This window comes from Cerasicoccus frondis, assembly GCA_031296915.1.
GTDB lineage: Bacteria > Verrucomicrobiota > Verrucomicrobiia > Opitutales > Cerasicoccaceae > Cerasicoccus > Cerasicoccus frondis.
Window position 1 is genome coordinate 57,672 of record JAVDPC010000002.1, and the last position, 230,686, is coordinate 288,357.

The 230,686-nt window shown below is 55.0% G+C and carries 179 protein-coding genes, 1 tRNA gene and 1 pseudogene (2 of these 181 only partly in view); 99 read left to right on the forward strand and 82 right to left on the reverse strand.

Annotation, left to right across the window (positions count from 1 at the left end; all coding sequences use genetic code 11):
• The 5 genes from RBB63_RS01730 to cysC form a co-directional block, all read right to left on the reverse strand.
• Positions 1–815, reverse strand: the 5' portion of a protein-coding gene (locus tag RBB63_RS01730) for a histone deacetylase family protein (protein ID WP_309380476.1). It extends 130 nt beyond the left edge of the window; the window shows 815 of its 945 coding nt (coding positions 1–815); it begins with the start codon at positions 813–815; its stop codon lies off the left edge, out of view.
• Positions 816–4,535 (reverse strand): hydantoinase B/oxoprolinase family protein, encoded by a 3,720-nt coding sequence (locus tag RBB63_RS01735; RefSeq protein WP_309380478.1) that lies wholly within the window; start codon positions 4,533–4,535, stop codon positions 816–818.
• Between the two features lie 96 nt (positions 4,536–4,631).
• Positions 4,632–5,906, reverse strand: coding sequence for a sulfate adenylyltransferase subunit CysN (gene cysN, locus RBB63_RS01740; RefSeq protein ID WP_309380480.1), 1,275 nt, complete (start codon positions 5,904–5,906; stop codon positions 4,632–4,634).
• 53 nt (positions 5,907–5,959) lie between these two features.
• Complete coding sequence (gene cysD, locus RBB63_RS01745) at positions 5,960–6,883, reverse strand: sulfate adenylyltransferase subunit CysD (protein ID WP_309380482.1); 924 nt, start codon at positions 6,881–6,883, stop codon at positions 5,960–5,962.
• 27 nt (positions 6,884–6,910) lie between these two features.
• A complete protein-coding gene (gene cysC, locus RBB63_RS01750) occupies positions 6,911–7,516 on the reverse strand; it encodes an adenylyl-sulfate kinase (protein ID WP_309380484.1) in 606 nt (201 codons plus the stop codon).
• Between the two features lie 163 nt (positions 7,517–7,679).
• On the opposite strand from cysC, the gene RBB63_RS01755 reads away from it, so the two are divergent.
• The 3 genes from RBB63_RS01755 (at position 7,680) to RBB63_RS01765 (ending at position 12,445) form a co-directional block, all read left to right on the forward strand.
• Positions 7,680–9,707, forward strand: coding sequence for a S1 family peptidase (locus tag RBB63_RS01755; protein WP_309380486.1), 2,028 nt, complete (start codon positions 7,680–7,682; stop codon positions 9,705–9,707).
• A gap of 97 nt (positions 9,708–9,804) precedes the next feature.
• A complete protein-coding gene (locus RBB63_RS01760; RefSeq protein ID WP_309380487.1) occupies positions 9,805–11,031 on the forward strand; it encodes an aminotransferase class I/II-fold pyridoxal phosphate-dependent enzyme in 1,227 nt (408 codons plus the stop codon).
• Between the two features lie 166 nt (positions 11,032–11,197).
• On the forward strand, positions 11,198–12,445 hold the full coding sequence (locus RBB63_RS01765) for a DNA polymerase Y family protein (protein WP_309380489.1): 1,248 nt from the start codon (positions 11,198–11,200) through the stop codon (positions 12,443–12,445).
• A 27-nt stretch (positions 12,446–12,472) separates the two neighbouring features.
• On the opposite strand, the gene RBB63_RS01770 is transcribed toward RBB63_RS01765, so the two are convergent.
• The gene (locus tag RBB63_RS01770; RefSeq protein WP_309380491.1) at positions 12,473–13,180 is read right to left on the reverse strand and encodes a hypothetical protein; all 708 of its coding nucleotides are present in this window, start codon (positions 13,178–13,180) and stop codon (positions 12,473–12,475) included.
• A 172-nt stretch (positions 13,181–13,352) separates the two neighbouring features.
• Between RBB63_RS01770 and RBB63_RS01775 the strand changes: the two genes are divergently transcribed.
• Positions 13,353–13,961, forward strand: coding sequence for a DUF4126 domain-containing protein (locus RBB63_RS01775; protein WP_309380493.1), 609 nt, complete (start codon positions 13,353–13,355; stop codon positions 13,959–13,961).
• A gap of 156 nt (positions 13,962–14,117) precedes the next feature.
• Here the strand turns inward: RBB63_RS01775 and RBB63_RS01780 are convergent, their stop codons facing one another.
• A complete protein-coding gene (locus RBB63_RS01780) occupies positions 14,118–14,726 on the reverse strand; it encodes a hypothetical protein (protein WP_309380495.1) in 609 nt (202 codons plus the stop codon).
• 110 nt (positions 14,727–14,836) lie between these two features.
• Here RBB63_RS01780 and RBB63_RS01785 point away from each other — a divergent pair, with 110 nt between their 5' ends.
• The 5 genes from RBB63_RS01785 to RBB63_RS01805 all read left to right on the forward strand — a co-directional run bounded on the left by RBB63_RS01785 (position 14,837) and on the right by RBB63_RS01805 (position 18,607).
• On the forward strand, positions 14,837–15,301 hold the full coding sequence (locus RBB63_RS01785; RefSeq protein WP_309380497.1) for a DUF420 domain-containing protein: 465 nt from the start codon (positions 14,837–14,839) through the stop codon (positions 15,299–15,301).
• Between the two features lie 165 nt (positions 15,302–15,466).
• Positions 15,467–15,697 (forward strand): FeoA family protein, encoded by a 231-nt coding sequence (locus RBB63_RS01790; protein WP_309380499.1) that lies wholly within the window; start codon positions 15,467–15,469, stop codon positions 15,695–15,697.
• A gap of 11 nt (positions 15,698–15,708) precedes the next feature.
• The gene (gene feoB / locus RBB63_RS01795; protein WP_309380501.1) at positions 15,709–17,940 is read left to right on the forward strand and encodes a ferrous iron transport protein B; all 2,232 of its coding nucleotides are present in this window, start codon (positions 15,709–15,711) and stop codon (positions 17,938–17,940) included.
• A gap of 2 nt (positions 17,941–17,942) precedes the next feature.
• Positions 17,943–18,077: a FeoB-associated Cys-rich membrane protein gene (locus RBB63_RS01800; protein WP_309380503.1), complete on the forward strand. Its 135-nt coding sequence runs from the start codon at positions 17,943–17,945 to the stop codon at positions 18,075–18,077.
• Positions 18,078–18,157: 80 nt separating this feature from the next.
• Positions 18,158–18,607: a GNAT family N-acetyltransferase gene (locus RBB63_RS01805; RefSeq protein WP_309380505.1), complete on the forward strand. Its 450-nt coding sequence runs from the start codon at positions 18,158–18,160 to the stop codon at positions 18,605–18,607.
• A 70-nt stretch (positions 18,608–18,677) separates the two neighbouring features.
• Here the strand turns inward: RBB63_RS01805 and ffh are convergent, their stop codons facing one another.
• Genes ffh through leuD form a run of 3 tightly spaced genes read right to left on the reverse strand, consistent with a single transcriptional unit; the run spans position 18,678 to position 20,991 of the window.
• Complete coding sequence (gene ffh, locus RBB63_RS01810) at positions 18,678–20,027, reverse strand: signal recognition particle protein (RefSeq protein ID WP_309380507.1); 1,350 nt, start codon at positions 20,025–20,027, stop codon at positions 18,678–18,680.
• Between the two features lie 8 nt (positions 20,028–20,035).
• Positions 20,036–20,365 (reverse strand): hypothetical protein, encoded by a 330-nt coding sequence (locus RBB63_RS01815; RefSeq protein WP_309380509.1) that lies wholly within the window; start codon positions 20,363–20,365, stop codon positions 20,036–20,038.
• A gap of 26 nt (positions 20,366–20,391) precedes the next feature.
• A complete protein-coding gene (gene leuD / locus RBB63_RS01820) occupies positions 20,392–20,991 on the reverse strand; it encodes a 3-isopropylmalate dehydratase small subunit (RefSeq protein WP_309380511.1) in 600 nt (199 codons plus the stop codon).
• Positions 20,992–21,142: 151 nt separating this feature from the next.
• On the opposite strand from leuD, the gene RBB63_RS01825 reads away from it, so the two are divergent.
• The 3 genes from RBB63_RS01825 (at position 21,143) to RBB63_RS01835 (ending at position 24,081) form a co-directional block, all read left to right on the forward strand.
• Positions 21,143–22,060: an SRPBCC family protein gene (locus RBB63_RS01825; protein ID WP_309380513.1), complete on the forward strand. Its 918-nt coding sequence runs from the start codon at positions 21,143–21,145 to the stop codon at positions 22,058–22,060.
• A gap of 78 nt (positions 22,061–22,138) precedes the next feature.
• The gene (locus tag RBB63_RS01830) at positions 22,139–22,927 is read left to right on the forward strand and encodes an alpha/beta hydrolase (protein ID WP_309380515.1); all 789 of its coding nucleotides are present in this window, start codon (positions 22,139–22,141) and stop codon (positions 22,925–22,927) included.
• A 107-nt stretch (positions 22,928–23,034) separates the two neighbouring features.
• A complete protein-coding gene (locus RBB63_RS01835; RefSeq protein WP_309380517.1) occupies positions 23,035–24,081 on the forward strand; it encodes an NHL repeat-containing protein in 1,047 nt (348 codons plus the stop codon).
• On the opposite strand, the gene RBB63_RS01840 is transcribed toward RBB63_RS01835, so the two are convergent.
• Entirely contained in the window at positions 24,078–24,914 is an 837-nt protein-coding gene (locus RBB63_RS01840; RefSeq protein ID WP_309380519.1) for a helix-turn-helix domain-containing protein, read from the reverse strand. The genes RBB63_RS01835 and RBB63_RS01840 overlap by 4 nt on opposite strands.
• Positions 24,915–24,984: 70 nt before the next feature.
• Between RBB63_RS01840 and RBB63_RS01845 the strand changes: the two genes are divergently transcribed.
• Together RBB63_RS01845 and RBB63_RS01850 are read left to right on the forward strand one after the other, a co-directional pair.
• Positions 24,985–27,864 (forward strand): FAD-dependent oxidoreductase, encoded by a 2,880-nt coding sequence (locus RBB63_RS01845; RefSeq protein WP_309380521.1) that lies wholly within the window; start codon positions 24,985–24,987, stop codon positions 27,862–27,864.
• Positions 27,865–28,109: 245 nt separating this feature from the next.
• Positions 28,110–29,543 carry a hypothetical protein gene (locus tag RBB63_RS01850; protein WP_309380523.1) on the forward strand — a complete coding sequence of 478 codons (1,434 nt, stop codon included), beginning with the start codon at positions 28,110–28,112 and terminating at the stop codon, positions 29,541–29,543.
• Between the two features lie 244 nt (positions 29,544–29,787).
• On the opposite strand, the gene RBB63_RS01855 is transcribed toward RBB63_RS01850, so the two are convergent.
• Genes RBB63_RS01855 through RBB63_RS01865 form a run of 3 tightly spaced genes read right to left on the reverse strand, consistent with a single transcriptional unit; the run spans position 29,788 to position 33,656 of the window.
• Positions 29,788–30,837, reverse strand: a complete 1,050-nt coding sequence (locus RBB63_RS01855; protein ID WP_309380525.1) for an ABC transporter permease — start codon at positions 30,835–30,837, stop codon at positions 29,788–29,790.
• Positions 30,834–31,811, reverse strand: a complete 978-nt coding sequence (locus RBB63_RS01860) for an ABC transporter permease (protein ID WP_309380527.1) — start codon at positions 31,809–31,811, stop codon at positions 30,834–30,836. Before RBB63_RS01860 ends, RBB63_RS01855 begins: the two co-directional genes overlap by 4 nt.
• Before the next feature lie 3 nt (positions 31,812–31,814).
• Complete coding sequence (locus RBB63_RS01865) at positions 31,815–33,656, reverse strand: ABC transporter substrate-binding protein (protein ID WP_309380529.1); 1,842 nt, start codon at positions 33,654–33,656, stop codon at positions 31,815–31,817.
• A gap of 193 nt (positions 33,657–33,849) precedes the next feature.
• Here RBB63_RS01865 and RBB63_RS01870 point away from each other — a divergent pair, with 193 nt between their 5' ends.
• Positions 33,850–36,468 carry a family 16 glycosylhydrolase gene (locus RBB63_RS01870; RefSeq protein ID WP_309380531.1) on the forward strand — a complete coding sequence of 873 codons (2,619 nt, stop codon included), beginning with the start codon at positions 33,850–33,852 and terminating at the stop codon, positions 36,466–36,468.
• A gap of 156 nt (positions 36,469–36,624) precedes the next feature.
• Positions 36,625–40,212: an HD domain-containing protein gene (locus RBB63_RS01875; protein WP_309380532.1), complete on the forward strand. Its 3,588-nt coding sequence runs from the start codon at positions 36,625–36,627 to the stop codon at positions 40,210–40,212.
• A gap of 443 nt (positions 40,213–40,655) precedes the next feature.
• Here the strand turns inward: RBB63_RS01875 and RBB63_RS01880 are convergent, their stop codons facing one another.
• Positions 40,656–40,838, reverse strand: a complete 183-nt coding sequence (locus tag RBB63_RS01880; RefSeq protein WP_309380535.1) for a hypothetical protein — start codon at positions 40,836–40,838, stop codon at positions 40,656–40,658.
• Positions 40,839–41,078: 240 nt separating this feature from the next.
• Between RBB63_RS01880 and RBB63_RS01885 the strand changes: the two genes are divergently transcribed.
• Positions 41,079–42,449, forward strand: coding sequence for an esterase/lipase family protein (locus RBB63_RS01885; RefSeq protein WP_309380536.1), 1,371 nt, complete (start codon positions 41,079–41,081; stop codon positions 42,447–42,449).
• Between the two features lie 5 nt (positions 42,450–42,454).
• The gene (locus RBB63_RS01890; protein ID WP_309380538.1) at positions 42,455–43,387 is read left to right on the forward strand and encodes a hypothetical protein; all 933 of its coding nucleotides are present in this window, start codon (positions 42,455–42,457) and stop codon (positions 43,385–43,387) included.
• Between the two features lie 101 nt (positions 43,388–43,488).
• Here the strand turns inward: RBB63_RS01890 and RBB63_RS01895 are convergent, their stop codons facing one another.
• The 3 genes from RBB63_RS01895 to RBB63_RS01905 form a co-directional block, all read right to left on the reverse strand.
• Positions 43,489–44,448: a Gfo/Idh/MocA family protein gene (locus RBB63_RS01895; protein ID WP_309380539.1), complete on the reverse strand. Its 960-nt coding sequence runs from the start codon at positions 44,446–44,448 to the stop codon at positions 43,489–43,491.
• 73 nt (positions 44,449–44,521) lie between these two features.
• The gene (locus RBB63_RS01900; RefSeq protein ID WP_309380541.1) at positions 44,522–46,087 is read right to left on the reverse strand and encodes a YifB family Mg chelatase-like AAA ATPase; all 1,566 of its coding nucleotides are present in this window, start codon (positions 46,085–46,087) and stop codon (positions 44,522–44,524) included.
• 247 nt (positions 46,088–46,334) lie between these two features.
• Entirely contained in the window at positions 46,335–47,207 is an 873-nt protein-coding gene (locus RBB63_RS01905; RefSeq protein ID WP_309380543.1) for an AraC family transcriptional regulator, read from the reverse strand.
• A gap of 167 nt (positions 47,208–47,374) precedes the next feature.
• On the opposite strand from RBB63_RS01905, the gene RBB63_RS01910 reads away from it, so the two are divergent.
• The 12 genes from RBB63_RS01910 (at position 47,375) to RBB63_RS01965 (ending at position 60,600) form a co-directional block, all read left to right on the forward strand.
• Positions 47,375–48,190 carry a PIG-L deacetylase family protein gene (locus tag RBB63_RS01910; RefSeq protein WP_309380545.1) on the forward strand — a complete coding sequence of 272 codons (816 nt, stop codon included), beginning with the start codon at positions 47,375–47,377 and terminating at the stop codon, positions 48,188–48,190.
• Positions 48,191–48,196: 6 nt separating this feature from the next.
• Positions 48,197–49,135, forward strand: a complete 939-nt coding sequence (locus RBB63_RS01915) for a sugar phosphate isomerase family (RefSeq protein ID WP_309380546.1) — start codon at positions 48,197–48,199, stop codon at positions 49,133–49,135.
• Between the two features lie 122 nt (positions 49,136–49,257).
• Positions 49,258–50,310: a beta/alpha barrel domain-containing protein gene (locus RBB63_RS01920; protein ID WP_309380548.1), complete on the forward strand. Its 1,053-nt coding sequence runs from the start codon at positions 49,258–49,260 to the stop codon at positions 50,308–50,310.
• 14 nt (positions 50,311–50,324) lie between these two features.
• On the forward strand, positions 50,325–51,434 hold the full coding sequence (locus RBB63_RS01925; protein WP_309380550.1) for a PfkB family carbohydrate kinase: 1,110 nt from the start codon (positions 50,325–50,327) through the stop codon (positions 51,432–51,434).
• A gap of 161 nt (positions 51,435–51,595) precedes the next feature.
• Complete coding sequence (locus RBB63_RS01930) at positions 51,596–52,441, forward strand: Mpv17/PMP22 family protein (RefSeq protein WP_309380552.1); 846 nt, start codon at positions 51,596–51,598, stop codon at positions 52,439–52,441.
• A gap of 1 nt (position 52,442) precedes the next feature.
• Entirely contained in the window at positions 52,443–53,288 is an 846-nt protein-coding gene (locus tag RBB63_RS01935; RefSeq protein ID WP_309380554.1) for a hypothetical protein, read from the forward strand.
• Positions 53,289–53,311: 23 nt separating this feature from the next.
• Complete coding sequence (locus RBB63_RS01940; protein WP_309380556.1) at positions 53,312–54,340, forward strand: carbohydrate kinase family protein; 1,029 nt, start codon at positions 53,312–53,314, stop codon at positions 54,338–54,340.
• A 258-nt stretch (positions 54,341–54,598) separates the two neighbouring features.
• Positions 54,599–56,917: a sodium:solute symporter family protein gene (locus tag RBB63_RS01945; RefSeq protein WP_309380558.1), complete on the forward strand. Its 2,319-nt coding sequence runs from the start codon at positions 54,599–54,601 to the stop codon at positions 56,915–56,917.
• Positions 56,918–56,987: 70 nt separating this feature from the next.
• On the forward strand, positions 56,988–58,094 hold the full coding sequence (locus RBB63_RS01950) for a GntR family transcriptional regulator (RefSeq protein WP_309380560.1): 1,107 nt from the start codon (positions 56,988–56,990) through the stop codon (positions 58,092–58,094).
• A 33-nt stretch (positions 58,095–58,127) separates the two neighbouring features.
• Positions 58,128–58,931 carry a carbohydrate-binding family 9-like protein gene (locus RBB63_RS01955; protein WP_309380562.1) on the forward strand — a complete coding sequence of 268 codons (804 nt, stop codon included), beginning with the start codon at positions 58,128–58,130 and terminating at the stop codon, positions 58,929–58,931.
• A gap of 288 nt (positions 58,932–59,219) precedes the next feature.
• Positions 59,220–59,921, forward strand: coding sequence for a hypothetical protein (locus RBB63_RS01960; protein ID WP_309380564.1), 702 nt, complete (start codon positions 59,220–59,222; stop codon positions 59,919–59,921).
• Positions 59,922–59,952: 31 nt separating this feature from the next.
• On the forward strand, positions 59,953–60,600 hold the full coding sequence (locus tag RBB63_RS01965) for a type II secretion system protein (RefSeq protein ID WP_309380890.1): 648 nt from the start codon (positions 59,953–59,955) through the stop codon (positions 60,598–60,600).
• 173 nt (positions 60,601–60,773) lie between these two features.
• Here RBB63_RS01965 and RBB63_RS01970 read toward each other — a convergent pair whose 3' ends face one another.
• A complete protein-coding gene (locus RBB63_RS01970; protein ID WP_309380566.1) occupies positions 60,774–61,868 on the reverse strand; it encodes a LacI family DNA-binding transcriptional regulator in 1,095 nt (364 codons plus the stop codon).
• Positions 61,869–61,937: 69 nt separating this feature from the next.
• Between RBB63_RS01970 and RBB63_RS01975 the strand changes: the two genes are divergently transcribed.
• Positions 61,938–63,299, forward strand: coding sequence for an FAD-dependent oxidoreductase (locus RBB63_RS01975; protein WP_309380568.1), 1,362 nt, complete (start codon positions 61,938–61,940; stop codon positions 63,297–63,299).
• Between the two features lie 123 nt (positions 63,300–63,422).
• Here the strand turns inward: RBB63_RS01975 and RBB63_RS01980 are convergent, their stop codons facing one another.
• The gene (locus tag RBB63_RS01980; RefSeq protein ID WP_309380570.1) at positions 63,423–67,496 is read right to left on the reverse strand and encodes a hypothetical protein; all 4,074 of its coding nucleotides are present in this window, start codon (positions 67,494–67,496) and stop codon (positions 63,423–63,425) included.
• Positions 67,497–67,661: 165 nt separating this feature from the next.
• On the opposite strand from RBB63_RS01980, the gene RBB63_RS01985 reads away from it, so the two are divergent.
• Both RBB63_RS01985 and RBB63_RS01990 read left to right on the forward strand, forming a co-directional pair.
• Positions 67,662–70,754, forward strand: a complete 3,093-nt coding sequence (locus RBB63_RS01985; protein ID WP_309380572.1) for a HEAT repeat domain-containing protein — start codon at positions 67,662–67,664, stop codon at positions 70,752–70,754.
• Complete coding sequence (locus RBB63_RS01990; RefSeq protein ID WP_309380574.1) at positions 70,751–71,533, forward strand: SGNH/GDSL hydrolase family protein; 783 nt, start codon at positions 70,751–70,753, stop codon at positions 71,531–71,533. Before RBB63_RS01985 ends, RBB63_RS01990 begins: the two co-directional genes overlap by 4 nt.
• A 9-nt stretch (positions 71,534–71,542) precedes the next feature.
• On the opposite strand, the gene RBB63_RS01995 is transcribed toward RBB63_RS01990, so the two are convergent.
• Complete coding sequence (locus RBB63_RS01995) at positions 71,543–72,847, reverse strand: alpha-L-fucosidase (protein ID WP_309380576.1); 1,305 nt, start codon at positions 72,845–72,847, stop codon at positions 71,543–71,545.
• 680 nt (positions 72,848–73,527) lie between these two features.
• On the opposite strand from RBB63_RS01995, the gene RBB63_RS02000 reads away from it, so the two are divergent.
• Positions 73,528–74,559, forward strand: a complete 1,032-nt coding sequence (locus tag RBB63_RS02000; RefSeq protein WP_484487968.1) for an SGNH/GDSL hydrolase family protein — start codon at positions 73,528–73,530, stop codon at positions 74,557–74,559.
• On the opposite strand, the pseudogene RBB63_RS23680 reads toward RBB63_RS02000, so the two are convergent.
• A pseudogene (locus RBB63_RS23680) lies at positions 74,522–74,684 on the reverse strand (ATP-binding protein); the annotation flags it as partial. The gene RBB63_RS02000 and the pseudogene RBB63_RS23680 sit on opposite strands and share 38 nt — an antisense overlap.
• Before the next feature lie 388 nt (positions 74,685–75,072).
• Here RBB63_RS23680 and RBB63_RS02005 point away from each other — a divergent pair.
• Positions 75,073–76,488, forward strand: coding sequence for a peroxidase family protein (locus RBB63_RS02005; RefSeq protein ID WP_309380580.1), 1,416 nt, complete (start codon positions 75,073–75,075; stop codon positions 76,486–76,488).
• An 83-nt stretch (positions 76,489–76,571) separates the two neighbouring features.
• Here the strand turns inward: RBB63_RS02005 and RBB63_RS02010 are convergent, their stop codons facing one another.
• Positions 76,572–76,778, reverse strand: a complete 207-nt coding sequence (locus RBB63_RS02010) for a hypothetical protein (protein ID WP_309380582.1) — start codon at positions 76,776–76,778, stop codon at positions 76,572–76,574.
• 273 nt (positions 76,779–77,051) lie between these two features.
• Between RBB63_RS02010 and RBB63_RS02015 the strand changes: the two genes are divergently transcribed.
• The 4 genes from RBB63_RS02015 to RBB63_RS02030 all read left to right on the forward strand — a co-directional run bounded on the left by RBB63_RS02015 (position 77,052) and on the right by RBB63_RS02030 (position 79,676).
• A complete protein-coding gene (locus RBB63_RS02015; protein WP_309380584.1) occupies positions 77,052–77,708 on the forward strand; it encodes a YiiX/YebB-like N1pC/P60 family cysteine hydrolase in 657 nt (218 codons plus the stop codon).
• A 584-nt stretch (positions 77,709–78,292) separates the two neighbouring features.
• Complete coding sequence (locus RBB63_RS02020; RefSeq protein ID WP_343219111.1) at positions 78,293–78,994, forward strand: type 1 glutamine amidotransferase; 702 nt, start codon at positions 78,293–78,295, stop codon at positions 78,992–78,994.
• Positions 78,995–79,018: 24 nt separating this feature from the next.
• Positions 79,019–79,207: a zinc ribbon domain-containing protein gene (locus RBB63_RS02025; RefSeq protein ID WP_309380587.1), complete on the forward strand. Its 189-nt coding sequence runs from the start codon at positions 79,019–79,021 to the stop codon at positions 79,205–79,207.
• A 40-nt stretch (positions 79,208–79,247) separates the two neighbouring features.
• Positions 79,248–79,676 carry a hypothetical protein gene (locus RBB63_RS02030; protein WP_309380589.1) on the forward strand — a complete coding sequence of 143 codons (429 nt, stop codon included), beginning with the start codon at positions 79,248–79,250 and terminating at the stop codon, positions 79,674–79,676.
• Positions 79,677–79,976: 300 nt separating this feature from the next.
• On the opposite strand, the gene lpdA is transcribed toward RBB63_RS02030, so the two are convergent.
• The 3 genes from lpdA to RBB63_RS02045 all read right to left on the reverse strand — a co-directional run bounded on the left by lpdA (position 79,977) and on the right by RBB63_RS02045 (position 85,790).
• Positions 79,977–81,374: a dihydrolipoyl dehydrogenase gene (gene lpdA, locus RBB63_RS02035; protein ID WP_309380591.1), complete on the reverse strand. Its 1,398-nt coding sequence runs from the start codon at positions 81,372–81,374 to the stop codon at positions 79,977–79,979.
• A gap of 242 nt (positions 81,375–81,616) precedes the next feature.
• Complete coding sequence (odhB, locus tag RBB63_RS02040) at positions 81,617–82,834, reverse strand: 2-oxoglutarate dehydrogenase complex dihydrolipoyllysine-residue succinyltransferase (RefSeq protein ID WP_309380593.1); 1,218 nt, start codon at positions 82,832–82,834, stop codon at positions 81,617–81,619.
• Between the two features lie 172 nt (positions 82,835–83,006).
• The gene (locus RBB63_RS02045; RefSeq protein ID WP_309380595.1) at positions 83,007–85,790 is read right to left on the reverse strand and encodes a 2-oxoglutarate dehydrogenase E1 component; all 2,784 of its coding nucleotides are present in this window, start codon (positions 85,788–85,790) and stop codon (positions 83,007–83,009) included.
• A gap of 170 nt (positions 85,791–85,960) precedes the next feature.
• Between RBB63_RS02045 and RBB63_RS02050 the strand changes: the two genes are divergently transcribed.
• From RBB63_RS02050 to purL, 5 genes are all read left to right on the forward strand, one after another.
• Positions 85,961–86,185, forward strand: coding sequence for a hypothetical protein (locus tag RBB63_RS02050; RefSeq protein WP_309380597.1), 225 nt, complete (start codon positions 85,961–85,963; stop codon positions 86,183–86,185).
• 191 nt (positions 86,186–86,376) lie between these two features.
• Positions 86,377–86,775 carry a translation initiation factor gene (locus tag RBB63_RS02055; RefSeq protein WP_309380599.1) on the forward strand — a complete coding sequence of 133 codons (399 nt, stop codon included), beginning with the start codon at positions 86,377–86,379 and terminating at the stop codon, positions 86,773–86,775.
• Positions 86,776–87,003: 228 nt separating this feature from the next.
• The gene (gene purS, locus RBB63_RS02060) at positions 87,004–87,243 is read left to right on the forward strand and encodes a phosphoribosylformylglycinamidine synthase subunit PurS (protein ID WP_309380601.1); all 240 of its coding nucleotides are present in this window, start codon (positions 87,004–87,006) and stop codon (positions 87,241–87,243) included.
• Between the two features lie 19 nt (positions 87,244–87,262).
• On the forward strand, positions 87,263–87,937 hold the full coding sequence (gene purQ, locus RBB63_RS02065; protein ID WP_309380603.1) for a phosphoribosylformylglycinamidine synthase subunit PurQ: 675 nt from the start codon (positions 87,263–87,265) through the stop codon (positions 87,935–87,937).
• Between the two features lie 113 nt (positions 87,938–88,050).
• Positions 88,051–90,366: a phosphoribosylformylglycinamidine synthase subunit PurL gene (gene purL / locus RBB63_RS02070; RefSeq protein WP_309380605.1), complete on the forward strand. Its 2,316-nt coding sequence runs from the start codon at positions 88,051–88,053 to the stop codon at positions 90,364–90,366.
• Positions 90,367–90,419: 53 nt separating this feature from the next.
• Here the strand turns inward: purL and purE are convergent, their stop codons facing one another.
• Positions 90,420–90,926, reverse strand: a complete 507-nt coding sequence (gene purE / locus RBB63_RS02075) for a 5-(carboxyamino)imidazole ribonucleotide mutase (protein WP_309380892.1) — start codon at positions 90,924–90,926, stop codon at positions 90,420–90,422.
• Positions 90,927–90,990: 64 nt separating this feature from the next.
• Between purE and RBB63_RS02080 the strand changes: the two genes are divergently transcribed.
• Together RBB63_RS02080 and cls are read left to right on the forward strand one after the other, a co-directional pair.
• Positions 90,991–91,773 carry a DUF429 domain-containing protein gene (locus RBB63_RS02080; protein ID WP_309380607.1) on the forward strand — a complete coding sequence of 261 codons (783 nt, stop codon included), beginning with the start codon at positions 90,991–90,993 and terminating at the stop codon, positions 91,771–91,773.
• Positions 91,774–91,842: 69 nt separating this feature from the next.
• Complete coding sequence (gene cls, locus RBB63_RS02085) at positions 91,843–93,306, forward strand: cardiolipin synthase (RefSeq protein ID WP_309380609.1); 1,464 nt, start codon at positions 91,843–91,845, stop codon at positions 93,304–93,306.
• Between the two features lie 27 nt (positions 93,307–93,333).
• Here cls and RBB63_RS02090 read toward each other — a convergent pair whose 3' ends face one another.
• Complete coding sequence (locus RBB63_RS02090; RefSeq protein WP_309380611.1) at positions 93,334–95,841, reverse strand: DEAD/DEAH box helicase; 2,508 nt, start codon at positions 95,839–95,841, stop codon at positions 93,334–93,336.
• Between the two features lie 167 nt (positions 95,842–96,008).
• The gene (locus tag RBB63_RS02095) at positions 96,009–97,004 is read right to left on the reverse strand and encodes an MDR family NADPH-dependent oxidoreductase (protein WP_309380613.1); all 996 of its coding nucleotides are present in this window, start codon (positions 97,002–97,004) and stop codon (positions 96,009–96,011) included.
• A gap of 252 nt (positions 97,005–97,256) precedes the next feature.
• On the opposite strand from RBB63_RS02095, the gene RBB63_RS02100 reads away from it, so the two are divergent.
• Positions 97,257–99,500, forward strand: coding sequence for a right-handed parallel beta-helix repeat-containing protein (locus tag RBB63_RS02100; RefSeq protein WP_309380615.1), 2,244 nt, complete (start codon positions 97,257–97,259; stop codon positions 99,498–99,500).
• Complete coding sequence (locus RBB63_RS02105; RefSeq protein WP_309380617.1) at positions 99,500–100,360, forward strand: hypothetical protein; 861 nt, start codon at positions 99,500–99,502, stop codon at positions 100,358–100,360. The genes RBB63_RS02100 and RBB63_RS02105 overlap by 1 nt, the downstream gene beginning before the upstream one ends.
• 7 nt (positions 100,361–100,367) lie before the next feature.
• Here RBB63_RS02105 and RBB63_RS02110 read toward each other — a convergent pair whose 3' ends face one another.
• Entirely contained in the window at positions 100,368–103,205 is a 2,838-nt protein-coding gene (locus RBB63_RS02110; RefSeq protein WP_309380619.1) for a PA14 domain-containing protein, read from the reverse strand.
• 992 nt (positions 103,206–104,197) lie between these two features.
• On the opposite strand from RBB63_RS02110, the gene dinD reads away from it, so the two are divergent.
• The 3 genes from dinD (at position 104,198) to RBB63_RS02125 (ending at position 108,537) form a co-directional block, all read left to right on the forward strand.
• Positions 104,198–105,043 carry a DNA damage-inducible protein D gene (gene dinD / locus RBB63_RS02115; RefSeq protein WP_309380621.1) on the forward strand — a complete coding sequence of 282 codons (846 nt, stop codon included), beginning with the start codon at positions 104,198–104,200 and terminating at the stop codon, positions 105,041–105,043.
• A 120-nt stretch (positions 105,044–105,163) separates the two neighbouring features.
• Positions 105,164–106,081, forward strand: coding sequence for a nuclease-related domain-containing protein (locus RBB63_RS02120; RefSeq protein WP_309380623.1), 918 nt, complete (start codon positions 105,164–105,166; stop codon positions 106,079–106,081).
• Between the two features lie 107 nt (positions 106,082–106,188).
• Positions 106,189–108,537 carry an NACHT domain-containing protein gene (locus tag RBB63_RS02125; protein WP_309380624.1) on the forward strand — a complete coding sequence of 783 codons (2,349 nt, stop codon included), beginning with the start codon at positions 106,189–106,191 and terminating at the stop codon, positions 108,535–108,537.
• Positions 108,538–108,624: 87 nt separating this feature from the next.
• Here RBB63_RS02125 and RBB63_RS02130 read toward each other — a convergent pair whose 3' ends face one another.
• A complete protein-coding gene (locus tag RBB63_RS02130) occupies positions 108,625–109,629 on the reverse strand; it encodes a virulence RhuM family protein (protein ID WP_309380626.1) in 1,005 nt (334 codons plus the stop codon).
• Between the two features lie 182 nt (positions 109,630–109,811).
• Between RBB63_RS02130 and RBB63_RS02135 the strand changes: the two genes are divergently transcribed.
• Positions 109,812–110,033: a hypothetical protein gene (locus tag RBB63_RS02135; RefSeq protein ID WP_309380628.1), complete on the forward strand. Its 222-nt coding sequence runs from the start codon at positions 109,812–109,814 to the stop codon at positions 110,031–110,033.
• A 67-nt stretch (positions 110,034–110,100) separates the two neighbouring features.
• Here the strand turns inward: RBB63_RS02135 and RBB63_RS23630 are convergent, their stop codons facing one another.
• From RBB63_RS23630 to RBB63_RS02145, 3 genes are all read right to left on the reverse strand, one after another.
• Positions 110,101–110,445, reverse strand: a complete 345-nt coding sequence (locus RBB63_RS23630; RefSeq protein ID WP_425503860.1) for an integrase core domain-containing protein — start codon at positions 110,443–110,445, stop codon at positions 110,101–110,103.
• On the reverse strand, positions 110,420–110,686 hold the full coding sequence (locus RBB63_RS02140) for a transposase (protein WP_309380630.1): 267 nt from the start codon (positions 110,684–110,686) through the stop codon (positions 110,420–110,422). Before RBB63_RS02140 ends, RBB63_RS23630 begins: the two co-directional genes overlap by 26 nt.
• Positions 110,687–110,959: 273 nt before the next feature.
• Positions 110,960–112,270, reverse strand: a complete 1,311-nt coding sequence (locus RBB63_RS02145; protein WP_309380632.1) for a hypothetical protein — start codon at positions 112,268–112,270, stop codon at positions 110,960–110,962.
• A 403-nt stretch (positions 112,271–112,673) separates the two neighbouring features.
• On the opposite strand from RBB63_RS02145, the gene RBB63_RS02150 reads away from it, so the two are divergent.
• The 9 genes from RBB63_RS02150 to RBB63_RS02190 all read left to right on the forward strand — a co-directional run bounded on the left by RBB63_RS02150 (position 112,674) and on the right by RBB63_RS02190 (position 123,084).
• Complete coding sequence (locus tag RBB63_RS02150) at positions 112,674–112,838, forward strand: hypothetical protein (RefSeq protein WP_309380634.1); 165 nt, start codon at positions 112,674–112,676, stop codon at positions 112,836–112,838.
• Positions 112,839–112,979: 141 nt separating this feature from the next.
• On the forward strand, positions 112,980–114,602 hold the full coding sequence (locus RBB63_RS02155) for a pentapeptide repeat-containing protein (protein ID WP_309380636.1): 1,623 nt from the start codon (positions 112,980–112,982) through the stop codon (positions 114,600–114,602).
• A 618-nt stretch (positions 114,603–115,220) separates the two neighbouring features.
• Positions 115,221–115,973 carry a LysM peptidoglycan-binding domain-containing protein gene (locus RBB63_RS02160; RefSeq protein WP_309380638.1) on the forward strand — a complete coding sequence of 251 codons (753 nt, stop codon included), beginning with the start codon at positions 115,221–115,223 and terminating at the stop codon, positions 115,971–115,973.
• Between the two features lie 27 nt (positions 115,974–116,000).
• Positions 116,001–116,480, forward strand: a complete 480-nt coding sequence (locus RBB63_RS02165) for a hypothetical protein (RefSeq protein WP_309380640.1) — start codon at positions 116,001–116,003, stop codon at positions 116,478–116,480.
• Between the two features lie 356 nt (positions 116,481–116,836).
• Positions 116,837–118,069 carry a zinc metallochaperone GTPase ZigA gene (zigA, locus tag RBB63_RS02170; protein WP_309380642.1) on the forward strand — a complete coding sequence of 411 codons (1,233 nt, stop codon included), beginning with the start codon at positions 116,837–116,839 and terminating at the stop codon, positions 118,067–118,069.
• Positions 118,070–118,079: 10 nt separating this feature from the next.
• Positions 118,080–118,295 (forward strand): FmdB family zinc ribbon protein, encoded by a 216-nt coding sequence (locus RBB63_RS02175; RefSeq protein WP_309380644.1) that lies wholly within the window; start codon positions 118,080–118,082, stop codon positions 118,293–118,295.
• Positions 118,296–118,425: 130 nt separating this feature from the next.
• On the forward strand, positions 118,426–119,160 hold the full coding sequence (locus RBB63_RS02180; RefSeq protein WP_309380646.1) for a choice-of-anchor M domain-containing protein: 735 nt from the start codon (positions 118,426–118,428) through the stop codon (positions 119,158–119,160).
• An 87-nt stretch (positions 119,161–119,247) separates the two neighbouring features.
• Positions 119,248–121,755, forward strand: coding sequence for a fused MFS/spermidine synthase (locus RBB63_RS02185; RefSeq protein WP_309380648.1), 2,508 nt, complete (start codon positions 119,248–119,250; stop codon positions 121,753–121,755).
• A 42-nt stretch (positions 121,756–121,797) separates the two neighbouring features.
• Positions 121,798–123,084, forward strand: a complete 1,287-nt coding sequence (locus RBB63_RS02190) for a CobW family GTP-binding protein (protein ID WP_309380650.1) — start codon at positions 121,798–121,800, stop codon at positions 123,082–123,084.
• Here the strand turns inward: RBB63_RS02190 and RBB63_RS02195 are convergent.
• From RBB63_RS02195 to RBB63_RS02205, 3 genes are all read right to left on the reverse strand, one after another.
• Positions 123,081–123,635 carry a MerC domain-containing protein gene (locus RBB63_RS02195; RefSeq protein WP_309380652.1) on the reverse strand — a complete coding sequence of 185 codons (555 nt, stop codon included), beginning with the start codon at positions 123,633–123,635 and terminating at the stop codon, positions 123,081–123,083. The genes RBB63_RS02190 and RBB63_RS02195 overlap by 4 nt on opposite strands.
• 28 nt (positions 123,636–123,663) lie before the next feature.
• Positions 123,664–124,695: a choice-of-anchor M domain-containing protein gene (locus RBB63_RS02200; protein WP_309380654.1), complete on the reverse strand. Its 1,032-nt coding sequence runs from the start codon at positions 124,693–124,695 to the stop codon at positions 123,664–123,666.
• A gap of 107 nt (positions 124,696–124,802) precedes the next feature.
• Positions 124,803–125,501 carry a prepilin-type N-terminal cleavage/methylation domain-containing protein gene (locus tag RBB63_RS02205; RefSeq protein ID WP_309380656.1) on the reverse strand — a complete coding sequence of 233 codons (699 nt, stop codon included), beginning with the start codon at positions 125,499–125,501 and terminating at the stop codon, positions 124,803–124,805.
• Between the two features lie 202 nt (positions 125,502–125,703).
• Here RBB63_RS02205 and RBB63_RS02210 point away from each other — a divergent pair, with 202 nt between their 5' ends.
• The 3 genes from RBB63_RS02210 to RBB63_RS02220 all read left to right on the forward strand — a co-directional run bounded on the left by RBB63_RS02210 (position 125,704) and on the right by RBB63_RS02220 (position 130,805).
• Complete coding sequence (locus tag RBB63_RS02210; RefSeq protein ID WP_309380658.1) at positions 125,704–127,122, forward strand: sugar porter family MFS transporter; 1,419 nt, start codon at positions 125,704–125,706, stop codon at positions 127,120–127,122.
• Positions 127,123–127,575: 453 nt separating this feature from the next.
• A complete protein-coding gene (gene leuB / locus RBB63_RS02215) occupies positions 127,576–128,679 on the forward strand; it encodes a 3-isopropylmalate dehydrogenase (RefSeq protein WP_309380660.1) in 1,104 nt (367 codons plus the stop codon).
• A gap of 125 nt (positions 128,680–128,804) precedes the next feature.
• A complete protein-coding gene (locus RBB63_RS02220; protein WP_309380662.1) occupies positions 128,805–130,805 on the forward strand; it encodes a tetratricopeptide repeat protein in 2,001 nt (666 codons plus the stop codon).
• A 25-nt stretch (positions 130,806–130,830) separates the two neighbouring features.
• Here RBB63_RS02220 and RBB63_RS02225 read toward each other — a convergent pair whose 3' ends face one another.
• Positions 130,831–131,799, reverse strand: coding sequence for a phytanoyl-CoA dioxygenase family protein (locus tag RBB63_RS02225; protein WP_309380664.1), 969 nt, complete (start codon positions 131,797–131,799; stop codon positions 130,831–130,833).
• Positions 131,800–131,864: 65 nt separating this feature from the next.
• Between RBB63_RS02225 and RBB63_RS02230 the strand changes: the two genes are divergently transcribed.
• Together RBB63_RS02230 and RBB63_RS02235 are read left to right on the forward strand one after the other, a co-directional pair.
• On the forward strand, positions 131,865–132,692 hold the full coding sequence (locus tag RBB63_RS02230) for an AraC family transcriptional regulator (protein ID WP_309380666.1): 828 nt from the start codon (positions 131,865–131,867) through the stop codon (positions 132,690–132,692).
• A gap of 59 nt (positions 132,693–132,751) precedes the next feature.
• Positions 132,752–133,210 carry a RidA family protein gene (locus tag RBB63_RS02235; protein WP_309380668.1) on the forward strand — a complete coding sequence of 153 codons (459 nt, stop codon included), beginning with the start codon at positions 132,752–132,754 and terminating at the stop codon, positions 133,208–133,210.
• Between the two features lie 260 nt (positions 133,211–133,470).
• On the opposite strand, the gene RBB63_RS02240 is transcribed toward RBB63_RS02235, so the two are convergent.
• From RBB63_RS02240 to RBB63_RS02285, 10 genes are all read right to left on the reverse strand, one after another.
• Entirely contained in the window at positions 133,471–134,760 is a 1,290-nt protein-coding gene (locus tag RBB63_RS02240; protein ID WP_309380670.1) for a citrate synthase, read from the reverse strand.
• Between the two features lie 16 nt (positions 134,761–134,776).
• A complete protein-coding gene (hisH, locus tag RBB63_RS02245) occupies positions 134,777–135,406 on the reverse strand; it encodes an imidazole glycerol phosphate synthase subunit HisH (protein WP_309380672.1) in 630 nt (209 codons plus the stop codon).
• A complete protein-coding gene (gene hisB / locus RBB63_RS02250) occupies positions 135,406–136,017 on the reverse strand; it encodes an imidazoleglycerol-phosphate dehydratase HisB (protein WP_309380673.1) in 612 nt (203 codons plus the stop codon). Before hisB ends, hisH begins: the two co-directional genes overlap by 1 nt.
• Positions 136,002–137,105, reverse strand: a complete 1,104-nt coding sequence (gene hisC, locus RBB63_RS02255) for a histidinol-phosphate transaminase (RefSeq protein ID WP_309380675.1) — start codon at positions 137,103–137,105, stop codon at positions 136,002–136,004. The genes hisB and hisC (RBB63_RS02255) overlap by 16 nt, the downstream gene beginning before the upstream one ends.
• 104 nt (positions 137,106–137,209) lie before the next feature.
• Complete coding sequence (locus tag RBB63_RS02260; RefSeq protein WP_309380677.1) at positions 137,210–137,461, reverse strand: ParE family toxin-like protein; 252 nt, start codon at positions 137,459–137,461, stop codon at positions 137,210–137,212.
• A complete protein-coding gene (locus tag RBB63_RS02265) occupies positions 137,462–137,662 on the reverse strand; it encodes a hypothetical protein (protein ID WP_309380679.1) in 201 nt (66 codons plus the stop codon).
• A 149-nt stretch (positions 137,663–137,811) separates the two neighbouring features.
• On the reverse strand, positions 137,812–138,495 hold the full coding sequence (locus tag RBB63_RS02270; RefSeq protein ID WP_309380681.1) for a TRADD-N-associated membrane domain-containing protein: 684 nt from the start codon (positions 138,493–138,495) through the stop codon (positions 137,812–137,814).
• 113 nt (positions 138,496–138,608) lie between these two features.
• A complete protein-coding gene (locus tag RBB63_RS02275; protein ID WP_309380683.1) occupies positions 138,609–139,322 on the reverse strand; it encodes a hypothetical protein in 714 nt (237 codons plus the stop codon).
• A 377-nt stretch (positions 139,323–139,699) separates the two neighbouring features.
• A complete protein-coding gene (locus tag RBB63_RS02280) occupies positions 139,700–140,119 on the reverse strand; it encodes a DUF5069 domain-containing protein (RefSeq protein ID WP_309380685.1) in 420 nt (139 codons plus the stop codon).
• Positions 140,120–140,172: 53 nt separating this feature from the next.
• On the reverse strand, positions 140,173–141,099 hold the full coding sequence (locus RBB63_RS02285) for a DMT family transporter (RefSeq protein WP_309380687.1): 927 nt from the start codon (positions 141,097–141,099) through the stop codon (positions 140,173–140,175).
• A 542-nt stretch (positions 141,100–141,641) separates the two neighbouring features.
• Between RBB63_RS02285 and RBB63_RS02290 the strand changes: the two genes are divergently transcribed.
• Positions 141,642–146,651, forward strand: a complete 5,010-nt coding sequence (locus RBB63_RS02290) for a PKD domain-containing protein (RefSeq protein ID WP_309380689.1) — start codon at positions 141,642–141,644, stop codon at positions 146,649–146,651.
• A 359-nt stretch (positions 146,652–147,010) separates the two neighbouring features.
• On the opposite strand, the gene RBB63_RS02295 is transcribed toward RBB63_RS02290, so the two are convergent.
• From RBB63_RS02295 to RBB63_RS02305, 3 genes are all read right to left on the reverse strand, one after another.
• The gene (locus RBB63_RS02295; RefSeq protein WP_309380691.1) at positions 147,011–147,670 is read right to left on the reverse strand and encodes an EF-hand domain-containing protein; all 660 of its coding nucleotides are present in this window, start codon (positions 147,668–147,670) and stop codon (positions 147,011–147,013) included.
• 168 nt (positions 147,671–147,838) lie between these two features.
• Positions 147,839–148,993, reverse strand: a complete 1,155-nt coding sequence (locus RBB63_RS02300; RefSeq protein ID WP_309380693.1) for a MalY/PatB family protein — start codon at positions 148,991–148,993, stop codon at positions 147,839–147,841.
• A 134-nt stretch (positions 148,994–149,127) separates the two neighbouring features.
• Positions 149,128–152,784: a beta strand repeat-containing protein gene (locus RBB63_RS02305; RefSeq protein WP_309380695.1), complete on the reverse strand. Its 3,657-nt coding sequence runs from the start codon at positions 152,782–152,784 to the stop codon at positions 149,128–149,130.
• Positions 152,785–153,221: 437 nt separating this feature from the next.
• On the opposite strand from RBB63_RS02305, the gene RBB63_RS02310 reads away from it, so the two are divergent.
• From RBB63_RS02310 to RBB63_RS02320, 3 genes are all read left to right on the forward strand, one after another.
• A tRNA-Met gene (locus RBB63_RS02310) sits at positions 153,222–153,296 on the forward strand.
• Positions 153,297–153,409: 113 nt separating this feature from the next.
• On the forward strand, positions 153,410–155,104 hold the full coding sequence (locus RBB63_RS02315) for a glycoside hydrolase family 5 protein (RefSeq protein WP_309380697.1): 1,695 nt from the start codon (positions 153,410–153,412) through the stop codon (positions 155,102–155,104).
• Between the two features lie 69 nt (positions 155,105–155,173).
• Positions 155,174–155,770, forward strand: a complete 597-nt coding sequence (locus RBB63_RS02320) for a mechanosensitive ion channel domain-containing protein (RefSeq protein ID WP_309380699.1) — start codon at positions 155,174–155,176, stop codon at positions 155,768–155,770.
• Here RBB63_RS02320 and RBB63_RS02325 read toward each other — a convergent pair.
• From RBB63_RS02325 to RBB63_RS02335, 3 genes are all read right to left on the reverse strand, one after another.
• Positions 155,767–157,242, reverse strand: a complete 1,476-nt coding sequence (locus RBB63_RS02325) for an NAD(P)(+) transhydrogenase (Re/Si-specific) subunit beta (protein ID WP_309380701.1) — start codon at positions 157,240–157,242, stop codon at positions 155,767–155,769. The genes RBB63_RS02320 and RBB63_RS02325 overlap by 4 nt on opposite strands.
• Before the next feature lie 6 nt (positions 157,243–157,248).
• Positions 157,249–157,554, reverse strand: coding sequence for an NAD(P) transhydrogenase subunit alpha part 2 (locus RBB63_RS02330; protein ID WP_309380703.1), 306 nt, complete (start codon positions 157,552–157,554; stop codon positions 157,249–157,251).
• 124 nt (positions 157,555–157,678) lie between these two features.
• Positions 157,679–158,806, reverse strand: a complete 1,128-nt coding sequence (locus RBB63_RS02335) for an NAD(P) transhydrogenase subunit alpha (protein ID WP_309380705.1) — start codon at positions 158,804–158,806, stop codon at positions 157,679–157,681.
• Between the two features lie 165 nt (positions 158,807–158,971).
• On the opposite strand from RBB63_RS02335, the gene RBB63_RS02340 reads away from it, so the two are divergent.
• Positions 158,972–159,925 carry a Gfo/Idh/MocA family oxidoreductase gene (locus RBB63_RS02340; RefSeq protein WP_309380707.1) on the forward strand — a complete coding sequence of 318 codons (954 nt, stop codon included), beginning with the start codon at positions 158,972–158,974 and terminating at the stop codon, positions 159,923–159,925.
• A 92-nt stretch (positions 159,926–160,017) separates the two neighbouring features.
• On the forward strand, positions 160,018–161,181 hold the full coding sequence (lpxB, locus tag RBB63_RS02345) for a lipid-A-disaccharide synthase (protein WP_309380709.1): 1,164 nt from the start codon (positions 160,018–160,020) through the stop codon (positions 161,179–161,181).
• A gap of 11 nt (positions 161,182–161,192) precedes the next feature.
• Here the strand turns inward: lpxB and RBB63_RS02350 are convergent, their stop codons facing one another.
• Positions 161,193–161,327 (reverse strand): hypothetical protein, encoded by a 135-nt coding sequence (locus RBB63_RS02350; RefSeq protein WP_309380711.1) that lies wholly within the window; start codon positions 161,325–161,327, stop codon positions 161,193–161,195.
• Between the two features lie 22 nt (positions 161,328–161,349).
• On the opposite strand from RBB63_RS02350, the gene RBB63_RS02355 reads away from it, so the two are divergent.
• Positions 161,350–162,105, forward strand: coding sequence for a PEP-CTERM sorting domain-containing protein (locus RBB63_RS02355; RefSeq protein WP_309380713.1), 756 nt, complete (start codon positions 161,350–161,352; stop codon positions 162,103–162,105).
• 32 nt (positions 162,106–162,137) lie between these two features.
• Here the strand turns inward: RBB63_RS02355 and RBB63_RS02360 are convergent, their stop codons facing one another.
• Positions 162,138–163,352 carry a DEAD/DEAH box helicase gene (locus RBB63_RS02360; RefSeq protein WP_309380715.1) on the reverse strand — a complete coding sequence of 405 codons (1,215 nt, stop codon included), beginning with the start codon at positions 163,350–163,352 and terminating at the stop codon, positions 162,138–162,140.
• 713 nt (positions 163,353–164,065) lie between these two features.
• On the opposite strand from RBB63_RS02360, the gene RBB63_RS02365 reads away from it, so the two are divergent.
• The 5 genes from RBB63_RS02365 (at position 164,066) to RBB63_RS02385 (ending at position 168,097) form a co-directional block, all read left to right on the forward strand.
• Complete coding sequence (locus RBB63_RS02365; RefSeq protein ID WP_309380716.1) at positions 164,066–164,632, forward strand: hypothetical protein; 567 nt, start codon at positions 164,066–164,068, stop codon at positions 164,630–164,632.
• 46 nt (positions 164,633–164,678) lie between these two features.
• Positions 164,679–165,692 (forward strand): SAM-dependent methyltransferase, encoded by a 1,014-nt coding sequence (locus tag RBB63_RS02370; protein WP_309380718.1) that lies wholly within the window; start codon positions 164,679–164,681, stop codon positions 165,690–165,692.
• A gap of 254 nt (positions 165,693–165,946) precedes the next feature.
• Positions 165,947–166,537, forward strand: coding sequence for a uridine kinase family protein (locus RBB63_RS02375; RefSeq protein WP_309380720.1), 591 nt, complete (start codon positions 165,947–165,949; stop codon positions 166,535–166,537).
• 197 nt (positions 166,538–166,734) lie between these two features.
• Entirely contained in the window at positions 166,735–167,205 is a 471-nt protein-coding gene (locus RBB63_RS02380; protein WP_309380722.1) for a DUF6882 domain-containing protein, read from the forward strand.
• A 97-nt stretch (positions 167,206–167,302) separates the two neighbouring features.
• Positions 167,303–168,097: a glycerophosphodiester phosphodiesterase family protein gene (locus tag RBB63_RS02385; RefSeq protein ID WP_309380724.1), complete on the forward strand. Its 795-nt coding sequence runs from the start codon at positions 167,303–167,305 to the stop codon at positions 168,095–168,097.
• A gap of 114 nt (positions 168,098–168,211) precedes the next feature.
• Here the strand turns inward: RBB63_RS02385 and fusA are convergent, their stop codons facing one another.
• The 6 genes from fusA to RBB63_RS02415 form a co-directional block, all read right to left on the reverse strand.
• Positions 168,212–170,317, reverse strand: a complete 2,106-nt coding sequence (gene fusA, locus RBB63_RS02390; RefSeq protein WP_309380726.1) for an elongation factor G — start codon at positions 170,315–170,317, stop codon at positions 168,212–168,214.
• Between the two features lie 194 nt (positions 170,318–170,511).
• Positions 170,512–171,174: a PEP-CTERM sorting domain-containing protein gene (locus tag RBB63_RS02395; RefSeq protein ID WP_309380728.1), complete on the reverse strand. Its 663-nt coding sequence runs from the start codon at positions 171,172–171,174 to the stop codon at positions 170,512–170,514.
• A gap of 97 nt (positions 171,175–171,271) precedes the next feature.
• Positions 171,272–171,925 carry a PEP-CTERM sorting domain-containing protein gene (locus tag RBB63_RS02400; protein ID WP_309380730.1) on the reverse strand — a complete coding sequence of 218 codons (654 nt, stop codon included), beginning with the start codon at positions 171,923–171,925 and terminating at the stop codon, positions 171,272–171,274.
• Between the two features lie 33 nt (positions 171,926–171,958).
• Positions 171,959–172,633, reverse strand: a complete 675-nt coding sequence (locus RBB63_RS02405; RefSeq protein WP_309380732.1) for a hypothetical protein — start codon at positions 172,631–172,633, stop codon at positions 171,959–171,961.
• A 29-nt stretch (positions 172,634–172,662) separates the two neighbouring features.
• Positions 172,663–173,322 carry a hypothetical protein gene (locus tag RBB63_RS02410; RefSeq protein ID WP_309380734.1) on the reverse strand — a complete coding sequence of 220 codons (660 nt, stop codon included), beginning with the start codon at positions 173,320–173,322 and terminating at the stop codon, positions 172,663–172,665.
• 65 nt (positions 173,323–173,387) lie between these two features.
• A complete protein-coding gene (locus tag RBB63_RS02415) occupies positions 173,388–174,014 on the reverse strand; it encodes a PEP-CTERM sorting domain-containing protein (RefSeq protein ID WP_309380736.1) in 627 nt (208 codons plus the stop codon).
• A 1,007-nt stretch (positions 174,015–175,021) separates the two neighbouring features.
• Between RBB63_RS02415 and RBB63_RS02420 the strand changes: the two genes are divergently transcribed.
• Positions 175,022–175,279: a hypothetical protein gene (locus RBB63_RS02420; RefSeq protein ID WP_309380738.1), complete on the forward strand. Its 258-nt coding sequence runs from the start codon at positions 175,022–175,024 to the stop codon at positions 175,277–175,279.
• A 59-nt stretch (positions 175,280–175,338) separates the two neighbouring features.
• On the opposite strand, the gene RBB63_RS02425 is transcribed toward RBB63_RS02420, so the two are convergent.
• Positions 175,339–175,785: a c-type cytochrome gene (locus RBB63_RS02425; RefSeq protein ID WP_309380740.1), complete on the reverse strand. Its 447-nt coding sequence runs from the start codon at positions 175,783–175,785 to the stop codon at positions 175,339–175,341.
• A 106-nt stretch (positions 175,786–175,891) separates the two neighbouring features.
• Between RBB63_RS02425 and RBB63_RS02430 the strand changes: the two genes are divergently transcribed.
• The 3 genes from RBB63_RS02430 (at position 175,892) to RBB63_RS02440 (ending at position 178,349) form a co-directional block, all read left to right on the forward strand.
• Positions 175,892–176,476: a hypothetical protein gene (locus tag RBB63_RS02430; protein WP_309380742.1), complete on the forward strand. Its 585-nt coding sequence runs from the start codon at positions 175,892–175,894 to the stop codon at positions 176,474–176,476.
• A 44-nt stretch (positions 176,477–176,520) separates the two neighbouring features.
• Positions 176,521–177,660, forward strand: a complete 1,140-nt coding sequence (locus RBB63_RS02435; protein WP_309380744.1) for a 5-(carboxyamino)imidazole ribonucleotide synthase — start codon at positions 176,521–176,523, stop codon at positions 177,658–177,660.
• Between the two features lie 245 nt (positions 177,661–177,905).
• Positions 177,906–178,349 (forward strand): hypothetical protein, encoded by a 444-nt coding sequence (locus tag RBB63_RS02440; protein ID WP_309380746.1) that lies wholly within the window; start codon positions 177,906–177,908, stop codon positions 178,347–178,349.
• A gap of 148 nt (positions 178,350–178,497) precedes the next feature.
• On the opposite strand, the gene RBB63_RS02445 is transcribed toward RBB63_RS02440, so the two are convergent.
• On the reverse strand, positions 178,498–178,869 hold the full coding sequence (locus RBB63_RS02445; protein ID WP_309380748.1) for a Smr/MutS family protein: 372 nt from the start codon (positions 178,867–178,869) through the stop codon (positions 178,498–178,500).
• Positions 178,870–178,893: 24 nt separating this feature from the next.
• Between RBB63_RS02445 and RBB63_RS02450 the strand changes: the two genes are divergently transcribed.
• The 3 genes from RBB63_RS02450 (at position 178,894) to RBB63_RS02460 (ending at position 182,304) form a co-directional block, all read left to right on the forward strand.
• Positions 178,894–179,148 carry a 2Fe-2S iron-sulfur cluster-binding protein gene (locus RBB63_RS02450; protein ID WP_309380750.1) on the forward strand — a complete coding sequence of 85 codons (255 nt, stop codon included), beginning with the start codon at positions 178,894–178,896 and terminating at the stop codon, positions 179,146–179,148.
• Between the two features lie 142 nt (positions 179,149–179,290).
• Positions 179,291–180,829 (forward strand): methionine--tRNA ligase, encoded by a 1,539-nt coding sequence (gene metG, locus RBB63_RS02455; protein ID WP_309380752.1) that lies wholly within the window; start codon positions 179,291–179,293, stop codon positions 180,827–180,829.
• A 50-nt stretch (positions 180,830–180,879) separates the two neighbouring features.
• The gene (locus RBB63_RS02460) at positions 180,880–182,304 is read left to right on the forward strand and encodes an isochorismate synthase (RefSeq protein WP_309380754.1); all 1,425 of its coding nucleotides are present in this window, start codon (positions 180,880–180,882) and stop codon (positions 182,302–182,304) included.
• An 8-nt stretch (positions 182,305–182,312) separates the two neighbouring features.
• Here the strand turns inward: RBB63_RS02460 and RBB63_RS02465 are convergent, their stop codons facing one another.
• Entirely contained in the window at positions 182,313–183,200 is an 888-nt protein-coding gene (locus RBB63_RS02465) for an alpha/beta hydrolase (RefSeq protein WP_309380756.1), read from the reverse strand.
• A gap of 214 nt (positions 183,201–183,414) precedes the next feature.
• Here RBB63_RS02465 and menD point away from each other — a divergent pair, with 214 nt between their 5' ends.
• The 5 genes from menD to RBB63_RS02490 all read left to right on the forward strand — a co-directional run bounded on the left by menD (position 183,415) and on the right by RBB63_RS02490 (position 188,954).
• Entirely contained in the window at positions 183,415–185,142 is a 1,728-nt protein-coding gene (menD, locus tag RBB63_RS02470; RefSeq protein WP_309380758.1) for a 2-succinyl-5-enolpyruvyl-6-hydroxy-3-cyclohexene-1-carboxylic-acid synthase, read from the forward strand.
• Between the two features lie 113 nt (positions 185,143–185,255).
• Positions 185,256–186,167, forward strand: coding sequence for a hypothetical protein (locus tag RBB63_RS02475; protein ID WP_309380760.1), 912 nt, complete (start codon positions 185,256–185,258; stop codon positions 186,165–186,167).
• A 24-nt stretch (positions 186,168–186,191) separates the two neighbouring features.
• Positions 186,192–187,337, forward strand: a complete 1,146-nt coding sequence (locus RBB63_RS02480; RefSeq protein ID WP_309380761.1) for an SPFH domain-containing protein — start codon at positions 186,192–186,194, stop codon at positions 187,335–187,337.
• A gap of 37 nt (positions 187,338–187,374) precedes the next feature.
• A complete protein-coding gene (locus tag RBB63_RS02485; RefSeq protein ID WP_309380763.1) occupies positions 187,375–187,797 on the forward strand; it encodes a GxxExxY protein in 423 nt (140 codons plus the stop codon).
• 32 nt (positions 187,798–187,829) lie between these two features.
• The gene (locus RBB63_RS02490; RefSeq protein WP_309380765.1) at positions 187,830–188,954 is read left to right on the forward strand and encodes an SPFH domain-containing protein; all 1,125 of its coding nucleotides are present in this window, start codon (positions 187,830–187,832) and stop codon (positions 188,952–188,954) included.
• A 209-nt stretch (positions 188,955–189,163) separates the two neighbouring features.
• Here the strand turns inward: RBB63_RS02490 and RBB63_RS02495 are convergent, their stop codons facing one another.
• Positions 189,164–190,477, reverse strand: a complete 1,314-nt coding sequence (locus RBB63_RS02495) for a hemolysin family protein (protein WP_309380766.1) — start codon at positions 190,475–190,477, stop codon at positions 189,164–189,166.
• Entirely contained in the window at positions 190,474–191,610 is a 1,137-nt protein-coding gene (gene hisC, locus RBB63_RS02500; protein WP_309380768.1) for a histidinol-phosphate transaminase, read from the reverse strand. Before hisC (RBB63_RS02500) ends, RBB63_RS02495 begins: the two co-directional genes overlap by 4 nt.
• Positions 191,611–191,747: 137 nt before the next feature.
• Between hisC (RBB63_RS02500) and RBB63_RS02505 the strand changes: the two genes are divergently transcribed.
• Genes RBB63_RS02505 through RBB63_RS02530 form a run of 6 tightly spaced genes read left to right on the forward strand, consistent with a single transcriptional unit; the run spans position 191,748 to position 201,448 of the window.
• Positions 191,748–194,006, forward strand: coding sequence for a methyl-accepting chemotaxis protein (locus tag RBB63_RS02505; protein ID WP_309380770.1), 2,259 nt, complete (start codon positions 191,748–191,750; stop codon positions 194,004–194,006).
• Entirely contained in the window at positions 194,003–196,312 is a 2,310-nt protein-coding gene (locus RBB63_RS02510; RefSeq protein ID WP_309380772.1) for a methyl-accepting chemotaxis protein, read from the forward strand. The genes RBB63_RS02505 and RBB63_RS02510 overlap by 4 nt, the downstream gene beginning before the upstream one ends.
• A gap of 3 nt (positions 196,313–196,315) precedes the next feature.
• The gene (locus tag RBB63_RS02515) at positions 196,316–196,789 is read left to right on the forward strand and encodes a chemotaxis protein CheW (protein WP_309380774.1); all 474 of its coding nucleotides are present in this window, start codon (positions 196,316–196,318) and stop codon (positions 196,787–196,789) included.
• Positions 196,786–198,045 (forward strand): CheR family methyltransferase, encoded by a 1,260-nt coding sequence (locus RBB63_RS02520; RefSeq protein WP_309380775.1) that lies wholly within the window; start codon positions 196,786–196,788, stop codon positions 198,043–198,045. Before RBB63_RS02515 ends, RBB63_RS02520 begins: the two co-directional genes overlap by 4 nt.
• Entirely contained in the window at positions 198,042–198,638 is a 597-nt protein-coding gene (locus tag RBB63_RS02525) for a chemotaxis protein CheW (RefSeq protein WP_309380777.1), read from the forward strand. The genes RBB63_RS02520 and RBB63_RS02525 overlap by 4 nt, the downstream gene beginning before the upstream one ends.
• A complete protein-coding gene (locus RBB63_RS02530; protein WP_309380779.1) occupies positions 198,635–201,448 on the forward strand; it encodes a hybrid sensor histidine kinase/response regulator in 2,814 nt (937 codons plus the stop codon). Before RBB63_RS02525 ends, RBB63_RS02530 begins: the two co-directional genes overlap by 4 nt.
• Before the next feature lie 111 nt (positions 201,449–201,559).
• Here RBB63_RS02530 and RBB63_RS02535 read toward each other — a convergent pair whose 3' ends face one another.
• From RBB63_RS02535 to RBB63_RS02555, 5 genes are all read right to left on the reverse strand, one after another.
• Positions 201,560–202,309: a PEP-CTERM sorting domain-containing protein gene (locus RBB63_RS02535; RefSeq protein ID WP_309380781.1), complete on the reverse strand. Its 750-nt coding sequence runs from the start codon at positions 202,307–202,309 to the stop codon at positions 201,560–201,562.
• 42 nt (positions 202,310–202,351) lie between these two features.
• Positions 202,352–203,026 (reverse strand): hypothetical protein, encoded by a 675-nt coding sequence (locus RBB63_RS02540; protein ID WP_309380783.1) that lies wholly within the window; start codon positions 203,024–203,026, stop codon positions 202,352–202,354.
• Between the two features lie 201 nt (positions 203,027–203,227).
• Entirely contained in the window at positions 203,228–203,929 is a 702-nt protein-coding gene (locus tag RBB63_RS02545; protein ID WP_309380785.1) for a GDSL-type esterase/lipase family protein, read from the reverse strand.
• 73 nt (positions 203,930–204,002) lie between these two features.
• Positions 204,003–204,719, reverse strand: a complete 717-nt coding sequence (locus RBB63_RS02550) for a prepilin-type N-terminal cleavage/methylation domain-containing protein (protein ID WP_309380787.1) — start codon at positions 204,717–204,719, stop codon at positions 204,003–204,005.
• A gap of 193 nt (positions 204,720–204,912) precedes the next feature.
• On the reverse strand, positions 204,913–207,855 hold the full coding sequence (locus tag RBB63_RS02555) for a glycosyl hydrolase family 28 protein (RefSeq protein WP_309380789.1): 2,943 nt from the start codon (positions 207,853–207,855) through the stop codon (positions 204,913–204,915).
• A 421-nt stretch (positions 207,856–208,276) separates the two neighbouring features.
• On the opposite strand from RBB63_RS02555, the gene RBB63_RS02560 reads away from it, so the two are divergent.
• A complete protein-coding gene (locus RBB63_RS02560) occupies positions 208,277–211,939 on the forward strand; it encodes a hypothetical protein (RefSeq protein WP_309380791.1) in 3,663 nt (1,220 codons plus the stop codon).
• 4 nt (positions 211,940–211,943) lie between these two features.
• Positions 211,944–212,762: a hypothetical protein gene (locus tag RBB63_RS02565; RefSeq protein WP_309380793.1), complete on the forward strand. Its 819-nt coding sequence runs from the start codon at positions 211,944–211,946 to the stop codon at positions 212,760–212,762.
• A gap of 105 nt (positions 212,763–212,867) precedes the next feature.
• On the opposite strand, the gene RBB63_RS02570 is transcribed toward RBB63_RS02565, so the two are convergent.
• The 9 genes from RBB63_RS02570 to RBB63_RS02610 all read right to left on the reverse strand — a co-directional run bounded on the left by RBB63_RS02570 (position 212,868) and on the right by RBB63_RS02610 (position 227,597).
• Positions 212,868–214,721, reverse strand: coding sequence for a hypothetical protein (locus tag RBB63_RS02570; protein ID WP_309380795.1), 1,854 nt, complete (start codon positions 214,719–214,721; stop codon positions 212,868–212,870).
• Positions 214,722–214,749: 28 nt separating this feature from the next.
• Complete coding sequence (locus RBB63_RS02575) at positions 214,750–216,108, reverse strand: sulfatase-like hydrolase/transferase (protein ID WP_309380797.1); 1,359 nt, start codon at positions 216,106–216,108, stop codon at positions 214,750–214,752.
• Between the two features lie 70 nt (positions 216,109–216,178).
• Positions 216,179–218,968, reverse strand: a complete 2,790-nt coding sequence (locus tag RBB63_RS02580; RefSeq protein WP_309380798.1) for a DNRLRE domain-containing protein — start codon at positions 218,966–218,968, stop codon at positions 216,179–216,181.
• Positions 218,969–218,994: 26 nt separating this feature from the next.
• On the reverse strand, positions 218,995–220,569 hold the full coding sequence (locus tag RBB63_RS02585) for a sulfatase (protein ID WP_309380799.1): 1,575 nt from the start codon (positions 220,567–220,569) through the stop codon (positions 218,995–218,997).
• Between the two features lie 110 nt (positions 220,570–220,679).
• A complete protein-coding gene (locus RBB63_RS02590; protein ID WP_309380802.1) occupies positions 220,680–223,730 on the reverse strand; it encodes a beta-galactosidase in 3,051 nt (1,016 codons plus the stop codon).
• Positions 223,731–224,128: 398 nt separating this feature from the next.
• Positions 224,129–224,761 carry a type II secretion system protein gene (locus tag RBB63_RS02595; protein ID WP_309380804.1) on the reverse strand — a complete coding sequence of 211 codons (633 nt, stop codon included), beginning with the start codon at positions 224,759–224,761 and terminating at the stop codon, positions 224,129–224,131.
• 29 nt (positions 224,762–224,790) lie between these two features.
• Complete coding sequence (locus RBB63_RS02600; RefSeq protein ID WP_309380806.1) at positions 224,791–225,486, reverse strand: DNRLRE domain-containing protein; 696 nt, start codon at positions 225,484–225,486, stop codon at positions 224,791–224,793.
• A 93-nt stretch (positions 225,487–225,579) separates the two neighbouring features.
• Positions 225,580–226,404 (reverse strand): DNRLRE domain-containing protein, encoded by an 825-nt coding sequence (locus tag RBB63_RS02605; RefSeq protein ID WP_309380808.1) that lies wholly within the window; start codon positions 226,402–226,404, stop codon positions 225,580–225,582.
• 164 nt (positions 226,405–226,568) lie between these two features.
• Positions 226,569–227,597, reverse strand: coding sequence for a LacI family DNA-binding transcriptional regulator (locus tag RBB63_RS02610; RefSeq protein ID WP_309380810.1), 1,029 nt, complete (start codon positions 227,595–227,597; stop codon positions 226,569–226,571).
• A 163-nt stretch (positions 227,598–227,760) separates the two neighbouring features.
• Here RBB63_RS02610 and RBB63_RS02615 point away from each other — a divergent pair, with 163 nt between their 5' ends.
• Complete coding sequence (locus RBB63_RS02615; protein ID WP_309380811.1) at positions 227,761–229,761, forward strand: right-handed parallel beta-helix repeat-containing protein; 2,001 nt, start codon at positions 227,761–227,763, stop codon at positions 229,759–229,761.
• Positions 229,762–229,850: 89 nt separating this feature from the next.
• Here the strand turns inward: RBB63_RS02615 and RBB63_RS02620 are convergent, their stop codons facing one another.
• On the reverse strand, positions 229,851–230,686 hold the 3' portion of the coding sequence (locus RBB63_RS02620; protein WP_309380812.1) for a hypothetical protein. 109 nt of this gene lie beyond the right edge of the window; 836 of the gene's 945 nt are visible here — the last part of the coding sequence; the start codon falls outside the window, past its right edge — the gene reads right to left on this strand; its stop codon occupies positions 229,851–229,853.

The window sequence follows — 230,686 nt, forward strand, 5'->3', positions numbered from 1 at the left end:
TTCGTAAAAACATAGTAGTCTTGGTCACGTAGTTTCATATTCGCCAATGGGTCGTCGATATGCGCGTCAAAGCCAGCTGAGATAAATACCATCTCTGGTGAAAACTTTGTTAAGGCAGGCAGCACTACTTGATCCCACGCCAACTGATACTCTGCAAACTCGGCACCGGCGACCAACGGCACATTCAACGTTGACCCCAAACCTTCACCAGCGCCTTTTTCATCGCGCATGCCCGTTCCCGGATAGAAGGGGTATTGGTGAAAGCTAACAAAGCAAACCGAAGCATCTTCATAAAATGCGTGCTGGGTGCCATTGCCATGGTGCACATCGATATCGATGATCGCGACACGCTTTAAACCATACTCCCGCTGTGCGTAGCGCGCCGCCACCGCCACGTTGTTAAACAAACAAAAGCCCATCGCTTGGGCGCGCTCGGCATGATGTCCCGGCGGACGCATGATGCTAAAGGCGTTCTTCGCCAAGCCCTGCATCACCTGATCCACCGCCAGCATTGCGCCGCCAGCCGACAATCGCGCCACAGCGAATGACTCCACGCACACTTGCGTATCACCGCGATCAAGCACGTCATCACCACGCAAACACGCTTCTTCCACCAGGCGAACATACGCGCCATCATGCACAGCTTCGATGGCAGCCAACGACGCTGGCTGCGCTTCAAGCCAACTCAACTGCTCTTCCGTAAACGCAGTCCTCAGCGCCTGCTCCACCGCCAACGTTCGCTCGGGACGCTCTGGATGATACCCGCCGGTGTCGTGCAACTGGCAATCGGGGTGGTAGAGAATCGCGGTTTTCATTTAAACGCCATACCCGCCCCCACCCGGAGTTTCAATGAACAACCACTCGCCAGCTAGCGCATCATAATCCACACTCGAGGGCAGAAATTCATAACTGCCGCCAAGGAGCATGCGCTTCTGCGATCCTGGCAAGCCGTCGCCACCACCGCATTGTCCCATCGGGCCACGCTCGCGATGCTGCGTTAACAATGACACCGACATGGGCTGTAAAAACTCAACTTCGCGCACCAGTCCATCTCCACCACGCCAACGCCCATTGCCGCCCGAACGCTCACGCAAGGCAAAACGCCACAAGCGCAGGGGATAACGTCGCTCAAAAATTTCCGGATCCGTAATGGCCGTATTCGTCATGTGCGTATGCACGCCTGACGCCCCATGGAAACCGCTACCCGCGCCAGCGCCACCGCCGATCGTCTCGTAATAACTCAACGCATCATTGCCGAAGATAAAGTTATTCATCGTGCCCTGGCTATCGGCGACAATTCCCAACGCGCGCAGACAGCACTCCACGATGCGTTGGCTCGTCTCAACATTCCCGCCCACTACAGCAGGCGCTTGTGTCGTGTCTTCCGGAAATTCTGGATTTAAAAAGCAACGGGGCAATTTGATCTGCACTGGCTCCAGCAATCCCTCATTCAGCGGAATGTCTTCGCTAACCAATAAACGTAGAACGTAGATCAACGCACTCGTGACGATGGCTGGCGTTGCATTCAAGTTTCCTGGATGCATTAGCGAAGTATAGGCAAAGTCCACCGTCAGGGCATCGTTTTGCCGTGTCATCAACACATGTATTTCGCTCCCATCATCCAAGGTAGACACTGCGGACTTTTCATCGTGAAAAGTTGCCAGCTTCGCCCGCAAAGCATCCGCAGAAAAATCCAACACGGCTTGCATATAGCGTGCAACTTCGGTGGCCCCATAAGTTTTTGCCAAGTCAAAGAGCAAGGATGCGCCGCGTCGATTCGCCGCCACCTGTGCATTTAAGTCGGCTAAATTATCCAACACCGCGCGCGACGGATAAGGCGACTCGCGCAGCAATTGCTCCAGCGCATCCATCCGGCTCTCTCCAGCGCGAACCAAATACTGCGGCGCAATGACCACGCCTTCTTCCGCCAGCGATTGAGCGTTGGGCGGCATCGAGCCCGGGCGTATTCCACCGAGTTCAGCGTGATGCGTGCGATTTGCCACGTAACCAATCAGAGACTCCCCCGAATAGACCGGCGTAATGACGGTGACATCGGGCAAATGTGAGCCGCCATAACCCGGATGATTCGTGACCACCACATCACCCGGCGCAAGATCCATCTGCTGCGCCACCGTCCGCACGCACAGACCCAATGCGCCCAGGTGCACCGGTATGTGAGGCGCATTGGCAATTAGTCGCCCTTGCGCATCCAACAATGCGCAGGAGAAATCAAGACGCTCTTTAACATTGGTCGATACGGCGGTACGCTCAAGCTGCACGCCCATCTCTTCCACAATCTGACGAAAGCGATTGGTAAACAACTCTCGCACGACCGCTTCATTCAACGCGTCATCGCGCTCAACATGCATGCGACGCGTCAAGCGCAGCGTGCCCTGCGAGCCCATCACCGCGCTCCATTGCTCATCGATGTAGAGCGTGCACGTGTCATCATACACCACAGCCGGGCCATTCACCTGCACCCCCATGGGCAATTCTCCACGCGCCCAAACCGAAAGAACCACCTCGCCGACCTGCGTCGTTTTCGGCGGCTTAAGCAACTGGGGGCTAGCCGCGAAAGACTCCTCAACGCCCACCTCTGGCTTCGTCGCGACCACAACTTCCAAGGCCACCACTTCGATTATACGCCCCCTTGGAAAATAACCAAAGACCTGCTCGTATTCGCGTTGAAACGACGACGCCAAGTCATTGACGAAATTGATCGTCAACGTAGACTCCTGCCCAGCCAATCTCAGCACTACGCGGTTTTGTCGGATCATGATCTGCGTCGCATCCACTCCTTCGGCCGCTAATGCCTCGCGCAGTTCCTTCGCCATGCCCTTCAGCCAACCCTCCAGACGGCTGGCTACTTCATCCAAGGACGCCATGACCTGACGCTGGCCAATACGCTCAATGGCGGCTTGCTGAATGCCATAGGCGCTCAAGACGCCTGCACACGGCGGAAACAAAACCGTTTCCACACCCAACTCGTCGGCAATCGCACAAGCATGCAAACCGCCCGCACCACCAAAAGCCACGAGTGCATATTCACGCGGATCGTAGCCCTCACGCACAGAGATAGTCTCAATCGCCGAAGCCATGCGCTCATTGGCGATCCGCAAAAAGCCGACGAGCAATCCACCACGCGGGACGCCCGCCGCTCGAGCAATTTCATCTGCTGCCTTTGCCGCATGCTCGGGATATACCGGAATGCTAAATGCACCAGGCAACACTCGCCCAAGGAGAAGATTTACATCGGTAATCGTCAACGGCCCGCCTGCCCCATAGCAAGCCGGCCCGGGATGCGCGCCCGCACTGTCGGGGCCGACAAATAGCTTGCGCCCGTCCCAACCACATATCGAGCCACCGCCCGCCGCCACCGTTTCGATCTTCAGCGCAGGCGCCAGAATAGACGCATCGCCCACTCGGTGACTGGAGCGGTAATCAAACACCCCTTCGCTACGCGAAACATCCGTGCTGGTGCCGCCCATGTCGAATGCAATCACCCGCGAAAAGCCAGCCTGTTTCCCGGCCGCCAATGCGCCCACCACACCGCCTGCCGGGCCGCTGAGCAGAGAGTCCTTAGCCCGAAAATTTTGTCGCGCCATCAGACCGCCAGCGCTCGTCATCACACGCAACTTGCCATGCCCCAATGCGCTGTCCACCTGGTTCAAATATGCGTTCATGATGGGGCTCAGGTAAGCGTCGGCCACCGTCGTTTGTGCACGCGGCAGCAGTTTGATAAACGGGGCAATCGCCGAAGACAGCACGACCACTTTAAACCCCGCATCCATCAGCACTCGTTCAAGCGCCTGCTCATGCACCGGATTACAGTAGCTGTGCATGAGGGCCACCGCCGCCGCTTCACAACCTGCCGCACGCGCCTCGCTTACTTTGTCCCACAAAGTTTGGCCCAGTTGCAGCGGCTTAACTTCGACGCCGTCGGCATCAAGCCGCCCCTCCACCTCAATCACCAAGTGCGCCAGCGGCGATGGCTTTTGAATATTGAGCGCAAACAAGTCCGGACGCCGCTGATCACCAATCAACAATAAATCCGCAAAGCCTTTAGTCACAAAAAACGCGGTCTTCGCGCCCTTGCGTTCCAACAGCGCATTGGTGCCGCGCGTCGTGCCGAGGCGTAAATCAATCGGCGGCAAAGGTTGGTCGCCCGGCGTGCGCGTCATGACCCTCGCGCCCAGAATCGGCGCCTCTTCTCCAGTAGTAAGCTCAATTAAGCTCCCCGGAGGCAAAGGCCCGCGCACCTCGAGCAATAGCGCCTTGTCCCGCGCCCGATAATCGATCACGCGAAAACATTCACCGCCTGGAAAGGTCGCGTAGAAGCCGCAAAAAAAACGGTCTGGCAGGCTCCAGCTCGATTCCAGATGCACCCAACCTCCGCCAAACTTACCCGCAACAAACGCACGCAGACTGGCATTTGAGAGCACCTTGGCGCGATGCGGACGCCCCTGAGGGTCTACGCCAATCAGATCTGTAAAAGTGCCACCGGTGTCCGCAGCGATTTGCCAGGGCTCAGCCATTGGCGCTAATAAAAGCCAAGTGCACGAAACAAGTCTATGCAAAAGGCGCGGATTGCTCCGCGCCTTTCGTAGAAAGAACGGTAGTAAAATTCTCCCTTACAGGATCATGCCCGCAGCGACGGTTTCGTTGCTGAACTCGTCGATGAGTACAAAGCTGCCGGTCTGACGGTTGCGCGAGTAGCTGTCGAAGAAGAGCGGCGATGAAGTGCGCAGCGAGATGCGGCCAATGTCATTCAGACCGAACTCGAGGTCGTCCTCGATCTTGTGCAGCGTGTTGATGTTCACCTTGTAGCGAACGTCCTTCACAATGGCTTTCACTTCCTTCGTCGTGTGGCGGAGGATCAGCTTTTCGCGGCCCTTGAGCTTTTTCTTCTCGGAGAACCAGCAGATCATCGCTTCGACATCCTGCTCAACCTTCGGCTGATTGTTCGGCTTGGCAATCATGTCGCCGCGCGAAATGTCGATCTCGTCTTCGAGCGTCATCGTAACCGACAGCGGGTTAAACGCTTCTTCGATTTCGCCTTCGAGCGTGTGGATAGCCTTAACCTTCGTCGTGAAACCACTCGGCAGCACCACGACATCGTCACCCGGCTTAAACACGCCACCAGCAACACGGCCCGCGTAGCCGCGGAAATCATGCCACTCGTTGGACATCGGACGGATGACCCACTGCACTGGGAAGCGTGCATCGATGTGGTTGGCGTCGGGACCAACGTAGACGTTTTCCAAGTGATACATCAGCGTCGGGCCTTGATACCAGTCCATGTTTTTGGACTTGTCCACGACGTTGTCGCCCTCAAGCGCACTGATCGGAATGAAGGTCACTTCGACGACGTTGTCCAAGCGCGATGCAAACTGCTTGAACTCCTTAATGATCTCTTCGTAGCGCTCCTGCTTCCAGTCAACGAGATCCATCTTGTTCACGCAGATCACGACGTGCTGAATGCGCAGCAAGCTCGCGATGAAGGCGTGGCGGCAAGTCTGCTCGATGACGCCCTTGCGCGCATCAATCAGGATGATGGCGAGGTTGGCCGTAGAGGCGCCCGTCACCATGTTGCGCGTGTATTGGATGTGCCCCGGCGTGTCCGCGATGATGAACTTACGCTTCGGCGTGGCGAAGTAACGATAAGCCACGTCGATCGTGATGCCCTGCTCGCGCTCGGCACGGAGGCCGTCAGTCAGGAGGGCCAGGTTCACGTGCTCGTCGCCGCGCGCTTTGGAGCTGGTTTCGACCGCTTCGAGTTGGTCTTCGAAGATATTTTTGGAATCGTATAATAGACGACCGATCAAAGTACTTTTACCGTCGTCAACGCTGCCAGCAGTAGTGAACCGCAACAGGTCCATGTCCAGGTATCCGCGTTCTTCACTCATGAGATATAATCTTTAAAAATTGAAAATTGTAAATTCGTGTCGTTCGGAGCGGCTTAGAAGTAACCCTGCTTTTTGCGGTCTTCCATCGCGGTTTCGGAGCGCTTGTCGTCGGAACGGGTGCCACGCTCGGTCTGGCGGGCGGCGGCTACTTCTTCGATGATGTCATCGATGGTCGCGGCGTTGGAGAGCACGGCGCCCGTGCAGGTCGCGTCACCAATCGTGCGGAAGCGAACAACTTCCTTACGCGCGGTGGCTTCTTCTTCCGGCAACATCGTGATGAAGTCCGTTTGCGAGAGGATCACGCCGTCGCGGGTAAACACGTCACGCTCGGAAGCAAAGTAAAGGCTCGGCAGCGGAATGTTCTCGGCCTTGATGTATTGCCACACATCCATCTCCGTCCAGTTGGAGAGCGGGAACACGCGGAAGTGCTCGCCGTGGTGCTTGCGGCCGTTGAAGATGTTCCAGAGCTCGGGGCGCTGGTTCTTTGGGTCCCACTGGCCAAACTCGTCACGATGCGAGAAGAAGCGCTCCTTGGCGCGCGCCTTTTCTTCGTCGCGGCGACCACCACCCAGGCAGGCGTCGTAGCCGTGCTTTTCAATGGTGTCGAGCAGGGTCACGGTCTGCAGCGCATTGCGGCTGGCCTTAGGGCCCTTTTCTTCCTGCACGCGGCCCTGGTCGATCGAGTCCTGCACGAGGCCGACGACGAGGTTCGCCTTGATCTGCTCCACGAAGTCATCGCGGTAGGTGATCGTTTCCGGGAAGTTGTGGCCAGTGTCCACGTGCACCAGCGGGAAGGGAAGCTTGGCCGGGTAAAAAGCCTTGCGCGCCAACCACGCCATGACGATCGAGTCCTTGCCGCCCGAGAATAGCAGTGCGGGCTTTTCAAACTGCGCTGCGGTTTCGCGCAGAATGTAGATCGCCTCGGACTCCAGTTGTTTGAGGTGGTTAACCTGGTAGCTCTTGCTCTTTTGTTCCATGAGAAGTTTTGAGTATAGGGAAATTGATTAAGCCTGCACGCGCTCGAGCACGTAGTTAAGCAGGCGTTGCACGCTTTGTTCGATGGTTTCGTTTTCGGTGTCGATGATGAGCGCTGGCGCGGCGGGCTCTTCAAAGCCGCTGTCCTTGCCAGTGAACTGCTTCACTTGGCCGGCTTGCACCTTCTTATAAAGTCCTTTTGGGTCGCGCTCCTGGCATTGCTCGTAGCTGGCCTTCACGTAAACGTCGGAGAAATCTTCCGCGCCAACGATTTCCTTGGCCATCTGGCGGAGTTCTTCCTTCGGGCAAATGAACGACGTGATCGTGATGACGCCCGCGTCCTTGAAGAGCTTGGCCACCTCACCAATCCGGCGGATGTTTTCCAGGCGATCTTCGTCGGAAAAGCCGAGGTCTTTGTTCAGGCCGCTGCGGATGTTGTCCCCATCGAGCACCTGTGCAAACAGGCCGCGGTTAAACAACTCCCGCTCCAGCGCGAGCGCCAACGTGCTCTTGCCTGAACCGCTCAAACCGAACAACCAGAACACGTGCGAACGCTGCTTGAGCGCCGCCTCGCGGTCAGCCCGTGGGAGCATACGGTCGAAGACGTGGTAAATGTTTTCCGGGGTTTCTGCCATTGGTGAAAAATTAAGTTGGCTATCGATAGTTTCTTTTAAGGCAAGCGCAAGCTTATTTTTACTATCTTGCCTAACAAACCTAAGATTGAAACATTTTGCCTTTTAACAGGTTCTCATACCGAGGCTTGCCAAACCCAGCCTGCTTCGTGATATCTTATTTGCTGTGTATCGTTTCATTGCACTCCTGTTCGCCTGTATCGCCCTGACGGCGATGCCTTTGCGCGCTCAGACCACGCCCCCCCAGGAGAACCTGCCCACCCCGCAGGCGCGCACTTTGTTTGACCAACCCCGCGATGGCCTGCCCATCCTCCTGCGCACCCGGGAAACCTACGACAAGTGCGCCACCTACCGCGCACAAGGCGCCGTCCGCGTCGTCGTCTATGAGGAAACCAAAAAAGCCCAAAGCTTCCTCTTTCAAGAAGGCGGCTCGACCCGCGCCAAGCGTTTCAAACTGTTCTCCACCGCCTTTACCCGCGACCCTTTTGCGCTTCGGCAGGAAGTCATCAGCATGGGCGCTGGCCGTAGCTTTACTTCGATCGATTTCTGGACTTCGCAGCGCCATGCGGTGGACCACTACTCGTCCTCCCCCCTCCCCATGACCTCCCAGGGGCTCGCCCGCGCCATTCAGGAGAATGATTACCTTTTGCTCAATTACGACCCCGCGCCCGAGTGGTTGCTGGCCTCCAACCCAGATCTCACGCCCGCGCTTGGTGACAAGGACGACTGGCTCATGCAGTCCGCCAAATACCCGCGCGACGTCTGGTGGATCGGTGAAGAAACCCTCGCTGGCGTGACCACGGACATCCTCACCTGGCGCACCACCATGGGCGACGCAGTCGCCGTCTGGCTAACCCGCGAACCGCTGGCCATCGTCAAGGTCATGGCGGAGCGCTCGGATGAGCGCGACTACACCAACGTCACCATGCTCATGCAGCCGGAGTTCGGCGTGGCCGTCCGTGACAACGAACTCGCCCTGAACCGCCCACGCCCCGATTTTTTCAGCATCGACCCCAACAACATCGTCTTCGGCCCGCTCGAAATGCCGCCCGTGCCCGCCAAGAGCACCCCCATGGCCCCCACCAACGGCGACGACATCACCGCCACCCCACGCTCAACCGACACCCCCACCCCACCGGAGATTTCCGCAGAGGAGGAGCAGCTCACAGTTGGCCTGGCCGACGCCAACGACGTCATGGGCGCACTTCCCGGCGAGGAAATCCAGGATGAAATCGAGGCCGAGCAAGCGCCGGAAAACAACATTCTCACTCCCGAAGAACTCACGGCCATTGTAGTCATTGAAGGCGATAAGGGCGTCGGAGCCGGATTTTTCTGCAAGATCCGCGGCCGCGATTTCATTGTCACCAACCAACAAGTGCTAACGGGCCACAGCCAGCTGCGCATTCGCACGATCGACGGCACGCCCGTCAAGGCCAAGGAAATCTACGGAGCCATCGGCCACGATCTCGCCATGATCGCCGTAGACGACTCCCTCTCCTCGCTAACCGCAGATGAACTCGTTGACGACGATACGAGCGTTGGCCAGCAAGTCGTCATCCCCGGCATCAAGCTCGGCGGCGGCGTGGTCACCCAAGTCCCGGGCGAAGTCACCAACATCGGCCCGAACCGCATCGACCTCCAGGCTAATTTCGTCGATGGCAACAACGGCAGCCCGATCATCAACCTCAAAACCCGCGAAGTCATTGCAGTCGCGGCCAAGATCGGCGACGGCAAGAACGCCAAATGGGAGGGCTACCGCATCGATTCCGTCACACAGTGGGAGCAAATCAATTGGTATAAGTGGCAGCGTCAGCACGACCTGGTCGCCAAGCTCAGCTCAGACTCGCTGGCGCTCTACCAATACCTCAGCAACGACAACGCCTTTTACAACAACTACGAGCTCAGGGAATATTACGACGACTACCTCGAAGCCATGAGCGATAAAAAGCAAAACCTGGACTACTATGAGCGCCAGACCCGCCTCTTCGTCCAGCACCTCATCAACTTCGCCAAGCGCGATCTTGAGGACGCCAACAAAACCCAGTTCTACGATTACTTTAAAAACACAGCGGGCCCGAAGCAAAACGTCACGGAGAACATCAAATACCGCGAGCTGCTCATCGACCGCCTCGCCGACATTCGGGACAACAACTGGCGCACCCTCTACAACCGCGTCCGCTCCCGCACCAACTGATTTAAGCCCTCCAAAGGACGGTATACGGCTGAAACAATCCAAAAATGGGCTTTAACCCTCCCCAGAATCCGCTAGCGTCGTTGGTTTTTCGCGCTCCATGCCTTTGAACTTCTTCTCAAAAGCCAAAAATTCCGTCGTCAAGCGCTGCCAAGACGACGATGTTACGCGGCTTCGCAAACGTTACAATCCATACTACCACACGTTTGAAAGCCAGCGAGGCTCCCGCGTCATCAAGGACGGCAAAGAGTATGTCATGCTCTGTAGTAATGACTACCTGGGGCTCAGCAACCACCCCAAGGTGCTCGAAGCAGCCAAGAAAGGCCTCGACGAATGGGGCAGCAGCACCACCGGCGCCCGTCTGGCCAATGGCTCCCGCGGCTACCACATTGCGCTGGAGGAAAAGTTCGCCAATTTCATCGGCAAGGAAGCCTGCCACATCTCCGTCGCCGGTTATATTTCCTGCATGTCGTCCGTTCAGGCCTTTGCCCAAAAGGGCGACATCGTGCTGGTCGATAAGAACGTCCACAGCTCGCTTTGGGCTGGCATCGGCCTCACTCAGGCCAGTGTGGAGCGTTTTTCGCACAACAACCCCGCCGATCTGAAGGACGTTATCTCCTTTGAAAAACCCGAGACGCCGAAGATCGTCGTTTTCGAGGGTGTTTACTCGATGGAGGGCCATGTCGGCCGCGTGCCAGAGCTGATCCAGGCCTGCGAAGGCCACGATTGCTTCTACGTAATGGACGACGCGCACGGCTTCGGCGTCATGGGGCCACAGGGTCGCGGCACTGCCGCTCATTTTGGCCTAACCGACGAAATCGACGTCATCACGGGCAGTTTTTCCAAGTCCCTCAGCAGCACTGGCGGCTTTGTGGCGGGCTCACGCGACGTCATCGAATACCTGCGCACGCACAGCAAGCAGACGATTTTTTCCGCCGCCATCAGCCCCCCCCAGGCCTACGCCGCATCGGCCTCGATCGATATTCTCCAAACTGAGCCTCAGCATCATCAGCGCTTGTGGGACAACACCCGCCGCTACAAGGAAATGCTCCGCAGCCTGGGCCTCGACATTTGGGACAGCGAAACGCCAGCCGTGCCGATCATCATGGGCAAAAAGGAAAAAGCTTACCGCTTCTGGCAAGCGCTGCTTGAGAAGGGCGTCTTCACGGTCATGTCCATTGCGCCCGCCGTGCCGCCCGGCAAGGACCTGATCCGCACATCGATGTCTGCCCGCCACACCGACGAAGACCTCGAAAAAGTCTACGAGGCCATGGAATACGCCATCAAGAAGGTCAAAGGCTCCACGGCCTTCGGCATCACCTTTTAGCCAGCTAGCATCCCGGCTAGGTGAGCTTGGAAACGGCAGATTAGGTACGCACCGCCCTACCTTCCTGGGGAACAGCAAGATACGAAATAGTGAACAATTAATTACTGAATTAATTTGCAATTCGCCCTCTAAAAACCAGACTAACCAGTGAACATATTCACCGGTCATGTCTTTGCGTTTCATCTTTGTCGACCTCGACTCTTATTTCGCCTCGTGCGAGCAGCAGCGCGATCCTGCGTTGCGGGGGCGGCCAGTAGGCGTGGTGCCAATGATGACCGACTCCACCTGCTGCATTGCCGCGAGCTATGAAGCAAAGGCCTTCGGCGTCAAGACCGGCACCAATGTTCGCGAAGCGCGCTGGCTGTGTCCGCAAATCAAGTTCATCGAAGCCGGGCATGCAAACTACGTGGGTATTCACAACCGTATCATTGATAATGTAAGAGAGTTTTGTCTGCCGAATATTGAAATTCACTCCATCGATGAGTTTTGCGGAGTGCTCCCGCAAAACTGGCAAAACGAGTCTGAAGCTCGCGCCCTGGCGGATCGTATTCGTGCAATGATTACTAAGGTCGCTGGCGAATACGTCTCCTGTTCGATCGGCATTGGTTCCAATGTCTTTTTGGCCAAGATGGGCAGCGGCATGAATAAACCTCGCGGGCTGACAATCCTCCAGCAACACGATCTCCCCGGCCCCCTATCCAAGCTCAAGCTGTCGGATATCTACGGCGTGGGCAAACGCATGCACGCGCGCCTGCTCCGCCATGGAGTACGCTCGGTCGACGATCTTTACGCCTGCGACCGGCGCAAACTCCACCGGATATGGGGGGGCATCGAGGGGGATCGTCTGTATGCAGAATTGCGCGGCGACATCATCGAGCACGCCGAAACCGTGCGCCGTCAAGTGAGCCATTCCCACGTCTTGCCGCCCAAGCTGCGCAACCGCGAGGACGCCTTTGCGGTCATCCACCGCCTCACACAAAAGGCCGCCATGCGCCTGCGCAAGCTCGACCACTACGCGGGCAGTTTATCCATCGGCGTGCGCCTGGGGTTTGAGAACCGCTGGGGGCGCGAAACACGCTTTTTCCCGACGCAGGAGAGTCGTATTTTCCTGCGCGAGTTACGGAAGCTGTGGGCGGAAATCCCACCCGACGCCCCCTCCCCCTGCAAAGTCAGCGTGGTGCTCGGCGAGCTCATTGCCGCGCACAACTACACCAACCCGCTATTCACCGAAATGAACAATCCGCGCAACGTGAAGCTCGACCAGGCTATGGACGCGCTTAACAAGCGCTTCGGCGCCAAGACACTTTACTACGCTGGTGGGCACGCTGCGCGCGACGCAACCCCCATGCGCATCGCCTTCACGCATATCCCCGATCTTGAAACCGAAAACGACCAGCCTCCGGTTGGATCGTGAGCCTCCGCACTTTTCAAAAACATCGGCCTAAAAGCAACCACCACACATCACCCGCTGCGAACGCCAATAGGAAGTGAACTCATAGTTCACCACTTCGCCGTAGCGGGTTTCCACCCACAGGGCGCCGGTTTTTTGATCGAGCTCCAATCCCGAATAATCTTCGCCGGCAATGATGCTGAGTTGGTCAAAGGCCATGCTCAGGTAATCACGCGCATTTGAGTTCGGACTCGCAAATGGGTCGTAGCCGCCATTGGCAGAGCGCAGATCGGGGTTCTGATAATCCGCCACCAAATCCTGAAAGGTCACCTTTTGCACGTTATCCAATGTCATTTTCTCATAAGCGGCGGCAATCAAGTGATCGAGGTTTCGCTCAATGCGGCGGCGTCCCTTGTCGGTAAGCTGGCCGTTTTCGTCGATGTCTCCCATGAGCTGTCCCAGGCGAAACTGCTGGCTGGCTTCCACCGAGGCGCAGCCATGCATATGAATCTGGTAAACCTCCCCCGCGCGCTCCAGCTCAACGTAAGTCTCCTTGTCCCGCGCGATCACCCGGCGCACGCGATAATCATCCAACAGGCTGTTTTTCCGCACGCGATAACGCTGCCCGGCATCAACCTGCTCCACAATCGCCTCGGCCTCGTCGTCAATTCGCATCAATCCAACGAGCCGAAAACCGTTCAGCGACTGCGCATTATCCGATCCGATATCCGCTGCCTTGAGCAGGGGAAAAACTCCCAACAGGAGAAGCGATAACCGGGCCGCATTCATCAAATTTTAATATCACCTGAGACGAGATTTTTGCCGAATTTCAGGCAAAAAAAGAATCGGCGCGCATCAGCAATAGCCCGGCACTCCAGGCTTTTCCCGATGTCACAAAGCAGCTAGCATTTGCTCTATCATGAATGAAGCCATGGCAGTATTGATTGGCGTTTGCCTGGCCGCAGCCTGCGGTTTCCGGGTGTTTGTGCCGTTGTTTGTCGCAAGCCTGGCCGCCAACACCGGCGTGGATGCGCTGGGCGGATTCAGCATCCGCGAAATGCTGGGGCCAGATTTCCAATGGCTGGGCAATACGCCTGTCACAATCACGCTCGGCGTGGCCACCGGCGTGGAAATCGTCAGCTACTACGTGCCGTGGCTCGACAACGCGCTCGACTCGATTGCGACGCCAGCCGCAGTAGCGGCGGGCACCTTGCTCACCGGAGCACTCATGCCGGAAGCTTTCGGCGACGGCTCGTTCAAGTGGTTTGCCGCCCTCATCGCTGGAGGCGGCGCAGCAGGGGCCGTTCAGGGGGCATCCGTCATCACCCGGGGCGCGTCGACCGCCACAACCGGGGGAGCGGGCAACCCAATCATTTCCACTGCGGAGTTGGGCGGCGCCATCGTCACCGCAGCCCTCGCGGTGCTGATCCCCGTCGTCGCCTGCATCGTGTTGCTCATTGTCGCGTTCTTCGTAATCCGCGCGTTTATTCGCTTTTTCAAGGCGCGCGCCAAACGACGAACCGCCCCGGCAGTGCTTTAGCTCAGGCCGCTGACTAGGTAGTGTTCGAAAATGCAAAAAAGCTATTTCAAAAGGTGGAGCCCGGTGTCCCTACCGGGCTTGTTTCATCCAGCGGGTTGACGGAGAGGCAATACCAAGCCCGGTAGGGACACCGGGCTCCACTTGTTCGAACAGAACCTAGTAAGCCCAGCGAACGACTTCCCCGAAAACAGTGCGCACCATGATCGCCCCGCCCCGGTCCGACACGATGATGCCCGAGTAGTCCTCCCCGACCAAAGACTTGAGCTGCTTCCCGGAAATATGCCCGCTTTCCGCCAAGCGTCCGAAATCCACCTCGTGCGCGCCTTCATTCAGCGCATAGCTTTGCCCGGCGTTGGCGATGACGAGCAGGTTTTCCGCAATGGCGTTGCGGCCAAGGCTGGTCAGGCGGCCGTCACGACCGATGAGTCCGGCATTAAAAGCGTCCGCCAATGGACCGGCGACAAAGGGCGCTTCCTGCGGTCGTTTGCACGCAAATAAATACTCCACGCCATCGCGGCAGACTTCGACAAACCACTCGTCCTGCAGGCGGATGACGTCCTCAATGTCAAAGCCGTCAATCCGGCCGCCCACTTGTCGGCGCATGGATTGCCCCGTCGCCGACTCGATCACCACATCCGCCGGGTCATCGCCAATGCGAGTGATGCCGACAACCACGTAGTCCGGCAAAATGCCCACCCACGCCTGCCCGACTCCATACGCCGAAGCCACACAGAACAAACTAACCGCAGTCAAAAAGGAACGCATCTCAGGCTATCATCGACACGTTTCGCCGGAGCTCAATCTGGAATTTCCGCGCTATCGGTTTGCAATTTGCTCCATCAGGCGTCTGCCTTGGCGCTTTCTTGCTCCTTAAGATGTCCTCTGAACTGATTCATGCCCTGCCCGCCGTGAACGCCTCCCTCAACGGCTTGGCGACTCTCCTCCTGACCACTGGCTTCATCCTGATCAAACTCGACCGCGAAAAGAACCTGAAGGCGCACCGCTTCATCATGCTCAGCGCATTCACGGTCTCGGTTGTTTTTCTGATCTCCTACCTACTGCATAAAGCGCTGCGCGCTTCGGCGGGAGACGCGGTCAACACGCACTTCACCGGGGAGGGGGTCTGGCCCTGGATCTATTTTCCCATGCTCGCCACCCATGTCATCCTGGCGATGGTCATCGTGCCGCTCATTTTCGTGACGCTCTGGCATGCATTCAAGGGCCGCTACGATAAACACCGGAAATGGGCAAGATGGACCTTCCCCCTCTGGTATTACGTGAGCGTAACGGGCGTGTTGGTCTATTTTTTCCTCTATCAGTGGTTTCCCGCCGCCGAATAGGAACGCAAACGATCACAATGCAGCAGCAGCGCCAATCAACCTAATCGCCACAATCATTCCCCCTACTAATCCGAACGCATTGCATCGAAAAGTGCTTTCGTGGCTTCAATTGTGCTTGAGACCCGATTTCACGCACTTACCATCAACCCAGCCAAAATAATAGCCATGCGCCTCGACCAAATCCAAATCGGCCGCCGTTGCCGGGTGACCACGATCAACTTCAACGATGCCGTTTGCCAACGCCTGGCAAACTTCGGTCTGCTGCCGGGGCAGGAAATTGAGATGGCGCAAGTAGCGCCGTTGGGCGACCCAATCGCGATCACCTTTGCCGGGCAAAAGATCAGCCTGCGCCGCCGCGAAGCCGCTCATGTTGAAGTCGAACCGGTGGCTGTTTAAAGGAAACGCCCGTGTCTTCCCCCGTAGCCCCATCGCCAGTCGTACGCGCCACGCACATTGCGTTGATTGGCAACCCCAACACTGGTAAAACTTCGCTGTTCAATTGCCTAACCGGCATGCGCCAACGCGTGGGCAACTACCCAGGCGTCACCGTTGAGAAAAAGCTCGGCGCCGTCAGCCTGTCGAGTGGCCCCGCAACGCTCATCGACCTCCCCGGCGCCTACAGCCTCTCCGCCAATTCGCTGGATGAACGCGTGGCCGTCGATGTCCTCAGTGGCCACCTGCCCGGTATGGACAAGCCAGACGCCATCGTCTGCGTGGTCGACGCGACCAACCTCAAGCGCAATCTCTTTCTGGCCATGCAAATCGCCGAACTCGGCGTCCCGATGGTCATCGCGCTCAACCTTTGGGACGCGTTGGAACACCGTGGCCAAACGATCGATGTTGTCGAATTGGAGAAGCGCCTGGGCGTGCCGATTGTCACCACCGTAGGCCGCAAGGGCATTGGCGTCAATGAGCTGCGAGACGCCAAGAACCTGGCCATAACGGAAAAGCGCTGCATCACGCCGATGTCCTGGCCCGCTGAGGTCAATGAAGCCGTGCAACACATTCAAGCTCAAGTCAACGGCCACACCTCCCCCCCGCTAAGCGCACTGGAGATCCGTCGCCTGCTCTTCGACTCTGGTTCCGCCGTGATGGACCACGTGCAAGGCAACCACGAGGCCGTGCGCCAAGCGATGATTGAAGGCCGCGAAAAGCTTCGCAAGCTGGGGCTAAACCCAATGGCCGCCGAAGCAGTCCTTTCCTATCGACACCTCGATGTGCTCCTCGATGGCATCGTGCAACAAGCACGCACGGCCGCCCCCCAAGCCACGGAATCCATCGACAAGCTGCTGCTGCATCGAGTGGCAGGTCTGATCATTTTCGCAGGCATGATGTTTGTCGTGTTCCAAGCGGTTTACAGCTGGGCTGGGCCATTGATGGACCTGATCGACGGCGCCAAGGGCTGGGTGCAGGGCGTCGTGGGCGGCTGGCTTGAGCCATGGCCCATGCTCGGCAGCCTCATGACCGACGGCGTCATCGAAGGCGTTGGCGCTTTTGTGATCTTTCTACCGCAGATCCTCATTTTGTTTCTGTTCATCGCCTTGCTCGAGGACACCGGCTACATGGCGCGCGCGGCCTTCCTCATGGATAAGCTTTTTGGCTGGTGCGGACTCAACGGCAAAAGCTTCGTGCCAATGCTCTCCGGCTACGCCTGCGCAATTCCGGGCATCCTGGCTACCCGCACAATCGAGGACCCCAAGGCGCGCATGGTGACCATTCTCGTGACCCCCCTCATGAGTTGCTCGGCGCGCCTGCCGGTTTACCTGCTCTTGATTGGCGCCTTTGTGGAGCCACGCTTTGGGCCGTTCATTGCAGCAGTCTCGCTATTTGCCATGCACATTGTCGGCCTCGCCGTCGCGATTCCCGCCGCCTGGGTCCTGACCAAGTTCATCGTCAAAACCAAGCCCCAGCCCTTCTTGCTGGAAATGCCCACCTACCGTGTGCCCCGCATGGGCGACGTCATGCTTCGCATGTGGCATGCCGGTAAAGAATTCATGGTGCGCGCTGGCACGATCATTCTCGCCATCACCATTATTGTCTGGGCCTTGCTATACTTCCCGCGCCCAGTGGAAATCGAAGAGCGAGCCATCCAGGACTTCACCACGCAGCAAATCGCCCTCTCCGGCAACGCGATGCAAATCGATGAGGAGTTGGCTGACCCAGACTCAGATCTATCCGCTGAACTCGGCAACGCAATTGACGCCGCTTACATCAACCAGAGCTACATGGCGCGCATGGGCAAAGCCATCCAGCCCGTCTTTGCGCCTGCTGGCTTTGACTGGAAAATCACCGTCGGCGTCGTGGCCAGCTTCCCCGCACGCGAGGTGATTATCTCCACACTTGGCGTCATTTACAGCTTGGGCGGTGACGTCGACGAAGAGTCGCCGGACCTCATGTCCACCCTGGCCAACGCAGAGTGGAAGGAAGGCCCGCGCGCCGGCACGCCGATCTTCACCCTGCCGGTTGTTTTTGCGATCATGGTGTTCTTTGCGCTGTGCCAACAGTGCGGGGCGACGCTGGCCGTGATGGCCAAGGAAATCGGCTGGAAGTGGACTGCCGCCAGCTTTGTCTTCCAAACGAGCATTGCCTGGCTGGGCGCAGTGCTCGTTTACCAAGTCGGAACCGCCATAGGATTTTAGCCATGTTTGAGTCAATTGTAGTCGCAGTAATCGTCCTCGCCGCCGCCGCCTATTTGTTCAACAACTGGCGCAAATCGACCAAGGGCAAAAAATCTGGATGTGGCGGTAAAGACTGCGGCTGCGGGAAGACAAAGTAAACCGCCGTCAAGGTTTCTTCTGGCGCAGGGGCGTCACAATCGTTACTTGAAAATGATAAAACGCACCCTAACGCCATCTCATGTCCTTCCGCCTCGCCAAAGAATCCGACCTGTCAACCCTGGTCGAGCTGCTGCGCCAACTGACCAAAGTTGAGCGCGATTTCACCTTTAACGCTGAAAAGCAACGCGCTGGGCTCCAACGCCTGATCAATAAATCCGACGCCTATGTCTTCGTCGCAGAAGTCGGCGGCCTGGTCGCTGGCATGGCGACCATTCAGGAGCTCGTATCCACCGTCGAGGGCGACGTGATTGGCCTGATCGAAGATGTGGTGGTTCATCACAATTTTCGCGGCAAGGGCGTTGGCCGTCAGCTCATGGACCACCTGAAAGCCACAGCCGAAGTCAAAGGCTATAAGCGCCTGCAACTGCTGGCAGACGTCAACAATCCGCCTGCCGAAGCATTCTATGAGTCCCAGGATTTCAGCCCCACGAGTTTGAAGCAGTGGCGCTGGCGCCCGGAGGCAGATTGAATTGCGCCGCCCCCCCTGGACTGACAGATTTGCAAAATGGGCAAACTCTATGGGTGCAGCGGCACGCTGCTTACATGCCAGGCATACCAGGCATGCCGCCGCCCATTTGTTTGGCCATCTTCATCATTTGCTTCCGGCCCTTGCCGCCCTTCATCATCTTCATCATTTTGCGCATTTGGCCGAACTGCTTGAGCAATTGATTGAGGTCGCGGACCTCCATGCCGGAGCCCATCGCAATGCGCTTGCGGCGGCTGCCGTTGATGATGTTCGGGTTGCGGCGCTCGTGCGGCGTCATGGATAAAATCATGGCTTCCGTGCGCTTGAGCTGAGCCTCGTGCTCGTCGCCGATTTCCAGACCGTGCGCGCCGGGGAGCATCTTCATGATGCCGCCAAGGGAGCCCATTTTCTTGATCTGGCGCATCTGTGAGAGGAAGTCTTCCAGGTCGAAATCGGCCTTCTTCATCTTCTCGGCGAGGCGTTCGGCTTCGTCCTGGTCGATGTTTTCCTGGGCCTTTTCCACGAGCGACACGACGTCGCCCATGCCGAGGATGCGCTGGGCCATACGGTCGGGGTGGAAGACGTCGAACTCGTCCATCTTCTCGCCCGTGCCCATGAACTTGATCGGCACATTGGTGATGGCCTTCATCGACAGGGCGGCGCCGCCACGGGCGTCACCATCGAGCTTGGTCAGCACAATGCCCGTCAGTTGGACGGCTTCGTTGAAATGCTGGGCGACATTAACCGCCTCCTGGCCGAGCGCGGAGTCCGCGACGAGCAAGACTTCGTCCGGCTGAATCTCCTGCTTGAGCTTGATGATTTCCTGGACGAGATCCTCATCTATTTGCAGGCGGCCGGCGGTGTCGAAAATGATCAGGTCGCGCTCTTGCTCCTTGGCCCAGGCGAGGCCCTGCTTGCCGATCTTGGGCACGTCCTTGGATTCGCGATCGGTGTAGACCGGGATTTCCTCGCGCTGACCGAGGGTCTCGAGCTGGTCGATCGCGGCCGGGCGATAGACGTCACAAGCGATGAGCGCGGGCTTGTAGCCTTGCTTCACCATGCGCTTGGCGAGCTTGGCGGAGGTGGTTGTCTTACCCGCGCCATGCAAGCCGACCATCATGATGCGCAGCGGGCGCTTTTCCGAAATGCTGGTTGCGCCTTCGCCGAGCAACGACTCCAGCTCGTCGTTGATAATCTTGATGATCTGCTGGCCCGGAGTGACGGACTTCAGCACATCCTGCCCAAGCGCCTTTTCCTTAACGTTGCTGACAAACTCCCGCGCAACCTTGAAGTGCACGTCCGCCGAGAGCAGCGCCGTGCGCACTTCCTTGAGCGCCTCGGCCATGTTTTCCTCGGACAACTTGCCCACCCCACGAAGGTTGCGGAGGGCTGATGTCATGCGGTCTGTTAGGGTTTCGAGCATGGGAAGTTTTAAGCGCTTTCGGAGATAATCTCAAACTCGAGCAAACCTTGCTCCAAATCCAAGCATATATCCCCATATTTGAAGTTATCTATTTTCTTATGAAGTAGCTTTTGTGGGAGATGAGCAAGAAATCGCATCTCAATTGGCTTTTGTCCATCTACAACCCAAACCACTCCTTCAACTAAAACACCATATTGAGAATTTTGAATCGTGTCGGGAATAAACCCGTCAATCCAGTAACGTGGAAACTTCAAACCCTCGTTCTGCGGCAAAGGCATTTGATACTCCAGACGCAACCAGAAATCTTTATCCCGCAAAACTTGATGTCTGTCACCCATCTCGTATGCAGAAGCATTGTCATAACCTACACGCCGTAAAGCTTGCCCGCCACTGCCTCGATGCCTTCCTGGTCCTTCATGAGAAGCGCGAGGGCGTCCCATTCGGCGGAGAGCAGGGCCTCGCGAGCGGACTCATTCATATCGAGGGGGAACTGGTTTTCTCCGGCGGTGATCTTCTTCGCTTCGAGATCGATGGCAATTTCCGTTTCGGGCTTGGTTTCGACAATCTCAGTCAACGTGTGGAGGACTTGCTCGGTAACGCTCACACAGGGGATGCCCAACGTGGTCGAGTTGCCAAAGAAAATTTCCGCATAGCTGAGGCCGATGATCGCGCGGACGCCGAACTTGTGTAGGCTCTGGGGCGCATGCTCGCGGGAGCTGCCGCAACCGAAGTTGGAGCCCACCAGCATGATCGAGGCGCCATCGAAACGCGGGTCGTTGAGCGGGTGCTTCTTCTTGTTGCCGTCGGCGTCGAAGCGCACGTCGTAGAAGGCGAACTCGCCGAGGCCGTCAAAGGTGACGCACTTCATGAAGCGCGCGGGGATGATGCGGTCGGTGTCGACGTCGTCGCCAGGCACGGGAACCGCGCGGCCAGACACTTGATTTATAACGGGAAGAGTACTCATGACAAAACTGGAAACGGAGCAGCTAAGCGCGTTGCCGCCGTAGATTCAATGAAAAAGGTGCCGCCAGCGGCACACACTCCCGTTTGTAATTAATAAATTCTCGCACATTTGCAGCGGATCAGTAGGTTCCACAGCTCCACTCGCTATTCCCATGCCCAAAGTTACTGTTGAACGCTCCGTGATGATCAACGCGCCGCGCGGTAAGGTCTACGCCACCGTCCGGGATTTCCACCAATGGCCGGAATGGTCGCCCTGGCTCATCTGCGAGCCCGACGCCAAGCTGACCTTCGCCAAAGATGGCCGAAAATACACTTGGGATGGCCAATACATTGGCTCGGGCGAAATCGCCGTGATCCGCGAAACCGAGGGCGTCAGCATCGACTACCAGCTAACTTTCCTCAAGCCCTTCAAGTCCAAGGCAACCGCACGCCTGGAGTTCGCCAATGCGGGCGAGCAGACCAAGGTAACCTGGAAAATGGACAGCTCGATGCCGTTTTTCCTGTTTTTCCTCTGTGGCATGATGAAGAACCTGATCGGCATGGACTACGAGCGTGGCCTGCTCATGCTGCGCAATTATGTCGAAACCGGCGACCGCAGCTGCGCCTTGAAGTTTATTGGCGAAGAGTCGTTTTCCGGCTTTGCCTACTGGGGCATCCGCACCAAAACAACGATGAAGGAGGTCGGCCCATCGATGGAGAAAGATTTCGCGCTCCTCGTCGAAAAAATGACCACCGCAGGCATCGAACCATCCGGCGCGCCATTTTCCATCTACCACAAGTGGGATATCGGCAAAGGCAAAATCGATTACACGATCGGCATCCCGGTCAACGAAGGCGCGACGGCTCCAGCAGACGTGCTCGCAGGCAGCATTCCCGACTGCCGGGTTTACTCGATCCAGCACACCGGCCCCTATGAACTGCTTGGCAACCCGTGGTCTGCGCTGATGACGCGTCAGCGCGCCAAGGCCTTCCACTGCAGCAAACTGCCGCCCTTTGAAACCTACGCCAATGATCCCCGCGAAACCAAGCCTGAGGATCTAGTGACCGTCGTTCACTATCCGCTGAAATAAGGCGTTGCCTGTTCTTGGCGCATGATGCCGCCACTTGCGGGCTTGATCCGTCACCCCGCCTTTGCCTAGGTGTTGTGCATGGCATTCATCCAGTGTGATTTCTTCTCCGAGGTGCTGGGCTTTTCGACCAGTATGAACGTGATCCTGCCGCAGGCGACCAGCGGGCAGATCGGCATGACCGGGGCCGTCGGCGAAGGGCGCCACAAAACACTCTGGCTCCTGCATGGCCGCTCCGACGATCACACCATCTGGATGCGTCGGACCTCGATCGAGCGCTACGTGTCCAACCTTGGCCTGGCCGTCATCATGCCCCAGGCCAACCTCAGCTTCTACAACAACATTTCCGGCGGCTCCCGCTACGGCGACTTCTTTGAACACGAGTTGCCCGAGATCGCCCGCTCGTTTTTCCCCCTCTCCAGTAAACGCGAGGACAACTATGTCGCCGGTCTGTCTATGGGCGGCTACGGCGCCATGAAGCTTGCCCTGACCAACCCCGAGCGCTACTGCGCCGCCGCCAGCCTCTCCGGCGCCTTGGACGTCATCGCCATGGGCGATATGGCCGAGCCTGCACGCCGCGAGTTCATGCGCTTTGTCTTCGGCGATCAAGCCACCAAGCTCGGGGGAACCCGCGCCGACCTCTTCCACTTACTGGCTGAGGCCAAGGCCAACAACGTCGCGCTGCCCACCCTCTTCGCCTGCTGCGGGCGTCAGGATTTCCTCATCGAGCACAACCGCAACTTCGTCGCCAAATGCGAGGAACTGGACATCCCGCTGAACTACGTGGAAAATGGCGGCACGCACGAGTGGGGGTATTGGGACAAGATGATCCAGGAAGTCCTTGAATGGCTGCCTGGAATAAAGGGCTAAGCTCACTAAGCGGTAGTCCCATATCTGCGGTTCCTTTTGGCAGCAAACTGCAAATAAAGCTTGCCTTCTAATTCTAAACACGCCAAATAGAAGCAAAATTGATAGACATGAAGACACTCACATCCGCTTCACTAATAGCTGCCGCCTTGCTGGGCGCCATAACGCAAGCCAACGCGCAAACGCTCAACCCGTCCGCTGGATACGTCGTAGGTGAAGTGATGAGCTCCACCACCCTGGGCGCTTATGACATCTATGAAGACAGCGGCGCGAAGGCCTATGGCTGGGACGTTGGCTCCAACACACTGCGCAACTACGACGTGGCCAACGGCGGTGTATTGGCCGACTACGGCGCCCCCGACGGCAGCTATGCCAATACCGCCAGCATCAGCTTTGTGCGGAAATCTCCCGATGGCAGCTCTGTATGGGTTGGCTACACCACGCTTTCTGGGACTGACGACCGCATCTATGAAGTGACCAACCTTGGCGGCACGGCCACATGGAACCTGCGCACGACCGTAAGCTATAATTACGATCTCGCCTTTGACACCGCAGGCAACGCGTTCGTGGTCGCGGCCCCAGGCTACGTCAACAGCCTGTATTACCTCGACTCCAGTAACAATTACACCGCTATTCAGTTCGCGCAGACCGGTGGCTACTCAGCCGACCTCGCCTTCGACATCGCGGGTAACCTCATTTACGGCACGACTGGTCCGGGCGTAAACCAACTCGTCAGCTTTTCCAATGGAGACATTTCGAGCTTTCTCACCGACACGGGCTCCTGGACTGCGCTGACCCTCGACGACGCCACACTCCTGTCCGACTTGCCAGCCGGCGCCAGTGGGCTCTTTGCCGACGAATATGGCGGCCTTTTCCTGGCGATGTCCGACTACGGGACGGGCGAGGGAACATTGGCTCAGTGGAACGGTGTTTCCGGCTCTGGCGACAATCTCGACATCCTCGCAACCGTGATTAATTCCTTGGGTGAGCTCGATGGACTAGGTGAGCTTGGCCTCGACGGAATCCTTTACCAATCCGTTGGCTACCAACAACCTGGAATCGATACCCTCACCGTCCCCGAGCCACAAACCTACGCACTGATCGCTGGCTTGAGCACCCTAACGCTGGTCGCCATTCGCCGCCGCAAACAATCCTAAACCGCTTGTTGTTCCCGCCAGGCAGTGGGCGACTGCCCCGTCTGGCGGCGATGCCAACGCGTAAAATGCGAGGCGTCGAAAAATCCCAACGAAGCCGCAATTTCCTTGAGTGAGAAGGCCCCGTGCCGGATCTGCCGCTGTGCTTCACTCAGGCACCGCGCCACCATCCACTGTCGTGGAGTGAGGCCGGTTTCCTGGTGGAAGACGCGGTTGATCTGTGCACGGGAGAGCCCCACGGCCCGTTGCAACTCAGGGTAGTCAATGGGCTGAATGGTAATGCGTTTTGACAGCGTTTCGATGATGCCGAGCACCCGGGGATCGCTCAAAGCGAGAGTCGACAACCCCAAGGCGCCTCGCTCCCGTCGCCAATGCTCCAGCCATTGGTAGAACATCGCTTCACGGTGAAAATACTCAGCTGAGGCTAGAGCAGGCTCTTGATGATTCGCTTCGCACAGGGCTTCTGCCGCAGTGAGCAACTCGGACTTTCCTTCGCCATCCACAACACGGATACCCGTCAGTGGCGGCAAATACTCCAACCCCTGCCAAGATATCCGAAAACGGATCGAGATGAATGCTGGATCACCACTGAGCGAATGGGCGCGGTTGCACAAAGGGTCAAAAAACACCCATTGCCCGGTATGCGCGCGATAGGTTTTTCCACCCGACGTCACCTCAGCCATGCCTTGCCGAATATACCAGCTGGCATAGTATAGCTCAACCGTCCGATGATGCCGATGAAACTCAGGATTGACCTTATTATCATAGGTTGGTCCCAGGGTATATTTCGGCGGATCGCCACTTAAATTGAAATGATTGATGAGCTGAATATACAATAATCCGAGCAGTCTGTATAGGAGAATGCATTGGCAAAACTCCTTTGCTCTGGCTTATGCTTAAGCCATAATGAAAGCCTTCGACATATCTCAGCAGTTACCCGTAGTCAAAACAGTGGACGTACTCATCCTTGGTGGAACGAGCGGCGCCATCACCTTGGCCCTCAGCGCCCAACAATCCGGACTCAGCGCATTTGTGGCCGCACCCCGCACTTATTTGGGCGAAGACATCTGCGGTGCTTACCGCTACTGGCCATCCGCGATTCCCGGCGAACAGGACACCTTGGCCGAGCAGATTTTCTCCGAACCCAAGCCCCCCACCCCCCTCCGCGTTAAGTCCGCGCTGGAGCAAGCGCTGGTGGATGCAGGCGTCCCCTTTCTCTTTAACAGCCTCCCTGCTGGCCTGCTGCGCGACGCCGAAGGCCGCGTATCCGGCGCCGTCATTGCCAACCGCGGAGGACGCCAAGCCATCCGCGCCCGAATGGTGGTCGACGCCACACTCGAAGGCCTTGCCCTCGCGCAAGCCGGTGTGGACATCCACCGCCCACAAGGCGAGCAAACGATCAATTGGGTCACGCTCTGCGAGGGTGAAGGCAGCGACGCCAAAGGCCTGACCGTCCAGCACTTACCCGGCTATGCATTGGAGGAAACGCAGATTTCCGCCCGCACTTACACGCTCAACGTAGACTTCGGCGACGGCTCCGCCAGCGCCCGGGGCAAGGCTCTCAACCAAGCAACTCGGGTATGCTGGGTTCCAGAAGAATTCCGCTGCCAAAGCGTCATTTGCCCCAGCCTGCCGCCAAGTGAAGCCCTCCCCTCCCTGCGGTCGCTGATGATGCAGCCCGGCCTCATGGCATTGACGGAAGCCGCCAAAGTCAACGGTGGCGCGGAGGCCAACTTTGCTGATCCGGTGAGCGCAATGTCCTTGGGCCGCTGCCTTGGTCTCGGCCTAAAAGAAATTCTCCCGCCAGCCACCAACGCATCGCTCTCCGTCACCTGCGAAGGCGCGGAGTCGGTGGAAGCTGGTGCGATTCGCTCACTTTCCCAAGGCCTGCGCCCGAACGACACGGTGGCTGAATACGTTGACTGCGACGGTCAGTCTGCCCCCATCATCGGTGAATACGACGTGGTCGTAGTCGGTGGCGGCACCGGTGGCGCGCCGGCCGCTATTGGCGCAGCCCGCGCTGGCGCCTCAACGCTGACTTTGGAAGCCTGCTCCGCCCTGGGCGGCGTAGGCACCGTGGGCCAAATCGGTCGCTATTGGTATGGCAACCGCGTCGGCTTTACCTCGGAGATCGATCAGGGCGTCGCATCAATCGAGCCCAAGAAGAAATATCAGGGCGGCAAGGGCGCATGGTCCATCCCGGCCAAAGCTCACTGGTATCTCGACACCGGCGCCAATGCTGGCGCGGAGTATTGGCTGAACACCATTTGCGTCGGCGCCTGGGTCGTCGATAATGCCGTCCGCGGCGTGCTCGTGGCTGGCCCCAACGGCTATGGCCTCGTGAAGGCCAAATGCGTGATCGACAGCACCGGCTGTGCGGACATTCCCGCCGCCGCAGGCGCCGAAACACGCGTCATCGGCAAAGACCACGTCGCCGTGCAAGGCGTCGGCCTTGCGGGGATCAACCCAGGCCGCGATTACCATAACAGCGATCATAATTTCTCCGACGACACCGACGTGGTCGACGCAACCGCGTTCTATGTCAGCTCCCGTAAGAAATTTCCGGACGACTTTGACTCCGGCGAGCTTGTGGACTCCCGCGAACGCCGCCAGATCATTGGCGATTACTCGATCACCGCAGTCGACATTCTCTTCCAGCGCCGCTTCCCGGACACGCTTTGCGTCGCGAGCTCCAACTTTGATACGCACGGCTTCACGATCGATCCCAGCTTCATGGTCATCCCACCAAACAAGGATCGCCTGTGGGCCGACGTGCCACTGCGTTGCTTCCTGCCCAAGGGCATGGACGGCGTGCTCGCAACCGGTCTCGGCGTCAGCGCACACCGCGATGCGCTGCCCGTCATCCGCATGCAACCCGACGTGCAAAACCACGGCTACGCCTGCGGCTACCTCGGAGCGCTTTCCGCCAAGACGGGCCAGAAACTGCGCAACATCGACGTGAAGGAAATCCAAAAACACCTGATCGAAATCGGCAGCCTCCCCGATCGTGTGCTCACCGACGAAGACACCTTCCCTGTTTCAGACGAGGCGCTGAGTGAGCAAGTCGCCGAAGGTTGGGACACCGCCGCTGGCGTGGCGCTCATCCTCCGCGAAAAAGACCGCAGCCTAACTTTGCTCCGCAAAGCTTACGACGCGCTGAGCGAGCGCAACCCGCAGTCCCTCCGCTACGCACAGTTACTCGCGCTGATGGGTGATGACTACGCACAGGACGAACTGCGCGAAACCATCGAAGAGCGAAACTGGGACAAGGGTTGGAACTACACCGGCATGGGCCAGTTCGGCATGAGCATGTCCGAGCTCGACGGCCTCATTGTCGCCCTCGCCGAATGCGGCGATGAGCGAGCCTGGCCCATCATCTTCAGTAAAATAGAAACGATCACCAGCGATTCTGAGTTCTCGCACTTTCGCGCCGTCGGCATGGCTTGCGAGATCCTCAATGCACGCTTGCCCAATGCCAAAACCTCAGCTCAGTTGGCTTCACTGCTGGAGCTTCCCGGCGTAACCGGCCACGCGCTAATCACCCAGCAGGCTTACAATCACGCAGTCGATGATAACCTTTGCAATACAGAGTTACGAAACGCCTCATTGATCGAGATTCATGTCGCCCGCGCATTGCTCATCTGCGGTGATGTCGACGGCAAAGGCGCATCAATCCTGGGCGAATACGCCAACGACCTGCGCGGTCATTACGCCCGCCACGCCACCGCGCTGCTCGCCGCCGTAAACGGCTCACCAGCAATTCAGGAGTTCGCAAGCCCCAAGTAAGCGTCTTAAAGCTTTCACCCAAAGGCTAACTTTGCATCGCAAAGTTGGCCTTTTTTATTGGCGCGCATCGGACATGCAACTCTCGTCAACAAACAGACCGACGCATTTCATTTTTCGGTTAACTCAAAATAGCTAGAGATAACTCTATGTCTGATTGGTGTATGCCAATCGCGCGTGAGGACAGGCGATCCCCCTTTCAATTTAACCTGCCAAGTTATACCTCTAAGCATAACCCTAACCAATCCATGAAATTCTCCCTGATTGCCCCCACGCTTTTCGTCGCAGGCCTCAGCATCGCTGCACCAGCACATTACTTCGAACAACCAACCGAGACTCCGGCGGATCGCGAGTGGCAACCCGCAGCGCCTGCATTCCCGCCACTGGAGCAGATAACCGCCCTCCCAGGGCAGGATCGACCGGTGTATGGCATTTACTTGTGGGGCAGCGAGTATGAGCGCGCCTATGAAGAGATCAATAAAATGGGCGTGAAATCGCTCCGCATTTCCGGCCCCGCATATGAATCCGACGAAGCCTTAAAGATCGCCGCCCGCAACGATGTGGAAGTGATGTACACCGTCGATAATCAATGCGTCTGGCCGGAATACCGCAATAAGCGCAAGCGCCCGGCATTTGAATCCGACGAAGCATACATCGAGAGCATTAAGAAAACCTATGCGGCCTTCCTCGATAAATACGGCCCCAACGGCACACTTTATGAAGGCGCCGGTCTCAAGTCGCCGATCTCCGCAATCGAAGCGCTTAACGAGCCCAATTACCAATACGTCATCCCAGACCGCGAACCGCGCGCAGAAGTCGAAGCCGAGCGCGAAGCTTTGTATGCCAAAGTATTGCCCGCCGTGGCCGAAGTCGTTCGCAGTCACCCCAACGCACTGCCGATCGTCGGCTTTTCCTGTGGCGGCGGCGGCGCGACGCATGCAGATTACCGCTTCGTCAAAGGCGTTTATCGCGATGGCGGCGACGCGGCCATTTCGGCAAGCTATGACATTTTCTCGACGCACCCTTACACTCATGGCGCGCCGCCCGAAGGCGCGAAGATCAAAAAGTGGGGTCCTGTCGATGTGCCGAAGAACACACAAAGTATGCGCAAACTCTTGGAAGAACACGGTGGCCTGAAGCCCTTTTGGTGGACCGAGGTTGGCTACGAAATCAGCTCCGAGTATGGCGCTCAGTATCCAGACAAGCCCAAGCACCAGGGCACCCGCATGAACCCGGATGAGCATGCCGCTTACGTGATTCGCACCTACCTGATGGCCATGCGTCAAAACGTGGAACGCGTCTTCATCATGCACCTGCACGATACCGACACCTATAATGGCGGCCTCATCACACGGGCAGAATTCGAGTGGCGGCCGGTTGCCTACGCGATTCAGAACATCACCACGCAGATGCCAAACCCCAAACTGACCGGGGCTCAGTCAGACGGCGAAGACAACACCTTTATCTACGAGTTCATCGCTGACCACAAGACCAGCAACGCTACGGACACTATCGTTGCCTGGAATGTGCTCGGCCCAAAGCAAGTCGACATCGCTGTCAACACAAGTGGGCAAGTCAGTATTTACGACTTGGTCGGCAACGAAAAGCAACTGCCGGTGAAGAATGGCAAGGTCAGCGTCGAAGTCGGCCCATACCCGATCTACATTAAGACGAAGAGCTAAATGGAACCAAAGCTTTGCGTTGCAAAGTTTAACCTAAGGCAGGCGTCAGTGAATGGCGCCTGTTTTTTATGTTTATCGAACACGTAGCCATCCAACGTTACATCTCGCCTGGCCTGTCATGAGCTTAGTCGAATGGAGACCGCGCCCGATCCGCGCCGCCTTAACAATCAGCTCGATAGACCATTTGCGCAGTGCGCAAATCCGGATGCAACGCATCCGCCGGTGCAGCGGGGCGCTGCCTGGCCTATTGAGTTTTCATTTTGGGGTCGACTATGTCGCGGAGGACGTCGCCCAAAACGTTGTAGGAAATCACCGTGATGAAGATCATAAAACCCGGCGTAAGCAACCACCAGAAGTTGAGGAAAAACACCTTCACCTCTTGCGCTTGCGATAGCATCAACCCCCACGAAGACGCTGGCTCCTGAATGCCGAGGCCGAGAAAGGACAAGGCCGCCTCTCCCAGGATATAACCAGGGATCGATAGAGTCGAAGCAACCAGCAAATAGCTGATAAGGTTGGGCAAGATATGCCGACGGAGAATCGTCATCGGCTTTTGTCCCATACTCTCCGCCGCCAGCACATAAGTGCGTTTGCGAATAGAAAGCGACATACCGCGGACCACACGCGCCGTGCCCGCCCACCCGATGAACGCCAGGATGATCACGATCGCGATGAACATTTGGCCGGAACTGAAATACGGCGCGAGCGCGCTGCGCAACGCCAGCAGCAAATACAACCCAGGAACCGCCATCAGGAATTCCACAAAGCGCATCGCAAAGAAGTCAAATTTACCGCCCAGGAAACCGCTGAATCCACCGATCAAAAACGCCATGATAAATGTAATGCTGATGCCGATCAGGCCGATGCTCAAAGAGATGCGCCCACCGTAGAGCAGACGTGAAAACACATCCCGCCCGGTAGAATCGCTGCCCAGCGGGTAAAACGCGCCATCCTCACCATCCAGTTGGAGCAGGTGCCGCTTCATTGGGATGAAGCCCAGAAGCTTGTATTCAAAGCCAGGGGCCATGAACTTAAGTGAATAGGACTTGCCTTTAACCGCAGCATACTCCGCCGCCGTAGGATCGACTAACTCGTAGGCCTGCACGCGGAGCCCCCCCTCGCCCCAAAAGATTTTTGTTGGCGGATGGAATGTGCGCTCAAGGTCCTGATCACTAATGGGCGCCACTGCCAAGAACCCTGCGAAAATCGCACTTAGATAAAGCAGCGCCAAAATCGTAAATGAGACCACCCCCAGCGGGCGCCGCATGAGTTCTTTCCAAATGGAGGGCTTCATGATTCCTTGGCCTCCAACCGGATGCGCGGATCACTCCAAGCCAAGAGGATGTCCGCTATAAGATTGCCAATGACCAGCATCGTGCAACTGAGCATCACCGACGCCAGCACTACGTATTGGTCCTCCTTTAGGATCGATTGAAAAATCAACCGACCAAGCCCTGGGTAATTCATCACATTTTCCACGAGCAAGGCACCAGACAACAGAGAGGAAAACGCAAAACCAAACGCACTGACTAGCGGGTTGATCGCATTACGCAAGACGTGCTTGAACATGACAATGCCCTCGGACAAACCTTTAGCGCGCGCGGTGTTCACGTACTCCGCGCGAATCTGATCCAAAAAATTCGCCCGCATGATGCGCATGATGCTTGCAATGCTACCGATCCCAAGCGCCAGCGTAGGCAGGATCAGGTGGTAAATGCGGTCGCCAACCTGCCCCCAAAATGGCAGGTAATCATACTCGATCGACGTTGCCCCGCCGAGCGGGAACCACCCCGTGCGAGCCGCAAAATAAACCGCCAGCAAGGCCAGGAAAAATTCCGGAATCGACAAGGCGGCATAGGCCAGGATCGATGAAATACGGTCCCAGATTGAGTCCTTGTAAATCGCCGCCAGCACGCCGAGCGGAATCGCGATGGACCACGCAAACAGAATCGACGTCAACGACAACAGGAAGGTCGCGAACATGCGTTGCCCAATCAAGTCCTGCACCGGGAGTTTGTATGCAAAGGAGTAGCCTAGGTTGCCCTGGAAAACTTGCCCCAGCCAGCGAAAGTATTGACTGATCCAGGACTCGCCAATGCCGTATTGCTCGCGTAAGCCATCGATGTAGTCTTGCGGCACATCACGCGCCATCGCCTTGTCGGTCAGGAAGTCGCCAGGCGCAATTTGCATCAATATAAAGACTAACAAGGTGATTCCCAGCAGAAGCGGAATCAGCGTGAATAGGCGACGGATGATGAAGCTCAGCATGAGTTAATTCGACGAGGGATCAGCCCAAAGTGATTCTAGGTTCCAGGTCACGCCGCCGAGTGGCGAGGGCTTGACGTTCTGCCAGCGGTCACGCACGCCGACGTAATCATTGGGCGTTACCAGCATGATGAAAGGCTGCTGATCGGCGAGGATATCCTGCACTTCAAAGAAGATCTTCTGGCGGATTTCCGGCTCGGTCTGGCGCCCCAATTCAATCATCAGCTCATCAACTTTCGCCTCCCATTCGGTCGCGGGCGTTGCTTGCTCCGGATTCCAGAAATGCATGCGACCGCCGCTCATTAGAATGTCCTTGGAGGCGTAAGGGTCCGGCGCCCCACCGCCCAGCCCGAGCATACAAGCATCGTAGTCAAAGGAGTCCGTGGTCTTGATAATAACCGTGTTGAAATCGATAAACTGCAGGTCCACTTCGATGCCAATCGCCGCCATGTTCTCTTTAAAGACGGTCGCCATTTCCGTGCGCAAATTATTGCCCTGGTTCGTCATCAGCCGGAACGCCACGCGATTACCCTCGGCGTCATACAGATCGCTCCCACGGTATTCAAAGCCAGCTTCCCTGAGCAGAGCCCGCGCCTTTTCCGGATCATACGGAAAAGTCTTTATGTCGTTATTCTTCCAGAATTTTCGCTTCGGCGACACATAACCGTGCAGCGCGGTCGCCCGCCCCAGATAGACGCCCTTGATGATGCCTGGACGGTTCACAGCTTGCGAAACCGCCTGGCGAAATAGCTTGTTGTTAAACCAGCCAAACTTCACCGGGTCGATAAACGGCTTGCCATCTTCACTTTTGCCAGGGTTGAGATTAAACCATACAAAGTTCGTACTGTTGGATGGGCCAAGGTCCTCGACCTTATAGCCCTGGCGTTTGCCGCCACGCTCGATCCACGTCACGTTATCAGCCGCAATGCTTTCGAAGTCAGTCAGTCCCTGAGCAAAGGCCACATTGCTGGCGCCTACGTCGGCCACAATTTTCGTGATAATGTGGTCGATGTAGGGCAAGCGTTCACCGTTGGGATTCACCTTCCAGTAGTTTGGATTGCGCTTGAGCACGATGCGCTCACCCGGGCGGTAGGCTTCGAGAATGAATGGTCCGCTGCCGACAATTTTCCAAGGCTCGTTGATGGCAGTGTTGATGCTCCACTGATCAAGGAGCGATCCATCTTCGACAAACGGCTGCAGCGCATGCTTGGGCAATATCTCCATGCCGCCGCCAAAGAGCAGGAACGGCGCGTAAACCTCGGGCACGGTCAACTTCACCGTGTAATCGTCGATCTTTTCAGCCTTGGGCTCCTGTCCATTGACCAATTGGAAAAACGCTGAGCGTGTGGGAAAGCGATAAACCGGACCTCCCGACTCAGGGTCGGTTTTGGGCGCGCCAGTGGCCTCATCGGTTTCCTTCGCGTAAATCGTATCCCAAGTGAAAACGACATCGTCCGCCGTCAACGGGTGACCATCGCTCCAAGTGACTCCCTTGCGCAGATGGAACGTGTATTCCAGATTGTCTTCGGAGATGTCCCATGACTTGGCTAACTCCGGAATGACTTCACCAGTAAACGGATCCAGACTGATCAAGCTCGATTGCATCCGATTGATGATCGCGGAAGATGACTGGTCTTCGCTAATAAGCGGGTTGAGCGTGGCAATGTCACCCGGAGTCGTCTCCACCAACAGCGCGCCATATTGCCCAATGGAGAAATTCTCCACCTTCGCCTCCTCGGGTATCGCAACCACCTCTATCGCTGGCTCGACTTGAACATCGGGGTCGCCACAGCCTGCCAGCAAAGCCAGCAGACCAAATAAACCACTGATGAATCGTACCTTGTTCAACGTCGCCCAAAGAAACGACCCTTACGCATAAAGGCAAGTAAACGCTGCGAGTTTCATGAGCAAGCCGAAGGCCGCTGATTATGGTTTCAGAACGCCGGAGTGGCCAGAAACGAGCGTTTTTCGCATACTGACTCCCATCCCCTTACTCGTTGCGCTACGCGTCAACGAATCGTGCTAACCCCGTATAACATCTATGTTTGCATCTACCCGTGATCTACTTCGCCGGGTGCCGTTGTGGCTCGGCTCGGCCAGTCTCGCGCTCAGCGCCGTCGCTGCCCCACCCGCCAACTACGAGCTCATCTTCGAAGACGAATTTACCGGCGCTTCGCTCGACACCTCCATCTGGCGCATCGATGAAGGCGCCCGCAAAGACGCGATCAACGTCGCCGATTCGCTCGAAGTCGCCAACGGTCAACTGACCATCACCACCTGGACTGAGGACAACCAACCAGGCACGGCCAACGACGTCCACCACACCGGCCTCATCACCACGAACAACGGCTTCCTGCATCCCTTCGGCTACTTCGAGGCCAGCATCCGCTTTGATCAGGGAGATACTGGCGCGTGGCACGCCTTCTGGCTGATGCCCGGCGGCAGCACCCCTATCTGGGGGACGCCCGACGCCGAAACGGGCGCCGAAATTGACATCATCGAATACCGCCACACGCGCAAAGCGACGCCCATCGATCTCACTGGCGACATGCACTGCGCCCTCCACTGGAACGGCTACTACGGCGGCCACCAAAAAACTGGTTCCGATCCCGACCCGCAACCCCTCAGCGGCGCTTCGCTGATGGATGGCCAATTCCACACCTATGCCGTGCTCTGGACACCCACGAAGTACGAGTTTTATTTCGACGGGACGAAGGTTTGGGAAACGACCAACGGACTTTCCTTCGCCTACTCCAACATCATCCTGAGTTCCGAAGTAAAGAGCAACGTCAACTGGGCCGGCGTCACCCCCGAGGACGGCTATGGCGCGAAAGGCGCGAGCACGAACCCGAAGTTCACCGTCGAGTATGTGCGCGTTTATAATCTGAAAGACAGCGCCTCCGGACAGGCCGCCTTTAACAGCGACGCCATTCCCGGCACGCTCGAAGCCGAAAACTTTGACGTCGGCGGCAAAGGCGTTGCCTACTACGATAAGTCCGACAGCGGCCCAGGCACAGACACTGCTTACCGCACTGGTGAAGATGTCGACATAGACAGCGACGCCTCCGCCAGCAACGGCTACTACATTTCTGAGCCCAACGTCAACGAGTGGCTCGAATACACCATCTCCACAACGCAACCCGGTTACTACAGCGCCTCGGTCGACATCGCACGTGTGCAGGACACCAGCGACAGCGCCGACAACGGCATGATGCTCTTTTACGCCAACGGCGAGGAACTCGGCCTCAATCGCACTGATGACACTGGCGGCTGGACAAGCTTTGCAACGCAAAGCATCCCGTCGTATCTCTACCTGCAAAGTGGCGACACCTTCACCGTGCGCTTCGAAAACAACCGCGACATCAATTTCGACGCCATTCACTTCGACTACCTCGGCACCAAGGCCGACGCCCGCGAAGGTGAATCCGCCACGCTCAGCGGCCCCACCATCATCGGCTCCGACCTCTGCTCAGGCAACCAGTTCATTTCAGGCTTCGGGTCGACCAGCACGGTCCACACCGCGCAGTTTGACAACGTAGATGGCTTCGATGACGGCGGCGAGGTCACCATGACGCTCCGCTACAGCTGGTACAACACCAACGTCAACAAAACCACCGGCGTGAAGGTGAAGGTCAACGGAGTCTACGTGCAAGACAACGGCAGCGATCTGCTCATCCCCTTCGCCAACACTGGGAGTTGGAATCATTGGCAGAACATTACGGTCACGCTGCCAGGCATGCTCGCTGGCGCCAACAACACCGTGATCCTTGAATCCAACGCCATCAGCAACCAAAGCATCCGCGTTGACTCGGTGATCTTCAGCCGCGACGAAGCGCTGCCCCCCACCGGCGGCCAAACAACCACCATCGAAGCGGAAGACCCGGCCAACATCATGCTCGGAGCCACGGGCAACGAAGCCTACGTCGCCACTCACGCCAATGCCTCCGGCGGAGCCTACGTCAACGGCCTCAACAAGTCCAATGCCGGCGTCGAATTCCCCAACGTCGCTGCGGGCAGCGGCCAAGCCACGGTCACCATCTACTACGCCAACGGTTCTGGCGCCACGACGAACAAAGCGCTCGAAGTCAATGGCGTCTCGCAAGACGTGACCTTCCCGGTCACCTCTTCGTGGACGGATTTCACCGGCTCAGTCCAAGCCACCGTCACCCTCACGGGTAACGACGACATCAAAATCTATCGCAAGCACAACGATGGGACGGACGGCGCAGCCCTGCGCCTGGACACCATCGTCATTGAAACTGCGGCCACAGCCACCATCGATGAATACACCGAAGCCGAGGGCCTGGAATTCGGGCAAGCGATCCAAGGTACACACGCCAGCGCCTCCAACGGCGCCTACGTGGATCGCTTCAACAAGTCCGCCTCCGGCATCGAGTGGACCGTCACCGCGCCCACCGACATGCAAGCCACGCTGACCATCGGCTACGCCAATGGCTCCGGCGCGGACTCGCTGAAGATGCTCAACGTCAATGGAACAGACACGCTGTTGACCTTCCCCATAACAAGCGGCTGGAACGACTACACCGGCGTCTTCCAAATAACCGTCGACCTTCAAGCGGGCAGCAACTCCATTAAGCTCTGGCGCGACGGCGCAGGCATCGACTCACTGCGCGTTGACTGGCTCTCCCTGGCGAACTAGCAACAGCATTTTTATCCCCCGGATAAACATCAAAGGGACGCGGCAGCTTCGGCTGCCGCGCTTTTTTTGAGTGCCAATCCGCCCCGCCAACGTGTAGTCGATTAACAGAACTTCAGTGCTTGTCATGGAACGCCATTGAAGTTGTTTTATCAGCTTATGGTTGTAAAACTGAAGACACTCAACGGCTCATACTTTTACAAACGTTTAAAAAAGCTCAGCAAAAGCGACGACGAGGTGAATCAGCTCCTGGTGATCGTTACCGAAGTCACGAAGAATGCAGCCTACCTCAGCGAAAAGGTCGTTGAGCACATGCCGCTCTACACCAACCACAGCGAGCCTCATTTCCTCAATGTGCTCTACTGGATGGAGCAGCTCCTCTCCGAAGACACCCGCAGCAAACTCTCCCCGCTGGAGTGCGCGCTGTGCATCCTCGCCGCCTACCTGCACGACCTCGGCATGTGCCTGCCGCCAGAGGAAAAAACCAAAATTTACTCCACTCAGGAAACCAAGGAACGCCTGCACTACGAACAGCTCAAGGCGACCTTCGTCGAAGAGCGCCGTCTGGCCGAGCGCTACGCCAAGTCGGATGACCCCGCCCAGCAGGAGCACGCCCGGTTGATCGAGGCGTTCCTCCTCTCAGAATACATTCGCCGCACCCATGCGACGGACAAGCCCCTCTCGCGCAAACGGCTAACCCGCCACCTAGAGGAACTCAAGAACGCCGCGAACATCCAGGCCTTCCGGTATCGAGAGGAAGATTTTGAAGAGCCGCTCCTCAATATCCTGATTAGCCATAACCAAAACGTTGACTGGCTAACGAAGCAATATGCGCCGAACAAACGTCTGGAAGAATCCGACATCCTGCTCACGCTGGATGGTGAGCAAGCAAACCTCATTCTGCCGGGTTTATTGCTGCGACTCGCAGACATCATCGACTTTGATCGTTCTCGCACGCCACGCATCTATTTTCGGAACCTTGGCCTGGATGGCTTACAACGCGCACCGGGAGCATCAGTCAGCCGAGCCGAATGGGAAAAGCATTTAGCCATCAGCAGCATTGATTTTAAGCTCGCCAGCCAATCCAAGTACAACCTCGTCACGTTGACTTACCATGCGAACGCCTGCCCCAGCCCTATTGTCGAGAAAGGCATTCGCGAATTCATCGAACTCATCCGACAGGAATCCGCTGCGGTTGAAACAGAATGGCGCGCCATGCTCCAAGCGCTCTCAGACCATCAAAAGCGTTACGAGCATCAGTTCCCAGCCAAAGTGGAGCCTATCATCAAGGCCGCGAAACAAGGCGGCGCCCCTTGCTACTACTACGAGAACATCGAGTTCAAGCTCGACCAGGAGGAAATCATGCGCCTGCTCATGGGCGTCAACCTCTACACCGATCCATCGCTGTGCATTCGCGAACTGCTCCAAAATGCCCTCGACGCGATCCAAATGCGCGTCCGGCGCCTGGAGTATCAAGCAAAGGCCAAGGATCAGGCAAGGCTCTCATCGATTGAACCAACCGATGGCTATCTAGAAAAGCCGCACGTAACCCTGAACTATGGCGAACAGGACGGACAGGAATACATCACCGTCACAGACAATGGCTGCGGCATGACCAAGGATCAGATCATACGCTACTTCACCAATATTGGCAAAAGCTATTACCAGTCATCCGAGTTCAAAAGTGAGGCCAGCGCCTTCCGCAAAGAGGGCATCCTGACCACGCCCATCTCTCAATTCGGCATCGGCATCCTGTCCTGCTTCATGCTGGCGGACCGCATCGAGGTCCGCACCTGCCCCGGCAAAGCCGACTCAGCCCCCAACCAACCCCGCTCTGCCTACGACTTCACCGTGTCCGGCCCCGGCAGCCTCTTCTGGATGCGCGCCGGCACCCGTGATAAGCAGGGCACCGAGATTACTTTGTGGTTGAAATCCACGGTCAAGCTGGCTGAAGCGGATACAGAGGAGCGTTTGAAGGCGCTCAGGCATGAGTTTGGGTATCAGGAGCGAGGCTATAATGATAAGGAAGACCTACCTGCCTACCTGCAGAGTGGCGAATCAGAGCGACGCGAATCCATGCTGGTCGACCCTGCGTTCATTACGGCGCGCTACCTGGTCTGGCCCATCTGTCCAATCCAAGTCAAAGATGACCGCGAAGCAGATGAGCTGTTCATCATTGATGATCGATTTCACTGGGATAAGCTCAACCCCATCGACCCACAGGGTCTCATCGAAGCAGCAAAGAAATTCAACCAACAGCCAGAGGAAATCGGCACAGTTCACTGGCGCTGTTGGGACTGGGTGGACACGGAGGCCACCGGCAGCCGCATTCGCTTGGCCTTCCCCAGTAATCGCCCCAAGCCTGAGCCTAAAGAGAAAAGCGGTCTCCCCCAAGAGCCAAACCTAAGCCCCGAAGAGCTGGAGAATGAGCCGGACAAGCTGCCGCTCTGGATCATTCAGCATTTGGTGAAAGGCAAAGCAACAGACCAATGTCTGTCAAATGGTATCTTCGTTGCCGATACAGAATCCATCGAAGATGACCTCCCCGCTTCCAGCCATCTTGGCTCCATTCTGTGGGTGGACTTACGTGGAGCGTGTGCACCCGAGCTCTCCCCCGACCGTAATCAGATGCTAAAGCCCTGGTCCTCTCCACAGGCGTATGACGAAGCCATCCAGCAGTTGTTCTCTCGTTGGCTGAGTGATGCATTCAATTTGGCTAGCAGTCAGGCATCATTGGCCAATTTTCTTTCCCTAACCAACCGCAGCGCCGCCCTATACCTCCCACGGGCATGGTTTGATCCATCCATATCAGCAACCGTCAACGAATGGGGCCCCCGTTTGAATGAAAATCTAAGCGACCTAACACTGATTTTCGTCAACGACACACTTAACATTGAGATTTCGTCTCGAGACCGAGACCCAGCCCGAGCCCGAGGCCGAGACCTAACCCTAGCCCTAGCCCTAGCCCTAGCCCTAGACCGAGACCGAGACCTAGACCAAAACCTAGCCCTAGCCCTAGACCTAGACCGAGCCCAAAACCCAGCCCTAGACCGAGCCCTAGACCGAGCCCTAGACCGAGCCCTAGACCGAGCCCTAGACCGAGCCCTTCAGTTCGGAGACTACGGAAATCACCCGATGGGTTCGATGCTCAACGAAGCTTTTTTCCCCTCACTGAAGCAGAGCTGGCCGCTGCTCGCATTGAGTGCATTAGATGGGGAGGCCCACTGGGGATACCTGAAAGCCCCTGCCCACATCCTTTTCCAGAAAGAGGCATGGAACGAATTTCAAGTCAGCAAGCACTCTACTGGCTTGGAAACCAAACTCGAACCAATCGCTCAAAACCGGTATGATTGGATCTTCCCCCTAACCGTCATCCCCTTGGGTGCGCTTCGCTCCATCGCCTTATCCCACAATAAGTACCGCTGGCTCCGCGCCATGCTGACGCTGCCGTTCCTCTATCTCAATGGGCAATTGTTCCAAGAATCGCTGTCCAGACTGAAAGAGAAAATCCCCCTCCACCAGATCCACGCCCTGTTCCCAGAAGAATCTCTCTGGACCAAAGCTTTCGACGACTGGACTGATGAAGACATGAACCAGCGCTGTAAGTCCATTCTCTGGGATATGGATGAGGCGAGACTCTACTTTGCCCAAGGCGTGCAGCCAAAGTATCAGATGAAAACCATCGGCACGCCGGAGGAGGAATACTTCACCGAGATAGAGCGCAAGCAGGACAAAAAGGACGATTGAGTTCCTCTCGTGGACTTAGGCTGTGTTCGAAAATGCAAAAAAGCTATTTCAACAGGTGGAGCCCGGTTCCCTACCGGGCTCCACCTATTAGAACTGACTCTGGTGGCGCAATCCACTGCTTTATTCTGACCGGAAACACAGGTGGATTGTAGTCCGAAGCGCAGAAGGGTTGTGACCAAACCCAGTAGTGGATTGAGGGGAAGCGACGGCGATGCTTCCAATAAGTGTCGGCGACACTTCGACGGAGAGTCGGCGACGCTTCGATTAACAGTCGCCAATGCTTAGTCGGCCCAGGCCATATAACCAATGCGAGCTTCTGCACTACAGAACGCACGCTCCGGGTAAACATTGGAGCCAGATTTCATGTAAAGAATCATGTCAGATAATGCCGGGTCGGGCAAACGAAAATCAGCAAAAAGACGGAATAAACTACGGCTACAGCGTTAAGGCAGCTTCAGTTTCACCGAACATATTTTGCCCGCCTCGATGGTGACCAACTCGACGGCAAAGGCAGCCGCGTCGGCATCGATGGCCATGGCAGTCGTCACATACCGAATCCACGCCTTGGAAACGCCAAAGAGCTGAGCGGGCGCCCCCCCCCCCCCCCCAGAATAGCAAGAATCCACGCCACAATTATATTCTCCTGCTTTTGGGCTGCCAGGGGGTAAAAGACCGCTGCGCCAATTCCCAATATGGCGGAGAATGCACATAGCATTAGGCCAAAAAACTTTTGCTGCGGTTTCGATTACTTAATCCAGATTTAAATCAAGGATATTTAACCACTAATATTTACAGCATGCATTGCTTGGAATACGCCATTTGCGAGGTAAGGTTCACTTACCTGTCTTAACCACACTCACGCTACTATGGCACAACTACCGGTTATTATTCTGCACGGCTGGAGCGACGAATCTACCAGCTTCCAACCACTCGCCAAATATCTTGAAGATAACGGCATCATCACGACGCCGATCTACCTCGGCGACTACCTCTCCATGCACGACGAGGTGACGCTGCCTGATCTCGGCCGCGCCATGCAGCACGCCATCGCTGCCGCTGGCATCCCGCAAGATCGGCATTCGTTCGACTTGATTGTCCACAGCACGGGCGCCCTGGTCGGGCGCGAATACCTGCGCCAGATCTGCCGCGACAGCGAAGGCAAGCCCGACGCGACGCTGACGCCGATCCGGCGGTTTGTCTTCCTGGCGCCAGCCAACTTCGGGTCGCCGCTCGCCCACATTGGCAAGTCGATGATCGGGCGCCTGTTCAAAGGCTGGAAGTGGAATCGCCCGCTGGAAACCGGTAAGCAAGTGCTCAACGCACTGGAGCTTGCCTCGCCCTACAGCTCGCAGTTGGCGCTCGACGACCTATTCGACCCGGAGTTTCCCATTTTCTCTCCGGCCAATACGTTGGCCACGGTGATGGTCGGCACGGTCAGCTATCCGGAACGTTTTAAAAAGCTGGTGCACGAAAATGGTTCGGACGGCACGGTGCGTGTCTCCACGGCTAACCTCAACGCAGCGCATGTCAAAGTGCGCTTTACCGACCCCAGTCAGCCGCCGGAGTTTAAACTCTTTCCGCAGAACTGCCCTGAAATTCCGTTGGCGGTTTTTAAGCGCGACCACGCAAGCATCACGAACCCCACAGATCCGGTTCAAAAGAAACAGTATCAGGAAACGCTGCTTCAAGCCCTGAAGCTTGAGCCGGCCGACTATGACGCCCACCGCGACGCCTGCGTCCAGATAACTCAAGACACCTACGAGACCGGCGCGGCGGGGAGGAAGTTCAAGCCCCAGTATTTCCACCGCTACATGAACGTCGTCTTCTACGTGCACGACCAGTTTGGCGATGCGGTCGACGATTACTTCGTGGAGTTCTATCAGGAGGACGGCGACGACGATGACGAGGTCTTTGAAAAAGTTAACAGCGAGATACTGGAGCGGGTTCATGTCAATAAGGTCAGCAATGCGTGGCGCAGCCTGTATTTTGATATGGATGACATGGAGAAGCTGCTCGTGGAGCAGCAAGCGGAAGTCAGCATGAGCCTCGTTGCCGCTGCCATTTCAGAAATGATTGGCTACGCGAACCCGCCCGATCTGCCGGACGAAGGCGGCATCCGCGTCCTGAGCGATACCAACCGCACATTCTACTTCCCCAACCAAACGCTGATCGTCGACATCGAGATTACCCGCACTCAGTCCAACAAGGTCTTCTACCTGCAAAACTTCAACGGATAAACGACATGCGCGAAATCACATTGGAAACTCTTAAAACAGGCGGCGTCCTCCCCGAGAGCCAGCCGCCAGTTGCGCCGACAAGCGTCGTGAAGTTCCGCGTCGAAGCAGGCGAAACCCTGGAGAACCTGATCGAGCCACTGCCGGACCCGACCTCGGCGTCATCGAGGTTCCGCAAGGTTGGCGGATTCTGGCTCCAAAATAAAACCGCACCCATCGCATCCCTGGCCGACTTGAATCCCGGCAACCCGGCGCCCAACCCAGGTGATGAAATCGACGTGCATTTCGAGCACTTGCGCAACGTGAACGTCGAAGGTAAAGCCCTGTTCTACAACTTCGTTGGCCCCGGCGCGAAGTCCTGCTGGTATGCGCGCCCGAGCAATCCGCTCGACCTAGCCTCCAAGCTGCATGACCTCGCTTACGAAATCAACGGCCTACTCTTCGTTGGTGAGAGTCGCCCGGAAGCGGCTTGGTCCCGCCTGGCAAAAGCGGATTACATCTTCATGCGCATGATCGAGCGTATTCGCCACGACCAGTTGGACTATGCCTTCATTGCGAACATCGCTGAGTGTCAATTTCGCGCGGACGAACGCTATTTCCGCAAAGGCGACCGTTTCATCAATCCCATTCAAGCGCTGCCCAAAGACTGGCTGATGATCCCTTACGACCGACTCTCTACCCGCCCCTCGATGCGCGTTAAGGCACGTCGCAAGAAACACAAGTCCACTCAGCAAACTATCGTCGTGCCGGATTACACCGCGCTAACACTCGATGACCAGATATGGCCTGATCGCACCGTCAACCCCTGGCGTGAATCCGTTTCCGATGTGATGAGCCTCACGATCTTGAATGAAATGGAAGCGATCGACGACACTACCGGCCGCAAAAAAGTTAGGAAAACCGCCTGGACCAAGCTGATCTCGCTGAAGGATATGGAATAATGACAAAAGCGCTTAATCCAGCCACTGCTCCGGAAAAGTTCACCCAGCGCATCATGCCCGGTGGGGCTCCAACTGAGGTCCAACTCAGCTACCGCGTTTTTTTATGAGGCGCGGTGAGCATCCAGCACAAGATCAGTCAGTAAGCCATCTCGCCCTGACACTTCATTATCCAGGCCATCCAGTAAAACAGACTCGATGTGGCGCATCAGCCCAACATGCGGCGCCGCATCAGCCTCACAGGCGTACTCTTCTTCGCTTACTTTGCACCGCAAAGTAAACTTACCACTGTCTAAATTATCCGTGCGAATCTCGCCATCGACTCCGGATAAAACCAAGCGATCGACAAAACTTTGCGATGCAAAGTTTCCGAGGATCACACTCTGTGCGTCACTGGCGTATCCCACCTGCATGGTCGCCAAGTCATCCATCAGCGAATCAGCATGCACACGGCGCTTGGCCCCAGACATGCGAATCGGTTGGCCCAGAAATGCATTCAATAAATCAATGCGGTGGGAGAGAACGTCGACAAACAAACCACCACCGGATATCTGCGGATCGATCCGCCAGCCGTAAGCCTCCCCGGAACGATACGGCATCGCATACTCGGCTTGACCATGCACCAGCTCACCCAATACGCCATCGGCGATCAACTTGCGCATCATAAGCACATGCGGATGAAAGCGCCGATAGTAGGCCACAAACAGCTCAACCCCCGCACGCTCACAAGCGTCGATCATCTCTTCAGAGTCTGCCGCAGTCATGCCCATCGGCTTTTCCACCAGCACGTGGCGCCCGCTCTCGGCTGCGGCAATCACGTAGTCTCTATGGCTACTCGGCGGTGTGGCGATGTAGACGATGTTAACCCCTGCGCAGTTCAACACCTCGGACGCATCGGCCGTACGCAGCGGTACATGATTGGCGTCTGCAAACGGCGCTAGCTTCGCGACATCGCGTCGCATAACAGCCGTGATGCGACTGCGCGGACATCCCATGATGGATGGTCCACTTTTCTTTTCCACCACATCACCACAACCAATGATTCCCCAGCGTAGCTCATTCATGGGGACTTACTGTAGACATTTCATCCCCACAAGCAACCTCCTTGCCGCAGAATCGAAAGCACATGACGGAGTGTTAATAAAAGAGCCGCCGGTCGAGGCTGCGGTACTGAATAGCCTCCAGCAGATGGACCGTGTCAATGGACGCAGCGCCCGCCAGATCGGCAATCGTGCGGGCCACTTTAAGAATGCGATCGTAGGCGCGCGCGCTCAGCTTGAGCTCCTCCATCGCCTGCTGCAATAAATCACCTTGCTCCCGATTGATCGCGCAATGCTGGCGAATCTGCCGATGGCTCATGCGAGCGTTGCAGGCCGTAAGACGACTGCCGTTCTTGTCCGAAAGAAAACGGCGACTCTGCAAGGCCCGGGCTTCCATGACGCGCTCTCGCATCACCTCTGAACTTTCGCCCTTTTGCGCCGAGCGCAGTTCCTCAAAAGTAAGCGCTGGCGCCTCGACATGCAGGTCGATGCGGTCCAGCAATGGACCCGAAATCCGACTACGGTAGCGCTGAATCGTCGTCGGATTACAGCGACATTCGTGGCGGTTGTCGCCAAGGTAACCACATGGGCACGGATTCATCGCCGCCACAAGCATCAGTGCGGCAGGGAGCGTGACCTTGCCTGCACTACGAGAAATGGTCACATCGCCATCTTCCAAAGGCTGGCGCAACACCTCAAGCGTGGAGCGCTTAAACTCCGGCATCTCATCGAGGAATAACACCCCGTGGTGCGCGAGGGAAATTTCGCCCGGGCCGGGATTTGCCCCACCGCCGATTAGCCCCACGTCGCTGATCGTGTGATGCGGCGAGCGGAACGGGCGCGCAAAGCAGCGGTTCTCATCCTTGAGGCTTACGCCCGCCGCCGACTGCACGGCCAGGATTTCCAAGTATTCATCGAGCGAGGGCTCGGGCATGATCGTCGGAATGCGCTTGGCGATCATGCTCTTGCCGCTCCCTGGAGGTCCAACCAACAGAAGGTTATGCCCGCCTGCGACGGCGATCTCCACGGCGCGGCGAACCGTGTGCTGCCCTTTAACTTCGGAGAAATCAATCCAGTGCGCCGCGTCTGGCGGCTGTCGAAACGGGCTCTGCTGGGAATCAAGCGGCTGCACGCTGAGTTCGCCCTCGATCAGGCGAACAGCTTCGTCGAGCGAGCGGATCGGAATCACCTCCACGTCTTCCACGAGCGACGCCTCCTCAGCTGACTCCGGCGGGAGGATGACCCCGCGCTTGCCCGTTTGCCGGGCCAACATCGCCAGCGCCAAGCCGCCGCGAATCGGCCGCACGCCACCAGAGAGGCTCAACTCACCCGCAATGATGTATTGGTCCAGCACACCAGCCAGTTTCTCGTCGCCAATCTGCCGGGTGGCGCCGAGCATGCCCAGCGCAATCGGTAAGTCATACAGTGGACCCTCTTTGCGGATATCGCCGGGCGCCAAGTTGATCGTGGTGCGCGTTTCCGGGTTTTTAAAGCCGGTGTTGCTCAGCGCGGAGCGAACGCGGTCGATGGACTCCTTCACCGCCGAATCGGGCAGCCCCACCATAAACACCTTGGGATCGCCATGCTCCCCGGCGTTAACTTCCACCTGGACGGGATGCGCATCGATGCCTAGCAGGGCGCCGGAATGTATGGTAGCGAGCATGACACGGTTTATTACTACGCACACTGAGTCCATCAAGCAATAACTTCGCAGATAAATGCCCGCAAACCAAACGAGAGTTAGTTTTAGCTATTCTCAGATTGGCGCAAGCAGCCTTAGCATGGTCATATTTCACGCAGGTCAGAGTGCGAACATCTTGGCCTTTCCTAAGCACTGTAAGATCGATTCGCACCTCTGCTTCCGGGATATAGAGCCAATTTTCGGCATTATCCCTGTAAGACCGACCAACTCACTTTGCGGATAATCCGCCCCCGCCCTGCCGGTATTCGCGCGGGCTGCGCCCCATGATCTCTCGAAACCGACGGTTAAAATTGGAGAGATTGTTGAAGCCCGTCGCAAAAGCAATTTCAGCAATGGAATCCTCGCTACCGAGCAGTTGAGCGCATGCGCCGGCGACACGCAGCTCGTTCAAGTGCTGATGAAAAGCACGACCGCTCTGACGCTGGAAAAAGCGACTAAAGGCCTGCGGAGACATATTTATCCACCCCGCAACCTCCGCCTGAGTGAGGGTTGCGTCCGCAAGACGCTCCTCTAATTTCTGGAGGACATTATTCAGGCGCGGGTCGAGACCTGAACTGCGACCACCCGAGACGGGAGTCGAATTCAACTGGTGACGCTTCTTCTGCAGAGCCAAACGCTCCAGCAACTGCAATAGCAGCCCAAGGGGCATATCCCCAGGTGCATGCTTTTCGATTCGGCGCAGATATTCCGCACAACGCTCAGCCGTTTTCCCGGTAAAGATCAAACCGTGCTCAGACTTTGAAATCAGCTCATTGATACGTCGACTCTCGGGTAAGCTCCAAAATGCATCTCCCCAAAGCGACGGTCGAAAATGCAGCACAGACCACTTTGCCCCGGTTCGCTGGCTGGGAGCAGACCCATAGGCATGCGGCAAGTTCGAACCAAGCATTACCAGCTGCCCCGCGCGGTACTGACAGATTGCGCGCCCCGCGTGGAGGATACCCTCGCCTTTTTCGATCCAAACCAGCTCAACCTCGGGATGAAAGTGCCAATGAAAATCAACACATGCTTTCTCAAAGCCTGCCGCCTTCAAGCCGAAGTGCCCGGAAGGCAGTAGCTCTAATTGAGGTTTTTTTGACATCGAATTTAAGTCCCCGCAGATCTCTTTTTATAGATACAGTGAAGCGTTAGTCAAAAGGCAATCACGCAATTCTACGGGGTCACTCCAGGTCAACGGGTTAACTGAGTATCAGTATTTTGCAAGTCAAAGGAAGACGAATCCGGCTCGCATCTTTATACTACCGGAGAATGCACCGTTCTAATACCAAACCAATCGTGCTGGCGGCAGCGGCACACCCAGATGACATCGAGTTCTGCTTCGCTGGCACGCTACTCCTACTCAAGGAAGCCGGATGCGAAATACACATGTGGACTCTGGCCAATGGCTGCTGCGGTGACATGACCCACCCTCGTGAAGAGGTTGCCAAGATGCGTTGGCAAGAATCTCAAGACTCCGCCAAAGTCGCTGGCGCCATCCCCCATGAGCCCCTTTTTGACGATTTATCCGTGTTCTACGACCGTGAGTCCATCGCCAAAGTCAGTGCGGTCATTCGAGAAATACGCCCAACGATTATCCTGACGCACTCGCCGCAGGACTACATGGAGGACCACCAAAATGTCTGCCGCCTAGTCGTCACAGGCGCCTTTAGCCGCGGGATGCCCAATCATATAACAAGCCCTCAGCGACCGGTTTACGATGAGCCTGTCCGCGTCTACCATGCTGCTCCGCATGGCCTCCATGACGGCCTTGACGAACCTTTCAAGCCAGACTTCCTCGTCGACATTGAGTCCGTACTCATGACCAAGCGGAAAATGCTGGAATGCCACAAGAGCCAACAAGGCTGGTTGCAGGAAACCCAAGAAATGGATGCCTACATCGAGGATATGGTATCGATGGCGCGCGCCATGGCCGACCGCGACACATGCAATGCCATCTATGCTGAAGGTTGGCGCCGCCATTCCCATCTCGGCTTCTGCGTGCCCGCCTACAATCCACTTCCTCTGCTTCTGGCGAAGCATCTTTATCCATCCAAAACGACAACCATTGATGCTGTTAGCATTTAAAAATCTATGAGCCGACCAATAAGCAAACTAGCCGAAGGCTGGTGGGACTACACCACGCTAAATCCTGAACTTCTGGCAGATGCAGCCATGCTCACCGCAAAAGATCTGGTTCAGCTATCACGCCCTGGTTTCACCGTATCGATTTACGAAACGCCGCAAGAATTCTATTCCGCTCAAGCGCTGGAATACATCTCTGCATGGCAACAATCCACGCCCGATAATCCAGCGGGTATCTGCGGACCCATTGGACCGACAGAGCAACTTCCCATCGTTGCTCAGATGGTCAATGCGCTGGAGCTCAACTTGAAAAAGAAAGAGGCGCACTTCTGGGGTATGGATGAATGGGTCGACGAAAACGACGTGCCTGTCGATGCCTCTCATCCACTTTCGTTTGCCAGATGCGATAATGAACTCTGCTTTGACCGCATCAAGCCGGAGCTAGCGATTCCCGAAGCCAATAAGCACTTCCCGAGTGGCGAGCTATCCTCCTACGCCGAGAGCTACGACTCCATACGCTGCGTCTTGATGCAAGGCGGCCAAGGCGAAATCAAGCATTGGGCCTTTAACGATCCGCTGCCTCGAACGGGCGACTACCAGGACGAACCACCAACACCAGAAGAATACCTGGCAATGGGCACACGCGTCGTTGGCCTGCATCCTGTGACGATCATGCAGAATGCGCGCACCTCCGGCGGGGGTAATGTATCACTCGTCCCAGTGCGCGCCTGCACGGTCGGCCCACGTGAAACCTGGAAGTCCGAAACCGTCAGCATTTGGCATCCAGGCCATCACGACAATCCATTCGGGATTCGCCTGACTGCCCTGATGATTTCAAAAGGCATCTGCGATAGCGCCGTCCCCATGTCACTCTTGGCCAAGCACCAGAATGTTCGCTTTAGCTACCTACGCAGTGGGATTGGGAACGTCGAAGTCGAAATGCACTAACACCCGACCTTAATAGCGATTAACAAGAGCCAACACTGAAACGCATAGACACCACTCGCAGCAAATTCACTGCGGGTGGTTGGCCTCTCATCGTTACCAAATAACCACTCCCCGTTTCTAGCATGTCGCTAAAGACTCTCGATCAAAAGCTGAAGCACATAGCCAATGGCTCGAACAGCTTTGAAGATTTCATCATCGCAGATGCCAAAGATGCCGACATGGCATTTGGCATCATGGCGCCTGGCCCTAATCGAGCCGGCCACTGCCCACATGGCTTTGATGCCACGCAAAAATGCTACAAAACACTGGCGGACTACCAATCCCAGATCCGCGATGTTATCAAGCAGAAGATTGTAGACATCGTACTGCTTTCGGCGTCCAACCTGGAGATTCTGGGCATCGAAGAAGGCCTATTTAAAAACTCCCCGATCACTCCCGCCGCTCGCGCAAACGACACGACCGACGTATGGGCAGTACGTGGTGGCGTCTATTCCAAGCAGCCCTCCCGCCATTTCCGCACAGCGACCATCGACCATATTAAATACGGCAGGATGGAATCGCATTACGGTCGCCCCTACCAAGGGGCCGATCTGGGCCTCTACTCAGTAACCTTCACGAATAATCTGGATTGGGACTACGCCGCCCTGGAGGCCTTCCATGACTTCCGACTTGAAGCAGAGAAAAAGAATTTCCGCTACTTTCTCGAAGTCTTTAACCCAAACGTGGATCCCGGCTTTGAGCCCGCACAAACGGGCAGCTTCCTCAACGACAGCATTATCCGCTGCCTTGCTGGCGTGACCAAAGTCGGGCGCCCGCTCTTTCTAAAGATCCCTTACAATGGACCCGGCCCACTCGAGGAACTTGTGAGCTATGACAGTAATCTGGTCGTAGGCATCCTCGGCGGTAGCGCCGGCACCACATTAGATGCCTTTCAATTGATTCACGACGCCAGTAAATACGGCGCCCGCGTAGCCCTCTTCGGACGCAAGATAAACCTTTCCGAAAACCCGCTGCTGTTCATCGAGATGCTGCGCCGCGTTACGAACCGGGAGCTGACACCCAAAGATGCGGTGCGCTTCTATCATGATGCGACTTCAAAAGCCGGAATACCACTCGCCAGAAGTCTTCAAGACGATCTCGAGCTAACCGATACGTCGCTTAGCTATTCACCATAGGAGACCCCATACACATGACTCACACAGAACTAGCTAAGTACATTCGTGAGCAAAAGCATCGGGTCCAGAAGCTCCCCGTCATCACCGGGTTCGATGGGTTTGTCGACGAGCTGATTTCTGTCGTCAATCAAAGACATTCCCTGACGCACTTCCAGCGAATCGAAACCATCGAAAACTTCAGCGAGACCATCGGAGCAGCCGCTGGTCACAGCAGTTTAAGAGAAATTGTGGTCAAGACCGTAGACCCGGGTGGCTGCGCGATCAATCTCGGTGATGGCCTCGCTGAATTTGGCATTCCCGTGTCCACTTACGCAACCGTGGGCGAGCCCATCCACTCTGCCTTCACGGACTATTCGCAGAAAGTCCAGCTCACGAGCTGGGGAAGAGCACCCGGCAAAACACTGGCCTTTGAATTTGCTGACGGCAAGTTGATGTTTAGCTCCGTCAGCCACCTGCAAGAGTTCACGCCAGAACGCCTAAGGCACTATTTGAAAGACGGTCATTTCTTTGAGAATTGCTATATCGCGGCGTATATTGCCATTACCGATTGGACGCTATTCCCACACATGACCGACTGCTGGGAATTCTTATTGGAAACCGTCTTTTCCAAGCTCGAACATACGCCAAAGATTTTCTTTGATTTAGTGGATCCGTCCAGCCGATCCGTGGAAGACATCAAAAAGATGCTCACGGTTCTCACGCAGTATAGCGAATATTGCCACGTCACTTTAGGGTTAAACCAGAACGAGATAAATGTGCTCAGCAGCCTGACCAACGGCCGCATCATGAAAGCCAAATCTCCCGAGGATGCCCTCGTCCAGGCTCAAGATTTACAGTCCAAGCTAAACATTGACGCCGTCATTGTGCATTCGCTGCGCTACGCCGTAGGTTGCGAAGGCGACCAGACAGCATCCATGAATGGCCCCTACTGCGAAAAACCGGTGAAGTCCACTGGAGCAGGAGACCGCTTTAACGCAGGCTACATTCTTGGCTGCCTCATCGAATGCTCACTTGCAGATCGCTTAACTTTGGCGACGGCCACCTCGGGCTATTTTGTGCGGCAGGCGAAGAGCCCTACGATTGAGGAACTGGCCCAGTTCATTGAGACCATGGCATCAAGTTAAAAAATCAATCAGCTGCAAAAAAATAACCAGCAGCATCGACCACGCTAATGCTAATTCCGTGTAAATAAACACAAACCCAAGCGGCATACAAATAATATCAATACAGAACCAGCACACAGCCAAACAATGGCGCGAATTTTGCTATTACTTTTATTGGTAATATGGAACTAACGACCACATATGACGCATCTTCTTTTAGCGCAAACCACAGCGCTTCACGTCATCGTTATTTGCGCTCCACGAGACAGCAGGAATACATCATCCCGAGCCCTCGCATCGCACGGGACGGCTTATACATCAGCGAAGCCCTGATACTTGGGATTCGACAAGGCGCCATAGCCGCCAAACGCAATACGATCCCAGCGATTGCAACGCTCACGCTCATGCTCCTACTCACGATTGCCTACTACACAGTGCCAACCGTAGGCAACGCATTCGATGAGCTAAGTCGGATTAAAAAAGAAACCGGTCCCCTATTCGCATTTCTGGTATCAGGCACTTGCATCGGAATACTATCGGAGACCATGCGTGTGCTCACCACGAAGGATCGCTTTAGCGCAAAAACCAGCCTCCTAAATTTCCTCTTTCTCTTTTTAGCGTTCGGCATCCTCTCCAGCATCAAGGACCCAGTCTACTGGCTACTCTCAGAACAGTTCGGTGAGAACAATGCCCCCGGCACAATAATCAAGAAGGTCCTTTTCGACCAACTGGTTTGGACGGTGTTCATTGCCTGCCCGTATCAGTCATTCCTGTTCACCTGGAAAAGCCATCAATTCTCCTTTGATAACTTCAGGCTATCCTACCCAAATGCCTCTGAATTCCTGACGCGAAAGACCGTGCCCGTTCTCGTATCAAACTGGGTTTTCTGGGTGCCAATGATTACAATCATTTTCATCTTCCCTACCCGACTGCAATTGGTGGTGTCCATCATAGCCATCAGCTTGTGGGTCTGTATGCTGTCGATGCTTACCTCGTCTCCTAAAACAAAAAACGAAGCGAGGACATAGTATGTTCATTATCAACGAGGCAATCGCGCAGCATGCGCAAGGCATCAATTCCATAGGAGTCAACCAACGCTTCTATAGAACCAGAAACCGGTACAATCCCAGTGACTTTGCGCGGGCCGAGGCTCACGACATCCCCAAAGACACGCCGTACTGGGCAGAGATCATTGTCCGGGCCTTCAACAAGGGAAGCGATGCGATCAAACGCAGCTTGGCACCTGCGATACTTGTCTGGGGACTAATGGCGGCAATTGCCGCAGTCTACTACGGCATTCCAGCTTCGCACGCCTTCTTTATTAAGCTAGATGCACTACGCGCAAGCCTGGGAATTATGTTCCCGTTTCTGGGCATGGGCTTGTCTGTTGGCGTGCTGGCGGAAACCATGAAAGTGCTGTTCTCCCCAGAGCGCCGCTGGAAGAAAGAGAATACGATCACCGCAGGCTTTAATCTATTCATGTTCGGTGTGCTTGGCGTCACCCAGAGTTTCTTTTACGATGCTCAAACTTGGTTAATTGGCTCGGGCAACACCCCGCGTATCCTACTGGCGAAGATGCTCATCGACCAATTCATCTGGACAGTCTTCTTCGCCAATCCCTACCAGACACTGCTCTTCACCTGGAAGGAAAAGGGATTCAACACACGCCAGGTAATGAGCGAATTGCGCCCATTCAAAGTATTCTGGGGGCTACAGGTGTTGCCTGTCCTCATTACCAATTGGGCTTTCTGGATTCCGATGGTGCTGATCATCTATAGCTTCCCGACCACACTCCAACTCCCCCTGGTTATCCTCGCCGTAACCATCTGGGTGCTACTGCTAACCATTCTCACACAGTCGAAGGAAACGAAATGAATCAGCCATCCCCATCATCGAGAATGCCGACGGCGAAAAAGTCATTTATCGCGGTTGGGACAATCGTCGTGGACTACCATAAAGTAGTTAAGCATTATCCTAACGAACGGGCTAGCGCACGCATTTGCAAAGAGATACTCAGCACAGGAGGCGCGCCATTAAATGTCCTCATCAACCTGGCCAAGCTAGGCACCTCCTTCGAACTTATTCTAGCCGGACGCATTGGGCGCGACCTTGATGGGAAATTCATCATTGAGGAGTGCGACAAACACAACATCAACCATTCACAGATCACGCAGGATAAAGAGCTCAACACTGGCTATACCGATGTCTATACGGTTGAAAGCACCAGTCGCCACACCTGTTTCCACTATGATGGCGCTGGCCAGGCATTCTGCAGAGATGACGTTAGCATCGATGTGATCGAGAATGCGACCTGCCTCTTCCTCGGCTCACTGGGGGCCCTCGGCAAAATGGATGACAATGATCCGGAGATCGGCTGTTCCCAGTCCACGAAGCTGATACGCGACGCCAAGAAACGCGGCCTGATAACGATACTCGAATTTGCGCCACTGGACCACGGGACCACCATTCATGAATTTGCCGGCCCGCTAAAAGAGACCGACTATGTGATCATCAACGACCGCACCGCCGAAGTCATTACCGAGCAAGCGGTTTATGCCGAAGACAACTTCGACCCGGAACTCGCCCGTAAGGCCGCGCTAGAAATCCTTAAAATGGGCGTTCGCCGCGGCGTTATCATACAATCGAGCGCAAGCGCTATCTACCTCGGCGCTGACGATACCTTCATACACAAGTCTGGCTACTATTTGCCATGGAAAGAGCGCATAAGCTCAGCAGGCGTAGACCATGCCTTCTGCGCTGGGTTTATCAAAGGTCTACTTGAAGAAGATTCGATGACTGATTGCCTCAATTACGGGCTGGCTTGCTCAACTGTCTGCCGCCGCGATCTCACACCGTCTGGAGGTCTCAAAAGCCTGGATGAATGCCTAGACATTTGCAACAAGCTCAGACAACCCATCATGAGCTAGGAACCTCAACAAACGCGTCCGATGCCGACCATCATTCAGCCACTCAATAGAACTGCTAACTTAGCTAGCGTTTCCGATTAAGCTTTCGTCGCTAACACAGGACCGAGAGTTCGTCCATATAAGCTTAATCCATGAATTTAGTTAAAAAAGAAATTGCTTCGCTATAACTATTTTTAGTAATATCTAAACTTCTTAATTCCCCACCCCCTTTCCATCTACTCGATGGCCCAGAGGCGCTTGCCTTAGAAATACAATACCATGCATACCATTGACTGGCTCCTCGTCCTCATACCACTTTGCGTGGTAAGCTATATTGGCTTCAAGGCCCAGAAATACGTAAATAGTGTATCAGACTTTTTGGCAGCCGGCCGTGTCGCAGGCAGATACGTGCTCGCTGTCTCTGCGGGCGAGGCCTCTTTTGGCCTGATCAGCCTCGCTGCGGGTTTTGAGATGTTTTACAAGGTCGGCTTTGCCCTATCCTTCTGGAACCTGCTCTACGTGCCTGTTTCAATTCTGATTACGCTCTCCGGCTATTGCGTCTATCGCTTCCGTGAAACGCGCTCGATGACGATGGGGCAGTTCCTGGAAATGCGCTACAACAGGGCTTTTCGCATCTTCGCGGGTATCCTCCAATCGATTTCAGGCGTCGTCAATTACGCCATTTTCCCAGCGGTTGGCGCACGGTTCCTAATCTATTTCTGCGACATGCCCCTGGAGATTAATGTCATGGGCGCGCAGTTGCCAACCTTTGCCTTACTCATGGCAGGGTTCCTGACCCTTGCCGTCATCATTGTTTGTCTGGGTGGCCAGATAACCATCATGACGACGGACTGCATTCAGGGCATATTGAGCTATCCCTTCTACATGATAGTCTCGGCATTCCTTATCTTCAAGTTCAGCTACTCCGGAGAAATGGCTCCAGCCTTAATGGATCGCCCAGACGGCTACAGTATGGTCAACCCGTTCGATATCGAGAAGCTGAGAGATTTTAACATCTTCTATATCGTCGTTGGCATATTGAACAGCACCTTGAACCGCATGAGCTGGTCAGGGACACAAGGATACAACGCGGCCGCCGTTAACGCCCACGAACAAAAAATGGGCGGTGTTCTGGGCACATGGCGCGTGGGCTTCTCCACGATGATGTTCGCCCTCCTAGGCGTCGTGGCCTTCACCTACTTAAACAACGCCAACTATACGAATGAAGCCGCCAAGACTCGGGAACATCTCATTGCGAAAACTTTTGAGGACTCAACCAAAGGCAAACTTGAGAACAACACCCAGCTCCGAAACGACATCAGTCATTACCTGCAGACTGGCGAGCTGTCCGCCCCGCTACAGTCTCGCATAGATAGCACGATTCTCGATGTAAACGACAGTTCCTATAGCGCTGAACCGGTTCAAACGAATGTAAAGTCCATCCTACTATCTGAAGACCCAGCTGCCGCACAAACATTCGATACCATCTACAAGCAAATGCGGGTCCCCTTTGCGCTGAAAGATATTCTCCCCGTTGGCATTATGGGCATATTCTGCGCTCTCTGTATCTTCCTGTTGATCAGCACCGACACGACATACATGCATTCATGGGGCAGCATTATCGTGCAGGACATAATCATGCCACTAAGAGGCGATAAGCCGCTTTCACCCCAAACCCATCTACTCTATCTACGGCTTGCCATCATAGGTGTGGCACTATTCGCCTTCTTCTTTTCGCTACTTTTCGCCCAAGTCGATTACATCTTCATGTTCTTCGCCATTACTGGGGCGATTTGGACTGGCGGCGCCGGACCTTGCATTGTCGGTGGTCTCTACTGGAAACGCGCGACAACTGCGGCCGCCTTCACGACACTCATCTTGGGCTCTTCAATCGCTGTCGGGGGCATCGTCATGCAAAAGATCTGGGCGCCCTCCATATACCCATGGCTTGTGAGTCATAATTGGGTATCGAACGTCAACAGCGTTCTAATGACCCTCTCGGGCCCTTTTGAACCCTTCATCAAATGGCGAGTTACTCCAGACAAGTTCCCCATCAATTCACAGGAGCTTCTACTCATCGGGCTGGTTGTCTCCATTGGCTCCTTTGTGGGCGTTTCACTACTGACCTGCAAGAAGCCGTTTAATATGGACCGCCTCCTCCATCGAGGCAAATACCGCCTGCCCGGTGACCCCGACCATAAAGGAACTCCCGAAGGCCCGATCCCCCTCCGAAAACTGACACCTGGAAAAATTGTCCAGAAGTTTGTCGGCATTAACGAAGAGTATTCCAAAGGCGACAAAGCATTGGCATGGTCCGTTTTTGTCTACGGCGTCGTTTGGCTGTTTGGCAGCACCCTGATCATCACGATCTGGAACTTCATTTCGCCATGGCCAGACCAATGGTGGGCAACTTGGTTTGCCATTCTTAAAATCTATTCGACCGGGCTCATCGGGCTGGTTTCCACCTTCTGGTTTCTAATCGGCGGGATCATCGACTTGAAAAAGATGTTTAGCCGACTCGCCGTAAAGGAGATTGACCACTCCGACGACGGGCGCGTGATCCGGCGCCACGACTCAGATGACGACGACAAGGCATAGCCACTGCGAGGACCAGCTTAGAAACAAAAGTTTGCTATTATGATGCTTCATTCTATCTACCATAAATAGTATGAGCCACTCTAGCCAAAGTCAGCAAGGCCCCCAAAAGGCCTTCGGTAACACGAACCTCGCCAGCACTCACAACCACTTAGCCGCGACATCGAAACGTGTGCGAAAGTTATACCGGGAATTGCTGCACTACATTTCGACGAACAACTTAAACCCAGGCGATCTGCTCCCCAAGCACGAGGAACTCCGCCAGGAACTAAAAACGGGCAGCAACATGCTCCATGAAGCAATATCCATGCTGGTCTCAGATGGCGTTCTGGAGCGAGTGCGCGGCACCGGAACTCGTCTAATCCGTACGGATATAGTCTCCCTCCAAACCTGGACAGTCGGCGTCCCAATATTTGACGATCTGGTTTATGGATTTGAGCCCATGCTGGAGCACTACCTCAGACGTGCACTCATCAAGAACGGTTGCAGTGACCGAACCTATGTCTTGAAGCCAACGACAAGGAAAGAGCTTAGCAATTACAAACCCGAGCACTTTGCCGGGCTGGAAGATGATATAGCAGCACAGCAAATCGATGCAGTCCTGACATTTCATCCATTTGCATGCGATAAGCTGCCTGTCTGCTGCGTAGCCACAGAAGGCAGGAATTCATCAATGAAAGTGAATATTGATGACTCGGGATTCGTAGAAGGCGCCATACATGAACTAAACAAGCGCAACCTGAAAAACATCGCTGTTATCGGCCCGGAAAGATACAATACAAGACGTAAAGCTCATCTAAAAAAGAAGAAGATCAACCAGAAGTTAACATGGATCGATCAAGCAGGTCGAGGCGGTATTGATGCAGGCATTCACAGCGCTGAAGAGTACCTAAAATTAAGCAATCGCAAACCTATCGACGCCATCATTATACTCGATGAAATCATGGCGAATACGATGCTTCAAATCGTACAAAACCATGGGCAAAAGCTTCCGGTCATTGCATTACAATGCAACCAGCAGGTCCCAATTCCAATTATCGGACCAGAGGTCATACGCTTTGAGCTAGACATCCTGAAGCTGGCAGAATCCGCCGTCGATTGCATTGTAAAAAAGCTGATGGATCCGACAACCAAGGTTTCCAACGTCCTCGTCCGGCCCACTTTGATCGAAGATAGTTAGCGGGCAAGACCACTGAGCCCAACCAAATGTTTCATGAAATCAACCATCATCTACATCACCCTATGGGGCTCTATCGCTCACGCCATATTCTTAACCGGATGCAGTCACCATACCGCGATCCCAGACAATGCCGCAGGACTACCCGCGCCACAGGAAATAAAGGCGCTTTACGTTCCCGAAGGCACGCGCATTGATGGGATTTTAGACGACGCGATATGGGCAGATGCCCCGATCTACCAAATGCATGTTAGCATGGATCGTGAAGCTGCAGGCAAACATCTCGCACAGGGGGGCCAAGTCCAGTTTGCGTGGAACGAGGAGTATCTCTTCGTTGGGGTCAACTTCATCGATTCAGATGTCGTCGCAGAAGGCTCTAAAAATGGAGAACAGCATTTTCGCCTGGGCGATGTCGCAGAAATCTTCCTTTGGCCAGAGGACAACACTTGGTACTGGGAACTTTACGCAACGCCAGCCGAACTGCAGTCTGCCTATTTTTACCCCGGCCCTGGTCGCCTGGGTGTCCCTAGCTCATTCGAGCATATCATGGAACTTGAAGTCTCGGCCCAAGTCGATGGCACCCTCAATCAGTGGCCTGGAAAAGACCAAAGCTGGACTGCCGAAGTTGCTATCCCGGTTAGCGCCCTCACCGAGCGCAGTGAACAGTGGGGACCAGACTCAAACTGGCGCGTCCTGATCGGCCGCTATAATTATTCCGCTGAGTTGCCCCGAGTCGAACACTCCGCACTGATCCCACTTTCGAAGACGAGTTTCCACTTACGTGAAGAATACGGTCAACTGAAGTTGCTGCCACCCGGCGACCAAGCGCATTCTAAATAAATCACTGTTGAATATACAAGAGCATGCATCCATGCGACCGCTCTGACATTATCGTGCGCCGAGCAGGAATGGAATTTCCGAAGCGTTAAAGCAATGCACGGAAGACTGGGCAAATATAGACGCTCGGCTCGAACTGGCACAGGAATAGCGATCATTGAAGACAAACAATATACGCTTAACGAGTTAACCTTCAGCAAAATTGCCAAGAATTCTACTTCCTGAGAAGCTATTTTTGACCCCAAGTCATCATAACAAAAAGAAAGAAAATCCATGAATACAACTACACGCATGTTAACTGCCACCTCGTCTCTACTCCTCGGGATGAGCCTGACTACCAATGCCGCCACACTCGTCAATTATGACTTCGCCGGAGCCACGACCTCACCCAACATTTCAGGAGCCAATGTAGACACCCAAAACGCATCTTTCGGCACACCTTCAGGCTCATCCGTCATTGGCACGTCTGGCAATGGCGGTGGAAACGTCTATTACGGCCTCGAAAACGCGGCGGCCTCCGACAGCGAAGCTACGGCTGTCAGCAATAATATGTATTCTCAGTTTACCCTAGCGCCTGCGGACGGTTTTTCGATTGATTTCACGGATCTTAGCTTCAGCTATGGCGGCACTTCACCAGCTGCGAATTCCTACACGGCGAACTTTATCGTTCGCTCAAGTGCAGATAACTTTACGAGCACACTTGGCACTTTTACGCAATCCGTACCGGCCGCTTCAAGCAACCCAACTTTTGCCGCGTCACCGGCAACCATTTCCCTGAGCGGTTTTGAGCCGACCACGGAAGCAACAATTTTCCGTATCTACGCCTTTGTCACGCTAGATGGGGGAGAAACTTTCAACGTGCAAGAACGACCACGAATTGATAACGTCCAAATCACGGGTGAAGTAACGATGATCCCCGAAGCAAGCCATGCGGCAATTGCCTTATCCGGCTTGGCATTTGGACTCCTGACACTCCGCAAGCGGTTTGCCTGAGGATGTGATCATTCAAGAGGGAATAAAAACCATGAGGCATTATGCTAAAAGCCCACGAGGATTTTCACTCGTAGAATTACTAGCGGCCATGGGAATCATTGCAATCCTTGGAACGATTGCCATTGCGGTCATTGGCAATGTCAAGGAAAGCGCAAGAAGCACTGAATGCATCACGAATCTCAGGACATTACATTCTGGTTTCTCTCTGTATGCTACCGATAAGAACATGGCCATCGCTTCCTTCGACCAAGGAACAGATGAAAGGCATTGGCACCGCTTAATTTGGCCCTACATCAACATCAGTAAAGGCAGCACCTACGAAAGCTGGGGCGATGCATACGCCTCAGCTAGTAGTTCAAAAACTGGGTGGTGCTATACCTGTCCTTCCCTTGAGGCGGACATCAGTTACGTGACCTATGGTATAAATAGCAACTTGAATGGCAAGCGCTGGGAGAGTCGTGCCGATGTCATTTTATTGGCTGAGACACAAGGAACCTCTACGAATCCTCAACCAATCCAAAGCCTTACTGGCAGTGCAGGCAACATAGACCTTCGTGTTGCAACCAGGCACTCAGGCAACACAAATATTCTCTTCGAAGATGGGCATGTAGATACCCGCTCAGCGGAAGAAATACCTGATAGATATACCAAGCCCCAGCTCTGGGGCCTACAACCTTAGAACATTTTCCACTCGAATTGCCTGCTCAGATGGACGTGAGAAAATGAATGCAGCGCAAGGCGGAGACGATTAAGCGGGTAGTATCCCGTGATTGAGTCTCCAACACAGCGGCCTGAAGAGACAGTTAAAACTTAAATTTGTATAGTCCCCAATTCCCTAGCCTAGCGATACGCTTACGGAGCATATTCCGTAAGCGTATTTTTTGGCACAGACTTCTTGAGCGCATCTCCCTTTCTCCAAGTACCTTCAATCATGATGGTCTTAGGGCTCGCAGGCACGTTTCGCTCATTCCGATATAACATATCAACCAATGCCTCAACAGCAGCCGCTCCAACCAGATTAAAGTTCTGGTCGACACCGGCACAATCGCCGGACTCCGGAGTCCACTGCAAGTGCACAAACTCGATCGACACTTGCGCGTCTCGCATCCAATCCCTAACCTTGAGCGATTCCCCCAGGACGACTTCTGGACGAACCTCTTTTATCCAGCTTAACAAAGACTCTCGTTCATATTTTGGCACAATCTGAGGTGGGATACAATCTTTGGGAGCAATGTATTTTTGGCTAAGCAAATAACCAGCCTCCCAGGCATGGTCGATTCGCGCATCTGAGTCTCTTTGAACAAACATGCCTATGCGCCGGTAGCCACGCTCCAATACGCGCTGCATGGCGAGTATGATCGTATGGAACTGATTATTACAAATGCGGTGGAGCACCGGATACGAAACCGAGTAGTCAAGCATTACGGCGGAGAAATGCTTCCATTCGAGTGAAAGCGCAATCGTTGGACTCAAAAATGAAGTAATGATCAACCCTTGTATTCCTCGCGAAAAAAGCACTTGGCTTAATCGGGTTGCATTCCCACCGAGGTCCTTCAGCGAGAAATAATCGACGCCAAAGCCGAGCGACTTCGCTGTCTCCACAATCCCATTGTCCAAGTTTCTGACTAAAGGAGAGCCACGCCATTCATCCCATTCGCGGGAAATGATGACCGCGATTGAACTGTCCAGGGCATCGTTACGCGAGGCGCGTAAATTGGCCATTAGCGCTGAAACCATTGGGTTGGGACGATAACCCATGTCGATGGCAATTTGCTGAATGCGCTGCCGAGTCTCCAAACTAATGCGTTGATGATTCCGCAGCGCCATGGAGACGGTTGCTCGCGTCACGCCGGCCTGATCAGCGATGTCCTGCATAGTTGGGGCACGATCATCCTTCATGGATCTACATGCTATCCTCAAAATATGTGAAATTTCAAGTGATTTCACCTACATCGCTTAACGAGTTAAGCACCTCGGTGATTGATGCTGACGGCGCCTCAACCATTGATTATAAGAATGGTAGAAGAACGAATATATGACGTCGTAATCATCGGAGGCGGGGTGGCTGGGGCTATTGCTGCAATCGCTGCCGCACGCGCTGGTGTGGACACGCTCTTAGTGGAAGAACAAGCCTTTCTCGGCGGCACACTAACGTCCATGGGAGTCGGCCCCATGATGAGCTTCCATAACGACGACGGCGAACAAATGGTGAAAGGAATACCCGATGAGTTGATCGAGCGCCTGAAACTGAAGAACGGCAGCCCGGGCCATATCCCCGACACCACAACCTATTGCAGCACAGTCACTCCCTTTGATTCAGAACTGCTCAAAATTGAGCTGGAAACCATGCTCACGGAAGCTGGCGGCCAGGTGCTCTTCCACACACAATTGGCTGAAGTCAACGCAAGCGCATCTCACATTGAGAGCGTTACAGTCTGCAATAAAGGGGGACTGAGCACCATACGCGCAAAAGTTTTCATCGATGCCACCGGCGACGGCGACCTTGCAATGCGCGCAGCAGTGCCTTTCGCCCACGGTCGCGAGCAAGATAACGCGACCCAACCAATGACGATGAACCTAAAGTTGGCCAACATAAACACCGAGGCCATTCGTCAGTATGCGATTTCTCATCCAGATAATTTTCTCTGGGCAAACGGAAAAGAAGAAGGGCTGCGGCGCCTGCAACTCGGAACCGGGATCAGCTTGGCTGGATTTCTGTCCGAGTGGAAACAAGCTGTGAAGGATGGCATCATCACCATCCCCCGCGACCAAGTGCTACTTTTTGAAACTGCAAATCCAGGGGTAGTGATCGTCAACACGTCGCGCATTCTTGGGCTCAATCCCACGAACCCACATGATTTGAGCAAAGCGGAAATCATAGGGCGTCAGCAATGCTATGAGCTATTCAACTTTCTACGCGATCGCTGTATCGGTTTTGGGTCTGCCGTGAGAATGGACACAGCGGCCAAGGTAGGAGTCAGAGAGTCCCGCCATATCCGGGGCCTGTATACGCTCTCCGCCGAAGACCTACTTACGTGCAAGAAATTTGACGATTGCATCGCCTGTGGAGGATACCCAATCGATGTCCATTCCCCTGACGGTAATAAAACAATTACGCAGCGAGTTCCGTCATATCAAATCCCGCTACGCAGCCTACTCACCGCTAAGCCGGAAAATCTCGTAGTCGTGGGGCGCTGCGTCAGCGCTACACACGAAGCAGCAGCAGCCATTCGCGTAACCCCAATCGTAATGGCAATCGGTCAAGCTGGAGGCACCGTGGCCGCCGAAGCGCTTCACTACGACAACCGTCCCGCCTCCGTCCCAGCAAAAATCGTTCAGTCCCTACTTCTGGATCAAGGCGCTTACCTTGCCAATTAGGCAAGCCCTTTGCTTCTCAATAAAAAAGAGCGAATCATCAATCGATTCGCTCTTTTTTTAACGCTATGCAACAGCACAGTTGCCCAGGGCTATACCCCCTGAACCCCAGGCAACTGTATGATGCTATCGCAATACTTTTTCCACTATCTGCCCTGCTGGAAGTTCAATGGTCATGTCTTCACACTCGATGAAGTCAAAATCGGGCGTCCGCTTTATCAGGGCGGTGATCGCGCTATCCGTCGGATTATTAATCTGCAGGACCACCTCTCGTTCCCCCACCTGAACAGTATTCATAATAAGCTCACTATTGTCGGACGTAAAGGGATGGCCAACGAAGAGCTTACCGTCTCGCTCTGTGGGGAGGCGATGGCAATAGGCCTTATCCGCAACCATGCCTAGAGGGCGCATCGCTTCGCGTTTACTATCGTAGGCAACACTCGACCAGCGTGGGTTGAGGTTTTCCACTAGTATAGGCAGCACACAGGGGAAGTTCTCTGGAAGTAGTATTTCACCAGAAAAGCCGACACCTTGGCCATCGACGCTAAGGACATACTCCTGATTCGCAATCTTGCCGAGCGAGGGCTTTACCGTGTAACTGGTAGAGCCACTCACAGACAAACCTAGCTGCTGGTAAAACTGCTCGGCTTCCTCCTTAGGTGGAAAGGTTGCGGCGCGCCCGGAAGCGAAGACAATCGCGCGGTATTTCAGCTCAGTCCCGGCCTTTAGCGTCTCACCCGCCATACGATAGCCGACGAAGACTTTCCGGCCACGAACGGCAAACTCAAGACCATCAACAAGACTGTAAATACCGACCGCACCAAAATACGACGGATAGGCCAAGAGATAGGCCCCTTCATTCAAGTCACCCTCGATGCGAGTCACGAGATTCAACGGTTCATCCACCTCACCAGTTTCAGCATGGCGAACCGCAATACGTTCATACTCATCGTCCAGCGGGAAGCTCATCTCCATCACCGAAATTCCCATCGTCACATCATCTGCGAATGTGGTGTCTTTAATTATGGTGATCGTTCCTTCAAGGATGACAGGAGTGGATAAATGACCTGGGTGAATGAAAGTCGTGTAGGTCATTTCCGCATTAAACAAGCTCAGCGGAATCATCGGACCAGGTCTGCCTGGCGCGGGCCTTTCGACCTCCGGGCTTTGAGTAATCGTAGCCTCCGCAAATTGTACGGCCGCATCCGGAGAGCTTAGAAGGCGTCCGATATTGCGAGATATCGCAATGCCGCCTTCGATGTGATCGATCGACCGAATAACTGGTGCAGGAGATACATCTGCAGCCCCGTAAGGCTGACCATCGTAGCCAGATAAACGGCTCAAATCTTGATTAATGGGCGGCACCAGGGATTCACGAAAACCGCACTTCTCCATACTGAAGGGCACCGCATAATTGCCCATGGTCGAACCCGTTGGACTCAACGGCGCAGGCGTTATCGAGCTCCCCAACATGTTGTTTCGGTCCTGGCACCAAGTAAGTTGCAGCAGTTGATTCTTTGTCCAGATCTCATCACTGATTGCCTGGCGACCGGCATTATCGGTAACGACCAAAATGAGGTTGTGCATATCATTGTGATTGAGCTGCATCGTGTATTCGAAGCTTTCAGCTCCCTGCGGCAGAAAACGTTGAATCTCACGCATGCCGTCCATCACCTTGATTTCCTTCAGTCCCTTATCACTAGACACGGCAAGTCGGGCGGCGATCCGATAACGCGTCCAATCCCAATGGCCACCATTAAAGTCGATACCCGTGCTACGCCATTCATCAATCACTGGCCCGTTGGTGACATAAGTCGTCGGCTCATAATAGTCCGTTCTTTCGCCCAGGCGCTCTTTCATCCCCTCAAGGGTCGAGCCCGCATTGCGCAGCCAAACGGTCTTAAACTCATCGCTATTCCAGGCCTTTTCCAAAGCCTCGGCAGAATCCATTAAATTGATGGTTATCGGAGACACCCACTCAGTGCGCGCAGCACATTCCAGGTAGACATCCATCATCCTGTCGGTCAGCTCACCGTCCTTGTAAGTGTATAGCGAGATAAAGGGATTGTGACTCTTAAAATCCGTAGCCGGCATGCCAGAGGTTTCTTCTCCGGCCAATCGATAATTACCGCAGGCCATACCCGTACGACCGCCATTATTCGTGGCCCAAATATGATGCCCATCGGTGATGTGAGTTCGCAACAACTTGGTGCCCTCTTTCAAATTTTGTGGCTCAGGCAATGTAAGCCCCTCTTTGAAGCCAAAAAAGTTAACCCCCAGAACGTCTTTCGCGCGAATCCCCGGGAGCAACAGTAAGTCAGCATCACTATGCTCTGCGCATTCTTGTTTGAGCTTTTCAAAGTCCTCATCACTCAAATTTTCGTAGTCTTCGAGAAATACCAAGTAGTCCATGCCGAGCTTACGGGCGGTCGTCGCATACTCACTTACCGTAGATGAACCTCCACTAAGGGTGCTACGCGCACCAATGAGTCCGATAAATTGCTCAGTTACTTTTTCCAACGGACGCAGCATGGGGTTCCGTAATGGTTCAGGGTATTTAAACTTTTCGAGTGCATAGGTCTCAGACAAACTAGCAGCAATGGTTTGACGCCCTGCTTCCACAGAAGGCGCGCCCAGCCAACCCAGAGCATTCATCAGAAGGATATTCAAATCGGAAGGTTTGCCTTTTAAACCTTTGCCAGTGCAAACACCGTTGTAGACACCATTGCCCGCAATAAAGTCAGAGAATACTGAATTGATTCCGCAAATTGCCATACGGCCCTTGCCATCGACGAGGCCATCTCGGACAGCAAAAATAGAAAGGGGTTCAGGAGGGGTATGGAACTTAGCGTCTAAAACCCAGGGGGATTCGTAACGAATAGGAGTGTAAGTAGTGCCAGGGCCAACCTCAACGAGACTCGTCCAGCTATCATCAAAGTTAAAAGGCACGGTATTGGGGTGGCGCATAGTGCCCAGGTTGTAACGGTGAACTTGGGCATCCGGGCCAGCAACAGGATACCACAGTCCTTCGACACCTTGAGTAATCGGACTACCACGAATTTGAGTGGTATAGGCATACCATGCATAACCGAATGAGCTTAAAACTGGAGATTTATCCATTAGCGTACCCGATAATGGATATGCGCCGTAGGGGTGAACCACATCCCAAAAAGCTTTGGCGCCCCGGATGTCCATTTCAGATGGAAAGACGAGGATGCCCGCACCTTGCGCAAGCGCATCGTGCAGCCCTTGATGAAAAGCCTCGGTGTTGTTAATGAATTCGTCCGAGCTTTCGACTCGGTTAGGTTGCTGTAAGAGCACGAGAACATCAAACTGCAGCATGTAATCTTCAGGCAGATCCTCCAGATCGAAGAAGGACGCATATGCGACTCGATAACCTAATCCGTCCAACCGCTCGATATTCTTCCGCATGGCAGCGCCGCCATCGGCCATTGGCATCTTCAGGCTCAAAAAGAGCACTGACGGCTTTTCTCCAGGCGCATCCAAAACGGCTTCCGTTGATCGCTCAGGTTGCGGCTCTAGACTGGCTTGGTCATCACTATAGCTGCTGCCAGATGCGATTGGCGTCACGGTGACATTACGGATATCAACCGGACCACCGTAGCAAAAAAGAGCGACTTTCACCGAACTGATATTCATATCTTTGAGCGAAAACTCCTTCTCTACGGTTGACCAAGACTCTGTAGATTCGGGCTTAAACCGTTTAGTAAAGAGACTCGTCCGAAACTTCTTGTTTATGTAGAGAGTTAATGCACCCCAAACCTGACCGGTTCCACGATACTCAAATTTAAGTCGGTAGGAATCCGCCTCGACCGGAAAATTCTTATAGTACCAAATGCCAACAGGCTTTGTCTCGGTCTGGATCAATTGAACAGCATTGGACTGATCACCGGAACTACCAACGATAACCGCTTCGCCAGGATAGGCGGGATTAACACTCCATCCGGTGGGCATTTGGCCTTCATGAGTTTCAACCATCAACTCGACCATCTTCGTTTTCGGAACTTCCACCCGAGCCTTCGGCAAGAATTCGCCATTGATGGGCAACCCTTCCGGATCGGCGCCAGCATGGGCAAGCGAAGCCATACACATGAAAAGGAGTAAACGAACGAGTCCGCAGATTTTCTGGCTTTCACCATTCGAATGCGGGGACAATTTTGCTAATGATATTGCAGACATGTCACAAACGTTAGCCAAGTGCTTTCAACCTGAAAAGCTTTCGCAGAGTTAACTCGTTAAGCGATCAAAAATACTACCGAATGAGATAAGCTTAACGAGTTAACTCGGCATAATGTTGCTGCTTCTGAAGCGACGTTCTCTAATAACGACATCAATTCTTAGCCAATGTCGCCATCGAATACAAAAGACCCGCTCATCAAAAAGGCTAAGCCGCAATCACGCCTGCTCGGTGGCGTTCAGCCGGATGACATAAGACAACGCTATGAGACTTCCACTGGCGTAGTCCGACGAATGTTCGACCACTTGATCGAAGTCGCACGCGACCCAGAACGCATAAGCACTCATGGAGTCCTGAGCACGGCTCAAATTTCAGCAGGCATGGTTCACCCCCTACACCGGCCAGACGAAACTTGCTATGCTTTCTTAGCACTTCTGCTTACCGGAGAATCAATATTCGCCGACCTCGGCAAAGAGCGGCTGCGCTTAGTTTTGAATGATCTTGGCGACAGAGAAATATCCAATTGCTGTCAGTTACACACATGGTGCGATGCTTTCCCAATGGTTCGGTATGCAATCTACCTTAGCTGGCTGAACGATTTGGGCTACTTGACTGAAGAGGAGAATTCCAAGGCGCGAGACAAGCTACTCTCTTATACGCGATTTCATCCATTCGAACGATTACGCTCACGCTACCGCCCCCCCAAGTCTCCCAATAATCAAAATGGCTCGATGGGCCTGGCATGTGTGGTGACTGCCCTTCTATTCAAAGAGGGTGGCGAATTTGACCCACGCGTACGCGACATCCTCAATCTCGGCCTCAAGCACCTCATAGATTTCGTCACTGGATTTCCACTCGGGGGCTACAGCGGTGAAGGCTCTGGCTACAATCTCGGGGTCAACGCGTTTTTGCTCGTTACTGGGCTTGAAATACTAGAATCCGCAACCTCTCAGAACTGGCTGAATGTGCGTCGTGGATCGGACTTCGCGACGCCACAAGAAACGTTGCTCGCGATGGCTGCACAGTCCTCAAGAAGCGGGCTAAGTTTTCCGTGGGATGACTATGGCTACATGCGTGCAAAGCATGCTCTGGTTGGGAGTTATCTTGCTTGGAAAACAGGCAAACAAGAGCCATTGCGCTTCCTCTTTGAAACCGGTGCGGCTTTTGATACCCTGCATGTCGGTTGGGGATTCGACCATCGCCTATGGACATTGCTTTACTGGCCCGCTGGGCAATTCCCAAAAACAAAACCTACAACAAGCCTGAATTGCGCCAATCCCACGACGCATGCAGTGCAGGAAAGCGGCTCACACAAGCTCCACCTCTTGCATATCTGGGACTCTAGCGAGTGGCTACCCTTGCGGGCACACTGCAATCCGGGTTCCTTAACGGTAGAGTATGCTGGCGTCCCGCTGATAGTGGAAGGGCGACCCTGGATTGCCGCACCCAAGCGCTATTCGGCAGCACCCTTTACCATACCCAATCGATACGGTGGAGCAGTCAACATTGGCAGAGGCTCCATCTGCGCACACAACTGTATCATCGTCGATGGAGAGGATTGGTTTGCGCCGCAGGACGAAACTCGCGGCAAACTGATCCGCGCTTCGTGGCTAAATAATGCGTCGTATGTTTGCTCAGACTCAACCGAAGTCTATGCACACTATGAGCTCAACCAAGTCCGCCGCGAGACCCTGATGCTAGGCGAGGACTACATACTAGTTCGCGACTCTATCGATGCGGATTCCCCTCACACCTACCGATGGGTCGCACACGTTCCTCCGGGTAAGGTAACTATCACCGAAGAGTCCGCCACCTATACTTCTCCCCAGGGGATGGGCATTGGCTTTACCAACGATTCTGACAACAGCTTCGCGCTCCTACCCACGGGACGGTGCAACGAAATCAGCTACGAGGTCACCAAAAGCTCGGCAAGATTACACACGACCCTCTCACTCCAAGATACCTTTGAAGAGCATCTTGATTTGAGCTCAGGATGGGGCCTGACTTGGGCTGGCACACGAGCCAAAGCAAAGTCCCTTGCTTGCAGCACTAAACTAGGTGAGACCCATGATTTTTCGCAAGGCCCCTGGTTTTACACCACGAGCGAGAATCGTCCCGGCTGGATCGTATGCCGTAAAAAATTTACTCTGCAGAATTTACCTACCGGAGTCGCGGGAATCCGTTTCCCACGACACGCGACTGAGGTGGAGATGATGCTAAATGGCAAAACGCTTGAGGTTCCCCTAATTGCCGATGAGACAGAGCTTACCCTATCCTTCATAGACTGCAGTAATGCCCTTCAACTCGGTGAAAACGAACTGATCATATTCGCCGACTCCAGCGTGGATTTTTGCCCCTACGGACGCATCACACTCGGGCGCATTCGCGATTATCTCCCACGGGCTCAGCCGGAAGTCTACTGGCACGACGCCATCGAATGGATAACCACTCCAGATACCGTTGCGAAGGCCCAGATCTTCGTAAAGCAGTCTGAAACTAGTGGCTGTGCATTCAATACGACGAGGGTGAAAAACTCCGTGCTCAAATTGGAAGCGTCAGAACCAGTAGATGTCTCTTGGAATTCTGGCGGGCTCTCCTTTGGTGACTCCACATCAGCAGTATCCATTAAGTTCACAATGGGCGAAGCTTCGGGCACAGCAATACTTGGCGAGCTAGCGAATGTCACCTGGCTAAGCAAAGAAACAGTCGACGTTCACTTTGCCACCAAAGAGCTCAATCGAGGCTTCCCAACGCAATGGGCAAACTACGCATTAAGTGAGAGCATGCCCGCAACACCTTTGGTAGAGTCAGCCATACCAGAACAGCATTCTCTAGAGTCAATTTACCACCAGCTTGCCAGTGACGATTGGAAAACTCAAGTGCTCGCCATGGACGCAGCTCAGTGCATTCCGGATGAACACTTGATCGAAGCTATCAAAGAAAAACTTCAATGGGAAGTTCAGCATCATGCGACCTCATATGAGCCACAACCTGACGATCCGGCATGGTATCGGATCAAGGCAGCAGCAGCACGTTACCTTGGCAGCATTGGCCATGAACCCGCCGTGCCACTTCTAGCGACTCTACTGCAAGATCGGGAAACAATGTATCCAGCCCGTGTCGCGGCAGCCCATGCGTTGAACCAAATCCACTCGCAGGAAGCGCACGCAGCACTCGCCGAAATTGAAAGCTTCGACGAGTACAATGTAGCAATGATCTGCAGGGACATACTCACCAATTGGAACCTTTCTACTCAATGAAAACAAAAATATTCACTGCGTTCTTTACCGCTTTAATTACTCTGGTCAGCATCACGCAGACGCAGGCCAAAGAAACCACGGACTCGATAAAAGTCATCAACAAGGGAATTGGTGGCAATTGCGCAATCAATGGCTGGTCCCGCTTTGAACGGGATGTTGTTTCCCTGGAGCCAGATCATTTAGTTCTCTATTTCGGCATCAATGATGCCTGTAACCGCAACATCCCTTTGCCGGAGTACGAAAGCACCATGCGGCAAATGATCAAACGCGCGCAAGAAATCGACGTGAAGACGATCGTGCTCGTTACTCCGAATCCGATTGTAAGCGAGTATGTATACGAGCGTCACCCGGAACATCGCGAGACGCTTCCCAACATGCAGGAGCACCTCTCAACTTTTGCCGAAGCCATACGCGAGCTAGCCAAGGAATACAATCTGCCCTTGGTGGATCTGGAAAAAATTGTCAATGAGCACGGCGGCGCCACGACTGAAGCCTCATCACTGCTTCGCAATCCCGCGAACAGCTATTCCCGTGACGGCATCCACCTAACCCCGGAAGGCTACGAGATTTTTGCGGAAATGGTCGCCGTGCAACTACAAGACATCGTTCAGCCCGGTGACACTATTGTCTGTCTCGGTGACAGCCTAACGTACGGAGCTCATGTAAAAGGCGCCGGGACCTCTGAAGGTGAAAGCTATCCGGCGCAATTGCAGATACTACTCAATGCACCCAGGAACTCGGGTGACTCTGCTTTAAGCTGCAAGGCGATCTGCGAGTAAGCCTCGCGCCTAGTGTTGAATGTCTGACGGACAAGGGTCATAGCGGGGGTGCGGCGTCTGCGGGACGCGCATTCCTCCAGTCTTGTATATGCTGGGAGGCGCTTCACATTCGAACTTGAAGACCAAAGGCAATTCGCAGCCAGGATCCATTGGCAGGCCAGACAGCTTGACGACTCCATTACGCTGCTCAAAGGATACTTGCTCCTCAGCCCCCAAAAGAGTCACTGCCGACACCTTTACCGAAAGACCCGAAATGGAATATTCCGCTCCCGGCCAATTGGTAGCGATGAGGTAGAGAGCATTCCCACGAACCGTCATCGGCCCGTGATGCACATAATCACCCCGGTGGTCACCGCGTTCCTGCAAATCGAAAGTAAAGGGATCGGTATCAAAGATACATTCACCATTGGTCTCTAGCCATTGCCCAACCTTTTCGATAATTGAAACCGAAGCCTCGGGTATCGATCCGTCGCCGCGCGGCCCGATGTTAAGAAGCAAATTCCCCTGCCCTTGTGCGACGCGTGCGAGCAACTTGATGACTTCAACCAGAGACTTCCAGTTATGGTCACCCGCATGATAGCCCCAGCTATCATTCAATGTCATGCAAGCCTCCCAGGGGCGCCATGGCTGCGGCATAGAAACATGCCCCTCTGGCGTTCCGAAATCACCCGGCAGGCCATTGCGCCCATTGAACAAAATCTTAGGCTGAATTTCTCGCACCATCGCGTTCATCGCCTTCGCCTGCCAGCCCTCAGCATTAAAAGGCCACCAACCGTCGTACCATAAGACATCAATAGGGTTGTAGCGCGTTACCAATTCCTCAATGCGAGCAAAGGTATTTTTTATCAAATGTCCGTAGGCGGCTTGGTTTTCAAGAGCATCAACCGCGTCCGGCTTGTCATACCAGTTGTTCAGACTGTGATAGAGCCCGATCTTCAGCCCACGCGCACGCGCTGCATCAATAACCTCTTGAACAAGGTCCCTTCCACAAGGCGAATGAAGTGCGTTAAAATCGCTCAGTTGGGTATCATAGAGCCGAAACCCCTCATGATGCATCGTCGTAAAAACAATATACTTCATCCCCCCGCGGATCGCCAAATCCGCAATTTGATGAGCATCAAACTGCTCGGCTAAGAACTTTTGGCTGAGCGCCTCGGCCTCCCCATGGCTCATGCTCTCTTTGTTCATAACCCACTCACCTCGCCCCACTAGACTGAATAGACCGAAGTGTACAAACAAGCCATACCGAAGCTCTGTAAAAGATTGAATTGCAGCCTCACTCTGGCCTGAAGGGATGGAACTAGAACTATTCATAGGTGAATCGCATATTTTAATATTATGCCCAAAAGCAAAAGATTCGTGCAGATCAAATTCAAGTCCATGCTTTTATTTATTTTAGTAATTGTATGCAAGCAAGAACTCATCCATATATGGCAAATCTACACTTTAGGATGACTTCACGATTCACACGAATGAAGCCCCAAGCCAAGCTTGAGTCCGCGTTACGCACTTAGGGCTTCAGAGCCATGATGAACGTTCAAGACAATATTCACACTCCTCATTTTCCTCGAAATCTTTCGACCCGAGTCCGGCATAAAATAGAACAGGCGTGCGCCTACGCCAAACCAGTATCGCTTAAACAAGCTTGGCGACAATCTCAGGACCCCGCATTCCTGCCAGCATCCGCGCAAGCCCTTTGGAAGTCTGATCTCCTCTGGGTTTTTGCACAACTAAACGTAAGGGACATTCATAATGAAGTCAGGCATTCTAACGAAGAGGTTTGGCTGAAGGGCAACACGTTTGAGATTTTCAGCGACAGCCCAAACAGCGAGCGATACTTGGAACGCCATGCCTCACGTCTACATCACCACACACTGGGCCTAATTTGCACCGCCACCACAAGTAGCTAACCTGGTCACTTTCTTAACTTACAGTCATATCCAAATAGTAATCGCATGCGCTTGGAGAAATACCATTTTCATAATGTTGCGGAAATGCATCCAATACAAACAGCCAACGATGAGAAGGCTATCAGACCGCAAAGAGTCCCTGAGTCCATACGCCTCAAACTCAATGAGAATGCAAAAATCGTGGCGTATTGGACCAATGGCGCAGAGATCCGCTTTGTCCCCTTAGATAATGAGCCGGTCAACATCACCTTGTCGGCGTCACTCAACGCGAAAGAGCACAAGCTACCCTCAGACCCCGCCTACGTCGAAATTTTCTGGGGCGGACATAAACAGCACGAGTTTTATACGCTGACAGATGCGCCCCAAACGATTCAAATTAAGCGCCCTGAAAGACTCGACGTCCTCCCCAACCTGGAGGCGCCGGGATACCAATTTTCCCGACAAGTCTGTCGCGTCTGCCTGAATAGCGGCCCCATCAATTTTCACGGATTCGAAGGCAATACCCGCCCCCCTTTAGAATCTGAACTTCCCTCCAAAAAATATCTGGCATACGGCACCTCAATCAGCATGGGCGCCAGCGCAACTCGCTACCACAGTTGCTACGCCAACCTATTGGCGACAAAGCTTGGCGTAGACTTGTCAAATCTAGCCTTCGGAGGCTCCTGTCACTGCGAGCCCGAAATCGCAGATTACCTAACGAGCGAACTAAACTGGGATATCGCTACCTTTGAGCTCTCCGTGAACATGCTCGAAGAATACAGCCCTGAAGAGTTCCTGAACCGCGCCGACTATTTACTGCGGCAAGCTGTCAAAAATAAGCCTAACGCAAAGATATTCGTCATATCAATTTTTAGCTGCCTTTACGACTTCGTAATGGATAAAGCTAAAACTCTACGGGCCTATCGAAGTGGTCTCGATAAACTGGTAGCAGAAATCAACCACCCCAACCTCCACTTCATATCTGGCCCCGAAATGCTACCAGATCTTTCCGGCCTAACCACAGATTTAATACACCCAAGCGACCTGGGCATGAATCAAATCGCTGAGAATCTCCACCATCAGATTACTGAAATAACGGCAAGGGCTGGCGCAGCACCTCCAGCGTGGAGCGTTTAAACTCAGGACATCTCGTCGAGAAACTGCACTCCGTAGTGTGCCGGGGGAATTTAGCCAGAGCGTGGATTCGCGCCGCCGCCGATTAGCCCCACATCACTGATCGTGTAATACGGCGAGCGGAAGGAATGCGCATCGATGCCGACATCGATCGCCGGAATGTATTATAGCCAGCATGCTACTGTTTAGCACGCCCCGCTTGAGGGGACACAAGTATTTAAAAACTGAGCATACAAGCATGCATCCATACCAGCCTAAGAGCTGAATCAATGAATCTCAATTTCCCATAAATTTTACTTCACAGTTCAATTATATTTGTTAATATGAGCATGCCGCCATTAGCACTAGGCGTTCACCGATCCTGCTACATTTCTACTGTTGCTATCTGTCTTGCTGGCGATGTGAAGAGGTGTCGGGCGCCGTGAACAACTGGTTGACGCCAGTGGCGGCCAAACCACTAACCACAACACTCAAGTCACCACTACTATGTCAGGATGCCCAGTAAATCACCACGGTATGGCCAAAGCCAAAGGCTGCAGCCACGCCGCTCCCGGAAAGTTCGGAAAACTATTCGGCTTGCCCGGTTTAGACGTCAACGAAGCGGAAGCTGAGGCCCTCGCCGGGCCTGGATCTCCCATGCATGACGCCAACAACAGCAGCCCCGATAGCCCGCTACCCTCAGGCTACACATTCTTCGCGCAGTTCGTGGACCACGACATCACGCTCGACACCACAACCGACCTGCACGGACAGCCGCTTTCAAATAAAGCCATCAGCAAGCTGCCCAACTTGCGCACCGCCTCCCTGGACCTCGACTGCGTCTACGGCTTTGGCCCTGAAGCAAGCCCGCACCTGTATGATCCGGATGCCCCCGGCCGCCTGTTGGAAGGGAATGTCCACAACCCCAACGATGTGCCGCGCAACGAATCCGGAACCGCTCTCATTGGCGATCCGCGCAACGATGAAAACATCTTCGTTTCGCAGATGCAGCTGTTGTGGATTCGCTTTCACAACGCAATGTATGACCAGCATATCGCCAAATATGGCGCGGGAGACCGTTTTGAGGAAACTCAGAAGCAAGTCCGCTATCACTACCAATTCATTGTGCTGCACGATTTCCTGTGGCGCGTGTGCGACTCCAAAACATTCCTGTTCGCGCTCGAGCGACTGAACCAAGGCCAATACCCGCTGTTTAACACCCTTGCGAACAACCCAAATGGCGCCATGCCGGTCGAGTTCAGCGTGGCGGCTTACCGCTTCGGCCACACCCTCGTCCGCTCACGCTATGCGGTCAACGGACGGTATCCGGACATCGATCTGTTCGATGAGCGCTTTGGCACGGAAGGGTTCTCCTTTGTGCCGCCCAAGCTGACCGTTGACTGGCGATTCCTACTGGAGGTCGACGCATGCATTCCTCCAGTCATGGGCAAGGCGTTCGATGAGAAACTGGCCGACGAGTTAATCCGCCTGCCTGATCCGATTGTCGGGCGCTCCACTTCGGATAATGACCGCTCGCTGGCATTCCGCAACATCCTGCGTGGCAATGTGCTCGCGCTGCCCTGTGGGCAGGCGGTCGCCCAGGCGCTGGCCGAGAAAGGCTACCCCGTCGATCCCGACGCCGACCTGCAACTTGCCGAGGGCTTGAACGTCCAGGATTGTTCCGTGTTGAAACGCTTCGTCGATGAAACCCCGCTGTTTTACTACATCCTGCGCGAGGCGAACATCCTTGGACAGGGCGAGCGGCTGGGCCCGGTTGGCAGCGCCATTATCCTTGAGGTCTTCTTGGGCATGCTGATCAATTGCAAAACCAGCTTCCTGAAAGAGGACGATTGGCTGCCCGCAACCTGCGTCAAGGGAGACGATGATTCACGGTTTGAGCTCGCTGACATCGTGCGCTTCACGAACAGCTGCAAACTGGCGCCAACTGCCTAATCCAAGCCCGATTGCTGCAAAGCCACTTTGAGCAACAAGCCCGTGCGCCCTGACAGCCACGGGCTTTCTCTTCAGCGGGGGGGTTATTTGCGGTTCACCTCGACCAAGCGCTCCATCGTGCCATCAAGCTGATCAAACCACTGAGGATTCGTCTTGAAAATCCAGATTGCGCCCAGGATACCAATCAAAAAGATGCCGAACCAACCGGTCTTTTTAACAAAAAGCCCAGCCGCAATCACTCCGCCGATTACCAGTAGTACAGGCAAGTATTCTTGCAAGTCAGCATTCACGTAGGCGATTTTGCCGCATTAATTAACTGAGTCAAGGACCTCAATCCCTCATATTTTGATCAGTAGATGGCTGTATCGTTTTTTTTAGGGTCTTTTCCAAACACTTTTCTACCAGAGCAGCAGGACATATTATGAACGCAGGTCCGCGCATTAAGTCAAAATACGTAGGCCGACATTCTCAGAATCCAACGCCTTAAAAACTTTAAGCGATTGCATAACAACACCTTAATATCTCATCAGCGGAATTGGCCCGGCAGGTGCAATTAAGCTGCCATGGAACTAACATCATCATCCGAAACCAAGACGCTGCAAGACGGCGACCTCATCTTTATCGCTGTGCCGAGCTTTCTTTTCCGACAAGTGGCGGCGGCCACCAGCAGTTGGACATCGCACGTCGGGCTCATTCTTCACGACGAGGCGGGAATTCCGTGGGTTTACGAAAGCGCAATTCCCAGAGCACGCCGCGTGAGCCTTGAATCCTTCATTGCTCGCAGTGAGAATCAGCGCTACGCCATCACGCGCCCGACCGAGCCGCTCAACGAAGCCCAGCGCCAGACGCTCAAGCACGCCGCAGCATCCCGGCTCGGACGCTGGTATGACCTGGGTTTCGACTACAACGGCCGCGGCCAGTTTTGCTCCAAGTTTGTGCAGGAGTGCTACCACGAGGCGACCGGGCGCGGCATTGGGCAAGAGCTCACCTTTCGCGAACTCCTCGCCGCCAACCCCGAGCATGGCCTCACCTTTTGGCGCTGGTGGTTCGCCGGGCTGATTCCCTGGAATCGACGCACGGTCTCTCCGGCCAGCCAATTGGAAAGCCCGGAAATGACGCTTCTCTGGGACTCGGACGCAACTCCTACCCTGGCCTCGCACTCATCGACCAGCCCATGGGCTGGCGTCAGGCAATCAACCAAGCCAGCCGGAGCTCAGTAACGCTTCAATACACCCGGAGGGGGGGGGGTATTTGCACGGAAAATACGGACTGTGAAAGAACAGGCAACCCACCCGACGCCAGAGAAGCGGCGCAGGCTGGAGCAACGTCCCGTTGGGTCGGACGCGTTAACGTCAATGCGGCGGCTCGCAGGCTGGCATAGCCCGGAAACCGTCCTTGCCGACAAAGCGTCGGATTAAAACCTCGGGGCGTCACGGCATTCCCTCTTTACACCAGGGAAGCGTAAATATGCCCGTCGACGATTCGAGGACGGCTACCAGGCGCAAGCGCCCGTCAAACATTGACTGGACTACCCGCACGCTAAGGCGGGCAATGCGCGATGATGGGAGAGTGATTCATGGCGGAGATGGGTTAAAATTTAAGTGATCATTCTAATACTATCATTATCGCCTTCGAAGCCAACCAAAAAGTGAACGCCCGAGCATTTTATTAGTGAGTAGCTTTCACTAGAGATAACATGAAGTTGGAGATCAACGAGCTCGGTCGGCATTCTCCATTTTCGACAACCCTTTGCGCAGAGCCACTCCACTTGACGCCAGGGCGATTAGGCACATTCTTTCCCGACATGCGCGCGCATTATCTCCAGCATGTGCCCTTCGAGGGCTTGGGCAGCATCGAAAAATGGCTCGAAAAAGCCGGCTACGAAATCACCTGTACGCAGTTGTTTGCAGGCGATGAGTTACCCGCCGTCGCCGGGATCGACTTGGTGATCATCATGGGCGGCCCGATGAGCGTGAACGACGAGGCCAGCCACACTTGGCTGCGCGCGGAAAAAGCATTCATTCGCGACGCCATTGCGGAGGGCAAGGCGGTGCTCGGCATCTGCCTGGGCGCACAGCTCATCGCCAATGCGCTCGGCGGCGAAGTCTACCCAAACGCCGAACGCGAGATCGGCTGGATTCCCGTCCAAGCTGCCAACCATGAGCGCAGCGACCTGTTTCAATTTCCTCCGGTAGTAGGCGTCTTCCACTGGCATGGCGAAACCTTCGACCTGCCCCACGGCGCGGTCCTCACCGCCAGCAGCGCGGCCTGCGCAAATCAGGCGTTTCAATTGGGCGGCAAGGTCGTCGGCCTGCAATTTCACCTTGAAACAACACCGGAGTCGGCTAAGGCGCTGGTCGACCACTGCGGCGACGAGCTCGCCACTGGCGGCCCCTACGTCCAAACCGCCGAGCAAATGCTCCAAGTCGTTCCCGAGCGCTTCATTGCGATCAACGCCCTCATGGCGAACCTGCTATCCTACCTGGACACCCAGGCGCGCCGGTAACGGGTTTAGCCCCGCAAAATCCACATGCAAGCCGACTACTGCGACGTCACCTGCCCGACCTGCTTCGAGACCTTCTCGATCCCCGGCCCCGCGCTAACCGAGGTCCCCACCGAATGGGACTACGACTGCGAAGTGTGCTGCCGCCCCATGACCATCCGCTTCTACGCCGACGAAGACGAGGTGGTCGCCGAAGCCGAAGCGCTCGAAGACTAGACTTGCGCGCGCATCGTTTTACATTACCTTCAAGTTAATTGTGACACACGGATTCTCCACAGACTTCTGCAAAACGATTCGCTGGATCGGTAAACTGCTCGCGCTCTGCGCCGTGTTCCTTTTCGTGATGGGAAAGGGGGGCATTGATGGCGAAGAATACAAGGACTTTTTCTTTCCCGCGATGATGCTTTATTTTATCGGACTAAGCGTATTTTCCATACGCTCCGAAGCTGAAAAGCGCGCCCTCAAAGATAAACAACTGCGTAAATACCAACAGCGAGTGGACCGCCTGGGCGAAGCATGCGTTCGCAAGCACTACCGCCGCGCCATCCAGATCAGTCTGGGCTGCTTTCTCGTGGCGCTCTGCATCATGTTTCTCGAATCGATGTTCATGGTTTGGCCATTGGGCATCGCCGCAGTGGGCTTCCTGATCTACGCTAGCAAATTCGAGAAACCCGCCACGAGCTAGGCGAAAAACGCTGGAAGACTGAGGCCGCCCTGGAGGGCGATGCTCCGTCATCGCCGCACGTCTGGATGGTCGTAATCGCACTGTCGTAGAAGCGGCTTCCAGCCGCTTTCCCAAATCAATGAAGCCAAAGCGGCTGGAAGCCGCTTCTACGTCGGAGTCAGCAATCGCGCAGTGCGCGAATCAATCGGTCCAGCGGGACGCTGGAAGCACGGCCCTCCAGTTGGCATACTAACTGGGCTAAAAAAAACCGGACACTTCGCAGCGTCCGGCTCTTTAATTTTTAATTGGTTCTCTGCTCACTCAAAGCGCATGAATCGCACTTTTGCTGACGGCGAGGCCGGCTTCCTTGAGGGCTTCGGACATCGTCGGGTGGGCGTGGATCGTGCGGCCCAGGTCTTCGGCGCTACCGCCGTATTCCATGTGGGTGACCGCCGCAGCGATCATCTCGCTCGCGCCGTGGCCGATGATTTGCACGCCGAGAATCTTGTCTGTCTTGGCGTCGGCAATGACCTTGCAGAAGCCGTCGGTGCCGTCGACTGCGATGGCGCGGCCATTGGCGGCGAAGGGGAACTTGCCCACGTTGACGTCCAGCTTGTCGGCCTTGGCCTTGTCTTCACCGATGCCCACGCAGGCGATTTCCGGCTCGGTGTAGATCACGCTCGGGATGACGTCGTAGTTCACGTGGCCGCCCTTGCCGGCGATCAGCTCGACGCAGGCCACGGCTTCTTCCTCGGCCTTGTGGGCGAGCATCGGGCCCGCAACGACGTCGCCAATTGCGTAAACGCCCTTGGCGGTGGTGCGGAAATGGTTGTCGATCTTCACGCGGCCGCGCTCGTCGAGCTCCACGCCCGCCTTGTCGGCAGCGAGGCCCGCGGTGGTGGGCTTGCGACCCACGGCGACGAGGATCTTGTCGGCTTCAAACTTGAGCTCCTTGTCCTTCTTTTCGGCGGTGAGGAACGTCTTCTTGCCTTCCTTGGCGACACCGGTGACTTTCGCGCCGAGCTCGAAACTGAGGCCCTGCTTTTTAAAGAAACGCTCGGACAGCTTGGCGACGTCCTTATCGACGGCGCCCGCGATTTGCGGCAGCAGCTCGACGACGGTTACCTCCGAACCAAGGCGCGCCCAAACGCTACCCAGCTCCAGGCCGATGGCGCCCGCGCCGACGACGACAAGCTTCTTCGGCACCTTGTCAAAGCACAGGGCTTCGGTGCTGGAAACAATCGTGTCGCCGTCAAACTTCATGAACGGCAGCTCCACCGGCACGGAGCCGGTTGCAATAATGATGTGTGTGGCGGTGACGACCTTTTCGCCGTCGTCGCCAGCGACCTTTACCTTGCCCTCGCCTTCAAGCGAGCCGAGGCCGCGCAGCACGTCTACCTTGCGCGCCTTGGCGAGCTGGGCGACGCCGCCATTGAGCTGGGCGACGACCTCGTCCTTGCGCTTGAGCATGGCGGGGATGTCGCTAGTCAGCTTGCCGACCTTGATGCCGTGCACATCGCCGCGCTCCTTGACGGTGTGGAAAATCTCGGTGGAATGCAGCAGCGCCTTCGACGGGATGCAGCCCACGTTGAGGCACGTGCCGCCGAGCGTGGCGTCTTTCTCGACGAGTGCGGTTTTAAAGCCAAGCTGCGCGGCGCGAAACGCGGCTACGTAGCCGCCGGGGCCGGAGCCAATGACGAGGAGGTCGTAATCTGCCATGGTAAAATAAATTTGGGTTTCTCACAGAGACACGGAGGCACGGAGGCCAGCGCGGCGAGTTTTTATTGAACAGAAGGTAGCAAAGAAAGCGAAGGTTTAACTACGAATGGCGTGGATGCGAGGCGTAGTTTATTTCACGCAAAGACGCAAAGTCGCAAAGGGTTTCTTACTGGTTATCAGTCGAGTGGCCTTTGCGTCTTTGCGCCTTTGCGTGAGTTTAAAATGAGTTGGTCGGTTTTCGTTTACACGCCAATCATCAACGAGGTCGGGTCTTCGATGGCTTCCTTGATCTTCACGAGGAAGGTCACGGCGCCCTTACCGTCGACAACACGGTGGTCGTAGCTCAGCGCGAGATACATCATCGGGCGGGCGACGATTTCGCCGTTGATGACGACTGCGCGCTGCGTGATGTTGTGCAGGCCGAGGATGCCGGTTTGCGGCATGTTGAGGAGCGGCGTGGACAGCATGCTGCCGTAGATGCCGCCGTTGGAAATCGTGAAGACGCCGCCTTGCAGATCTTCGAGCTTGATCTTACCCGCGCGGGCAGCCTTGGCGTAGTCGATGATGTCCTGCTCGATCTCGGCGAAACCCTTCTTGTCGCAATCGCGGACGACGGGAACCATCAGGCCCTTGTCGGTGCCCACGGCCACGCCCACGTCGTAGAAGTGGTTTTGGATCACGTAGTCGCCGTCGAGCTGGGTGTTGAGATCCGGCACGGCTTGCAGCGCGTTAACCACGGCCTTCACGAAGAAGGACATGAAGCCAAGCTTCACGCCGTGACGCTCGACAAACTTGTCCTGATGCTGCTTACGCAGCTTCATGATGGCGGACATGTCGACCTCGTTGAAAGTGGTGAGCAGCGCGGCTTCGTTGGTCGCGGCGACGAGGCGCTCGGCGATCTTCTTGCGCAGCGGCGTCATCTTCTTGCGCGTGGTGCGATCCTCGGCAGGGACGATCGGCGCGGCGGCCTTGGCCGGAGCTTCCGCCTTCGGCGCAGGCTTGTCGGCGGCGGCTAGCATGTCGCCCTTGGTCACGCGGCCACCCTTGCCGGAGCCATCGACGCCCTTCGGGTCGATGCCGGTCTCGGCAGCGATGCGGCGCACGGCCGGGGAAATGGCGTCGTCCGGCGCAGCCTTGCCAGCGGGAGCCGGAGCGGCGGGCGCTTCACTGGCGGCCTCGCCCTCGGAGTCGTCGGCGGCAGGAGCGCTGCCCGCGGGCTTCGCGGCGGAGTCGTCGACAACGGCAACGATCTGGCCGATCTCGACCTCGTCGCCTTCTTCGGCCTTGAGGCTGATTACGCCACTGGCTTCGGCGAGACCTTCGGAGGTGATCTTGTCCGTTTCGAGTTCGAAGATGACCTGGTCCTTTTCGACGTAGTCGCCTTCAGCCACGTGCCAGGCGGCAATGATGCCAGAAGTGATCGACTCGCCCAGAGCCGGGATTTTCATTTCTACAGCCATGATATTAAAGGGAAATTATGAATTATGAGGTATGAATTATGAATTCAGCGAGTGGCCGATTGAGGGTTTAAGTGTAAAGTCTCGTTGTTGATTCTCGGTTTGGCGCGGAGGCTTTCATACTGCATCATTTAAAAAGCAAAAGCTCCGCCACTGCCTCGGACCACCACCGCCACTAGTCGTTCTTGGTTTTGTTGAAGGCTTCGTCGACGAGCGCAGCCTGCTCCATTTTGTGGACTGCCAGAGAGCCCGGCGCGGGGCTGGCGGCGGCGTGACGACCGGCGTAGATCGGCTCCTTGCCCGAAGCCTTCTTGATGTAGTGGTAGATGAACGACCACGCGCCCATGTTTTGCGGCTCTTCCTGGCACCAGATCAGGTGCTCGTAGCCTGCGTACTTGGCAAGGATTTCCGTGCAAAGCTTGTCGTTGAACGGGTAAAGCTGCTCCACCCGCACGATGGCGGCGTCCTTGATTTTGTTCTCCTCTCGGTAGTCGAGTAGATCGTAGTAGACCTTGCCCGAGCAGAGGATGACGCGCTTGGCCTTCTTTGGCGGCGTGTCGTCGTTGAGGATGTCGTGGAATTTGCCCTTCTCCAGCTCGGCGACCGTGGATACGCAGCCTTTGTGGCGGAGCAAACTCTTCGGCGCCATGATGACAAGCGGCTTCTGGAAATCCCGCTTCTTCTGGCGGCGGATGATGTGGAAATACTGCGCGGGGGTGGTCATCATCGCGACCTGAATGTTGTTCTCCGCACAAGCCTGCAAGTAACGCTCGAGGCGGGCGCTGGAGTGCTCCGGCCCCTGCCCCTCGTAACCGTGCGGCAGCAGCATCACGAGCCCGCTCACGCGGCCCCACTTGGATTCACTGCTGGCGATGAATTGGTCGAAGTGCACCTGGGCGCCGTTGGCGAAGTCGCCAAACTGCGCTTCCCACAAGGCCAGCATGTCCGGGTAATCGATCGAGTAACCGTAGTCGAAGCCCAGAATCGCGGCCTCGGAAAGCGACGAATTGTGCACGCAGAACGTGGCCTGGTTCGCGTCGAGATTGGTCAGCGGCACATAGCGGGTGCGCGTCTCGCTGTCATACCAGGCGGTGTGGCGCTGGCTGAAAGTGCCGCGTTCGGAGTCCTGCCCGGACAAGCGGACCGGCGTGCCTTCAATCAGCAAAGTGCCAAAAGCGAGCGACTCAGCAAAGGCCCAGTCGATGCCTTCGCCAGCCTCGAAGTTCTTCCACTTCTGCTTGATCTGGCGCGCGATCTTGGAGTTGATCTTAAAGTTGCCCGGGGCCTCAGTCAGGCGGCGCGCGACGTGGCGCAGCTCGTCAATTTTAACGCTGGTCTTGGTCGCGGAGAAATTAAAGGGCGGCTGCGTGATGCCGGCGGAGCCTTTAAGTTTGTCCGCCTTGGCCTCGGCTTTCGACTTTTGGTCGTTCTGCTTTTCCTCCTCCTTCTTCACTGCGAGGAAGGCGTCGTTGAGCGTGTTCTGATAGTCGTCGGTGAGCTTCTGGGCTTCGGCTTCGGAAATGTCCTGCGTCTTGAGGAGCTGCTCCTTGAGGGACTCGCTGATCGCCGGGTGCTTTGACAGGCGCTGGTAAAGGTCGGGCTGAGTGAAGCCGGGCTCGTCGGACTCGTTGTGGCCATGGCGACGGTAGCAATACATGTCGATGACGACGTCGTCCTGGAACTCCTGGCGATACTTCGCGGCAAGGCGCATGACGGCGCACACGGCCAGCGGGTCGTCCCCATTGACGTGGAAAACCGGGATGTCGATCATCTTGGCGATGTCGGTGCAGTAGCGGCTGGAACGCGAGTCGCGCGGGTCCGTCGTGAAGCCGATCTGGTTGTTGATCACGATGTGGATCGTGCCGCCGGTCCGGTAGCCCTTGAGCTTGGCGAGGTTGAGCGTTTCCGCCACCACGCCCTGCCCGGCAAAAGCAGCGTCACCGTGGATCAGGAGCGGCAGCACACGCTTACGCTCGAGGTCGCCCCGGATGCGCTGGCGAGCGCGGGCCTTGCCTTCGACGACCGGGTCCACCGCTTCGAGGTGGCTCGGATTGGCGGCGAGGCGCAGCTCGATGTCTTCACCGGTAACGGTTTGGAGCACCGCCTCGTAGCCGAGGTGGTATTTCACGTCGCCATCGCCATGGGTGGACTCGGGGATGTAATTTTCGGAAAACTCGCGGAACAGGTATTGGTAAGACTTGCCAAGGATGTTCGCCAGCACGTTGAGGCGACCGCGGTGAGCCATGCCCATGACGATTTCTTCAACGCCATTCTTCGGGCAGTCCTGAATCAACAGGTCGAGCGCGGCGATGAGCGTTTCGCCGCCTTCGAGGGAAAAGCGCTTCTGGCCAACGTAGCGGGTGTGCAGGAAGCGCTCAAAGATTTCCGCCTGCATGACCTTGTCGAGCATGCGGAGTTTTTCGTCGCGGCTGAACTCCGGGTGAAAATTATCGGGCTCGATCGCCGCCTGAATCCAGCGGCGCTTCGGCGTTTCCTGAATGTGAATGTACTCGCAGCCGATGTGCTCGCAGTAGGTCGCCTTGAGGCGCTCCAGAAGCTTCGGCACCGACATGAAAACGCCGCCCAGGTAATTGCCCGTGTGGTATTCCTTCTCCTGGTCGACATTTTCCAGACCCAGGCGATCCAGCGCAAGGCGTGGGTTCTGCACCGGGTTAGCCGTCAACGGGTTAATGCGCGCCTGCGTGTGGCCGATGGAGCGGAAGGCGTAAATCGCGCCAATGACTCGGGACTGTGTGATCGCGTCGAGCCCCTCAATTTCTGCCTGAGTCGCCGTCGTAGCGCCGCCGCCGCCCGCAACAGCGACTTGCTGGGCCAGCTCGTAACCCTCGAAAAACGCCCGCCAATGCGCGTCGAGCGTGTCCGGATTGTCGAGCCACTGCTCGTAATTTTGGTCGATCAAATCCGCATTCCAGCGGTTGGCGATACCGAGATTCTTCATGGCTTGTGGGGATTTCGGGGAGCTAAAACAGGCTCTGGCAAAAATTGTAGCAGCGTCCAAAAAATGAACACTTGGCGTTTGGATTCTCTTAAATAGACGGTTTTTTAGGTTTAAAGAACAGGTAGGAATAGACTTCCGCCCGAATATCCGCAAGCTATAAGGCCAAAAACATGAGCGATTTTGATACCCTCCTTAAGCATTTGGAATCACTGGAAACCCGTGACCGGCCCGTGGCTAATGTCATCGCCGATCTGGACGCCTTCCACCGCGACCACGCCGCCGACCTCCCACCGCGCCTGGTCCATTTTCTAGAGCGCCGCAGCTACGGCAAAGCCGTCGCTTTTTTGCGTGGTGAAAAGGAGAACATGCCCCCCGGCGGCTGCTCTGGGCATTGATTTTTGAATTTGAGGGAGAAGGCAGATGGGAGAAGGCAGAAGGGTCGAGTTGGATTGGAAGCGGCATAGAGAATTTTACATATTCGCGAGATCCTTTTGCGGGTAGCGACGAATCAAGCTATTCCCTTCTGCCTTCTCCCATCTCCCTTCTGCCTCCAATAAATCCCCTTCTCCCTCTAATATAAGAACCCATGTCCAAAAAACAACGCATCTCCACCGACGGCGGTTCCAGCCTGGACGCCAATCCCTTTGCGGCGCTGAGCGGCGCCGGGCTCCCTGACGCCCCCGCCAAGCCAGCCGCTGCGCCCAAGCCTGCCCCCGCCCCGGCCAAAGCCAAGAAGCGCGGGCGCGTGGACCTGCAACGCCAGAAGGGCGGGCGCGGCGGCAAGATCGTCACCATTCTTTCGGGTGAAGGCATGAACCTGACCGGCCCACAGGAGCTCGACGCCATGCTCAAGCACTTCAAGACGCGCCTCGGCTGCGGCGGCAAAGTCCAGGGCAAGACCGTGGAACTACAGGGCGATGTGCGCGACGCCGTCGAGCCCGAGCTCACCCAGCGTGGTTATCGCGTTGTCCGCGTCGGCGGCTGAACCGCTCTCCCGAAATTTGCCAAGCACGGCACAGAGCCGTTGTCCCCTTACGGAACTCAGCGCGAACCGGGAATCCCACACGCCTCCCTCCCGTAACCTGGAACAAATCGTCAAAACAAGGCCTAATCAGGATGCTCACCCCGCCAATCAGCTCTTGGATCGGCTAATTTCGCAGTCCTGCCGCGAATAACACTTGTCAGGCGCGCGGAGAGCCGCACAACTAGTGCCATGAAGGTCACGGTATTTGTCACTCCTAAGAAAACTGTGCTGGATCCCCAGGGCGCCGCTGTCGGCCATGCGATGGAGCATCTGGGCCTGAATCCCAGCAGCGATGTGCGCGTCGGCAAGACAGTCGAGTTCGAAGTCGACGGCGCGGACACCCCGGAACTACGCGCTCAAATCGACAAGATTTGTGACGGTTTGCTGAGCAATCCCGTCATCGAAGACTACCGCTACGAGCTCGCCTAAAAACGAAAGTCCCGCCTACATGAAGATCGCCATCATCCAATTCCCCGGATCCAATTGCGACCGCGACGCCTATTATGCGCTCGCGGGCGTGTTCAACCAGCCGACGCGCCTGTTTTGGCACAAGCGTCCCAGCCTGGCCGGAGCGGAGTGCGTGGTCTTGCCCGGCGGCTTCTCTTACGGCGACTACCTGCGCTGCGGCGCGATTGCCCGGTTCTCGCCCATCATGCAGTCTATTATAGAGTTCGCCAACAACGGCGGCCCGGTCATCGGCATTTGCAATGGCTTCCAGATTCTCTGCGAGGCGGGCCTCCTCCCCGGCGCCCTCGTCCGCAATGAGAGCATGGAGTTCGTCTGCGAGACCTCGACCCTCAAGGTCGAAGACAGCATGGACTACTTCAACAAGAGCAGCCTCGGCGAGACAATCGACATTCCCATCGCCCACGGTGAGGGCAACTACCGCATCGATGACGACGGTTTGGCCGACCTCGAAGCAAACAACCAAATCCTTTTCCGCTACGCTAACAATCCAAATGGGTCTAAAGCCGACATCGCAGGCATCCGTAATAAAGAAGGGAATGTCTTTGGCATGATGCCGCACCCCGAGCGCGCCGTGGAAGATCTCCACCCGAGCCGCGACGGCATCGGCGTCCTCAAGGCGTTCCTCAAGTCCCAAATGGCCCGCCAGAAAGCGTAGCCTATTATCAATGATCAATTGTCGGTTTTCAATTTTCAATGACTCGAGAACGCTGCGAAACCTCAACTGACAACTGATAATCGAAAACTGAAAATCGAAAACTCCTAGTTTCCATGGCCACTGAAGCACCTGCGCCCAATCCAGATCCCACGCTGAACAAGCCCATCACGCCTGAGCTGGTGGACAAGCACGGCCTCACCGCCGAAGAGTACGAGCGCATCAAGCAGATCCTCGGACGCGAGCCCAACCTGACCGAGCTCGGCATTTTCAGCGTCATGTGGTCAGAGCACTGCTCCTACAAGAACTCGCGCCGCCTCCTCAAGCAGTTCCCCACCCAGAAGTTCGACGAAGACTCCCGCAACAAGGTCCTCGTCAAGGCGGGTGAGGAAAATGCCGGCGTCATCGACGTAGGCGACGACTTTGCCATCTGCTTCAAAATCGAGTCCCACAACCACCCGAGCGCGGTGGAGCCTTTTGAAGGCGCGGCGACCGGCGTGGGCGGCATCCTGCGCGACATTTTCACCATGGGCGCCCGCCCGGTGCTCTTCACCAACTCCCTGCGCTTTGGCAAGCTCGACTCCGCCGACTCCCGTCGCATCATGCGCGGCGTCGTGCATGGCATCTCCCACTACGGCAACTGTGTGGGCATCCCCAATGTCGGCGGCGACGTTTACTTTGACGATTGCTACGAGGGCAACCCCCTCGTTAACGCGCTCTGCCTCGGCGTGCTCAAGCACGACCAGATCAAGCGTGGCGCGGCGTCCGGCGTCGGCAACCCGGTCTATTACGTCGGCGCTGCCACTGGCCGTGATGGTCTCGGCGGCGCCAGCTTCGCCTCCAAGGAACTCTCCTCGGAGTCCGGCCACGACCGTCCCGCCGTCCAAAAGGGCGACCCCTTCATGGGCAAGCTGCTCATGGAAGCCTGCCTCGAAATGATGGCCGTCGACGGCCTCGTCGTGGGCATTCAGGACATGGGCGCCGCTGGCCTGACCTGCTCCACCTGCGAAACCGCCGCCCGCGGCGACACCGGCGTCGAAATCGAGCTCGACCTCGTCCCGCAGCGTGAGTCCGGCATGAACTCTTACGAAATCATGCTCTCCGAATCACAGGAGCGCATGCTCGTCATCGTCCAGAAAGGACGCGAAGAGGAAGTCGAAAAAATCTTTGAAAAGTGGGACCTCCATGCCGCCAAGGTCGGCTCCGTCGTCGACGGCAAGGACATGGTCGTCAAGCAACACGGCCAGGTCGTTGCCCGCATTCCGGCGCAAGACCTCACCGAACAAGCCCCGCTCAACAACCCGGAAGCAGCGCGCCCGGCTTACTTGGACGAGATTCAGGCCTGGACTCCCGAAAGCATCGAAGACCTCACTGAAGACGGCATTTTCGACGCCCTCCCCAAGCTCCTCGCCGATCCGACCATCGCCAACAAAAAGTGGATCTACCGCCAGTATGACCAGATGGTCATGACAAGCACCGTCGAGCACGCTGGTGAGTCCGACGCCGCCGTAGTGCGTTTGCGTTGTGGCGGTCCGGATCGCGACAAGTACATCGCCATTTCCAACGACTGCAACAACCGCTACTGCTGGGCCGATCCCTATGAAGGCGGCAAGATCGCCGTCGCCGAGGCCATTCGCAACCTCGCCTGCTCGGGCGCCCGCCCCCTGGCGATGACGAACAACCTCAATTTCGGCAACCCAAACAAGCCCGAATCCTTCTACATGCTCAAGGAAGCGGTCCGCGGCCTCGCCGAAACCTGCGAATTTTTCGATGTGCCCGTCGTCGGCGGCAACGTCAGCCTCTACAACGAAAATCAGGACGCCAAGATCGACCCGACGCCCGTCGTGTCCGTGGTCGGCATCATCGACAGCCGCCAGTACATCACGCCGTCCACGATCAAAAAGGGCAACGAAGCCTTCATCCTTCTGGGTGACGTCGCCAACGAGCTCGGCGTCAGCGCCTTCCTGCGCGTCATCCACAACCTGAAGACTGGCAAGCCGCCCGTGATGGACCTTGAAAAGCAGGCTTCGTTGATGGACTTCCTGCAAATCCAGATCCAAAAGGGCCGCATCCACGCCGCGCACGACATTGCCGAAGGCGGACTGCTCGTCGCGCTCTGCGAAATGCTCTTCACGAAGGACCAAACCTTCGGTGCAGACCTCAATCTGGAAGACCTCCCCATCGATCGCTGGGACACCCTTTTCTTCGGCGAAAGCCAAGGCCGCATCCTGCTGGCCGTCGATTCCAACCGCGCCGACCACGTCGTCCACGACGCCGAGCGCTATGACATCCATGCGGACATTATCGGCGAAGCCAACGACGAGGGCATCCTCCACATCGAGGCTCCCAATCTGGAAAACCCGATCCAGTGGGACACCAACACTCTCCGTGACGCCTGGGAGAACTCCATTCCCAACGCCATGAAAATCTAGAGCTCTTTTCATCTAGATTGGCGGAGTCAGGTGGGGTAGAGATTGGATGCAGCCTACGCGTCCGGCAGCTCCATGGCTTCGACCTTGGCCTTGAGGCCCTCGCGGTAGGCGACGAGACGGTCCCGAAGTTTTCGATCCGCCAGGGCGAGAATCGCCGCCGCCGAAAGCGCCGCATTGATCGCCCCCGCCCGGCCAATGGCCAATGTCGGCGTTGGAATGCCAGCCGGCATCTGCACGATGGAAAGCAGGGAGTCCACGCCACTCAAGGCCCTGGACTGCACCGGCACGCCGAGCACCGGCAAATGCGTGAGCGCCGCCGTCATCCCGGGCAAATGCGCCGCGCCGCCCGCTCCGGCAATGATCACCTGGATGCCGCGCCCTTCCGCGCTGCGCGCGTAGTCGACCATGCGGTCCGGCGTGCGGTGCGCGCTGACGATCAACTTCTCGAAGGGAACGTCGAGCTCAGTGAGGGTTTCCGCCGCATGGCGCATCGTTTCCCAATCGGAATTACTGCCCATGATGACGCCGACAGTCGGAGTAGAGTTACTAGGTGTTGCCATGACGTGAAAATTAATTTTACCTCCAGCCATCCAACGCACGGGCGCGCCGCACGTCAATTCCAGGATGCACACATTGGGCATAGATGGCTGTAAGGGAGGCTGGATCGCTGTCGAAATTGACGACAACGGCAATGGCTCAATCGGCCTGTTCGACACCGTCTACCGGGCCCTCATCATGCACCCGACGTGCGACGTCATGCTGATCGATATGCCCATCGGCCTCCCCGACGCCCTGCAGCCAACCCGCGAATGCGACGCCATCGCCCGTAAACTCCTCGGCAAAGGCATGAGCTCCCGCGTGTTCAGCCCACCCCCACGACGCGCCCTCGACACCAGTTTTTACGAAGACGCCTGCGCGCTCAGCGAGACCATCATCGGCAAAAAGATCAGCCGGCAAAGCTTCAATATCGCGCCTAAAATCAAAGAGCTCGACGGCGTGCTTCGCCGCCATCGCGACTACGTGGGACGCCTCCGCGAAGCGCATCCCGAGCTCGCCTTCGCCTCGATGAACAACCGTAAGGCGCTCCAAATTTCCAAAAAGCAAAAAGCCGGCCAGCAAGGCCGACTCAAAGTGCTGCAGCGCCATTACCCGCACGCCCGCGATCTCTACAACTACGCACTCGACGCCACGCAACGCAAAGACGTGGCGCGCGACGACATTCTCGACGCCATGGCGCTCGCCATCATGGCGCGCTCCGCCCGCAAACTTCGCCCCATCCCGGCGGATCCGCCCAGCGACGCCGTTGGCCTGCCCATGGAAATCGTCGTCGGCGTCTACGGATGGGAAACGGAAAGCGCCACCCGCGCACCCTTCGGTTTTACACGGGCGCCAGCAACCCGCCAGTAGACCGCGACGCATCAAGCAAGGCGGCGTATTTGCCTTTAAATCAAAAGCCGTTGCGCTATAACCAGTGACGTGACGCAAGAAAACGAAGGCTTTTGGTTGTTCTCACCCATCTTTATTCATTGGGTGCTCTCGCTGGCGTTCAGCTTTCGCGTCATCATGAAGCGGCGCAACATCGGCGCCACGCTCGCCTGGGTCAGCGTCATGCTGCTCGTGCCGTATTTTGGCGTTGGGCTTTACCTAATCCTCGGCGAAATGCGGCTGGGCAAACGTCGCGAACGCCGCATCCGCGAACTCATCAACCCTTACAAGCAGTGGATCCAGTCACTCGCCGAAGGGTATCAAGTCAATTGGGATCACGCGCCTGACGCCGCCAAATACCTCGATCGACTGGCCGCCAAAACGGAAGGCACGCCCACCCTGCCCGGCAATCGGCTGGAAATACTCGACGACTGCGAAGGCGTACTCCGCGCAATCATTGAGGACATCAACCGCGCCGAAGAAGCGCTCTACATGGAGTTCTACATCTGGCACAATGGCGGCGTGGCCGACGAGGTGCTCGAAGCCGTGATCAAAGCGAAAGAGCGCGGCGTAGCCTGCCGCCTGCTCCTGGACTCCGTGGGCAGCAAGCACTTCCTGGCTTCCGCTAATTGCAAGCGCGCGCGCAAGGCGGGCATCAAAATTGTGGAAGCACTGCCCGCAGGCATACTGCGCGCAGCGTTCCGTCGGCAGGACCTGCGTCTGCACCGCAAGATCGTCATTGTCGACGGTCGCATCGCCTACACCGGCAGCCTCAATTTGGTCGATGCGCGCTTCTTTAAACAGGACGCCGGCGTCGGCCAATGGGTCGACCTCATGGTCCGCGTGCAAGGCCCCGCCGTCGAAGTGCTGGCGACGACGTTCCTCGCTGATTGGGATGTGGAAACCGAAGGCCGCCAGGTCGATGTCAACGAAGACCCCGGCGTCAAACGCCAGGCAGCCGACGGTCCTGCAATGGTGCAAGTCGTTCCGTCGGGCCCCGGTTTTTACCCGGACGCCATTTACCAGTTGCTGCTCACCACGATCTACAGCGCGCGCGAAGAGTTGACGATCACCACGCCGTATTTCGTGCCTGATGATGCGCTGCACACCGCCCTGCGCACCGCCGCCGCCCGCGGCGTGAAAGTGACCGTGATCCTGCCCGCCCGCAACGACTCCTGGCTCGTTCGCTATGCCTCACGCTCGCACTACGACAGCCTGCTGAAAGCAGGCGTGCGCATCATGCGTTTCAAAGCAGGCCTCCTGCACGCCAAGACCATTTCCGTGGACAAAGAATTCTGTCTGGTAGGCTCGGTTAACTTCGACATGCGCAGCGTGTGGCTCAACCACGAAGTCACACTCTTCGTCTACAACCACGCCTTCTGCGACCACCTCTGCTACCTACAGCGCCAATACATCGAACAAAGCGACGAACTCTGCCGCGAAGATTGGTCACAGCGCCCCAACCGCGAACGCATCCTGGAAAACATCGTCCGCCTGGCCAGCCCGTTACTCTGAGTTGCAAAGCTACTTTGCATCGCAAAGTCAATCATCACCCATGAGCGCCTTCATGTCGGCAAAGCCGATCTTCGAGTTGGCGGCCTCGCTGGCTTCGAAGAGGTCTTTGAGCAAGGCTGCCTTTTCACGCTGCATCGAAAGCACGCGCTCTTCCACGGAGTTGGCTACGATCAGCTTGTAGCTCGTCACGGTGCGCGTCTGGCCAATGCGGTGCGCACGGTCCGTCGCCTGAGCTTCGACGGCCGGGTTCCACCACGGATCGTAATGCACGACCGTGTCGGCGCCCGTTAGATTCAAGCCCGTGCCGCCGGCCTTGAGCGAGATCAGGAACACCGGAATCTCGTCGTCTTCGTTAAACTGCTCACACAGCGCGGCGCGGTTCTTCGTCTGCCCGTCGATGTAGAGATACGGAATTTTCTGCGCTTCCAGCTCTTCCTTCAGCAGCGCGAGCGCGGCCGTAAACTGAGAGAACACCAGCATGCGGTGATCGCCATCGAGCGACTCTTCCAGGATTTCGCGGAAGGCGTCGAGCTTGGTCGAAGCAATGGCCTCCTCGGCTTCCTTGTCCACCAGGCGTGGGTCGATACACGCCTGGCGCATGCGCAAGAGTTGCTTAAAGGCCGCCACGCGCAGCTTGCCCTCGGAGGCGTTCGCCATCTCAAGCTCAAAAACTTCGCGACGCGCTGTCTCTTCAACTTTGCGATACAAAGCTTCTTGAGCATCATTGAATTCGCAGTAGAAGACCTGCTCGATCTTCTCGGGCAGTTCCGGCGCCACTTCTTTCTTGGAGCGACGCAAAATGTATGGCGCCGCGCGATCACGAATACGCGCAGCATGCCACTCTTTTTCTTCACGCGAAGCGCCCGCCGGCGGCGGCTGCACATAGCCCGGCAGCACGAATTCAAACAGCGCGGCAAGGTCATCGAGCGAGTTCTCCACCGGCGTGCCGGTTAGCAAGAAGCGGCGGCGCGCCTGCAATCCGCGCAGGGCCTTGGCGTTTTGCGTTTGACGGTTCTTCACGTGCTGGGCTTCGTCACCCACGACCACGGCAAACGGCGCGGCATGAAAGAGGTCCGTGTCGCGCGCCAAGGTATTATACGACGTGATGACGAGGCCGAACTCGCTGGCGTGCTCCGCGCTGTGTAAGCGCTCGTTGCGATGGTGCGCAAAGACCTTCATCTCCGGAGCAAACTTGCGTGCTTCACGGCGCCAGTTCTCGACGAGACCCGCCGGGCAAACGACCAAGCACGGTTGCCCGGTTTCACTTTGTATCGCAGAGAGAAGCGTCAGGGCTTGGACCGTTTTACCCAAGCCCATCTCGTCCGCGAGGATGCCGCCCAACTCATTGGTATAAAGATGCCAGAGCCACGCCGCGCCAATCGCCTGATAAGGACGCAGTATCTTCATCAGCGCCTCGTTCGCGGGGGGCGCTTGCAGGGCGGTGAGATCGCTCAGCGCGCCACTGCGGCGCTTCCATTCCTCGGGCGCTTCGATGGCGAGGTCCAGCGCTTCGAGCTGCGCATTGACGGCAGCAGCCTCCTCACGCGAGATGCGCTTCGTCACACGAGGAGTCACGAGGCGGTCAGCGTTGCCGGTCAAGCGACGCTGCGCTTCTTGCATGGTGTTGAGCTTGCCGTGGTCGAGCAGGAACACGCCCTTGTGCGTTTCCAGGTAAGGCTGCCCCTTGTTCAGCGCCTGCGCGATTTGCCCCGACTCGATGCCCGGCGCCGCGAGCTCGGCGTCCGCAATGAAGTCATCGCCATCCTGCCGCAGGTGCACGCGCGCTTCCAGCGGCTTCAGCTTCTTCGTGTATTTGTTGAAGTTGGGCGTGAACTTCGCGCGGTAATGATGTTTGAGGCGGTCCCAGTGCTCAGCTAAAAATTGCAGCGTCTTGTGCCGGTCGCGCAGCCACCATTTGCGGTTGCTGGGCTCAAGCTTGAAGCTGTGGCTCTTGAGCAATTCCAACGCTTCTTCGTAGATGATGCTTTCACGCGAAGGCAGCGTGATCGCCAGGTAATTCGTCGACCCATCGACCTCCATCGGCGAGAGGTCGCGCTCCATTTCGCGGCGGCGTTTGGACTTGGTTAAGGTCGGTTGTGGCTTAGGCGTTTGCGGCTTAGGCGGCGGCGCCTTGGCCTCCACCATGATGTGCGGGTGCACGTCGGGCAATTTACCATCGACCCAGGGCAGCGGCGCCTTGGGGTTGCGAAATGAAAACGCCGCGTCTTCACCGGTCAGCGGTTGCAGGAGCTGGCTCAGTTGATCGCGCGTGAGTTGCATCATGCTGGGCGCCTTGCCACTCGTCCAACTCTCGATCAGCATGGCGGCAAGGATGTGTGGCGGCTCCGGCCAATACGCCTGCTTGGGCAAACGCTCCGGCGGGAAGATCTCCCCATCGACCTCAGCCTCCAGCTTGACCGGAATGCGGTCCTTCGGCGCGCACTGCGGTAGATTCGGTGGCAGCAGCAGGCGCCAACGCAGTGGCGCCCCGTCCGGTGAAATCTCAATGCTCTGCAACGTCGGGCCTTGGGTCATCTATTGCTTGGATGCCAAACTTTGTGACGATGCCAATACTTAATGCGCGAAACGCCGCTGTTTAAAACGCTGTGAAACTCGGACAAACGCACTCTACAGCCTTCCCAGATCAGTCCGTCCAACTGACAGTGCGGATCGAGACGATCTTCGCCACCTGTTATTGATCCTCACAGCGAGAAATCGCCAGTGACGATTACCTTGCCATCGCGGCTACCCGCCTCCGCTGCAGCGAACGCGGCCTTACCGTCAGCCAAAGAGAATTTCTCCGCGACGCTCATCTTGAACACGCCTTTGCGCATGAGTTCGTGGATCTCGTGCTGCATGGCGCCACGCTCGTCAGCCGAGGCGTTGCGCGCCCAGCGGTCCATCCAGAATCCACGCAAACAGACGTCATCGAAGATCAAGTTGCGCGTGGGGAACCGCACTTTATCGCCCACCATGCCGCCGAAGGTCACCACGACGCCGCTCTCGGCCATGCAACGAATCATCTTGATGACGCTTTCACCACCAATCGAATTGAGGCCGAGTCGTGGCTTTGCGCCACCAGCCGCAGAACCAAACTGTTTGAAGAAGTCATCGCCATCGGCCAGCACCACATCCGCGCCTAATTCCTTCAGCGGACCTTCCCACTTGGCTACGTCGCGCACGAGATTGATCGAGTGCAGGCCCAGGTGTTTGGCCAAGCCGATCGCGCATTGCCCAACCGCAGAGTTCGCGGCGTTTTGGATAATCCAGTCGCCGGGCTTCAAGTCGATAAAGTCTTTGAGAATGCGGTAAGCTGTCGGCGGGTTGATAAACGCCATGCAGGCCTGCTCGACGGGGAGATCTGCCGGGGCCTTTTCAAACGTATCCGCATCTGCGCAAACGGCGTCCACCAACACGCTTTCGTCGGGCATTTTGACGCGGTCGCCAGCGCTGAGCCGCTTCACGCCCTCACCCACAGCCAGGACTTCACCAACACCTTCCCGACCGGCCACTGCCGGCAGTTCACGCAGGCGTCCATAGCTGCCGCCGATCATCCCGAGGTCCGACGGGTGCAGCACCGCCGCGCGCAAGGCGACCAACGCCTCTCCCGGCCCAGGCTGGCCAATTTCCAAGGTGTCCATCTGGAGCACATCGGCGGGCTTACCATTTTCGTGATATCGCAGGGCTTTGATTTCCATAAGCCTACTGAATCCGAATTTTAGCTATTAGCAAAAGCCAAATGGATTTTGCCCAAGCTATTAACCCGGCTATTGATGATCAGAAGGCAACCAGGCCGAACATCCCGATCCCTAATGATGTTCAGGAACGAGCGTGATAGCATACGAGGTCATACGACACCGACTGCGCAACATTCTGGGAACAAGTTTTTTTTGATATTGTTTAATTCCCATAAAGCCAGCAGCCTGAACGCAGAATCCTTCCAACTACACATGATTTCCCCAACCAAGATTTTACAGCATGGCTTCAGCGCCGCAGCATTCGCTACCGCGATCACACTGACCACCGTCAATGCCGGCAACCTGACGCCCCCCGCCGGTGCGCCAGAATCCACCATGAAGACGCTGGATGAGATCGAGCCGCGCACGCCGATTGATCCATCCGGCGAATACGATACAATCGACGAGTCCGGCAGCTACTACCTGACCGGGCCTTATACCGACAGTAGAGTCGTCACCATCTCAGCGAGTAACGTAAAGCTGGATCTGGGCGGCTTTAGCCATAGCGTCGAGATCGTGGTGGGAGCTCACGTCCAAAATGTTTCTGTGGAAAATGGCGCCGTCAACAACATCCAAACCAGCCATTACATCGACGTCCGCTTCGATAAGCTCGCTATTTCAACCGGCGTCAGCCTGGCTCAGGGCGGAACCCACGAATTCTACGACTGCAGTTTTTCGGACGCCACATTCATTACCGAAGCCAAGTCGCTGAAATTGGATAACTGCCGCTTTGTAGAGTCAGGAATCGAAGTAAATGGCGAGGAAACCGTAACCTTGCTTAATAACTGCGTATTTACAGATTGTGATCAAATCGTAGGCATCCAAAACGATTATAATAAAGTAATCTTGCAGAACTGCGTGGGCAGGGATATCGAAAGCGCAATTCGCGATTATCATCACTGCGAAACTAAGCTGATTAACTGCAACTTTCACGGCATCTATGTTCTCTACGAAGGAAGTGGCAAGCTGAGCGTTTCGGGTGGATCCATCAGCGCCTATGATAATGGACACAGCCTGATTGTTGCATACGGCGACACCCACTTAAGCAACTTGGAAGCTGGACCATTTCAATCCGATAAAAAGCTGCAGAACTTCTTGCAGCATGATGGCAAAGAAAGCGTAGTCAGCATCGACAACGTTCGCCTGACCAATTTCGGCGAACCGTTCTACTGGGACTCGGATGCAAGGCTAACTGCAGATCAACTCATTGCCGAAGGAGTTGAACATTTTTTACTCCCCCCCCATAGCAATATAACCCGTTCTCAAGTTACGTCCTCACGCTATGATTCCCTGGAGATACAAATATATGATGAAGCTCACGTAGCGGATAGCATATTCTATACGAAAGGTGGTGGAATGGTAAGCGTCGGTGAAAACTGCTCCATCAGTGATTCACGCTTCACCGGCTTTGACCAGGGGCTAGAATTTTTTGAAAAATGCCAATTAAACAATCTAAAGCTAGTGGACTGTGAGGCCGGCGTCATTCTCAGCCGCTACTGCCGAGTCAAAGGCATAGAATTCCTGGGAAACGTCTCTGTGCTCTTTACGGCAACTGAACCGTTTTGGATCGAGGACTGTGCTTACAGCGATGCTGAAAATTCGATTTTCATGACCATTTCCGACAATGAGCATGATGTCGTAAACCGCCTATCTGGCATTAAAGGGGTCTTTGGGAAGTTCTTTGTCAATAATACGCCAGAGTCTCCAGTGGACATCTCTGACTGTGAGTTTACGGTCACTGATTGGTTTCTCGAGATGCCGGATAATTCCACAATTCGACATTCACTCTTAGAACTCCAAGTCGGCATCACTGGCGATGGGGCGCTTGCGGTGATCGACACCGAAATCATTGGCTTTCCTCGCGAGCAGGGTTCCAACAGTGCGATCGACTTTAACGGCAAGTTAACCATGGACCGTTGCCACATACAGGGCTTTGAAAGTGGCATTTACGCTGATGAAGTCGTCATTCAAAATTCAACGTTGATCGGAACTCATAATAGCGGAATCGGTATCTACAGCAATGCCTACTCCATCATTCGGAACAACTCGATCAGTGAGTATGAATGGGGCATACAACTCGGGGGCGGACGAGGCGGGCTCATCCAAGGCAACTCCATTCAATCCGAGAGCGTGGGCATACACGCCGACACCCAAACACCCAGCATCATCTCTCAAAACACGATCTATGCTGTGAACACTGGCATTGAAACCTACAGCAATAATCAGATCGTGAACAACCAGATCGTTTCCGCTCGCGGACTGGGCATCTACCTCAAGGAATCTGGCAATACCATTACCGGCAACATCATCACTTCGGGCGGCCCAGCGATTGGGGGCGACTCTTTATCAGCCCAACTTTATGGCCCGATCATTGAGCAAGACGGCGACTCCACCACGGTGGATCGTGGTAAAATCATTTCCGAAAACCCTTGGGCTAACGTGGGATCAACTTGGTAATGAACTGGCGACGCTACAGCTTCGTCGGGCTTAGTTTGCTCAGCAGCGCGGGCGCCTGGGGCGTGTCGCTTATCCCACAGGCCGACACCGCTTGGGGCGAGAACATCGGCTGGGTGGGCGACCGCGCGACCGAGCAAAGCTTCCTCGCTACCAGCAATTATTTAGCCGGCTACTTGTGGGGCGAAAACATTGGCTTGATCAACTGCGGCGACGGCCCGGCGAATGGTGTTTCCTATAGCCAGACCAAGGGCGACATCGGCGTCAATCGCGACCCTGACACCGGGCGCTTCACTGGCTATGCCTGGGCCGAGAATATTGGTTGGATTAACTGGGGCGAGTTTGATGACAACAGCGACATGCCACGCATGAGCAAAGAAGGCATTTTCGCCGGATACGTCTGGGCTGAAAACGCTGGCTGGATCAACCTCTCTCGCATGCGCCGGGCAGTGGATCTCGATGGCAATGGCCTGCCCGACAGCCTCGAACCCGACAGTGATGCCGATGGCATCCCGGACGGAGTAGAAACTCATCTTGGGCTGAATCCCAACGATACTGCCGACGGCGCGCAAGACGCCGACCACGACGGCCAGACCAATCAACAGGAAGCGCTGGCGGGCACCGATCCCGAGAACGGCGAGTCATTCTTTATGGTGCGCAAAATGAGCACTGCCAACAATCAGGTGACGTTGGAGTGGAGCAGCCTCCCGGGCGTGCGCTACCGCATTGCGCGCGCCGCAACGCCCAAGGATTCATATTCTCTGGAAGACCAAATCTACACCGCAACTGAAACCACCACCGTGGCGACCTTGCCAGTCTACGGCGACCCCGAGTTTTACCGCGTGTATGTGGTCACGGATTAGCACCGCACTACTCTGACGGAGTCAGCAAAACGCTGCTGGGGATCGCCTGCTTCGCAACGCCTGGCCCTTCATAACTAACCGTCAGCGAAGCCCCGCCGCCGGCATCGAAGAACTCAACGACGAGCTGATGATAGCCCGCCGACAACGTGGCCACGCCGGACACTTCCTGCGCGCCATGCACGCCATCGTTTGCCACGACCACGGCGTCATCGACCCATAAGCGACTGCCATCACTGGAATCGGTGTAAAAGGTGTAGTCGCCAGCAGTTTCGACCAGAAGCGACGCCTCAAAACGCAGAGCAAAGTCCGCCGTGAGGCCAGCGTCATTTGTCAGGCTGAAGTCGCTCTTCACACCACTCTCAACCGGACTCAGCGCATTAAAATCTGGCAGGCTCGCAAAGGAGCCGGAAAACAGTTGGTAGGCAACGCCATTGCTAAAAAGATCCGTGCTGCTATCGAACGACAGCCGGTAAAAGCGCGGCCCGGTATCCGCCGTCAGTCCCTCTTCGCACACCGTGACTTCGATCGGGTCATGCCCCGTCTCTGCAATCATGACCGCGTCGCCAACGAGGGAGACCATTGCGCCGCCATTCACGCTTTGCGCGAGCGCCGTCCAGCTACCTGCCTCCAGCGTGGTGCTGCGCCAAACGGTATAAGTCATATCGATCAGCGAGGGGTCACGCGGAAAGATGAGGCCGCTCTCGTAGCCTTCAAGGCAGAGACTGAAATTTCGCTGACTGGATTGAGTCGGGTCCGTGCCGAGCGCAATCTCGACGAGGTTCGCAATGCCATCCTGATCGGCGTCCGCGTCTCCGCTCGCCAGCGCAGCCTGGTTGCGAATTTCGGGCGGAAAATAGTTTCGCCAAATCGTCTGATAAGGCAGTGGCGGATAGAAGGCCGTCAGCACCACGGTGTCGGTAATCGTAAATTCTTCATCGTCCGCAGACAATTGCAGGGTATAGGCGCCGGGCTGATCCACCGAGAGTGTCGTCACCGGAGAACTAGCGTCCGCGATGATGGCATTCGCTCCAGCGGGTTGATCCAACACCGTCCAGGCAATGGTTAGCGAAGCGCTTTGGCCATCGTCGGTAATCTCACCGAACAGATCGATCACCGCCGTGCTATCGCTTTCCAAGGGGACACTCGCGTTCGTGCCAGCATCCACCACAGGCGCCGCATTGGGGATCTCGACATTGGCCGTCATCACCATGGCCCCCAGGTATGCCAAGCCGGTGTGGTTGTCCCGCTCGACTTCGACCAGAATCTCCCCGGAGGCATTCGGCGAAACGCCATCGATGACCGCGACTTGGTCCGTATTGTAGGCCGCCTCCAACGTCGCGGTCTGACCATGAATCGTGTAAAGCGCCCGGCGCACGCCACTGGAGCTGCGGGAGGCAAACAGCGTAAAATCGTAGGTTTGGTCCGGGTTCAATCCGCTAATCAGGACCGCGCCATAGTCATCGCCTTCGCGCACATAAAAGGCGTCCTGCTGCACCGTAGTCGGGTAAAGCGTATCCGTCGCCACGCCTGCCTGGGCGCCATAAAAGCTGTCGGATATTTCCACGCGCACGCCAGTCGGATCGCCATCGGTGTTGATCGCGTTTTCAACATAGCTGTTGGTGTCGCCGGCGTCCTCGTCGTAAATATTATTCCAGTCAGGCGTGGTCGCAGTCGAGTAACCAAAATCCACTTCGATAGTGTAGGACCCGCTGTTGATGACGTTCACCGTGGTGACGCCCTGGCCGTAGCGATAATATGAATCTGTCGTCGCCGCGCTGATCACATGCGCGCCAACCGTCAAACCCGCGGTGGTGATGCTAGGGCCAACGCCGAGTAAACCGTCGATATCGCTATGCCACTCCAACGTGTTGGCATCGATGGCAACGCCATCAGCATCCTCCGCCGTCCCGGTGAAGGTGAGCTCCGTCCCCAGCGGCACAAGGTCCTCCTCCGTCACGGGCGAATCGATGACGATGGTTGGCTTCTGCTGCGCGAACATCCAGGCGTATACGCTGGCTTCATCATAAGTGCGCGTGTAGCTGTTGTGGTCGCTGCCCGTGTAAAGCGTGACCTTGATATTGCGATCAAGGTTTTCGGGCACGCCACTTTGCCACACCCAATTCTCCGCCACCGCGTCAAAGTAAACGGTGTTGACCGTCGATGTGCCTGGGTAGCCGGTGCGGATATTGGGCGCGGTCGAACCCATCAAGTAAGACGCGAGATTCGTTGCTGAATCTTCTGCCAGCCCACGCTCGTTGGCCGAAGCGTTTACCGCCGTCAGCGCCCAGTAAGGCGATCGCGTTCCCAGGTAATCACCCAGTCCAGTCTCGACCTTCCCACGCATCGCGCAGACCACATAGGCCGTCACCTGGTCGGAATCCGCATCGTTGTTAATAAAGTCCTGAATGCCAGCGCAACCGGCGCTGAGGCCAGTCACGTAAATTCGCCGCGGATCGATGCGGTAAGTTTCCACGGCGAAATCTAAAAACAGGCGAATCTCGCGTGCATTCCACCAAGTGGTGTGCTGCGGCGCCAGAACCATGACGTCGTTTTCGTCGAAGAGGTCGCGGAACTTATGCGTCGAGCCGTCTTTCACGATGCGTGGTGGACCATGCCCCAGCACTCGCTGAAGGTGCCCGCTCGTGCCTTCCCCCTCCTCCGCCAAATAGCCATCGCCTGTCTCGCCGAGGCCGTGGAAAAACATAACCACTGGAAAATTCTCCGTCGGGTTTTCATGATACGCAGTCGGCAGGTATTCGTAGTAACCGTGCCGATTGCCGATGGTGTCCTTTTCGACCGCCGCAAACGAAGCTGCCTTGACGGCAGCAGCGCCCAAGAAAGACATTAAAAGTAGGCTATAAAACCGTGAGGATAAAGAACGCGCCGTCATGAGACTGAACTAGGATTATGTTTTACTCTGCTGGCAGCAGAGTCGGGGGACAAGCAGGCAGGAGGAAGCAAGGCCAACGCCTTGGCTGGCGCGATGCAGGATGCCAACCTCGGCGCAAGACCTCGTAGGATACTCCCATTACCGTCAATGGCCGTAAAGAGATTATATGGTGAAGCATTAAAATAAAACGAATTTTTACCATCCCCGAGCCTTCTCCCCCGCCCCCACGACCACGCAACAAGTTAACAGCAGCCGACAACCGCTACGCGCAACCCAGCCTCCGTTTCCGAAAAGCCGACCCGGTCTTTTTCAAAAAGCCTTATGCTATGTTGTGCAAAAGCCTACTCGGTTGTTTTGAAAAAGCCTTACGCTATGTTAGCACAACAACCGCTCGGTTGTTGGTGCAACATAGCACCGGTTGTTGCCCTAACATAGCCTCGGTTGTTGGTCAGACAAAGCACCGGTTGTTTTGGAAAACGCTTAGTAGGCTTTTGGGATAGAACAAAAGCGGACAGCCACCCTCAAAAATGAGGGCGCAAAGAAGTCGCTTCGACACCCGGCGGATAGGGTAATGGCTCCAAGCAACTTCTGGTTAGTTTGGAAAACGAGCCACTCACTATGGGTGGAGCCCGGTGTCCCGACCGGGCCTAGCATTGCCTCACCGCCAACCAGATATCTGAAATAAGCCTGCTAGGGACAGCAGGCTCCACCTTTGGCTGAACCAGCGCAACACGACCACGACCTGATCAGACAGCACGGCAGAATTCTTCAAACGCCCTAAGCAATGCCCTTTGACACGAAAGCGCGGCGGTCCAAAATCAGTAAACAATATTATATATAGTTTGCCAAAGCATGCGATTCATTCCACTATGCTGTCTCAATCCGTAGGATGCTCATTGAGCTAAGCTCAAGGGGCTAAGAAACACGACAGCCAGACCTAACAAGCCATGGAGAACAACCAGGTTCAGCAACTAACCGAATCTTTTGAAGGCCACGCCCAAACGACCGAGAACGGCGTTGAGTTTTGGCTGGCTCGAGATTTGCAGTCATTGCTGGGTTACACCGAGTGGCGCAATTTCTTAAAGACAATTGCCAAGGCTGAAACCGCTTGTGAAGGCTCCGGACACGAAGTTTCCAACCATTTTGTTGACGTCAACAAAATGGTAGAAATCGGATCAGGTGGGCAACGCGAAATCGAGGATGTCATGCTCACCCGCTACGCCTGCTACCTCGTCGCGCAAAATGGCGATCCCCGCAAGCAAGAGATTGCCTTTGCCCAAACCTATTTCGCCCTGCAAACACGGCGAGCCGAGCTCAGCGAACAGCGACTGCTGGAGGCTGAGCGTGTTTCCGCGCGGAGAAAGCTCTCCGATACAGAAAAGGAACTTTCGCAAGTCATATTCGAGCAAACCGGAGGCAACAAAAACTTTGGCTTAATCCGCAGCAAGGGCGATCAAGCGCTATTCGGCAAGAGCACACAAGACATGAAGGCGCAATGGAAAGTGCCGGACACGCGCCCTTTGGCCGACTTCGCACCGACCATCATTCTGAAAGCCAAAGACTTTGCCACCGAGATCACCATTCACAATGCCCGCGAGAAGACGATGCGCAGCGAACCGCAAATATCCCGTGAGCACGTCACCAACAACCAAGCAGTTAGGAAAACACTCCTGGATCGAGGCATCCGTCCGGAAAGTCTGCCGCCCGCCGAAGACGTGAAGAAAGTCGAACGTCGTCTCATATCGGACGAGAAGAAGGCGTTGAAGAATCCAGACACGCTGGAAGGCTCCTAAGCCTCTTCGACCATCGCCGCCAGGTCCGGCACCGCCCCCCAGCCGGCATGACGCACACACAGTCGCCCCCTCAAAAACGAGGGCGCAAAGAAGTCGCTTCGACACCCGGCAGATAGGGTAATGGCTTCAATGGCCATCCGCATATTCTTTGCCTTCATCCTCAGCCTGCCTGCTATGTGGTTCGCCGGTTGGGCGTTCCTCGACTACCGGAAAAAGAAGACATCCGCCCGCCCGTTTTCCAACGACACCTCGCGACCACCCGGTGAGTCTACCCGCCGCAAACTCGAAGACCTGCAATGGGACTACGTTGGCAAACTGCTCTTCATCTTCATGCTCGCATGGCTGAGTATATTCCTGTTTTTGCTGGCGCCGCGTGTCCCAACTGACCCCAACGCGGAGTTCAACATCTGGACCTTCCTCTTCGTGATCACCGCGCTGGCGGTCTTGTTCTTCACCGGCTTTTGGCAATCGGTGAAGCTGCGAGCGCTCCTCAAAAAAGTCGCCGCCTACAGCCTCGGGTTCGATGGCGAGCGCCACGTCGGCCAGGCGCTCAACCGGCAAATGCGGCGACCGGAAGTCAGCTGCGTTTACCACGACTTCGTCTTCGAGCGCGCGGGCAAAAAGTTTAACATCGACCACGTGGTCGCCGGCCCGGGCGGCGTGTTCGTCATTGAAACGAAGACGCGCCGCAAGCCCCTCGACGCCGACCAAAAGCCGAACTACAAAGTCCGCTACGACGGCCAGCGCCTCCACTTCCCCCAAGTCTCCACCGATGAGCCCATTGCCCAAGCCCAGGCCAACGCGCGCACCTTCGCCGAATGGCTCTCCGGTCAGCTGGGCCACCAAATCTCCGTCACCCCGATCATCGTCATCCCCGGCTGGTGGATCGACTACCAAAACCAGGGCAGCGGCCCCGCCGTCATCAACGACGCCATGATCAAGAGCTACGCCTTCCACTCACCCTACCCACTCGAAACCATCACCCTCAACCGCATCGACGCCGCCCTCTGGCGCGAAAACGCGGAGTCGTTGAATTGAATAAAAATTAAATTGGGGGCGAGGCACAATAACCTTAAAATTGTCGCTTCCTAATATTCTAGACAACTTAAAGTATAATTCATTGAAATCATTGGCACATTAAGTTTATGAATGATTACGCCCCAAATTTAAAACAACCAAAACCCTCCCTTCCGAACATGGCACTGACGACAAAAGAGAAGCTGAACAGGCTTGATCGAATAAAGGATGAAGTCTCTGAATTTCACCCGATTCTAAATAGTCTTTTCAGAACGCTACCAAATATTTCGTCTGTAGAATATACCCATGGACCAAACGAACTAGGTGCTGATTTTGTATTAGAGCGAGAAGACCCCGTACTACAATCGCGACAATACGTAGGCGTCATAGTCAAAACAGGAAAGATTAGCTTAAGCAACGTACAAGACGTGCAGAGACAAGTAAATGACTGCAAGCTAGAGAGGTTTCATACAAGTGGTAAGAGAAAAATATATTTAAACTCCGTTTGGGTTGTTTCAAATTCCAGCATATCACATCACGCAAAGCATCACATTTTCGAAAACAATAAATCCTCAAATGTTGAATACCTCTCTGGTGAAAATCTAGTTGGCCTGATCGACAAGCACTTTAAAAGCTTTTGGTCTGCAATAGGCTCTGAAGCAGCTCTTTATCTATCAAGAACACTCTCAGACATCAACGATTTAGAATCCAAACTATCTCTGGTAAAAGACTTTGGAAACGACGTCTACATAAAGCCAGACATCAGAAAGTGCACAGAGGATGATTACAAAATAGACTCCGTAACCCAAAGAAAAAAAAACGAGATAGTTGACCTGGCAGAAACCGTAGCCACAAATCAAATTATCTTCATCGAAGGAGATCCTGGAGTAGGAAAATCTAAACTCCTAAGAAACTTAAGCTCTGAATTCTGCAAACCAGATAAATTCAAAGAGTCATCGCTAATACCCGTTTATTTCAGCTTCAAGGAATACTGCGAAACCTACGAAGAAGACATACATTCATTAATTGAATCAAAATTGGGAGACAGCTACGAGACGTTGGACTCAATAAAAGGAAGGAAGTATCTTTTAGTATCTGACAGTTTGGATGAGTGTAAGACCGAAGATCGAGACACCATCAGCGTCCTTGAATCAATTTTCGCTAAAGTCAACGAAGATGATTCACTAAAGCTCATCGCAACATCAAGGCACTTAGATAGATTCAACATTCCCAAGGGATTACTCGACAACATTTGCACTCTCGAAATCGTACCACTTTCCGGTAAAAAAGTAATATCCTTCCTCAAGGAATTGTTAAAGAACGCATCAATTCCTGAACGAATCATTGAAGACGCAAAACGGTCATCAATATTTAAAGACCTACCCAAATGCCCAATTGCCGCAATTCTACTTGGCCATATCCTTAGGCAGGGAGACAAAGAATTACCATCATCACTCCCTGAGCTATATTCTCAGTTCATAGAAATTAGCGTAGGCAGATGGGAACTCGACAAGGGACTTCAATCGCAGAAAGAGTACAAAGCCTTAGATAAAATCCTTCAAAACATTGCGGTCCACATGCTTGAAGCTGGAGTCGACAGACTAAACAGAGGAGAAGCCGAAAGCTTTTTCTGTGAATATCTAGACAACCGAAACTTCGGCATCGATGCATTTTCATTCTTTGAAAAAGTGACCAACAGATGCTCCATAATATGCCTACTTGATTCGGGAAACACATTCGCATTCAAGCATCGATCCTTTATCGAGTATTATTACGCAAGAAAGATGATCGGATCGAACAACCTGGATATCAACAACAAAGCATTCACTAAGTATTGGTCTCACGTATTCTACTTCTTCATAGGACTCGCCCCTGAGCCAGATCACTACTTAAAGCAAATCATAGGCCTAGAACCTAAATCAGAATTAGAGTGCTTTGCAAAATACATGAACCTGTCTGACTTCCTACTATCAGGATACTCAGCTAAGTACTCTGTTGTCATAGACGGACTCGTCGAGGCAACAAAGACAGCATCTAAGACATACATGGATGTCATAAAGAACAAAGACACCAGTATGCTGGCTAATTTTTCGCAGATACACCTACTCTGGTTGACTCAATACAATTTCAAAATGTCGTTTGCATATAGCTTCTTCGAGAAAGCATTTGATAGCGTTGCGTTACAACTAATCAGCGACATTGAAGATGAAGACCATTTAGCAATATCTATGTTCCTCCTCGACGTCACAGTACAACTAAACTCTAAAACTTCCGAATTTAAATACTTAGAGATGTGCAAAGTAAAGCCACCAATAGTACTTCAACTGGGTTTACAACATGAAATGCAAACAGGAAAAAAGAGCAAGTTTGCTAAAAAATTGGATAAAAACTTTAAGACAAAGATGGATGGAAATGGGAAATTAAAGAGTGACGTTAAAAAACTATACGACACAAGCCTAAGAGATTTCTCAATGTAGTACAATGTAAAGCCTGCGAAGATAGCGTCCAGGAACAGCAAGGGGGGGGGGCAAACATAGATTCCAATCATCCGTCCCTGCCTACCATCACTCCGGCTTAGGCATCCGCTTCAGCTCCTCTTCAATCTGCTCCAACTCAATCAAGTCCTCAGTGTCAGCTTCTTGTTGGCGGCGATGGGCATCGAAGGCTACGTAGCGGTCTTCGGCCAGGATCCGGGCCTCGTCGGCAGTCAGGGAACCATGGTGATCGAGGACGGGGCGTTCATTGAACTCAAGAAGGCGGTCGACATTGCGGCGCCAGTAATCGAGCGTGAGGTCCTGACGCTGCTTGGCGCGTAGCTCGGCTTGCTCCAGGAAGATCACCACGAGGCGGTTGAGTGTATCGATCTCGTCGGCCGTCAGGTAGTTCTTGGCAACGACAACATCCAATTTGCGCACCCGTGAGCCCTTCCAGGCCGTGAGGCCCATGTTGGGTAATTCCGGGTTGGCGCGCTCGCGGATGAGCTCGGCGGCGGTCAGCTCGGTGACGGCGTAGAGGAGCTTGTTTTGCGTTTCGGCGAAGAAGAGTTGGGCGTCGCGATCGTTGCTTTGGTAGTCGCGGCTGAGGGCGAAGAGATCGCGCACCTTTTGGTAGAAGCGCTTCTCGGAGGCGCGGATGTCCCGAATGCGCGCGAGCAGCTCATCAAAGTAATCCCAGCCGCCGGGGTCCTTAAGGCGCTCGTCGTCCATGACAAAACCTTTGACGAGGTATTCCCGCAGGTGGCGAGTGGCCCATTGCCGGAATTGCGTCCCGCGCTCGGAGCGAACGCGATAGCCGATGGCGAGAATGAGGTCGAGATTGTGGAGCGTAATCCGGCGCTTTACCTGCCGCTGGCCTTCGGTTTGAACTGTCAAGGATTCCTTGACAGTTGCCTCGGCGGTTAGCTCACCCTCTTCAAAGATATTGTTGGCGTGGAGGCTGACGTTTTGCTTGGTGACCTGAAACAGCTCGGCGATTTCCAATTGGGTGAGCCAGACCGTGCCGCCCTCGACGCGGAGGTCGATGCGCGTTTCGCCATCGGGCGAGGTGTAGAGTATCAAGTCGTCAGCCATGGAATCTATCGCTGACGATATTTCGCGATATGCAGCCGATTCGCGCAAGGGTTTTCCGTGACAAAACAGCGTTCTTGACGGAATGACGGACAGCCAACTGCACACAGGCGTCACCCCCGCCCATGCGTGACATCTCGCATCGGCAATTGACTTTGTGGGCTGGCTGAATGTCCTGTAGGGCCATGAGCGAACCACAGCCGCACCCTTTTCTCGACCCGTCCTTTCACGTTGCCTGGAGCAGCCTTGACCCTGAGCTGATCGAGGAGGACATTACGCTGGCCCTTACCAAGGCCCAGAAGAATATCGACGCCATTGCCGGGCAGGACGCCGACGCCGCGACCTACGAGTCCACCATCCTCGCGCTTGAGGACGCCGCGGAAGAGTTCTCCCGCGCCTGGGGCTAAACAAAGGGAAAGGGGTCAAACGTAGATTTTAAATACCTTTGCTGGGTCCCCCTTTTTGGTCCACTTGTTATGAGAGGATTCCAGTCGGGTTGTTGTTTACTGGGTTGGTTGGGTTGTTAAGGTTCTGGCGCAGAGAGGCCGTAGGCCGAACGGAGCCGGAACCTGTGGATTGTTGTTTGGCAAACTGGGCTGGCGTGAGCAAGCCCAGAGATCGATGCGGTCGTTCGTGATTATGCAATTGGCGGTAATCATCGAAGATGACGCGTGATTCGCTCAGGGTGTAGATGAGCTCTCGGTTGAGGCATTCGCGGCGGAACTTATCGTTGAAGCTTTCGACGAAGCCGTTCTGCCAAGGGCAGCCGGGATCGATGTAGATGGTTTTAATTTCATTGTCCTTGAGCCAACCCTGAATACACTAGGGCCTTAATCTGCAAAAGCTGATCGGCCACGATCTTCTTGAGCTGATCCGATTCCTTTTCCAGATCCTTCAAACGCTGGGCCTCCTTCACGCCCATGTTGCCATATTGCTCTTTCCAGCGATAGTAGGTCTGTGTGCTCATGCCATGCTCCCGGCAGGCCTCTTCGACTTTCATCCCTTCACTGGCGCGAAGGATGCGGATGATCTGTTCGGTGCTGCGACGTCCTTTTTTCATATGATCTTACGGTGTCTATGACCGAAAATCTTCTCACGGGCAATGGACCGGTTTTAGGGGGCCCGGCCACAAGTTCATGCGCAAGGGGCTTGAATCCGACATGACCGTTATATCAAGCAACCCCGCATTCAGCAGTATTGGGCTTCGATGACCCGCAACTACCCGGATGATTTTAACGCGTTTATGACTGAACAGATGGAAAAAGCCGACTAGCTTCCTCCGGTCAGATTATCCAGGGCTGTTGCAATGAAATGGTTTTGGACTGGCAACCCCCTATAGTTTTTCAACAGCGAAGTACGTAGCATTTGTAGCTAGGCTACCTCCGCTATTGTTTACCCACATATCAATTTCGACGTAATCTCCTGCATCAAGCTCTTGAATTACTTGAAAGTGCCGTGCTTGGTAGGTAATACTAGAATCCTCTTGGTCGGCACGGGACGTATAAGTCTGTTGACCATTTACTTTTAGCCTAAGAGCGGTGCTGCTGCTTTCAAACGAACTGCGTGTGACAAACGCTGAGATACGATAAATGCCAGTCTCGGAAACTGTGATTCGGGTGTTATTAGTCGTATTGGAATGCCAATCTAAATCATCTCTTTTTTCCGTATTGAACGGGATTGAGACCCATTGGTCGTCGGGAATGCTGAAGGACCCAGAATAACCTATCAAAGTCATGATCGTTTGAGCCTCTCCGTTGTCGCCTTTGGGGCCCTGTGGACCTTCTGGCCCAATTGGACCTTGGAGGCCTGTGGGGCCTTGCTCACCTTGTTGGCCTTGCGGACCGGTTGTGCCCGTTTCGCCTTGTGGACCTTGTGCCCCTGCATCTCCAGTATCCCCCTTGGGTCCTTGCGGTCCTTCGGGGCCCGTGTCCCCTTGATCCCCCTTGGGACCGGCATTCCCTTGAAGGAGTAATCCTACCGGCCCCACCCGCTGAGTGTCGGCTTCATCGGTGGGGCGTAATTCCCTCCAGCTGTCGATGGGGCGAACCGCTGAGGGAACGCGGTAGTAGTAGGCAGGCGGTATTTTGCCTTTCAAAAAAGGACTGGTGTGAGCAAAAAGTGTGACCCGATCAATGATAAAACTGGAACTCATATCCGAGTTGCGCGAGAGCTCCAAATCAGCGGGTCCTTCTATAGTATCGACTGGAAATCCAACCCGGACTTCGATCTCAACGTCAGTATCATTGTATCGGATATCCCCGAGGCTGGGGGTAGGATCAATGGCCACCCAATCACGCTGGAGGGGGCGTGGGGCGAGATTACCAGTATCGCCATAGTCAATCATCCGAATGAAGAACGCTTTTCTACCCTGAAATCCCACCAACCGGGTCACATAACCGCCGGTGCCTTTAAAGGTATAACCTTCGTTCACCCAGGTCTCCGATTCCAGTTCGTTGCTGTATTGTAGCTGATAGAATTTGCCGACTTCTGTGGGAACGGTGAACTCAAAGGCCGGAGCCAAGGCACTATTCAGGGAAATTGGCGTATTGATTGCGATTTCGGGTGGCTGGGCGCCTTGCGTGAGTGTCGCGGCAAGAGGGAGGGTGAGAAGGAGGAGTAGACGTAGGCAGCTTAATCTATTCATAGGGGTAAATGCCTATGGATTAATGAACTAAAAGTAAATGTAGCATCGCCATGGATTGCCCTCACTTTTGAGGGCAATGGGAGCTATGATCCCGTATTGGTCTGAGTCCAATAATGGCCACCACCGTTTCCACAAGGCAAATTATGCGCCAACTATCTGTTTTCTTTCTTTCTTTTTAAATAAGAACTTATTTTATGAATAATAATATCATATAAAATCATGAATCAGAAATGGCTCCAGACTGGTCGACGTTTAATGGGGAATTCCCGGCTGGATGCTGTGCAAGGGTTTGAGTTTTGGCGAATATACTACAATTCAAAATCAATTCTCTATAATCAAATAAAGCCAAGTATTATTATAATTATTGATTGACAGCTGCGGGTCCCTAAATTGCCTAGATGCAATGCCAAATACAAAAGAACTGCTACGATTCTTTTTTAAGGTCATCGCCACGCAGGTTGGCAGGACTTCATTGGGAGGCGAAATCGATGGCGCAGCTCTCGGCTTCTTCACAGGCAATAAACAACGCCCGCAGGATTACGAAATTGATCATACACCATTAAGCTGAATTCCTCAAAGCCCACGTTTTATTTCAGGGGAGTGCAGCCTCGCTATTTCGGGCTTAATAACGCTATCGCGACTGGCGAGGAAGAATTGATAATGAACTGCTAAAGTTGTTACAAGACGGAAAATAGCGAAAATTAGTCACATGAATAGCGATAAGTCTCAGGACAGAGAAAAAAGCATACAAGAAATTGAAGCCGATCTAATCCGACAGGATCACCGTTTAGTTCCTTTATGCATCACATTTTTCCGAAGAGGAAAATGGGAGAAAGGTGATCTTCGGCGTAAAGCTTCAATTGAAGCTCTGCTTTGGAAACTTTTATCACCGGAAACGGCCGCTTTTACCGTAGGCGGAATCATAGGGATACTAACCCTTATAGTCTTATTAGAGCAAACAAGGCAGATGACCAAACAAACCAAAAACATAAAGGAACAATCGGGTTTACTTGAAGCGCAAAATATCCTTTTAACGATTCAGAATGATCATTTCAAAGAACAAAATGAGTATTTCAAAACCCAGAACCAATACTTTAAGGATCAGAATGATTCGATCACTGCCCAGATTGATATGGCAAGGCTTGCCGAGAAGCGACAAAGAAGAACAACCTTAGCAGACTTCCTGTTCAGTGCCAGTGATACAGATGTAACTCTTCCCAGAGTAAATCCAAAGTTGAGAGGGGCAGCCTTGGTCGAATATCTGCCTCTAGCCAAGGAGTTTGAGATCAAACCAAGTGGCATTGATAGCAACAAGACATTATCATTTGATGACATATTCCTAAACAATGTTCGCATCTATGACTTAGATTTAAGTAGGGTCAGTTTGCAAAGAGCTTCTTTGCCAAGTGCCAACTTCATTGGTTGCAGTTTTGATTCAGCCATCATGAGCAATGTCCGTGCTGATGAGGTGATTTTTACAAAGTGCGAACTTGAGGGCATAAATTTCTTGGACTGCGAATTGAACCAGTCTACATTCGATTCCACTCTTTTAGATCGTTCACAGTTCGATGGTTGTTCATTAACAAGAGCTAATTTTATTAATTGCAATGTTTTTAGCAAGACATTCAACGAATGCGTGATTGATCAAGCCTTATTTGATAATATCATCTTGGATGGCGTTAGTTTTGAGGGATCAACTCTCTTGGGCTGTGATATTAGGAATATCAAAGCGGTAAGTAAGATTCAGTTCAAAAACACAGACATCTCTGCCGTTAGATTCCCGCCAATTGAATTTGCGCAATCGAAATTTTCGCGAATCGACGCAAAGTTCGCTTATATGCGATCGACAAAATTCTTCGAGTGTGAGTTTTTAGCATTCGAGTCCTCAGGCATTGATATCGTAAGTTCGACTTTTGAAAGATGCCGAATTTGGGAGTGCAATTTTTCCCGTGCAAGAGCAATGGGTGCTAGCTTTAAGAATACTGCATTTGACCGAACTGATTTTACTGAAGCGAATTTTAGCTACGCCAGTTTCGTTAAATGCAGTTTTGAGGGTGCTATCTGCACTAAGATGAAAGTATATTACGCAGATCTTAAGGATACTGACATTACGCAGGCGCAGGCGAATCAAATGCTGGGAAATACAGAAACTCAATTACCTGACGCAATTACAAGACCGATAAGTTGGCCTATGCCGCAAGGCATTACTGACCCTGGAGCGAATGGCCGACAATTTACTGCAGCCCACTTTGACGACGATAGACCGAAGTTTAGAGAAACAGACGTTGACGGATTAAAAATATTTATCAACAGCGACCCGAAGGTTTGGTAGCAAGACATCTTACGCTTTATCAAATTCTCAATTTAAGCATTAACTATCCAAGGCTGTTAGATCGCATTCCGGCCCTTGGCTTCGGATATTCTACTGAGATGATTTTCTGGCAAAACCGGAAAATCGACGATGAAAAGAGCCGTAGGACTACCGAACAGATCATTCGCATCTTGCGCGTAGTAATAATTACGTCATTGTCGGTTACTCTCGATTTTTTTATTCAGTCAGATTCAGTGAATAAATGCGCTCAAAAGCCGTGGAATCTAAGGCTTTATGCTTGATGAATTCTATTTAAGTCACTTATAGTCATTGTTTTATGGTAAATAAATAGCGGGTTCGAATCCCGCCCTCTACGCCACTTTTGTTGGTCGCATGTCGATGATTCGAAAACTGCGAAACTTGTACGACAAAGCCAATGAATCGTCACATAGATTTCTACGCGTGACAAATTTCTGAACCTTCCAAACCTTCCAGAGATGGCGAACTTGTTGATGTCGCGATTGATGAAGGCAAACAGCCATCAGCGCAGCCCTGACATAAAGCGCATTCCTAATGATCTTGACTAAAAGATCAGGCCGTTGACTATTGCAAAGTCATTGCATTTGATTAGTTGTCGGCATGTTTCATTCGCATAGCTCTAAGCCTTATTCGCGTCGCCGTTTCCTGCGGTTCACCTTAGCTGCCGGGTTGGTTATCCCAGTCCAAGGCATCTTGGGAGCGCCAGCGAATCAGCTTTCTTATCGCGTTAAAGCTGGAGACACACTCAGTGAAATTGCTCAAGCATACGGCGTGACTGTCCGTGATTTACAGCGAACCAATGGTCTAACCAGCGACCGAATCCTCATTGGGCAGACATTAAAAATTCCAACGTCCAACTCAGGGGATGCCCTAAAACCAGTCATTGAAGCCAATCGCTCACTGAAGATCGACCGCTCCCGATGGAAGTATGTGGTGGCCCACCATAGCGCCATTGAGCAGGGAAATGCTGCAATCTATGGAGCTGCCCATGAGCGCCGAGGCATGGAAAACGGCCTTGCTTATCACTTTGTCATCGGAAATGGCATCGACTCAGGCGACGGTGAAATTGAGGTTGGTCCGCGCTGGCGCCAACAACTTCGCGGCGGCCACGTGCGTGACTCACGCGTTAATGATGTCGGCATCGGGATATGCCTGGTCGGCAACCTCGAGAACCATCCCCCCACACCGAAGCAGCGAGCAAGCTTTATCCAACTAGTGAATTACTTGCGCGACAATTGCACTGCCAGCGACTACACATTTACGGTCCATAAGTGGGTGGATGGCGCTAGGCACACAGTATGTCCGGGTAAGCACTTTCCCTATCGCGAGATGTCCGCCCTCTATTGCAGTTGAATAGGAATCCGCAAAACACCCCACTAAATGTCTTTGAGCCAATACCCAGACGAACCCAATTTAATTCAACCCAGCGGCCCAAACTATCGACTTTGGGCTGCAATTGCCGCATCGATATCAATTATTGGCTTAGTCGTCTCCATTCCTCTTTACCAAAATTGGCAGGAACACCAAGCCCATGACGCAGTGCGCGGAGAATACCAGGGCGCGACGTATGACATACAAATTGACGAGCAATCCCACCACATCGAGCTTGGATGGGCAGGCAGTCATCTGGCAGTGGTTTTAAAGCCAGCCTTGGGGCCAGACACCACAGTTCGCATTCAGGGAAATTTCGGAGATGACACCCTGTCATGGAATGAAAAATATTCGCTCTATGGGCCATCTCAGGTGCCCCTTGACCCATATACTCACCATAAAGTCGAATTGACGATTGAATCCGCAGACCAAGTCCTCTGGTCAGGAAAACTCTGGGCCTGGGGCATACACACACACCATCACCACTAAGAGCTCCAACGCCCTGAGGCGCATCATCTCAACTCTCGTTTTATAGAACTGCCACGAATCCATTCCGCACCGCGGGATACTCGATTTCGAGCGAGATGCATTGCCAGCGTTTGTCCACTCGGCAGGTAATCAGATCATAGGAACGTGTCTTACCATGCACCGCCGAAGCTGATTGACGGGCTAGATGCAAAATTCTCATCACACTTGAGGTGTCGATAAACGGAGAATTTTATTGCAAATATTTTGCATTAAGTGATTTTCAAGCAATTCTCCAACGTGTTGAGTCAATGACTACGTCATGCATGTCGTCTGCCACTGAGCAGGAGAGTCACACACATTAATCACCAGGATTGCGTATGAAACCAAATCACAAACTTCCCGTTACCGTCCTCTCGGGCTTCCTTGGGGCAGGTAAGACAACCTTGCTGAATCATGTGTTGAACAACCGCCAAGGCCTAAGAGTCGCGGTCATCGTAAATGACATGAGCGAAGTGAATATTGATGCCCGTTTGGTCGCGGAGGGAGGCGCGAGCCTGAGCCGCAAAGAAGAGAAACTTGTCGAAATGAGCAATGGCTGCATCTGCTGCACATTGCGCGATGACTTGCTCGAAGAGGTACGGCGCCTGGCCTATGAAGGGCGCTTTGACTACCTGCTAATTGAGTCAACAGGAGTTTCTGAGCCAATGCCGGTTGCTGAAACCTTTTTCTTCCGCAACGAGGCTGGGTTTAGCCTGGAGGACATCGCTCGTCTCGACACCATGGTTACAGTAGTCGATGCCGCCAATTTCGAGCGAGATTTTGGTTCACCAGATAAGCTGCGTGATCGCGGCCAAGCGCTTGGAGCAGAGGATGAGCGCAGCATTGTCGATCTGCTGGTGGACCAAATAGAATTCGCCGATATCATCATTCTGAATAAAATCGATGCGGTCGATGAACTGCAGAAGTGTTCGATTATTAGCGGCATCAAAGCGATCAATAGTCGCGCGTCGCTGATCGAGGCGACGTATGGCAGAGTGGAGCCGAAGGCCATTTTAAGCACAGGTAAATTTGACATCGAGTCTGCGGAGTTAACTCCCGACTGGCTTAAACTGCTGCACAATGAGCCTATTCCTGAGACCGAAGAATACGGAATTACGAACTTTGTCTACCGTGCGCGACGGCCCTTTCATCCCGAGAGGTTGAAAGCGTTGATGGCTCAGGATTGGCCCGGGGTGATCCGCTCCAAAGGCTTCTTCTGGCTGGCGACGCGGATGGATTATGTTGGCCTATGGTCTCGGGCAGGCGGGCAATCAGATGTTCGGCTAGCGGGCAAATGGTTTGCCACCGTTCGCCGCTCGGAGTGGCCGGATGACGCGGAAGAACGCGAAATGGTGCTCTCCAACTGGAAGGAACCTTTTGGTGATCGTCGTCAGGAGATTGTGCTGATCGGTTTCGTCAATCGAATGAACGAGGTGAATCTGAATAAGCGCTTTGACGCCTGCCTACTCACCGATGCAGAAATGCAGCTTGGAGAGAGTGAATGGAAGCAACTCCCAGATAGATTCCCAGCATGGCTGAGCGCCGAACCCGCACCGGTTGAACTAAACTGACGCCACTCTCATGCCGGTTTATATTTACGAGACAGTCCACACAGCTAAAGAACGGACAACGGAACGATTCGAGCTTTACCAGTCAATTCACGACGCAGCGCTGACCCACCATCCCGAGAGCGGCGCGCCAGTTCGCCGGGTGATCACTGGCGGCCTTTTCTTGCCCAAGAAATCAGGCATTCACACCGGCGCCGTTGGAAGCAGTGATTGCTGCGGAACTTGCTGAAACAAAACAGCCCATCCAATACAAAATCCAACAAAGTTCATTCTAATATAAATCATTTCCAAAATCATTAATGCAATATTTTTGCATTAATGGTTGACGTCAAACGCTTCTACCCATTCTTATCGAAACCATGATCAAGCCTATCCTGACACTTTCAGTTTCACTACTCAGCTCATCAGCTCTCATCGGGGCTGTTTATACATTCGGCCATGGCGACATCGGTATTGCCTACGAAGACGAGGGCGATGGTCCAGAGTTCTTCTTCCACTACCACCTTGGAGCCAGTTCCAATCTTGGCGAGGGAGAGTACGAACCCAGCGACATCACCACCGAAGTCCCCGCCAGCCAATACATTTCAGCAATCGACAACGCAACCTTCAATACCATGACGGGCACAACGGCAGGTTCAGACTTCTGGTATTTGCCCCAAGGTGAAATTGCGGGCGTGCCCTACCTTGGCTTCGCCACCGAAGAATTAGATGGTTCCGAATTTCCAGATGGCGCCACCTTCACCTTGGACAGCGTCACCTCCCCCTCGGGAAGCGGCGATTTCTCAGTATGGCAGTCAGGATCGCTTGGCAGCTTCAACTTTTACTTCTCTACGGCTGATGAAGCTAATACCATCAATGGGGACAACACCATTACCTTAGCGACAGGCACTCATTCGCACTACAACTGGGGATTCACGGAAACGGGCTTGTGGGAAATCGTGATGACGGTCTCTGCAGAGCACGTAACCGATGGCTTCCTCTCATCCACGCAGACCTTTGCCTTTTACGTTGTGCCGGAGCCATCAACCTACGCCATGATCGCCGGTGCTGGCGCTCTGGTCGTTTGCCTCATTCGTCGCCGCCGTAAGGCATAATAAAGCCGGAACTTTTCACTTTGTCAGGGCGACGCCGATCATACGGGTCGCCCTGATTTGTTTTCAAAACCAGATATACAACTAGGCATGCGCATCATCCCCTGGCTGCTGGTAATCCTCAGTGGCGCACTTGCGCTGACCCATCAGACACTATGGACGCGGCGCTTGATTGACCTGCTCGGCGCCAGCAATGAATCGTCGACCCGAGTCTTTGCCTGCTTCTTCCTGGGGCTTGCCCTGGGTAGTGCTTTTGCCGCCTGGAAGGCTCAGCGAGCCCGCTCCTTCTGGCAGTCGGCGGGACTTGCCGAAATCGGGATTGGTCTGCTTTCGTTACCGGTTATTTTCCTCCCAGCCTGGACTGACTGGATCTGGCCAGCAATGGGCCCAGACAGCTTGACGACCCTGCCGGGCGCCTGCGTGAAACTGCTGATCGCTTTCGTCGCCATATTCCCTCCGGCCTTTTGCATGGGCTATTCTTTTCCCATGATCGTGCAAGCCGCCATGGCCGACAGAGGCTCGCAAAAGCTGGGCCAGGAAGGGCTCTGGCTATACGGTCTCAACACCGTAGGCGGCGCGCTCGGCATACTGCTTACCTTGCTCTATATGCTTGAGCGGTGGGGGAGCTTCCGCGCCATGCTCACTGCCGCCGTTCTGAATGCAGTCATTGGATCGACCTGCCTGTGGCTCGCATCAAAGTCAAAGAAAAGTGAGCACGCGCCCAACACCCCCGCTAGGAAGGTTGTCGAGATTCCTATGCGAGCGGCAACGTTGGCCTTCATCTCTGGCGCCGCAACCTTGGCACTCGAAGTACTGGGCGTCCAAATGTTAATCTTGGTGACGCCATCGACACTGCATACCCCCGGCGCCATTTTGTTTGCCGTGATCCTTGCGCTATCCCTTCCACCCCTGGCCCTATCATGGATGCTGAGAACGCCAAAATGCAATGCCCCGGGCATACTGAGCATATCCCTGCCGATAGCCGCGCTATTGGTCGCCTGTGCGCCGCTCCTCTTTATGGGGGTTGCGCGAAGTGGAGGGTTTTCCGAACCGACTGCCAGCCTTTCCGCCTACATCATCAGGTTGATCGTGCTATCACTGCTCACCCTTGGGCCAGCATGGATTGCCATTGGGTTCATCTTTCCGTCGGCGCTGGCCTGGACCGATCAAAGCAAGCATACTGCGCCAGCCTTCAGGCTCGGCATACTGCTGGCGATCAACGGCATTGGCGGCTTCCTTGGCGCGGAACTGGCGCTCCACTGGATATTGCCGACATTCGGCGTTTACCAAGCCTTTATTTTTATCGCCGCACTACTGGCGTTGAGCATACTGGCAACGCCGCAGCGATCACTTCCCATTCGCATTGCGATTTCTTCTACGGCGCTACTGGCGCTGCTGCTCATTGGCGCCAATTGGGTCGCCCGTCTGCCAACCATCAACCCACACCTTCCAATCACAGTCATCGACGAAAAAGCCGGCCCCGAAGGACACGTGGCCGTCATCGAAGACAAGCAAGGTGAGCGCTCAATACTGGTCTCGAATCAGTATACGTTGGGTGGCACTTCCGTTCGCTACGATCAGGAAAGGCAAGCCTTGCTGCCGCTAATCCTCCACCCCAATCCAGAGAGCATCGCCTTCATAGGCTTGGCAACCGGCATTACGCCTGGGGCGGCGGCGCCATTGAGCGATATCCAAGAAATAACCTCCATCGAACTATCGCCACTCGTAGTCCGAGCTGCCGATCGCTACTTTAGTGACTACAATTACGGCATCACGCACAGTGAGCGCTTCAAAGTGGTCGTTGAAGACGGCCGCACCTATATCGCGGCTTGTGAGAACGAGTTCGATGTCGTCGCCGGCGACCTATTCCTACCGTGGGCTCCGGGAGAAACGCGCCTCTACAGCCAAGAGCATTTCGAAGCCGTGAAGCGGTCACTCAAGCCCGATGGCTTATTTTGCCAATGGCTGGCGATGTATCAGCTAACGCCGGATCAATACTCAAGCATTGCCGCGACTTTTCGATCCATCTTTCCGGACAGCATCTTATTCATCAACCATTTCCGTGGGGATACGCCAATGCTGGCATTGGTCGGTTGGAAAAATCCTGACAACGCTCGAAATTGGAGGAAAATCGCCCGGCAGCGCAGCCAGGAGCTCGCGGCCAAAGGAGAAATTTTCGACCCAGTTTTACGCCACAGCATCGGACTGGACATGCTGTATCTTGGCCCATGTCAGGCCAATGACTCTGCGCCGATCTGTAACTTGAATGATTTGGCGCTAGAATTCAGCGCCGCACGTCAACGGGTGTGCGGCGACCCTGGCCAACAATATTTCTACATGAACCGCTGGTTTAAATTCTGTCATGAAAAGCGACAGGCCAGCGATACGTTGCCCAACGCCGCCGAACTTGCCGAAGCTTTACAGGCATTGGAGGCCGCCAATGCAACCAAACATGCGTCACTGCCTCAGATCGTTGCCTACCTGAACCAACACATGCCCCGGGAGCTGCGATTCGATCAACAAGCGGATTGGAATCGTTGGCCAGGCTCTTTGGCGCCACGGCCGCCAAAAACCAACTTGACCCAGCCCACAAAGTAGATTTCCCCAAAGCGAACCAATGTCCCAACTCATCTTTGCACTATGAGCTTTCTATTCTGGAATCCTGAAAATCCGCCATCCTCATCTGATCGCACGCCGGTAACGATATTGAGCGGTTTTCTCGGCGCTGGAAAAACGACGCTGCTCAATCACATCCTTGCGCACTCCAGCACTCAGAAGCTCGCAGTCATTGTGAACGACATTGGCGAAGTGAACATCGACGCGTCGTTAATCCGCAATCAACTCAAGGAACTCGATGGTCCCATCGCTGGCATGCTTGAGCTACAGGGCGGCTGCATTTGCTGCTCCATCCAAACCGATTTGCTGGATGCGTTGCTCGAGCTTTGGCATCGGTATCAACCAAGCCATATCCTGATCGAAGCAACCGGCGTCGCTGAACCAAAATCTATTCTTGAGACCATTTACTCCATGAATCCGGCGGGACGCAGCGGCATGGATTTCCTTCGTCTCGCCAACATGATAACCGTTCTCGACGGCGGCAACCTGGCCAACTACTTTGAGTCGCCCGAAAACACCGGCGAGCAACGGCGACGCCACCTGCTGGCGGCGGACCCGCGACGGCCGTTACAAGAGCTGCTCATGGAGCAAATCGAGTGCGCCGACATCTTGCTGATCAACAAGTCGGATGCATTGCCAGAGAATGACCGCGAGCGCTTCAAGCAATACCTGCGCTCTTTAAATAAACATGCGGAGATTTGGCAATGCGCCTTTGGCCAGATCGACGTTGCCCAACTCATGCAAGACAGTCGCTACGGCGAGCAGACCACCCTGATCGCATCGGGTTGGCAGCAGGCAATCTTGTCCAACCGCGATGGCAGACTTTGTGATGCAAAGTCAGAGCATGGCGAGCATCATCACGAACACGATGAGTGCGATGGCCACCACCATGAGCACGACAATCACGGCCACCATCACCACCACAAAGACTATGGCCTCGAAAGCTTCATATACAATGCCAGGCAACCCATTTCGGAGCAATTGTTTCTCCGCGTCCTGCGCGATGGGCTACCAGGCGTCGTCCGCGCCAAAGGCTTTTTTTGGTCTGATAGCCAACCTGACAAAGTTGGGCTGTTGTCAATCGCCGGCGCCATGCTGCGCGCGGATTACTTATCTGAGTGGTGGCAGGTAAAAGTTCAACGCGGTGAGGCATCGCTGGATGACATGCCTGAGCTGGTTCGCGACTCCTGGCTGCCCGACCTGGGTGACCGCCGCCAAGAGTTGGTATTCATTGGCATTGATCTCGACCAGACGCGCATCACCAAGCAATTGGACGATTGCCTGGTCAAACTGGACGATATACCACGCTAATGCGTGCACTTCGACTTGCGGCAGAGCAAGAAGTTACGCGTATGCCCGGCGACAAGCAACACCCCACCAAGCGTATTCAACAACGGCGGCCAGGGAATACCTGAGTCATCGGTTGATGGTTCATTGGCATCGCTACTGGTTAGCGCGCAGTGGCCCGCAACGCAACAACCAGCCGCCTCGCTGCTTGTTTCCGAACCAGCGGCAAGCCCGGAAGCGGTCAGCGTTGATTGCGTTGCCAACTGCTCAGCGTGCAGCGCCCGCTCGCCAAGCAATGCAGCAATGAGCAAGCCCACACCGAGCAGCGCCAAGACAACGACCAAGCGATCCCGATGCTTGCGGCAGCCAGAAAACATTGCCAAGCTGGTCGTGGGAATAACCAGCAAAAGCATCCAAATATGGAAATGCTCATCGACCCAAAACGTGGTCGCTAAAATTGGCAAAGCGACAAGCAACACTGGCGTCACCAGGCAATGAATGGCGCAGATGACGGCCATGGAAATTGCCAAATGGTCCAAGATCGAGCTCTTGGTTGGAGCGCATGATAAACTCATTACTGACTACCCTTCCAATGTGCTTCGCTTAAGGCTCCAAGGTCACCATCACCCGGCCAAACCGACGGCTTGCTTCCGTCACCGAGTCCGTCACCACAACGCGTTCCCATTCGGCATCGATTGAAGTGGCGACTTCCTCCGTTGCCGCCTCCCAATCTTCAGCGTCCAGGCCAGAGCCAAATTGCGCTTCATAGCTAATATCGGGCGATGTCGACTCCTTGCGCCTGACGTATTCGATTTGCAATTGGTTGTCATTGTTCAAGCTCATCGATGGCAGCCCGCTTACGCCGGTTTCCGATTCCACATAGCTAACATCCGGCGCGTCCGGCAACAGGTTAAAGGCATACTCCAGCATCAGCGGGACGCCATCAGCATCCGGGTCTGCCGCCGCGCCGGTCACTGCTTCGTTGACTAAATCATCTCCCGAAAAATATTCGGCTTTCCAGATGGCGTAACTCCCCACCGCAAAGAAAACCCCATCCACTCCGCTCTGCGTAGGATCGGTCATGTCCTCGCCCGTGTAGGCGCTGGCTTGCATGCCCAATCGATAAACCCCCTTCTCGGTAAAGCCCCAGTTCAGGTGGCTGTGCCCCTGAGCCAGTTGGTAAAAGGCGTCTGATGAATCCAGCCCATCCGAAGTAGCCGCCCAGACCACAGCTTCGCCTGGTCCGGTAGTTTGCCAAAGGGACACCTGCGGGTTCGCTCCTTCTCCGAAGTAGACGACCTCGACTAAATTTATTTTGATCCAAGCCTGAGAGCCCTCGGAGCTTTTCCGCGGATCACTTGTGGTATAACTTGCGATGCTGCCAGTGGGCTGATCAGTGTTAAAGCCCGGCCACGCGTAGCCATAGTCAAACTCAGGCGCCAACCAGAATGAAGCGCCAGCTGCGACGCCCAGGAATTCAAATCCACTCGCCGGCACGGTGAATCGCGCGCCACCGGAGGCAGATGGCGCATCACGCAGGGGAAACACAACCCCATCAAACGGCGCACTGCTCTGCGGGTCGTTATAATCCGATCCATAGATGATCTCCGTCGTCCAACTGGCGGTTGCTGGCACGTACTCAAATCGAACGTCCGCATGAGTTTCCACTAAAATCGACCCCTGCCCATGTGCCAGGCATGCGCTAGCAAGCGATAAAACGATGACTCGACCCAACATAACCATTACTGAATTGCAGCGATGTTCTCGCCCTTAGTTATTTTCTGCTTCACCTCGATTGCAGGAATGCTTTCCACATGCCCATCCGCATAGAGGTAGTTTGCTGCCCCCGAAGCCGAGTCATTCTCACTGCCGCCGTGCCGATTGGGCTGAATGTCCCGCAACAGGGCGTTCCAACCGGTCCAGGAGCTTGAGTGCGTGTGATCACTAGTGACGCCGCCTGACATGAGTTCGGAGACATTAAACGCCAAAATCGTCTTCGAGGGATTCGGTAAGAGAGAGGGGCGATTGTATGCTTTGCCCCTGGCATTGCCAAACGGATCTCGCTCCTGCACAAAAACATAGCTGTTGAGAACGTAGCTGGTTCCACCCTCCGCCAACCGCTCGTCCTGTAGCGCGCTAGGCTCCGCAGGGCAAATCCTGACTTCATCGAGATCCTCCAAATAGTCGGCAATCGTGTAGATCCACGACTGGCTTAATGTCGTCGTGTGAGTCGTTTCTGGGTAGACGCCATGGTCATTGACGTGCAGTTGCAACGCCAGCCCGATTTGCCGCATGTTGCTAGCGCACGTCGCCTGATTCGCGTTTCCCTTGACGCTGCTAATCGCAGGCAAGAGCAATGTGCCCAGAATCGCCAAGACAGCAATCACCGCCAGTAATTCTACCAGGGTGAAGGCTCGACGATTGCTTTGGTGTCTGTTCATCCCACCCAACATGACGGATAGATTTTCAATTGCAAATAGTTTGCAATAAAATTTAGCGACGCCGCCTGCTGGCCATTTCTTCTTCCGCGCGGCAAGAAACCAGAAGAGTAGACTCAGCATTATTTGGGAACCCCGGTCACAGCAACTTGACAGGAGCGGTAAGATTCGTTACAAGGTTGTGCATACCCTCCCCCCATTGCTTATGCTCCGAGAATCCTCCCCTGTTGAAGCTCGGGTAAATTTCGGCTTCATCATACTCATTTCAAGTGTAGCTGCACTCGGCGGCTTCCTTTTCGGATACGACAGCGGTTGTATCAACGGCGCCATTGACGCCCTGCAGAAAGCGTTCAACGCCAGCAACCTCGGCAGTGGCTTCAATGTGGCGTCCATACTGCTCGGCTGCGCCGTTGGAGCATTTCTAGCGGGAAGTCTCGCGGATAAATTTGGCCGCCGCTCGACGCTGTTTGCTGCTGCGGTGATGTATGCCGTCAGCGCATTCGGCTCCGGCATCGCCAACGACTCGCTGGCGTTCATTCTCTTTCGTCTAATTGGCGGCTTCGCCGTGGGCGCAGCGAGCATCATCGCCCCAGCTTACATTAGCGAGGTGGCGCCCGCCGCCTACCGCGGGCGCCTCGCAAGCCTACAACAAATGGCGATCGTACTGGGCCTCTTCATCGCATTTTTAGCGAACTGGTTAATCGCCCATGCCGCTGGCGGAGCCAGTAATGAATTCTGGTTTGGCTACGATGCCTGGCGCTGGATGTTCTGGGTGGAGCTCATCCCAATCGGGCTGTTTTTCCTGGGCCTATTCCTGATCCCGGAATCGCCACGTTTCCTCATTGCGCAAGGTAAGGAAAAGCAGGCAAAGGACATCATGCACCGCATTGCGCCGGATAAAAATACCGGCCAAAAAGTCGCCGATATCCGCAAAACCGTCAACCGCGAGCGCAAGCCTCGCCTGAGCGACCTCATCAACGAGCAAAGCCGTAAACTTCACCCCATCGTCTGGACTGGTTTGGCAATCGCCGCCCTACAGCAATTGGTCGGCATCAACATCATCTTTTACTATGGAGCCGTGCTCTGGAAGGCCGCTGGATTCTCCGAGGTGGACGCGCTAAAATACAACGTCATCAGCGGCGTCATCAATGTCGCCTCAACTGTAGTCGCGATCTTCCTGATCGATCGTTGGGGGCGCAAGCCACTGTTATTAACCGGATCTGCCGGCATGGTCGTTTTTCTCAGCGCATTGGCGGTGATTTTTGGCACAGCGCCACTCGACGCGAACGGAGACCCCGAACTCGGCCCGATGGGCATTCCTGCGCTCGTTTGCGCAAACCTCTACATCATCAGCTTCGGCATCTCCTGGGGCCCAGTCATGTGGGTCATGCTGGGTGAGATGTTTCCCAACCGCATCCGGGGCGCCGCGCTGGCGGTGGCCGGCCTCAGCCAGTGGATGGCGAATTTCGTCGTCACGATGACGTTTCCAGTGCTGCTGGCGGGCATTGGCCTCGGTGGCGCCTATGGCCTCTATGCGGCGTTTGCGTTGGTGTCGTTCCTCGTGGTCAAAGCAATCGTCAAGGAAACGAAGGGCCTGACGCTTGAGGAAATGGAGAATGGCTAGGTAGTGTTTTCAAATTAAAACTGTTGATGGAACGAGTAAAAATGAATGCAGCGCAAGGCGGCTTGAACGAAGCGCACTGCAAGTGCGTGAGTGAAAAGCTAACGCTGCGACCTTTCATTTTGACCGTTCAGGCCCCGGATGGCTTTTTCCCATCAGCTTCGTTATCTTTCGGTCGAAAGGCTTCCAGCCTATTCAACCTCAGATGCCTAGCTGATTGGAAAAAATCCATGCCGCCATCAAAAGCTTTAATTTGAAAACACTACCTAAAGTGTGTTCGAAAATGCAAAAAAGCTATTTCAACAGGTGGAGTCCGGTGTCCCTACGGGGCTTGTTTTATCCAGCGAGTTGACGGAAAAATGCTTTAATCTTTACCGCTTCAGCACTCCCCTACCTCAACACGTCCAAAAAGGCATTGCCTTTTTACATCCTTGCCGCTTCCTGAAAGGTTTCCTTATGAGCGAAACCCTGAAATTTGCAGTCTTGCCCGGCGATGGCATCGGGCCCGAAGTCATGGAAGTTGCGTTGGAGGTCCTCTCCGCCGCCACCAAACCCGAGGGGCTGGACCTCGATTTCGCGACCGCCGACGTTGGCGGCATCGCAATCGACAACCACGGCCAAGCCCTGCCCGAGTCGACTCTCGAAGTCTGCCGCAAGGCCGACGCCATTCTGTTTGGCTCCGTCGGCGGGCCGAAGTGGGAATCCCTCCCCCCCAAGGAACAGCCGGAGCGCGCCGCCCTCTTGCCGCTGCGCAAGGAGTTCAGCCTCTTCGCGAACATCCGCCCCGGCTTGCTCTTCCCTGAGCTGGTGGACGCCTCCCCACTCAAGACCGAGCGCATCCCCGACGGCATCGACATCGTTTGCATTCGCGAGCTGACTGGAGGCATTTACTTCGGCCAGCCCAAGGCCACGCGCACCCTCGAGGACGGCCAAAAGGAAGCCCTCGACACCATGATCTACAAGACCAGTGAGATCGAGCGCATTGCCGAGGTAGCCGCCGTCGCCGCCTATGGCCGCGGTAAAAAGGTCTGCTCGGTCGACAAGGCCAACGTGCTCGAAACCTCCGTCCTCTGGCGTCAGACCGTCACCGAATACTTTAAGAAGAACCACCCCGAGCTCGAGCTGAGCCACATGTATGTGGACAATGCCGCCATGCAGCTCGCCCGCGACCCGAACCAGTTCGACGTCCTCTTCACCGAGAACATGTTCGGCGACATCCTTTCGGACGAAATGGGCGTCATCTGCGGTAGCCTCGGCATGATGAGCAGCGCCAGCCTCGGCGTTGGCCAAAACCGTTTCGGCAAGCCCTTCGGCCTCTACGAGCCAGCTGGTGGGACCGCGCCGGACATCGCCGGTAAGGGCATCGCTAATCCGTGCGCCCAGATCCTCTCCGCCGCGATGATGCTCCGCTACAGCTTCGGCTACGACGCCATCGCCGACCGCATCGGCGCCGCCGTTAAAAAAGCCGTCCAAGACGGCGTCCGCACTGGCGACATCGCCTTCGGTAAGACACCAATCGGCGCCAAGGAAATGGGCGCCGCCATCATCGAGCGTTTGTAGCCGCGCCGATGGCGCGGAGATTAAAGTTTAAAGATTAAAGTTTCTACACTGACTGAATGTGGGGCCCCGGAAACGGGGCCCTTTTTTTGTTTGCCAAGTAAGCGCCAAATTGGGTTCATTAAATTATGATACGGAAGGCTGCATTTTGGGCCATACTCTTCGTCGGCCAATGGTTGCTCGCGGACCAAAAAGATGTCGACTGGATTGCCTTGCTGCGCCAGCAGAGCAACCTGAGTGCTGAACAGATCGACCAACTGAGCCGCGCGATCGACGCCTCAGCAGAAGATGAAGACGCCTTGCGCAAGCTGTGGATGGGCAACGATCTCGAGCTGGCGAACGTTGCTTTTGCCGCACACCTCGCCACTCAGGAAAGCGACATAGCCATCAAATTCATGGACACCCTCAACGAACGCGAAGCGGAGTTGAAGCTTGGTCAAGTCGCTGGCTTGCTCGCCCACGACAATGTAGGCGCGCTCTACCTACTTGAGAAGCCGGACACCTTCGACCCAACCCTTGTAAACACCTTGCTGACGCTACTCACTGGCGAAACTTATTCCACCGCAGACGCCTGGAAGGGCTGGCTCGAGGCGTATCCAGAGGGGTTTAATTGGGAAGTCTTCGGCGACCCCGTCACACTGCGCGCCCGCTCGCAGTCGATAGAAACAAAAGCCATTTTCGATGCCCTGAAGAGCCTGCCAGTTGACAAGGTAACTGGCGTAAATGAAATCTTCCAGAACACGGTTGGACCAATCTTGCAAGGAACCGAAGCAAATCGGCAAGCCGCACTGAATGCAGTGAGCTCCAGCGAGTTGGAGCAGGCCCACCGCTTATTCTATTACGGCGAGCTGGCTGCTGCCGAGAAGGCCTACATGAAGATTTTGGAAGAAGACCCCAACAATGCGTACGCTGCCTACCTGCGCGGCTGCATTCTCTTCCAATTGCATGATTACCATGAGGCGCAACTGATGCTATACTTGGCCTCTGCTCTTGAGCCGACGAGCGCATCCGCCCACTTCCTGCACACGCTGACCAAGCGCCGAATTGCCCAGCCAGAGGAATCCCTGCAAAATGCCGTGTGGAGCCAGTTTCTGCTTACGCCAACTCCCCCCACCTTTGGCTTAACAGGCAATGGCGATCCCTTCATCTCGCGACTACAAGGCGAGCGTTCTCTTTTTGAGCCTGGCATTTACCACCTCCCCACCCATGAGTTGTTAACCAAAGCCGCCGCCACCAAGGACCCCGAGCTTGCGCTCGGCTACACACTGATGACGCCGCTGGATGGGAAACTCGCGCGCATTCAGGCGCTCGCCCAACGCTTTCCCAGCGACAGCGCCATCCAGCAAGCCCTGCTCGCCTACAGCCAAATCGGCGTCCACGATGCAGCGACGATCCTACCACTCATTGACCGCTGCCGTGAACTCGATCCACAAAATCGCGCGCTGATCGTGCTTGAAATGGCGTGGCGCGGTTGGGACGACACACTGCTACCCGAGGTGCTTTGGGAGGATGCCATCGACTACCGCGAATACGAAAACCCGCCGCTCAATCCTGATCAATGGCAATTGGTTCCCCAATTTCAGCATGCTTCGTACTACTTGGATATCCGCGAAAAACTAGCTCAGTGCATCCAAAAAGCTTGGCAGGAGATGCATCACCCCTTGGCCGGCGATACGAATCACTTTCTGCTGCGCACGAGCAATTATCTGCAAATGCGACAACTGCAAAAACAGATCATGCTCAGCGCGCGTATCGCCGTGGCGCGACGGGATAAGCCGAGGGTAAAAGCGCTCATTCAATTTCTGCAAACCTGGGCTCAGTCCATGCAAAAGGCCAAAACAAACCTGACTTCCGAGTTGCACAGCCGACTTCTCACTCATAAGTCGCTGCAGCTGGCGAACCTTTGGCATGGCCGCGACGAAAATGAAGGCGTCGAGGAGGAGAGTCGCCGGCTGGCCTCGGAAAACAGGCGCTACCTCGAATTGGCCGAACCTCAGTTACTGATATACTTCGTTCCCGTGCCCGATTTGAACTCAATTTTCGTTCAGCAATCTCAGGATGAAGAGACATTCTTCACCGACTACGAAGCCTTCCTCATGAACCAAAGGCGCCCTACTCCATCCCGCTGAAACTTTAATCTTTTTCCTTTAATCTTTAATGGCCCGCCGCGCGACGCGGCGGGCCATCCATCCGGCCATCGCCGCAGCCGCCTTGGCCGGCGGAGCGAACCATCGGTTTGGCCAAGTCTTCCGTGCCCTTGTAGGCATAAGGATCTTTGCCCGCAACCAGCACGATGTCGCGCTTGTCGGCGTGGCCAACGGGGTCTGGCGACTCGCCGATGCGATACCATGGCAACAGGCTTTCCGCGCTCATGTAGTGGTTGACTAAAGAACGCCGAAAACCCGACGTTTTGCGGTTGGGCAAACTCTTGTGGAGCAAGTAGCCGTTGAAGAATACAACCGCGCCCGCCGGAACCTCGACCGGGACGGCGTTGGCGTCAGTGTAAGGGAAATCATAGGCTTCGTGCGCACAGTCGTATCCCGCCTTGTTGTGGGGATACATCGGCCAGAGGATGCCGCGGCGATGCGAGCCGGGGATCACCCACAGGCAACCGTTGTCGACCGTGGCGTCGTCCATCGCAATCCAGCCGCCGCACAGCGAGCGGTCGCGCGTGGGGATGAAATACTCGTCCTGATGCCAGGCTTGGCCGGGCTTGCCCCTGGCCTTGATGAACAACATCGACTGCATGCATTTCACATTGGGGCCGATGATCGACGTCAACACGCGCACCGCATTGGGCTGCGCCAGCGCACGATGCATGATCAGCGAGGCCTTGTGCGGAAAATGGATGCACAGGAACTGCGAAATGATCTCCTCGTCGGTCATCCCAGTGAAGTCGGGCGTCTCTGCAGGCTGCTGCTCCGCCATGTGATTGCCCGCCGGGTTGAGCGCGCCGCAGTCACCGCGACAGATCGCCACCGCGTCGTCGCGCAACTCCTGAATCTCGTCTGCGCTGAAGCAATCAGTGACGACGATGAAGCCGTTTTCGCGGTAATATTGAGTCGAGGCGTCGCCGAGCTCAGCGACCGAGAAATAACCGGGGGAAGTAGATGTCGTGATCATGGCCATAAGCATAGCCAGATTGAGGCTCGAAATCCATGGCTGCCCTGCACATAATCTTGTCTACAATGCGCATATTCTCCGAAATCACCCCCAATTACGTCGGAGACTTTGTCTATGGCAAACGCGGCGAATTCGGACCGCGCAAGCAGCCACACCTACAGTTGGTGTATTTCTACAACGGGAGAATCCGGGTACACGCGGGGAGCGCCATACGGGAATTCCAAGGCGGCGAGGCGTTTTTCATGATCCCCGGCGTGACGTATCGACTGCTCTTTGACCCCGATGAGCGTGTGCGCCACGGCTGGGTAGACTTGCTCGATGTCCTCGAAACGCCCGACTGGGCCAAAGACCCTGCCAACCAGCTCCGCGCCTTTGCTTTCACCGAGCGCATGCGCGCACTGGCGGCGATTGCCAACGACGCACCCCGTCAATCTGCCGACAGCGAAGGCGACCTGCGACACGCGCTCGGTCGCGCCATTGCCGAGGAGGCGTTGCTCGCCTCGGGCATCCACGAGGCACATAACGCACATTTGCCGCCTGCCATCATCCGCGCCGAGCGCATTTTAACCCAACACTACACCGGCCCGCTAACGCTGGACAAAGTCGCTCAGCGTGCAGGCGTCAGCAAGGCTCACTTGATCCGTCTTTACCGCCAGCACCTGGGCGTCACTCCCGCACGACGGTTGTGGAAAATCCGCGTTGAAGCCAGCGCCAAACTTCTTCGCAACACCGGCCTGCAAATTCAGGAAGTCGCCGACCGCTGCGGTTTCCCGTCACCGTATCATTTCTCTCGCTTATTCAAACAGCGTTATGGCGTCCCACCAACAAAATATCGGGAGCAAGCCTGGAACGGTGAGGAGCAAGAAACGCCTAAAGCTTCAAATGTTCGATGAGCTAAGCACGACACACCCTTTTTCCTTTAATCTTTTTCCTTTTTCCATTGCATAGCCCCATGTCAATCGAAGCTCGCCTCCAGGAACTTGGTCATGAACTACCGGCCGCGCCGGCCCCCGCCGGCAGCTACGTGCCCTTCACCCGCGTGGGCAATGTGCTGCACGTCTCCGGCGCCATCTGCATGCAGAAGAGCGAGATGACTCACACCGGCAAGGTCGGCAAACTGCGCGACCTGAAGTACGGCCAGGACGCCGCCGCAGTCTGTGCACTCAATTCGTTGGCCGTGGTGAAGTCCGCCGTCGGCAGCCTGGACAAGATCAAGCAAGTGGTCATGGTCAACGGCTTCGTCAACGCCGACGAAGGCTTCACCGACAGCCCGGCCGTCATCAACGGCGCGTCCGACCTCCTCGTCGCCGCCCTTGGCGACAAGGGCAAGCACGCCCGCGCCGCCGTCGCCGTCAGCGGCCTGCCGAAGGACACGACCGTCGAGATCCAGATGATCGTCGAGGTGGAGTGAGTGCCGAAGTGGCGGAACGCGAACCTCTGTGTTCGCTTACTGTCAATCTAGATCGCACTCATTCGATGCGCTGCACATGAGCAGTATGCTGTGGAGTGTATGACTCACGGATAAAAGCTAGATGGAATATAGGCGAACACAGAGGTTCGCGTTCCGCCAGCGTTCGTCCCACCACTCCGCATCAATACACACAAAAAAGCCCGACTCTCGCCGGGCTTTAATCTTTAATTTGCTCACTTTAATCTCCGCAAATAGCTCCGCTATTTGCGGTCATCCATCTTGACGTAGCTGCGCTGCGTGGCGCCTTGGTAGATCTGGCGCGGACGGTGGATGCGGGCGCCGCTCTCGGCGAGCTCCTTCCAGTTGGCTATCCAGCCCGGCATGCGGCCGATGGCGAAGATAACAGTGAACATGTCCAGCGGGATGCCGATGGCTTGCAGAATGATGCCGCTGTAGAAGTCGACATTCGGGTAAAGGTTGCGGCTGACGAAGTAGTCATCCTCGCGGGCCTTGGTTTCGAGGCGGCGGGCGATGTCGAGCAGCGGGTCGTTGATGTTCATCGCGGCAAGCACCTTTTCGGCGGCTTCGCCGAGGATCTTCGCGCGCGGGTCGTAGTTCTTGTAAACGCGGTGACCGAAGCCCATGAGACGGGTTTCGCCGGTCTTGGCCTTTTCGATGAAGTCCGAGCCGTCGTCGCCGGCGTCGTGGATGTCTTGCAACATCTTGACCACGGCCATGTTCGCGCCGCCATGCAGCGGGCCCCACAGGGCGCAGACGCCAGCGGAAACCGAGGCAAAGAGATTCGCGCCGCCGGAGGCCACCATGCGAACAGTGGAGGTGGAGCAGTTTTGCTCGTGATCGGCGTGCAGGAGGAAGATCAAGTCGAGCGCGTTGACGACGTCGTCATGGAGGACGTAGTCGTTGTAGGGCTCGGAGAACATCATGTGCAGGAAGTTCGCGCAGTAGGACAGCTTGGGCTTGGGCGCGATAAACGGCAGGCCCTGCTTCATGCGGTAGCTCATGGCGGCGACGGTGCGCACCTTGGAGAGCAGCGTCGCGGCGGCGTCATCAAAGTTTTCCAGATCCTTGGCGCGATCGTTGGTCGCGAGCTCCGGGTAGTAGCTGCCCAGGGTGTTGAGCAGCGCGGAGAGGATGACCATCGGGTGCGCGTTGGTGGGAAATCCGTTGAAGAGATTCTTCATGCCCTCGTGGATCGAGGCTCCGCGCAGGATGCGGCGGGAGTAGTTGCGCAGCTCTTCGGCCTTCGGCAGCTCGCCGTAAACGGTCAAGTAGGCGGCCTCGACGAAGTTCGAGTTTTCAGCGATCTCCTCAATCGGGTAACCGCGGTAGCGCAGGATGCCCTTTTCACCGTCGATGAAGGTAATCTTGCTTTGGCAAGAACCGGTGTTGCCGTAGCCTTCGTCGTAAGTGACGTAACCGGTTTGGGCGCGTAACTTGCGGGTATCAATCGCGCGCTCGCCCTCCGTTCCTTCGAGAATGGGTAGGGTATAGTTTTCGTTTCCGATGCGAATAGTGGCGGTGTCGTCCATAATGAAATAAGCTGTGCTAACGGGAGCGAACAGATTCCACGAAGTTGCGGTATATTTGCAAGCCTTTGGATTGGCTTTTCTCCGGATGGAACTGTGTAGCAAAGCAATTTCCGCGCCGCACGGCGCTCACGAAACGCTCGCCATACTCCGTCTCGCCCCAGATCAGGTCGGCGTCGTCGGTTTCCACGCGATAGCTGTGCACGAAATAAAATTGATCGCCGCTGGCGAGCCCTGCAACCGATTGATCCGCCGGATCCTTGAATTCAACGGCGTTCCAGCCCATGTGCGGAATTTTATACTCCGGCGGCAACTGAAACTTTTTTACCTTTCCGGAAAAAATGCCCAGCGCCTCGGAGTCGCCTTCTTCGCTATATTCGAAGAGCGCCTGCATGCCCAAACAGATGCCAAAGTAGGGCTTATCGGCGCGAATCCATTCACTAATAGTTGTCGCAAAGCCGGTTTGGCGCAGCGCATCCATGCAGTGCGGCATGCCCCCCTGCCCCGGGAAAACGAGACCAGCGGGGTCCCCCACCTTGTCCGGAGAGTCGGCTAAATAGACGTCCGCGCCCACGTGCTCCCACGCGCGCATGACGCTGCGCAGGTTGCCCATGCCGGGGTCGATAATCGCGAGTTTCGGTGCCGACATTACAACGCTTCCTTCGTGCTGGGCAAGCGGTCGCCCAGGCGCGGATCAATCTGCGTCGCGACATCGATGGCGCGGGCAAAGCATTTAAAGAGCGACTCGGCGATGTGGTGCGGCTCCTCGCCGTATTCGAGCTTCATGTGCAGGTTGGCGCCCACGGCGTTCGTGAACGCCTGGAAGAACTCCTTGACCAGCGCGATGTTGAAGTCGCGGATCATCACATTGCTCGCCTCCACCTTGTAGCGGAAGATCGGGCGGTTGCTGAGGTCGATCGCCACCTGCGCGAGGCACTCGTCCATCGGCAGGATGAAGAACCCGTAGCGCTTCATGCCGCGCTTGTCGCCGACGGCCTGCTTGATCGCTTCGCCGAGCACGATGCCCACGTCTTCCACCGTGTGGTGGTAGTCGATCTCGATGTCGCCCGTGGCCTTGACCTGGAGGTCGAACAAGCCGTGGCGCGCAAAGAGGTCGAGCATGTGGTCGAAGAACGGCACGCCCGTGTCAATGGACGACTCGCCCACGCCATCAAGGTTGATGGTGAGCTCGATCTGCGTTTCCTTCGTGTCGCGCTTGATGGAAGCGCTGCGCGCGGTGTTGGTTACTTCTTCTGCCATTGGTCCAAAATTTCGCCGAGGCGGTTCATTTCTTCAGCGCTGCCCACGCTGATACGGAGGAATGATTGAGTCAAGGCGTGGTTCGGAAACGCGCGCACGAGGATTTTGTTGTCCGTGAGGAACTGGAAAAGGTCCTGCGCGACCTCCTTGCCCGTCTCGCCAGCCGCATTCTTCGGCTCCACAAAGTGGAAGTTCGCCTCGGTGGGAAACGCATACCAGCCGCGCTGTGCGTAATCGGCGGTCGCCGCGTCGCGGAGCTGCTTGATCTCGGCAATCTTGCCTTGGTAATATTCCTGATCGCCAATCGCCGCCACCGCCGCAGCCTGCGCCAGGCGGTCGAGGTTGTAGCTGTCTCGCACGCGGTCGAGCAAGTCGATGACCTCGGTGCTGCCCATGGCGTAGCCCACCCGCATGCCGGCGAGCGCGTATGCCTTGGAAAAGCTGCGGACGATCACCAGGCGCGGGTTGTCCGCGAGCAGGGACACACAGTCCTCCTCCGCAAACGGCGCGTAGGTTTCATCGACCACGAGGATGCCGGGAAACTTGTCCAGCAGCGCCTTGACCTGCGCCGGCTTGAACGCGACGCCCGTGGGCGCATTCGGCGAAGTCAGGAAAAAGATGTTCGCGCCGGAGTTCGCAATGGCGTCCATCGGCAGCGCGAAGCTGCGGTCGAACTCGACCTCGATCATTTCGGCGCCCTGGATGTTACGCAGCACCGTATATAAAGAATAGCTGGGCACGGTCATCCCGGCCGGCTTCGTCTGGTCCACGAAGACGCGCATCAGCAAGTTGAGCACGTCATCGCAGCCGTTACCGGCGAGCACCTGCTCAGCAGTCAGGCCATGATGCGCAGCAAGCGCCTTGCGCAGCGGCGCGCTGGTCGGGTTCGGGTAAAGCCGGAGACCCTTGGCCGCGTTGGCCAGCTCCGCCTGAATGCCCTCAATGACTTTCGGGCTCGGCGGGAAGGGATTCTCGTTCGTGTTGAGTTTTACCCAGCCGGAATCGGTCGGCTGCATACCGGGCACGTACGCGCTCATCGCCGCCACATGCGGCAGCGCCAGGGATTCGATGGAGACGTCGGAGTTCATGGAAAAACCCTGTGTCGTAGCCGGTTGGTGGTGCAGCGGCAAGATTATTGGGAGAGAGGAATGATGGAACTGGCCGCTGCAGGGCGATGGTCTTTCACCGCCGCCTAACCTATCAGGCGATCATAATCATCGTGGCTTCCGATCCACACCCACGTATATCCATGACCCGCCTCGACTGCCAGCGCCCGGTAATTAAGGCCCACTCTGGCCGACCAGAATTTGCCAACCTTCTTAAGCTGTAAAGACGGATGCGCGGCATCCTCCTTAAGCAACTCGAAATTCTTGCGCGCCAGGCTCTGAACTTCCGGGGCCAACGAATCGAGACACTTCCAAAAGCGGTCCGTTGCCTTGTGCATCTAGAGATCTTTCAACGAGCCCTGGTCAGCTTCCGCACGCGCCTCATCGATCAAGAAATCAAGCTTCCCCGAATCAGAATCCTCGGCAAGGTGCGCATCCCACTTGTCCCAGTCCTTTTCCGAGAGCCAGCGACGCAGCTCAACGAACTGAGATTCAGGGAGGCCGGCAATGGCCACCTTGATTTCTTCGATTGTAGACATGGGGGAAGGTTAGCAGGGATTCACCCATTTGGCAATTTCTGTTTGCCGGACATAAGGTGAAGCAATCAGGCTCCGAAGGAAGGGATAAGAAATCCCAGTTTCTACTGGTAGAAACGCCCTCAAGCTCAGATGTCGCCCTACTTAACTTCTTATTTCATCGGCTCAGCACTTGTAGTCGCATTAGCTACTTCTGGTTTCACGCTGACTTCAGTTTTATCACCTTGCGCCAAACGTATGATCTCAGAGGCGATATTATAACTATCTTCCAAACCAGAGAAATATAGGGAAAGCTTTAATTTGAGCGAATTTCTGAAGAATGGATCATCTATAGATTCACAGAGTTTCAGAGATTCTTCCAGTTTTCGATCCTGTCTCAACTTATCGAAAAAATCTGACATTAATTGGCGTGCTTTGTTTGATTGAACAAAAAACAATGCTGCTACCACATCTACAATCGCTCCAGCAACAATTCCAAGGTAGCCAGACTCTTCCGAATACGTAAACACAGAGGTGGCAATGATTAAAAATCCCAGCGTAGCAAAAACCAAGCTAAACCAAAAACTAATCCTACACTGACTAATACTTTGCTGATGGTATTCATCAAACTTATTAACATCATAGGCAATTTTCTGCATTTCAGCTGCAGAAATGTGAACGTCATTCGCATTTCCGTAGATTACTATCTGTCGATCACTCTCTTTATCTTTAGGTTTTTTGAAGTCGAAGATGCTTTTCTTCCACCCAATCCATATCGAAAACCCTGCTAAGCCTAGTGCTACAATTGGCAGCACTATTTCTTTCAACATAAATGATATACCTTCAATCCAACTCATTCCAGTTCATTAGTTCAAAGTAGCATTTGAAATAGGAATATTTAAAAAATAGATTTATTAAATACCATTTAATAATAAGTAAACACGATTTTGAAGCCTTGTGAAAAGCAGCATCACCCCGCCTCCTCCACCGCGATGTCCCCTTCCAGCAGTGTGCCGGTCTTGGCGGGGTGGCGACGGATGACGCGGAGCTTCGCGGCGCCGGTGAAGTCGTCGGGGATGCGGGCCAGGAGCTCATGACGCGAAATCGGCACCACGGTGGTTAACTGGACCGCCGCCTTGCGCGGGCGAATCAGGAACACGCCCTCGTCTTCCCCAGCTGGATCGTAGTTGAGTTGCGCGCCGCGGATGCGCACAAAGCCGCCGGCCACATAGACATTGGGCTCCGTCAGTTCCTGCCCCTTCTCATCGAGGGCCTTGACTTGCTGGACGATCGGCGCCTTGGAGTTCGCGTTTACCCGGCGGCGGACCAGCTTCTCGCCCGCTTGGGCAATGCGCGCCTGCAGCTTCCGCGGCAAGATCCACGAGATGGTCAGCTTGACCTGCTTGTCCAAAATGCGGCCGGGCGTGTCGTCGAAGGAGCCCTTCATGCCGAGCCGGGTGCGGCCGAGCGGCCCGAAGTCGACCTCCCGCCCCTTTGTGGCGTTGAGAGCGAGCCACTCCTGCATGAGCTCCACCACTGCCCCGGCCTGCGTCTCACTGACGCCGCCGCGCTCGCGGCAGTATTGCTGAAACTCCGCAAAGCCGACCCGCTCTCCGGTGTGTAAAATGAGCCGTTTGCTGCCCGGCTTCACCGGATTGTCCTGCACGCTGACTTTGACTTCCATAACTGCCGTTTCCTCCGTTGCACCAGTGGGTGTTACTCCCAAGCAGTGAGGCATTTTGCGGCAAAGCACAAGGGCAATTTATTGTAGTGATCCTATCGATCTAACTTTTTGATACTATCGATATAAAATATTGGTATTATCGTTATAATTAATCGATAGCTTCAATTTATTTAAATACCCTACTGACTTCAAGCAGCATGCACCACTGCACTGGAGCAAATTCCACCTCAGGCTCAGAGCAAAACGCTACTTAGCAATGGATTTAAAAAGGTGGAGCCCGGTGTCCCAACCGGGCTTGCAATTGCCTCTCAGGAAACTCTTAGGATGGAACAAGCCCGGTAGGGACACCGGGCTCCACCTTTGCCAGCAAACAGCGACTAGCTCTTTCGGCCCTCGTCGTATTCGAAGTATTCGATCATGGTTTGGATTTCGTCGCGGTCGGCGAGGCCACTCTCGGCTTTGCGGCGGGCGACGATTTCTGCGGCCGGGTCGTTTTGACCACGCTTGCTCAGGTAGTCATTCCAGATGTGGATATCGAGTTCGTTGAGCTCACGGCCGCTGGCAAAGCACCAGTCGAGCACCTCCTCATCGGAGCCGCCGGCCAGCGTCTTGGCAACGAGTGCGTCATAGGACACACGGAGAAAGCCCGCACAGCGTTCGTCGAAGCCTTTGCCGAGGTTGTCGACGAAGTCTTCGCGCAGCTCACCGCGCGCGTGCTTGCGGATCTTGTCCAGCATGCGCGGGAAATAGATCATGCCCTTGGTGGTTTCGTATGCAGAGATCGGTGTTTCTTTCATGATGTTCTATTTTGGAAATAAAGTTTTCCGTTAGTATTGATCAAATTGCCCTCTCAGCCCTTTCGCACAGTGTGCGAAACTGTGGATGCAACGGCACGTTGCCGTTGCCGGACGACGATGCCGCTGCCGACGAGGATCAGCGCGCTGCCCAGGATGATCGGCAGGCCGTAGGTTTCGTGGAAAAACACCATGCCGCCAACTGCATTGAGGATAGGCAGGATGAGCTGGATCGATGCGCCCTTGGCCACGGGCAAATGTTCATAGGCAACCGTCATCACCATCTGCCCGCCCGCCACGAGGACGCCGGCGCCGAGCATCAACGCAACGTTGGCGAAGCCGGGCGTGAGATCCGTCAGCCCAATGAACGGCACGGCGACGAGCATGCCGTAGATCGCCTGCGCCGCGTAGATCGTGGTGCTGCTTTCGGTTCGCACGAGGAGCCGAATGAGCATCACGATGCCACCTGCGGAAATAGCGCCGCCAATTGCCACCAAGTGGTAGACGCCGATGCCCTCCAGGGAAAATCCACAGAGGATCGGAATGCCAGTAAACGCCACGGCGAGGCCAAGGGCTTGCTGGCGGTTGAGTCGTTCGCCGAGGAATAGCGCGGCGAACAACGTGCCCCACAAAACGTAGGTCAGGTTGAGCACGCTGGCGGTGCCGAGGTCCATGTGGAACACGGTCACGTAAAACATCGCCAGCGCCACGCCCCCCAGGATGCCACGCAGGATGAGTAGCGGCTTATAAAAGACGCGCAGCACCTGCCCAGCCCCGGCCCCAGCCAGGAAGACGGCAAAGGTAGTACCCGCCAGACCGCGATAAAAATTCACCGCCCAGAAGGAAACTTCTCCGCGCTGCCCAAGGTATTTGACGATCAGGCAATTCACGCTGAAGAGCACGACGGACAAGAGCATCAACAAGACGCCCCGTGCGGTTGCGCTCAGATTCACTGCGGGTATTCGGATGAGTTTTGCGATCATTGGTCATCGGCGGAGCGCCTGACCGAACAGTTACCCTGAAAAACGAAGTTTGCAATATCCAGGGGCCATCCGGTTAAGGCCCCTGTTGGTGTTAACTACACACGCACAACAGAAGCCTCCGCGTTCCAAATGCGAACGACGACGGTCCAAAGGTTGACGTGTTTCAATATAAACATTGCGAGCAAATGCATGGTTCGCAATGAGTCCGCATCCGCGAGCTTTTTCTACGCACGATTGGTTAAGCTACTGAGGGATAATGACATTCAGACTTCTCACTGATCCAGGTCATGCGAGATGCGAAGCTGCAGAATCAACAATCTCCAGCTCGTGTTATGTCTAGAGAGCATTTTTTGGCCAGTTTGGCCTCAAAAACACGGGTAATACATAGAGGTCGCCATAAGCCATTAAGCTTCTCCCGATCCCACAATGAACGATTGCGGGAAGCTACGGCATACCCGCCGCTTAGCGCGGTAACCGTTCCATTGATTTCGGCTGCTCATCCCAAGGTATGCACGATCTCTTGCCAATCCAACTTTGTTGTCATGAAAGTCATCGCCAAAACATACTACGCTTTAAAACAGGCGTCATTGGACGCTGTTTATTTAAGGGTTCGCCTATTCGCCGATTCTGTTATTCGCCACGTACGGCGTGCGGTGTTGCAACGACGCACGCTAACTCAGGCTGGCTTACTCGTGATGGCCACGCTAACGAGTGCCGACCTATCCGCAAATGAGTCGCCGATCAGCGATGCAGGCCTCGATCGCACGGTCGGCCTGGAAGAATTGAGTCCAGATGAGGTAGCGTCGTCACTCACGATTGATGTGAGTTCTGGTTCATCGAGTAACATTTCCGGCGGATATGTCTGGCAATCCTTCACTGCGCCAGACAACGCAGATTATCTGCGCAGCGTATCTTTGAAGTATAATTCAGTCGACGCGATAACCGGTGATAGAACCGCCCTGATCTATGAAGGGGAAGGCGACTCCGGCGAGCTTCTGGGAGAAGTGACGGTGGACGCGATCACGTCAACCTGGACCAATTTTGACTTTGGCGCGATCCCGATCGTTCCAGGCCAGACTTACACCATTGCGTGCTGGCAGAGCCGATGGGCCTATAGCAATAGTGACCCCTACCCGGACGGACAATCCAGCAACTCGAACGCTTCGCGGGATTACATGTTTCAATTGTATACTTCGTCAAAGCAATACGCTGCGATTGCATTGGATGGTTCGGGCAGCAGCGATCCGGAAGACGGCAACAACCTCAGCAGCTACCTGTGGGCGGAGATCAGCGGTCTGGGCGTCACCCTCACCGATGCAGACGCAGCGTTGGCGACGGCAAGCGGCCTCGAACCCGGGAACGCCTACACTTTTGAGCTGACCGTAACTGACCAGGAAGGAGCCTCTGATTCAGATTCCGTAACGATTACCACGCATGAAGCGCCCACCGCCGATGCGGGTTCGGCTATCGTGACGACGACTGGCAGCGCGACCTTAACCGGTTCAGGCAGCGACCCGGAGGACGGAACCAATGTTACCTACTGGTGGGAGGAAACCAGCGGTCTGGGCGCAACACTTGCGAACGCCGATAGCGCCAGTGCGACGGCCAGCGGGCTGATTGCGGGAAACACGTACGTCTTTCGTTTGACCGTGACCGATCAAAGCGGCGCCACGGCTGCCGATGAAGTCGAGGTTTATGCAACGACTGCTCCCGTCGCCGATGCCGGGGCTGATGAAACGCTTGGCCTGGAGTCACTGAGCCCGGATCAGATAACGCCGACCCTAAGCGCCAATATGGAAACCGGCATCTACAGTAGTGACAGTGAGGGCGCCATTTGGCAGTCTTTCACCGCGCCGGCGGGCGCCGATTACCTGCATAGCCTGGCCCTCGGCTATGACCTCTCAACGGAGTCCAACTTCTTCCGCACGGTGACCGTCTACGAGGGCGAAGGAGACACCGGCGCTGTCCTGGGAACGGCAACCGCAATTGTCGATGAGGAATGGACGACTTTTACCTTTGATGGGATTCCGCTGACTGAAGGCCAGACCTATTCCTTTGGGTCAGACCAACAGTACTGGAAATACGCGATCAATAGCTTTTATGATGGCGGCCATCGCAGCACGGGCGACTCCCACGACGCCTATTTCCGTCTTTACACCTATGATGCAGCCGCAAGGTTTGCGCCAATTGTTCTAACAGGCTCAGGCAGCGATGCCGAAGATGGGAGCAACGTCACCTACCAATGGGTGGAAACCAGCGGCTTGGGCGCGGCGCTGACCAATGCAGACGCCGCAGATGTCACCATTGGCAGTCTTCTGCCGGGCGAAACGTATACCTTTTCACTGACCGTTACCGATCAAGTTGGCGCTGCAAACACGGACACTGTCGTCATTACCACGCATCGGGCGCCAATCGTCGACGCCGGTCCCGACATCGCGGAAATCGGTAGCAGCAGTGTGACTTTGAGCGGTTCCGGCAGTGACCCGGATGGCGGCGCAGTCACTTATCAATGGATACAAATCAGTGGTCTAACGTTGACGCTCTCCAACGCTGATACCGAAGACCTGACCGTTAGCGGCTTAGTCGCCGGCAACAGCTACACCTTCCAATTAACCGTAACCGATGAAGAAAACGCTTCGGCCGCAGACTTCGTCTCCATCTACACCAGCCAGTTGCCCATCGTCAACGCCGGCGCCGACATCATCGCGAACAGCGACAGCGTTACCTTGAACGGAACCGGCAGTAATCCGGATGGAGGCGATGTGAGTTACCTGTGGGAGGAAACCAGTGGTCTCGGCGCAATACTCGCCAATGCTGATACCGCGAATCCAACCGCCAGCGGTCTCGTCGTTGGCGCCACCTACACCTTCCAGCTGACGCTTACGAATCAAGTTGGGGCGTCGGACACCGACGAGGTCGAAGTTTACGTGAACGCTGCTCCCTCCGCCGACGCCGGCTCCGATATCATTACGGTCAACAGCAGCGTTACCCTGACGGGCTCAGGCAGCGACGCCGAAGACGGAACCGACGTCACCTATTTATGGGAGGAGACCAGTGGTCTGGGCGCAACGCTTGCCAACGCCGATAGCGCTAGTGCGACCGCTAGCGCCCTGATTGCCGGGAACGCGTATGTCTTTCGATTGACAGTGACCGATCAGGACGGCTCCACGGCGACCGATGAAGTCGCGGTTTACCCAACGACTGCTCCCACCGCCGACGCCGGAGTCGGGGGTGATGTCGGCCTGCGGTTTTTGAACCCCGATGAAGTTTCGCCAACGTTGAGCGCAGAAATGGAAACGGGCATCTACGTGAATACGACTCAAGGCGAGATCTGGCAGTCCATCACCACGCCGGATGGCGCCGACTATCTTCACAGCGTCGCCATTGGCTATGATCTTTCTGAGGAAACCGGCTTCGAAAGAACGGTCACCATCTACGAAGGTGAAGGAACCGATGGAGCCGTCCTGGGAACGATCACGGCAGTGGTGGATGCTGAATGGACCACTTTCGTCCTGGATGACGCGATTCCGCTGACTGCGGGTCAGGTCTATTCGATTGCGACTGATCGGCAGTATTGGAAATACGCCATCAATGATTATTATGACGGGGGCTATCGCAGCATCAACACAGGCGGCGACAGCTACTTCCGCCTTTACACCTATGACACAGAGTCTGCTTATGCGCAGATTGTTTTGGCAGGCGACGGGAGCGATGCAGAGGATGGAAGCAACGTCACCTACCAATGGACGGAAACCAGCGGTCTGGGCGCGACGCTCACCAACGCCGACACTGCGGACGTTACCTTGAGTGGCCTTGTGCCGGGCAATGCTTACACCTTTTCACTAACGGTCACGGACCAAGCCGGCATTTCCTCCACGGACACGGTCACCATCGACACTCATCAAGCCCCGGTGGTCGACGCTGGGCCCGATGTCGTAGCGACCGGCGACAGCGTGATTTTAAGCGGTTCCGGCAGTGACCCGGACGGCGGAAGCGTGACCTACCAATGGACTGAAAGCAGTGGCAGCCTGTCGCTCACCAACGCGGATACGACCGACGTAACCGCCAGCGGCCTGGTCATCGGAAGCACATACACCTTCCTGTTGACCGTAACGGATGAAAAGGGCGCTACGGGCATGGACGAGGTCACGGTATTCGTGACCACCGCCCCCACAGCGGATGCGGGCCAGGACCAGACGGTTAACCTGCTGAGCCTCGATCTGTTCACGCCGTCACTTTCGCTCGAGGTGGATTCCAGCACAACCGGTTCTTCGAGTGATGGCTTTGTTTGGCAGTCGTTCATTGCGCCAGACAGCGCTGATGTGCTTACGAGCATCGCCCTTAACTACAACAACACGCACCTCATCACCGATAGCCGAAGCGCCTTTATCTACGAAGGAGAAGGCGCAGACGGCCAGCTTCTTGGCGAGGTGACGGTCGATACGATTTCCGCCTGGACAACATTTGACTTCGGTGCGATCCCCATCAAAGGCGGCGAAACCTATACCATCCTCGGTTCGCAAAGCCGGTGGGCCTTCAGTGGCGCTGACGCCTATCCAGAGGGCCACTCGAGCTCTACGGACGCTGATCGAGATTATGATTTCCGCATCTACACATTATCGACCGGAGCGGTCCCAATCATCTTGAGCGGTTCCGGCAGTGATCTGGAAGACGGAACGAACGTCATCTATGAGTGGATGCAGGACGATGACAACCCAACTGCAGCGCTCACTAATGCAGATACGGCGCAAGTGACGATTAACGGTCTGTTGCCTGGCTATTCCTACACGTTCGTACTGACCGTAACCGACCAGGATGGCGCCTCCACCTCGAATAGTGTCGAGATCCTGGGGAACACAATCCCAACGGCGGAGGCCGGCTCCGATGTCGACGCAAACAGCGGCAGCGCGACGCTAAGCGGTTCCGGCAGTGATCCGGATGGCGACGCCTTTACTTATCTTTGGGAACAGATTACGGGCCTGGACGTAATCATGACGAATGCGGACACCGCCAATCCAAGCATCAGCGGTCTCCTGGCCGATAATGATTATACTTTCCAACTCACGATCACCGATACATACGGCGCATCAGACACCGACGATGTGCTTGTTTCGGTCGAATCCGCCAGTTCGATCTATGATGATTGGGTGAGCGCACATGTGGCTAACGACGCCGACAAGGATTTTAACGCGGAGATCTTCGGCAACATCACCAATGGCATCGCATTCCTCGTTGGCGTATCGCCCGAAGACCTCCGTCCATCGGACTTGGGAACAGTCGAATCAAGCAGCGCTGCCATAACGTATAAATTCCGACGGCACGATCAGGCCCTCGCTTTTAATCCAGTGGTGCAGTATTCCTCAGACATGATCGTCTGGAGCACGATAACGCTCGATAGCGACATTGCGGGGATCTCCGTTACGGAAATCGACAACGGTTATGGGACGGATGACCAAGGCGTTGGCGTGGACGAAGTCATGCTCGAAGTCGACACGGCAATCCATCAAAACATATTCATTCGCCAGCAAATATCCGATTTGGTGAATGAATAATCTGACTCCACACTAGAGCACTTTTCATCTAGATTGGCCGATCAGGCCGCAGTGATTTTTCGTGTCCAGCAAGGCGGCTTGAGCGTCGCAGGCTTCCGCCTGTGAGCGAAAAGCCAACAACGCTGGCGCGGAAAAGCACTCGGTTTAGGGCTTGGGGCCAGATTGGAAGTTCGCGGCGTTGACATTTCAATCACGGGCTTCCAGCCCGCTCAATCAAAGCCGCCTTGCGCTGCATCCAATCTCTACCCCACCTGACTGGGACAATCTAGATGAAAAGTGCTCTAAACAGCGCAAAGCCCGTCATGACGTCAATAATAGCCGCGATGGGACTCGGCCTGATCGGCAAATGACGTGCGCCTTTAATTGGGGCGCGGTGGGGGCGGGCCGTCTCCCTTGCGGCTCTGGTCATCGAGCAAGCCGTTTTCTTTCGCGGCTTTGATCTCCTCGGGGGACAGTTGCTTGTCACCATTCGTATCGACCATCTTGAAGAACTCTTCCAAGCCCACACTCCGGTAAATGCGGCTACTCTCAAATCTCACAACGTCCGCGCGTGATATTTCACCAGCAGCATTGCGGGGAAACCCATCGAATACTTTGGGAGCCGCCTGCTTCTGCTCGGCTTCACTCAGGACGCCGTCGTGGTTGGCGTCCAGCGAGTCAAAATAAGCCACCTTGCCATGACGGCGGTAGGGCGAGGCATCAGCAAACGTTTCCCACTCTTTCCAAGTCACTGTGCCATCCCGATTGGCGTCAGCCGCGCTCAGGGGACCATAAGGCCCAGGAGCATCGCGATCTTCGCCACCAGCGTCTCCGGGCAGCGGAGGACGCTCGCCCGCAGCAAAATCTTCCGGACGAGGCGGGCGTTCGCCAGACTTCGCGTCATGAGGTCGAGGCGGCGTGGCGGACTCTTCACTGGATGCAGGTTCTAAAATAATCTCTGCCTGAACGTTATTAATGAGCAAGCCAAGCACCAGAGCGAGGCAGAACCGAGGGAGCAAAATATTTTGAGATCGATGCATGGCGGACATCAGTAGTTATGGGTGATCGTTGGAAGGCAGCTTAAGCGCCACCTCATCAAAGGGCAAACCCTCAGAATCGAGCTAAGTTGCACCAACTCTATCCAATATACTCGTTTTTTCTCATGCAAATACGCCAAGCAATATCTGCACCAACGGTGACGCAGAGCGCTACAGCTTAGCCACGGCTGTCGCCATGCGATCGAGGGCCTGCTCCAGAATCGAGTGCGGGCAACCGAAGTTGATGCGCAGGTAGTTGCCATCACCGAAGTCGGAGCCTGGCGAAAGCCCCACGCCATGCTCCACAAAGAATGCATGCGGGTTTTCCACGCCCTTGGCTTTCAGGCCTTCGACGTTCATCCAAGCGAGGTAGGTCGCCTCCATCTTTTGCTGGAATTCGATGCCCGGCAAACTTTGCGCGATAAAGTTATAAAGGTAATCGCGGTTCGACGTCAGCTGCGCGATGAGCGCCTGGCGCCACGGTTCGCCCTCGTTGTAAGCCGCGAGGCAGCCTGCGTAACCGAAGGGGTTCACCTCGGTGATGAAGCCCCGCGCGGCTTGCTGGAAGCGGTGACGCAGCTTGGGGTTCTTAATGACAGCAAAAGAACACGCCAAACCAGGAATGTTATACGTCTTGCTCGGCGCATTGAGGGTGACGGTCATGTCGTCAATCTCGTCGCTGAGCGTGGCGGTCATGCGATGCTTTTTGCCGTCGAAAAGCAGGTCGCAGTGGATCTCGTCCGAAATGAGAATCAAGTCATGACGCTTGCAGAAATCGACCAACGCCAGCAACTCCTCGTCGCGGTAAACGCGGCCCACCGGATTGTGCGGATTGCACAGGATGAAGATGCGCGTCTTGGGCGTCACCTTGGCTTCAAGGTCATCGAAATCGAAGGTCCATTCACCATTGGCATGCTTCAGGTGACTGTAAACGAGCTCCTTGTTTTGCCAGGGGCCACAGGAAAGAAACGGCGGGTAAACCGGGGTGCAGGTCATCACTGCATCGCCTGGTTCGCCAAATGCGCGAGCTACGACATTCAGCGCGGGCACGACGCCCGGCAGCCAATGCAACCACTCGGCCTTAGCCTCGTAGCCATGCACGCGCGACAAGTAACCCAGCACCGAGTCGATCACGGCGGGGAACGGCTTAGTGTAGCCCATAACGCCGTGGTTCACGCGGGCCGTCAGTGCGCTGAGGATTTCCGGCGCGGAGACGAAATCCATGTCCGCAACCCATAGGGGCAGCACATCACTGCCGGCATATTTATCCCACTTGAGGGAGCCAGTATTGGAACGGTCAAGGATCGTGCTGAAGTCGTAAGCCATGAGGAAAAGGGAAACAGCACACGCCGAAAAGCAACTGCGGGCAAGCGTTTTCAATCAACACGCCCTCCCCCTCCACACAAAGCAAAAGCCCGCCCCAAGCGGCGGGCTTCGGAAATCAATCCGTCGAGCCCCTGCTAGCGGGCACGCTGGCGGCGGCGAATGCAAATCAGCAGGCTTACCGCGCCAATCAGGGCCGCATAATGCCCGGGCTCGGGCACGGGAACAAAGGTCAGGAAGACATCGCCGCCAATGCCGAGCAGCGCAAATGTGCCAATCGCCGGGCTGAAGGCCAAGCCGTTGGAGTCAGCCCCAGCGTCAATCGTCACCCCGCTGCTGATCGTCAAGTCGCCGTGATCATCGATGAACAACCAGTTTTGCGCGCTCTCCCAGAAGGCGTCCGTAAAATCGACCGTCGAACCGGCGCTATCAAAGGTCAACGAAATCACCGTGCCATCCAACAGCGTCAAGTCGCCACCGGTCATGTTGATCCCATCGTAATTGACTCCGCGATCAGCAGTCGTGTTCGCGATCAATTCGAAGTTGATTTCGCCGTCCACTGTCAGGTCTGAGCCAAAGGTAATGATCCCAGGCGAGCTCCCGGGAGCCAGAGTCCCGGAGACAAAAGTTGGCGCATTGATAACGCCCGTCCCACCCAATGTCGCGCCAGCCGCCACATCCAATTGGGAGCCGCCAATCGAGCCCGTGACCAGCAGCGAGCCTTCGTTCACCGCGACCAAACCGGTATTTGTGCTCGCGCCGGTGAGCGTCAAAGCGCCAGCTCCCGTTTTGTTCAAATTGCCGCCGCCATTGACGATGCCGGCCAGGGAAGCATTGAAGCCGTTGGTGTTAATCGTCGAAGTCGTGCCGGTTTTTAAATGTGGATTAATGTCGCTGCCCACCGTCAGGTCGTTGATGAGCCTCAACATACCGCCACCCATACTAAAAGTAGCTGAGCCGCCATTGCCCGCCTTGATCCGATTGGCGCCGCCAACCTCCAAGACGCCGCCATCCAGATTATACGTGCCGGAGCCACGCTGACCAAGCACGAGGTTGCCACCGTCTCGAAGGGAAACCGTACCGCCCGTTTGATTGACCACACCAGAGCCGGTCTGCGGCTCACTGTCCTGGGCGCCGCCGAGGGATAAGTCCGTGCCTTCGGTGAAAATAATGTCGCCGCCGCTGATGTTCAACGTGCCATCGCCGTCGCCAAACGATCCCGAGCGACCGAGCACCATGCCGTTGTCGCCCATGATGTTGATCACACCGCCGCTGATGTTGTAGGTTCCCTTGGCCTGGTTGCCAATATGGAACACGCCCTCATCCGAAAGCTTGTTGACCGTGCCCCCGGTCTGATTGGCCACGCCTTCGCCGGTCGTGCCGAAAGCGCCGATGTAAGCATCGACTCGGGTCGCCCCGTCGCCCACAACGCCCAGGTTGAGCGTGCCGCCGTCGATGTTCAGCGTGCCGTTGTTGACGCCGGAATCACCGGAGCCAATGTGCAGCGCGCCACCGCTAGTCGTGAGGTTCACGGTCCCGCCGGTCAGCGTGAAGACGCCATCCGAATCGGGGCCAGATATGGGCGATCTGCCAGCGAGCAAGCCAGCCACTTCAGTCGTGCCGTTAACGTGCTCCACCTCACCCTGCTCGATATTGAGGAAGGCCATGGAGCGATCCTGCGAACCAGAGAGAGACGCCTTGCCTTCACCGATTTTAACGAGGCCGCCGTCACCTGACATACCGCCGGTGAAGGTTGCGTTGAAACCGTTGGTGTCGATGTAAGAGGCCGTCACATTGGCGGTTGGATCGCGATCCACCACATTGATATCCACACTGGTCGATAGGTCAGAGTCGATCACACGGATCGTGCCGCCGCCGAGGTTGAAGGCGTAGGGCGTCGAAGCGCTGCCGTAATTGCCCTTGAGGCTGGAGCCGCCGATTTCAAGCGCGCCGCCATCGAGATTGTAAGTGCTGTCACCGTAGCCGCCAAGGTAGAGATTGGAGCTGCCGGAAATGCGAAACACGCCGCCAGTCTGGTTCACGACGCCTGTGCCGTCGTTGTCACTGGCGTCGCGGTCGCCAATGATAAAGCTGCCGTTGCCGTTGTTCGGGCTGGCCTGAACGATGAACTCGCCGCCGGAGATATTCAGCGTGCCCAAACCGGCTGCCCGCGAGCCAGTGTTGCGGCCCAGGCTGTGCAAGCCACCGGTCAAGGTCGCCGTGCCGCCTGATAGGTTATACGCACCATCACCAGCTTGGTTACCGAGGTTGAACGAGCCGTCGATCAACTCGAAAGAACCCCCAGTCTGGTTGACAATGCCCGTGGAGCCCCAGTCGCCAACCTGGAAAAAACCGTTGCTGGTCAGCCCGGTCACGCCGAAGTCCGTGTCGTTGCCGACTACTAGGTTTGCGCCGGTTTCGATATTCAGCACCCCAGCATCGCCCACACCTTCGCCCACGCGCACGCCAACATTCAGGTTGTCCTGGCTGGTCGTGACATCAGCGCCATCCTGTAGTGTAATTTCACCGCCTTCGAGCACCACCATGCCGTAGCGGCTGGTCGAGCTGTCCCGCACCGGATGCTGGTCGGCGCCACCAGAGAGAAGCGTAGTCGTCGAAATAAATGTCTCGCCAGCCGTTTCCAACACAGCAGCGTCCAACGAACCATCACCACCCACATTGAGCACAGCCCCCTCTGCGGTGTAGAGCGTGCCATTATCAGCGGATGGCAAGGTCAGCATTTGCCCGCTATCGATGGTCAAATTGGTCGTGCCATTGAGAATGCCGAGGCCCCGCGTCGTCGCGGATGAGCCAGTAACGCTCAAGTTCGTAACGCCATCCACATCGACAACAAAGTTGTCCGCCGCCGAAGGCGAGACGCCTCCCCAATTATCCGCGTCACTGTAACTGGTGGGGTCGCCTGCACCGCCGGTATAGCGGACACCATCCACAAAATCATACGTTTCGCCGTCGTTTAGGAAGCTGACCTGCAAAGAATCAACAGTGGTCTTCGCGCCGTCATTGCCTGACCCTTGGCCAATCTGTACATTGGAAACCACCGCTCCGGCGCCCAAAAGCACATCGCCCCAAGTCTCGCCACCGACTTCGCCATCAATATCCATCGCCGCCCATTCGTCGATGGTTCGGCTCCCAGCCCCGATGCCAAGCGTACTGGCCGTTGCGCCAAAAGTGGAGCCCCAATAGCCGCTACCCGCCTGCGGGAAGAGAAAGAACTGGCTATCCGCCGATACGGTTGTGCTGTAGAATGTGCCGTTGGTATCGGAGTTCTGGTCATTGTTGGTCGGATCGAAGACCAGAATTAAATCCCATACGGATTCGCCTGATCTCACTGCAGAAAAGCCATTCTGCGACTCACCAGAACCTGAACCAAACTCCGTAGACTGAACGCCAAACTTCAATGCCGGACCAGCAACCACGGTATCGTTATTCTGCCAAACATAATTCGCGCTGAAAGAAGGGTCTTGCAAAACGGACGCCGCCGCAAACCCAGTACTCGCATCCACTACACTGAGCGTACTTTTCTGGCTTCCCGAACTGGAGGTGTCGATCTGTATGCCGCCCAAATTCCCCGCAGACCCGAGGTAGTTAATCCAGTTCAGTTGGTTCGATACCTGCGTTGGATCTGGTGTCGCACCGGACAGCGGCGCATTGGTTGAGCCATTAACAATGTCCGTGCCATCGCTGCTTCGCGTGTCGTCACTGTTCCAACCATTGTCATTAAAATCAATGACGGCATCGGCGCCATACAGAGCGCCGACCGCCAGAATAGGCACAACTATTTTGATAGATTTAGGGACAAAGTGTATACATAAACTCATTAGCAGTAGTAGTCGGGGTTAGCGTTTAAAGACACTATCTAAATGTGAAAAATCCTTAAAACACGCGAGAAAAATACCTAACATGGACAATCACACTCAGCCTAACCGACACTTTCATCCCCTAAAGCTATAGAATTATCAGTAGAAAAATCTTAATTTTTACCCAATTAAGCAGTGGGCTAATCAGCCTACACCAATGCAGCTGAACAACGCCTAGAGGAGATCGAATAGCGAAGCAGTCGCCTCCCCACTCGATATCGGCAACCATCTACGCTCGCCGCCAAGCCTTCTTTCTCGAAAATAGATTTCAACTTTCCGCCTTGACTGAGTGGCCTGCAGACGTAGCATAGCCCGCTTTTCCAGCAAATATAGCGGCTGGAATCTCCGATAAAGCCAGAGTAGCTCAGTGGTAGAGCAGAGGACTCATAAGCCTTTGGTCGGCAGTTCAAATCTGCCCTCTGGCACCATCACACCGCCCGTAGGCGCTGTTCGCCGCAGCCACGCAATAAGTTGCAGCGCAAATCGATGGCGAATTCCGAGAGCGCCGAGGACAATGTGCGAAACCCAACAACGCATGCCCATGTCCCCCCACCCCAGCTTCTCGAAGGCCTTACTCACACTTCTGTTCATTTGGAGCCTAACCCAGCCTTGTCAGGCCGCCAGCAAAGAGCCTGCCCCCCGCCTCGCCAATGACCTCCAACCCACACTCGTTATCAATGGTGATTTCGACGGTCATGTTAGCGAAACTGGAGCTCCGCAAAATTGGATGCTCCCCGAAAGCCCCGAAGGCAAAATCGAGCTGCTAAGGGACTCCAATACCCGCGAGACATTCGTGCGGCTCATTTCTGAAGCGCCTGACCAACTGGTGCGCATTAATCAAGATGTCCCGTTGACCAAGGACATCAAAGGCGTCGAATTCCACGCCCGGTTTCGCAATGAAAACGTGAAGTTCGGCAAAGGCGGCTGGCTGTGCGATGCGCGTGCGCGTTTTGCCTACCTCGACGCCGACGGGAATTCCATTGGTCCGAAACTGAGCGACGTCATCTTTGACTCGCATGCGCAGGCTTGGCGCAACATTTCACGCGACTACCTGAAGCCCGAAGGCGCAACCACGTTTCGCGTCGCTTTGACACTCAACCGGCCAGCCTCGGGAACGCTCGACATCGATGAAGTCCGACTGATTCCGATGTCCGAGGAGCGCTTTCAGGAAATCGAACAAGACAAGCTGCTCGCCGAGCAAAAGAAAGCTGCCGAGGCTCAGAAGAAAATCGAAGACCAGAAGATCGTCGATGCAATGAAGCAAGCCGAGCCAAAGGCGCGTCAACTCGGTGTCTACGGCAACAAACTCATCAACTCCAACCGCGATCCTGTCATGCTGCGCGGTGTCAACGTCGTGAGCCTGGAGTGGTCGCCCCGCGGCGAGAACATCCACCGCTCGATCAAAGTCGCCCTCAAAGAATGGGGCGCCAACGCCATTCGCTTGCCCGTGAATGACGGCTTTTGGTTTGGTCGCGGCAAAGGCAAAATCACCTCCAACAATCAGGAGGAGTATCGGCAGATCGTCGATGAAGCCATCGCGATGGCAGCCGGTGAAGGCGCATATGTGATCCTCGACTTGCATCGATTCGGTGGACCACAGGAGTATGCCCGCGAGTTCTGGCTCGATGCCGCAGCGCGTTACGCCAACAACCCCGCCGTGCTCTTTGACATTTTCAACGAAACGCACGGCATCGACTGGGAACTCTGGCGCAACGGCGGTGAACTGAAGACCAAAGACAAAGGCATCGTGCAGATCGTCGGCATGCAGCAGATCCTTGAAGCGGTCCGCTCGACACGCGCGCGCAACATCGTCATCGCAGGCGGCATTGACTATGCGTACAAACTGCATGGCGTGCTCGATGGCTATGCACTGGAAGATACACCCGGCACGTATGGCCTGATGTATGCCACACATTTCTACAACTGGCATGGCGGCTGGGAGAAGAATTTCCTCGAAGTGGCCAAGAAATATCCAGTGCTCGTGGGCGAGTTTGGCGCGGACGTGAAAAAGATGAACTTCGTGCCGAAGAACAAACAGGAGGACCCGTATACCTGGGTCCCCGACGCCCTCGGCATGGTCCAGAAATACAACCTGCACTACACCGGGTTTTCCATGCACCCGAAAGCGACGCCGGTGCTGATCAAAGACTGGTCCTACGAGCCAACGCCATTCTGGGGCGAGTTCCTGGTCGAGGCGCTGAAGGGAAAACAATTCGAAATGAAAAAAATGCGCTGACGGACACGCGCCAAAGGGGACAATCACGGCATCACTTGAATTGCGGCGAAGAACCCCTATGGTATGGGCATGACACCCATAATCGCTCAACTACAAAAAGCGTCCATTAGCTTCTGGGTCGAGAATGCGCTGATCCTCATCGGCGGTCTCATTCTCGTCTCACTCACCATCCGCGTGCTGGAGATGCTCACCAAGAACAAGGTGCAGTCATCCGTGCCGGTCAGCCCGATCTTCATCGCCCTGCGCTGGATGGGCATCCTGATCATCATTGGGCTGATCCTGGAGCGCTTTGACGTCGAAGTGATGACCATGCTCACGACCGTGCTCGCCATGGTTGCGATCGGCTTTGTGGCCGTCTGGAGCTTGGTCAGCCACATCAGCGCGACGTTCATTTTAATGGTCACCAAGCCCTTCCGCGTGCACGACGTAATCGGCTTTGTCGGCGAAGACATCAAAGGCGAGGTGATCGACTTGACGCTGTTTTACACGACCTTGCGCCACGAAGACGGCGATGAATTCCGCATCCCCAACAACATGTTTTTCCAGAAATCGCTGCGCATCACCAAAGCTGGCAAGCCCACGGAGCTTTCTGAACAGTTTAAAGAACCAGAACCAGCCACGCCCGAGAATCAACCGGCCAGCGAACCGGAAAAGCCAGCCGTTTAACTGTCCTTAAACTGCGTGACCAGCCCGGTTATAGTCGACTTCGCGTCGCCGTAGAGCATGCGCGTGTTCGGCATCAGGAAGAGCTTGTTTTGCAGACCGGAGAAACCGGCGCCCTTACCGCGCTTCAAGCAGAAGCAGGTCTTGGCGTGGTGCGCGTTGATGATCGGCATGCCGTAAATCGGGGAGCCTTCGTCTTCGGCGGCGGCGGGGTTGACCACGTCGTTCGCGCCGATGACCACCGCGACGTCGACCATTTCCATGGTCGGGTTGACGGCGTCCATTTCGCAGAGCTGCTCGTATTCCACGTCGGCTTCGGCGAGGAGCACGTTCATGTGGCCGGGCATGCGACCCGCGACCGGGTGGATGGCGAAGCGGACTTCCGCGCCGTTGTTTTCCAGCAGCTCACCGAGCTCCTTCACGGCGTGCTGCGCCTGGGCAACGGCCATGCCGTAACCCGGGATGAAGACCACGCTCTTGGCGGCTTCCAAAATGTAATACGCGTCTTCGGCGCTGATCGGCTTGAGCTCGCCTTCGGTCTCACCGGCCGACGATTGCTGCGTCGCTCCAAAGCCCGAGAAGAGCACATTGCTCAGCGTGCGGTTCATCGCCTTACACATGATCACGGTCAGGATCAGGCCACTGGCGCCCACCAAGCAGCCCGCGACGATGAGCACGTTGTTTGCAATGACGAAACCAGCGAAACTTGCGGCCAAGCCCGAGAAGCTATTGAGCAGCGAAATCACCACCGGCATGTCGCCGCCGCCAATCGGCATGACGAACATCACGCCCAGCACAAGCGACAGCACAATGACGCCAATCAACACCGCCGAAGCCGTGCTGCTCATTGGCGAAATCGTGAAGACCACGCCTGCGCCCACGAGCGCCAGGGCAATCAGGCCGTTGACGGCTTTTTGCCCGCCAAACACCGTGGCCGCGCCGCCGAGTTTACCACTCAGCTTGCCCCATGCGTAAATACTGCCAGTGAAGGTCACGCCGCCGATGAGGATCGTCAGGATGATGACCGCCGCCGTGAAGCCACTCAGCTGAATGCCGTCCGGGTAGTGCGTAGCGAGAAAGGAATCGCCGCCACTGGTCAGCGCGCCGACTACGTTTTCCTTCGTTGCCAAGTAGGCTTGGTTGATCGCCTCAACGCGGGCGAACTCCGACCAGCCAACGAGCAAACTGGCAAGGCCACCGAAGCCGTTGAACAGCGCCACCAGCTCGGGCATACCCGTCATGGCGACCTTCTTAGCGGCGACGAGGCCGATGACTGCGCCGATTAAAATACCGGCAATGATCAGCTCATAGCGAATGATGTGGTGGTCGAACATGGTGACCACCACGGCCAGCAACATGCCGACCGACGAAAGCTTGTTACCCTTGCGCGCGGTGTCGGCGCGCCCGAGCATTTTGATCCCGAAAACAAACAGGATCGCCGCTACAATGTAGGCGAGATTAACAAATGTTTCCATGACGCGTTACTCCGGGCGCTTGGCCTTTTCCTTCGGCTTAAACATGCCGAGCATGCGGTCGGTCACCACGTAACCGCCCACGACGTTAATGGTCGCCAGCACGACCGCCGCAAATCCCAACCAGGGCGCGAGCGCGCCGGCTGTTTCATTGGTGGAGCCCGCAGCCAAGAGCGCGCCCACAATCGTGATGCCGCTGATCGCATTGGAGCCGGACATGAGCGGCGTGTGCAGCTGCGACGGAACTTTCGCAATCAGCTCGAAGCCGAGGAAAGCCGCCAGCGTGAAAATAAAAAGAAGTAATACGAGGTCCATAATTCGAATGGGGTTAACTACGAATAGCGCGAAGGTTCACAGATCTATCCGCACCGGCAAAGCGCTGCGCCTTGAAGTCAAATCTGCGTCTATCTGCGACATTCGTAGTTTTAAACTTCGTTGGTTAGGCTTTGAATTTTTCGTGGACGATTTCGCCATCGCGGGTGATCAAGCTGCCGCTCAGGATTTCGTCTTCGGTGCGGTAAACAAACGCCTGCTGCTCGGCGTCCCAGAAGTGCTCGATGAAGTTCGCAAAGTTTGCGCCGAGCATCTGCGTGGCGTCCTTCGGGTAATAGCCCTCGAGGTTTTCCGGGCCAATGATCTTCACGCCGTTCGCGGTAATGACGTCTTCGCCGACCTTGGAGCCAGCGACGTTGCCACCGGATTCCACGGCGAGGTCCACCACGATGCTGCCGGGCTTCATTTGCTCGAGCACGGCCTCGTTGAGGATCACCGGCGCCTTGCGGCCAAAGAGTTTCGCCGTGGTGATGACCACGTCTGCGCGGGCGCAGGCCTTGGCCATTTCGAGGCGTTGCTTTTCCAGCTGCTCGGGCGTGAGCTCCTTTGCGTAGCCCTGGTCGGTCTGGCCGGTGTCGCCGAGGTCCACCTTGACAAACTTCGCGCCGAGCGAGCGGACTTGCTCTTCCACGACGGGGCGGGTGTCAAAGGCTTCCACGCGGGCGCCGAGACGCTTGGCGGTCGCGATGGCCTGGAGGCCAGCCACGCCCACACCGATGATGAAAAAGCGCGACGGGGAAATCGTCCCGGCGGGCGTCATCATCATGGGCAAAATCTTCTGCATGCGGTCCGAGGCGAGCACCACGGCGGCGTAGCCAGCGAGGTTGGCCTGGGATGACAGGGCGTCCATCTTTTGCGCAATCGTCGAACGCGGAATCATTTCCACGCTGACGGCGTTGACCTTCTTCGCGGCCAGCTTCTGGATCAGCGCCGACTCGTTGAAGGGATCGAGGAAACTCAGGTGCAGCACGCCAGCGGGCAGGGTGTCGATCTCCGAATCCTCAGGCTTGCGCACACGGAGGATAATCTCCGCTTCTGGCAACGCCTTGGAGCGTTCGGCGACGGCTGCACCGGCCTGGCGGTAGTCCTCATCCGAATAGCCGGCCCGATCGCCGAGGCCTTGCTCGACGGTTACAGACAGGCCGAGCCCGGCCAATTTCTTAGCGGATTCGGGGGAGAGTGCGGCGCGGGTTTCCTTAGGGTGGCTTTCGCGCAAAGCGAGTACGCGTTTCATGACGATACTGTGTCGCAAAAAGTTAAGCTAATCAAGACATTCCTTTGATATTAGAAAATTAACTCAAAGATAAACTCTGCATCAGTTCCAAATAGACGATGAAATGGCCCAATCTTTCTGGAATTCTTGCGTGCCATTAGCGGCATTCGTGACCAAGCTAGCCCCGTGAGTCAGAAAACAGCTCCTTTAAAATGCGGTGTCGCCGGCGTTGGCTATTTGGGCCAACACCATGCGCGGCTCTACGCAGCCCTGCCCCAGACCGAGCTCGTCGGCATCTACGACGTCGACCCGAAGCGCGCCAAGAAGATCGCGTCCGAGCACGGCGGCCAAGCTTACACCTCGCTGGAAGAACTCGGCGCCGCGTGCGACGCGGTCAGCGTGGTTGTCCCGACTGATCACCACTGCGCCGTCGCCCAAACGCTGCTCAAGCAAGGCTGCCACCTGCTCATCGAGAAGCCGCTGTGCACGAGCCTGGAAGAAGCGGAGATTATCCTCGGCGCCGCCAAGGAGGCCGACCGCATCGTGCAAGTGGGCCACATCGAGCACTTCAATCCGGTCATGTCGTTCCTGGAAAAACACGTGACCAACCCACGCTTCATCACCTGCGACCGCCTGGCGCCGTTCAAGGAACGCGGCATCGAAGTCAGCGTGGTGCTCGACCTGATGATTCACGATATCGGCGTGATCCTGCAACTAGTCAACTCCCCCCTCGAGCGCGTGGACGCAGTCGGTGTGGACGTGCTGACCAAGACTGAGGACATCGCCAATGCGCGCCTGACCTTTGCCAACGGCTGCGTCGCGAACATCAACACCAGCCGCGTGAGCCTGAAGCCGGTCCGCGAGATTCGCCTCTTCCAAAGCAACGCCTACCTGTCGCTTAATTTCGCCGAACAAAAGGGCCACCTGATCCGCAAGACCAAGCTCGGCCTGCGCAAGAAGAATGTCCCCATCGAAAAAGGCGAACCCCTCGCGCTCGAGCTGGCTGGCTTTGCCCACGCCGTGCAAAACAGCGCCGCGCCCAAGGTCAGCGGCGAGCTCGGCAAGACCGCGCTCGAAGTCGCGATCAAGGTCACCGAGAAGATCCGCGAGAGCGCGGAGAAAGGGAAGACTGAATTATGAAGTATGAATTCAGAATTATGAAAACCACCCACAAGGATTCCCCAGAAGATCCCTTTCATAATTCAACCTTCATCATTCATAATTAGATATCCATGCCTGAGCCCATTCAGCTACCGGCGCCATCTCAGCAGCCGGACTTGCTCATCGTCGCGGGCGAGCACTCGGGCGACCAGCATGCCGCTGAGCTGCTCGACCAGTTGGCCGAGATCAAGCCCGGGCTGACCGTGTGTGCGCTCGGCGGCGAAGCGTTGTCCAAGGCTGGCGCGCAAGTGATCTTCGACCTCGTGGACCATTCCGTGGTCGGCATTGCCGAGGTGCTGAAGAATTACGGCTTCTTTAAAGAGCTGTTTGAGAAGGTTGCAGCGTGGATTCGCGAACACCGACCCAAGGCGATTTGCTTCGTGGACTACCCGGGCTTCAACCTCCGCCTCGCCGAGCGCCTCGTCAAAGAAGGCCTCGCGGTCAAGGGCGACGGCGACATCCCCCTGCTCTACTACATCAGCCCACAAATTTGGGCGTGGAAGGGCAAACGCCGCTTCAAGATGGCCAAGCTGCTGGACTCGCTCGGCGTGATTTTTCCGTTTGAAATCGACTGCTACCAGGACACGGACCTGCCGGTGGAATTCGTTGGCCACCCTTTTGTCGCGAAAGATTTCAACCTCGGCCTGCGCTACGAAAAAGGCGCGCCGATCCTGCTCCTGCCGGGCAGCCGGTTAACGCCCGTGCGCCGCATTTTCCCAACGCTGATCGAAGCCTTTATCGACTTCCATGCCGAGCGCGCCACGAACCGCGCCATCGTGCTCTACCCGAGCCCTGCGGTCAAAGCGCTACTGGAAGAGCTCATTGCCGCGCGCCATGGCGCCAAGGATTTGATCAAGCTCATGCCGGCCGATGCGGACATCGCGGCGTCGGCGGTGTTGACCAGCTCCGGCACGATGTCGCTCAAGGTCGCGCTGGCGGGCATCCCCGGCCGCATCGTTTACCGCGCGAATCCGATCACCTACGTGCTCGGCCGCATGCTCGTGAAGATTCCCTACCTCGGCATTGCAAACATTCTCCTAAATCGCCCCGCCTATCCGGAATACCTGCAAGGCGCCGCAAAGCCTGCGGTGCTCGCTCGCGAACTGGCGAAAATAACCGATCAAACGTCAGCAGCAGAGTCTGCTCAACAGGATGCCCGCGAGTTGAGACAGCTTTTAGGCGAAGGTCAGGACAATGCAGCGGCCGGATGGCTAGCCAATTTCATATCCGATTAATCAACAATCAGTTAAGGATTACCCTTAGCCGATAGAAATCGATTAATCAGGCTGTAAAAGGGGTGTAAAACCGGATACTCACGCCGTTGCAGGAGACCATAATCGCTAAAGTAGCGAGCCAGACCGTCGATTAGAATGACTAACATCAAATCAACTTGTTAGTTATCAATGTATATGCTTGCCCAACGCGGGCTGCGAGGAACATTCGCGGTCGCAATCCTGAGCTGTCTCGCAATCGCGACCGCAGCCGGGCAATCCTATACGCTTGATTGGAACTCCCTGAGCTGGACACCCGGCTCGACGAGCCAGACGTTTACCAACGTCGATGGCAGCGGGGTCGATGTTACCGTGAGCATTTCCGGCGGCACTTTTCTAGGCGGGTATCCGCGCTTGTCGACGGATATCACCGGTGGCGGTCCGGCTGGCCAGAACTACCTGATGATGCTCATCAACGAAAGCTCCAGTGGCAATGGCGCTACGGTGTCCATCCAGTTTTCCTCCGATGTGGAAAGCCTAAGCCTGGGCATGTTTGATGTCGATACCGGCACAGGTGGCTTTTACTCCCGCAGCTTTCGTGACCAGATCACTTTCGCCGACGCCCCGGACTCCCTGACTGGCAGCAGCGCCAATCTGGTCGTCAACAGCACCACCGTGCTGGGTCTATATGAGAACGCCAACAACAGCGCCAATGGCAATGTGAATGCCTCCTACAGTGGCGCCCGCAACAATGTGACTTTCTTCTACGGCGCAGGGCCATTTACCCAGAGCAATCCTGCGCAGCAGGGCATTTCGCTCTCGGACATGACTTTCACCTATGTCAGCCCTATACCGGAGCCGTCCACGTATCTCATTGGCGCGGCATTACTTGGCTTGCTTGGTTGCGATGTCTGGCGTCGCCGCCGGGCCAAACGCCAAACGCGCTAACACAGCCGCCCCAAGGATTCTAAGGCGAAGCCTTAGCGACGGAAGCCGCCGGGCTTGTTGTTGAAGCCGCGGTTGCGCTTTTTGCGGGCGATGGCGGCGCCGGGGACGCGTAGATCGGGCTCGGTGCGGTAGCGGAAGCCCTCCAGCTTACGGCGGGGGATCTTCTTTTCGATGAAGCGCTCGATGGCGTCAAGGAAAGCCAGCTCATCCGTGGAATACAGCGTGAACGCCTCACCTTCAGTGGCGGCGCGACCGGTGCGGCCAATGCGGTGCACGTAGTCTTCGCAGTTTTGCGGCACGTTGTAATTAATCACGTGGGTGACGCCGGAAATATCCAGACCGCGCGAGGCGATGTCTGTGGCGACAAGGATCTCATACTTGCCTTCCTTGAAGCCCTGGAGCGCTTCGCGGCGTTCACTTTGGGAGCGGTCAGCGTGCATGGTCGCGACCTTGTGATCGTGGTCCAGCAGCCAGCGGGTCACGCGGTCGGCGTCGATCTTCGTGCGGGTGAAGACGAGCACGCTGTTGTAGTCGAACTTCTCCAGCATCGCCAGGAGCAGGTCATACTTCTGAATGCCGTCGACCGGAAAAATCGCGTGGTCAACTGTGTCAGCCGTCTTGCTGGTGGACTCGATTTTGACGCGCACCGGATCCTTGAGCACCCAGTCGGCCAGCGAAAGAATCTTGTCCGCCATAGTGGCTGAGAAAAACAGCGTCTGACGCTCTTTGGGGCACTTGCGGACGATCTGCGTGACCTGGTCGATGAAGCCCATGTCGAGCATACGGTCGACTTCGTCGAGGACCAAAATTTCGAGGTTCGACAGGTCGATATTGCCCTGCTCGATGTGGTCGATCAGGCGGCCGGGCGTGGCGACCACGATGTCCGAGCCATCCTCCAGCGCCTTGAGCTGGGCGCCGTATTTGACGCCACCATAAATGAGGCACTTCGTCAGGTCCTGATGCTTGCCGTAGAAGACCAGTTGATCATCCACCTGGCCGGCGAGTTCGCGGGTGGGCTCCAGAATAAGTGCACGCGGGCACTTCTCTGAGTGCTTCTCGAGGCGGGAAAGGAGCGGCAAAGTAAAGGCAGCGGTCTTCCCGGTGCCGGTTTGGGCGGAGCCAATCACGTCCTTGCCTTCCATCACTACGGGGATGGCCTGGGCCTGAATGGGAGTCGGGTTCTCGTAACCCTTTTCGCGGACTGCCTGCACGACCGCAGGCAGCAAATTCAAATCATCAAATGTCATGGAAAACGTCTGTTAATACGCCGCTAGCGCGGGAGATTAAAGGAAAAAGATTAAAGATTAAAGAATCAGGCATATTGATCATAATGTTTCTTTACCGAGTAGCAACTGCACTCCGAGCCCAATCCGGGTAAGCGCGTGCTCCACATCCGGACCACCAAGCCGAATCTTTAATTTGCTCACTTTAATTTTTAATCTCCCGGCGTCTATACCGGGGAGGGGGGGGTAACCCGACCCTAAATTCATTTTCAAAGAACACAGCCCGCCCCGCCCGTTCGCCGGGATCAGGCGCAGGTGGGGACAACATCCCATTGGGTCGGATGCGTTTACGTCAACGCGGCAGCCTGCAAACTGGCATAAGTCCGCGCCACGCTTGCCACCCCAGCACAGGGTGAATTAAAGCCTGGGGGCGTCGTCCAGCCGCATCAGCTGTCACCCGATGCGTGGCGAATGGGCCCCCTAAAACGGCTCAAGCACGGCGCCAACACGAATGCGGTCGCACGAACATTGACTGGACTAACCACGCGCTAAGGCGGGTTTTCGTAAAAGATGGGAGATGGTTTCATGGCGGATTAATAGTGAAAATTCGATTATGTGAAAATAATCACATAACACAACGAAAAAGTGAACATGCGGACATTTTTTGAAAATTTTAAGCTGGCCACTCAAACCAACCTTACATGATTTGTATTAATAAAACTAAACCAACCCGAATCATGTTTGGAAATAAAGAGAAGAAGAACGCGGAGAAAACAATGAGCGAATGGCTTGCCCATCCGATGGAATTTGGGCAGCCCCCCAAGTCCGTTAAGCACAAGCGGAAATACAGGTTAAAAATCATGGGCAATCCGACTGATGTCCACCTCCTCGATTATGAAATGCCCGATGGACATCGTGGACGCGGCTTCGTCAACCCGACGACGTGGTCCTTCTTGGGAAGCGAAGTGAACCAAATTCCTGACGATCAATTGATCGTTGCTTACATCGGCTGGCTCTTTCTATTCCCTGCGCTGCAAAATGGCTCTGCGAGCAGTGATTTTACCTCAGAAACGGAAGAAGCAGCCTATCTCGCACAAAAGGCTCAACAAGGCCTGAGCGACATTCAAGTGACCAATCGCTACAAAATTGGAACTAGCGAATTGTTCGAGTTTAAAGCAATTTTCCAAGGCGCGCCAGTAAAGGGCGCGGGCAACACCGAGACCGAAGTTGGATTCTCAGAAAGTGACCCGCGCTATCACCTGCCAGCCATCTACTTCTTGCTTGGTCCGCAAATGCTGAACTAAGCCAGATTGGTTTGCACCGGACGAGTCGTCGACCACAGTAAACGCCATGCCCAAATGCGAATCTTGGCTGGCTGACCTCATTCAACGCGAAGGCGGCGCGATCACCTTTGCCCAATTCATGGGCTTCGCACTCTACGACCACACCCATGGCTACTATGGCGCGCAGGTGCGGCAAGTTGGCGCGGACGGCGATTTCTCCACCTCAGCGACCCTTTGCCCAGCCTTTGGCGAGGCGATTGCGCGCTGGGCCAAGGCGCGCACAGCAGAGGATTTCCCCAACGGCGATTTTCACCTGATCGAGGTCGGCGCGGGAGTGGGCGCGCTGGCAGAATCGGTTTTAAAGGCCTGGCGGAAAATTGGCGAGCCGGACGTTGCCTACTCCGCCGTCGAAACTTCGCCCGGCCTGCGCGAAGCACTCGCCCCCAAGGCCGCAGAACTGGGATTCACCGTGCGCGACGGCATCCCCGACGCCTTGGCGGCGGCACAGGGGCGGGCCATCATTTTCAGCAATGAACTCGTCGACGCCTTTCCCGCGCGCCAACTCTGCTGGGACGGCGACGACTGGCGCGAAGTCGGACTGCGCCTCGTCGAGGGCGAACTGGTCGAGGGGCTGCTGCCGTTCACCGACCCCGTCGACGCCGATGCCCCCGCCAAGCCGCGCCAGGGCCAGCGCATCTTCATCCACCCCAGCTACCACGCTTGGCTCCAGACCGAACTCGCTGACTGGCAGCGCGGCCGCATGCTAACGATCGATTACGGCGCCGCCTATCCGGCAGGCGAAGTCCGCGCCTACCGCAATCAGGATGGCATCGACGGGGACGAGATTTACGCCCACGCCGGGCAGCAGGACCTGACCTGCGACGTGAACTTTGCCGACCTCCAGCGCTGGGGCGAGCAGCTCGGCTGGCAGACCATTTCCCTGCTGCCGCAAGCGGGCTTCCTCAACCAATGGATTCCCGACGCCGAGACCCGCGCCAAACTCGACCCCGCCCTCGCCTTCCTGGCCAACCCCTTCGGCGCCGGCGGCGCCTTCCAGACGCTGGAGCAGCAGCGGGCGTGAGCTTCTGCCTTAAAAGGTAGCGCCCGTTATCCTTAACGGGCAGTTCCATCCAGGTGGCTATTGTCTATCTGACTAAGATGGGGCGGATCGTCTCGATCCGCATTCGCTACGCTGGCCATCCAATTGAAACTGCGGATCGAGACGATCCGCGCCACCCTTCCACTCCAACGCAATGCCCATTAAGGATGACAGGCGTTAACTTGAACATGGATTGAACTCGCATCCGGTACGGCAAAAATTAATAATCACCGTTCATGACAGCGCGCATCATCGGCATTTGTGGCGGGACCGCGAGTGGCAAGTCTACACTGACTCGGCGGCTGGTGGAGGCGTTGCCGGACGTGAAGGTGGCTGAGCTGGGGATTGACCGATTTTACCGTGGACCGCCCGTGAAAAGTTGGGACGCGCCCGAGGCGCTGGAGGCGGAACTGTTGTTGCCCGTGGTCGAGGCGCTGGCCAGTGGGCGCGACGTGGAGGTCCCGGTTTATGATTACCACACGCATTCGCGCGCGGGGTATGAAACCTTTTCCGCGGACTTTGAGCTGTTGATTATCGAGGGGCTGTTCCCGCTCCATTGGCCTGCGATTCGCCAGCGGCTGGACTTCAGCGTGTATGTCGATTGCCCGGATGACATTCGCCTCGCGCGGCGGCTCGTGCGCGACATCAAGGAGCGCGGGCGCGATGTGGACAATGTCGTCGAGCAATACCTGACCTCCGTCCGCCCAATGCACGAGCAATACGTGGCGCCGCAGAAGGCGTTGGCGGATTTGGTTGTCGATGGGCAGGATTTGGCGGGCGCCCTGGCGCAGGTCGTCGCGCGCGTGAAGGCGTTGCTCGCGAGGTAGCAAACCAATCCCTGTGTCGTTTCATCTATCAGGCTACCAGGCAATGCAAGGCTCGCGAAAGTGCGATGCCCTACGCCACAACGCATCTCACTTGCCTAGCATTAGCCGACCCGCACCTGCTTCTAGTCGGCATTGACGCCGCTTATGAATTTTCACGCAGGGCGTCGGGGCACGGGATAAGCTGCAATTCGGGCGTCATGACGCATCCAGAATTCATCGGTCAGTGCCTGGAGGATCTTCAGGTGAAATCCCAGGCGCACGAAATCGCCTGGGGTCTCAACGAATCCAAATTTGTCCTCGATCAAGTCGAGGGGCAAATCGGCTTTGAGTCGCCCAACGACATGCTCATCTCGGCGCCCGTGCAGATCATCGGCGCGTATTTCCCAACGGAAAATGTCTGGCAGTGGTCGTGGGACAACCACACCGTGCGCCCGCCACTCACCCAAGACGCCGACGCCGTGCGCCGCTATGGACGAGAAAAAGGCATCACGAAGCTCACAACAGCCGAGGTCAAAATCGACGACGAGGCGAAGTGCTGGGAATTCACTGCGCTAGCCTGCAAGCTCGCCGACGCTCAAGGCGCCTACAGCGCCCCATCCGGCAATCTTGTGCTCTTCATGACCTTTGGCGACTACCGCATTGTGGAGAAGGCGGCCGTGCAAAGCTAGTCAGCACCTTTCATTGCAGATTGCTCAGACCAGCAGATTCTTGCCGGAACATTCCCCACCTTATCCAACTCTAATGCGAGTTGTGATATAGCTTTCCATGCGTCTGTTGTTAGTCTTTCTCTGCACCCTCAGCCTGCAACATGCTCTTGCGGAGACATTGGTCGTCGCGCATCGCGGCGCCTCCCACGATGCACCGGAAAACACTTTGGCAGCGTTCAACCTTGCGTGGGAACAAGGAGCCGACGCCATCGAGGCCGACTTTCGCCTGACGATGGACGGGCGCCTGATCTGCATTCATGATGAGTCCACCAGCGACGTTTCGAACGAGATCCGTAACGTCGACGAGACCGAATGGGCCCGGCTGCGCGAAATGGATGTGGGCAGTTGGAAAGGCAAACGCTTTGCCAACGAACGCATGCCCAGCCTAGCCGAAGTCCTGGCCACCGTGCCAGCGGGCAAACTGGCTTACATCGAGCTAAAGGGCGATTACCACATAGTTGATCCATTCCTGGTCGAACTTGCCGAGACTGATTTTCCCATCGAACAGCTTCGCGTGATCGCATTCGACCGGCGGGTTCTCTACCGCATAAAAACCAAGCAACCCGAGATCCAAACGATGCTGTTGATCAGCTTTCAGTTCTCGACCGCCGGGTATCATCCGCGACTCGAAGCCGCAGCGGAGCAGGCCAAAGGAATCAAGGCCGATGCAATCAGCATGAACCTCAAAGGCCCACTCACGCCGGACAGCATACGCTGGCTCAATGACCAAGGGCTGCGGGTGCATGCCTGGACCATCGACCACGCTGGCGTTTCGCAAACGCTGGCCGACTTTGGCGTGGACAGCATCACCACAAACCGCCCCTACGACATCAAAACCGCGCTTCGCAAATAACAAAAAGCTCCCGGCGATTAACCGGGAGCTTTGTATTGCAAAGTATGTCGGCAGCGTGCCGCTGCACCCATAGATTTTCGCAATGCGAAAATGATTAGATGCAACCGCAGGTTGCTACTTCTTTTCGTTGCGCTTGGCGGCTTCGGCGATGACGGCTTCGGCGATGTTGCGCGGAGCCGGTGCGTAGTGCGAGAACTCCATGGAGAACTGGCCACGACCTGAGGTCATGCCACGCAGGTCACCGATGTAACCGAACATTTCACCGAGCGGCGCGTCTGCCTTGATGCGGATACCGGCGTTGGTCGGCTCCTGAGACTTGATCATGCCGCGGCGACGATTGAGGTCACCAATGGCGTCACCGATGTAGTCTTCCGGCACGAACACGTCGAGCTTCATGATCGGCTCAAGGATTTGTGGCGAAGCCTTCGGAATCGACTGGCGGTAGGCGGCCTTGGCGGCTACTTCGAACGCAATCGCCGAGGAGTCAACGGCGTGGAAAGCGCCATCGTTCAAAGTGAACTTCACATCGACCAGCGGGTAGCCAGCGAGGACACCCTTTTCGATCGAGTTCTTGAAGCCCTTGTCAACAGCCGGCCAGAATTCCTTCGGCACGTTACCACCAACAACCTTGGACTCGAAGGAGTAACCGTCGCCCGGCTCACCTGGTTCGATGGTGTAGTCAATCTTCGCGAACTGACCGGAACCACCGGACTGCTTCTTGTGAGTGTAGCTGTCGGAAATGGCGGACTGGATCGACTCGCGGTAGGCAACCTGCGGCTTACCAACGTTCACTTCGACGCCGTAGGTGCGCTTCATGATGTCGACCTTAATGTCGAGGTGAAGTTCGCCCATGCCCTTGAGGATGGTTTCGCCGGAGTCTTCGTCGGTCTCAACGCGGAAGGACGGGTCTTCAGCCACCATCTTACCGATGGCGATGCCCATCTTTTCAGCGGCGCCCTTGTCCTTCGGAGCCACAGCGATGCTGATAACCGGATCCGGGAAGACCATCGGTTCGAGCGTGCCGGGATTATCCGGGTCGGCCAGGGTGTGACCGGTCTGAGTGTTCTTCATGCCGAGCAGAGCGACGATGTCGCCAGCCTGTGCGCCGTCGACTTCATTGCGGTCATTAGCGTGCATTTCAATAATGCGGCCGATGCGCTCAGTCTTCTTGGTGAAGGTGTTCAGAACGCTGTCGCCCTTCTTGATCTTACCGGAGTAAATACGGGTAAAGGTCAAGGCGCCGTATTTGTCGTCCATGATCTTGAACGCCAGAGCGCGGAAAGGCTTGTCGACAGCAACCGTGGCGACCTTACCGGTTTCGTTACCTTCGAGGTCCATTTCCGGCTGAGGCGGAACTTCGGTCGGGTTCGGCAGGAACTCAACAACGCCGTCGAGCACGTTCTGCACGCCCTTGTTCTTGAAGGAGGAACCGCAGAAAGTCGGGAAGAAATCGAGCGCGATGGTGCCCTTGCGGATGCACTTCTTGATCTCATCGATCGTGGGCTCTTCGCCGCCGAGGTACTTTTCCATGATGTCATCGTCCTGCTCAACAGCAGTTTCGATGAGTTCTTCACGGTATTGCTCGACGTCGTCCACCATGTCGGCCGGAACATCCTGGATGGTGTAGTTCAGCGGGTCGCCGGTTTCGTCCCAAACCCATGCCTTGCGGGTGAGCAGGTCGACCACACCGGTGAACTTGCTTTCTTCGCCAATTGGCAGAACCATGACGAGCGGCTTCGCGCCGAGGACTTCCTTGACCTGCTTGACCACGTTGTAGAAGTTCGCGCCGATACGGTCGAGCTTGTTGACGTAGATCACACGGGCGACCTTGGAGTCGTTGGCGTAACGCCAGTTGGTTTCGGACTGGGGCTCAACGCCGCCGGAACCACAGAATACGCCGATGCCGCCGTCGAGGACCTTCAGGGAGCGGTAAACTTCGATGGTGAAGTCAACGTGCCCGGGAGTGTCGATGATGTTAAAGCGATGCGGCTCCCACTGCTGGGTGCTGCCGGGCCAGAAGCAAGTCGTGGCGGCGGACTGAATGGTGATGCCGCGCTCCTGTTCCTGCTCCATGAAGTCAGTCGTAGCCGCGCCATCGTGAACTTCACCCAGCTTGTGAATTTTGCCGGTGAGCTTCAGGATACGTTCGGTCGTCGTCGTTTTACCGGCGTCAACGTGGGCGAAGATGCCGATGTTTCGGTATTTAGATAGATCTGTCACGGTGGTTTACTGTTTGGATTTCGCGGCTATTGGAGCCAAAAGAACGCTCCAAGGAGCAAATATTTGCCGTCTTGACAAGCATAAGTCTTATAGTCGCGCATTTGAGGGGCAAAATTCCAAAAAAATGCGCAGCCGACGATGGTCGTCAGCTGCGCAAGAATACCGACTAAGTCAGTCGGGCAGTGCTTAGTAGTTCACTTCAGTCTTCGGCGAAGACCTATTGCCAGTCCGAAAGTTACAACACCTGCCATCATCGCAAAGGTGTTTGGCTCGGGCACCGAGGAGCCCACCGTTAAAAATACAGAATCCGTGTCCTCGGGCGTCAGCCAGTAGAGCATGGTCGCGAGATGGAAAAGCTCCACGGTAGGAATCTCCACCAAAGCCAGCGCCCTAGCCTCCTCGGTAGCAGGCTCGATCTCATCAAAATCCGAGAGATCCCCAGCCGTGGTGAGGGAAAAGCTGATCGGGTCCCCGGACTGATAACCCGCTGGCAAACCGACATACGAGTTCGCCTCGCTGTGGTAGAGAAAGAAATCGTCGCCAGTGGCAACGCCCGAGTCAAAAGTCTTGGTAGGCCAAAAGCCGCCCGGTCCATCGAGCGCGTAGACATCCATTCCATCAAGCGCCAAAAAGCTGTCAGTGGTAGCCAGAAATCCCAGCGAAGATTCGTTAAAAGCGGCTGCAACTTCGGCATTCCATACCGAGTGATCGACAATATCGGCGCCAGTTAAGTCGAGCGACCCCGAGCCAGAGAACTGTAAGACCGCAGCATCCACTTGATCGACGGCGATGTGCAGCGTTGCCTGACTCAGGTTAGCAGTCAGTAGAATCAGAGCAGTAAAAGGTGTTTTTTTCATGATATTTGTTGTTAGCAATTTAATTAATCATTAGTTATGCCGGATGGCGGCGTTGGCGAAAGCAGGGCGCTCACGCCAACGCCGCCCCAGGTAGGCTTTAGCATTCACTCGTTTTCGAATTCCGACGACGCAGGGAGCCAGCCACGCCCATGGTCAGGAATCCCGCAAAAAGGGCGTAGGTCGAGGGCTCAGGGACAGCGGCCGAAGTCATGAAAATATTGTCTTTCGGCAGAGCGAATGACGCATCAAGTATTGAGGTGATGTGAGGGTGGGAACTAGACAACAGGCCCGCGACCCCGGATAAATCAAGCAGGCCAGCCGAATCGTCCCCCGCGCGGTCAATCTGAATGCCCCAGGAAAGATCTGAGGTCGATTCATAGCCAGCTGGCACGCCAACCAGCGAGATGGCATCACTGTGATAGAGGAAGAAATCGTCGCCAGTAGCCGTCCCCTGAGCAAAGGTGATCGACTCCCAAAAGTCCGCCTCGCCCTCGACCTGATAAACATCCATCAAGTCCGCATCCAGGAAACCATTGCTGGACGCCAAAAACCCGGCTGACGGATCATAATAGGAATCATAAGTTAAGTCGTACCAAACAGACGAATCCACCAGAACCGCATCGGTCAGATCCAGAGAGCCCGAACCATTAATCTGAAAAGCCGAATCGAGCGCCGCGATCCTGATCGATAGTTTGGCAACGCCGCAGTTTGCAGTTAGTAGAACACAGAGAGTCAGTATAATATTTTTCATGAATAATATATTTAGATAGTTTATAGTTTCGAGTTAGTGGTTGGGAGAGTTCTCGTGAGTGCAGGCAGTCGCTGGATCCGCAGACTTGCGTCGGCGCCAGCGGATCACCACACCAGCGCCTACGAGCAGGTACCCCGCAATCGCGATGTAAGTGGATGGCTCGGGGATTGGGCTCGCGCTAACCGCACTCCCAATATTCAAGTAAATGTTATCGTTCGGCAGCGACCACTGGTAGGAGCCAACGTCCATGGCGTCCGGCCCACCTGGCCAGCGAGGGGCAAAAGCGGCTTCCACCGTAATGGTGAAATCCATCAGAGCGCCAGACTCATAACCCAGCGGCAAAATAATGAACGGAGTGCTCGCCGATGCATTGAGCGCGAAGGAATCCCCAGCCGAAGCACCCAGAGTCCGCCAATCCCAGCCCCACGATTCTGCATCTCCAGCAATCTCGTATATGGCAAGATGCTCAATGACCGGGTTATCACCCAGCTCTGTGCTCAAGACGCCATCGGAGGGGTGATGCTCCGCTGGGATTAGAAATGTAGAATCGGTTCGGAGCAAGTTTGCATCAGTCAAGTCCAGTGACCCAAAGCCCGAATAGATTATTTTATTTCCATCCTCATAAGCCGAGATCAACAGCGCGGCATGCCCGTGGTTGAATCCCAGCAAGACGCAGATCAGTCGCAGTATTTTGAAATATTTTTTCATTATAATTCTCCTATTAGTAGTGAGTAGGTTTAAGCAGTTGGTTGCGGTTTACGCCGACGGTCCAGGACGCAGAGCCCCAGAATCACACCACCAGCCCAGGCGGCGTACGTGGATGGCTCAGGGATGGCGCTGGCAGTTCCATCGATCGTCTTCATCACGATCTTATCATTGGGTAGATGCCATGTGTAGGTGCGCCCCAACCAATCCGAGGCCGCAGCGGGACTCTCGGCCGGATCAGCGAGTGAGCCTTCCACCGTAATCGTGAAAGAAATAGAATCGCCCGTGTAGTAGACCGGCGAAAGGGCTACGTGCATGACGCCCTTCTTCGCATACAGCATGAATTCATTACCACTGTAGCTACCGCCAGCATAGGAAGCAGAGCCCCCGACATAGGAAGCGGAGCCCCAACCATCAACACTACCCTCAAGCTTATAATCGGGCATGTAAGAGAGGAGAATGGGACTGACATCAGTCATCAAAAGAGACGCCGAGGGATCATGCCCAGGAGTATAATTACTGGGCGCCTTTGGCTCCCCGGGGATCCCCGCACCAGTTAAATCCAGCGAACCTGAACCCTGATAAGTCACAACGCCATCAAGCTCGGAGACAGCGATGGTCAGCACCGCTTGGCATACGTTCATCGCGAAGACAAAGGACGCCAATAAAAGTATTTTAAACGAATTCTTCATTACATTGAACCATTTTTTAAGTTTGATAAATTTCACCTTATTTTGATCTCTACTAGGAGTGATGGTCACTTGCTTCGGCCACGCCGAAACAGGATGCAAAGCGCCAACGCGCTGGCGCCAGCGAGCGAGGCGTAGGTCGATGGCTCGGGCACACTGCTCAAGGTTTCGCCAACGGACAGGTAGACTTCGTCGCTACCCACCTCCCAGCGGTAGAGACCTTCATTTAGATAAGGGCCCTCATTGGGGTGATTGGACTCGAACGAGCCACGCACCGTGATGGTGAAGCTGATCGCCTCTCCCGAGGCATAATCTGCCGGCAGGCTAATCAGCATTTTGTTTGGGCGGGCATCCAGTAGGAATGCGTCGCCCTCCGATGTTCCAGGATACCAGGTCTGTGCGCCCCAAGCATTTTCCTCCCCCTCCACAGCGAAGGTTTGCATATTAGAGAATTCCTGAAACGACACATCGTTGAGTGAAGTGCTCAATCGCCCGTCAACGGGTGAATGAAAACCCGGACTGTAAGTACCGGTGCTGTTGTTTTTTGTTACGGCTTCATCCAGGACCAGGGACCCAAAGCCGCTGTAGATGATATAACCGTTAGCCTCGTAAACATTGATAATAAGCACCGCTGGCGCAGTGCGCATGACGCAGAGCGCCAAGATGAACGGGATGATAATTTGCTGAAATTTCATATCGCGTAGGACGTAATATTTTCAAATCTTTCGATAGTTTCAGGAACTTGAGAAGGCTCCGCCCCGATCTACCGAACTGGATAGACTTTACTGACGCAGAAACAGATCCACGGATAAGCGCCTACGGGCGCAGAGATGGCCTAGTCACACTGAGGTGCTAGCCGGAGGCACATACATATAGAGAGCATATTGCAGTTTTCTTCCTATCCTGCATGCTTTATGCCACAGAGAACCGATCGCCAGACCTACCGATGCGCAGCTACGCAGGCATGATCTACGGATAACAGATAGACGGGTAATGCTTGTGCGAATTAAATCACAAGGTGCGCCATCGGCGCCACACAACCTATTGCAATGCTACACTAAGCGAAAAGACAGACTTTGACAAATAAGACATTATACAGGTTCGTTGTAATCGCTGGAGTATTTACTGGCATCCCAAAGAGAATAGAGGTTCAGGTATTCCTCGGACAATCGGGATAGTAATTTTACTGAAGACGGATCTAGTCCGCAACGCGCTCAAGGCGCGGAAGAAGCTCGAAAGCTCCAGACGATTCACTAGCAGTTCGGAACACATATAATAGACAGGAGACAGTTACTTATATTGTAAATTAGGAGTCAAAAATCAAACCTTTTTTAATACAGTTTACACCCGATAATTCACCTTAAATACTTGTATATAAACACATACATAGTTTTAACTAATTCCATATAAGGGATGTATTGTATATTTACAAAGAAGTTGAATAATCTAAACAAAGCTATCCATTAATAAAACTTAATCACAAGAAACATAAGATAAAATTAAAACATTAATAAAGACTTAATGGCCGTTGATTCAAAAATAAACAGCTTGCGTTTAAACAGCCCCAGCAACCGTAACGATGGGCCAATTCCGCTCCCCTCAGAAGCCGTCCTCCGGGCGCACCCACAGGGAAGCGCAGTTGCTTAAATTATTTGCCGTAATTTCAATTGAACAAGCGCAGCGGCTTCCCTACAGCTTGGACATGAAATTCAATACTACCACTATTTGCCTGACAGCCCTGCTCAACCTCGCCATCTTTCAGACTGGCTGCAAGCTGAACGAAGACGCTGGCGAACAGGCCGTTCTCTCTCAAGAACCCATGAGCGAAAGCACTGGCTCCGTCACCGAGGACCTCAATCAGCGCCAACAAAACGACGTTGACGGCATGTACAACGCTGGCGGGCTCAATCAATACGAAGAAGAGCAGATGGACTCCGCAATCGGGTCAACCGGCCAGTAAGCGAGCCAAGGCAAGCATGCGTCGCGAAAGCCTTGGCCCTTTCGCGATTATTCTGCGCATCAAGGTTGCGCCCGCTGCTCTGCGACGTCTTCCGCCGTGATAACGTCTGTTGCGCCGCCCCATTCCTTTCGCACATAGGTGGCCAGCTTGGCGATGTCTGCATTGCTCAACTGCGCAAACTTCGGCATTTCGCCCATCCAAGGCGATGCCCCGGGCTCGCCGGTCGGCGGAAAGCCATGAATCAAGCCGTGAACAAAATACTGGGGTGACGCCAACCGCGCACTTCCCCCCAGCGGCGGGAATATTTGCGACACCCCCTGCCCCTTATCACCATGGCACGACAGGCAATGCAGCTCATAGAGCTCGGCGCCTGTCTTTTCCCGACTGTCGAGCGCAATCGGCTTGGGCGGCGGCGCAGCCTTCCCAGACACCCCAGAGGGTGAGTCACCACAACCAGCAAGCACAGCAATGATCGCAAATCCAAAAACGCACGGCAGGTATCGCATGCCGCCATTCAAACGAACCAACACTCAAGGCCAAGCAGAATGATGCAGGCCCTTGGCTGACAATTTTCGTTTGCTAAGCAGCCTTGGTTAAAATTGGATATAGTCCATGATTCCCCTAAAGTTACTTGTCGCCCTGCTCTTCATCGCTGCTTTTGCCCAAGGTGAAACATTTCGCATCTATGAGCTGGAAATGCCGACTCGGTTCTATGAAGCCAACAACTTGGGCGCGCCTCTCCCGCCTGAGCCCGATGAAAACGGCGTGATCCTCCTGGAGCCAGTTGATCTCGAAGCCAAAGCAAAAGTCGCCCTGGGTCTCATTGGCCACAACGAGGTTACCGTCAATGCCTACGCAACCCTAAAACGCCAGAACGATGGCCAGTGGAGCATCGACCAAACTTATCAATTGGATTATGAAATGCAGTTTGAAGAATCCACGTCAAAACCATTGGTGAAAACTGAACAAATCGGACTTCAAGCAAGCATTCAGCAAACGGACGTTGCATACGACATTTACTTCTCCCATCGCCGTCTGCTGCGCTGGACCAGTTTGGGCAAAAACCTGTTTCCCCTAGTCACCAGCCGCGAAATCAACTCAAATGCGATCATCAAAAGCGCCGTACTAATCGGAGGACTGACCAGCAACGACGTGACAACGGCCATTATCATCGAGCGCGTCACCGACGTTCAATAGAAGTTTTCGTTTGCCTTTCGGGCGTGGGCGAAAACCTTGTTGGCATGAGCGAGACTTTTCAGCCGGGAGCGACAATTGGCATGCTGGGCGGGGGACAGCTGGGGCGCATGAGCATCCTGGCTGGCCGCGCGATGGGCTACCGCTTCCGCGTGTTTGAGCCCCAAGCCGGCGGGGCGGCGGCGATGGTCGCCGACACAGAGGTCAACGCCACCTACGACGACGAAACCGCACTCCAGGAATTCGCCAAGGCCTGCGATGTCGTGACGCTTGAGTTCGAAAACGTCGCCCGCGAGGCTGTGGACACCGTGTCCCAAGCCGGCCCCCCAGTCCGCCCCGGCGCGAACGTGCTGCACATTTGCCAGAACCGCCGCCGCGAAAAAGAGTTTCTCAAGGCCAACGACATCCCCTGCGCAGATTTCCGCGTCGTCGCCAACGCGGAGCAGCTGGCCCAAGCCGCGCAAGAGCTCGGCGCCCCCTGCGTATTAAAGACCGCCGACTTCGGTTACGACGGCAAAGGACAGGTCAAAATCAACGACTTGGACGCCGATTTCGCCGCGATCTGGCAGGGCCTCGACATGCCGCTGGGCGTCGTCGAAGCCTGGGTGCCCTTCACCGCCGAATGCTCGGTAATCGTCGCCCGTGGGCCCAGCGGCGAAACGAGCTGCTTCCCCGTCGCGGAGAACATCCACCGCAACCACATTTTGCACGAAAGCATCGTGCCCGCCCGCTTGGACGAATTAACGCTCACTGCGGGCGTCGAGCTAGCCTTGCGCGTAGCCGAGGCCATCGACGTCGTCGGCCTGTTGGCCGTCGAATTGTTCGTCACTGGAAGCGGCGAAGTGTTGGTCAACGAGATGGCGCCACGCCCGCACAACAGCGGCCATTACTCGATCGACGCCTGCCAGACCAGCCAGTTCGAGCAACACATCCGCGCCATCACCGGCCTTCCGCTGGGCGAACCTCGACTCCTACGCCCGGCGGTCATGGTGAATTTGCTCGGTGACGTCTGGCAAAACGGCGAGCCAAACTGGTCCGAACTACTGGCCGACCCCGACGTAAAGCTCCACCTCTATGACAAGGGCGAGCCCCGCCCCGGCCGCAAAATGGGCCACTTTACCGTCTTAAAGGACACCATCGAGGAAGCCGTCGAAGCGGCGGACACACTCTTTGCAAAGCTAGTTTAAGCGTAACCCAGCTAGGCGCGCTTTTCGTTTCTCACGGAGGCACGGAGACACAAAGCCCAGCGCAGCGAGTGAGTTTCATGCGCAGGCGCAAAGAATTTGGGCCAAGAGCCATCACAACATCCACTCATTCGCTTCGCGCCTTCGCGTGAGATTAAAAAAACCGCGCCTCCCAGCTTGGCGCCTGTGTGTCTCCGTGAGAAAAACATTTCGTTGCCTCCCGACGTTCGCGCGCTCAATTTAACCACATGCGTAAATACCTTATCCCCGCGATGATTGCCTCCAGCCTCTTTCTTGCCGCCTGCGTCGAGCCCAAGGAAGAAAAGCCGTTCATCGAACTGCCCGCCGACACTAAGCCCGCCAACCAATCCGGCGACGTCGAAGTGACCGAGCGCACCTACAAGATCGAGCTTGAAGCGCCGACCGCCGGCTATTCGATCAAGATTGATTCGGTCTGGGTCGTCGGCGAAGAAATTTGGGTCATCTCCAAGCTTTCAGCCCCAACCGGCATGGCCGCACAGGTCATCACGCCAATCAGTGATGAAGTCACCCTGACCCTGCCACAGATTTCTCCGGAATATTTCGTGATCGGCAAAAAGATCGGCCCGACGATGGAAGGCGTCACCTTCATCGACAGCCAAGCCGACATCCAAGCCAAGCTCGATACCGGCGGCCAAGTCTGGCCCAAGTAACGGCCGACTCTGACGAAATCCGTCAGTCTGATTCATTTTATACCGCAGAGGACGCGGAGAACGCTGAGAGTCTGAAGGAATACATATATGGGATTCCCCAAATAACACTACGATCTCCGCGTTCTCTGCGGTTAAACCCCACGTATACCTAGCCGCGCTTCAGCTCCACAATTGTCGAGCCCCAGCCACCGCCGGATTCCCCGGCCAGTTGGAAGCTGGAGACCATCGGAATTTTCCGCAACTGCGCGTGGACCAGCTCCCGCAGCGCACCCGTGCCCTTACCGTGAATCACGCGCACTTGCAGAATGTCGCGCGCCAGGCATTCCTCGAAGTATGCGGGCAGCAGCTCCTTTACATCGCGCGGGGAAAACGTGTGCAAATCCAGCACACCGTCGATCGGCAGTTCGACTGGGTCGCTGAATTCGGGGTCATCCATGCGCATGATTCCAATTTTTTGATCGGTGATTCGCAAGCAGTAAGCCCCCTCAACGGTTAAATAAACCGGAGGCTTGTTTTTCAAAATTAATATGTTTTAATAGTTCCCATGCCAAAAGTTACTTTTGAGAAGAGCGGCGTGTCTGCAGACTGGGACGCCAAGGAAGACAGCTTGCTGGATTTCGCTGAAGCTCAGGGCCTCGACCTCGACTTCGGCTGTCGGGCGGGCAACTGCACCATGTGCCAACAAAAGAAAGTTTCCGGCGACATTGAATACCCTTTTGGCCATGGAGCCGACCCTGACGACGGACACATTCTCATGTGCTGCTCCGTCCCCACGACCGATGTCGTGATCGACGCGTAGCAAAACGCAGAAGCGGCTCTAACCGCTTTGCCTACTATGCGTTAAAAAGCGGCAAGCTGCCGCTTTGACGAACTATATTTTACCGTTGAGCTTCGCGCTCAAGCGGATTGAGTGTTTCCCTTTGCCCAACACCTGTAATTTCATGAGCAAGCAATTCTACATCACCACCGCTATCGATTACGCCAATGGCTCGCCTCACATCGGCCATGCGTATGAGAAAGTGCTCACCGACGTAATCGCCCGCCACCGGCGATTGAGTGGAGACGCCGTGTACTTCCTGACCGGCCTCGATGAACATGGGCAAAAGGTGCAAATGACCGCCGCCAAGGAAGGCATCGCCCCACTGGAATACTGCGACCAGATCGCCGAGAAGTTCCAGGGCCTGTGCTCGACGCTCAATATTTCCAACGACGACTTCATCCGCACCACGCAGACGCGCCACAAGGACGTTGTCCGACAAATCCTGCAAGACCTCTTCGACAAGGGAGAAATCTACCGCGCGGATTACACCGGCTTCTACAGCAAGCGCCAGGAGCAGTTTCTCCAAGAGAAAGACAAGGTCGACGGCGAGTGGCCGGAAATCTTCGGCGAGGTCGAGGAGTTCTCCGAGCCTGCCTACTTCTTCAAGCTCAGCCAATATCAGGACTGGCTCATCGACTTCCTCAAGAGCAATGAGGACTTCGTCTTCCCGCGCTTCCGCCAAAAGCAGGTGCTGGAATTCCTCAAAGAACCGCTGAACGACCTCTGCATTTCGCGCCCGAAGGAACGCCTCGAGTGGGGCATCCCGCTGCCGTTCGACGAAGACTTCGTTTGCTACGTGTGGTTCGACGCGCTGACCAACTACATCTCCGCCGTCGGCTACGGCCAGGATGGCTTCGAGGAAAAGTGGCCCGCCGACTTCCACGTGATCGGCAAGGACATCCTCGTGCCGCCGCACGCCGTTTACTGGCCCATCATGCTGCACGCGGCGAATATTCCGCTACCGAAGCAGCTCCTCGTGCACGGCTGGTGGAATGACGCGAAAGGGCAAAAACAATCGAAGTCGCTCGGCAACGCCGTCGACCCGATCGAGCTCTCGAAAATTCTCGGCCCCGATTCGCTGCGTTACTTCTTCATTCGCGAAATGAATGTGGGGCAGGACAGCAACTTCGATCACGAAGTTCTGGAAAGCCGTTATAAATCCGACCTCGGCAACGACCTCGGCAACCTCGTTTCGCGCCAGCTCAATATGGGTGGACGCTACGCCGATGGCAAGGTTCCCGCAGCCACGATCGACGAAGAGCCCGAGCAGGAGCTCAAGAAGGTCTGGGACGAAAACGCCGAGAAAGTCATTGAGCAATACGAAGGTTTCCAATTCCACCGTGGGCTCGAAACCGCATGGGTCTGCATCCGTGCGTGCAACCGCTACCTGGAAGTCCGCCAACCATGGAAGCAGGCCAAGAGTGAAGACGCCACAGACCAACAGCGCGTGCTCACCTCGCTGGCCTACGTGGCTGAGTCCTTGCGCCTCGCCGCCACGCTGCTCACCCCGGTCATGCCAACGATCAGCGCTCAGATTCTGGAGCTCGTCGGCGCCGACCCGGTAAGCGCCTACGCGGGCAACCTAACGTTCGACGTCAGCACGCTCGAAGGCCGTAGCCTCGGCGAGAAGACCATCCTCTTCCCGCGCATCGAGGGATAGTTTTGCCATTCGCGAATATTCGCGTGATTTGTAGTTAGACCCTCGCATCCATGGAACTCGTCTCTCCGGATAAATTCTCGCAACGCGACCCGAAAGCGCTCGCGGAGTTTTTGCTCCACGTGCGTGGGCGCGCACGCCAGAAGCAGCATCCGCAGTTGGCGAGTATTTCCCTGCGCGCGAAGCACTTGGATCCGCTCGCAGTGTTGCAGTCGATCTACGAGCCTGCCGAGCGCCACTTCTACTTGGAGCGCCCTCAGTCCGAAGAAGCCATTGCCGGCGCCGAGGCCTTGCTCGAAGAAGAAATCTCCGGGCCCGATCGCTTCGCCATTGTCCGCAAGTTTGCTGACCACGTGCTGGAAAACACCGTCGCGATTGGCGACTTGGATGCGCCCTTTGCTGGCCCGCATTTCTTCACCGCCTTCACCTTCTGCGATGACGCCGAGGGAGACGACGCCTACTTCGCGCCGGCCACGGTCTTCATTCCGCGTTGGCAGGTGGCGCGCCGCATGGGTGAGTACATCGCCACGGCAAATCTGATCATCGAGCCCGAGAGCGACATCGCAACTTTGTCCCGCAAAGTATTGGCCGCCCACGCGAAGTTTGGCCGCTTTGACTACGACGAACTCGCCGAGGATGATAATCCAGCACCCTCCGTGGTGGACCGCGAAAATGTCGGCGGTGACAACTGGTTTGCCTCCGCCGTTGACCACGCGCTACAGAACATCGACATCCAGCTCTATCGTAAGATTGTGCTCGCGCGCGCGGTCGAGCTAAAGGCCGACCAGCCATTTCGTCCACTCGAAACCTTGGCGCAACTGCGCGACCGCTTCCCGTCGTGCTACGCGTTTTCTTTTGCCAACGGCGAAGGGCAAAGCTTCATCGGTGCCACGCCGGAGCGGCTGCTCCGCGTGGAGTCTGGCCGCCTGTCTACCGAAGCGCTGGCTGGCTCAGCCCCGCGCGGCGAAAACGTCCGCGAAGACGCTCGCTACGCCTCGGCCCTGCTCTCCAGCGAGAAGGATTTGCGTGAGCACCAATACGTGGTTGAAGCCATTATCAAGCGCCTAGGTGAAGTCGATTTGGTCGTGAAGCCGCCCAGTGGACCACGCCTGCTCAAGCTGCCCAATGTGCAGCACCTGTGGTCGCCAATTTCCACCGAGCTCACCCAGGATCAGGACATCCTGGCCGTCGCGTCCAAGCTCCATCCGACGCCCGCTGTCGGCGGTCAACCACGCGAAGCCGCCCGCGCCGACATTGCCCGCATTGAAAATTTTGACCGCGGCCTCTACGCCGGTTGTATCGGCTGGTTTGACTATCATGGCGATGGTGAGTTTGCGGTCGCAATTCGCTCTGCGCTGATCGACGGCCAACGCGCGCGTCTCTATGCGGGCTGTGGCATCGTGGCGGGCTCCGACCCCGCCCGCGAAACCGAAGAAACGGATTTGAAATTAAAGCCGTTGCTTGATTCTCTTCAGTAACAAGCGCGCTACTCCTTTGCATCCGGAGGCAGCGCAAAGGCCAAGCCACGGCCCAGGCACGCCAGCGACACCGAGAAATGGCTCTCGCCCGGGAAGTAAACGTATTCAACTTCGACCTTCTCCGAGTCCAACCCCTGCAACCGCTCTGAGAGCTCGCGGGCGCTGTCGACCATGCGGCTTTTATTGGCCCATTTCAATTTTTCCGGATCTTCGCCGCGATACTGATCGCCCTCCGCGGTGGTTATCAGTAGGCGCAAGTTGACGTCACCGTTTTTCACTTTCTCAGTGAAAGCGGGCTCATCAGCCAGAACGGCAAAATTGAAAATGAAAGTTGCTGGGCTCGCCGCGATGTAAGTTTGAAATGCATCCGGCTCGCGCAACATCTGCCGCAAGACCAAGAGCCCGCCCAAAGATTTGCCATACAAAGCTTGCTGCTCCACATCCACCGGATAGCGCGCTTCGACGAACGGCTTGATCTCCTCGTTGAGCGCACGAATGAACGTATCGCCATCCTCGCGATGTTCATCCTCCGGATTCAAATCTTCCGGCAGCGGCGGGATGCCCATATCGATCCAGCGACGTTTGCAATGCTCATCGTAGTCCTCAGTCGGATAACTCACGCCCACGATGACCGCTTTGTCCAAACGTTCGCCAGCCTCGGTCACATAGTCGACCGCCGGCCGGTAATACCAATAACCATCGAGGATGTAGACTACTGGATAAGTTTGTTCGGCCTCCATGCCATAGGGCGTCGCAATCATCAGGCGGTATTCGCGCCCTGTGATCTCGGACTTGAATTCAAACTGCTCTTCGCGCGAAAGAACGACGGGCGCTGGATCAGCCTCAGACAAAGGTGGCAGCGTATCGGCGGACAACGCAGTTTGTGCGAAATTCATCGCGATGAATACTCCGGCGCAAAAACGCAACGCAAACCAACGGCAGCAAGGTAAAGACATAACAATAAATGATGGCGCTGCAAAAACTAGAATAAATCCAGTTGGCGCACAAGGCGTTTTGTCCAAAAAACATTCGGGCAGCGCGCTAACCCTACTCATAAAATCTGCGCGAAACAGATTTGTCATCCAGAGCATTGCTTGATTCTCTCACCTCATGCATCCATTACTGCGCGCCAATCGCAACACCGTCTGGGCCGGCCTAATCGTCGAGTCGCTTTTTCGCAGTGGCATGCGACGCGCAGTCATCAGCCCGGGCTCCCGCTCCACACCACTCACGCTGGCCTTCGCGCTCGACAACCGCATCGAATCGACCCCGATTCTCGACGAGCGTAGCGCCGCATTTTTCGCCCTCGGTTGCGCCAAGCAGTCCGGCGAGCCCGTCGCCTTGGTTTGCACCTCCGGCACCGCCGCCGCGAACTATTTGCCCGCCATCATCGAGGCCCACTACAGCGGCGCGCCGCTCATCGTGCTGACCGCCGACCGCCCACCCGAGCTGCGCGACTGCGCCGCTGGCCAAGCCATCGACCAGGTCAAACTCTTCGGCGACTACGCCCACTATTATCACGAACTAAGCCTGCCGCCTAAGGTGCGGCAACTCGAGGAACAGCATGCATACCTCGTGCGCATGGTCACCCACTGCTGCGCCGTGGCGACAACGCTTCAGCCCGGCCCAGTCCACCTGAACGTCCCACTGCGTGAACCGCTGGCGCCAGTCGATGACTCACCAAGCGGCCCGTTCCCGGCGATTGATTTCAAGAAGCTGCCGTTTTCCAAACCACTTGCGCAGACCACCGCCAAAACGCCTGTGGACGACCTGCCTTTTGCGGATCGCGAAGATCTACTCGTCATCGTCGGACCACCCGAAACGCGCTACTCGCAAGATGACTGGCTCGCAATCGCGAAGCTTTGCAACGCAAAGTCTTGGCCACTCATTGCTGATGGCGCGACTGGACTGCGTGGCTTGGAAAGCGAATGCAAGACCATCATCGCCAGCTACGATGCAATCTTGCGCGACATGGTCAAACGCCACGAACTGCGCCCCGGCGGCATCCTCTTCATCGGCCAAATTCCCACCAGCAAAGTCCTGCGCACCTTCCTCCGCGAATGCAGCCTGCTGCCCAGTTGGCGCCTCAGCTCGGGCAAACTGAATTTAAACGCCAGCTACACATCAGTAGAGATTATCCCTCTACATCCGTCGCAACTTACTTTGCCCGGCAAAGTAAAAGCGGCAACGCCTTTTGCTGAAAAGTGGTTGGCGGCCGAAGCCGCTCAGCAGCGCACATTTAAGAAAGCGTTTCGTGAGTGTGAGCGCCTCTTCGAAAGCAAGCTCGCGCCAACGCTTGCTGGCGCACTGCCCAGCGGAACCGCCATCTGCGTGGCCAGCAGCATGCCGATCCGCGACGTGGAGTTCTTCTGGCCAACAAATAAAAAGGCGTTCGAGTTTGTAGTCAACCGCGGCGCGAACGGAATCGACGGCACACTGTCCACGGCGCTCGGCATGGCTCAAGCGTCAGAGAAGCCCGGCGTTCTGATTACCGGCGACCTTGCCTTTTTGCACGATCAAAATGGCCTACTGACCGCGCCTGAATTTAAAGGGTCGCTGACCGTATTTTTAATCAACAACAACGGTGGTGGCATTTTTGAAAAGTTGGCTATCGCAGAATTTGAACCACCCTTCGAACGCTTTTTCGCCACACCGCAAAATGTCGATTTCGCGAAGCTCGCGGCGACACATGGCATCAGCCACCGCCCGGCCAGGACGTGGGAGGAAGTTAAGTCATTCGCTCGTAAATTACCCAAGCAAGGCATTCAAATCATTGAGCTCAAAACGGACCGCAAGGCCGACATGCGCCAGCGTGGCGAATTGCTCGGCCCGGCATAGCGCGTAAAAGACTTAGAGCGATCTTTGGCTCTCTGCGTTCATTACAAAGAACGCGCGCGATTATCATGGCTCGACGTTCGCCACAGGCGTAAGCTGTCCTTGGAAACAATCCAATGAACACACTGCCTATTAAAACCTGTTTGGCGCAAATGCTAAGCGCTAATACCGAGACTCCACGCTTGCGGGACAACGAGCATCACGTAGGCTCCGTTGCCGAGACCATGCCGCTGTTGACTGCAATCGTGGAGAACCTCGCCGAGCGCATTGCCGCCCGCAATAGTGGTTGGGTGACTGCCAACGAGCTGCTCGCCTACCTACCGGTCTCGCTGGAAATGGTCAGCGAAGTCATGGACGGGATGGTCGACCGGCAAGTCGTTTTCCACGGCGGCATCGACGGCCTGAACGTATACGAGTTCTTTGAGTTGATTGGCGAAAAGAGCGATGAGCCCATTGGCGGCAAAGACATTTACACCGGAGAAAAGCTCGATGATGAGCATGAGATTTTTTCTCCCGAAACCCGCAACCGGCTGGAAACGGAAATCCGCGAGCGCGCGCAAGTCGACGCTTGGCCGGCCAATGCAGTTTGGCAGCACGAACTGCTTTACGTAACGGCCGCCACCAAGGGCCCTGTTCGCTTGGCGGAAGTTGCGGGGCACTCGCGGCTGATGCTCAGCCAAGTCAAAGCCAAGCTGAAGGAACTCGCTAAGGGCAAGTACTGCGCGCTCGAAGAGGTCGATGGCCATTACAGCTATCGCTTCCCCTACATGGAGTATTCGCCAGAGGCCTTCCGCCGACACGACCAAGCCATTCGCCGCTACCCGTCTTCGCGACGTGACGAATTTGAAGTCAAGGTCATGAAGCTTCTGCTAAGCTGGATCGCCATTGCTGTCGGCAGCCTCGTCGCTGCCTTCATCCTGCGCATTCACTTCTTTTTCTTATTGCTCCTCGGCGTTGCTGTTGCCGGGGCGGCAACCTGGAAAATCCTCACGGCGCAGGACATCATCGCGCCGAAACCCCTCGCCTGATTTTTTAACCAATAAACAACCGCTATGTCATACGATAATCCCCAATTCCCACCACGACTTCCTGCCCAGCGTCGTAGCATTTTACGCCACTTCAGCGGCACCATCATCCTGGTGCTGGTCGCAATTTTCATGCTCGCCGTCGCAATGCTGTTCACGGTGCGCGTCGATAAAGTCGGCGGCACAGAAATCGGCGTAAAAGTCAACAACCTCACCGGCGGCATCACCGTGATCCCCGAGTCCGGCACGTATATTTACAACGGCTTTCTCAACAGTTTCTTCCTGCTCGACACCACCGTGCAGCGACTGGAGATGACAGCCGACGCCTCACGCGGCGCCCGCGACACCCGCGACGATCTGCGCATCAAAACCATTGACGGCAGCGACGTGTTCCTCGACCTGACGATCAACTACCAGATCCGTCGCGACAAGATCGAGGAAGTCGTCAACACCAGTGGTTTGGGTGACGCCTACAAGGTTAAGTGGGTGCGCGATTACGCACGCTCGGTCAGCCGCACCGTCTTTGGCGAAATGACCACAGAACAGTTTTACGACGCCTCGGTGCGCAATGAAAAAGCGCTCAAAACTGAGCAAGAAATGAACGAACTGCTCAAGCCATTCGGCATCGAAGTCACGCGCGTCATTGCAGAAAAATTTCGCTTTCACGCTGAGTACGAGGACAAGATTCGCGCCAAGAAACTGGCTGACCAGGAAGTTGAAGAACAGATGTCCAAGGCCAACGCCGCGAAGCAAAACCAGATCTTTCGCACAGTCGAAGCCACGAAAAAGAAAGACGTGGTAATCGCGACCTTTGAGGGTCAGATGCGTCAGCTTATCGTGCAAGCGGACGCCGAGGCCAACAAGTCCATCAAAGGCGCCGAAGCCTACGCCATCGAAACCGAGCGTGGCGCTGATGCGAAGTTTTACAGCCAGGAACAAAACGCCAAAGCCATTCTCGCACAGGGCAAGTCTCAGGCGCAAGCCACGGAAGTCATGGCTAATGCCCTGGAGGGCGAAGGCGGTCGCAACCTCGTTAAAATGGCCTACGCCGAACGGCTTCAAAGCATGAACCTCACCGGGCAACCGTTTACCATCAGCGGCGAAACCGAGCGCTTCGCCACCGTCGACGAAGTCGCCGTCGCAACCAAGGCCAAGAAAGATAAGAACCAGTGATTTTTGAACTACGAATGGCTCGAATGCGCGCAAATCCATGGCTACGAAATCAATAGAATACAAAGACGAAAGCTATCAGATCGTTGGCGCGCGCTTTAACGTGCACAACGAAATGGGAAGCGGTTTCCTGGAAAATGTTTATCAGGAATGTCTAGCCATTGAATTCGAAAGGCTCGGCATTCCATTTGGCGCAAAGCAGCAATTAAAATTAACATTCCGCGGTCAGGCATTAGCACAGTACTATGAGGCAGACTTTGTTTGCTTTGGAAAAATCATAATCGAAATCAAAGCAACCAAAGCTCTAGCCGATGAGCACCGCGCCCAGATCCTCAATTACTTAAAAGCTACCGGTCTTACATTAGGCATCCTCGTTAATTTCGGCCAGCACGAGAAATTGGAGTATGAGCGATTTGTCAATGATTCGTCCTTTCAGATTCGCGCACATTCGCGCCATTCGTAGTTAACCCAAAATTTTCCAACCATCTTTAAATTATGAAATTCATTAAACTTGCATCAGTTGGCGTCATCATCGCCATGCTCGGAGTGTTCATTTTGTTCGCCATGTTTATGATCAAGCTGGAGCCGGGCGAAGTCGGCGTGCGCACTCAGCAATACGCCGTGCTCGGTAAGAAAGGCGTACAACCCGTAGACTACGGTCCAGGCTGGCACCGCAATCTGCCCATGCTCGACAACTGGAACGTCTTCGACTCCACCGTGCAAACCACGGAATTCACAACTCAAGAAGAACGTGAGGAACAGCGCGTGCGCTATTCGCTGTTTCGCCTAAGCAGCTCTACCCTGCCGCCCGATGGTCCAGAGCGCATCGAGCTGAAGCTGAAAGACGGCTACACGATCCAACTCGACGTGACCGTGAAGTACCGGCCCAAGCCCGACGAAGTGCACCGCCTCTACAAGGCATTCAACACCGAGGAACGCTACAAGGGCATCGTCCGCGACCAGGTGCAAAATACACTGCGAAATGTTTTCGGCACCATGCGCACCGAGGAGTTTTATCTGCCCGACGTGCGACGCGCCAAAACCGAAAGCGCCGAGCAAGACCTGCATGGCGAACTCGACCGCAATCACATCGAACTCATCGCGCTGCTGGTGCGCGACATCACTTTCGATAAATCTTACGAGCGCAAAATCCTCGATAAAAAGCTCGCCGACCAGGATGTGGAGCTCAACAAGTCCCGCGCCATAGCCGAAGAAAAGAAGGGCGAGACCAACAAGATTGTCGCCGAAACCGAGGCCATGGTTCGCGTGATTGAAGAAGAAAAAAAGGCGGAGCAACTTCGCCTGCAAGCGGAGACCGACAAACAGGTTGCCACGATCCGCGCCGAAGCCGAAGTCCAGGTAGCGCGCACCCGCGCCGACGCCGACCTCTACGCCCAAGAGCTACTTGCTCAGGGCATGTTGCTCGAGCGCGAAGCCAAGGCCGAGGGCGAGCGCTTGCGTGCAGCCGCAGTCAAAGGCAGCGGTGGACAAAACCTCGTTGCTCTCGAGGCGATCGGCAACCTGAACCTGGGCGACATGACGATCTCCACACTCGCCGTGCCACTGCTCGATGTCGATCAAATGGTCAACCAGATGGGCGCTGCGCAGGGCAGCAATTGATTTAGGAGGCGTAAAGCATAGTCATCGCCCGCGAAGAAGCGTAACATCGCCAAGCCAATCAACAGGCTTTGTGATGCAAAGCGCGAACTCGCGGGCTTTTTACTTTGCAATACAAAGTTAATAAAAAGGCGAATAATGATGCCCTACCGTTTTCCAAATAGATGAAAAGGTCCGGTGGGGACACCGGGCTCCACCTGTTTAACATCAGATCAATCCTCGTCTTCCACGACGGGGATTTTTTTCACGGCGGCGGACAACACGCGCCGCTCGTCAACTTCCTTCACAGTGAACTCAAGGCCGTATTCGTCAAGGGTCAGGATTTCATTGGTCTCCGGAATGCGACCCAGCTCATTGGTGATGAGGCCGCCAACGGTGGAAACATCGTCGGTGTCGATGTGCACATCCAGCTCTTCTTCGAGGTCATGGATCGCCATGAGGCCATCGACGAGGTATTCATCGGGACCCGTCCGCGTGAAGTCTTCGGTTTCGGGGATGTCGAACTCGTCCTCAATGTCGCCCACGAGTTCTTCCAAAATGGTTTCGAGCGTCACAACGCCGAGGGCGCCGCCAAACTCATCACTCACGAGCGCCATGTGCACTTTTTGCGCGAGCATGCGCTGGAGCGCCTCTTCGAGCATGGTGTCCGCGCTGAAGCGTTCGATCTTCCGCGCAAGCTTGCGAAGGTTGTTTTTGTTTAACTCACCCGTGAAGCGAAAGATGTCCTTGATGTGGATCAGGCCAACGCAGCGGTCGAGATCGCCTTCGCAAAGCGGGAAGCGCGTGTGCCCGGTCTCACGGGCAAGCGCCAGATTCTCCTCAACAGAGCTATCGAGCGAAAACAACTGCACTTGATTACGCGGCAAGATAACGTCCGACACCTCCAAATCACGCAGGCGCAGACTATTGCGCAGCAGTTTGCGCTGGTAGGGAGACGGCGGTTCCTCGTCTTCGGCCAGGGCACGGATCTGCACCTCGAAATCCAACACGTTGAAGTCGTGTTCGAAGTTGAGCCCCATCAGGGTGACGATGCGTCGGGCCACGCCACGCAGCAGTTTAAACCAAGGCAGCACAATCGCCACAACCCCGATCACGAACCATGAGGAAAGCCGCAGCGCACGTGTCGGATTTGACAGCGCAAAGGCGCGCGGTATCAGAAAACCGCACACACTCACCGTTGAGGCGGCGATGAGGAAGGCGATGACCGCCTTGATGGTTGCGCCGGGCTGTCCGTGAAAATACGTCACCGACTTCATGGCGAAAACAATCATCGGGAACAGCACCAGGCCCAGGGCCACGGTCACGGCCATGATGCCAAAGCGCAGCACCGGGGCGGCCCAGTCGGTACGGTTCAGCAGGTAGGCTACGCGTTTACGCGAGCGCAGCGCATCGATATCGAACTCATCCGGGTCCGCATAACGCAGCTTGACGAGGCTAATCTCGCAGGCCACGAGCAATGCATTCACAAACAGCAGGCAAACCAGCCCTCCGCTCAGAACAAGAAATTCCGTTAAGCTCGTGTTCACCGTGACGGTCGCTCATCCGTAGGGGCGGCGTCCGACTCCTTCCCCTTAAGTATGGCCTGCAAGCACGAAAGCAGACGCGCATTTTGCGTCTCCGTGCCAACGGTCACCCGGATATGTTGAGCTAGCAGATATGGTTTCAACGGACGAACAATAATTCCTTCCCGCTGCAAGGTTTCAAACATTTGCCCCGGGTTTTCAACCTTTAACAGCACGAAATTGCCGCCTTCGGCCCGGTATTCCAGGCCGAGTTGACGGAATCCTTCGGCCAGTTGCTTCATGCCGACGGCGTTGACCTGCTTTGCGCGCGCCACGTGATCCAGGTCGCGCAGCGCCGCAGTCGCCGCCGCCTGGCCAATGGCGTTGACATTAAATGGCGCGCGAACGCGGTTGAGCAGATTCATCAGCTCGACGTGCCCGTAGGCGTAGCCCACGCGGAATGCAGCCAGCCCGTAAATCTTGGAAAAGGTGCGGCAGCAGACGATTTTCTTCCCCTTAGCCATGAGCGGACGCAGGTCCGGCGCATCGTCGGAATACTCAGCGTAGGCTTCGTCGAAACAGAAAATAACGTGATCCGGCAGGCGTTCGATGAAGTCCTCCAGCACACCCTGCGTGTGGCAGTCCCCAGTCGGATTATTGGGGCAAGGCAGGTAAACAAGCTTGGTCTTGGGCGTGATTGCCGCCAACAGGGCGTCGAGATCGTGCCGCATGTCGGGCATGGGGACCTCGACTGGCGTCGCACCGGCGAGCAAAATGCCAATTTTGAAGGCGATAAAGCTCTGCGCGCCCATCACCGCCTCGTCACCCGGGCCACAAAAAGCCTGACAAAGCAGCGTCATGAACTCGTTGGAACCATTGGTGATGATAAACTGATCCGTCGCGAGGTCGAACTTCGCTGACAGCGCTTCCCGCAGCTTCGAGCAGCCACCATCCGGATACAGATGAGCTTCGCGCAAGGCCTTTTGCGCAGCCTCAACCCCCATCGGCGACGGGCCCAATGGATTTTCATTGGAAGCGAGCTTAAGGATCGACGCCGCCTCCAAACCGAACTCACGCGCCACGTATTCGATGGGCTTGCCCGGCTCGTAGATCGGTTGCTTGAGCACGTCGGGACGAACTAAATCTGTGTATTGCATGGGGAAAGCGCCTACGGTGGGCATTTTTAGGGCGCATGCAAGCGCGCAGTGCAGTTGGCGCCAGTTCGCCCCAACTCTCGCCTTGCCAATACTTTGCGAGGCCTACAGGATGACGGCTCTTTTCCATCTCACTATTGATGAAGCTACTTTTGCGACACAAGGTTGCGGGTCTGGCGATCTTTTCGGCCCTCTTGCCAGTGCTCGGCCTGGCAATCCTTATCGCTGCGCAAGATAAGAAGAGCACGCAGGCGATTGAGGCCGAAATCGACGCCATCATTAGTGATAATTTGAACCACGCTGTGCTCGATCTTTATGGGCTCTGTCGCGTGGCCAACAACCTCATCCAGATGCAGGTGAACCGCACCCTCGGAGTGGCGGATTTCGTGCTCGAAGACAATGGCGGCGTCAGCTTTGGTGAGAAAAAGGTCCATTGGCAGGCCACCAACCAGTATTCCCACGAAACACGCGCCGTCGGTCTGCCGCAGATGCTCGTGGGCGAGACTCCCATAGAGCCCAACACGAGCTTTTCCGTCCCCTCCCCCGTCGTGGACCAGGTCAAGAACCTCGTGGGCGGCACCTGCACCATTTTCCAACGGATGAACGCCGAGGGCGACATGCTGCGCGTGGCGACCAACGTCGAAAGCGCAGATGGCCTGCGCGCCGTGAGCACCTACATTCCTGCAATCAACGAAAACGGTGAGCCCAACCCTGTGATCCACCGCGTGGTCAACGAACGCGCCGTCTATGATGGCCCCGCCTACGTGGTCAACCGCTGGTACCTCACCGCCTACCGTCCGATATTTAATGACAAGGGGTATGTGGTCGGCATGCTCTATGTCGGCGTGCGACGAGACGAAGCCTCCTCGCTGCGCAGCGCCATTTACGATGCAGAAATCGGCCCCAACGGCTATAGCTGGGTCATGTATGGCAAGGACCGTCAACGCGCTGGCGAGTTTATCCTGACCGGCGAGGCCTTTCCCCACGGCGATCAAATCAACGACATCATCGACGCCAAAGGACAGCGCTTTTTCGAGGAAATCCGTAAAGACGCCTTGGCCAAGGCCCGGGAGCGCTTGGGCGCCACCGGTTCCAAAACCGTCATCTGGGATGACATGCAGGGCAAGCCGCACAAGTTGGAAATCAACTACGTCTATTTTAAACCGTGGGACTGGATACTCGGCGTCACCGCGCGGGCGGAAGACTTTGCCGAGCCTCACAAGCAGATCGAAAAAGTCTTCGATGAGATATTTTTCCTCACGCTCATGGGCGCCATCGTGCTGTTGATCGTGATCTTTATTTTGGCGACCTGGATGGGCGGCGTCATCGCGCGGCCGATTTCGTTCCTCACGAACATTGCCCGCCACGTGGCCGATGGCGAACTGGCCGCCGCCAACCGGGAAATGAATGCCTGCTGCCAGGGCAATAGCCAACACGACCTCTCCCGGGCGCGCGATGAAACCGGCGACTTATTCCGCGCGATTCAGCGGATGATCAGTAACCTGCAGCAACTCGTCGTCGAGATGAAAGGGGCCTCCGGGCAACTCACGGAATCGGCGGATTCCATCGGCTCCAGCGCCCAGCAGCAAGTCGGCGCCGCACAGGACTTTGGCTCGTCGAGCACACAGATCGCCGCCGCAGTTAAGGAGATTTCCACCACTTCCCAAGAGCTGAGCAACACCATGAAGAAAGCCACCACCAGCGCACGGCAAACCGCCGAAGTCGCTGGGGAAGGCCGGAACTTTCTGGATGACATGCGTGACGGTGTGGACGACCTCTCCATCGCCACCCAATCCGTCTCCGGCAAGCTGTCCATCATCGCCGAAAAAGCGAACAACATTAACAACGTTGTCACGACAATCGCCAAGGTCGCCGACCAGACCAACCTGCTCTCGCTCAACGCCGCGATCGAAGCGGAAAAGGCGGGCGAGTTCGGCTTGGGCTTTGCCGTTGTCGCCCGGGAAATCCGCCGCTTGGCCGACCAAACCGCAGTCGCCACGCTCGACATCGAGCAAATGGTCAAGGAAATGCAGTCCAGCGTCAGCGCTGGCGTCATGGAAATGGACAAGTTTAACGAAGCTGTCCGCTCAGGCGTGGAAACAGTCAACCGCCTCAGCGGCCAGATGGAAAACATCATCATCGAAGTCGAGGCGCTCACCCCGCGCTTTGAATCGGTGGAGGAAGGCATGGAGGCGCAGGCCAGCGGCGCCGAGCAAATTTCCGAGGCCGTGGCCTCGCTCAACGCCGCCGCGCTGCAAACGAAAAACGCCCTGGAAGGCTTCCAAAGCGCCGCCGGCAAACTCAATCTCGCAGTCACCGCCGTCAATGGCGGCATTGCCCGTTTTAAAACAGAAGACGACGAGGCCACGCCCCCGGCGTCCAACGAACAATCATCATGAGCCTACGCACGAAGATACTCGTTTACGTGCTGCTACCGGTCATCCTCACGGCCGGCAGTGTGGCGGTGTATAACATCTACCGCGGCCACACGCGCATGCTCGAAAAAGACCAGGAGCTGATGGGGGACGACCTCGCCAAAATCGCCCTGCGCATCGAGCAAAACAACCTTGAGGCGGTCACCGTCTCACGCACCATCGCCGACGCCCAGGAAAGCGGCATGTTCGGCCTGCGCAATGAATCTGTCGCCCTGCTCAAGCGTATTTTGGAAGCCAATCCGCAGTATGTCGGCGTGTCCATTGGCTACGAACCCGACGCCGACGGCAAAGACGCGGATTTCCTCGCCAGTTTTGAGCACAAGCCCAATTGGATCAGCGATGACGGCCGGTTCATCCCCTATTGGTACCGCGATCTGACCGACGGCGGACGCATCAAGTCTGAGACTCTTGTTGAGATGGACAACAGTCTCTATTACCATGGAGTCCGCCAAGCGCTGACGAGAAACCCCGACCTTCGCTATCTCGTCACCGAACCTTACATTTATAACGACCTCAACTTGATCGTCGAGCAGATGGCGCCCATCGTCATCAATGGCCGTTTTCAAGGCGTGGTCGGCGTCGACCGCGCACTCGATACGCTCAGCGATACCCTGAGAGAACTCAAGCCCTACCCCGGCGCCGAGCTCTACCTGATCAGCAGCCGCGGACGCATCATCGCCACCACCCTTGGCGACCAATTCCGCACCTTGCCGGTTGACCGGTTCTATGTGCTGCGTGGCAAGGGCGACGAAGCCCGCGTCATGCTGGACCTCTTTGAGAAAAGCCCAGACGGCAAACTGGAGTTCAACTCAGATCGCGGCTTACGCCTACAGGACGAGGGCGTCGACCAGATTTACCGCACGCTCTTCGACCGCATTGCACAGACCAAGCAGGACACGCCCCCCATCCTGTTCAACGACCCGCTTTCCGGCGAACAGTCCTACCTCTCCAGCGCATTTATCCCCACGGGTGGTTGGCGCATCGCCATGACGGTGCCGGAAAAAGTTGTCACGGGCCCCACTTGGGACGACATCGAGCGCGCGCTGATTGTAGGCCTCATCGGCATCCTCACGGTGTTGCTGATCATTGTTGTGTTCGCCAACCGCTTCAGCGCCCGCATCAAGCAAGCCAACGACCTCGCCCAAGCTGTCGCCGAAGGCAACTTGACGCACGATGTAGAGATCGTCGCCAACGACGAAACCGGCCAGCTCCTCCGCGCCATCGAGCTCATGGTGGACAACCTGAACCAACTGCTCCTCCAAGTGAAGAACTCCACGATTCAGTTGGTCTCCACCGCCACCCGCATCAGCGGCGCTTCGAAAAGCCAGGAAGTCACCATCCAGGATTTCGGCGCTTCGACTCAGCAAATTGCATCCGCCGTTAATCAAATTTCCGCGACCTCCCGCGAGCTGCTGGAAACCATGCGTGATGTCGCCAGCTCCGCCAGTGACACCGGCGCCATCGCTGAAGTCGGTCGGCGCCAGCTCAATGACATGTCCGCCTCAATGGACAACCTGTCATCGGCCACAAGCTCCATTGCCGCCAAGCTCGCCGTGATCAGTGAAAAGGCAAACAACATCACCAAGGTCGTCACCACCATCGGCAAAGTCTCCGAGCAGACCAACTTGCTCTCGCTCAACGCCGCCATCGAGGCCGAAAAAGCTGGCGAGCACGGCCAGGGCTTCGCTGTGGTCGCGCGCGAAATCCGCCGCCTGGCCCACCAGACCGCGCAGGCCACGGTCAACATCGACACCATGGTCCACGAGATGCAGGCCGCCGTCAGCTCCGGCGTTATGGAAATGGACAAGTTCAACGAGTCCGTGCGCAGCGGCGTAACCGAGGTCGGTGAACTCGGCGAGCGGTTGGATGAAATCATTACCGGCGTGCAAACGGTCACCCCGCGCTTTGCCTCCGTCAGCGAAGGCATGGAAGCCCAAACACAGGGCGCACAGCAAATCAGCGAAGCGATGACGAACCTGCGCGACGGCGCCGCCCGCACCGCAGAATCCCTCAAGGAATTCGATGAAGCCACCCGGGCGCTGCACACCGCCGTCAACGGCCTGCGCCGCGAAGTCTCACGCTTCAAGGTGAAGGAAAAAGCCTCAACCGGCATGACGAACATGCCCTTCCCCATGCGCGCTGCGGCCGCCGCTTCTCAATCCCAACAGCGGTCGCCGTTCCCTCCCCCTGCCGAGAAAAAACCAACCATCAGCAAAGCGCCTTTCCCGGGCCGCGCGCCATTCCCGCCACGCAAGGAGGATAAGAAGTAAGCCATGCTCACCGTGCTCTTCCATTTGGGCGACCAGAGTTTTGCGATCGACGCCGAGCGCGTGGAAATCGTCATCCCCGCCCTGCCGCTCATGGCGGTGCCCGGCGCGCCGGATTATGTTTGTGGCCGTTTCGAATACCGCGGTCAAATAATCCCGGTCATCAACCTTGCCCAGCTCATCCTGAAGCAGCCGATCAACCGGGGGCTGAGTTCACGCTATTTGCTCATTTCTTATCCGAAGAAAAAGGGCGGTGTAGCCCTGCTCGGGCTCTGGGCGGAACGTGTCACGGAGACCCTTGAAGTGCCGGACAATTTCCTCGCTGACGGCGGCGTGAATCCGCCCGACGCCAAATATCTGGGGCGCATTTTCACCACCGCCAACGGCCAGATCGTCCAGTGCGTCGAGCCAGCCGACATCTTGTCCGCCGAAGTTCGGGACCTTCTCTTTAACGACAACTCCGCCTCACCCACGCCGTGAAATTGCCCAATCGCATAACGCAAAATCTGCGTGAACAATTTGGCCTCGACGAAAGCGTCTTCCGCGGGGGCAGCCTCAACAGCGTCGTGCGCAGGCGCATGGAGGTAACCGGCATTTTTGAGCTAGAGGAATATTTCTCACATCTCTTGCGCTCAGAAGAAGAATTCCTCGCCTTCGCTGACGAGCTCCTTGTCCCGGAGTCCTGGTTTTTCCGCGACGGCAAGCCATTCCTCCACTTGGCTGACTGGGCATGCAAAGTCTGGCGCCCCCAGCACCCCGGCGAGCAACTACGCATCCTCAGTGTGCCCTGCGCCACCGGCCAAGAGCCTTACTCAATCGCGATCTCACTGCTGCATGCAGGCTTTGCGCCGCAAAGCTTCCGGATCGAGGCGGGTGACTTAAGCCAACGTTTTTTGGAAGAAGCACAGCGAGGAGAGTTCCGCGCCATGGCCTTCCGCGGCGGTCTCGCCAATCAGTTTAACTCATTTTTCGAAGATGCCGACGAGGGGCGACGCCGAGTCAAAGCGCACGTGCGCGAACACGTCAGCTTCCGGCAACGCAATCTTCTGGCGCCAGACTTCCTAATGGGTGAGCGCCCTTTTCACGTTATCTTCTGCCGCAATGTGCTGATCTACTTTTGCGCACAATCACGCGCACGCGCCGTGGCTGGGCTCATGCGCGGGCTGGCGCCGGGCGGACTCATTTTCTCCGGCCACGCCGACGCGCTGGGCTCCATTACGCAAGACATGAAGCCCAGCGGACCTGCGGGCGCCTTCTGCTTCGAGCGACGCGAAATGACCGATGCCGACCGCCTCGACCCACAACTTCCGAAGCCCAGGCACACTCCGCCGATTCGCAATGCCTCCACTTTGCCCAAGAAAGCAGCTTTGCCTCGCAAAGTTGCCGAGCCCAAGACCGAGCCCGCCAAACCATCCACCGAAGCGCTTTGGAAGCAGGTGCGCGAGCTCGCCAACAGCGGACGCTTAACCGAGGCAGAAAAAATCGCCAGCTCGCTCATTGACGAAACCCCGCCAGAAGCGAACGCCTTTTGCACTCTGGGGGAAATTTACATCGGCATGCGTGACTACAAGAAGGCCGAGCCGCTGCTGCGGCGCGCGGTCTACCTCGACGCCAAGCATGCACAGTCCCTGCTTCACCTGGCGCTGCTCGCTGAACGCCGTGGGGACAACGCCGGGGCCGAGCGCCTCCGCAAACGCGCCCGCAACGCCGAGCAAAGCAAGGAGGTTAACGCATGAGCGACGAAGACGAACTCGAAATGGCCGCCCAAGACCGCGAGGCGATGCTTCGGCTGCTCGACCGCGAGCCCCCGGAAGGCTACTTGGCCGATTGGCAAAATCGCCTCCGCGAAAAAGAAGACGAGCACGAACGCGAAACCCAGGGCGTTTTGGTCTTCCGCCTCTTTGACGAATGGCTCGCACTGGAAGCCAGCATCGTGAAAGAGATCACGGCCGACGCGACCATCCACCGCATTCCCCAACGCACCAACGACGTTTTGCGCGGCCTGGTGAATGTCCGCGGCGAACTCCAGCTCTGCGTCTCGCTCCACGCCTTGCTCACCTTGGAAAACACCGGCGGGGAGAACATTCTGTCCCGCCGCGTGCACCCGCGCATGATCGTCATCCAGGGGCCGGAGGGGCCGTTTGTCTTCCGCGCCGACGAAGCTTATGGCGTTCACGCACTGGAGAAATGCAACCTGCAGGACTCCCCTGTCACGGTCAGCAAAGCGATGGCCACCTTTACCCGCGGCCTGTTTATCCTGCTTGAACAAAAAGTCGGCCTGCTCGACCACGAACTCATTTTCCACAGCCTGAAAACCAAATACCTGTGAGCGACGTCCCCAATAGCTTTCCGATGCTCGACCTCTACCAGCAAGAGGTCGAAACGCAAGGTGCTGCGCTCAACGAAGGGCTTGTCGCGTGGGAATCCGACCCCGCCTCTGCAGACATCGACGGCCTCATGCGCGCCGCCCACTCGCTCAAGGGCGCCGCTCGTATCGTCGGCCTCGACATGGTGGGCAAGGTCGCCCACAACCTAGAGGACCTCATGGTCGCTGCAGGCAAGGGTGAGGTGACCCTCGGTTCCGACCAGCTCGACTGGCTGTTCAATGCAGTCGACATCCTCGTCGAATCCGGCAAACAGGCCGAGGATAAGCTAGGCGCCTGGCTCAAAGACAATGCCGCCTGGGCTGACGAAGTTTGCAAAGGCCTCGCCAAAATTCAGGCTGATGGCGGTGTTGCTGAGGCCAGCAAAGCTGAGCCCGCCCCCGAGCCCGTTGCTGAGCCTGCGCAGCCCGCAGCCCCCCCAAAAGACGCGCCCAAGCCAGCGCAAACCATCAAGCCGCCCAAGCAAACGCCCGATCTTTCGATGATCGATCTCTACCGTATGGAGGCCGAGCAACAGATCGGCGCGCTGAAGGAAGGGCTCGACCATTTTGACCCCGCCACGGCTGACGCCGACGCGATGGAGCCACTGATGCGCGCCGCCCACTCCATGAAAGGCGCTGCCCGCATTGTCGGCCTCATGGCTGCCGTCGAAATGTCCAAACTGATCGAGGACGCGTTTAACGCCGCGATTAAAGGCGACATCCAACTGGCGCCTGAGCATGTCGAAAACTTTTCCCGCGCCGCCCATTACCTGGGCGAATTCTCCCTCGCTGGTGACGCCGACCTCGCCGAATGGCCGGAAAAGCATGCCGAAGATTACTCGGCTATTATGGACGACCTCCAGCGCACGCTGGCGGGTGAAACGCTGCTCTCGGCCACGCCTCCCGAACCAGCGCCCGCCCCCCCGGCGCCAGAACCTGTAGTAAAGGGACCAGCTTCGGCGCAACCGACGCCATCTAAACCCAACCGCCGCGAACGCGCCAAGCCCGACGCCGCCGCAACTCCCGAAAAAAAGAACGACAGCGTCGTCCGCGTGTCGGCTGACAGCCTGAACCGCCTGATGGGGCTTGCTGCGGAAACCGTCGTCGAAACCGGCCAACTTGAAACTTTCCGAGACACCCTGCTCCGACTGAAGGAAGCGCAGGGCGAGCTCAGCAGCCGCATCGACGCCAGCGAGCGCATTCTCGACCGCCTCGAACTCGCCCCCGAATCGCGCGTACACTTTGAGCAGATACGGCAGTCCGCCGAACGCTCACTGACTCTCGTCCGCGAACAGTTGGAACACTTCGACGCCTTTGCCCGGCGCAACACCTTGCTCTCTGACCGCCTCTACCGCGAAGTGCTCGCCAGCCGCATGCGCCCCTTTAACGATGGCGTGCAGGGCTTTCCCCGGATGGTGCGCGACGTTGCCCGCACGCTCGGCAAAACGGTGCGTTTTGAGATCGAAGGCAAGGAAACACCCGTCGACCGCGATATTCTGGAGCGTCTCGAAGCGCCGCTGAACCACATTCTCCGCAATGCTTGCGACCACGGCATGGAGATGCCTGATGAGCGGACCGCCGCAGGCAAAGATCCGGCAGGCTCATTAACCCTCAGCGCCCGCCACAGCGCCGGCATGCTCGTGGTTGAAGTCAAAGATGACGGGCGCGGGATCGACTGCGAAAAACTGCGCGGCAAGGTCGTGGAGAAGCAGTTTGCGACGCAGGAAATGGTCTCCCAAATGAGCGAAGAAGAGGTGCTGGAATTCCTGTTCCTGCCCGGTTTTTCGACCGCTGGCAAAGTTACCGAAATTTCGGGGCGCGGCGTTGGACTCGACGTCGTGCAAACGCTCATGCAGCAGATCGGCGGGCAGGCGCGCATCAAAACCGCAGTTGGCGTCGGCACGACTTTTCACCTTCAGGTGCCGATCACGCGGTCGGTAATCCGCGCACTGCTGGCGGAAATCGATGGCGAGCCCTATGCGTTCCCACTTAGCCGCATCGCACGCACGCTGCGCATGGACTACGGCCAACTGAAGATGGTCGAAAACCGCCAGTATTTTGAAATGGAAGGCCAGAATGTCGGCCTGGCGCCGGCGCGTTCCGCACTGGGTTTCACGGGCGCCATCAACACCACGACTCCCGATCTGGACATCGTCGTCGTCAATGATCGCAACCAGCTATACGGCATCGAAGTCGACAGGTTGATCGGCGAAGCAGACCTCGTGGTGCGCCCGCTGGATAAGCGCCTAGGCAAGGTGCCCGGCGTCAGCTCCGCCTCGCTCACCGAGAGCGGCGAACCCATCCTGATCCTCGACGTCGAAGACCTCATCGCCTCCATTGATAAGTTGCTCTCTGGCGGCGCTCGTCTGGAGTCCAAGCGAGGCGAAGTCTTTGCCGAAAAGACCAACTGCAAGCGCATTCTTGTGGTCGACGATTCGATCACGGTGCGCGAAACCGAACGCCAGCTCCTGGAAAACGCAGGCTACGCAGTGGAAGTCGCCGTGGACGGAGCCGACGGCTGGAACGCCGTCCGCCTGGGCGAGTTTGATCTCGTCGTGAGCGACATCGACATGCCGCGCATGAACGGCTACGAATTCGTTTCCAAGATCCGCAGCGATAACCGCCTGGAAAATTTACCCGTCATCGTCGTCTCTTATAAAGACCGCGAAGAAGACCGCATCAAGGGGCTCGAAGCCGGCGCCGATTACTACCTGACGAAGAGTTCTTTCCAAGACGACACGTTCATCCAAGCCGTCCGCGATTTAATCGATTAAAACAATCGTAATTACTGATTTAAAATTAAAGGCATACCACATATGTGGTATGCCTTTTTCCGCACCCATCTCCCCCAAGATGAAGCGCGAGAAGATCAAAAAATTAGTCTTTTAACGAATCTGCTTACGGCGACGACGCATCATGGTAAGCACCATAATGCCAGCACCAGCTATCATCGCATACGTAGACGGCTCCGGGATCATGGCTGCTTCATTAAACGTGGTGGCGACCACGAGATTGTCCATAATCATGGAATTGCCATTGGTGTCAGTGCCTCTTTTGGCAAAGAAAGTATCCAGGGCGCTGATGCCAGTATCACCCGTTATCGTACTAATGATGGTGCCAGTCGCTTCGGACCAGATTGTGGTCGTGTCATAATTACTGCCATTCGCCCCAGAAGCCGAAATGGTGATCACAATGCGCGTGGGATCGCCATAAGCCGTGTAGCTTGCATTGTAGCTGGAATCATCATCGAAGTTGCGAGCGCGAACGGTTGGCTCTGATGAATTGGAGAACGTAGCCCCGCCAGAATTAAAGTAATCTGCGTCATCGCTTGCGAGAATCCAAAAGAAGTTAGTCGCGCCTGGACGGAAATCAACATCGACACCAATATAAACAGTGCCAGTTTGCTCGGTGAATGCGTGCGAAATGGAGGCATCCAAAACATTATTTGGAGACTGAACACCGTTTCCGCCGTCATAGGAGACAATCGTGTAGGAGTCTGCCGTCCAGCCGCCTTGGCCATTGATGGATGTGCCTTGAGTGTATGACTCAAAATCGTCTTGGAAAATAATCGTCGCGTTCGCAGTGGAAAGCAGGGCAGTAGCTGCTGATAGGATAAGTATGTTCTTCGTTTTCATAGTGTCTATTTTTAGGGTATAGGTGATAGGAGGTGTAAACTGCTAGCGAGTAGGCTTAGCCGCCTCGTCAAAAGTCGTTGCAACAACCAAGTTATCCATGATCATTGCGGAGTGCCCCACAGAGCTTCTCCGACCATAGAATAAATTGAGCTCATTGGCTTGGATCTTCCCATAAATGTATTCGCTGGGCGCGTCCCGATCGCTCTGAGGATCAAACCAAGTTTTACAGATAAAATCATGACCCGATTTCGTAACCTCCATCACCATACGGGCAGGATTGCGATAAAGAGACTTAGAGCTCGTCTTGGTTTGTTCTGCTGACTCCCGGACCCGAAGAGCCACGGCTGGCTGATAGTCGATAGCGCCGAATACCGCTCCGATTGCGTTGTCATCGTCAAATCCATTGGTAGCCGCGACCCAGAAGAAGTTCGCTGAGCTCACAGAGAAATCCACGTCCAAGCCAATGTATACCGTTTTATGGCCCCCCTCAAACGCATGCGATATGGCTGCATCAGGAACATCTCTTCCTGAATGTAGCGCTTGTCCGTCGGCCACGCTAACAATTGTATACGAGTCACTCCCAGTCCAACCACGCTGTCCTTCGATCGCTTTACCGACGCGGTATGACTCGAAGTCATCTTTAAATAGAACTTCAGCTCGGGCGGTTGTTAAAACCGCAACTAACGCTACAATAAAAAGCAATGCTGTCTTGGTCATGGGGGCAAGGAATGAGGTTATTTGAAGAAAATTGGCCATTTGGCCATTCGCGGTGGGTAAATTCAAATTTTGGTATTAGCCTACTGCATTTAACGACACTTACCTTACCTTATTTAATCAAAGTCGCAAAACTATAGGCTTGTGGTTTCTGTATATACTTTTGTCTAAAACGATACCATAATTGTTCAGCATCAACCGATTTCATCTTTCCGGCGACTGAGCCAGCATTTCAAAAATAATCGGGTTCATCGCATTCGCCCAAATCTCATACCCCGGTGCGAGAGGATGAAGCGCATCAGGCGACATTTCTTTCGTGTAATATCCATTTTCGTCCAGCAATTGGTCGCCGATATCTAAATACTCCACGCGAGGGTTTTCTGCCATTTTGGCGATAATTTGGTTAACCTTGAGGATTTTTGCCCGCTCCGGAGCATCCGGCTTATAACCACGCGGGAACAAGCCCATCAACACGACTTGGCATGATGGGCATTCGCTAAGAACTTCGTTAACGATGGCCTCGACGCCTTCTGCAATTTGCTCAGCGCTGTCTCGGTGTATATTGTTAATCCCCGCGAGCACGACAGCAACTTTAGGGTTCACTTCAGCCAAACTGCCATTCTGCAGGCGCCACAGGATGTTCTCGGTCTTGTCACCGCTGATTCCCATATTGAAGACGCCCATTTTGGCGTAATGTTTGTCCCAAACGGATTTTCCGCGGCTTCCGCTAGCCCAATTATACGTGATGGAGTCGCCAATGAATACGATTTCGGAGCCAGACTGTTTAAGCCGCTTCTCGATCGAATTATGCTGATCCAGCCAAGTATTGCGCATCTCCGGATTTGCCGCTGGGTTTGCAGTGGCATCTGCATATGCGATTGCGCTGACCGATAGCGCCAAAGCCAAGATAGACTGAGTCAATTTGAGTTTCATAAAATATTAAAAAGGAGAGTGACCAGGCCACACATACACTTTGAAGCTAGAGGTGTCGGTGCCCAAACATGTCGTTTTTGTTATCCGCAAGATCATCGTAATCGATGGCTTCGACATGACCGTCCACAAAACACATATTAGCTTTTCCACCGTGAAGCGGATTTGCTTCAGTTGATCTACCCCAATTACTACACTCAGGGCATACCATGCTAATCCACGAGGCCTGACGCGAGCGGGACCAAACATCGCCAATCAATACGATTTCTGCTGGTCGTGTTACTTGACTCAAGTAAACCGGATCGCCCATTGGGAGAACGACATGGCTACGATTTGTTCCGTAACCGGCGCCCCAGGATAATTCATCATCATCCAAGGACGGACATTGCCACACGCCGCCGCGCATATTGCCGTGTCGCTCAATTGCCCATCGCTCGGGTGGCGCATAACTTGCAAGCTTGTTCGGGTAATACCACTCGTTTCCAGCATCCTTTTCTTCATCCGTCGAATGCTCCGTTGGCAAGGCCCCAGTGTGGTCGCTCGTATACAATAGAAATGCCGATCCGAGCTGTCTTAAATTGCCAGCACACTCAGAAGCCTGAGCTGACTCACGCACATGCCCAACGACCGGTATCAATATCGCCGATAAAGTCGCAACTATAGCAATAACTGCGAGCAGTTCGACCAGAGTAAAACCCGACTGGCGGGAAGGCGACGCAACTGCTTGGTTTGTAGAAAACGGTAAAAGCATAGGAGGGGTATCCATGCATTGTATATTAGTTTCAGTCATTAACTGCGCACAACGGAGAAGAACCTCATTTTCCGCCTCAAAACTTGCATTATATGGTATGCCTTTTTGAACAGTTCTCGAACGAAGAACCCGAACTTACCAAACAAAATGGCCCCACTAGTCTAGTTAACGACCAGTGGAGCCATCACCTAAGCTAAATCATTCCATCCTAATGAATCCTCACATTTGAAAAATAGCCATTCGCTGCGCCATTAGCGTCATCGTCATTCAAAAACGTAAGGTAGCGAATAAAGCCTGTATAATGTTGCCCGATCGGAATCACATAGTGCTGATACCCACCCATACTATACGTTTCATAATTTCGAATCGCCCAATTCTGGACACCGAAAAGCTCAAAGGCCTGATTGGGAGCATGGCTGTTGTCGTCATCAAAGCCTATGCCCTGAATTTCTCCTTCTGAAGTGCTCATGTAATCGAATTCCAACACCGTATCACTCGTCACGGTGTAGTTGAGGCTAATCTTTTTCCAGGCGTTGCCGCTCAGGTGCAGCGTTGCCCCAGCGTCTTGGATTGAGTGCGAACCAAAATCCTGACCATTGCCATAGGCCGTCACATTGAATTCGTTGAAATTGACCCGGACGTCGCCTGCGCGCTCCAATACCCAATGGCTACTCGCATCACTGGCGTCAATGACATCACACTCCGCGTAACCGTACTCACCGCTTACATGCATTCTGGAGGTAGATGCCCAGCGATTTCTAATCCGAGTATAAAAGCCATCGTAGTCTTCAAAGTCCCAATGGGAAGTCCACGCCCCACTCTGAATAGACGTGCTTTCTACGTAATCCAGAGGCGTTCCCCGGTAGCGACTTTCCAAGTTCCAAGTGCGACTACTCACCCGGTTCACTACGCGAAAAAAACCATCGTGATCCACGAGCTTCCAGTGCGAAGATAAATCGTCAGCACTGGCATTTCCATACCGAGTAATTTCGATATCATTGTAGTAATCCAGAAACAGATATTCACCCAATGATCGATTCCATATACGATAGTATTCCCCTGCGGGCGGAAGCCCATCGTACGGCGAAAATTGAAAATTCGGGGTATTGGGCCCGACTTCAATCCTGGAGGACGAGCCAGTGACGACTGAGCCATTAATGCTAATATCCTCAAACGAAACATTAGCAGCCTCATACGCATCACTCCAACCCGATGTGAGCATATACAACCCACCATGTTCGCCGAAACACGTAATGTTCTTAAATGCGACGTCATTGACATGCCCCGGCTGACGCACCGTCATCCAGTGATTAATCGTTGGTCGCACTAGAATGAGCGGGCTTTCGCTCGCAGCATTCGCAACGACTCGAATATCCTCAAACCGCACATTGGGACCAACAGTTCCGTTCTCACCAGGTTCAATCAAGAACGCCGGATTCATATCGTCATAGTGAATGATGTCGCAGTCCGTCACTGAAACATCACGGATATTATTGACGCGAGTCTCATGCCCCAAGAGGAAAATCCGGGCACGATCTCCCCAGAAAATACAATCGCTGATCGCAATATTATCTAGATTCGCCCGAAGATCACTCATTCCTTTGAACGCAATGCAGTCATCGTCAGTGCGAATGAAACAATTTTCGATCGTCTGATTCACCGTACCATTGATCATATCAATGCCATCATCATTGGCCATATGGCCATTGCAGATCTTCAGATTGGAGATCTGCAGCCCATCACTATTCCAAGTAACAACTGTCCATCCCCAGGAAAAGCGCACAGTGACGCCTTCAACCATACAATCCAAGGCTCCATTTATATGCACTGGATAAGTCGTTGGGCCGCCCCATTTCGGATAGCAGGAACCGTCCAGAATTCCCCGCCCGCGTATACTGGCATTTTCGCAGCCAAACATCGTAACGCCAGCCTGCACAAAAGCGCCCCCTGCCAAGTAGAGTGTCTGGTTATCGCTTAAATCAATTCGACCAACTTCAGCATACATTCCCGGGCCAAAGTAGAGCACGTCAGGATCGTTGGGATGTGGCGGCGCCAAGTCAGGTGGATTAGCAAATACATGCAATGCATGATTACTATCTTCTCCATCTGGAAGCACCGTAACCTGAGCTGGATCACTGACGGTGAAACTGATAGTGTTGCCACTCACAACTGGGCTGATGCCTAAAGATGCCGGCAAGATAACGGGATTAGAAACGCCTGCGCTTGAAGTCACGGACACAACCACTGAATCCGAAAAATCAAACTGACAAAAACTATAGTCATACCCGTTATTCTCAGCGCCAGCGTATACATCCAGCAAAACGCCATCGACACTTACAGCATAGTCAGTCGACAGAGGAGCCCCGAGCGGGGCGGGATATGCTATCAGATCCTTGACCGTCAGCACCTCAGTCCAACCAGTTGCCGCATATCGATTTGCCCAACTATCAGGAGTTAAATAGGACAGCCACGAGTACTGCTGCCCCACGGGCGCAGTCTCTGGGACAATGAAATCAAGGTCCAAACTACCCAAGCCAGCATTAACAACTGTATCCACGACATCCAGATAGACGCCATCAGATACCCGCCGCACAATCGTCCTGAGAATTGTTCCATCAACCGGCGCATCATAAGTCACCGTCATACCAACAGTTTGCCCGGCGAAGGCATCTTCAGGCCCATGGATAGCCACATCCACCACAGACAACTCTTCGGTCCAACCCGTAGATACATATCGGTTACTCCAGCTATCTGGAGTCAAGTAGGCGAGCCAATCATATGCCTCTCCATTAGCCGCAGCATTCGGCACGGTCCATTCCACCATCGACGTACCGCCCCCTGCAATAACAGCAGTGTCCGTGACTTTCATATAGGCGCCGTCTGAAACCCTTCGAACGATGGTTCTCAAAATGGTATTATCCACTGGCGAATCATAATGAACAGTAGCAAGGACGGACTGCCCCGCACATGCGTTTTCAGGACCAGAAATGCGGACTTCCGCAGCGATACAACTCGAAGCTACACATAGCAACAGGAGCGAGTAAGATACGACAACAAGTCGTTTCAACATTGTATTCATTGATACTAATACTGGGGTTAGGGTAATCTTACAGTTAGAACGAGTAACTAACTGCGAAATAGTTAATCTCATCCACAATCGCCCGATTAAACATGGACAACACAGATCCTTCCAACAGTGCACGGGAGCGCCAAATGGCAGAGGAAATTCCGATCTGAACACTTAAGACATCCAAGACCTTCACAGCCAATAAGACACATCCACAGTGAGACTTTCAGAGAAATGCAGGGTAATACAAATTTTCGGCGGGCAACGAGACTGCCTACGTTCCCTCCCAAGACAATGCGATACGAGCATGAACAATGGGTAAATATGGATAAACTTTTGCCCAATTTGGTAGCTCCACCGACAATACCAGATAATGCAAAACATTCACCAGAGGCTGTCGCTAACCGCGCTTTTCGAATCGTCTTTTTAGCTGATAATAGTATACCTTAATTCCCCCTCTATTTACTCCGAGACATAAAACATCTCGTCGCACCCAGATTAAAACATGCATCATCCCCAAAGCCCCAAGCATCAACGCACTGAGCATAACGGGTTTGCTCTGGTTATCGCGATCTCGTTGATGGCCTTTATCCTGTTGCTCTTGATCAGCCTATCCTCCCTGTTGCAGGTAGAGATCAAAGTCAGCGCCACCTCAGCCCAGTTTCAAGCCGCACGACAAAACGCACTGTTTGGCTTGTCTGTAGCCATGGGCGAACTTCAAAAAACACTCGGCCCTGATCGCCGTATTTCGACAACCGCATCCATACTAGAAGGAACCGAAAACGAGCTCAGTTTGGGAGCCAATATCGCCAACCCTTATCTGGTCGGCGTTTGGGAAACGGCACAATGGAACCCGGGCGACGCCATTGATTACTCCACTCAAAAGCAGAATAATTTCGTTCAATGGCTAGTCTCCTACCCAAGCGAACATGCCGACGATCTCGAGCAAATCAGCTTTGCGGCAAACACAATTGCCGGTGATAAAATCGCCCTGGTTGGAGAGGGCTCTCTCGGCCAAACGGCGGCCAGCGTCCCCACAAACATCATTCAGGCGCCGATAGTCTCCATCGGCGACACAGACAACGACCAGTATGCATGGGCAATTATGGATGAAGGCGTGAAGGCTACCGTAAGTTTGCCTTCTGAAATTAATTCATCGAACTGGGGATCCGAAGAAGCGCAATCGCTGGCGCTCTATGGCTCCCCCTCGGCAAGCGGCATCCCCAGTTTGTCTACGCTAAGCGAATTCACTTCAACGTTCTCAGCAAATAAGCAGATCAATATATTAAGCCATGACAGCGGAACTCTGGCCTTTGAAACAGCAGGCGGTAATCCAGAAAACTATCAGGCCCTCTTTCACGATCTGACGCCTCTATCCGCAGGCGTCATTAGCGATCCGGTGCATGGAGGACTCAAGAAGGATCTTTCACTTCTCTCCGAGTACGACGACCTTTCTAACTCCGACTTTAGCCCACGCTATCTTTACAGCTCTGGCAGCAACGCCAGCTATGAATCTGAGCCAACCTGGACGCAAATTCTGAGCTACCTTTCCAGCTACCGCTCAACCAATCTAACACTAGCTGGCGATGACATTCCACGATTGGTGAGCTCAACCTCGGATTGGCCCTTGGACAGCAATGACATGCTGGCGCCACGCACCAACCATTCGCCAACGCCAGCAATCGCACGTATTCAAATGGTGTTCTCTCTCGTGGCGTTACGGATACCCGGCAACCGTGCAGATGACAGCAAAAAGATCTCCAATGAAACCTACGTGAACAGCCAGATGCTCTACCTGATCGCATCGCCGGTCGTGACCATTTATAATCCCTACAACGTGCCCCTTAAAACCGAAAGCCTGTATTTATCACTCAGCGGCGTCCCAGTTGGCTTTCTGTTCAAACGCGCAGACCATAGTAATTACAGCAATCTCGTCCCGCTCACGAATCGTCCAGTTCCCTTCGATGCACTGCTCACATCTCCCAACAACGAGCCACGCATAAAAACAGAAGGCGTCGAATATATCATTTCTCTCTCGGCCAGTGACGACTCCAACGATGACTTCACCCTCGCCCCCGGTGAATCTGTAGTCATTTCTCCCTTTGCCGATGACTCAAGCACCGCATTAGCCAATCTATCGAATTGGCTGGCGAATAAACAGAGTGACACCAACGTGATGAAGGGACAACCCGGCTACATCGAAGGCGCAGGCTTAGTCTATGATTACTTGAATCCATCACGTAACAATCCACGCGCCAATTACGACTACACAAACGAAACCGGCACCTTGACGCTCATTGACGGTGAAACCACCATGGAGAATGCGCTATCAAATTTAGGTTCAATGAGCTACGACGCCATCTTGATCAAGGACAACGACGAAATGGCGGTAGAGATCGATTTCGTCACACCGCACTACCCGGAATCAGGCGCAGAAAAGCCGTTCAAGATCGAACTGTTTGACAAGCATCCGTTCGCCGACTCCAACGCAAGCGCCAATCGATTGGGCAGCTACAGCTTTGTCTATGACAGCATCAATGACCTGAAAACAGCCGCCGAAAACTTCACCAGCGACAGCTTCCCCATTACAAAATATTTAATCCCCGGGAGTAACCTCATTCTCCACAGCGGAACCCTACACGACTATTCGGTAGATCAACTTGCCTCGACTCCTCTTGTCGTCTTGGATGTCTTCGCCCAGACGACCTTATCCAACACGAATCCCTCCCTTCCCTGGTCATTTAGCAACCCAACCACACTCGCAGGCGTCAACCAACTGGACGAAGCGTCAACCTTCAATCAGTCCTATCAAGTCACATTGCGGGAAGCGAGCATCCCGTCCGTTGAAATTGATTCCGAAAACCACGGGTTTTCCTTTACCGGAATCTCTAGTCTTGAAGGGACCAAATTTGCGACACACTTTGAGCAGCCATTACAGCCACTCCAGTCACTAGCCAGCCTACAACACGCGAACCTCGCATCCAGCGGATACCTACCCAAAGTTGACTACGTAGTCGGCAATTCTTTTGCGAACCCACTAGTTTCCTTGGGAAGCGTTGCAGAGCATTCAACGGCGCTCGGCTATGACTTGCTGGACCATGCTTATCTCGCGAATTATTTTCTCTGGGACTCCTATTACCTCTCAACCATTGCAACCTATCAGAGCGTTTTCAATGCAAGTGGGCCGACACTGTCCGAAGCTGTGGATAATTATTTGTCGGGTGAGGCTCTGTTAAATCCCAACCTTCAGCTCAACCTCCAAGATTATGATGAAGACGCCATACGCGAAAGCATACTTTTAGGCAGTAACACACTCCAGCCGGACGCCTATCGTAAAGTTGCAGCTTTCCAATTTCAAAACGGAGCCTTCAACATCAACTCGACCTCATCCAAAGCCTGGAAGGCAATTTTAACCTCAGCCTCCCAGCAGGCCATTGATGCACCACCACTGATCACTGAAGTCAGCAATGATGACTATGACCTGACTCTGAATGCAGCCAATGGCAATACCTTCTCTCGCTTTCGCGCCACCAACCATGACTCACCGTTCGATGTAGATGCCTCCAACAACAGCGCCACCATTACCAGATCTTCCCCAGCCGCTCATGCCGCATGGCAAGGCTACCGCGATTTAACCGATGCCCAAATTGACGCATTAGCCGACAACATCGTCAACGAAGTCAAACGACGCGGCCCCTTTCTTTCTTTGTCAGAATTCATCAACCGTCGACTGGGCTCTAACACAAGCGATGAACGCAACATGATGGGGGCAATTGACGCCGCCATTGCCCAAACTGATATCAATGATCGCATAAGCCAAGACATGGGCATCGATGTGAACATCGCCTCCCTCGGCCTCCCCAATGCAGCCTATGAAACCGCAAATACGGCGACAGGCATTCCAGGCTTCCTAACACAAGTCGACATTCTGCAACAGATAGGCCCCAGGCTTGCCGCTCGATCCGACACCTTCCGCATTCGTGCGTATGGCCAAACAACCAATCCCATTACAGATGAAACTTTTCATGCCTACTGCGAAGCGGTTGTTCAACGCACGCCGGAATACATTGATTCATCACTCGAACCGTGGGACATCCCTGCTTCCGAGGAGATGGGACGGCGTTTTGAAATCATTAGCCTGCGTTGGCTGACGGACGATGAAATCTGATCCCATGCACCTCAATCCAGTCAAACAAATGGCGATAACTCAGATAGCCTTCAGAGCAAAAATTGCGCTCTTCATTTTCGGCTCATTGTTCACCTACGCTCAGAACATGCGCGCCGACATCAAGTCCAGCGGCAATACCTGGCAGGAAAATGAATTTGCTGCAACCGTAATGGCTGTTGCGCTAATTCCGGGCACAGAGGAACTCTATCTACTCAACCCAGAGCAACAACCAATCGGCAAAGTTCGCATACGCCCATTACTATACGGACGTCCCTTTCCATGCACGAGCTTCGATGGACGCATCTACTTAGGGATCGAGGATGGCGTTAATGCCGAAGGCCAAAAAAAATATAAGACTGTAGCCAGCGCAACGACACCACAGGGCATACGGCAAGCCGCAATCATCTTGGCCCCACAGAACATTCTAACCGGCAGTAACGCCAGCAACGACCATTACAGCACTCGCGTCATCGATAATAGCCTTCAGGCTTTTCCTCTTTCCAGCACCTTGGTCATCAACTTATTGCCCACACAGATGGTTCTGAAAATAGGTGAAGAAAAGCGAAGTGTCGCCACCCATGCAGCCGTCTTGATCGACGAAATCGGCTCTTTGGATGATTTCAATATGGCCGATGTTAGCTTCTTTTACCAAACCGCCGACAAGTGGAATATTTTGAAGCAATCCAAAATTCGCTACCTGCCAAACATACGCTACACCGCAGTCGCTTATTTCGACATGCAGGTGCAAAAACCAACGATAGTATTCGTTCGTGACGGAGGGAAGATGAGATTGCCATTAGCGTTACAGGAAAAGCAGCAATGACTTTCTTTTCGAAAGTGAATGGGGTCTCCCAACTCTACTTTACGCATGCATGAGTAGAGCACTTCCATAAATACAGTGGGTTCTACTAGTTATTCCTTATAAAGATCAATCCACTGTTGGAAAGGGCTCATCCGGGTGAAGGCGCACCCAAAGTTTCTCTAAATTGACGCCCTCGTCATCACTTACACTTTGAAAAAACAAGGAACGATATCGTCGATCATTCGGAGGCTCCCGCTCAGTTGCCTGTAGAAATTCCACAACCGACATACTACGGTCCAATGCTCGCGTTCGATCACGCTGGTCTTGACGATCATGATGCCAATATGCAGGCGCACCCTGGTGAGAGCGCTTTAAAAATTCCATCATGTGTTCGGAAAAATCCTCGTAGTTTAACTCGCCAGTAACCACCAATCTGAATTTCCCCATCCACTCAGTACGCAGGCCGGCTCGCACATAAAATGGATTGAAGCTTAGCTCACTGGGATAGCCCTCTGTGATCGGCTTAAAATCAACCATCGACTCCACCGTCTCAGCGCCGATCGTAGCAGGCAGCCAAGCGGATCGCCTATTGAACTCCTCATTAACCGGTTGCGACGAAAGGAAGCGGAGAAAATCCAACGCCCAATTTAAGTTATGCGATTGCTTATTGATCGATAGAGGAACGCCTGCCTTAAAATCGGCTTCCGACGGTCGGTAATTTAGCATGTCGCCCCAACGCTCATCAGGCGCAGGCATGGGAGTCGGCACAATGGCAATTTCAAATCGGCGTTCCTCGCCTTCACCGATTTTGACTCCCTTAAAAACGCCAGCGGCATCCCAACCACCCGAGGAAAAAATAGCAGCATCGCCGGAAACAAAACGTCGCTGCACCTGCTCACGATCAAGCCCCAAATAGCCAGCGGGGTAGAAGGAGCAAAGCAACTGCGCAAGCTTGATGTACTCCACCATCCGCACATCATCGAAGCTCCATGCCCCACGAGATAAGCCATCCACCGCCTCCAATCCACTGATGCCGGGCTGACCATCTTTTTCCAATTCATCGCCAAAAAGGCGAAAAAAACCAGATTGATAGCGGAAAATCGGATCGCCTGCTCCATAATTGCCAACTGACAGTGGCGTCAGGTATTTCAAGCCTTCGGCTTTCGCCATTTCTTGAATGGCGAAACAGAAAACGATAAGTTGGCCGAGCGTTTGAGGCGGCTCGTCATCTTCAGCTAGCCATATGCGAAAGCGCTCATTATCAGGCAAGTAACCATGGACATCCTCACCTTCAGTACGCAACCAGCAACCCTGCAGCCACAACGGTTGGGGATTTTGCGCCAACGCTCTACGGAGAAACTCTTTACCTTGCTTAACCAGCGACAGGTTATAAAATAAGCGCAAGCCGCCAAAGCCGCTAACCGGCACGGAGTAGTAGTCATTTAGCTCCTGCTTCCAGCCACGCTCCATACCGTCAATGAAAGTGTCCTTCCATGGCGCAGTGGCCAAAAACTCTCGCAGTTTCGGATCCATTTCCTCCGAGGTAAACTCAAGCGCATTATACGGGTTTGGCTCGGATGCATAGGTTCCCAATGAGGCATAGAAGCGGGCAATGGAATTCCCCTGAATCATGCTAGTGAAACCTGCTTCAGCGATATCTGGCGCAGTGCCGCTGATCAAGTGGACATTCATGAACTGGTTGTAAACTCGCGTTGGCATTGGCATTTGCACAACCTTGATGCCAGCCTCTTTTACGTGAGGCAGACGACAGTATTCATCCATAGCCCAATCAAGCGCCTCGCGATAGCCCGGCTCCAACTGCCAGTGGGCGATGCGAACGACCTTGCCCTCTTCCCCTTCCTGATTCTTCAGCTTATAGAGAAAGAAGCGCCCAGCGCTGAACACATAAGCTAAGAGCAGGATGCCAAGTGCAATCCGATTCCAGTTAAAGCCATCCTTGTTAGTATCTTCCTTGCTCATGCCATTAGCTCGCTCTTAAACAAGAACCTTATTGTTCGATGACTCGGTATTGCTCCTCCATTTTCTTATTCCACCACCAGAGTGGTTCCATCGCTGCATCTTCCCATTTCATCATAAGACTTCGATATTGATTGAGAATGGACACATCTGACTTTGCCAAGTCGACTTGCTCGTTAGGATCGGTTGCTAGATCGAAAACCGCCTCGTGCCCTTCCCAGTTGCTATACTTGATGTTTTCATGGATCATCCCTTTACGGCCATTCGCTCCCAGAATTCGCCAATACAAAGCATCATGCGGATTCCCTTCCAACTCCCCAGACAGGTAGGGCAATAGACTAACCCCCTCCAGCCGATTTTCAGGATTCGGTTTTCCACCAGCCAGACTGAGAAACGTCGGCAGTAGATCAAATGCTGAAGTCACTCCATCAAATTCCTGGCCGCCTTGAACATGCCTAGGCCAGTTCACAAACATTGGCACTCGGACTCCCCCTTCAAAGATCGTTCCTTTATGCCCACGTAGCGAGCCATTGTCAGATGCATTAGCGCGTCCAGGGCCACCGTTATCGTTCAAGAAGACAATGAAAGTATTTTCCAACTCTCCATGCTCCCGAATCACCTCCATGACTTTGCCGATATTTCTATCCATAGCATAAGTCATCGCGGCGTTAATTTTACGCTCCTCGCTTTCGTATTCTAGATAATCCAAAGCCTGAAGATCTTCTTCTTTAGCGTGCATCGGAGTATGCGGCGCAGTAAAAGAAAGAAACATGAAGAACGGGGATTCACTTTGCATCGCAAAGTGCTCTTCCAAATACTCTACCGCCTTGTCGCCAAACATATCCGTCACGTAAAGATCTTTCGGTTCCTCGACGACTTGACCGTTCTCTACGAGCGCCTTTCCGTAAGAGGGGCGCTCAATTTGAAAATAGCTGCGTGCTCCTTCCAGTATTCCAAAGAAATGATCAAAGCCACGATTATGCGGTTGGTAAGGATCAGGAATTCCCAAGTGCCATTTGCCAATCATATAGGCGCCATATCCTTTCTCTTTTAGGTACTCCGGCATGAGCTTCTCCGTCAGGGGCAACCCCAAGGGGTGAGGGTTCGGAAGATTGTTTTCGTGCCCGAAGTACTGCTGGTAACGACCAGTAAGCAATCCTGCACGTGAGGGGCTGCAGACTGGCCCCGTCACATACGCTCGAGTGAAGCGAACCCCGCCTTCCGCCAACTTGTCGAGGTTTGGCGTAAGATGCGTCTCACTCCCTTGAAAGCCAAAATCGTTGTATCCTGCATCATCTGAAAACAAGAGCAGGATGTTAGGCTGTTTCGCCATCAAATGACTGGCGGACACCACTAGTAAAAGAGCGAGAGCTAAGGTAAATAAACGCATTGCTGTTAGATTAGATATGACGTGATTCAGATTGCTTAAGATTTATGACATAGGGTTTCCGCCATCCCGCCTAAGGGAGCTTATTGTTTTCCACTGTGGTTGACCAATTTACGCCAGTAGGAATTTCCAACGCATCGGCGGTAGATAATCCTGATTCGAGCAAGTCATTATCGCTAACAACCGCTCCATAAGTATTTCGAAGATAGATTCCCCGGTTAGTCATTCCGGGTAAAAGTGCGGGGCTACGAACCGTGCTTATAACATTTCCAGCCACATGACTGGTTGCAGCGTTCCCCAGAAGAATTGCGTCATTCTCCCAGCATTCGATCAAATTATCCCGAATAGTAATTTTCTCATTGGGCATGTATTCTGAAATTAAGCGCCCCCACATATCAGTTGGATCAGGCTTCCAGAATTCCAAATGAATACCCGCCATATCGCGCGCTGTCTGATCATAACCACCGTCACTCAAGGTATTATCCGCGATCAGAATGTTATAGTTGTATGGACCATTCCTCCAGTAATTCGCCTCGTTTACCATAACAATTGCAGATGAAGAAACCGCCTGAAAGTGGTTCCCCACGATTGCGCCGTTAGCAGATCTAACAGCGCAGCCGTAGCGTCTGATTGCAGCAAAGCGATTGTTCCGAACCATGAAGGACGCGTTACGCTCGGTGATGCTGAAAAGTTGATCGTTAAGATGCTTTTCGTCATCGCTGGTATAGCTCGTCTCCAACGCTCCGGACAGCGCAGGGCTGAATTCCAATTCATAATACTCCACTGTGCCGGTAACAGGATACCTCGAGGGCTCAGCAGTCAGCGTATACACGGTGCTTTCGACTTCACCATCCAATGAGGAAAAAATGCGAAATCGGTCCCCATCCGACAAATACATGTTGTCGGGCCATATCCTGATGCTCGTCGAGGATAGCACCTCTTTGGCGATAAGACCTTTGCTATACAAAGCAACTGCGTCATCTCCGATTGCTTCAAAGTCGCAACCTTCAATCCACGGTCCAATGGAGCCAGCAAAGCAATGTACGCCGTCTGCATTGCCCCCCATCCAGCGTCCAGACTTCGGCGCAAGCACACAATTCAGCACTTTGCCCCCCGGGGATTCATGGAACTGAAAGTGTCCCGCTGGCGCTGCATATACCGTGAGACCTTCAAAGGCTACGTCACTCGATCGGTAAGCGGATGAAATCGAGCCCACAGGCGAAGCGTCTGAGCTCGTGCGCGCAAACACAACCAGTCGATCTCCTACCGCCAATTGCGCAACCGCCTCACTATAGCTTGGGTACGTAACCGTGACCTGATACAGCCCTTCCCCCAGCGGCATTACAGAATTCTTGTCCAGCGACCATACAATATTCGTATCCGGCTTCAATCTCCCTTGAACCGCCTCGACTCTGTTCTGCCAATCGGGATCGAGCACACAGGCAAAACTCCAGTGTTCGTTCAGGATATCACTGTCCAAGTCAGGATAACCACTAGCCTGGTTCAAAGTCAGAATGGTATTGCTACCCGACGGCGAAATGCTCGTCACAGCGCCAACAAACTGCGGCACGGGATCGTAATCCAACGTAAATCCGCGAATCGTGATGCGCTCGCTGTTCGTGATTTTGACGAAGCCTGGAATAACGTGCCCACCAGAAACGGGTGCAGGTTGAATCGTAATGACCGCCCCCTGACCTTCGAGAATAACATCCTCTTTATTGGTAATCCAAACAGGATACACGTCAGCAGCGGAAGTAGGTGCGTAGACATAGTTTCCAGCCGAAAAGACTATCTTGATTGGCCCTGTTGCATTCGAAATTAGATTGTTGACGGTAGTCGCCCAGTTTCCACTCGGAGAGACGACTTGCGTGTTCGCTGGCTCCCCCAGTAGATAGCGAAAAATAGCAGACCATGGGCCGCTTTCCCCATCTTCCCCAAGCGCACGCACCCGCCAAAAACGCGCCGACGGATACAACGCCGACAACGGAACATAGCGAGTCAGTTCGACAATATCCTGATCCACGACAAGGCCAAATGTTTCACTATTCGAAATCTGAATTTCGTAACGTGAAGATCCAGTCACTGACGACCACGTAAAAGCGCGAAACCGTTCATAACCCACAGTATCGTCCGCCGGACTGATCAGCGTTGGCGCCGACAACGCTGGCACGCCAACGGTGTAACTCAGGTATGGCGCCGAGCCTGAATCATCGGAGTAAAAGTAGACGCCCGGGTCGCTCGTCTCACCCGTTGAGGTAATGATGAACGTAGCAAGGTTTCCGTCTGCGGCAGCTTGCTGCGTTCCATAATAATCGCCGAGTTTACCAACCGCCCAGTTCAGGTAGTTGTCAAACTCACCACTAATAGTGAGCTGTTGACTCGCTCCGATGGAGCTCGTGTCCACAGTAAATGAACCAAGCAACACCGTTCCATCGGGATTCAGCCCCGACGCGCTAACAGTGTCATTCAAAGGAGCATTATCCCAGGTAATGGTGGATTCACTCCATGCCGCATCGTCACTGACTACGCCATAAATGTTAAAAGTCACGTCTCCTGCTGCGGGCCCAATCAGTGGGCTCGAATAGAAGGTCAGTGTCAACGATGCAGCGGAAAACCAAGTCTGCGACGTCGTGAGCCCTGTAAGATCAACCTCCAGGTATGCCTTACGATTATATGATGTGCCGCGAGCTGCGACTGCCAAGGCGGAAGCATTCCCAAAGTTCGTATTCGCGTCGACACCATCTTTTACATATGAAGCGTTGGTGATAGACAGGGTGTCCGCATGACACTGTGCAGCAACGCCAAGAAGGAGAAAAGCCAGCCTCGCCAGCCATATAATTGGGGTAGTTGGGGTATTGTTCATAAGAGATACTTGTAGCGGGTTCCTACTTACTGTAACCAGAGCGGTGGAGCGCCAGCTTCGCCCCAAGCTCTTCGGCACTGCCATTCGAAAGCCGAAATAGCCTTCTGATCGAGCTCGGTGGAAGGATATCTTCGCAACGCTTCCAAATGCGTTTCAACAATTGGCGCGTAATTTTCTGCATCATCGGGATCCATAAGCAAATTGTCATGCTCACCGGGGTCGACAGCGTGATCGTAGAGCTCCATGCTGCCATCGCCGTAACGGATCAGCCGCCAACGCTCGCTACGCACGGCATGCGAGTTCCAATACCATGTGGAGATGATCATTTCGCGTTCCAGCGTCATCGAAGGATTGGCTAAAAGCGGGGAGAGATCGACTCCATCAAGATCTAGGACTTCAGGCAGATCACACAGCGCCATGAGCGTCGGATAAATGTCGAGCAGACAAACGGGAACTTCGCTCATCGTTCCAGGTTTAGTTACCCCCGGGACCCTCCAAATGAGCGGCACTCGAGTCGACTCTTCCCAAAGAGCCTGCTTGTGCCAATGCATTTTCTCACCGAGATGCCAACCGTGATCAGAATATAAAACGATGATCGTTGTATCGATCAGCTTTTTCTCCGGCACACGTGGGTCAGGCGTCTTTTCCAAGGTATCCAGCAAACGTCCCACAGCGTGGTCCGCGTATGTAATGCACGCAAGATAGGCCCGAATAATTTTCTTCCAATAGTCGTAGTCGATGACTTCACCAACGCTCCAGTCAATTTCTATAAAGCGCCGCATGTCGTCGAATGTAGGCGCATGCCCATAGGCAAAAAACTTGCCCATCACTGGCACATCGCTCATCTCGTCTTCTGGAATTTCAGGTATCGAAATCTCAGAAAGGTCATACAGTTCGAAAAATTCCTTTGGCGCAACTAATGGCACGTGCGGCGCCGCCAATCCACAAGCGAGCATGAAGGGCTCATTGCCGTGATGTGCCTGTATACGACTAACCGCCCAATCCGTGTTCGCTTCGTCGCTGAGTTTTCCTTTGGGGAAAACATTCAACCCGAAAGCGTCTTTACGGTCGAAGTCTTCCGGCGTAACTTCATGATACCAGATCGCTGCAGTCATTGGACGCCCAAAACCGGCCTTGATGATTGAGCCATCTGCCTTTTGAAATGGAAAAACCGGGCCAAAGGTATGCAGCATTCCCCAATCAGTCCAAAGACGTTCCTTGGGCACGGTCGCGTTATCACAATAGTCCTCATGGAAAATCTTTCCAGTGCCGTAGGTAGCGTAACCACCTTCCTTAAAAGTTCCAGGTAGATACTGCCCCAAGCCGCCCTCGATTTTGCGACTCAATCGGACAATCTCAGCATTATTGATAAATCCAATATTAGCTGGATGTCTGCCGGTCAGCATACTGTTTCGAGAAGGAATGCACGAAGCCATATTCGAGTGCGCGTTCTCGAAGCACATCCCCATACTGGCGAGTCGCTGTATATTGGGGGTAATCGAAGCTTGGTAACCGCCAAGCGGCTCAACCCAATCGTTCAAATCGTCAATCGCGATGAGCAGAACATTTGGCCGAATCGCAGGATCGGAAGCCTTGGCCATAGACGGCATGAAAACCAGCAATATCGATGCCGCCAGATAGTGTGACAACGGCCTAATCATAAATCATCATTGCGTGGTTAAATGCCCAAAGCGGTAATACGAGCTAACCTTCAGTTACCCCAGATTTCTATTTCGTCGAGCGCGCCCTCCTCACCAGACCAAATGGATTCGATTTGGACAAAGCGTCCCTCCGCAAAAAACAAGCCAGTCACATATTCACGAGCTGGTTGCTCAGGACGCAGAACGGCTACCTCGGTGAACTCAGCGCCATCAGCGCTAACTGCGATACGAATCAATTCCGGATAAACCGTGCCTGGGCCACGCACGATATTTACCCGTCGAATCTCACGCTCGGCCTTGAGGTCGAACACGATTGAAACTTCATCCGTACGGTATCGGACGTGATGCTTCAGATTCCCCCACCAATAGGGATAGCTCTCGCGCGTCCCGGTCGGGCTCGCAAAGCTATTCAGTAGAGCCTGCCCCGCATTGCTGCCAAAGCCGCTTTTTTCCGGGTCGGCGATATCGACGCTCTCTGGCGTTAGATAGCGATAGTCGGCTTGAACATCGGTCCGATAAGGATAGTTCGACGGGTAACTTTGATTACCGGAAAGCAAATGTAGAACCTTTGACGGATCTGGCGCACTTTCCGAATGGATAGTGGCTACCGCACATCGTTTTCCCTGGTCACACCAAGTCGCAACGACCGGATAGAGCCAACCAGGACGCATTCGGACGTGCTCAGCATCAGGCGTTACGATAAAAGTGAAACTGGCGCTTTCTCCTACGCTCAATGCCGATGTCGTTACATTAGTCTGCTCAACAGTCCAGCCAGCCGGAACCTCCAAGCGTAGCTCCCCTTCTTGCAGCTTATCGGAAGTTGTGTTGAAAAGTTGAACGTCGACCGTAATAGCCATGCCTGGTTTGGCCAGAACGGTCTGACTGTCCTTACTCGAAGCGCCAGGGCCACTAGCCGCAATACCGAGCAGCGGTGGATGATCTGTAAGCAAATAGAGCACGCCAGCAGATGTAACTTCGGGCAGCTCGACCTCATAACGCCCATCGGAAACTGCGTGCACCGCCACCGGCTCCAGCTGACTATTCTCAGCAGAACCCCATAGCACTGCTCCCCACTCACCACTAGGTAGCGGCAAGTTGAGACGTGATGGCGCAATGATTTCCGGCTCACTCAAACCTCGGTTTGCGACAACAACCGCATAGTTGCCTTGTCCGTCGGTGTAGGGCTGTTCAACACGAAGTTTGTGTCGATCCTCGATTGTATGGCCCTCTACCTGATAAGCAGGCTCGACGCCACAACTCGTCAATAAATATGTCAACCACTTGCCGATAACAAACTCGCCGGAAAAGGAAAGATACTCCTCACGATCCGCCGTAGGACCATCAGGCGCCAACATGCCTTCACGCGCCTTTGCAGGCTTTTCCGACATCAGCGAACCAAGCTTAAAAGGAAAATAGAGAACGCCACCTTCGCCATAAGCCCTATGCCAAACGAGCGCTTCAGCAGCTTCATTTGCGCCCAGCACACTGGCGTTGTCAGGCGGCGAAGCCTCGACCCTACCGCTGGCATCGAGTGTCATGTGGTCGTGGTCGAAACTAATTTTACCATTAACTGCGCTCGGCTCCGGCACAAAGCCCAGCACATCCTTGAGCCCATCCTCCCGAAGGTGACGCGCTCCGTAACGTCCCACCAAAGTGTCCGTAACCAGCAGACCGCCACTTTCCGTAAAACCAGTGACTGCCTCACATTCGCTCGTGCTCAGGTGATCGGCTCCGATCAGGAGCAGCGCGTCGTATTGCTTGAGCCATTTAGGAGTCAGTTTAGTGTAGGGGATGACATCAACCCAATAGCCATTTTCGCGCAACCAGCGGTAAATCATCCAACGATGGTTTTCCGGGTAATTCCATTTTCCAGCCGCGCGTCTGCTGGAAGATGCTGCGCTGAGTAGAATATCGCGACGAGGCACGAGTATCGCAACTTTTGGCACGGCAGTCGGAATGCTTTCGGTCCAGAACGCTTCCGTTCGATGAAGCATGTTCGCCCAACGCGCAGCTTGATAAAGCTTTTCTTTGGGTGAGCCGCTTACGGTATCGAGAAAGCTCCAGCGATGCCAGTCACCCTTCGCCCCGGGGAAGCCCATGGTAAAATAATTGACCGCCTTTAAACCGTTACCCAGCGCACGATAAAATGTAGAAAGAAATTGGCTACCATCCTCACCATGGCTGTTGGCTTCAGGCAGGAAAACCCCAAAGTTCGGCGCGCCATCTTCAGGCCGTATGCAATTGTAAAGATAGTCGAGCTCATAGGCGTGCTTATCGCCGCTGCCATACATATCAGCCCCGTAATAGCCGCCACTGTAGGGACGAATCAAATCGGCGAACAACGCCTGATCGAATGTGCGCTCACGGTTGGCCTCGGGCATCTCGATGGTCTGCTGAGTCGTCTTGTTGACGACACCACGTTTTTGTGGATCGGCCTCATACATCGCCTGTGTGAGCTTAGCCTGAAAACGAACCATGCTTTCGCTCTGAAACTCCCACCAATCGAGAGTGAGGCCAGGGTTTGTGGCGTAAGTCTTCCGAGTTGGCGGTTGCTGCGCAGACACATCGGCGAAATTGGTGAAGTCGGCCCCCCAAGCTTGATTGAGCTTCGTAATGTCCCCGCCATATGCCTGCTCCAACCAAACGATGAATTCCGCCCGGGCCGCCTCCGAGTAGTCAGGATAGCCCTCCCACTCATTGGCGAGTCCCCAGAGGGCGGTTTGCTTACCCATAGGAGAACCGATGCGGACCTTGACGTGCTCGCTGACCTCATCGAGCAAATAAGCACGGGTAGCAGGATCGAAAATATTAGCTGCCTCGGGACGTCCGCCATAGGGCTTGCCCTCTGGATCGACTGCCGGCGCCAATCGTCCATATCTGCTATCGATGTGGTACTGCCCATTCTTAGCGCGTGCGGCAAAAATGAAGCCCAGCATTTCTGCTCCCCGCGCACGGCTGTAATAAGCCATGCCAGGCTCGGGAATTTCATCTGGCGGCGGGAAGACGCCCTCAAAGAGAAAACTGCTGTTCCGCGATAATTCATCGCGAAGATTGAACCCGGTTTGAATGGCGCGCTCAGGATCACCAAGCAGAAAACCCATGGGGTACCAACCTTTCGAGGGAGGGAATTGGTCCAGCTCCAAAGTGTAGGCGGCAGTCTCGCTCGTCGTAGTTGAAACTGTTTCTTTAGAATTAGAACCTGAGAGCGAAGACTCTCCACGACCAGTGAGACAAACGCTCAGCAGCAATCCTACTGCAAACGGTTTTAACGCTGAGTTAGGAAAAGACGGTGTGGGTGCAGAATGCATTTCAATCAATGTAAGCTAGGTGTGTGTTTACGAAAATGCCGATCAAAGGCCTGTAGTTATCCAAACCAACAGTAAGCGAGCCACTATTGCATAAGCGTCGCGATCAATGGTCGGCCTCTAGAATGGCGCTTATATAAAATAATCTACGCGTCCAAAAGCTACTGAGTGGAGCCATGTCCGCATATCCAAGATCACAGAGCGCCACCGTTCCAAAACGTATCGCTCGCAGTGGCGGGAACATCTTCCGGCAACAGCAATTCGACATTGCCAGTTAAGTACACGATGCTGACTTTGCCATCGTTGCGGGGATTCACTTGTGGTGGCCTAAATTCGCTGGAAGTCATCACATCGCCCAAAAGCGCAACTGCGGCGGGGTTCGGCAAGTACTGGTAACGGCGATCTGCATGATTAATTTCTAGGATGACATTCATGCCATAGCTCCGCGCTCCCGCATTCGTGTCATCCACGAAAGGAGAATGAAACAATGTGCCGTCCAAATCAGCAGGAGCCCAACCGGGCCATTGTCGATCTGGATAGATATACGCCCACATCTCTTGGACCCAGGGCGTTCTCGCCTTCGTCGGGTCTTCCTCATTTCTGCCTAAACCCACACTGAGATAAACGCCTTTGTGATCAATAACGTATAAATCGATGCTTTGGGCGATTTGGCGCATGTTAGACTGAGTTTCGACTATCTTTGACCGCGTAATGACATTACCGATTACGGGATACAAAATAGTGACCAGAATCGCGACGATTCCTAGCGCCGCCAGAATTTCCACGAGGGAAAAACCAGCACGGGCATGGTGCATCTTGTGGGGCATGGAAAGAATGGGGTAATATACGTTTTCGTTTAATTCGGTTTCAATTGATAACTTAACGTGGGCCTACGCTCAACGGGCTGACTGTTCGAGTAAAAGGTGACTCCGGCATCGTGTTGCGAACCAGAGCATGTGATAATGAAGCTAGCAACGCCATTGGATGCTCCTGTATGGTAGACATCACCAGTCTTGCCAGCAACCCAATTAAGATAAACGTCGAGGTTTTTCCCATCGAGGCTCACCAATTGTTCAGGCTCTACTGAGTTTGTGTTAATCGTGATGGCCCCCAACATAACTGTGCCTGTGGCGAGCACGTCCGTGGCGCTCGCATCATCATTTTCCGGAGCATTGCCCCAGTTGATATCGGCCACATCAAAGGCTTCCGGAGAAACGACGCCATAGACATTGAAGTTTACTTTGCCGCTCGGCTCACCCAATAGCGGCCGTGAGAACAGCATCAAGATTAGCTTGCTTTCGCTGAACTGCTGGCGCGTTGAAAGCAATTCGTTCACTTCAGCCTGCAGGTAGATCTTTCGAGAATTGTTTCCGCCCCGAGCCGCAACCTCCAAGGTGCCGCCCTTATCGTAATTTTTATCTGAATAGACGCCACTACGAATAAAGGTGGTTTTTGACAAAGGCAGAGTTTCGGCTAGCAAGGAAGTTGCCGCCAGCAGCATCGGCAAAGCAAACAAGGTTAAGGCCGAGCGAATTATCGATTTCGTTTTCATAGCTATCTCGTCCAAGCGCTGCCCCTTCAGGCGCCGAATAAACGTTTCTTTTTGGGAAATGCCTTTTTCAGAATGACGACCCGCAAGGGGACTTTACGCACATTCAACAGTAGACGGCTCACGGCGACCAAGGCGACGACGCAAAGCAAACAAGCCGATTCCACCCATGACCAAGAACGCAGTCGAAGCCGGCTCGGGTATCGCGGTGTAGTCAATTGTTAACATCGGCCGGTCCGCTGCAGTGCCAAAATTATCTGTCCTGAAGCGAAAGAGGTAACGGCTACTACCGGCCTCATCCGTATCGTTTAACTTCAGCAACAGGTTCAGAGTCTGGGACCCATCCAACGCGCTTTGCACAATGGTCACGAAGTCACTGCTAGTCGCAAAAGTTTGCATTCCGCTAGTAGTGTTTGGGTTTACCGTCAGAGAAGATAAAATCGTGGAATCATAATCCCCACCCGGCGTTGTCCAGGCATTGCCCGTACTGTAATTGTCCCAGCTTACCTCGCTTTCAACGAAGCTCTGAGTAAGCTCATGCAAATTGAACTGAACAGCGGATGACGCACTGCCAGCGTCAGTCGTTTCATAAACGCCCAGCGTAACAGAGTTGATAGTGGCTCCAGCCGGAATATCAGAAAGATCAAAGCTGAGAACGGTATGAAAAATCGAATCTGCTGTTCCGAGAGTTCCAACTAAGCCTTCGGTTGCATCGCCAAAATTTCCAATCGGGGCGCGTTCCTCTAGACGTGCAACATCATTCCCAGAATAGCCAGCCGTCGGGCTACTCCCATTTTGGAAAATGATAACATCAGCGGAGGTTTCATACGCAATCGATGACAAAACGAATGCGGCGCCGCAAGTCAGCAACTTGCATGGGGTTTTGATTTTCATTGGGGTGGGTGTTTTGGAGGTATTCATGGTTATTGATAAGTAAGAAGCGTTTGTGATTTGGAGAAAATGTTTTCAAATGCCACCCTATTGCCAACAGATATAGCATGAATGGGTCCGCAAGCTGAGCGCTAAGTTAGAGGGGAGCATTTCGATGGGTTAAGGGTAGTTGTAACGAAACGAGAAACATCTATTTATTTAGGTCGTTGTTCTGGGCGAGGGGTAGTCACCGTGCCGCGGTCGACGTAATCCACAGGCAAAACAATGCGGCAATGATTGGTCACAAGCCCTTGGCATCGCTGAATAAGCCGGAGCACGCCCTCCTGCCCCAATTGGTACAGCGGATATCGAATTGTCGAGAGAGGCATGGCTTCCATATCTTTTTCGGCAATCCCGCCAATGGCGATTACGCTGATATCATCCGGGACAGAATATCCGCTTTCGCGGAGAGCGCGAACCATGCCGTATGGCTTATAGTGGCCAGTGAATGCTGCGGTGAACTCAGGCCGGGGATGCTCCGCAAGGTATTGCTTCATTGCCAAATAGCCGTCATCAGCACTGTCACCATCAGCCTTGAGCACGATGAGGTCCCCTTCATCCATGCCGACCCAACAGCGAGCCCGAAAGATGTAGTCCATCGCATCGGTCCTGCGGAAGTAATTATAGGCGGTCTTAATGCAGAGTATTTTGCGGTGTCCCGCGTTACGCAAAGTTTCGAAGGTAAGCTCGAAGGCCTTCTGAACATCAGACATAACCGAATCCCATTCGAGGGAATCCGATTCATTAATGTAAACAACCGGGATCTTGAGGCGATGAAGCTCCTCCAACAATTCAGGCTTCGATTGGCCCAACAGAAGGACCCCATCGACACGCCCTTGAGAAAGAATTTCCAGTTGGCCGGCCAAAGGCTCATCTTTATGAAGCCGTTTTATCAGCGCATGATAACCCAGCTTGGTCATCTCATCTTCAGCGCCTGCGTAAATTTCCGCGAAATTGGGATTATCAAATCGGCTGCGCAAATCCTCAAAAGTAACGATCGCAAGTGTTTTGGTAGAGCGCTGCCGATTGCGAGGCTGGTAACCAATTTTCTTGGCTGCGTCTTTTACCGTTCGGCGGGTTTTCTCCGGGATAGAGACATCGCTTTTGTCTCTTAAAACCAGGGAAACAGTGCCAACAGAAAGCCCTGTGGCTTCGGCGACATCTTTAAGGGTAGAAGTGCTCATAAACAATTTACTAAAATTTAGTGTTTAATTTTAGTGTTTATGTCAACAGGAAAATAATCCATATTTTTAGCAATAATTCGAAATACGCCTTGGGTAAGCATGTTTTACCTACAACGGCGCAATCTCCCACAAAGCATAATAATCAGCTCAATATCCCACCAGAATGCCCGAACTCCCCATCGCAACACACTCACTTTCAGCAAGATGCACAACCTGCATCACCAGCTTGGCGCTCGCAACCATAGCTTCCTTGTTGCCAATTTCCGCCCAGTCCATCGAACCAGCCGGAGAGCTTCCAAGCGGAACACTCGTGCCCCCAACTGCCTCCATCGGGCAAGAAGCACCTCCGACGGAGATCATTGAGCCAACCGAGTTTACAGTGGATTTACCTAGAGAGCCGAAGGACGCGAAAGAAGCCTCCGTAGCCAGCTTCGGCGCCTCCCCATCCTCTCCGGATAACTGGCAAGCCTTCACCGACGCAATCGCCTTCTGCCGCAGTGAAGGAGTTCATCGCCTGACAATTCCCCCCGGCGTCTACCACTTTACGACTCCGGAGGCCGTGTCCTTTGAAAACCTGACGGACTTCACGCTCGACGGCCAAGGCGCCGAATTGATCTTCCAGTATCCTACCGGAAACAACGCCGCCATGGTGCAAATCCAAAATTGTAAGCGAGTGCTGATTGAGCATTTAACTATCGATTGGAACGTCGAGGCAGACCCAGTTGCTAGCTTTACGGAAGTCGTGCAAACCAATCCAGCAGAGCGTTACCTGGATATACGCTTCACTGAGTGGCAGAAGTTCCCAAAGCGCGATGCACGAATGACATTCCTGAACCCCATAGACCCGCAAACGGGGGCCATGGGCAGGCCGGATGTATTTTGGGCAGGAACCTGGCGCCTAACCGGACAGTCCGAGTGGCTCAATGATAATACATTGCGCATCTTCATTAAGCCCGGCCACGAGGAATTCTTCGCTCGGCAGTATTACCCCGGGCTTCCGTTGCGCGTCTCGCACTACCGCTATAATCTGACTGGGGTCAAGCTAATGAACAGCACTCAGCTGACGCTACGAGACGTCACCATCCATGCAACGCCAGGCCATGGCATCGCTGGCGGTGTCGATGTCCATCACATGGCCATGCAACGTGTCCGTGTTATTCGCCGTAACCAGCCGCGCCACGCCATCTCCAGCGCCAATGACCAAATTCATCTGTACAACACACAGGGCTTTTTGCGCTTCGATGATTGCGAGTTTGCCGACGGAGGCGATGACGGCATCAACATCCACGAGAACAGCAGTTCAGGAGTCGCGATCATCGACAACCGCACGCTCGATCTTTATAACCTACAGCAATGGAGCCATCAAATTGAAGTCGGTGACGAAATCGAACTGCGACGACAGGATCTATCTCCTCTTGGCTACCGTTCGCGCATCGAATCCCGCAACTGGGATACCACGGGCCGCGAATGCCGTGTGACCCTTGCGGATGAACTCCCGAACGATTTACCTGACGACGCCATCGTCTTCTACCGTCGTTTCGACACGCATAACATCATTGTCCGCAACTGCATCTTTCGCGACAACCGGGGAAGAGGCATGTTGGCAAAGGGGCAAAAAATGCTCATCGAAAACTGCCAATTCCTACGCACGCAATTACCGGGTCTGATCATCACTGCGGGCTCCGAAAAACGCTGGTCCGAGGGCTTCGGAGTCAATAACGTAACCATCCGCAACAACCTATTCGACCACTGCAACACCATGTCCCGCGGTTATTACGAATGGGGATCATATGACACCGTGGAAAGATCGGCGACACTATACCTGAGGACATACACGATGCGAAGCAACTACCCGATTTTTCAAAACGTGTTAATCGAGAATAACAAATTCATCCACACTCCCAAGGAGCTGCTATTTATCAGCTCCGCCCATGGAGTTACCGTACAAGGCAATGTATTTCAAAACCCCGAACCTCACCTACAAGCTTCTCCACTCCGAGGCTTGATCGAAGTGCGGCAGGCCTCAGATGTTGCGATCATTGACAATACCTGGGAGGCATCCCCGCATACCCCCAATGCCGGTATTCTTTACGACCCGAATACCGTAAGCGGATTCTTCGTGAAGAACAATCGAATCACTCCCCGCTCAAGCAACGCAAACTGAACCATTACATTTGATTAGTCAGCCTGGGCACACTGGCGAGAGCTAAGAAACTGGAACCATCGCAATGCCTAATTATTTTTCACTATAACTTAGAATATCGGAATCACTTCCAATCGAATGAAGCAATTGGGGTAGAGCGCACGATCCAACCTAAGCGTGATTAATTCAAGATCTGAGCCCTCAATTGGCTCAATGATCTCACTGATAACTAAGCCAGGAATTGAGTCTACGCCAACCCAAGCGCCATCGGTTAGGCTATCACTTACCAAACAGGTGTAAGTCACTCCACTAGCATTAGACTCATAACCAACAAAGGAAATCTCGTAACCGTCATTCTCCCTGATTAATGGCAATCCTCCCCGCTCAGGCCGACTCAAATCGAGCAGTCGATAATTGGCTGAGTGCGGATCGCCGAGGTTGAAGGCAAATTTGACAATCGCAGGCAAACCATCGTCGCAAAAAGCAACTTCATCGTCACTGCCATCCTCAGCCAAGCCGTATTGCTCACGCCATCGAGAAAGCGCATATTGCCTGCCTTCTAAAAACAATGTTTCAGTAAAGCTTCCCGCCAAAACCTCAAAAGAACCATTCGGGTTAACGTGAACGTTAATACTAATGGGCACATTAAAGGCCACCTGATCCTCTTGCTCCAAAGCATCTCGGACCTTGATTTGTACAATCCATGGAGAATCAAACGTCGCAAACTCGTTTTGATCCGCAGTCGTCGTTCCAACGTACTGCCAGGTTATTCTACTATAAGTTACCCCGCCGAATTCCGGGCGATCAGATACATAGATCCAATCAACAGGTGTCGACACAGCTTCAAAGGCTATACTATCGGGCAATAAAATTTGCACGCTATTACTGAGGCGGCTGCTGGTTTCGTATATGCGCCATTGACCAGGGCTATTACCGTTGGACTGAA

Coding starts and splice junctions, on each gene's coding strand:
- RBB63_RS01735 (WP_309380478.1), bottom strand. CDS start 4,535: ATGGCTGAGCCCTGGCAAATCGCTGCGGACACCGGTGGCACTTTTACA.
- cysN (WP_309380480.1), bottom strand. CDS start 5,906: ATGAGTGAAGAACGCGGATACCTGGACATGGACCTGTTGCGGTTCACT.
- cysD (WP_309380482.1), bottom strand. CDS start 6,883: ATGGAACAAAAGAGCAAGAGCTACCAGGTTAACCACCTCAAACAACTG.
- cysC (WP_309380484.1), bottom strand. CDS start 7,516: ATGGCAGAAACCCCGGAAAACATTTACCACGTCTTCGACCGTATGCTC.
- RBB63_RS01760 (WP_309380487.1), top strand. CDS start 9,805: ATGCCTTTGAACTTCTTCTCAAAAGCCAAAAATTCCGTCGTCAAGCGC.
- RBB63_RS01765 (WP_309380489.1), top strand. CDS start 11,198: ATGTCTTTGCGTTTCATCTTTGTCGACCTCGACTCTTATTTCGCCTCG.
- RBB63_RS01775 (WP_309380493.1), top strand. CDS start 13,353: ATGGCAGTATTGATTGGCGTTTGCCTGGCCGCAGCCTGCGGTTTCCGG.
- RBB63_RS01780 (WP_309380495.1), bottom strand. CDS start 14,726: ATGCGTTCCTTTTTGACTGCGGTTAGTTTGTTCTGTGTGGCTTCGGCG.
- RBB63_RS01785 (WP_309380497.1), top strand. CDS start 14,837: ATGTCCTCTGAACTGATTCATGCCCTGCCCGCCGTGAACGCCTCCCTC.
- RBB63_RS01790 (WP_309380499.1), top strand. CDS start 15,467: ATGCGCCTCGACCAAATCCAAATCGGCCGCCGTTGCCGGGTGACCACG.
- RBB63_RS01800 (WP_309380503.1), top strand. CDS start 17,943: ATGTTTGAGTCAATTGTAGTCGCAGTAATCGTCCTCGCCGCCGCCGCC.
- RBB63_RS01805 (WP_309380505.1), top strand. CDS start 18,158: ATGTCCTTCCGCCTCGCCAAAGAATCCGACCTGTCAACCCTGGTCGAG.
- ffh (WP_309380507.1), bottom strand. CDS start 20,027: ATGCTCGAAACCCTAACAGACCGCATGACATCAGCCCTCCGCAACCTT.
- RBB63_RS01815 (WP_309380509.1), bottom strand. CDS start 20,365: ATGGGTGACAGACATCAAGTTTTGCGGGATAAAGATTTCTGGTTGCGT.
- leuD (WP_309380511.1), bottom strand. CDS start 20,991: ATGAGTACTCTTCCCGTTATAAATCAAGTGTCTGGCCGCGCGGTTCCC.
- RBB63_RS01825 (WP_309380513.1), top strand. CDS start 21,143: ATGCCCAAAGTTACTGTTGAACGCTCCGTGATGATCAACGCGCCGCGC.
- RBB63_RS01830 (WP_309380515.1), top strand. CDS start 22,139: ATGGCATTCATCCAGTGTGATTTCTTCTCCGAGGTGCTGGGCTTTTCG.
- RBB63_RS01835 (WP_309380517.1), top strand. CDS start 23,035: ATGAAGACACTCACATCCGCTTCACTAATAGCTGCCGCCTTGCTGGGC.
- RBB63_RS01845 (WP_309380521.1), top strand. CDS start 24,985: ATGAAAGCCTTCGACATATCTCAGCAGTTACCCGTAGTCAAAACAGTG.
- RBB63_RS01850 (WP_309380523.1), top strand. CDS start 28,110: ATGAAATTCTCCCTGATTGCCCCCACGCTTTTCGTCGCAGGCCTCAGC.
- RBB63_RS01855 (WP_309380525.1), bottom strand. CDS start 30,837: ATGAAGCCCTCCATTTGGAAAGAACTCATGCGGCGCCCGCTGGGGGTG.
- RBB63_RS01860 (WP_309380527.1), bottom strand. CDS start 31,811: ATGCTGAGCTTCATCATCCGTCGCCTATTCACGCTGATTCCGCTTCTG.
- RBB63_RS01870 (WP_309380531.1), top strand. CDS start 33,850: ATGTTTGCATCTACCCGTGATCTACTTCGCCGGGTGCCGTTGTGGCTC.
- RBB63_RS01875 (WP_309380532.1), top strand. CDS start 36,625: ATGGTTGTAAAACTGAAGACACTCAACGGCTCATACTTTTACAAACGT.
- RBB63_RS01885 (WP_309380536.1), top strand. CDS start 41,079: ATGGCACAACTACCGGTTATTATTCTGCACGGCTGGAGCGACGAATCT.
- RBB63_RS01890 (WP_309380538.1), top strand. CDS start 42,455: ATGCGCGAAATCACATTGGAAACTCTTAAAACAGGCGGCGTCCTCCCC.
- RBB63_RS01895 (WP_309380539.1), bottom strand. CDS start 44,448: ATGAATGAGCTACGCTGGGGAATCATTGGTTGTGGTGATGTGGTGGAA.
- RBB63_RS01900 (WP_309380541.1), bottom strand. CDS start 46,087: ATGCTCGCTACCATACATTCCGGCGCCCTGCTAGGCATCGATGCGCAT.
- RBB63_RS01905 (WP_309380543.1), bottom strand. CDS start 47,207: ATGTCAAAAAAACCTCAATTAGAGCTACTGCCTTCCGGGCACTTCGGC.
- RBB63_RS01910 (WP_309380545.1), top strand. CDS start 47,375: ATGCACCGTTCTAATACCAAACCAATCGTGCTGGCGGCAGCGGCACAC.
- RBB63_RS01915 (WP_309380546.1), top strand. CDS start 48,197: ATGAGCCGACCAATAAGCAAACTAGCCGAAGGCTGGTGGGACTACACC.
- RBB63_RS01920 (WP_309380548.1), top strand. CDS start 49,258: ATGTCGCTAAAGACTCTCGATCAAAAGCTGAAGCACATAGCCAATGGC.
- RBB63_RS01925 (WP_309380550.1), top strand. CDS start 50,325: ATGACTCACACAGAACTAGCTAAGTACATTCGTGAGCAAAAGCATCGG.
- RBB63_RS01930 (WP_309380552.1), top strand. CDS start 51,596: ATGGAACTAACGACCACATATGACGCATCTTCTTTTAGCGCAAACCAC.
- RBB63_RS01935 (WP_309380554.1), top strand. CDS start 52,443: ATGTTCATTATCAACGAGGCAATCGCGCAGCATGCGCAAGGCATCAAT.
- RBB63_RS01940 (WP_309380556.1), top strand. CDS start 53,312: ATGCCGACGGCGAAAAAGTCATTTATCGCGGTTGGGACAATCGTCGTG.
- RBB63_RS01945 (WP_309380558.1), top strand. CDS start 54,599: ATGCATACCATTGACTGGCTCCTCGTCCTCATACCACTTTGCGTGGTA.
- RBB63_RS01950 (WP_309380560.1), top strand. CDS start 56,988: ATGAGCCACTCTAGCCAAAGTCAGCAAGGCCCCCAAAAGGCCTTCGGT.
- RBB63_RS01955 (WP_309380562.1), top strand. CDS start 58,128: ATGAAATCAACCATCATCTACATCACCCTATGGGGCTCTATCGCTCAC.
- RBB63_RS01960 (WP_309380564.1), top strand. CDS start 59,220: ATGTTAACTGCCACCTCGTCTCTACTCCTCGGGATGAGCCTGACTACC.
- RBB63_RS01965 (WP_309380890.1), top strand. CDS start 59,953: ATGAGGCATTATGCTAAAAGCCCACGAGGATTTTCACTCGTAGAATTA.
- RBB63_RS01975 (WP_309380568.1), top strand. CDS start 61,938: ATGGTAGAAGAACGAATATATGACGTCGTAATCATCGGAGGCGGGGTG.
- RBB63_RS01980 (WP_309380570.1), bottom strand. CDS start 67,496: ATGTCTGCAATATCATTAGCAAAATTGTCCCCGCATTCGAATGGTGAA.
- RBB63_RS01985 (WP_309380572.1), top strand. CDS start 67,662: ATGTCGCCATCGAATACAAAAGACCCGCTCATCAAAAAGGCTAAGCCG.
- RBB63_RS01990 (WP_309380574.1), top strand. CDS start 70,751: ATGAAAACAAAAATATTCACTGCGTTCTTTACCGCTTTAATTACTCTG.
- RBB63_RS01995 (WP_309380576.1), bottom strand. CDS start 72,847: ATGAATAGTTCTAGTTCCATCCCTTCAGGCCAGAGTGAGGCTGCAATT.
- RBB63_RS02000 (WP_484487968.1), top strand. CDS start 73,528: ATGCATCCAATACAAACAGCCAACGATGAGAAGGCTATCAGACCGCAA.
- RBB63_RS02005 (WP_309380580.1), top strand. CDS start 75,073: ATGGCCAAAGCCAAAGGCTGCAGCCACGCCGCTCCCGGAAAGTTCGGA.
- RBB63_RS02015 (WP_309380584.1), top strand. CDS start 77,052: ATGGAACTAACATCATCATCCGAAACCAAGACGCTGCAAGACGGCGAC.
- RBB63_RS02020 (WP_343219111.1), top strand. CDS start 78,293: ATGCGCGCGCATTATCTCCAGCATGTGCCCTTCGAGGGCTTGGGCAGC.
- RBB63_RS02025 (WP_309380587.1), top strand. CDS start 79,019: ATGCAAGCCGACTACTGCGACGTCACCTGCCCGACCTGCTTCGAGACC.
- lpdA (WP_309380591.1), bottom strand. CDS start 81,374: ATGGCAGATTACGACCTCCTCGTCATTGGCTCCGGCCCCGGCGGCTAC.
- odhB (WP_309380593.1), bottom strand. CDS start 82,834: ATGGCTGTAGAAATGAAAATCCCGGCTCTGGGCGAGTCGATCACTTCT.
- RBB63_RS02045 (WP_309380595.1), bottom strand. CDS start 85,790: ATGAAGAATCTCGGTATCGCCAACCGCTGGAATGCGGATTTGATCGAC.
- RBB63_RS02050 (WP_309380597.1), top strand. CDS start 85,961: ATGAGCGATTTTGATACCCTCCTTAAGCATTTGGAATCACTGGAAACC.
- RBB63_RS02055 (WP_309380599.1), top strand. CDS start 86,377: ATGTCCAAAAAACAACGCATCTCCACCGACGGCGGTTCCAGCCTGGAC.
- purS (WP_309380601.1), top strand. CDS start 87,004: ATGAAGGTCACGGTATTTGTCACTCCTAAGAAAACTGTGCTGGATCCC.
- purQ (WP_309380603.1), top strand. CDS start 87,263: ATGAAGATCGCCATCATCCAATTCCCCGGATCCAATTGCGACCGCGAC.
- purL (WP_309380605.1), top strand. CDS start 88,051: ATGGCCACTGAAGCACCTGCGCCCAATCCAGATCCCACGCTGAACAAG.
- purE (WP_309380892.1), bottom strand. CDS start 90,926: ATGGCAACACCTAGTAACTCTACTCCGACTGTCGGCGTCATCATGGGC.
- RBB63_RS02080 (WP_309380607.1), top strand. CDS start 90,991: ATGCACACATTGGGCATAGATGGCTGTAAGGGAGGCTGGATCGCTGTC.
- RBB63_RS02090 (WP_309380611.1), bottom strand. CDS start 95,841: ATGACCCAAGGCCCGACGTTGCAGAGCATTGAGATTTCACCGGACGGG.
- RBB63_RS02095 (WP_309380613.1), bottom strand. CDS start 97,004: ATGGAAATCAAAGCCCTGCGATATCACGAAAATGGTAAGCCCGCCGAT.
- RBB63_RS02100 (WP_309380615.1), top strand. CDS start 97,257: ATGATTTCCCCAACCAAGATTTTACAGCATGGCTTCAGCGCCGCAGCA.
- RBB63_RS02105 (WP_309380617.1), top strand. CDS start 99,500: ATGAACTGGCGACGCTACAGCTTCGTCGGGCTTAGTTTGCTCAGCAGC.
- RBB63_RS02110 (WP_309380619.1), bottom strand. CDS start 103,205: ATGTCTTTCTTGGGCGCTGCTGCCGTCAAGGCAGCTTCGTTTGCGGCG.
- dinD (WP_309380621.1), top strand. CDS start 104,198: ATGGAGAACAACCAGGTTCAGCAACTAACCGAATCTTTTGAAGGCCAC.
- RBB63_RS02120 (WP_309380623.1), top strand. CDS start 105,164: ATGGCTTCAATGGCCATCCGCATATTCTTTGCCTTCATCCTCAGCCTG.
- RBB63_RS02125 (WP_309380624.1), top strand. CDS start 106,189: ATGAATGATTACGCCCCAAATTTAAAACAACCAAAACCCTCCCTTCCG.
- RBB63_RS02130 (WP_309380626.1), bottom strand. CDS start 109,629: ATGGCTGACGACTTGATACTCTACACCTCGCCCGATGGCGAAACGCGC.
- RBB63_RS02135 (WP_309380628.1), top strand. CDS start 109,812: ATGAGCGAACCACAGCCGCACCCTTTTCTCGACCCGTCCTTTCACGTT.
- RBB63_RS02140 (WP_309380630.1), bottom strand. CDS start 110,686: ATGAAAAAAGGACGTCGCAGCACCGAACAGATCATCCGCATCCTTCGC.
- RBB63_RS02145 (WP_309380632.1), bottom strand. CDS start 112,270: ATGAATAGATTAAGCTGCCTACGTCTACTCCTCCTTCTCACCCTCCCT.
- RBB63_RS02150 (WP_309380634.1), top strand. CDS start 112,674: ATGCCAAATACAAAAGAACTGCTACGATTCTTTTTTAAGGTCATCGCC.
- RBB63_RS02155 (WP_309380636.1), top strand. CDS start 112,980: ATGAATAGCGATAAGTCTCAGGACAGAGAAAAAAGCATACAAGAAATT.
- RBB63_RS02160 (WP_309380638.1), top strand. CDS start 115,221: ATGTTTCATTCGCATAGCTCTAAGCCTTATTCGCGTCGCCGTTTCCTG.
- RBB63_RS02165 (WP_309380640.1), top strand. CDS start 116,001: ATGTCTTTGAGCCAATACCCAGACGAACCCAATTTAATTCAACCCAGC.
- zigA (WP_309380642.1), top strand. CDS start 116,837: ATGAAACCAAATCACAAACTTCCCGTTACCGTCCTCTCGGGCTTCCTT.
- RBB63_RS02175 (WP_309380644.1), top strand. CDS start 118,080: ATGCCGGTTTATATTTACGAGACAGTCCACACAGCTAAAGAACGGACA.
- RBB63_RS02180 (WP_309380646.1), top strand. CDS start 118,426: ATGATCAAGCCTATCCTGACACTTTCAGTTTCACTACTCAGCTCATCA.
- RBB63_RS02185 (WP_309380648.1), top strand. CDS start 119,248: ATGCGCATCATCCCCTGGCTGCTGGTAATCCTCAGTGGCGCACTTGCG.
- RBB63_RS02190 (WP_309380650.1), top strand. CDS start 121,798: ATGAGCTTTCTATTCTGGAATCCTGAAAATCCGCCATCCTCATCTGAT.
- RBB63_RS02195 (WP_309380652.1), bottom strand. CDS start 123,635: ATGAGTTTATCATGCGCTCCAACCAAGAGCTCGATCTTGGACCATTTG.
- RBB63_RS02205 (WP_309380656.1), bottom strand. CDS start 125,501: ATGAACAGACACCAAAGCAATCGTCGAGCCTTCACCCTGGTAGAATTA.
- RBB63_RS02210 (WP_309380658.1), top strand. CDS start 125,704: ATGCTCCGAGAATCCTCCCCTGTTGAAGCTCGGGTAAATTTCGGCTTC.
- leuB (WP_309380660.1), top strand. CDS start 127,576: ATGAGCGAAACCCTGAAATTTGCAGTCTTGCCCGGCGATGGCATCGGG.
- RBB63_RS02220 (WP_309380662.1), top strand. CDS start 128,805: ATGATACGGAAGGCTGCATTTTGGGCCATACTCTTCGTCGGCCAATGG.
- RBB63_RS02225 (WP_309380664.1), bottom strand. CDS start 131,799: ATGATCACGACATCTACTTCCCCCGGTTATTTCTCGGTCGCTGAGCTC.
- RBB63_RS02230 (WP_309380666.1), top strand. CDS start 131,865: ATGCGCATATTCTCCGAAATCACCCCCAATTACGTCGGAGACTTTGTC.
- RBB63_RS02235 (WP_309380668.1), top strand. CDS start 132,752: ATGTCAATCGAAGCTCGCCTCCAGGAACTTGGTCATGAACTACCGGCC.
- RBB63_RS02240 (WP_309380670.1), bottom strand. CDS start 134,760: ATGGACGACACCGCCACTATTCGCATCGGAAACGAAAACTATACCCTA.
- hisH (WP_309380672.1), bottom strand. CDS start 135,406: ATGTCGGCACCGAAACTCGCGATTATCGACCCCGGCATGGGCAACCTG.
- hisB (WP_309380673.1), bottom strand. CDS start 136,017: ATGGCAGAAGAAGTAACCAACACCGCGCGCAGCGCTTCCATCAAGCGC.
- hisC (WP_309380675.1), bottom strand. CDS start 137,105: ATGAACTCCGACGTCTCCATCGAATCCCTGGCGCTGCCGCATGTGGCG.
- RBB63_RS02260 (WP_309380677.1), bottom strand. CDS start 137,461: ATGCACAAGGCAACGGACCGCTTTTGGAAGTGTCTCGATTCGTTGGCC.
- RBB63_RS02265 (WP_309380679.1), bottom strand. CDS start 137,662: ATGTCTACAATCGAAGAAATCAAGGTGGCCATTGCCGGCCTCCCTGAA.
- RBB63_RS02270 (WP_309380681.1), bottom strand. CDS start 138,495: ATGAGTTGGATTGAAGGTATATCATTTATGTTGAAAGAAATAGTGCTG.
- RBB63_RS02275 (WP_309380683.1), bottom strand. CDS start 139,322: ATGGAAGTCAAAGTCAGCGTGCAGGACAATCCGGTGAAGCCGGGCAGC.
- RBB63_RS02280 (WP_309380685.1), bottom strand. CDS start 140,119: ATGAAAGAAACACCGATCTCTGCATACGAAACCACCAAGGGCATGATC.
- RBB63_RS02285 (WP_309380687.1), bottom strand. CDS start 141,099: ATGATCGCAAAACTCATCCGAATACCCGCAGTGAATCTGAGCGCAACC.
- RBB63_RS02290 (WP_309380689.1), top strand. CDS start 141,642: ATGAAAGTCATCGCCAAAACATACTACGCTTTAAAACAGGCGTCATTG.
- RBB63_RS02295 (WP_309380691.1), bottom strand. CDS start 147,670: ATGCATCGATCTCAAAATATTTTGCTCCCTCGGTTCTGCCTCGCTCTG.
- RBB63_RS02300 (WP_309380693.1), bottom strand. CDS start 148,993: ATGGCTTACGACTTCAGCACGATCCTTGACCGTTCCAATACTGGCTCC.
- RBB63_RS02315 (WP_309380697.1), top strand. CDS start 153,410: ATGTCCCCCCACCCCAGCTTCTCGAAGGCCTTACTCACACTTCTGTTC.
- RBB63_RS02320 (WP_309380699.1), top strand. CDS start 155,174: ATGACACCCATAATCGCTCAACTACAAAAAGCGTCCATTAGCTTCTGG.
- RBB63_RS02325 (WP_309380701.1), bottom strand. CDS start 157,242: ATGGAAACATTTGTTAATCTCGCCTACATTGTAGCGGCGATCCTGTTT.
- RBB63_RS02330 (WP_309380703.1), bottom strand. CDS start 157,554: ATGGACCTCGTATTACTTCTTTTTATTTTCACGCTGGCGGCTTTCCTC.
- RBB63_RS02335 (WP_309380705.1), bottom strand. CDS start 158,806: ATGAAACGCGTACTCGCTTTGCGCGAAAGCCACCCTAAGGAAACCCGC.
- lpxB (WP_309380709.1), top strand. CDS start 160,018: ATGCCTGAGCCCATTCAGCTACCGGCGCCATCTCAGCAGCCGGACTTG.
- RBB63_RS02350 (WP_309380711.1), bottom strand. CDS start 161,327: ATGTTAGTCATTCTAATCGACGGTCTGGCTCGCTACTTTAGCGATTAT.
- RBB63_RS02355 (WP_309380713.1), top strand. CDS start 161,350: ATGTATATGCTTGCCCAACGCGGGCTGCGAGGAACATTCGCGGTCGCA.
- RBB63_RS02360 (WP_309380715.1), bottom strand. CDS start 163,352: ATGACATTTGATGATTTGAATTTGCTGCCTGCGGTCGTGCAGGCAGTC.
- RBB63_RS02365 (WP_309380716.1), top strand. CDS start 164,066: ATGTTTGGAAATAAAGAGAAGAAGAACGCGGAGAAAACAATGAGCGAA.
- RBB63_RS02370 (WP_309380718.1), top strand. CDS start 164,679: ATGCCCAAATGCGAATCTTGGCTGGCTGACCTCATTCAACGCGAAGGC.
- RBB63_RS02375 (WP_309380720.1), top strand. CDS start 165,947: ATGACAGCGCGCATCATCGGCATTTGTGGCGGGACCGCGAGTGGCAAG.
- RBB63_RS02380 (WP_309380722.1), top strand. CDS start 166,735: ATGACGCATCCAGAATTCATCGGTCAGTGCCTGGAGGATCTTCAGGTG.
- RBB63_RS02385 (WP_309380724.1), top strand. CDS start 167,303: ATGCGTCTGTTGTTAGTCTTTCTCTGCACCCTCAGCCTGCAACATGCT.
- RBB63_RS02395 (WP_309380728.1), bottom strand. CDS start 171,174: ATGAAAAAAACACCTTTTACTGCTCTGATTCTACTGACTGCTAACCTG.
- RBB63_RS02400 (WP_309380730.1), bottom strand. CDS start 171,925: ATGAAAAATATTATACTGACTCTCTGTGTTCTACTAACTGCAAACTGC.
- RBB63_RS02405 (WP_309380732.1), bottom strand. CDS start 172,633: ATGAAAAAATATTTCAAAATACTGCGACTGATCTGCGTCTTGCTGGGA.
- RBB63_RS02410 (WP_309380734.1), bottom strand. CDS start 173,322: ATGAAGAATTCGTTTAAAATACTTTTATTGGCGTCCTTTGTCTTCGCG.
- RBB63_RS02415 (WP_309380736.1), bottom strand. CDS start 174,014: ATGAAATTTCAGCAAATTATCATCCCGTTCATCTTGGCGCTCTGCGTC.
- RBB63_RS02420 (WP_309380738.1), top strand. CDS start 175,022: ATGAAATTCAATACTACCACTATTTGCCTGACAGCCCTGCTCAACCTC.
- RBB63_RS02425 (WP_309380740.1), bottom strand. CDS start 175,785: ATGCGATACCTGCCGTGCGTTTTTGGATTTGCGATCATTGCTGTGCTT.
- RBB63_RS02430 (WP_309380742.1), top strand. CDS start 175,892: ATGATTCCCCTAAAGTTACTTGTCGCCCTGCTCTTCATCGCTGCTTTT.
- RBB63_RS02435 (WP_309380744.1), top strand. CDS start 176,521: ATGAGCGAGACTTTTCAGCCGGGAGCGACAATTGGCATGCTGGGCGGG.
- RBB63_RS02440 (WP_309380746.1), top strand. CDS start 177,906: ATGCGTAAATACCTTATCCCCGCGATGATTGCCTCCAGCCTCTTTCTT.
- RBB63_RS02450 (WP_309380750.1), top strand. CDS start 178,894: ATGCCAAAAGTTACTTTTGAGAAGAGCGGCGTGTCTGCAGACTGGGAC.
- metG (WP_309380752.1), top strand. CDS start 179,291: ATGAGCAAGCAATTCTACATCACCACCGCTATCGATTACGCCAATGGC.
- RBB63_RS02460 (WP_309380754.1), top strand. CDS start 180,880: ATGGAACTCGTCTCTCCGGATAAATTCTCGCAACGCGACCCGAAAGCG.
- RBB63_RS02465 (WP_309380756.1), bottom strand. CDS start 183,200: ATGAATTTCGCACAAACTGCGTTGTCCGCCGATACGCTGCCACCTTTG.
- menD (WP_309380758.1), top strand. CDS start 183,415: ATGCATCCATTACTGCGCGCCAATCGCAACACCGTCTGGGCCGGCCTA.
- RBB63_RS02475 (WP_309380760.1), top strand. CDS start 185,256: ATGAACACACTGCCTATTAAAACCTGTTTGGCGCAAATGCTAAGCGCT.
- RBB63_RS02480 (WP_309380761.1), top strand. CDS start 186,192: ATGTCATACGATAATCCCCAATTCCCACCACGACTTCCTGCCCAGCGT.
- RBB63_RS02485 (WP_309380763.1), top strand. CDS start 187,375: ATGGCTACGAAATCAATAGAATACAAAGACGAAAGCTATCAGATCGTT.
- RBB63_RS02490 (WP_309380765.1), top strand. CDS start 187,830: ATGAAATTCATTAAACTTGCATCAGTTGGCGTCATCATCGCCATGCTC.
- hisC (WP_309380768.1), bottom strand. CDS start 191,610: ATGCAATACACAGATTTAGTTCGTCCCGACGTGCTCAAGCAACCGATC.
- RBB63_RS02505 (WP_309380770.1), top strand. CDS start 191,748: ATGAAGCTACTTTTGCGACACAAGGTTGCGGGTCTGGCGATCTTTTCG.
- RBB63_RS02510 (WP_309380772.1), top strand. CDS start 194,003: ATGAGCCTACGCACGAAGATACTCGTTTACGTGCTGCTACCGGTCATC.
- RBB63_RS02515 (WP_309380774.1), top strand. CDS start 196,316: ATGCTCACCGTGCTCTTCCATTTGGGCGACCAGAGTTTTGCGATCGAC.
- RBB63_RS02525 (WP_309380777.1), top strand. CDS start 198,042: ATGAGCGACGAAGACGAACTCGAAATGGCCGCCCAAGACCGCGAGGCG.
- RBB63_RS02535 (WP_309380781.1), bottom strand. CDS start 202,309: ATGAAAACGAAGAACATACTTATCCTATCAGCAGCTACTGCCCTGCTT.
- RBB63_RS02540 (WP_309380783.1), bottom strand. CDS start 203,026: ATGACCAAGACAGCATTGCTTTTTATTGTAGCGTTAGTTGCGGTTTTA.
- RBB63_RS02550 (WP_309380787.1), bottom strand. CDS start 204,719: ATGGATACCCCTCCTATGCTTTTACCGTTTTCTACAAACCAAGCAGTT.
- RBB63_RS02555 (WP_309380789.1), bottom strand. CDS start 207,855: ATGAGATTAACTATTTCGCAGTTAGTTACTCGTTCTAACTGTAAGATT.
- RBB63_RS02560 (WP_309380791.1), top strand. CDS start 208,277: ATGCATCATCCCCAAAGCCCCAAGCATCAACGCACTGAGCATAACGGG.
- RBB63_RS02565 (WP_309380793.1), top strand. CDS start 211,944: ATGCACCTCAATCCAGTCAAACAAATGGCGATAACTCAGATAGCCTTC.
- RBB63_RS02570 (WP_309380795.1), bottom strand. CDS start 214,721: ATGAGCAAGGAAGATACTAACAAGGATGGCTTTAACTGGAATCGGATT.
- RBB63_RS02575 (WP_309380797.1), bottom strand. CDS start 216,108: ATGCGTTTATTTACCTTAGCTCTCGCTCTTTTACTAGTGGTGTCCGCC.
- RBB63_RS02580 (WP_309380798.1), bottom strand. CDS start 218,968: ATGAACAATACCCCAACTACCCCAATTATATGGCTGGCGAGGCTGGCT.
- RBB63_RS02585 (WP_309380799.1), bottom strand. CDS start 220,569: ATGGCCAAGGCTTCCGATCCTGCGATTCGGCCAAATGTTCTGCTCATC.
- RBB63_RS02590 (WP_309380802.1), bottom strand. CDS start 223,730: ATGGGTTTTCTGCTTGGTGATCCTGAGCGCGCCATTCAAACCGGGTTC.
- RBB63_RS02595 (WP_309380804.1), bottom strand. CDS start 224,761: ATGCCCCACAAGATGCACCATGCCCGTGCTGGTTTTTCCCTCGTGGAA.
- RBB63_RS02600 (WP_309380806.1), bottom strand. CDS start 225,486: ATGAAAACGAAATCGATAATTCGCTCGGCCTTAACCTTGTTTGCTTTG.
- RBB63_RS02605 (WP_309380808.1), bottom strand. CDS start 226,404: ATGAATACCTCCAAAACACCCACCCCAATGAAAATCAAAACCCCATGC.
- RBB63_RS02610 (WP_309380810.1), bottom strand. CDS start 227,597: ATGAGCACTTCTACCCTTAAAGATGTCGCCGAAGCCACAGGGCTTTCT.
- RBB63_RS02615 (WP_309380811.1), top strand. CDS start 227,761: ATGCCCGAACTCCCCATCGCAACACACTCACTTTCAGCAAGATGCACA.